Origin of the sequence: Pseudomonas sp. 22085 (genome assembly GCF_052045815.1) — a bacterium.
GTDB lineage: Bacteria > Pseudomonadota > Gammaproteobacteria > Pseudomonadales > Pseudomonadaceae > Aquipseudomonas > Aquipseudomonas glycinae.
In genome coordinates this window covers 1-226,066 of record NZ_JBQEQA010000010.1, presented here as the reverse complement: position 1 = coordinate 226,066, position 226,066 = coordinate 1, and the positions used below count along the sequence as shown (strand labels likewise).

The 226,066-nt window shown below is 60.4% G+C and carries 206 protein-coding genes and 3 pseudogenes; 95 read left to right on the top strand and 114 right to left on the bottom strand.

Features of this window, described 5'->3' with window-relative positions; all coding sequences use genetic code 11:
- Window positions 1-15: 15 nt before the first annotated feature.
- A complete protein-coding gene (locus ACTJK7_RS14920) occupies window positions 16-399 on the bottom strand; it encodes a tautomerase family protein (protein ID WP_085654255.1) in 384 nt (127 codons plus the stop codon).
- 273 nt (window positions 400-672) lie between these two features.
- Between ACTJK7_RS14920 and ACTJK7_RS14915 the strand changes: the two genes are divergently transcribed.
- From ACTJK7_RS14915 to ACTJK7_RS14905, 3 genes are all read left to right on the top strand, one after another.
- Window positions 673-867 carry a hypothetical protein gene (locus tag ACTJK7_RS14915; RefSeq protein WP_007958836.1) on the top strand — a complete coding sequence of 65 codons (195 nt, stop codon included), beginning with the start codon at window positions 673-675 and terminating at the stop codon, window positions 865-867.
- A 48-nt stretch (window positions 868-915) separates the two neighbouring features.
- A complete protein-coding gene (locus ACTJK7_RS14910) occupies window positions 916-1,086 on the top strand; it encodes a hypothetical protein (protein ID WP_170928938.1) in 171 nt (56 codons plus the stop codon).
- 255 nt (window positions 1,087-1,341) lie between these two features.
- On the top strand, window positions 1,342-2,622 hold the full coding sequence (locus tag ACTJK7_RS14905; RefSeq protein WP_064380500.1) for an HAAAP family serine/threonine permease: 1,281 nt from the start codon (window positions 1,342-1,344) through the stop codon (window positions 2,620-2,622).
- Window positions 2,623-2,923: 301 nt separating this feature from the next.
- Here the strand turns inward: ACTJK7_RS14905 and acnB are convergent, their stop codons facing one another.
- Window positions 2,924-5,533 (bottom strand): bifunctional aconitate hydratase 2/2-methylisocitrate dehydratase, encoded by a 2,610-nt coding sequence (gene acnB, locus ACTJK7_RS14900; protein WP_108562552.1) that lies wholly within the window; start codon window positions 5,531-5,533, stop codon window positions 2,924-2,926.
- Window positions 5,534-6,001: 468 nt separating this feature from the next.
- On the opposite strand from acnB, the gene ACTJK7_RS14895 reads away from it, so the two are divergent.
- Complete coding sequence (locus ACTJK7_RS14895) at window positions 6,002-6,472, top strand: DUF1289 domain-containing protein (protein ID WP_039767141.1); 471 nt, start codon at window positions 6,002-6,004, stop codon at window positions 6,470-6,472.
- A gap of 124 nt (window positions 6,473-6,596) precedes the next feature.
- Here ACTJK7_RS14895 and ACTJK7_RS14890 read toward each other — a convergent pair whose 3' ends face one another.
- Window positions 6,597-7,460, bottom strand: coding sequence for a universal stress protein (locus ACTJK7_RS14890; RefSeq protein ID WP_011334765.1), 864 nt, complete (start codon window positions 7,458-7,460; stop codon window positions 6,597-6,599).
- Window positions 7,461-7,619: 159 nt separating this feature from the next.
- Between ACTJK7_RS14890 and ACTJK7_RS14885 the strand changes: the two genes are divergently transcribed.
- The 3 genes from ACTJK7_RS14885 (at window position 7,620) to ACTJK7_RS14875 (ending at window position 10,362) form a co-directional block, all read left to right on the top strand.
- Window positions 7,620-8,228, top strand: a complete 609-nt coding sequence (locus ACTJK7_RS14885) for a tRNA-(ms[2]io[6]A)-hydroxylase (RefSeq protein ID WP_011334764.1) — start codon at window positions 7,620-7,622, stop codon at window positions 8,226-8,228.
- A gap of 139 nt (window positions 8,229-8,367) precedes the next feature.
- On the top strand, window positions 8,368-9,075 hold the full coding sequence (locus tag ACTJK7_RS14880; RefSeq protein WP_108562549.1) for a winged helix-turn-helix domain-containing protein: 708 nt from the start codon (window positions 8,368-8,370) through the stop codon (window positions 9,073-9,075).
- Window positions 9,076-10,362 carry an ATP-binding protein gene (locus ACTJK7_RS14875; protein ID WP_064380495.1) on the top strand — a complete coding sequence of 429 codons (1,287 nt, stop codon included), beginning with the start codon at window positions 9,076-9,078 and terminating at the stop codon, window positions 10,360-10,362. It begins immediately after the preceding gene.
- Between the two features lie 33 nt (window positions 10,363-10,395).
- Here ACTJK7_RS14875 and ACTJK7_RS14870 read toward each other — a convergent pair whose 3' ends face one another.
- Together ACTJK7_RS14870 and moaA are read right to left on the bottom strand one after the other, a co-directional pair.
- A complete protein-coding gene (locus ACTJK7_RS14870) occupies window positions 10,396-11,295 on the bottom strand; it encodes a bestrophin family protein (RefSeq protein WP_108562547.1) in 900 nt (299 codons plus the stop codon).
- 29 nt (window positions 11,296-11,324) lie between these two features.
- On the bottom strand, window positions 11,325-12,323 hold the full coding sequence (moaA, locus tag ACTJK7_RS14865) for a GTP 3',8-cyclase MoaA (protein ID WP_064600882.1): 999 nt from the start codon (window positions 12,321-12,323) through the stop codon (window positions 11,325-11,327).
- 356 nt (window positions 12,324-12,679) lie between these two features.
- Between moaA and ACTJK7_RS14860 the strand changes: the two genes are divergently transcribed.
- The 4 genes from ACTJK7_RS14860 (at window position 12,680) to ACTJK7_RS14845 (ending at window position 17,705) form a co-directional block, all read left to right on the top strand.
- Complete coding sequence (locus ACTJK7_RS14860; RefSeq protein WP_440780030.1) at window positions 12,680-15,004, top strand: FdhF/YdeP family oxidoreductase; 2,325 nt, start codon at window positions 12,680-12,682, stop codon at window positions 15,002-15,004.
- A 109-nt stretch (window positions 15,005-15,113) separates the two neighbouring features.
- Window positions 15,114-16,529: a cytochrome ubiquinol oxidase subunit I gene (locus ACTJK7_RS14855; RefSeq protein WP_323151820.1), complete on the top strand. Its 1,416-nt coding sequence runs from the start codon at window positions 15,114-15,116 to the stop codon at window positions 16,527-16,529.
- 17 nt (window positions 16,530-16,546) lie between these two features.
- Entirely contained in the window at window positions 16,547-17,563 is a 1,017-nt protein-coding gene (gene cydB / locus ACTJK7_RS14850) for a cytochrome d ubiquinol oxidase subunit II (RefSeq protein ID WP_440780031.1), read from the top strand.
- The gene (locus tag ACTJK7_RS14845; protein WP_440780033.1) at window positions 17,550-17,705 is read left to right on the top strand and encodes a DUF2474 domain-containing protein; all 156 of its coding nucleotides are present in this window, start codon (window positions 17,550-17,552) and stop codon (window positions 17,703-17,705) included. Before cydB ends, ACTJK7_RS14845 begins: the two co-directional genes overlap by 14 nt.
- Before the next feature lie 177 nt (window positions 17,706-17,882).
- On the opposite strand, the gene ACTJK7_RS14840 is transcribed toward ACTJK7_RS14845, so the two are convergent.
- Complete coding sequence (locus ACTJK7_RS14840) at window positions 17,883-18,734, bottom strand: CAP domain-containing protein (protein WP_440780034.1); 852 nt, start codon at window positions 18,732-18,734, stop codon at window positions 17,883-17,885.
- A gap of 199 nt (window positions 18,735-18,933) precedes the next feature.
- Here ACTJK7_RS14840 and ACTJK7_RS14835 point away from each other — a divergent pair, with 199 nt between their 5' ends.
- Complete coding sequence (locus ACTJK7_RS14835; RefSeq protein ID WP_041475326.1) at window positions 18,934-19,554, top strand: cell wall hydrolase; 621 nt, start codon at window positions 18,934-18,936, stop codon at window positions 19,552-19,554.
- On the opposite strand, the gene ACTJK7_RS14830 is transcribed toward ACTJK7_RS14835, so the two are convergent.
- Window positions 19,551-20,438: a LysR family transcriptional regulator gene (locus tag ACTJK7_RS14830; protein WP_323151823.1), complete on the bottom strand. Its 888-nt coding sequence runs from the start codon at window positions 20,436-20,438 to the stop codon at window positions 19,551-19,553. The two genes, ACTJK7_RS14835 and ACTJK7_RS14830, sit on opposite strands and share 4 nt — an antisense overlap.
- A gap of 103 nt (window positions 20,439-20,541) precedes the next feature.
- Here ACTJK7_RS14830 and ACTJK7_RS14825 point away from each other — a divergent pair, with 103 nt between their 5' ends.
- Window positions 20,542-21,942: an MFS transporter gene (locus tag ACTJK7_RS14825; protein ID WP_440780037.1), complete on the top strand. Its 1,401-nt coding sequence runs from the start codon at window positions 20,542-20,544 to the stop codon at window positions 21,940-21,942.
- On the opposite strand, the gene ACTJK7_RS14820 is transcribed toward ACTJK7_RS14825, so the two are convergent.
- From ACTJK7_RS14820 to ACTJK7_RS14805, 4 genes are all read right to left on the bottom strand, one after another.
- Entirely contained in the window at window positions 21,887-23,302 is a 1,416-nt protein-coding gene (locus ACTJK7_RS14820) for a heavy metal sensor histidine kinase (protein ID WP_440780038.1), read from the bottom strand. The genes ACTJK7_RS14825 and ACTJK7_RS14820 overlap by 56 nt on opposite strands.
- On the bottom strand, window positions 23,299-23,970 hold the full coding sequence (locus ACTJK7_RS14815) for a heavy metal response regulator transcription factor (protein WP_011334751.1): 672 nt from the start codon (window positions 23,968-23,970) through the stop codon (window positions 23,299-23,301). Before ACTJK7_RS14815 ends, ACTJK7_RS14820 begins: the two co-directional genes overlap by 4 nt.
- Window positions 23,971-23,982: 12 nt before the next feature.
- On the bottom strand, window positions 23,983-24,240 hold the full coding sequence (locus ACTJK7_RS14810) for a DUF2790 domain-containing protein (RefSeq protein WP_108562532.1): 258 nt from the start codon (window positions 24,238-24,240) through the stop codon (window positions 23,983-23,985).
- Between the two features lie 147 nt (window positions 24,241-24,387).
- Window positions 24,388-25,101 carry a murein L,D-transpeptidase catalytic domain family protein gene (locus ACTJK7_RS14805; protein ID WP_011334749.1) on the bottom strand — a complete coding sequence of 238 codons (714 nt, stop codon included), beginning with the start codon at window positions 25,099-25,101 and terminating at the stop codon, window positions 24,388-24,390.
- Window positions 25,102-25,252: 151 nt separating this feature from the next.
- On the opposite strand from ACTJK7_RS14805, the gene ACTJK7_RS14800 reads away from it, so the two are divergent.
- The gene (locus ACTJK7_RS14800; RefSeq protein ID WP_440780041.1) at window positions 25,253-26,866 is read left to right on the top strand and encodes a L,D-transpeptidase family protein; all 1,614 of its coding nucleotides are present in this window, start codon (window positions 25,253-25,255) and stop codon (window positions 26,864-26,866) included.
- 3 nt (window positions 26,867-26,869) lie between these two features.
- Here ACTJK7_RS14800 and ACTJK7_RS14795 read toward each other — a convergent pair whose 3' ends face one another.
- Together ACTJK7_RS14795 and ACTJK7_RS14790 are read right to left on the bottom strand one after the other, a co-directional pair.
- Window positions 26,870-27,385, bottom strand: a complete 516-nt coding sequence (locus ACTJK7_RS14795; RefSeq protein WP_064379525.1) for an HvfX family Cu-binding RiPP maturation protein — start codon at window positions 27,383-27,385, stop codon at window positions 26,870-26,872.
- Window positions 27,386-27,443: 58 nt separating this feature from the next.
- Window positions 27,444-27,662, bottom strand: a complete 219-nt coding sequence (locus ACTJK7_RS14790) for an HvfA family oxazolone/thioamide-modified RiPP metallophore (RefSeq protein WP_440780042.1) — start codon at window positions 27,660-27,662, stop codon at window positions 27,444-27,446.
- 363 nt (window positions 27,663-28,025) lie between these two features.
- On the opposite strand from ACTJK7_RS14790, the gene glsB reads away from it, so the two are divergent.
- Complete coding sequence (glsB, locus tag ACTJK7_RS14785) at window positions 28,026-28,934, top strand: glutaminase B (protein WP_085648356.1); 909 nt, start codon at window positions 28,026-28,028, stop codon at window positions 28,932-28,934.
- Between the two features lie 69 nt (window positions 28,935-29,003).
- Window positions 29,004-30,506 (top strand): aldehyde dehydrogenase family protein, encoded by a 1,503-nt coding sequence (locus tag ACTJK7_RS14780; RefSeq protein WP_440780043.1) that lies wholly within the window; start codon window positions 29,004-29,006, stop codon window positions 30,504-30,506.
- A gap of 48 nt (window positions 30,507-30,554) precedes the next feature.
- Here ACTJK7_RS14780 and ACTJK7_RS14775 read toward each other — a convergent pair whose 3' ends face one another.
- The 3 genes from ACTJK7_RS14775 to cynS form a co-directional block, all read right to left on the bottom strand.
- Window positions 30,555-31,214 (bottom strand): carbonic anhydrase, encoded by a 660-nt coding sequence (locus ACTJK7_RS14775; RefSeq protein ID WP_007950573.1) that lies wholly within the window; start codon window positions 31,212-31,214, stop codon window positions 30,555-30,557.
- Window positions 31,215-31,226: 12 nt separating this feature from the next.
- Window positions 31,227-31,463, bottom strand: a complete 237-nt coding sequence (locus ACTJK7_RS14770; protein ID WP_085654243.1) for a DUF2790 domain-containing protein — start codon at window positions 31,461-31,463, stop codon at window positions 31,227-31,229.
- Window positions 31,464-31,547: 84 nt separating this feature from the next.
- Window positions 31,548-32,012: a cyanase gene (gene cynS / locus ACTJK7_RS14765; RefSeq protein WP_064379515.1), complete on the bottom strand. Its 465-nt coding sequence runs from the start codon at window positions 32,010-32,012 to the stop codon at window positions 31,548-31,550.
- Between the two features lie 120 nt (window positions 32,013-32,132).
- Here cynS and cynR point away from each other — a divergent pair, with 120 nt between their 5' ends.
- Window positions 32,133-33,011 carry a transcriptional regulator CynR gene (gene cynR, locus ACTJK7_RS14760; RefSeq protein WP_064379513.1) on the top strand — a complete coding sequence of 293 codons (879 nt, stop codon included), beginning with the start codon at window positions 32,133-32,135 and terminating at the stop codon, window positions 33,009-33,011.
- A 70-nt stretch (window positions 33,012-33,081) separates the two neighbouring features.
- On the opposite strand, the gene ACTJK7_RS14755 is transcribed toward cynR, so the two are convergent.
- The gene (locus tag ACTJK7_RS14755) at window positions 33,082-33,411 is read right to left on the bottom strand and encodes a hypothetical protein (RefSeq protein ID WP_011334739.1); all 330 of its coding nucleotides are present in this window, start codon (window positions 33,409-33,411) and stop codon (window positions 33,082-33,084) included.
- Between the two features lie 127 nt (window positions 33,412-33,538).
- Between ACTJK7_RS14755 and ACTJK7_RS14750 the strand changes: the two genes are divergently transcribed.
- A complete protein-coding gene (locus ACTJK7_RS14750; RefSeq protein ID WP_323151751.1) occupies window positions 33,539-33,910 on the top strand; it encodes a hypothetical protein in 372 nt (123 codons plus the stop codon).
- 12 nt (window positions 33,911-33,922) lie between these two features.
- On the opposite strand, the gene ACTJK7_RS14745 is transcribed toward ACTJK7_RS14750, so the two are convergent.
- Window positions 33,923-34,426 carry a GNAT family N-acetyltransferase gene (locus ACTJK7_RS14745; protein WP_323151752.1) on the bottom strand — a complete coding sequence of 168 codons (504 nt, stop codon included), beginning with the start codon at window positions 34,424-34,426 and terminating at the stop codon, window positions 33,923-33,925.
- Window positions 34,427-34,473: 47 nt separating this feature from the next.
- Entirely contained in the window at window positions 34,474-36,417 is a 1,944-nt protein-coding gene (locus tag ACTJK7_RS14740; protein WP_323151753.1) for a DNA topoisomerase III, read from the bottom strand.
- 277 nt (window positions 36,418-36,694) lie between these two features.
- On the opposite strand from ACTJK7_RS14740, the gene ACTJK7_RS14735 reads away from it, so the two are divergent.
- The gene (locus ACTJK7_RS14735; protein ID WP_440780045.1) at window positions 36,695-38,101 is read left to right on the top strand and encodes a serralysin family metalloprotease; all 1,407 of its coding nucleotides are present in this window, start codon (window positions 36,695-36,697) and stop codon (window positions 38,099-38,101) included.
- 94 nt (window positions 38,102-38,195) lie between these two features.
- Here the strand turns inward: ACTJK7_RS14735 and ACTJK7_RS14730 are convergent, their stop codons facing one another.
- Window positions 38,196-39,410, bottom strand: a complete 1,215-nt coding sequence (locus ACTJK7_RS14730; RefSeq protein ID WP_064379501.1) for an MFS transporter — start codon at window positions 39,408-39,410, stop codon at window positions 38,196-38,198.
- A 180-nt stretch (window positions 39,411-39,590) separates the two neighbouring features.
- Between ACTJK7_RS14730 and ACTJK7_RS14725 the strand changes: the two genes are divergently transcribed.
- Entirely contained in the window at window positions 39,591-39,959 is a 369-nt protein-coding gene (locus ACTJK7_RS14725) for a DUF427 domain-containing protein (RefSeq protein WP_064379499.1), read from the top strand.
- Window positions 39,960-40,008: 49 nt separating this feature from the next.
- On the opposite strand, the gene ACTJK7_RS14720 is transcribed toward ACTJK7_RS14725, so the two are convergent.
- Both ACTJK7_RS14720 and ACTJK7_RS14715 read right to left on the bottom strand, forming a co-directional pair.
- Window positions 40,009-41,631 carry an MFS transporter gene (locus ACTJK7_RS14720; protein ID WP_323151755.1) on the bottom strand — a complete coding sequence of 541 codons (1,623 nt, stop codon included), beginning with the start codon at window positions 41,629-41,631 and terminating at the stop codon, window positions 40,009-40,011.
- 147 nt (window positions 41,632-41,778) lie between these two features.
- On the bottom strand, window positions 41,779-43,431 hold the full coding sequence (locus tag ACTJK7_RS14715) for a GMC family oxidoreductase (protein WP_440780046.1): 1,653 nt from the start codon (window positions 43,429-43,431) through the stop codon (window positions 41,779-41,781).
- Window positions 43,432-43,564: 133 nt separating this feature from the next.
- Between ACTJK7_RS14715 and ACTJK7_RS14710 the strand changes: the two genes are divergently transcribed.
- Together ACTJK7_RS14710 and ACTJK7_RS14705 are read left to right on the top strand one after the other, a co-directional pair.
- The gene (locus ACTJK7_RS14710) at window positions 43,565-44,452 is read left to right on the top strand and encodes a LysR family transcriptional regulator (RefSeq protein ID WP_039767081.1); all 888 of its coding nucleotides are present in this window, start codon (window positions 43,565-43,567) and stop codon (window positions 44,450-44,452) included.
- Between the two features lie 98 nt (window positions 44,453-44,550).
- Complete coding sequence (locus ACTJK7_RS14705) at window positions 44,551-45,813, top strand: MFS transporter (protein ID WP_440780047.1); 1,263 nt, start codon at window positions 44,551-44,553, stop codon at window positions 45,811-45,813.
- Window positions 45,814-45,834: 21 nt separating this feature from the next.
- Here the strand turns inward: ACTJK7_RS14705 and ACTJK7_RS14700 are convergent, their stop codons facing one another.
- The 7 genes from ACTJK7_RS14700 to ACTJK7_RS14670 are packed head-to-tail and all read right to left on the bottom strand — an operon-like array spanning window position 45,835 to window position 52,129.
- Complete coding sequence (locus ACTJK7_RS14700) at window positions 45,835-47,202, bottom strand: ATP-binding protein (RefSeq protein ID WP_440780048.1); 1,368 nt, start codon at window positions 47,200-47,202, stop codon at window positions 45,835-45,837.
- Complete coding sequence (locus ACTJK7_RS14695; RefSeq protein ID WP_064379489.1) at window positions 47,199-47,861, bottom strand: response regulator; 663 nt, start codon at window positions 47,859-47,861, stop codon at window positions 47,199-47,201. Before ACTJK7_RS14695 ends, ACTJK7_RS14700 begins: the two co-directional genes overlap by 4 nt.
- A gap of 11 nt (window positions 47,862-47,872) precedes the next feature.
- A complete protein-coding gene (locus ACTJK7_RS14690; RefSeq protein ID WP_440780049.1) occupies window positions 47,873-48,517 on the bottom strand; it encodes a tetratricopeptide repeat protein in 645 nt (214 codons plus the stop codon).
- On the bottom strand, window positions 48,514-49,323 hold the full coding sequence (locus ACTJK7_RS14685) for an SDR family oxidoreductase (RefSeq protein ID WP_064379487.1): 810 nt from the start codon (window positions 49,321-49,323) through the stop codon (window positions 48,514-48,516). The genes ACTJK7_RS14690 and ACTJK7_RS14685 overlap by 4 nt, the downstream gene beginning before the upstream one ends.
- Window positions 49,310-49,984 carry a TenA family transcriptional regulator gene (locus tag ACTJK7_RS14680; protein ID WP_011334723.1) on the bottom strand — a complete coding sequence of 225 codons (675 nt, stop codon included), beginning with the start codon at window positions 49,982-49,984 and terminating at the stop codon, window positions 49,310-49,312. The genes ACTJK7_RS14685 and ACTJK7_RS14680 overlap by 14 nt, the downstream gene beginning before the upstream one ends.
- Window positions 49,981-51,462 carry an AMP-binding protein gene (locus ACTJK7_RS14675; RefSeq protein ID WP_440780050.1) on the bottom strand — a complete coding sequence of 494 codons (1,482 nt, stop codon included), beginning with the start codon at window positions 51,460-51,462 and terminating at the stop codon, window positions 49,981-49,983. Before ACTJK7_RS14675 ends, ACTJK7_RS14680 begins: the two co-directional genes overlap by 4 nt.
- Window positions 51,452-52,129, bottom strand: a complete 678-nt coding sequence (locus tag ACTJK7_RS14670) for a thermostable hemolysin (RefSeq protein ID WP_064379481.1) — start codon at window positions 52,127-52,129, stop codon at window positions 51,452-51,454. The genes ACTJK7_RS14675 and ACTJK7_RS14670 overlap by 11 nt, the downstream gene beginning before the upstream one ends.
- 205 nt (window positions 52,130-52,334) lie before the next feature.
- Between ACTJK7_RS14670 and ACTJK7_RS14665 the strand changes: the two genes are divergently transcribed.
- Window positions 52,335-52,886, top strand: coding sequence for a cytochrome b (locus ACTJK7_RS14665; RefSeq protein ID WP_440780052.1), 552 nt, complete (start codon window positions 52,335-52,337; stop codon window positions 52,884-52,886).
- Between the two features lie 13 nt (window positions 52,887-52,899).
- Here the strand turns inward: ACTJK7_RS14665 and ACTJK7_RS14660 are convergent, their stop codons facing one another.
- Entirely contained in the window at window positions 52,900-53,826 is a 927-nt protein-coding gene (locus tag ACTJK7_RS14660; RefSeq protein WP_440780054.1) for a universal stress protein, read from the bottom strand.
- Window positions 53,827-54,046: 220 nt separating this feature from the next.
- Between ACTJK7_RS14660 and ACTJK7_RS14655 the strand changes: the two genes are divergently transcribed.
- The gene (locus ACTJK7_RS14655; RefSeq protein WP_440780055.1) at window positions 54,047-55,120 is read left to right on the top strand and encodes an NAD(P)-dependent alcohol dehydrogenase; all 1,074 of its coding nucleotides are present in this window, start codon (window positions 54,047-54,049) and stop codon (window positions 55,118-55,120) included.
- Between the two features lie 25 nt (window positions 55,121-55,145).
- Here ACTJK7_RS14655 and fnr read toward each other — a convergent pair whose 3' ends face one another.
- Window positions 55,146-55,889, bottom strand: a complete 744-nt coding sequence (fnr, locus tag ACTJK7_RS14650) for a fumarate/nitrate reduction transcriptional regulator Fnr (protein ID WP_108562496.1) — start codon at window positions 55,887-55,889, stop codon at window positions 55,146-55,148.
- 323 nt (window positions 55,890-56,212) lie between these two features.
- Here fnr and ACTJK7_RS14645 point away from each other — a divergent pair, with 323 nt between their 5' ends.
- The 3 genes from ACTJK7_RS14645 to ACTJK7_RS14635 all read left to right on the top strand — a co-directional run bounded on the left by ACTJK7_RS14645 (window position 56,213) and on the right by ACTJK7_RS14635 (window position 59,579).
- On the top strand, window positions 56,213-57,133 hold the full coding sequence (locus ACTJK7_RS14645; protein ID WP_440780056.1) for a universal stress protein: 921 nt from the start codon (window positions 56,213-56,215) through the stop codon (window positions 57,131-57,133).
- A gap of 189 nt (window positions 57,134-57,322) precedes the next feature.
- Window positions 57,323-58,573: an MgtC/SapB family protein gene (locus tag ACTJK7_RS14640; protein WP_108562493.1), complete on the top strand. Its 1,251-nt coding sequence runs from the start codon at window positions 57,323-57,325 to the stop codon at window positions 58,571-58,573.
- A gap of 88 nt (window positions 58,574-58,661) precedes the next feature.
- Window positions 58,662-59,579, top strand: coding sequence for a universal stress protein (locus tag ACTJK7_RS14635; RefSeq protein WP_440780058.1), 918 nt, complete (start codon window positions 58,662-58,664; stop codon window positions 59,577-59,579).
- Between the two features lie 49 nt (window positions 59,580-59,628).
- On the opposite strand, the gene ACTJK7_RS14630 is transcribed toward ACTJK7_RS14635, so the two are convergent.
- Window positions 59,629-60,192: a GNAT family N-acetyltransferase gene (locus tag ACTJK7_RS14630; RefSeq protein ID WP_011334713.1), complete on the bottom strand. Its 564-nt coding sequence runs from the start codon at window positions 60,190-60,192 to the stop codon at window positions 59,629-59,631.
- 204 nt (window positions 60,193-60,396) lie between these two features.
- Here ACTJK7_RS14630 and ACTJK7_RS14625 point away from each other — a divergent pair, with 204 nt between their 5' ends.
- The 6 genes and pseudogenes from ACTJK7_RS14625 (at window position 60,397) to ACTJK7_RS14600 (ending at window position 64,019) form a co-directional block, all read left to right on the top strand.
- Window positions 60,397-61,344, top strand: coding sequence for a universal stress protein (locus ACTJK7_RS14625; protein ID WP_440780059.1), 948 nt, complete (start codon window positions 60,397-60,399; stop codon window positions 61,342-61,344).
- Window positions 61,341-61,506 (top strand): annotated as a pseudogene (locus tag ACTJK7_RS14620) (universal stress protein); the annotation flags it as partial. The gene ACTJK7_RS14625 and the pseudogene ACTJK7_RS14620, both read left to right, overlap by 4 nt.
- Window positions 61,507-61,551: 45 nt before the next feature.
- Entirely contained in the window at window positions 61,552-61,854 is a 303-nt protein-coding gene (locus tag ACTJK7_RS14615) for an ArsR/SmtB family transcription factor (RefSeq protein WP_007950555.1), read from the top strand.
- Window positions 61,855-61,917: 63 nt separating this feature from the next.
- Window positions 61,918-62,913, top strand: a complete 996-nt coding sequence (locus ACTJK7_RS14610; protein WP_440780060.1) for a zinc-dependent alcohol dehydrogenase family protein — start codon at window positions 61,918-61,920, stop codon at window positions 62,911-62,913.
- Window positions 62,910-63,239 carry an antibiotic biosynthesis monooxygenase family protein gene (locus ACTJK7_RS14605; protein ID WP_108562482.1) on the top strand — a complete coding sequence of 110 codons (330 nt, stop codon included), beginning with the start codon at window positions 62,910-62,912 and terminating at the stop codon, window positions 63,237-63,239. Before ACTJK7_RS14610 ends, ACTJK7_RS14605 begins: the two co-directional genes overlap by 4 nt.
- Window positions 63,240-63,656: 417 nt before the next feature.
- A complete protein-coding gene (locus tag ACTJK7_RS14600; RefSeq protein WP_108562480.1) occupies window positions 63,657-64,019 on the top strand; it encodes a DUF6124 family protein in 363 nt (120 codons plus the stop codon).
- Between the two features lie 67 nt (window positions 64,020-64,086).
- Here the strand turns inward: ACTJK7_RS14600 and ACTJK7_RS14595 are convergent, their stop codons facing one another.
- Window positions 64,087-64,443 (bottom strand): hypothetical protein, encoded by a 357-nt coding sequence (locus ACTJK7_RS14595; protein ID WP_108562478.1) that lies wholly within the window; start codon window positions 64,441-64,443, stop codon window positions 64,087-64,089.
- Between the two features lie 172 nt (window positions 64,444-64,615).
- Between ACTJK7_RS14595 and ACTJK7_RS14590 the strand changes: the two genes are divergently transcribed.
- Genes ACTJK7_RS14590 through ACTJK7_RS14575 form a run of 4 tightly spaced genes read left to right on the top strand, consistent with a single transcriptional unit; the run spans window position 64,616 to window position 68,190 of the window.
- Entirely contained in the window at window positions 64,616-66,157 is a 1,542-nt protein-coding gene (locus ACTJK7_RS14590) for a phospholipase effector Tle1 domain-containing protein (RefSeq protein ID WP_108562476.1), read from the top strand.
- Complete coding sequence (locus ACTJK7_RS14585) at window positions 66,157-66,810, top strand: DUF2931 family protein (RefSeq protein WP_108562474.1); 654 nt, start codon at window positions 66,157-66,159, stop codon at window positions 66,808-66,810. Before ACTJK7_RS14590 ends, ACTJK7_RS14585 begins: the two co-directional genes overlap by 1 nt.
- Window positions 66,811-66,866: 56 nt before the next feature.
- Entirely contained in the window at window positions 66,867-67,523 is a 657-nt protein-coding gene (locus tag ACTJK7_RS14580) for a DUF2931 family protein (RefSeq protein ID WP_108563697.1), read from the top strand.
- Window positions 67,524-67,533: 10 nt separating this feature from the next.
- Window positions 67,534-68,190 (top strand): DUF2931 family protein, encoded by a 657-nt coding sequence (locus ACTJK7_RS14575; protein WP_108562472.1) that lies wholly within the window; start codon window positions 67,534-67,536, stop codon window positions 68,188-68,190.
- 95 nt (window positions 68,191-68,285) lie between these two features.
- Here the strand turns inward: ACTJK7_RS14575 and ACTJK7_RS14570 are convergent, their stop codons facing one another.
- The 3 genes from ACTJK7_RS14570 to ACTJK7_RS14560 all read right to left on the bottom strand — a co-directional run bounded on the left by ACTJK7_RS14570 (window position 68,286) and on the right by ACTJK7_RS14560 (window position 70,725).
- A complete protein-coding gene (locus tag ACTJK7_RS14570) occupies window positions 68,286-68,903 on the bottom strand; it encodes a LysE family translocator (RefSeq protein ID WP_108562469.1) in 618 nt (205 codons plus the stop codon).
- 110 nt (window positions 68,904-69,013) lie between these two features.
- Window positions 69,014-70,117: a DNA alkylation repair protein gene (locus ACTJK7_RS14565; RefSeq protein WP_440780062.1), complete on the bottom strand. Its 1,104-nt coding sequence runs from the start codon at window positions 70,115-70,117 to the stop codon at window positions 69,014-69,016.
- A gap of 2 nt (window positions 70,118-70,119) precedes the next feature.
- Window positions 70,120-70,725 carry a glutathione S-transferase gene (locus tag ACTJK7_RS14560; RefSeq protein WP_108562464.1) on the bottom strand — a complete coding sequence of 202 codons (606 nt, stop codon included), beginning with the start codon at window positions 70,723-70,725 and terminating at the stop codon, window positions 70,120-70,122.
- 410 nt (window positions 70,726-71,135) lie between these two features.
- On the opposite strand from ACTJK7_RS14560, the gene ACTJK7_RS14555 reads away from it, so the two are divergent.
- From ACTJK7_RS14555 to ACTJK7_RS14545, 3 genes are all read left to right on the top strand, one after another.
- On the top strand, window positions 71,136-71,540 hold the full coding sequence (locus tag ACTJK7_RS14555) for a TraR/DksA family transcriptional regulator (RefSeq protein WP_011334700.1): 405 nt from the start codon (window positions 71,136-71,138) through the stop codon (window positions 71,538-71,540).
- A 228-nt stretch (window positions 71,541-71,768) separates the two neighbouring features.
- Complete coding sequence (locus tag ACTJK7_RS14550; protein WP_064379450.1) at window positions 71,769-73,373, top strand: methyl-accepting chemotaxis protein; 1,605 nt, start codon at window positions 71,769-71,771, stop codon at window positions 73,371-73,373.
- Window positions 73,374-73,486: 113 nt separating this feature from the next.
- Window positions 73,487-73,690, top strand: coding sequence for a hypothetical protein (locus tag ACTJK7_RS14545; RefSeq protein ID WP_108562462.1), 204 nt, complete (start codon window positions 73,487-73,489; stop codon window positions 73,688-73,690).
- A 6-nt stretch (window positions 73,691-73,696) separates the two neighbouring features.
- Here ACTJK7_RS14545 and ACTJK7_RS14540 read toward each other — a convergent pair whose 3' ends face one another.
- The 3 genes from ACTJK7_RS14540 to ACTJK7_RS14530 form a co-directional block, all read right to left on the bottom strand.
- On the bottom strand, window positions 73,697-73,933 hold the full coding sequence (locus ACTJK7_RS14540) for a DUF2789 family protein (RefSeq protein WP_064379447.1): 237 nt from the start codon (window positions 73,931-73,933) through the stop codon (window positions 73,697-73,699).
- 38 nt (window positions 73,934-73,971) lie between these two features.
- Window positions 73,972-74,235, bottom strand: a complete 264-nt coding sequence (locus ACTJK7_RS14535) for a hypothetical protein (RefSeq protein ID WP_064379445.1) — start codon at window positions 74,233-74,235, stop codon at window positions 73,972-73,974.
- Between the two features lie 180 nt (window positions 74,236-74,415).
- Entirely contained in the window at window positions 74,416-74,670 is a 255-nt protein-coding gene (locus tag ACTJK7_RS14530; RefSeq protein WP_170928934.1) for a hypothetical protein, read from the bottom strand.
- Here ACTJK7_RS14530 and ACTJK7_RS14525 point away from each other — a divergent pair.
- The 3 genes from ACTJK7_RS14525 (at window position 74,644) to ACTJK7_RS14515 (ending at window position 76,453) form a co-directional block, all read left to right on the top strand.
- The gene (locus tag ACTJK7_RS14525; RefSeq protein ID WP_084776909.1) at window positions 74,644-75,114 is read left to right on the top strand and encodes a hypothetical protein; all 471 of its coding nucleotides are present in this window, start codon (window positions 74,644-74,646) and stop codon (window positions 75,112-75,114) included. The genes ACTJK7_RS14530 and ACTJK7_RS14525 overlap by 27 nt on opposite strands.
- Entirely contained in the window at window positions 75,111-75,308 is a 198-nt protein-coding gene (locus ACTJK7_RS14520; RefSeq protein WP_011334693.1) for a hypothetical protein, read from the top strand. The genes ACTJK7_RS14525 and ACTJK7_RS14520 overlap by 4 nt, the downstream gene beginning before the upstream one ends.
- Before the next feature lie 128 nt (window positions 75,309-75,436).
- Window positions 75,437-76,453, top strand: a complete 1,017-nt coding sequence (locus ACTJK7_RS14515; protein WP_064379441.1) for an ABC transporter substrate-binding protein — start codon at window positions 75,437-75,439, stop codon at window positions 76,451-76,453.
- A gap of 113 nt (window positions 76,454-76,566) precedes the next feature.
- On the opposite strand, the gene ACTJK7_RS14510 is transcribed toward ACTJK7_RS14515, so the two are convergent.
- Together ACTJK7_RS14510 and ACTJK7_RS14505 are read right to left on the bottom strand one after the other, a co-directional pair.
- Window positions 76,567-78,699 carry a TonB-dependent receptor gene (locus tag ACTJK7_RS14510; protein WP_440780066.1) on the bottom strand — a complete coding sequence of 711 codons (2,133 nt, stop codon included), beginning with the start codon at window positions 78,697-78,699 and terminating at the stop codon, window positions 76,567-76,569.
- Between the two features lie 94 nt (window positions 78,700-78,793).
- A complete protein-coding gene (locus tag ACTJK7_RS14505; RefSeq protein WP_064379437.1) occupies window positions 78,794-79,180 on the bottom strand; it encodes a DUF2946 domain-containing protein in 387 nt (128 codons plus the stop codon).
- A gap of 94 nt (window positions 79,181-79,274) precedes the next feature.
- Here ACTJK7_RS14505 and ACTJK7_RS14500 point away from each other — a divergent pair, with 94 nt between their 5' ends.
- Complete coding sequence (locus ACTJK7_RS14500) at window positions 79,275-79,715, top strand: DUF3995 domain-containing protein (RefSeq protein WP_007950535.1); 441 nt, start codon at window positions 79,275-79,277, stop codon at window positions 79,713-79,715.
- Here ACTJK7_RS14500 and ACTJK7_RS14495 read toward each other — a convergent pair.
- The 7 genes from ACTJK7_RS14495 to ACTJK7_RS14465 form a co-directional block, all read right to left on the bottom strand.
- Window positions 79,712-80,074 carry a Na+/H+ antiporter subunit G gene (locus tag ACTJK7_RS14495; protein ID WP_064379433.1) on the bottom strand — a complete coding sequence of 121 codons (363 nt, stop codon included), beginning with the start codon at window positions 80,072-80,074 and terminating at the stop codon, window positions 79,712-79,714. The genes ACTJK7_RS14500 and ACTJK7_RS14495 overlap by 4 nt on opposite strands.
- Entirely contained in the window at window positions 80,071-80,349 is a 279-nt protein-coding gene (locus ACTJK7_RS14490) for a K+/H+ antiporter subunit F (protein ID WP_011334688.1), read from the bottom strand. Before ACTJK7_RS14490 ends, ACTJK7_RS14495 begins: the two co-directional genes overlap by 4 nt.
- Window positions 80,346-80,834, bottom strand: a complete 489-nt coding sequence (locus tag ACTJK7_RS14485) for a Na+/H+ antiporter subunit E (protein WP_064379431.1) — start codon at window positions 80,832-80,834, stop codon at window positions 80,346-80,348. The genes ACTJK7_RS14490 and ACTJK7_RS14485 overlap by 4 nt, the downstream gene beginning before the upstream one ends.
- On the bottom strand, window positions 80,831-82,510 hold the full coding sequence (locus ACTJK7_RS14480; protein ID WP_440780068.1) for a monovalent cation/H+ antiporter subunit D: 1,680 nt from the start codon (window positions 82,508-82,510) through the stop codon (window positions 80,831-80,833). Before ACTJK7_RS14480 ends, ACTJK7_RS14485 begins: the two co-directional genes overlap by 4 nt.
- Window positions 82,507-82,851: a Na+/H+ antiporter subunit C gene (locus tag ACTJK7_RS14475; RefSeq protein WP_003192163.1), complete on the bottom strand. Its 345-nt coding sequence runs from the start codon at window positions 82,849-82,851 to the stop codon at window positions 82,507-82,509. The genes ACTJK7_RS14480 and ACTJK7_RS14475 overlap by 4 nt, the downstream gene beginning before the upstream one ends.
- Window positions 82,851-85,751 (bottom strand): monovalent cation/H+ antiporter subunit A, encoded by a 2,901-nt coding sequence (locus ACTJK7_RS14470; protein WP_440780069.1) that lies wholly within the window; start codon window positions 85,749-85,751, stop codon window positions 82,851-82,853. The genes ACTJK7_RS14475 and ACTJK7_RS14470 overlap by 1 nt, the downstream gene beginning before the upstream one ends.
- A 106-nt stretch (window positions 85,752-85,857) precedes the next feature.
- Entirely contained in the window at window positions 85,858-86,796 is a 939-nt protein-coding gene (locus ACTJK7_RS14465) for a DMT family transporter (protein WP_064379424.1), read from the bottom strand.
- 85 nt (window positions 86,797-86,881) lie between these two features.
- Between ACTJK7_RS14465 and ACTJK7_RS14460 the strand changes: the two genes are divergently transcribed.
- Together ACTJK7_RS14460 and ACTJK7_RS14455 are read left to right on the top strand one after the other, a co-directional pair.
- Window positions 86,882-87,445 (top strand): helix-turn-helix domain-containing protein, encoded by a 564-nt coding sequence (locus ACTJK7_RS14460; RefSeq protein WP_085654225.1) that lies wholly within the window; start codon window positions 86,882-86,884, stop codon window positions 87,443-87,445.
- A gap of 124 nt (window positions 87,446-87,569) precedes the next feature.
- Entirely contained in the window at window positions 87,570-88,985 is a 1,416-nt protein-coding gene (locus tag ACTJK7_RS14455; RefSeq protein WP_440780070.1) for an FAD/NAD(P)-binding protein, read from the top strand.
- Window positions 88,986-89,048: 63 nt separating this feature from the next.
- Here ACTJK7_RS14455 and ACTJK7_RS14450 read toward each other — a convergent pair whose 3' ends face one another.
- The 5 genes from ACTJK7_RS14450 to ppnN all read right to left on the bottom strand — a co-directional run bounded on the left by ACTJK7_RS14450 (window position 89,049) and on the right by ppnN (window position 93,058).
- Window positions 89,049-89,300: a hypothetical protein gene (locus ACTJK7_RS14450; RefSeq protein ID WP_064379419.1), complete on the bottom strand. Its 252-nt coding sequence runs from the start codon at window positions 89,298-89,300 to the stop codon at window positions 89,049-89,051.
- A 108-nt stretch (window positions 89,301-89,408) separates the two neighbouring features.
- Complete coding sequence (locus ACTJK7_RS14445) at window positions 89,409-90,143, bottom strand: substrate-binding periplasmic protein (RefSeq protein WP_440780072.1); 735 nt, start codon at window positions 90,141-90,143, stop codon at window positions 89,409-89,411.
- A 162-nt stretch (window positions 90,144-90,305) separates the two neighbouring features.
- Window positions 90,306-90,638 (bottom strand): hypothetical protein, encoded by a 333-nt coding sequence (locus ACTJK7_RS14440; RefSeq protein WP_085654222.1) that lies wholly within the window; start codon window positions 90,636-90,638, stop codon window positions 90,306-90,308.
- Window positions 90,639-90,790: 152 nt separating this feature from the next.
- Window positions 90,791-91,528: a response regulator gene (locus ACTJK7_RS14435; RefSeq protein WP_011334678.1), complete on the bottom strand. Its 738-nt coding sequence runs from the start codon at window positions 91,526-91,528 to the stop codon at window positions 90,791-90,793.
- Between the two features lie 156 nt (window positions 91,529-91,684).
- Window positions 91,685-93,058, bottom strand: coding sequence for a nucleotide 5'-monophosphate nucleosidase PpnN (gene ppnN / locus ACTJK7_RS14430; RefSeq protein WP_007950520.1), 1,374 nt, complete (start codon window positions 93,056-93,058; stop codon window positions 91,685-91,687).
- A gap of 210 nt (window positions 93,059-93,268) precedes the next feature.
- Here ppnN and ACTJK7_RS14425 point away from each other — a divergent pair, with 210 nt between their 5' ends.
- Window positions 93,269-93,790: a DUF3087 domain-containing protein gene (locus tag ACTJK7_RS14425; RefSeq protein WP_108562449.1), complete on the top strand. Its 522-nt coding sequence runs from the start codon at window positions 93,269-93,271 to the stop codon at window positions 93,788-93,790.
- Here the strand turns inward: ACTJK7_RS14425 and ACTJK7_RS14420 are convergent.
- Complete coding sequence (locus ACTJK7_RS14420) at window positions 93,787-94,173, bottom strand: DUF2784 domain-containing protein (RefSeq protein WP_108562447.1); 387 nt, start codon at window positions 94,171-94,173, stop codon at window positions 93,787-93,789. The genes ACTJK7_RS14425 and ACTJK7_RS14420 overlap by 4 nt on opposite strands.
- Before the next feature lie 155 nt (window positions 94,174-94,328).
- On the opposite strand from ACTJK7_RS14420, the gene ACTJK7_RS14415 reads away from it, so the two are divergent.
- From ACTJK7_RS14415 to ACTJK7_RS14405, 3 genes are read left to right on the top strand one after another with little or no spacing between them, the layout of a single operon-like run.
- On the top strand, window positions 94,329-95,027 hold the full coding sequence (locus ACTJK7_RS14415; RefSeq protein ID WP_011334675.1) for an AzlC family ABC transporter permease: 699 nt from the start codon (window positions 94,329-94,331) through the stop codon (window positions 95,025-95,027).
- Window positions 95,027-95,338, top strand: coding sequence for an AzlD domain-containing protein (locus ACTJK7_RS14410; RefSeq protein WP_199913032.1), 312 nt, complete (start codon window positions 95,027-95,029; stop codon window positions 95,336-95,338). The genes ACTJK7_RS14415 and ACTJK7_RS14410 overlap by 1 nt, the downstream gene beginning before the upstream one ends.
- Before the next feature lie 40 nt (window positions 95,339-95,378).
- Window positions 95,379-95,525, top strand: coding sequence for a hypothetical protein (locus ACTJK7_RS14405; protein ID WP_197867714.1), 147 nt, complete (start codon window positions 95,379-95,381; stop codon window positions 95,523-95,525).
- 45 nt (window positions 95,526-95,570) lie between these two features.
- On the opposite strand, the gene ACTJK7_RS14400 is transcribed toward ACTJK7_RS14405, so the two are convergent.
- The 4 genes from ACTJK7_RS14400 to ACTJK7_RS14385 all read right to left on the bottom strand — a co-directional run bounded on the left by ACTJK7_RS14400 (window position 95,571) and on the right by ACTJK7_RS14385 (window position 98,728).
- Entirely contained in the window at window positions 95,571-95,843 is a 273-nt protein-coding gene (locus tag ACTJK7_RS14400) for a hypothetical protein (protein ID WP_440780075.1), read from the bottom strand.
- Between the two features lie 267 nt (window positions 95,844-96,110).
- The gene (locus ACTJK7_RS14395; RefSeq protein ID WP_108562443.1) at window positions 96,111-96,791 is read right to left on the bottom strand and encodes an SOS response-associated peptidase; all 681 of its coding nucleotides are present in this window, start codon (window positions 96,789-96,791) and stop codon (window positions 96,111-96,113) included.
- Between the two features lie 49 nt (window positions 96,792-96,840).
- The gene (locus ACTJK7_RS14390) at window positions 96,841-97,680 is read right to left on the bottom strand and encodes an ABC transporter permease (protein ID WP_108562441.1); all 840 of its coding nucleotides are present in this window, start codon (window positions 97,678-97,680) and stop codon (window positions 96,841-96,843) included.
- 61 nt (window positions 97,681-97,741) lie between these two features.
- On the bottom strand, window positions 97,742-98,728 hold the full coding sequence (locus ACTJK7_RS14385) for an aliphatic sulfonate ABC transporter substrate-binding protein (RefSeq protein ID WP_108562439.1): 987 nt from the start codon (window positions 98,726-98,728) through the stop codon (window positions 97,742-97,744).
- Window positions 98,729-99,021: 293 nt separating this feature from the next.
- Between ACTJK7_RS14385 and ACTJK7_RS14380 the strand changes: the two genes are divergently transcribed.
- From ACTJK7_RS14380 to ACTJK7_RS14370, 3 genes are all read left to right on the top strand, one after another.
- The gene (locus ACTJK7_RS14380; protein ID WP_108562437.1) at window positions 99,022-99,969 is read left to right on the top strand and encodes an ABC transporter substrate-binding protein; all 948 of its coding nucleotides are present in this window, start codon (window positions 99,022-99,024) and stop codon (window positions 99,967-99,969) included.
- A 134-nt stretch (window positions 99,970-100,103) separates the two neighbouring features.
- Window positions 100,104-101,003: a polysaccharide deacetylase family protein gene (locus ACTJK7_RS14375; RefSeq protein ID WP_108562435.1), complete on the top strand. Its 900-nt coding sequence runs from the start codon at window positions 100,104-100,106 to the stop codon at window positions 101,001-101,003.
- A 121-nt stretch (window positions 101,004-101,124) separates the two neighbouring features.
- Window positions 101,125-101,367, top strand: a complete 243-nt coding sequence (locus ACTJK7_RS14370; RefSeq protein WP_011334667.1) for a DUF1652 domain-containing protein — start codon at window positions 101,125-101,127, stop codon at window positions 101,365-101,367.
- A gap of 3 nt (window positions 101,368-101,370) precedes the next feature.
- On the opposite strand, the gene ACTJK7_RS14365 is transcribed toward ACTJK7_RS14370, so the two are convergent.
- Window positions 101,371-101,733, bottom strand: a complete 363-nt coding sequence (locus tag ACTJK7_RS14365; RefSeq protein ID WP_108562433.1) for an NUDIX hydrolase — start codon at window positions 101,731-101,733, stop codon at window positions 101,371-101,373.
- A 198-nt stretch (window positions 101,734-101,931) separates the two neighbouring features.
- Here ACTJK7_RS14365 and ACTJK7_RS14360 point away from each other — a divergent pair, with 198 nt between their 5' ends.
- Window positions 101,932-102,120, top strand: a complete 189-nt coding sequence (locus ACTJK7_RS14360; RefSeq protein ID WP_039766970.1) for a hypothetical protein — start codon at window positions 101,932-101,934, stop codon at window positions 102,118-102,120.
- A gap of 59 nt (window positions 102,121-102,179) precedes the next feature.
- On the opposite strand, the gene ACTJK7_RS14355 is transcribed toward ACTJK7_RS14360, so the two are convergent.
- Window positions 102,180-102,419, bottom strand: coding sequence for a hypothetical protein (locus ACTJK7_RS14355; protein ID WP_007950501.1), 240 nt, complete (start codon window positions 102,417-102,419; stop codon window positions 102,180-102,182).
- A 176-nt stretch (window positions 102,420-102,595) separates the two neighbouring features.
- Between ACTJK7_RS14355 and ACTJK7_RS14350 the strand changes: the two genes are divergently transcribed.
- Window positions 102,596-102,931, top strand: a complete 336-nt coding sequence (locus ACTJK7_RS14350; RefSeq protein WP_064379398.1) for a hypothetical protein — start codon at window positions 102,596-102,598, stop codon at window positions 102,929-102,931.
- Window positions 102,932-103,059: 128 nt separating this feature from the next.
- Here the strand turns inward: ACTJK7_RS14350 and ACTJK7_RS14345 are convergent, their stop codons facing one another.
- Complete coding sequence (locus tag ACTJK7_RS14345) at window positions 103,060-103,338, bottom strand: Rho-binding antiterminator (RefSeq protein ID WP_011334663.1); 279 nt, start codon at window positions 103,336-103,338, stop codon at window positions 103,060-103,062.
- A 242-nt stretch (window positions 103,339-103,580) separates the two neighbouring features.
- Here ACTJK7_RS14345 and ACTJK7_RS14340 point away from each other — a divergent pair, with 242 nt between their 5' ends.
- Window positions 103,581-104,186, top strand: coding sequence for a DUF6338 family protein (locus tag ACTJK7_RS14340; protein ID WP_085654214.1), 606 nt, complete (start codon window positions 103,581-103,583; stop codon window positions 104,184-104,186).
- Window positions 104,187-104,328: 142 nt separating this feature from the next.
- Here ACTJK7_RS14340 and ACTJK7_RS14335 read toward each other — a convergent pair whose 3' ends face one another.
- The gene (locus ACTJK7_RS14335; RefSeq protein ID WP_440780078.1) at window positions 104,329-105,228 is read right to left on the bottom strand and encodes a LysR substrate-binding domain-containing protein; all 900 of its coding nucleotides are present in this window, start codon (window positions 105,226-105,228) and stop codon (window positions 104,329-104,331) included.
- A 121-nt stretch (window positions 105,229-105,349) separates the two neighbouring features.
- Here ACTJK7_RS14335 and ACTJK7_RS14330 point away from each other — a divergent pair, with 121 nt between their 5' ends.
- Both ACTJK7_RS14330 and ACTJK7_RS14325 read left to right on the top strand, forming a co-directional pair.
- Window positions 105,350-106,717 (top strand): MFS transporter, encoded by a 1,368-nt coding sequence (locus tag ACTJK7_RS14330; protein ID WP_108562431.1) that lies wholly within the window; start codon window positions 105,350-105,352, stop codon window positions 106,715-106,717.
- Between the two features lie 24 nt (window positions 106,718-106,741).
- Complete coding sequence (locus ACTJK7_RS14325) at window positions 106,742-108,016, top strand: glucarate dehydratase family protein (protein WP_108562429.1); 1,275 nt, start codon at window positions 106,742-106,744, stop codon at window positions 108,014-108,016.
- Window positions 108,017-108,058: 42 nt separating this feature from the next.
- Here the strand turns inward: ACTJK7_RS14325 and ACTJK7_RS14320 are convergent, their stop codons facing one another.
- On the bottom strand, window positions 108,059-108,943 hold the full coding sequence (locus tag ACTJK7_RS14320; protein ID WP_011334658.1) for a LysR substrate-binding domain-containing protein: 885 nt from the start codon (window positions 108,941-108,943) through the stop codon (window positions 108,059-108,061).
- Window positions 108,944-109,102: 159 nt separating this feature from the next.
- Between ACTJK7_RS14320 and ydiJ the strand changes: the two genes are divergently transcribed.
- Both ydiJ and ACTJK7_RS14310 read left to right on the top strand, forming a co-directional pair.
- Window positions 109,103-112,132 carry a D-2-hydroxyglutarate dehydrogenase YdiJ gene (ydiJ, locus tag ACTJK7_RS14315; RefSeq protein ID WP_108563696.1) on the top strand — a complete coding sequence of 1,010 codons (3,030 nt, stop codon included), beginning with the start codon at window positions 109,103-109,105 and terminating at the stop codon, window positions 112,130-112,132.
- A gap of 115 nt (window positions 112,133-112,247) precedes the next feature.
- The gene (locus ACTJK7_RS14310) at window positions 112,248-113,417 is read left to right on the top strand and encodes a DUF1624 domain-containing protein (RefSeq protein WP_108563695.1); all 1,170 of its coding nucleotides are present in this window, start codon (window positions 112,248-112,250) and stop codon (window positions 113,415-113,417) included.
- A gap of 6 nt (window positions 113,418-113,423) precedes the next feature.
- Here the strand turns inward: ACTJK7_RS14310 and ACTJK7_RS14305 are convergent.
- Window positions 113,424-113,906: pseudogene (locus ACTJK7_RS14305) on the bottom strand (LysR substrate-binding domain-containing protein); the annotation flags it as partial.
- Here ACTJK7_RS14305 and ACTJK7_RS14300 point away from each other — a divergent pair.
- A pseudogene (locus tag ACTJK7_RS14300) lies at window positions 113,901-114,194 on the top strand (short-chain dehydrogenase/reductase); the annotation flags it as partial. The pseudogenes ACTJK7_RS14305 and ACTJK7_RS14300 overlap by 6 nt on opposite strands.
- 111 nt (window positions 114,195-114,305) lie before the next feature.
- On the opposite strand, the gene ACTJK7_RS14295 reads toward ACTJK7_RS14300, so the two are convergent.
- Entirely contained in the window at window positions 114,306-115,697 is a 1,392-nt protein-coding gene (locus ACTJK7_RS14295; RefSeq protein WP_108562427.1) for an aldehyde dehydrogenase family protein, read from the bottom strand.
- Window positions 115,698-115,800: 103 nt separating this feature from the next.
- Here ACTJK7_RS14295 and ptrR point away from each other — a divergent pair, with 103 nt between their 5' ends.
- Window positions 115,801-116,682, top strand: a complete 882-nt coding sequence (gene ptrR, locus ACTJK7_RS14290) for a putrescine utilization regulator PtrR (protein ID WP_108563694.1) — start codon at window positions 115,801-115,803, stop codon at window positions 116,680-116,682.
- An 88-nt stretch (window positions 116,683-116,770) separates the two neighbouring features.
- On the opposite strand, the gene ACTJK7_RS14285 is transcribed toward ptrR, so the two are convergent.
- Both ACTJK7_RS14285 and ACTJK7_RS14280 read right to left on the bottom strand, forming a co-directional pair.
- Entirely contained in the window at window positions 116,771-118,336 is a 1,566-nt protein-coding gene (locus ACTJK7_RS14285) for an aldehyde dehydrogenase (NADP(+)) (protein ID WP_108562425.1), read from the bottom strand.
- Window positions 118,333-118,971: an isochorismatase family cysteine hydrolase gene (locus ACTJK7_RS14280; protein ID WP_064379376.1), complete on the bottom strand. Its 639-nt coding sequence runs from the start codon at window positions 118,969-118,971 to the stop codon at window positions 118,333-118,335. Before ACTJK7_RS14280 ends, ACTJK7_RS14285 begins: the two co-directional genes overlap by 4 nt.
- A gap of 99 nt (window positions 118,972-119,070) precedes the next feature.
- Between ACTJK7_RS14280 and ACTJK7_RS14275 the strand changes: the two genes are divergently transcribed.
- On the top strand, window positions 119,071-119,568 hold the full coding sequence (locus ACTJK7_RS14275) for a winged helix-turn-helix transcriptional regulator (RefSeq protein WP_108562423.1): 498 nt from the start codon (window positions 119,071-119,073) through the stop codon (window positions 119,566-119,568).
- Between the two features lie 70 nt (window positions 119,569-119,638).
- On the opposite strand, the gene ACTJK7_RS14270 is transcribed toward ACTJK7_RS14275, so the two are convergent.
- The 6 genes from ACTJK7_RS14270 to ACTJK7_RS14245 all read right to left on the bottom strand — a co-directional run bounded on the left by ACTJK7_RS14270 (window position 119,639) and on the right by ACTJK7_RS14245 (window position 126,160).
- Window positions 119,639-121,054 (bottom strand): purine-cytosine permease family protein, encoded by a 1,416-nt coding sequence (locus tag ACTJK7_RS14270; RefSeq protein WP_108562421.1) that lies wholly within the window; start codon window positions 121,052-121,054, stop codon window positions 119,639-119,641.
- Window positions 121,055-121,449: 395 nt separating this feature from the next.
- Window positions 121,450-122,598, bottom strand: coding sequence for an acetylornithine deacetylase (argE, locus tag ACTJK7_RS14265; protein ID WP_108562419.1), 1,149 nt, complete (start codon window positions 122,596-122,598; stop codon window positions 121,450-121,452).
- Window positions 122,595-123,272, bottom strand: a complete 678-nt coding sequence (locus tag ACTJK7_RS14260) for a DUF1028 domain-containing protein (RefSeq protein WP_108562417.1) — start codon at window positions 123,270-123,272, stop codon at window positions 122,595-122,597. Before ACTJK7_RS14260 ends, argE begins: the two co-directional genes overlap by 4 nt.
- 27 nt (window positions 123,273-123,299) lie before the next feature.
- A complete protein-coding gene (locus ACTJK7_RS14255) occupies window positions 123,300-123,716 on the bottom strand; it encodes a RidA family protein (RefSeq protein ID WP_064380484.1) in 417 nt (138 codons plus the stop codon).
- 58 nt (window positions 123,717-123,774) lie between these two features.
- On the bottom strand, window positions 123,775-125,082 hold the full coding sequence (locus ACTJK7_RS14250; RefSeq protein WP_064380481.1) for a flavin-containing monooxygenase: 1,308 nt from the start codon (window positions 125,080-125,082) through the stop codon (window positions 123,775-123,777).
- A gap of 259 nt (window positions 125,083-125,341) precedes the next feature.
- Window positions 125,342-126,160, bottom strand: a complete 819-nt coding sequence (locus ACTJK7_RS14245; protein WP_108562415.1) for an alpha/beta fold hydrolase — start codon at window positions 126,158-126,160, stop codon at window positions 125,342-125,344.
- 181 nt (window positions 126,161-126,341) lie between these two features.
- On the opposite strand from ACTJK7_RS14245, the gene ACTJK7_RS14240 reads away from it, so the two are divergent.
- The 4 genes from ACTJK7_RS14240 to ACTJK7_RS14225 all read left to right on the top strand — a co-directional run bounded on the left by ACTJK7_RS14240 (window position 126,342) and on the right by ACTJK7_RS14225 (window position 137,886).
- Complete coding sequence (locus ACTJK7_RS14240) at window positions 126,342-126,791, top strand: winged helix-turn-helix transcriptional regulator (protein WP_108562413.1); 450 nt, start codon at window positions 126,342-126,344, stop codon at window positions 126,789-126,791.
- A gap of 236 nt (window positions 126,792-127,027) precedes the next feature.
- Window positions 127,028-128,734 (top strand): ShlB/FhaC/HecB family hemolysin secretion/activation protein, encoded by a 1,707-nt coding sequence (locus ACTJK7_RS14235; protein WP_108562410.1) that lies wholly within the window; start codon window positions 127,028-127,030, stop codon window positions 128,732-128,734.
- Window positions 128,735-128,759: 25 nt separating this feature from the next.
- On the top strand, window positions 128,760-137,534 hold the full coding sequence (locus tag ACTJK7_RS14230; protein ID WP_108562408.1) for a two-partner secretion domain-containing protein: 8,775 nt from the start codon (window positions 128,760-128,762) through the stop codon (window positions 137,532-137,534).
- A gap of 1 nt (window position 137,535) precedes the next feature.
- The gene (locus ACTJK7_RS14225) at window positions 137,536-137,886 is read left to right on the top strand and encodes a hypothetical protein (protein WP_108562406.1); all 351 of its coding nucleotides are present in this window, start codon (window positions 137,536-137,538) and stop codon (window positions 137,884-137,886) included.
- A 235-nt stretch (window positions 137,887-138,121) separates the two neighbouring features.
- Here the strand turns inward: ACTJK7_RS14225 and ACTJK7_RS14220 are convergent, their stop codons facing one another.
- Both ACTJK7_RS14220 and ACTJK7_RS14215 read right to left on the bottom strand, forming a co-directional pair.
- Window positions 138,122-139,165: an LLM class flavin-dependent oxidoreductase gene (locus tag ACTJK7_RS14220; protein WP_007950451.1), complete on the bottom strand. Its 1,044-nt coding sequence runs from the start codon at window positions 139,163-139,165 to the stop codon at window positions 138,122-138,124.
- Between the two features lie 67 nt (window positions 139,166-139,232).
- Window positions 139,233-139,718 carry a flavin reductase family protein gene (locus tag ACTJK7_RS14215; RefSeq protein ID WP_007950450.1) on the bottom strand — a complete coding sequence of 162 codons (486 nt, stop codon included), beginning with the start codon at window positions 139,716-139,718 and terminating at the stop codon, window positions 139,233-139,235.
- A 325-nt stretch (window positions 139,719-140,043) separates the two neighbouring features.
- Here ACTJK7_RS14215 and ACTJK7_RS14210 point away from each other — a divergent pair, with 325 nt between their 5' ends.
- The gene (locus ACTJK7_RS14210; RefSeq protein WP_108562404.1) at window positions 140,044-141,450 is read left to right on the top strand and encodes a purine-cytosine permease family protein; all 1,407 of its coding nucleotides are present in this window, start codon (window positions 140,044-140,046) and stop codon (window positions 141,448-141,450) included.
- 252 nt (window positions 141,451-141,702) lie between these two features.
- Window positions 141,703-142,803, top strand: coding sequence for a polyamine ABC transporter substrate-binding protein (locus tag ACTJK7_RS14205; RefSeq protein WP_011334637.1), 1,101 nt, complete (start codon window positions 141,703-141,705; stop codon window positions 142,801-142,803).
- A gap of 42 nt (window positions 142,804-142,845) precedes the next feature.
- On the opposite strand, the gene ACTJK7_RS14200 is transcribed toward ACTJK7_RS14205, so the two are convergent.
- Complete coding sequence (locus ACTJK7_RS14200) at window positions 142,846-143,823, bottom strand: TerC family protein (RefSeq protein ID WP_440780082.1); 978 nt, start codon at window positions 143,821-143,823, stop codon at window positions 142,846-142,848.
- Window positions 143,824-143,982: 159 nt separating this feature from the next.
- Between ACTJK7_RS14200 and ACTJK7_RS14195 the strand changes: the two genes are divergently transcribed.
- Window positions 143,983-144,966 carry a Dyp-type peroxidase gene (locus tag ACTJK7_RS14195; protein ID WP_371915552.1) on the top strand — a complete coding sequence of 328 codons (984 nt, stop codon included), beginning with the start codon at window positions 143,983-143,985 and terminating at the stop codon, window positions 144,964-144,966.
- Between the two features lie 37 nt (window positions 144,967-145,003).
- Here the strand turns inward: ACTJK7_RS14195 and ACTJK7_RS14190 are convergent, their stop codons facing one another.
- Window positions 145,004-146,716: an amidase gene (locus ACTJK7_RS14190; protein WP_108562400.1), complete on the bottom strand. Its 1,713-nt coding sequence runs from the start codon at window positions 146,714-146,716 to the stop codon at window positions 145,004-145,006.
- A 138-nt stretch (window positions 146,717-146,854) separates the two neighbouring features.
- Window positions 146,855-147,643: an AraC family transcriptional regulator gene (locus ACTJK7_RS14185; RefSeq protein ID WP_011334633.1), complete on the bottom strand. Its 789-nt coding sequence runs from the start codon at window positions 147,641-147,643 to the stop codon at window positions 146,855-146,857.
- Between the two features lie 84 nt (window positions 147,644-147,727).
- Here ACTJK7_RS14185 and ACTJK7_RS14180 point away from each other — a divergent pair, with 84 nt between their 5' ends.
- The 6 genes from ACTJK7_RS14180 (at window position 147,728) to ACTJK7_RS14155 (ending at window position 152,467) form a co-directional block, all read left to right on the top strand.
- Window positions 147,728-148,726, top strand: coding sequence for a bile acid:sodium symporter family protein (locus tag ACTJK7_RS14180; protein ID WP_064380462.1), 999 nt, complete (start codon window positions 147,728-147,730; stop codon window positions 148,724-148,726).
- Window positions 148,727-149,105: 379 nt separating this feature from the next.
- Window positions 149,106-150,440, top strand: coding sequence for a saccharopine dehydrogenase C-terminal domain-containing protein (locus ACTJK7_RS14175; protein WP_108562396.1), 1,335 nt, complete (start codon window positions 149,106-149,108; stop codon window positions 150,438-150,440).
- A gap of 28 nt (window positions 150,441-150,468) precedes the next feature.
- Window positions 150,469-151,191, top strand: coding sequence for a hypothetical protein (locus ACTJK7_RS14170; protein ID WP_064380457.1), 723 nt, complete (start codon window positions 150,469-150,471; stop codon window positions 151,189-151,191).
- A 27-nt stretch (window positions 151,192-151,218) separates the two neighbouring features.
- On the top strand, window positions 151,219-151,926 hold the full coding sequence (locus tag ACTJK7_RS14165) for a hypothetical protein (RefSeq protein ID WP_234420574.1): 708 nt from the start codon (window positions 151,219-151,221) through the stop codon (window positions 151,924-151,926).
- Between the two features lie 20 nt (window positions 151,927-151,946).
- Complete coding sequence (locus tag ACTJK7_RS14160; RefSeq protein ID WP_084777076.1) at window positions 151,947-152,285, top strand: hypothetical protein; 339 nt, start codon at window positions 151,947-151,949, stop codon at window positions 152,283-152,285.
- Window positions 152,286-152,302: 17 nt separating this feature from the next.
- Complete coding sequence (locus ACTJK7_RS14155) at window positions 152,303-152,467, top strand: rubredoxin (protein WP_064380452.1); 165 nt, start codon at window positions 152,303-152,305, stop codon at window positions 152,465-152,467.
- Window positions 152,468-152,473: 6 nt separating this feature from the next.
- Here the strand turns inward: ACTJK7_RS14155 and ACTJK7_RS14150 are convergent, their stop codons facing one another.
- Window positions 152,474-153,079 carry a LuxR C-terminal-related transcriptional regulator gene (locus tag ACTJK7_RS14150; RefSeq protein ID WP_108562394.1) on the bottom strand — a complete coding sequence of 202 codons (606 nt, stop codon included), beginning with the start codon at window positions 153,077-153,079 and terminating at the stop codon, window positions 152,474-152,476.
- A gap of 114 nt (window positions 153,080-153,193) precedes the next feature.
- Between ACTJK7_RS14150 and ACTJK7_RS14145 the strand changes: the two genes are divergently transcribed.
- The gene (locus tag ACTJK7_RS14145) at window positions 153,194-154,831 is read left to right on the top strand and encodes an ATP-binding response regulator (RefSeq protein ID WP_108562392.1); all 1,638 of its coding nucleotides are present in this window, start codon (window positions 153,194-153,196) and stop codon (window positions 154,829-154,831) included.
- Here the strand turns inward: ACTJK7_RS14145 and yecR are convergent.
- From yecR to ACTJK7_RS14120, 5 genes are all read right to left on the bottom strand, one after another.
- Complete coding sequence (yecR, locus tag ACTJK7_RS14140; RefSeq protein ID WP_011334629.1) at window positions 154,803-155,111, bottom strand: YecR family lipoprotein; 309 nt, start codon at window positions 155,109-155,111, stop codon at window positions 154,803-154,805. The genes ACTJK7_RS14145 and yecR overlap by 29 nt on opposite strands.
- A gap of 60 nt (window positions 155,112-155,171) precedes the next feature.
- Complete coding sequence (locus ACTJK7_RS14135) at window positions 155,172-155,486, bottom strand: hypothetical protein (RefSeq protein ID WP_064380445.1); 315 nt, start codon at window positions 155,484-155,486, stop codon at window positions 155,172-155,174.
- Between the two features lie 218 nt (window positions 155,487-155,704).
- A complete protein-coding gene (locus ACTJK7_RS14130; RefSeq protein ID WP_159085221.1) occupies window positions 155,705-156,049 on the bottom strand; it encodes a hypothetical protein in 345 nt (114 codons plus the stop codon).
- Between the two features lie 867 nt (window positions 156,050-156,916).
- Window positions 156,917-158,095 (bottom strand): cystathionine gamma-synthase, encoded by a 1,179-nt coding sequence (locus ACTJK7_RS14125; RefSeq protein WP_440780084.1) that lies wholly within the window; start codon window positions 158,093-158,095, stop codon window positions 156,917-156,919.
- Window positions 158,092-159,468: a pyridoxal-phosphate dependent enzyme gene (locus ACTJK7_RS14120; protein ID WP_440780086.1), complete on the bottom strand. Its 1,377-nt coding sequence runs from the start codon at window positions 159,466-159,468 to the stop codon at window positions 158,092-158,094. Before ACTJK7_RS14120 ends, ACTJK7_RS14125 begins: the two co-directional genes overlap by 4 nt.
- A 430-nt stretch (window positions 159,469-159,898) precedes the next feature.
- Between ACTJK7_RS14120 and ACTJK7_RS14115 the strand changes: the two genes are divergently transcribed.
- Window positions 159,899-160,159 (top strand): ParD-like family protein, encoded by a 261-nt coding sequence (locus ACTJK7_RS14115; protein WP_011334623.1) that lies wholly within the window; start codon window positions 159,899-159,901, stop codon window positions 160,157-160,159.
- On the top strand, window positions 160,156-160,947 hold the full coding sequence (map, locus tag ACTJK7_RS14110; protein ID WP_085655662.1) for a type I methionyl aminopeptidase: 792 nt from the start codon (window positions 160,156-160,158) through the stop codon (window positions 160,945-160,947). The genes ACTJK7_RS14115 and map overlap by 4 nt, the downstream gene beginning before the upstream one ends.
- A 247-nt stretch (window positions 160,948-161,194) precedes the next feature.
- Here the strand turns inward: map and ACTJK7_RS14105 are convergent, their stop codons facing one another.
- From ACTJK7_RS14105 to ribBA, 5 genes are all read right to left on the bottom strand, one after another.
- On the bottom strand, window positions 161,195-162,349 hold the full coding sequence (locus tag ACTJK7_RS14105; protein WP_440780087.1) for an ABC transporter ATP-binding protein: 1,155 nt from the start codon (window positions 162,347-162,349) through the stop codon (window positions 161,195-161,197).
- Window positions 162,350-162,366: 17 nt separating this feature from the next.
- Entirely contained in the window at window positions 162,367-163,176 is an 810-nt protein-coding gene (locus ACTJK7_RS14100) for an ABC transporter permease (RefSeq protein ID WP_007957396.1), read from the bottom strand.
- 6 nt (window positions 163,177-163,182) lie between these two features.
- The gene (locus tag ACTJK7_RS14095; protein WP_108562385.1) at window positions 163,183-164,130 is read right to left on the bottom strand and encodes an ABC transporter permease; all 948 of its coding nucleotides are present in this window, start codon (window positions 164,128-164,130) and stop codon (window positions 163,183-163,185) included.
- Window positions 164,127-165,152: an ABC transporter substrate-binding protein gene (locus ACTJK7_RS14090; RefSeq protein WP_064380432.1), complete on the bottom strand. Its 1,026-nt coding sequence runs from the start codon at window positions 165,150-165,152 to the stop codon at window positions 164,127-164,129. Before ACTJK7_RS14090 ends, ACTJK7_RS14095 begins: the two co-directional genes overlap by 4 nt.
- A 393-nt stretch (window positions 165,153-165,545) precedes the next feature.
- A complete protein-coding gene (ribBA, locus tag ACTJK7_RS14085; RefSeq protein WP_064380429.1) occupies window positions 165,546-166,655 on the bottom strand; it encodes a bifunctional 3,4-dihydroxy-2-butanone-4-phosphate synthase/GTP cyclohydrolase II in 1,110 nt (369 codons plus the stop codon).
- Window positions 166,656-166,720: 65 nt separating this feature from the next.
- Here ribBA and ACTJK7_RS14080 point away from each other — a divergent pair, with 65 nt between their 5' ends.
- Window positions 166,721-167,014 (top strand): DUF1330 domain-containing protein, encoded by a 294-nt coding sequence (locus ACTJK7_RS14080; RefSeq protein WP_108562381.1) that lies wholly within the window; start codon window positions 166,721-166,723, stop codon window positions 167,012-167,014.
- A 142-nt stretch (window positions 167,015-167,156) separates the two neighbouring features.
- On the opposite strand, the gene ACTJK7_RS14075 is transcribed toward ACTJK7_RS14080, so the two are convergent.
- The 7 genes from ACTJK7_RS14075 to ACTJK7_RS14045 all read right to left on the bottom strand — a co-directional run bounded on the left by ACTJK7_RS14075 (window position 167,157) and on the right by ACTJK7_RS14045 (window position 172,480).
- Window positions 167,157-167,720, bottom strand: coding sequence for an NUDIX hydrolase (locus ACTJK7_RS14075; protein WP_108562379.1), 564 nt, complete (start codon window positions 167,718-167,720; stop codon window positions 167,157-167,159).
- A gap of 1 nt (window position 167,721) precedes the next feature.
- Entirely contained in the window at window positions 167,722-168,474 is a 753-nt protein-coding gene (locus tag ACTJK7_RS14070; RefSeq protein ID WP_108562377.1) for a GntR family transcriptional regulator, read from the bottom strand.
- A gap of 58 nt (window positions 168,475-168,532) precedes the next feature.
- Window positions 168,533-168,922, bottom strand: a complete 390-nt coding sequence (locus ACTJK7_RS14065) for a carboxymuconolactone decarboxylase family protein (protein WP_065259878.1) — start codon at window positions 168,920-168,922, stop codon at window positions 168,533-168,535.
- A gap of 125 nt (window positions 168,923-169,047) precedes the next feature.
- Window positions 169,048-169,533 (bottom strand): flavin reductase family protein, encoded by a 486-nt coding sequence (locus ACTJK7_RS14060; RefSeq protein WP_085610543.1) that lies wholly within the window; start codon window positions 169,531-169,533, stop codon window positions 169,048-169,050.
- 12 nt (window positions 169,534-169,545) lie between these two features.
- Window positions 169,546-171,027 (bottom strand): aldehyde dehydrogenase, encoded by a 1,482-nt coding sequence (locus ACTJK7_RS14055; RefSeq protein ID WP_108562375.1) that lies wholly within the window; start codon window positions 171,025-171,027, stop codon window positions 169,546-169,548.
- Window positions 171,024-171,857 (bottom strand): alpha/beta fold hydrolase, encoded by an 834-nt coding sequence (locus tag ACTJK7_RS14050; protein ID WP_039766874.1) that lies wholly within the window; start codon window positions 171,855-171,857, stop codon window positions 171,024-171,026. Before ACTJK7_RS14050 ends, ACTJK7_RS14055 begins: the two co-directional genes overlap by 4 nt.
- Before the next feature lie 32 nt (window positions 171,858-171,889).
- The gene (locus ACTJK7_RS14045; RefSeq protein WP_007957412.1) at window positions 171,890-172,480 is read right to left on the bottom strand and encodes an amino acid synthesis family protein; all 591 of its coding nucleotides are present in this window, start codon (window positions 172,478-172,480) and stop codon (window positions 171,890-171,892) included.
- Window positions 172,481-172,805: 325 nt separating this feature from the next.
- Here ACTJK7_RS14045 and ACTJK7_RS14040 point away from each other — a divergent pair, with 325 nt between their 5' ends.
- Together ACTJK7_RS14040 and ACTJK7_RS14035 are read left to right on the top strand one after the other, a co-directional pair.
- On the top strand, window positions 172,806-173,834 hold the full coding sequence (locus ACTJK7_RS14040) for a WD40/YVTN/BNR-like repeat-containing protein (RefSeq protein WP_236196994.1): 1,029 nt from the start codon (window positions 172,806-172,808) through the stop codon (window positions 173,832-173,834).
- Between the two features lie 28 nt (window positions 173,835-173,862).
- The gene (locus tag ACTJK7_RS14035; protein ID WP_064380418.1) at window positions 173,863-176,247 is read left to right on the top strand and encodes an efflux RND transporter permease subunit; all 2,385 of its coding nucleotides are present in this window, start codon (window positions 173,863-173,865) and stop codon (window positions 176,245-176,247) included.
- A 181-nt stretch (window positions 176,248-176,428) separates the two neighbouring features.
- Here ACTJK7_RS14035 and ACTJK7_RS14030 read toward each other — a convergent pair whose 3' ends face one another.
- Window positions 176,429-177,148, bottom strand: a complete 720-nt coding sequence (locus ACTJK7_RS14030) for a FadR/GntR family transcriptional regulator (protein WP_039766869.1) — start codon at window positions 177,146-177,148, stop codon at window positions 176,429-176,431.
- A gap of 199 nt (window positions 177,149-177,347) precedes the next feature.
- The gene (locus tag ACTJK7_RS14025; protein ID WP_440780093.1) at window positions 177,348-179,084 is read right to left on the bottom strand and encodes an IlvD/Edd family dehydratase; all 1,737 of its coding nucleotides are present in this window, start codon (window positions 179,082-179,084) and stop codon (window positions 177,348-177,350) included.
- 193 nt (window positions 179,085-179,277) lie between these two features.
- Between ACTJK7_RS14025 and ACTJK7_RS14020 the strand changes: the two genes are divergently transcribed.
- The 8 genes from ACTJK7_RS14020 (at window position 179,278) to ACTJK7_RS13985 (ending at window position 186,153) form a co-directional block, all read left to right on the top strand.
- Window positions 179,278-180,600, top strand: a complete 1,323-nt coding sequence (locus tag ACTJK7_RS14020) for an MFS transporter (RefSeq protein ID WP_108562371.1) — start codon at window positions 179,278-179,280, stop codon at window positions 180,598-180,600.
- A gap of 150 nt (window positions 180,601-180,750) precedes the next feature.
- Window positions 180,751-181,743, top strand: coding sequence for an AraD1 family protein (gene araD1 / locus ACTJK7_RS14015; RefSeq protein ID WP_108562369.1), 993 nt, complete (start codon window positions 180,751-180,753; stop codon window positions 181,741-181,743).
- A gap of 9 nt (window positions 181,744-181,752) precedes the next feature.
- On the top strand, window positions 181,753-183,333 hold the full coding sequence (locus ACTJK7_RS14010; RefSeq protein ID WP_108562367.1) for an aldehyde dehydrogenase (NADP(+)): 1,581 nt from the start codon (window positions 181,753-181,755) through the stop codon (window positions 183,331-183,333).
- A gap of 281 nt (window positions 183,334-183,614) precedes the next feature.
- On the top strand, window positions 183,615-183,923 hold the full coding sequence (locus ACTJK7_RS14005) for a DUF5629 family protein (protein WP_440780095.1): 309 nt from the start codon (window positions 183,615-183,617) through the stop codon (window positions 183,921-183,923).
- Window positions 183,920-185,095 (top strand): lactonase family protein, encoded by a 1,176-nt coding sequence (locus tag ACTJK7_RS14000; RefSeq protein WP_108562365.1) that lies wholly within the window; start codon window positions 183,920-183,922, stop codon window positions 185,093-185,095. Before ACTJK7_RS14005 ends, ACTJK7_RS14000 begins: the two co-directional genes overlap by 4 nt.
- Window positions 185,096-185,251: 156 nt before the next feature.
- Window positions 185,252-185,431 (top strand): hypothetical protein, encoded by a 180-nt coding sequence (locus ACTJK7_RS13995; protein ID WP_064380406.1) that lies wholly within the window; start codon window positions 185,252-185,254, stop codon window positions 185,429-185,431.
- Window positions 185,432-185,686: 255 nt separating this feature from the next.
- The gene (locus tag ACTJK7_RS13990) at window positions 185,687-185,899 is read left to right on the top strand and encodes a hypothetical protein (RefSeq protein ID WP_064380404.1); all 213 of its coding nucleotides are present in this window, start codon (window positions 185,687-185,689) and stop codon (window positions 185,897-185,899) included.
- The gene (locus ACTJK7_RS13985; protein WP_064380402.1) at window positions 185,896-186,153 is read left to right on the top strand and encodes a hypothetical protein; all 258 of its coding nucleotides are present in this window, start codon (window positions 185,896-185,898) and stop codon (window positions 186,151-186,153) included. Before ACTJK7_RS13990 ends, ACTJK7_RS13985 begins: the two co-directional genes overlap by 4 nt.
- Before the next feature lie 5 nt (window positions 186,154-186,158).
- Here ACTJK7_RS13985 and ACTJK7_RS13980 read toward each other — a convergent pair whose 3' ends face one another.
- From ACTJK7_RS13980 to ACTJK7_RS13970, 3 genes are read right to left on the bottom strand one after another with little or no spacing between them, the layout of a single operon-like run.
- A complete protein-coding gene (locus ACTJK7_RS13980) occupies window positions 186,159-186,743 on the bottom strand; it encodes a glutathione S-transferase (protein WP_108562363.1) in 585 nt (194 codons plus the stop codon).
- Complete coding sequence (locus ACTJK7_RS13975) at window positions 186,740-190,381, bottom strand: AAA family ATPase (RefSeq protein ID WP_108562361.1); 3,642 nt, start codon at window positions 190,379-190,381, stop codon at window positions 186,740-186,742. The genes ACTJK7_RS13980 and ACTJK7_RS13975 overlap by 4 nt, the downstream gene beginning before the upstream one ends.
- Window positions 190,378-191,622: an exonuclease SbcCD subunit D C-terminal domain-containing protein gene (locus ACTJK7_RS13970; RefSeq protein WP_108562359.1), complete on the bottom strand. Its 1,245-nt coding sequence runs from the start codon at window positions 191,620-191,622 to the stop codon at window positions 190,378-190,380. The genes ACTJK7_RS13975 and ACTJK7_RS13970 overlap by 4 nt, the downstream gene beginning before the upstream one ends.
- 413 nt (window positions 191,623-192,035) lie before the next feature.
- Here ACTJK7_RS13970 and ACTJK7_RS13965 point away from each other — a divergent pair, with 413 nt between their 5' ends.
- Together ACTJK7_RS13965 and ACTJK7_RS13960 are read left to right on the top strand one after the other, a co-directional pair.
- Window positions 192,036-203,939, top strand: coding sequence for a two-partner secretion domain-containing protein (locus ACTJK7_RS13965; protein WP_440780096.1), 11,904 nt, complete (start codon window positions 192,036-192,038; stop codon window positions 203,937-203,939).
- An 11-nt stretch (window positions 203,940-203,950) separates the two neighbouring features.
- Window positions 203,951-204,382: a hypothetical protein gene (locus tag ACTJK7_RS13960; RefSeq protein WP_159085220.1), complete on the top strand. Its 432-nt coding sequence runs from the start codon at window positions 203,951-203,953 to the stop codon at window positions 204,380-204,382.
- A 90-nt stretch (window positions 204,383-204,472) separates the two neighbouring features.
- Here the strand turns inward: ACTJK7_RS13960 and ACTJK7_RS13955 are convergent, their stop codons facing one another.
- Window positions 204,473-205,291, bottom strand: a complete 819-nt coding sequence (locus ACTJK7_RS13955) for an IS110 family transposase (RefSeq protein ID WP_108562355.1) — start codon at window positions 205,289-205,291, stop codon at window positions 204,473-204,475.
- A gap of 203 nt (window positions 205,292-205,494) precedes the next feature.
- On the opposite strand from ACTJK7_RS13955, the gene ACTJK7_RS13950 reads away from it, so the two are divergent.
- A complete protein-coding gene (locus tag ACTJK7_RS13950) occupies window positions 205,495-206,127 on the top strand; it encodes an SMI1/KNR4 family protein (protein WP_234420573.1) in 633 nt (210 codons plus the stop codon).
- A 114-nt stretch (window positions 206,128-206,241) separates the two neighbouring features.
- Here ACTJK7_RS13950 and ACTJK7_RS13945 read toward each other — a convergent pair whose 3' ends face one another.
- The 8 genes from ACTJK7_RS13945 to ACTJK7_RS13910 form a co-directional block, all read right to left on the bottom strand.
- Complete coding sequence (locus ACTJK7_RS13945) at window positions 206,242-207,882, bottom strand: BatD family protein (protein WP_440780097.1); 1,641 nt, start codon at window positions 207,880-207,882, stop codon at window positions 206,242-206,244.
- The gene (locus ACTJK7_RS13940) at window positions 207,879-209,615 is read right to left on the bottom strand and encodes a vWA domain-containing protein (RefSeq protein ID WP_323151983.1); all 1,737 of its coding nucleotides are present in this window, start codon (window positions 209,613-209,615) and stop codon (window positions 207,879-207,881) included. Before ACTJK7_RS13940 ends, ACTJK7_RS13945 begins: the two co-directional genes overlap by 4 nt.
- Window positions 209,612-210,691 (bottom strand): vWA domain-containing protein, encoded by a 1,080-nt coding sequence (locus ACTJK7_RS13935; RefSeq protein ID WP_197868030.1) that lies wholly within the window; start codon window positions 210,689-210,691, stop codon window positions 209,612-209,614. Before ACTJK7_RS13935 ends, ACTJK7_RS13940 begins: the two co-directional genes overlap by 4 nt.
- A complete protein-coding gene (locus ACTJK7_RS13930; protein WP_201819228.1) occupies window positions 210,684-211,181 on the bottom strand; it encodes a DUF4381 domain-containing protein in 498 nt (165 codons plus the stop codon). Before ACTJK7_RS13930 ends, ACTJK7_RS13935 begins: the two co-directional genes overlap by 8 nt.
- Window positions 211,178-212,122 carry a DUF58 domain-containing protein gene (locus ACTJK7_RS13925; protein WP_007959332.1) on the bottom strand — a complete coding sequence of 315 codons (945 nt, stop codon included), beginning with the start codon at window positions 212,120-212,122 and terminating at the stop codon, window positions 211,178-211,180. Before ACTJK7_RS13925 ends, ACTJK7_RS13930 begins: the two co-directional genes overlap by 4 nt.
- Window positions 212,123-212,127: 5 nt before the next feature.
- A complete protein-coding gene (locus tag ACTJK7_RS13920) occupies window positions 212,128-213,087 on the bottom strand; it encodes an AAA family ATPase (RefSeq protein ID WP_011334589.1) in 960 nt (319 codons plus the stop codon).
- Window positions 213,088-213,367: 280 nt separating this feature from the next.
- Window positions 213,368-213,721: a hypothetical protein gene (locus tag ACTJK7_RS13915; protein WP_003225678.1), complete on the bottom strand. Its 354-nt coding sequence runs from the start codon at window positions 213,719-213,721 to the stop codon at window positions 213,368-213,370.
- A 732-nt stretch (window positions 213,722-214,453) separates the two neighbouring features.
- Window positions 214,454-215,668 (bottom strand): colicin-like pore-forming protein, encoded by a 1,215-nt coding sequence (locus ACTJK7_RS13910; RefSeq protein ID WP_108562345.1) that lies wholly within the window; start codon window positions 215,666-215,668, stop codon window positions 214,454-214,456.
- Between the two features lie 639 nt (window positions 215,669-216,307).
- Between ACTJK7_RS13910 and ACTJK7_RS13905 the strand changes: the two genes are divergently transcribed.
- On the top strand, window positions 216,308-221,194 hold the full coding sequence (locus ACTJK7_RS13905; RefSeq protein WP_440780098.1) for an NAD-glutamate dehydrogenase: 4,887 nt from the start codon (window positions 216,308-216,310) through the stop codon (window positions 221,192-221,194).
- A 185-nt stretch (window positions 221,195-221,379) separates the two neighbouring features.
- Here ACTJK7_RS13905 and ACTJK7_RS13900 read toward each other — a convergent pair whose 3' ends face one another.
- The 4 genes from ACTJK7_RS13900 to pdxR all read right to left on the bottom strand — a co-directional run bounded on the left by ACTJK7_RS13900 (window position 221,380) and on the right by pdxR (window position 224,834).
- Complete coding sequence (locus ACTJK7_RS13900) at window positions 221,380-222,093, bottom strand: ATPase (protein WP_108562343.1); 714 nt, start codon at window positions 222,091-222,093, stop codon at window positions 221,380-221,382.
- Between the two features lie 241 nt (window positions 222,094-222,334).
- Complete coding sequence (locus tag ACTJK7_RS13895) at window positions 222,335-222,754, bottom strand: cupin domain-containing protein (RefSeq protein ID WP_236196979.1); 420 nt, start codon at window positions 222,752-222,754, stop codon at window positions 222,335-222,337.
- Window positions 222,755-222,983: 229 nt separating this feature from the next.
- The gene (locus tag ACTJK7_RS13890; RefSeq protein ID WP_007959339.1) at window positions 222,984-223,277 is read right to left on the bottom strand and encodes a putative quinol monooxygenase; all 294 of its coding nucleotides are present in this window, start codon (window positions 223,275-223,277) and stop codon (window positions 222,984-222,986) included.
- Window positions 223,278-223,397: 120 nt separating this feature from the next.
- Window positions 223,398-224,834 carry a MocR-like pyridoxine biosynthesis transcription factor PdxR gene (gene pdxR, locus ACTJK7_RS13885; RefSeq protein WP_440780099.1) on the bottom strand — a complete coding sequence of 479 codons (1,437 nt, stop codon included), beginning with the start codon at window positions 224,832-224,834 and terminating at the stop codon, window positions 223,398-223,400.
- 310 nt (window positions 224,835-225,144) lie between these two features.
- Between pdxR and ACTJK7_RS13880 the strand changes: the two genes are divergently transcribed.
- Window positions 225,145-225,585, top strand: a complete 441-nt coding sequence (locus ACTJK7_RS13880; RefSeq protein ID WP_007959341.1) for a carboxymuconolactone decarboxylase family protein — start codon at window positions 225,145-225,147, stop codon at window positions 225,583-225,585.
- The last annotated feature ends 481 nt before the right edge of the window (window positions 225,586-226,066 follow it).

The following is a 226,066-nucleotide window of genomic DNA, read 5'->3' as shown; positions in this document are numbered from 1 at the left end:
CCGGTGGTCACAGGATCAGGTCACGTACTGGGCGATGCCGTTGCCGAACGACCAGTTCTCTTTTTTCACCTCCACCAGATTGATGAACACGTCCTCCTGACGCACGGCCAGTTGCTCGTTCAGGTTGCGCGCGATGGTCTGGAACAGCCGTTGTTTCATTTCCACGGTGCGGCCTTCGCTGATGGTCAACTGGATGAACACGATGCCGTCGCTGCGCTGGATTCCCAGGTATTGCGGGTCATAGACGAAGTGCTGGTCGTCGTGCTCGGCCAGCACCTGGAAGTTGTCGTGTTCCGGCACATTGATCTCGCTGCGCAGGGCGGCGTAGATCACTTCACCAATGCGTTTGGCGAACGTCGGGTCCGGGTTTTTCTTGATGTCGACGCGGACGAGAGGCATGGGATGGCTCCACAGGTGAGGGGACTGGACGGGGATGTCAGTCAATTCGCCATTGGGTATAGCCGAAAAATGCCAGACGGTGAGGTTGTTTAAAAACGTTAGGAAATGGACGCACCGTCCTGCGGGATTTACGGATGTTGCCTACGAGTGCTGCCGGATTCATCCGCTATACGGCGGGGTGAGAAGCGCGGAATTATAGAGAGCAGGACGGGATGCGTTCTTCATGACGAAGCAGTAATCCGGACGGAAATTGCCATCAGCCAAGGAAGGCCAATGCTTCAGAACAACCGCGAAAACCTGGAACTCGACAGGCTGCATAACGAAACGCGAAAACTGATAGCTGAGCGGCAGAAGCTTATGGCGGAACAGAAGAAGCTGAAGTGGGAGACGTATTTTTATCCAGTTGCGGTGGTGGCCGGCGTGTTGACGGCAAGCGCGGCATTGGCAGGCGTCTTTTTCAAGTTTTGAGCGTTCGTTTTCGCAATCTTCAGACACATGACTCAAAAGGAAATCAACATGAGCACCTATGACGCCAAAGCCAGAATGGAACAACTGGAACGGGAACACGATGAGTGGGCCGAAAAAATACGTATCAAAGACAGGAAAGAAATGCGCCCGATCTGGGCGTTGATGGGTCTGGGCATCTTTTGCATGTTCCTCGGCTTCATATTGGCCCGATCGATCTGATCGGGTTTTCCCATGGCACATTCGGCGCCGGTACATGCCATAAAACGACATATCGCGTATCTGGCGCCGACAGTCTTTTTCCCAAAAACGACAATCCTCCGGTCTGCTCCGCACAACCATTCCTCAGCTAAGTCTTTGCTTCTGCTCATTTATCGCGGAGAATCGCGCCCCTGTTTCGGCCGGAGCATGTCTGTCGGTTTTTTCCGACGCGTCCTGACCGAGTGGCAAGTGACCGGAATGCGGAGATCCGACCGGATGAATGATCAGGCCAATAGCGTCGAACAACGCTTTGAGGCGGCAGCACCAGCCGAACTGTCGAGCTGGAATCGCCATGACACTACCTGGATGTTGGGACTGTTCGGGACGGCCATCGGCGCCGGTACCCTGTTTTTGCCGATCAACGCAGGTCTGGGTGGCTTCTGGCCGCTGGTGATCCTCGCGCTGCTGGCCTTCCCGATGACGTTCTACGCACACCGCGGTCTGACCCGCTTCGTGCTCTCCGGTCGCGAAGGCGCCGACATCACTGACGTGGTGGAGCAGCATTTCGGCATCAAGGCCGGCGCGCTGATCACGTTGCTGTACTTCTTCGCAATCTTCCCGATCCTGCTGATCTACAGCGTCGGCCTGACCAACACGGTCGCCAGTTTCCTCGAACACCAACTGCACATCACGCCGCCACCGCGCGCGCTGCTGTCGTTCGTGCTGATCCTCGGCCTGCTGGCCGTGGTGCGCTGCGGCGAGCAAGTGATCGTCAAGGCCATGAGCCTGATGGTGTATCCGTTCATCGTTGCGCTGCTGTTCCTGGCGGTGTACCTGATTCCGCACTGGAACGGCGGCATCCTGACCACGGCTTCGCAAGTGCCGGCACCGTCGGCGCTGCTGCACACGCTGTGGCTGGCGATTCCGGTGATGGTGTTCTCGTTCAACCACTCGCCGATCATCTCGGCGTTTGCGGTGGATCAGAAGCGCCGTTACGGTGTCCACGCCGACGAGCGTAGCTCGCAGATCCTGTCCCGCGCCCACCTGCTGATGGTGGTGATGGTGCTGTTCTTCGTATTCAGCTGCGTACTGACCCTGTCGCCGGAGCAACTGGCGCAAGCCAAGGCGCAGAACCTGTCGATCCTGTCGTACCTGGCCAACCACTTCAGCAACCCGACCATCGCGTTCGCGGCGCCGCTGATTGCGTTCGTGGCGATCTCCAAGTCGTTCCTTGGTCACTACATCGGTGCCAGCGAAGGCCTGAAAGGCTTGATCGTCAAAAGCGGCAAGCGTCCGGGCGCCAAGGCGCTGGATCGCATTGTGGCGGCGTTCATGCTGGTGGTGTGCTGGATCGTGGCGACCCTGAACCCGAGCATCCTCGGCATGATCGAAACCATCGGTGGCCCGGTCATCGCGGCGATCCTGTTCCTGATGCCGATGTACGCGATCCGCAAAGTGCCGGCGATGGCCCGTTATCGTGGGCAGATGTCGAACGTGTTTGTCACCGCAGTGGGTCTGGTGGCGATTTCGGCGTTGATCTACTCGCTGACTGCTTAAGGTTCAGCAACAAGGTTCTAATTGATCTTGTGAAAAAGAAAGGCCGATCTGCCTCGCAGGTCGGCCTTTTTTGTGCCTGCGATCTTCGCGGGCAGGTTCGCTCCCAAGATGATCGTTCCCACGCTCTGCGTGGGAATGCAGCCAAGGACGCTCTGCGTCCTGAACCGTGACGCAGAGCGTCACAAGAGGCATTCCCACGCGGAGCGTGGGAACGATCAGCGCGGGGCGAGGCCCCATCCGGCAGGCATAAAAAAACGCCGCTCATCTCGCGATGGGCGGCGTTTATCATTGCGTTGCAGCGTTAGGCTTGAACGACAGGGATCTTGGCGTTCGCAGCAGCTTCACGGAACTCGGCAATCTGGTCGAAGGACAGGTAGCGGTAAACGTCGGCCGCCATGCTGTCGATCTTGCCAGCGTATTCCATGTACTCCTCGACGGTCGGCAGGCGACCCAGGATCGAAGCAACGGACGCCAGCTCAGCCGAGGCCAGGTAGACGTTCGCGCCGTCGCCCAGACGGTTCGGGAAGTTACGGGTCGAGGTCGACACCACGGTGCTGTTCGGCTCAACGCGTGCCTGGTTACCCATGCACAGCGAGCAGCCTGGCATTTCCATGCGGGCGCCGGCCTTGCCGTAGATGCCGTAGTAGCCTTCTTCGGTCAGTTGGTGAGCGTCCATCTTGGTCGGCGGCGACAGCCACAGACGGGTTGGCAGCTGACCCTTGACCTGATCCAGCAGCTTACCGGCAGCGCGGAAGTGACCGATGTTGGTCATGCACGAACCGATGAACACTTCGTCGATCTTCTCGCCAGCAACGCTGGACAGCAGGCGGGCGTCGTCCGGGTCGTTCGGCGCGCACAGTACAGGCTCGCTGATGTCGGCCAGATCGATTTCGATGACTTCGGCGTATTCGGCGTCGGCATCGGCTTCCATCAGTTGCGGGTTGGCGATCCAGGCTTCCATCGCTTGGGCGCGACGTTCCAGGGTGCGGGCATCGCCGTAGCCTTCGCCGATCATCCAGCGCAGCAGGGTGATGTTGGACTGCAGGTACTCGGTGATCGACTCTTTCGACAGCTTGATGGTGCAACCGGCAGCCGAACGTTCGGCCGAGGCGTCGGACAGTTCGAACGCCTGTTCCAGGGTCAGACCTTCCAGGCCTTCGATTTCCAGGATGCGGCCGGAGAAGGCGTTTTTCTTGCCTTTCTTCTCAACGGTCAGCAGACCGTTCTGGATGGCGAAGTAAGGGATGGCATGAACCAGGTCACGCAGGGTGATGCCAGGTTTCATTTTGCCTTTGAAGCGCACCAGGATCGATTCCGGCATGTCCAGCGGCATGACGCCGGTGGCTGCGGCGAACGCGACCAGACCGGAACCGGCCGGGAACGAGATGCCCATCGGGAAACGGGTGTGCGAGTCACCACCGGTACCGACGGTGTCCGGCAGCAGCATGCGGTTCAGCCACGAGTGGATGATGCCGTCGCCCGGACGCAGGGAAACACCGCCGCGGGTCATGATGAAGTCAGGCAGGGTGTGGTGGGTGGTCACGTCGATCGGCTTTGGATAAGCCGCGGTGTGGCAGAAGGACTGCATTACCAGATCAGCGGAGAAGCCCAGGCACGCCAGGTCTTTCAGTTCGTCACGGGTCATTGGACCGGTGGTGTCCTGAGAACCTACGGTGGTCATCTTCGGTTCGCAGTAGGTGCCAGGACGAACGCCTTTTCCTTCTGGCAGACCGCAAGCCTTGCCGACCATTTTCTGCGCCAGGGTGAAGCCCTTGGTGCTTTCAGCCGGTGCTTCCGGCTTCTTGAACAGATCGAACGCTGGCAGACCCAGTTCGGCGCGAGCCTTCTCGGTCAGGCCACGGCCGATGATCAGCGGGATACGGCCGCCGGCGCGGACTTCGTCCAGCAGGACCGGGGTCTTCATTTCGAAGGTGGTGATGACTTCGTCGGTACCGTGCTTGCAGACTTTGCCAGCGTGCGGGTAAAGGTCGATCACGTCGCCCATGTTCATGTTCGATACGTCGAACTCGATTGGCAGTGCGCCGGCATCTTCCATGGTGTTGTAGAAGATCGGAGCGATTTTGCTGCCGAAGCAGAAACCGCCAGCGCGCTTGTTCGGCACGTAAGGGATGTCGTCGCCGAAGAACCACAGCACCGAGTTGGTCGCCGATTTACGCGAGGAACCGGTACCGACCACGTCACCGACGTAGGCGATAGGGAAGCCCTGGCCGCGCATTTCTTCGATCTGCTTCATCGGGCCGGTCTTGCCTTGCTCGTCCGGAACGATGCCGTCACGGGCCATTTTCAGCATGGCCAGGGCGTGCAGCGGGATGTCTGGACGCGACCAGGCGTCCGGGGCAGGGGACAGGTCGTCGGTGTTGGTTTCGCCGGTGACCTTGAAGACGCGCAGGCTGATCTTGTCGGCCAGTACAGGGCGCTTCTTGAACCACTCGCCGTCAGCCCAGGATTGCAGCACGGCCTTGGCGTGAACGTTGCCGTTCTTGGCTTTTTCAGCCACGTCGTGGAAGGCATCGAACATCAGCAGGGTGTGCTTGAGTTCTTCGGCGGCCACTGGCGCCAGCTCGGCGTCGTCCAGCAGTTCAACCAGGGTCACGATGTTGTAGCCGCCCTGCATGGTGCCGAGCAGTTCTACAGCGCGCTTCTTGTCCAGCAGAGGGGAGGAGACTTCGCCCTTGGCCAGTGCGGAGAGGAAACCGGCCTTGACGTAGGCGGCTTCGTCCACTCCTGGTGGTACGCGATTGGTGATCAGGTCAACGAGGAAAGCTTCTTCGCCAGCCGGAGGATTCTTCAGCAGCTCGACCAGGCCTGCAGTTTGTTCGGCGTTAAGCGGCTGGGGAACGATACCCAGGGCTGCACGCTCTTCGATATGTTTGCGGTAGGCTTCAAGCACAGTTATTACCCTCATCAGTGGTCCCAAATGGGTGTCCGGGACGCTCATCCCGAAATGCTCGTACTCATGCGCTGCGTGGCGTTGTGGGCCGCTTAGCCAGAATTACCGGGCATTCCTTACAGAAGCTGCTTTCAAAGTTTTACGCCTGCAGAACGGGGAGCTGATGAGGGTTGGCGTTGGGCTTTTCCCCGCTGGAAAAACCCTACGCCAACACCGCTCTGAAGGAACGACTGTGCTCGTGACGCTTTGAAAACAGCTTCTAACGGACATTGGCGCCTAAAAAGGCTGGCTGATTCTACGGCAAAAAAAATTTAAAGGTAAGTCGCGCTCTATTGGACTTTGGTTGCGTTGTACGCGGCTCGGGTAAACCTTGATCCAGCGCTTGCCCCTGACGTTTGAGGGGTGATGAATGGCGGACAAAGGGCTAACATGCCGACCTGTTCCGCGTTTCAAGTGTTCTGCCCATTTATGCCCAATCAGACCATCAAGACCCCCTGCGTCGGCCTCTGCTCCACCGTTTACGGTGATCTGGTGTGCCGTGGCTGCAAGCGTTTCCACCACGAAGTGATCCATTGGAACGGTTACAACGAGGAAGAAAAGCGTGCGGTGTGGCTGCGTCTTGAGCAATTGCTGTCACAAGTGATGGCGAGCAAGGTCGAGGTCTTCGACCCGGCGCGCCTGCGTCTGCAACTGGAACAGCGCAAGATCCGCTTCGTGCCGCATCAGTCGGAATATTGCTGGGCGTATCAGCTGATCGCCCGGGGCGCGCGGGTGATCATTAATCTGGAAGCCTACGGAATGGTATTGCTGCCGGAGTTTCGCGACTGGAACCTGCCGGAACTGCGCGATGCCATTGATCGGGAATTTTTCCTGCTGTCGGAAGCACACTATCAGCGCTACATCGCCCCCGGTTTCCTCAAGGATGCCCTCGGTGACTGACCTATTGCTATCGCTGGCAAGCCAGCTCCCGCAGTGATGGTGTAATGCTCTCGATGTTGGACACACCTGAGTCCCTGTGGGAGCTGGCTTGCCAGCGATGACGGCCTTACCGGCGCCGCAATGCTTAATGCTTTACCGCTAACTCGACCAAATGGTCTTCAACCTCCTGGGGCTTGAGCACCAGCACGTCACTTTCCAGTTGATCCAGCACCTGTTCGGCCGTATTACCGATCAACGCTCCCGACACACCGCTGCGCGCCACGGTGCCAATCACCGTCACAGCCGCCTGCAGCTTGTGCGCCATGAACGGAATCAACACGTCCGCCGGACCTTCCTCGACATGCAAATGCTCGTCATCGATGTCGAACTCAGCCTGAAACGCCCGGCATTGCTCGCGATAACGCGCCTCGATGGTTTCCTTGAGCTGGAACGTCGGGTCGGCGGCCGACAGCATCGGTGACGGATGGGCGGTAATCACGTGCAAATGCCCCTTGGCCAGGCTGGCGATGTCGAAGCCGTGGTCGATGATCGTGGTGTGCAGATGACGGTGTTCGCCGTCGGCATTGCCGACGTCGACCGCTGCCAGAATCACCTTGTCCTTCCACGAACCGGCGGTCTTCACCAGCAGCACCGGAGTAGGGCAGTGGCGCAGCAGTTTCCAGTCCGCCGGGGTCAGCAGGGCCTTTTTCAACGGGCTGTCGGGGAAGTGCTGCTTGATCACCAGCCCGCAGCCTTCAGCCTGCTGCACATCGATGATGGTTTCGTGCAGGCTCTCGTTCCACGCCTGTTCGGTGGTGACGCTGTAGCCGTCCGCCAGCAGCGCGGCCTTGAGCACGCTGAGCATGCCGGCGTGATCGTGCTTCTTGTCGCAGACCAGCAGGTGCAGATGGGCCTGGGTCACCCCGGCGATCAGTTTGGCGCGCTTGAGCGCCAGGCTTTCCGCGTGTTCGGGTTCGATGACCACCAGAATGCTGCGAATGGCTTGCATGAGTGAGTCTCCAGCAATGAAAAGGCACGGCGTTGCACAACTATAGTTGCTGCTGCCGTGCCTGCGACTTGATGCATATCAACGCAGGCCGCTGGTGGTCTGCGGGCAGGCCGGTATAATCGGCGCCCTTCGCTCCAACACCTTTTGACCGTGAGCCCCATGATCCTTCCCGAAATCCACGAATTCCTTGGTTGCCGCACGCCTGACGCCTGGGTCCAGGCCGCGCTGGCCGATCAGGAAACCCTGCTGATCGACCACAAGAACTGCGAGTTCAAGGCCGCCAGCACCGCGTTGAGCCTGATCGCCAAGTACCATTCCCACGTCGATCTGATCAACATGATGTCGCGTCTGGCCCGGGAAGAACTGGTGCACCACGAGCAGGTGATGCGCATCATGAAGCGACGCAAGATCGAACTGCGCCAGCTCCACGCCGGCCGTTATGCCTCGAGCCTGCGCAAAGTGGTGCGCAGCCATGAACCGGTGAAACTGGTCGACACCCTGGTGGTAGGCGCCTTTATCGAAGCGCGCAGTTGCGAGCGATTCGAAGCGCTGGTGCCGCATCTGGACGAAGAACTCGGCAAGTTCTACTTCGGCCTGCTGAAAAGCGAGGCCCGGCATTTCCAGGGTTACCTGAAACTGGCCTACCAGTACGGTGACGCCAAGGACATCGCCCAGGTGATCGAGAGAGTCCGCGCCGCCGAGCAGGACCTGATCGAGTCGCCGGACGAGGAATTCCGTTTCCACAGTGGCGTACCTGTCGCGGCCTGAATTGTTAAAAACTCTTAAGAGTATGAAACATCAGCGAAAACCGGCCCAAGTGGCCGGTTTTTGCTGCCCGCAATAAGCGTCTCGCCTGTGAATGCCGCCATAATGTCGCCCACTTCACTGAGGGTTGGCGGCGGTTGTTATGGATAACCTGGGTTTTGGCAGAGTCCTGCTGGTGGAAGACGATGAGCGCCTGGCCGCGCTGATCGCCCACTTTCTCGAACAACACGGCTACGAGGTGCACACCGTGCATCGCGGCGACCTGGCCGTGGCCGCGTTTCTCGAATTCAAGCCCAAAGTGGTGGTGCTCGACCTGATGCTGCCGGGGCAGAGCGGCCTGCACGTGTGCCGGGAAATCCGCAGCGTGTCGGACACACCGATTGTTATTCTGACGGCCAAGGAAGATGACCTCGACCATATTCTGGGCCTCGAGTCCGGCGCCGATGACTACGTGATCAAACCGATCAAGCCGCCTGTTCTGCTCGCACGCCTGCGGGCCCTGCAACGCCGGCAGGTGCCGGACAGCGGTGTGGTCAGCTCGCTGGAATTCGGCAATCTGGTCATCGACCGCAGTTGCCGCGAAGTGCGTCTGGCGGGCGAGCTGATCGAACTGACCACCATGGAATTCGAACTGCTGTGGCTGCTGGCCAGCGCTGCCGGCAAGATCCTGTCGCGCGATGACATTCTCAACCGCATGCGCGGCATCGCGTTCGATGGCCTCAACCGCAGCGTCGACGTGTACATCAGCAAGTTGCGCAACAAACTCAAGGACAACCCTCGCGAACCGGTGTGCATCAAGACCGTGTGGGGCAAGGGTTACCTGTTCAATCCGTTCGCGTGGGAGTTGTAGATGCTGCGGTTATTTCTCGGGCTGTTTCTGGTGATGACCGTCGGGCTGGTGGCGGCGCTGCAAACCGTCGAACACACCTTCAACGCGTTGCTCGACAACCAGATGCAGGCCTACAACCGCGAGGCGGTGCGCGGTCAGGCCTGGTCGCTGGTCGAACACATGCGCGACCAGCAGGGCGCGGCGCGCGAGGCGCAACTGGAGGCGTTGCGGCCGCACTACGGGCTGACGTTGAGCCTGATCGAGGCTGACCAACTGAACCTCAACGATCAGGAAAAAGCCGAACTGGCTCAGGATCTGTTGGTGATCCGCGACGATTACACCCAGTTCATCAGCAACATCGACGGTGGTTCGCAGTTGCTCAGCATCAAGCTGCCGCCCGAGCCGAGCCTGATGCCGTTCTACATTGCCGGGGCCTACCTGATGCTGGCGGTGCTGCTGGGCATCGTCCTGTACTTCTGGGTTCGCCCGCACTGGCGCGATCTGGAAAAGCTGCGGCTGGCCGCCGAGCGTTTCGGCGACAACGACCTCTCGGTACGGATCCAGCTGTCCAAGCGCTCGAACATCCGCGACCTGGCCGGCCACTTCAACCTGATGGCGGCGCGCATCGAAGGCCTGATCGCCAATCAGCGCGAACTGACCAACGCGGTCTCCCACGAACTGCGCACGCCGATTGCCCGGTTGTCGTTCGAGCTCGATCAGCTCAAGCAGCAACCGGACGCCAGCCAGAACCGCGAACTGATCGCCGACATGTATGCCGACCTCGGCGAGCTGGAAGAAATGGTCTCCGAACTGCTGACCTACGCCAGCCTCGAACGCGGCGCGACGGTGATCACCCGCGAAAACATCCAGGCCGCCAACTGGCTCGACAGCGTGGTCGGCAGCGTGGCGCTGGAAGCCGAGGCCGCCGGGGTGCAGCTGTTGATCGTAGATTGCCGGGTCGACGAAGTGCGGATCGAACCGCGGTTCATGGCGCGGGCGGTGATCAATCTGCTGCGCAATGCCATCCGGTATGCCGAGCAGCGGGTCGAGGTGTCGCTGGTGCGCATCGGCGATCAATACGAAGTTCAGGTCAACGACGACGGGCCGGGCGTGCCGCTGGCCGGTCGAGAGAAGATTTTCGAACCGTTCTCGCGTCTGGACGCCAGCCGCGACCGCCGCACGGGCGGTTTCGGACTTGGCCTGGCGCTGGTGCGACGGGTGTCGCAATCCCATGGCGGGCAGGTTGAGGTCGGCGACTCGCCGTGGGGCGGCGCTTCGTTCCGCATGACCTGGGCGCATCTGGATTGATGAGTCTCCCTCCCCGGAAGGGGAGGCAGTCGATTAACTGAGGACGTAGTCCACCGGTTTCAGCGCCGGCGGCAACGGCTCAGTCCCCAGCTCCGAGAGAATATCCCGCTCGATACCCCGCACCAGCGCATCGGTCGGCAAATCGTTTTCATCCCGGCCGAACGGGTCTTCCAGTTCATCGGCAATCGCATCCAGGCCGAAGAAGGTGTAGCTGACAATCGCCGTGAACAGCGGCGTCAGCCACCCCAGCGGTTCGGCCATGGCGAACGGCAGCAGGATGCAGAACAGGTAAATCGTGCGATGCAGCAGCAAGGTGTACGGGAAGGGCAGCGGTGTGTTTTTGATCCGCTCGCACACGGCCTGCGCCTGGGTCAGGCTGGTCAGGTGATTGGCCAGCAGCATGTAGCGCCATTCACTGAGAACGCCCGCCTCATGCAGATCGGAGCATTGCTGACCGACGGTTTGCAGGATCCGCCCGCTGTAGTCCGGCACCTGTGCGTCGTGTTGCGGGGTGATCCACTCGGCACTGGCGGCGGCTTCGTCTTCCCGGCGCAAGCGCGCATTCAGCGCGTGGGCGAAACCAGCGAGGTTGAGCAGCAACAGGCGACGCTGGGCCGATTCGCGGATCACATGGGTCTCGCGGATCACCGAGCGCACATGCACGATCACTTCACCCCAGGCCTTGCGTGCTTCGTACCAGCGGTCGTAGCAGGCGTTGTTGCGAAAATTCATGAAGATCGACAGCGACAGGCCGAGCAGTGTGAACGGCGTGGCGTTGACCTTGGTGAAGTTGCTCGGATGGAGCATTTCCACCAGCACGATGGCCGACGCCAGCAGCGTGACCATCAGGGCGCGCAGGGCGATGCGCTTGGCGATCGAGCCCTTGAGGGTGAAGAGAATGGCGAATTGATTGACCCTGGGTCGGATGATCATGCGGCTCTCTGCCTTGCAAACGTGGCGGATCAGCCGCCGGTCATGTTCATGAAGCGCACCACTTGCACGTCGTCGTTCACTTCAAAGTTGTGCCGGTAAGGCTTGAGTTTCATCGCTTCGATGATGGCTTTCTCAAGCCGCTCCGGTTGACCTGGATGAGCGCGCAGCACCGCTTTCAGATCCACCGAATGCTCGTTCCCCAGACACAGTAGCAAACGCCCCTCGACGGTCAGCCGCACCCGATTGCAGGTGCCGCAGAAGTTGTGGCTGTGGGGCGAAATGAACCCCAGCCGGATGTGCGGCGCTTCGGCCAGCCGCCAGTAGCGCGACGGGCCCTGGGTCGATTCGGCGGAGTCGATCAGGGTGTAGCGCTCGGCGATCTTTTCGCGCACCTGGGTGCTGGAAAAGAACGACTCGGCGCGGCTGTGTTCGCTGATGATCCCCAGCGGCATTTCCTCGATGAAGGAAATGTCCAGATCCCGTTCGATGGCGAACTGCACCAGATCGTTGATCTCGTGATCGTTGCGGCCCTGCATCACCACGCAGTTGAGTTTAGTGCGGGTAAATCCGGCGGCGCGCGCGGCGTCGATGCCGTCGATCACCTGGGCCAGGTCACCGGTGCGGGTCATCTGCTTGAAGCGCTCGGCATCAAGACTGTCGAGACTGACGTTGAGGCGTTTGACCCCGGCGTCGAACAGCGGACTGGCGAGTTTGCCGAGCTGCGAGCCGTTGGTGGTCAGGCACAGTTCGCGCAGGCCGGGCAGGGCGGCGATCTGCTTGCACAAGCCGACGACGCCCGGGCGAATCAGCGGCTCGCCGCCAGTCAGGCGAATCTTGCGGGTGCCCAGCGCAACGAAGCTCTGCGCCAGTTGATAGATCTCCTCCAGCGTCAGCACCCGTTGGCGCGGCAAAAACTGCATGTCTTCGGCCATGCAATACACGCAGCGAAAGTCGCAGCGGTCGGTGACCGACATGCGCAGGTAGTCGACGCGGCGGTTGTAACCATCGATCAAGACGCGCTCTGACATGACAGCCTCGCTTGGGTGAAATCCGCTATTGAAGGGATTGGGTCGGCGCAGGTTATGAGCAACTTGAGACTGCGTCCAATCACTCTTGATTACCGGCCGATTGATGCTGTCGATGATGAAATAATTATTTGCTGTTTTTCCCTTCTTAGTTTTGCAAGTGCCCGTATTTAAAGGGTTTAAGTCCGTGATAGATGCTTTCGATAACGCAGTCATTAATAGCGATTAGACAAGTTTTTGCAGCGGTTCCTATCCTTGGCCCCGTCAAACGAAACGACCGCTTTTTAACTTGAAAGTCAGTCGTCGCTGTTTAAACCCGATCAGGTTTTTGCCTGTGTGCATCGTCATGGAGAAGTCCCATGTCACAAGTCGACCGTTACAAACCCTACAAGGGCGCCGCTGCGGGTTGGGGCGCTGTGATCAGCCTCACCAAGAACTGGCTGGGCAGTGAAAACGCCCTGAAAAACATCCGCGCCATGCTCAAGACCAACCAGAACGGCGGCTTCGACTGCCCCGGTTGCGCCTGGGGTGAAGCGCCCGGCGCGAGCATGCTGAAGTTCTGCGAGAACGGCGCCAAAGCGGTGAACTGGGAAGCCACCGGCCGCCTGGTCGATCCGGCGTTCTTCAACAAGTACACAGTCTCGACCCTGGCCGAGCAAAGCGATTACTGGCTTGAGTATCAGGGCCGGATCACCCATCCGATGCGCTACGACGCGCGGGTCGACCGCTATGTGGAAACTACCTGGGACGATGCCTTCGCGCTGATCGCCAAACACCTCAAAGGCCTGAAATCGCCCCACGAGGCCGAGTTCTACACCTCGGGTCGTGCCAGCAACGAAGCGGCGTTTCTCTATCAGTTGTTCGTCCGCGCCTACGGCACCAACAACTTCCCGGACTGCTCGAACATGTGCCACGAAGCCAGTGCGGTGAGCATGGGCGAGAGCCTCGGCGTCGGCAAAGGCACGGTGGTCTATGAAGACCTGCACCACGCCGACGCGATTTTCGTCATCGGCCAGAACCCCGGCACCAACCACCCGCGCATGCTCGAACCGTTGCGAGAGGCGGTGAAGCGTGGCGCGCAAGTGGTGTGCATCAACCCGCTGAAAGAGCGTGGGCTGGAGCGATTCCAGAATCCGCAGAACCCGATCGAAATGCTCAGCAACGGCTGGGAAGCGACCAACACCGCGTATTTCCGTCCGGCCTTGGGCGGCGACATGGCGATGATTCGCGGCATGGCCAAGTTCCTGCTGGAGTGGGAGCGCGAAGCCCAGGCTACCGGCGGCGAACCGGTGTTCGATCACGCCTTCATTGCCGAGCACACGTCGGGTCTCGACAGCTACCTGGCCGAAGTCGATGCCACGAACTGGGAGCACATCGTCGAGCAGTCCGGCGTGCCGCTGCATGACATCGAACTGGCAGCGCGCATGTACGCCCGCGCCAAGAGCGTGATCATGTGCTGGGCCATGGGCCTGACCCAGCACGTGCACTCGGTGCCGACCCTGCAGGAAGTCATCAACCTGCAACTGCTGCGCGGCAATGTCGGCCGTCCGGGCGCCGGGCTGTCGCCGGTGCGCGGCCACAGTAACGTGCAGGGCGACCGCACCATGGGCATCAACGAACTGGCCCCGACCGAGCTGATGGACGCCCTGGAAAAACGGCTCAACTTCAAGGTGCCGCGGATGCACGGCCACAACACGGTCATGGCCATTGGTGCCATGGAACGTGGCGAAGCCAAGGTGTTTATCGGGCTCGGCGGCAACTTCGCTCAAGCTACGCCGGACACCCCGCGCACCCACGCCGCGATGCGCAAACTCGACCTGAGCGTGCACATCTCGACCAAACTCAACCGCAGCCATCTGGTGACCGGGCGTGATGCGCTGATCCTGCCGTGCCTGGGCCGTACCGACATCGACGTCCAGGCCGAAGGCCCGCAAGGCGTAACGGTGGAAGACACCTTCAGCATGGTGCACTTGTCGTTCGGCCAACTGAAGCCGAAGTCGGCGCACCTGAAATCCGAGCCGGCGATCATTGCCGGGATTGCCGCCGCCACATTGGGCAAACACCCGATCGACTGGGAATGGGCGGTGGGTGACTATGGGCGTATCCGCAACCTGATCGCCGACGTGATTCCGGGCTTCGAGAATTTCAACGAGAAGCTGCTGATCCCCGGTGGTTTCCACCTCGGCAACAACGCCTCCGACCGGGTCTGGAACACTGAATCCGGTAAAGCCCAGTTCACTCCGTGCGTGCTGCCGGAGCATTTGATCAGCGAAGGCGTGCGCAGCCTGCCGGTCAAACCGCATCTGATCCTGCAAACCATGCGGTCCCACGATCAGTACAACACCACGCTGTACGGCCTCGACGACCGTTATCGCGGGGTTTACGGCATGCGCGACGTGGTGTTCGCCAACGAACAGGACATCCGCCGGCTCGGTTTTGAACCGGGGCAGAAGGTTGATCTGGTGGCGCTGTGGGATGACGAGCGTGAGCGTCGGGTCAGTGGTTTCACCCTGATCGCCTACGACATTCCGGCCGGGCAGGCTGCCGCGTACTACCCGGAAACCAATCCGCTGGTGCCGCTGGAAAGCTACGGCGACCGCACCTACACGCCAACCTCGAAATTCGTGGCGATCCGCCTCGAAGCGGCCGAGGCGAGCAACCTGATCCCGTCGTCGGTGGCCTGACCGACCCACGCGATCCAACCCTTCTGCAATTTGACTGGCTGCAGGCGTTCGCGCCTGGCGGTGGCCCGGCCGTGTGCTGCCGCTTTTCAGCCTTGATGAGGACATCATCATGTTCAACCTGGAGGCACTGGACCTGGCGCGAATTCAATTCGCGTTCACGGTTTCGTTCCACATCATCTTCCCGGCGATCACCATTGGCCTGGCGAGTTTCCTGGCGGTGCTCGAAGGCCTGTGGCTGAAAACCCGTAACGACACTTACCGCGATCTCTACCATTTCTGGTCGAAGATCTTCGCCGTCAACTTCGGCATGGGCGTGGTGTCGGGGCTGGTCATGGCGTACCAGTTCGGCACCAACTGGAGCGGGTTTTCCGACTTCGCCGGCAGCGTCACCGGGCCGTTGCTGACCTATGAAGTGCTGACCGCGTTCTTCCTTGAGGCCGGGTTCCTCGGGGTGATGCTGTTCGGCTGGAACCGTGTGGGTCGTGGATTGCACTTCTTCGCCACGGTGATGGTCGCCATCGGCACGCTGATCTCGACCTTCTGGATTCTCGCCTCCAACAGCTGGATGCAAACCCCGCAGGGTTTCGAAATCGTCGACGGCCGGGTGATGCCGGTTGACTGGCTGGCGATCGTGTTCAACCCGTCGTTCCCGTTCCGGCTGGCGCACATGGCGATTGCCGCGTTCGTTGCCACAGCGTTCTTCGTCGGCGCTTCGGCAGCCTGGCATTTGCTGCGCGGCAATGACACCCGACCGGTGCGCAAGATGTTTTCCATGGCGCTGTGGATGGCGCTGATCGTGGCGCCGATTCAAGCGGTGGTCGGTGACGCCCATGGCTTGAACACCCTGGAACATCAACCGGCGAAGATCGCCGCCATCGAAGGACACTGGGAAAACGCCGACAACGGGCCGACCCCGCTGGTGCTGTTCGGCATCCCGGACATGCAGGCGGAGAAGACCAAATACGCGATCGAGATTCCGTACCTCGGCAGCCTGATCCTCACCCACAGCCTCGACAAGCAGATCCCGGCGCTCAAGAACTTCCCGAAAGAAGACCGGCCGAACTCGACCGTGATTTTCTGGAGCTTCCGCGTGATGGCCGGGCTTGGGATGTTGATGATCCTCGTCGGTGTGGTGGGTCTGGCGTTGCGGCGCAACGGCAAGGTCTACCGGCATCGCGGCTTCCAGCGGCTGGTGCTGCTGATGGGGCCGAGCGGTCTGATCGCGCTGCTGGCGGGTTGGATCACCACCGAAGTCGGGCGTCAGCCGTGGGTGGTTTACGGCCTGATGCGCACCCATGACGCCGCGTCCCATCACTCGGTGGCGCAGATGAGCACCTCGCTGGCGCTGTTCGTCGTCATCTACTGCTCAGTGTTCACCGTGGGCATCGGCTACATGATGAAACTGGTGAGCAAGGGCCCGCAGCCGCACCACGAACATCCGCCCGAAGGCACTCAGCTGCAGACCCCGCGCCGGCCACTTTCGGCGGTTACCGACAACCTCGAATCCGCGACCCGGATCCACTGATAAAGGAGCGTTGAGTCATGGGTATTCAAGGTATCGATCTCTCGTTGATCTGGGGCGTGATCATTGCCTTCGGGGTGATGATGTACGTGATCATGGACGGTTTCGATCTGGGCCTCGGGATCCTGTTCCCGATGATCAGCGACGAGCAGGAACGCGACGTGATGATGAACACCGTCGCACCGGTGTGGGACGGCAACGAAACCTGGCTGGTGCTCGGCGGCGCGGCGTTGTACGGCGCGTTTCCGCTGGCTTACGGAGTGATTCTGGAGGCGTTGTATCTGCCGCTGATCTTCATGCTCGCGGGGCTGATTTTCCGCGGTGTGCCGTTTGAGTTTCGCTTCAAGGCGCCGGCTGAAAAACGTCATCTGTGGGACTGGGCGTTCATTGGCGGTTCGCTGCTGGCGACGTTCTCCCAGGGCGTGGTGATCGGCGCGTATGTGTCGGGAATTCCGGTGGTGGATCGGCAGTTTGCCGGTGGCGGTCTCGACTGGCTGGCGCCATTTCCGCTGGTTTGCGGCGTCGGTCTGGTGATTGCTTACGCCTTGCTCGGCAGTACCTGGCTGCTGGTCAAGACCGAAGGCATGCTCGAATCGCGGATGCGTCACTACAGCCGTCCACTGGCGTGGCTGTTGTTGGCGATGGTGGTGGTGATCGGCGCGTGGACGTTGCAACTGCACCCGGAACTGGCCAGCCGCTGGTTCAACCATGCGCACCTGACCGTGTTCGCCGGGCTGGTGGTGTTGGCGGTGCTGGCGCTGTTCGGGCTGTTGCGTTCGTTGCGTCAGCGGCACACCCACTGGCCGTTCGTGTTCACCCTGGTGCTGATGTTCCTCGGTTACATCGGCCTGGCGCTGAGCATCTGGCCGAACATCATCCCGCCGTCGGTCAGCCTGTGGGCGGCGGCTTCACCGGCCACCAGCCAGCTGTTCGCCCTGATCGGCGCGCTGTTCATCCTGCCGGTGATCCTGATGTACACCTTCTGGAGCTACTACGTGTTCCGCGGCAAAGTGAGGATCGGCGATGGCTACCATTGATTCGCGTGAGGTGAAATCCAGCCCCTGGCACAAGCGTCTGGGCTGGCTGCTGCTGATCTGGTCCGGCAGCGTGGTGTCGCTGGCGGTGGTGGCGAGCCTGCTGAAGCTGGCGATGTATGCAGCGGGAATGAGAACCCACTGACCATAAAAAACCGGAGCCTGATATGGGCTCCGGTTTTTTATTGCCTGCATTTTGCATTCCTGCACACCCCCTGTGGGAGCCAGCCTGCTGGCGATAGCGATCTTTCAGTCTATGAAGATGTGATGGCCTCATCGCGAGCAGGCTCGCTCCCACAAGGGTAGCGGTGGATTCAAGTCATCATTCGCCGCCAAACATCGCAGTCCAGTAAATCCCGGCACTGCTCTTCGGATCGACTGCGTAGGCAGCGCCAAGCTCACGATAATGAGGGTTCATCAGGTTGGCGCAATGACCGGGGCTGGCGAGCCAGCCGGCGACGACCTTCTGCACAGTGTCCTGCCCGGCGGCAATGTTCTCGCCGACCTGCTGACCGCTGTAACCGGCCAGTTCCGCGCGGTCGCCGGGAGTGCCGCCGTTGCGGTCCTTGTGGTCGAAATAATTGTTGTTGGCCATCTCGCGGCTGTGTTCCTGGGCAACGCCGCCGAGCACCGCGTTCCATGCCAGCGGCGCAGTCGCTGCGAAGGCCTGACCGCCGCACTGGCGCGGCTGGGCGCGGGCGGCGTTGAGTTGCTCGAGGAGTTTCTGGCCTTCAGCCTGACCGTCGCCGAGGCGGGCGGACAGCAGTGGCCGGGCGAGGGTGATGCGCCAGTCACGATCAGCGCGGCTGACGCCGATATCGACGAACTGCGGATCCAGCACCACCTGACAGAAGCTTTCCTGAATCGCCTTCATCGCCGACGCCGCATCCCGTGGCCCGTTCAGGGTGATCGCCTGCACGTTGACCATCGGGTAGCGAGCGCTGGACATCGCCTGCTGCAAATCCACCACGCCGCTGGCCGGCAGAATCAGGCGCGGATCGGCCGAAAGCGGCGGCAATTCGCTGGACGCCTGGCTGCCACAACGCTGCGGCTGGCTGCGGTAGCTGTTGATCGATTCGATCAATTGCGACTCATCGGTGGCCATGGCCGAAGTGGCCAGCGCCAGGCCCACGGACAACGCGGCGAGTCGCAGAACGGATGGCATGAAGCGCATGGAAATCTCCCTTGGGCTGAGTGCGCTCATCATGCGCGAAAGGGCCCCGGTTCGTGCAATGTCTTTTTCTTCACAACGCGGATTTTTCTGCCGAACGATTCCGTGCAATTTGCCGTCTACACTTCGCGAAGACCCCGGAAACCGGGCGTCTCAACCACGTAACACTTCGCCCGCATCGGGCCCTGCCGGAAGAATGATCATGGGATTGAACGGGTTGCTTTGCTGTCTTGCGTTGACCCTGCTGAGCGGTGCTGCGCTGGCCACCGATCAGGCGCCGATCAAGGAAAAGGCCGAGGCGAAAGCCGAGGTTCTGGAAGAGAAGGCCGCCGACAAACCCGACGCACCTCCGGCACCCAAATCCGAAGCCATCACCCCGACCGAAGCACAGGCGGTCGACCCCGCCGGCGCCGCACCGCTGGACGATCCGATCACCTGTCTGGCGCGCAGCATCTATTGGGAAGCCAAGGGCAAGGACAATGCCGACATGGAAGGCGTGGCCAGTGTGGTGATGAATCGCCTCGGGCATGACGGCTTTCCAGGCACGGTGTGCGAGGTTGTCAAGCAGGGCTCGGAAAGCAAGAGTTGCCAGTTTTCCTGGTGGTGCGACGGGCGTCCGGATCAGGTCAAGGAAGATGCCGAATACGCGCTGGCCAAGGAAATCGCCGGCAAGGCCCTGAACCGTCAGCTCACCGATCGCACTCACGGCGCGCTGTACTTCCACGACCGCAACGTACATCCGAGCTGGGCCAAGGAATACAGAAAAACCGCCGAGACCAGGAAATTCCTGTTCTACAAACCCGCGGGCGGGGATGCGCGTTAGGCGCAGACTTCGCGCACACAATGGCGCAACCAGCGGTGCGCCGGGTCGGCGTCCATGCGCGGGTGCCAAAGCATCGACACGCTGATATCCGGCATACGCAAGGGCAGGGCGAAGCTGTGCAGGCCCGTGCGCAGTTTGCTGGTGTGACGTTCCGGAACGGTGGCGATCAGATCCGATTCACGGACCAGCGTCAGCGCCGCCGAAAATCCGCCGAACGAGGTGACGATATCCCGCGTCAGCCCGAAGGCGAGCAATGCCTCGTCCACCGGTCCGCTGCTGCGCCCGCGCCGTGACACCAGAATGTGCTGGCCTGCAGCAAAGCGTTTGGCGCTGACCTTGCCGCTGCTCAGCGGATGTCCTTCACGCACCACTCCGATCCACTGATCGCGGAATAGGATGCGGCTGTGCAGCGTCGGGTCGGTGCTGTCGTCGACCACGCCGGTTTCCAGGTCCACCCGGCCTTCGCGCAACAGCGTGCTGTCCTTGTCGGCTTTTTGCACAAAGCGCAGGCGCACGCCGGGGGCCTCTTCGGCGATGCGGGCGAGCAGAGCGGCGGCGAAGGTTTCGACAAAACCGTCGGTGTTGCGCAGGGTGAAGGTGCGCCGCAACTGGCCGGGATCGAGCACTTCTGCCGGGCGCAAAACCGCTTCGGCTTCCTGCACCAGATAACTGACCCGGTCGCGCAGCTCCAGCGCACGCGGGGTCGGCACCAGTCCTCGGCCGGCGCGCACCAGCAGCGGATCGCCGGTGGTTTCCCGCAGCCGGGCCAATGCGCGGCTCATGGCGGAAGGGCTCAGACGCAGGCGTTCGGCGGCGCGGGCGACGCTGCCTTCGCTCAGGAGCACGTCGAGGGTGATCAACAGGTTCAGATCCGGTGCATTCATGACATGGCGTTCCATGCAGGTATCAAGTGCAAAGCATGCGTCTTGCGCCTTGTATTGTCGAGGCTCAGGCTATGTCGCATGACCTTTGCCCTGTGAGCCCCCCATGCACCGAGAACCCCTGAGCCCTTCAGCCCGCTGGGCGCTGATCAGTCTGGCGCTGTCGATGCTCATGCCGTCGCTGGATACCAGCATCGCCAACGCCGGATTGCCCACGCTGGCGGCGGCATTCGATGCGACGTTTCAACAGGTGCAATGGATCGTTCTGGCCTACCTGCTGGCGGTCACTACCTTGATTGTCAGCGTCGGGCGGTTGGGTGACGGGTTCGGGCGGCGGCGCTTGTTGTTGATCGGCATCGGCATTTTTACCGCCGCTTCGCTGGTCTGCGCACTGGCGCCGAGCCTGGCCTGGCTGATCGGTGCGCGGGCGGTGCAAGGCCTTGGCGCGGCAATCATGTTTGCGCTGACGGTGGCGCTGGTCGCCGATGCGGTGCCCAAGTCCCGGGCCGGCAGTGCGATGGGATTGCTGGCCACGATGTCGGCCACCGGCACCACCCTCGGGCCGTCGCTCGGCGGGCTGTTGATGGCGCATGTCGGCTGGCAGTCGATTTTTGTGATCAACGTGCCGTTGGGATTGCTCAATGCGTGGCTGGTGTATCGCTATCTGCCGAAGGATCGGAGCGTGCGCTCGGGTGTTGCATTTGATTATCCCGGCACAGCCGTATTGATGCTGACGCTGGCGGCCTATGCACTGGCGATGACGGTTGATGGATTCACCCCGACGTTGCTGTTGCTCAGCCTGTTGGGCGTGGGTTTGTTCATTCTGGTCGAGAAGCGGAGCAAGGCGCCGCTGATTCATCTGTCATTGTTCACCGACACGCGAATCAGCAGCAGTCTGGCGCTGACCTTGCTGGTCACGACGGTGATGATGACCACGCTGGTGGTCGGGCCGTTTTACCTGAGCCGAGGCCTGGGTCTCACCAGCACGCAGGTAGGACTGGTGTTGTCGATCGGGCCGTTGCTGGCGGCGTTCAGCGGCGTACCGGCCGGGCGGCTGGTGGATCGTTTCGGCGCGCGGCGGATGGTGCCGGGTGCGTTGTTCGGCCTGGCTTGCGGGTGTGGTCTCTTGGCGCTGTTTCCGGTGAGTTTCGGAGTGCTTGCATACGTGCTGCCGATCACGGTGGTGGCCTTGAGTTACGCGCTGTTCCAGGCCGCCAACAACACCGGGTTGATGTCCGGCGTTGCTCAGGATCAGCGCGGTGTGGTCTCGGCCATGCTCGGGCTGTCGCGCAATCTGGGCTTGATCACCGGGGCGGCGGCGATGGGCGCGGTGTTTGCACTGGCCACGGACGATCCGACTGAGGCGCCGGCCGCGGTCATCGCAGGCGGCTTGCACATGACCTTCGGTGTGGCTACGGCGTTGATGTTCGCGGCGTCTGCGCTCGGCGCCTTCACGCACCTGCGTCTCGCGTCTCCCGTGCCGGAAAGAACAGTTCAAAGCAGGTGATGCCATCAGCGCTGCTGACGCTGTAGCGACCCTGATGCAACTGCATGATGGTCGCGACAATCGACAGGCCCAGTCCGTTGGACTGGGCCGAACGCTCGCGGGAAGGATCGACGCGGTAGAAGCGTTCGAACAGTCGCGACAGGTGTTCGGCAGGAATGGTCGTGCCCTGGTTGCGTACCCGCAGGTAGCTGCCGTCCGCTTCAGCGATGGCTTCGACCTGCAACGTCGAGTCCGCCGCGCCGTACTTGATCGCGTTGGCGCACAGGTTGGCCAGGGCCCGCCGCAGCAGCATCGGCTCGGCCCAGATCACGCCGCTGCCACTGGCCTCGATGGTGACGCCGACATCCGCCGCCAATCCTTCGAAGTAATCGGCAATGCGTTGCATCTCATCGCTGGCGTCCAGCTCCTGCCGCTGGCTCAGCGCGCTGGCCGGGTCGGTGCGGGCGAGAAACAGCATGTTGTCGAGCATCCGCGCCAGCCGTTCGAGTTCTTCGACGTTGGAGGCCAGCAACTGCTGATAGGCGTCGACGCTGCGGTTCTGTTGCAAGGCAACCTGGGTTTCACCGAGCAGGTTGTTGATCGGCGTGCGCAGTTCGTGGGCCATGTCGGTGGAGACCTGACTGAGTTGCGCAACCCCTCGATCGAGCCGGTCCAGCATCGCGTTGAAGGCTTCGATCATCGGCTGCAATTCCTTCGGCGTGCCTTGGCGGTCGAGGCGTTCGCCAAGGTTGGCGATGCCGATCCCGTGGGCATGTCGGGCCATCCGCCGCAACGGCAGCAGGCCGCGATACACCAGCAGACAGCCGACCAGCGCCAGCACAATCGCGGCCAATGACGCGAGGCCGTACACGCTGAGCCGGTAATTGGCGAGCATTGCCGTGCGCTCGGTCATCAGGCGTCCGGTGAGCACCTGCAGGTTGCCCAGATCGCCCGAGTCGATGGTCGCCGCCACCGCCGAAAACGGCACACCGTCGACGCTCGGCAAGTGCTGTACATCGCTCAGGGCCATCGGATGATCGATCGGTACGGCGGGCAAGTTCGGGGTGGCGAGGTTGCCGGGGTTGACCACCAGCAACGGCGGCTGGCCGGGTGCGCCGATGGTCAGCAAGGCTTCGCGGTTGCCGAGCATGTTCTGAAACAGCGCCGGCTTGTTCTTGATCAGTTCCAGGGTGTTGCTGTCGTTGAGGAAGGTGCGCAACTGATCGACGCGACTGACCAACTGGATGTCATCGCGGCGAATCAGAGCTGCTTCCAGTTGGTTGTACAGCGCCGCGCCCAGGCCTCCCAGCGCGGCAAAGGCGAGCACGGCGAAGACCAGCGCCAGACGCAAGGTCAGGGAATAAGTGCCGGCGATTTTCATGGCTGGGTATCGAAGCGGTAGCCGATGCCACGCACGCTGTGAATCAGCTTGAGCGGGAACGGATCGTCGATCTTCGCCCGCAGGCGGCGCACGGCGACATCGACCACATTGGTGTCACTGTCGAAATTCATGTCCCACACCCGCGAGGCGATCAGCGAACGCGACAGCACTTGCCCGGTGTGGGCGGCAAACAGTTGCAGCAGGGCGAATTCCTTGTTGGTCAGGGTGATCCGGTTGCCGGCCCGGGTGACCCGACGCTTGAGCACGTCGATCTGCAGGTCGGCCACCTGCAATTGCTCCTCTTCATGGATCGGCCCACGCCGGGTCAGGGTGCGCAGGCGCGCCACCAGTTCAGCGAAGGAAAACGGCTTGATCAGGTAGTCGTCGGCGCCCAGCTCCAGGCCCTTGACCCGGTCGGCGATGTCGTCGCGGGCGGTGAGGAACAGCACCGGCGTGTCGGTTTCCTTGCGCAGCCGGCGCAGGACTTCCCAGCCGTCCATTTTCGGCATCATCACGTCCAGCACGATCACATCGAAGTCGAATTCCAGCGCCAGGTGCAGACCGTCGGCGCCGTCCCGGGCCAGGCTCACGCTGTAGCCCAGTTCCTGCAAGCCGTTGAGCAAATAATTGCCGGCCTTCGGTTCGTCTTCGACAACAAGGATATTCATGGCTACTGCGCCTCAATGGTCGTTGGTGCAGCCGCTGCCTTGCACTTGGTAGTCCAGCACATGTTCACGGCCCTGGTGGTCGAGGTAGTCGAGCTGCGCGGGGATCACGCCGCAGGCCTGGGAAATATCGGTGCTGGAGAGGACTTTGTCGACATCCAGGTGCACGAAGAAGCCGGTTTTGTCATGAATGACGGCAGTGTCCGGCGCGGGTGCGGCGAACACGGAACCGGTGGCGAGGAGGGCGGTGAAAGCGAGTATCAGGGTTTTCATGATGGGTCACTCGAGTCGTTGAAGTTGATCGGCGTTCTGGCCGGGACAACTTCAAGCTACCGGGCGATCCGCTCGGCAAACCGACAACTCGATGACAAATCTGTAATAAACCGAACCTGTGGGAGCCAGCGCACTCCCACAGAGTATTCAGCTGGCGTGGGTGCTGAGAATGCTCGCGATCTGTTGTGGCTGGCAGTTGAGGTACGGCGAGGATTTCAGCCACTGCTGATCCGGGTACCAGGAGAACATGAATTGGCCATTCTTCAGACTGTCGATCACCCGTTTGGCAACCTGCGGTCGCACGGCCGGGCAACCCTGGCTGCGGCCCAGACGGCCGGTACGTTTGCTCCAGAACGGGTTCACGTAGTCGGCGGCGTGGATCACGATGGCGCGGTCACGGGCCATGTCGTTGATGCCCGGTTCCAGACCGTCCATGCGCAGCGAGTAGCCGTGGGTGCCCTGGTAACTTTCCTGGGTGCGGAACAGGCCGAGGCTGGACTGGAAACTGCCTTCACGGTTGGAAAACCGGGTGGCGAAGTTTTCCCCGGAGTTCGAGCCGTGGGCGACCAGATCGCGCAGCACCAGTTTTTTCCGGGTCAGGTCGAAGATCCACAACCGGCGCTCGGTGGACGGCTGCGAATAGTCGATGATCGCCAGGTGACGGGACTGCTTCGCGCCGTTGTTGATCGCACATTGCATGGCGTTCAAGGCACCTTTCAGCGCCTGGGGATTGAGTTCCGGCGCGGCGTGGGCGAGGCTGGTGTACAGAACCGGCGAAGAGGTGCCGGCGGCAAAGGCTGGGCTGGTCAGCACGCCAAGGGCGGTGGCAGTCAGCAGAAGTCGGCGCAAAAACGTCAACATTTAACGTGAGTCTCCACTTGCTACTTGTTCGGCACTTAGGCTCCTGACGTCCAGTCGTCCCCGGCAGGCCCGCGAATCGGGCCTGACTGTTCACCGCACCTGAGGTAAGGTTGACCGTCAATCAGGACGGCCATGGATTGGAGTAAAGCAGTTGTTCAAAAAGTACGCATGCTACTTGAGCATTTGTTTGCTCGCTGCGCCGTTTGTCGCTTGCGCCGAAGAGCCGTTGCCGGGACTCCCGACGCTACCGCCCGTGCCGACGGAAATGCCCATCGAACCGCAGAGCCCGTTGCAGGCTGCGCTGATCAGCCTGCCCCAGGCGTGCCCGACGATCGGCACCAGCCTCAACGGCCCGGCGCTGGATCAGTTGCGCGCGTTCTACCAGCAGCAGGACTGGCTGCCGGTGTGGGCCGATGGCGGGCAATTGCCGGCCTTGCATGCGCAATTGCAGCTGTTAGCCGACGATGGCTTGAACCCGAAACGCTATCCGGTAGCGCTCACTGCCCCGCAGGACGGCGAACTGTGCGCCGATATCGAGATCAGCCGCTATTACCTGCAAGCCCTGCAGGATCTGCATTACGGGCGCCTGCTGCAATCGCACTTCGAACCGCTGTGGCATTCCGACGACACGCCACGCGACCGGCAGGCTGAATTGCTGGCGATCGCCGTGCCAGGCGTGCACAACGTTTCGGCCGCCTTCGATCTGGCCCGTCCACAGCTGGCGCAGTACCAGAACCTGCGTCATCTGTATGCCGCGCAGCGCCTCAAAGCCTTGCCGCAGTGGACGTCGGTGGGCAACGGTCCGTTGCTGCGTCCGGACATGGAAGACAAACGCGTGCCGGAACTGGCCCGCCGGCTGTACAGCGAAGGCTATCTGAACAGTGTGGTCGGCACGCCGGACAACGCTTATCACGGCGTGTTGGTGGAGGCGGTGAAGAGCTTTCAGGCCAACCATTCGTTGCAGGCCGACGGGGTGGTCGGGCCGGGAACGATTGCCGAACTCAACATCAGTCCGCTGACTCGCCGTGAACAGTTGCGGGTCAACCTTGAACGTTTCCGCTGGATGGCCCAGGACATGGAGCCGGACGGTCTGCTGGTCAACGTCGCCGCGGCCGAGCTGACGCTTTACCAGGGTGGCCTGCCGGTGTGGCAGACCCGCACCCAGGTCGGGCGCGCCGAACGCCAGACCCCGCTGCTCAAATCCCGGGTCACGCGCCTGACGCTTAACCCGACCTGGACCGTGCCGCCCACCATCTGGAAGGAAGACAAACTGCCGGAAATCCGCAAGGACCAGACCTTCCTCAGCCGCCAGAACCTGCAGGTGCTCGACGCCAACGGTCAGCCACTGGCCGCCGCCGACATCGACTGGGACAACCCCGGCAACATCCTCCTGCGTCAGGACGCCGGGCCGCGCAACCCGCTGGGGCAGATGGTCATTCGGTTCCCCAACCCGTTCTCGGTGTACCTGCATGACACGCCGAGCAAGGCGCTGTTCGACAAGGGACCGCGGGCGTTCAGCTCCGGCTGCGTGCGGGTCGAGCATCCGATGAAGCTGCGCGATTTGCTGCTCAGCCCGGCGGAAAAGGCGCGCACCGACACCTTGCTCGCCACCGGCACCACCCATGAATTCCGCCTGAGCAATCCCGTGCCGATCCTCATGACGTACTGGACGGCCCAGGTTGACGGCCAGGGCCGCGTGCTTTACGCGCCGGACATCTACAGCCGGGACAGTGCGTTGCTGGCGGGGCTGGACCGGGCGCATTGATCCTCAACGGCTGGCGCGTTTCCAGAACAACCGCGCCAGCCACGCATCCACACTCAACTTGCCGGCACCGGCGAATACCAGCGGCACCAGTGCGGCGAGGTAGATCGCCGGCAGCTTGAAGTTGCCGAAGCCCTTGTTGGTAATCGCGTAACCCTGGGCCAGCTCACTCAGTGATGACCAGTCCGCTGGCCAGTGCACGGCAGCGGTGGCGACGACGGTCACGACAATCAGCGAAATCGCCGAAATCCGCGTGCCGAATCCGATCAGGATCGCCAGTGCGCAGATCAGCTCGGCCCACATCGAAAGCTCCCAGTTCAGCGTCGCCGGAAGATGATCGAAGGGAAACGGGAACCGCTCCTGAATGTCTTCGAACCAGTTCTGGCCGTTGAATTTCTCCAGCCCCGATTCAAAAAATTCCCAGGCGATGAACAGGCGCAAGGTCAGCGGCGCGAGCCACTGGCCGGCGCGGTCAAGGTTCACATGCAGGCCTTTGACGGCCGACGAGAGAGCTGTGGTCATGGCAAGGCTCCATTCATTCAAAAGAAAACGGGGCACCGACGTGCCCCGTAAAAAAGGGTTACTCGCCGGCGCCGCACTTGCCTTCGCCGCACTTGCCTTCGCCGCATTTGCCTTCCGAGGTTTTTTCCGCCGAGTCGGCCTTGGCCTGGGTCTGGCTATAGCCGTGATCCAGTTGCTTGACGCTGAACGCGTCTGAAGCCGAAGCCGCGTTGGACAGGGCCAGGCCACCGGCAAGCAGCAGGCCCAGAGTCAGGGAGGTTTTCGAGAGCTTGGTCATGGTGTATCTCCGATGCGATAGGTGAGTTCAAAGGCTTGATCGGGGTTGCCGATCGACAGGTTCATTTGAACGCCGGGCTGTATCGCGGATGTGTCGCGAAGGGCCGGATTTGTGCGCGGGATGTGTCGGGTGTCGGGCCGTACACAGTGCGATACACAGCCTGCGCAGAAACCTGTGGGAGCGAGCTTGCTCGCGATAGCGGTGGGTCAGGCGCCGAGGGAGCTGGCTGTGCTGGCCTGATCGCGAGCAAGCTCCCTCCCACACTGGATCTTCAATTATTCCGAATGTGTGATTTGCCTCCGACCCGCAGCGTCTAGCCACCGTGTCCCCGCAATCCCATGGGGCGAGACTTCGAGACCCGGCATGCAAGCGCTGTTGAACGAGATCCTTGACGCGGTCCGGCCCCTGATCGGGCAGGGCAAAGTGGCTGACTACATTCCCGCCCTCGGCACTGTGCCGGCCAATCAATTGGGCATCGCCGTATATGGCAATGACGGCGAGATGTATTGCGCCGGCGATGCCGAGACGCCGTTCTCGGTGCAGAGTATTTCCAAGGTGTTCAGCCTGGTGCAGGCCATCGAACATTCCGGCGAGGCGATCTGGGAACGCCTGGGCCACGAGCCGTCCGGCCAGCCGTTCAACTCGCTGGTGCAGCTGGAGTTCGAACGCGGTCGTCCGCGCAATCCGTTCATCAATGCCGGGGCGCTGGTGATCTGCGACATCAACCAGTCGCGCTTTGCCGCACCGGCCTTGTCGATGCGCGACTTCGTGCGGCGGCTGTCGGGCAACCCGCAGGTGATGGTCGACGGCAAGGTTGCCGATTCCGAATACCAGCACCGCGCGCGCAACGCGGCGATGGCGTACCTGATGCAATCCTTCGGCAATTTCCACAATGACGTTGAGGCGGTGTTGCGCAGCTATTTCAGCCACTGCGCGTTGCGCATGAGCTGCATCGACCTGGCCCGGGCCTTCTGCTTCCTGGCCAACGACGGTTTCTGCAAACACAGCGGCGAGCAGATCCTCAGCCGACGCCAGACCCAGCAAGTCAACTCGATCATGGCCACCAGCGGTCTATACGATGAGGCCGGCAACTTCGCCTATCGCGTCGGCCTGCCGGGCAAGAGCGGCGTCGGTGGCGGCATCGTTGCAGTGGTGCCGGGGCAGTTCACGGTGTGCGTGTGGTCGCCGGAACTGAACGCGGCGGGCAATTCGCTGGCGGGGATGGCGGCGCTGGAAATGCTCAGTTCGCGGATTGGCTGGTCGGTGTTCTGAGCCCGTGTTGCTTTGAGGGAGGCCAACCTATACATTTTCCGGCCGCCCTCAATATGGTGAATCCGCTCCATGTCTCTCGCGCTCGAACGTCTCGTCGCTGGCACGCCTATTCCTTTCGCCGGTAACCGCGTCACCGTGGTCAGCCCCGAACTGGCCGAGCGTTTCCGACCCGGCGACCACCTGTTGGTGGAGCAGGTGAGCGGCGAGCTGCTGCTGATTCCGGTGGTGGATCAGCAGGCTGCATCGGTAGCGATCGAGCGTGCAGCGGCGGCGTTTACGGCGTTGTCCGCTGTGCCGGATGAGGCCATCAGCCGCTTCTTCGATCTGTTTGCCCAACGCCTGGAAAACCCGGACGCCTGGGCACTGATCGAAACCGCCAACCTTGCCGACATCGAGCGGGCCAAGGCGCGCGGTCGTTCCACTACCCGTTTGCTCGCCGACGAGCGCATGCGCCGCGACATGATCGCCGGCCTGCGCGCCTGGCGTGATGCGCCGGCCACCCGCGGCAAAGTCATCAGCAGCGTCGAACATGATGGCTGGAAGGTTGAGCAGGTGGTGTCGCCGCTGGGCATCGTCGCATTCGTGTTCGAAGGCCGGCCAAACGTCTTTGCCGACGCTGCTGGTGTACTGCGCACCGGCAACACCGCCGTACTGCGCATTGGCAGCGATGCGCTGGGCACCGCGCAAGCCATCGTCACTCACGCCCTGAACCCGGCGCTGGCCGATGCCGGTCTGCCGGCAGGTGCGGTGTCGCTGGTGGAGAGCGTCAACCACGCCGCCGGTTGGGCGATGTTCGCCGACCGACGTCTGTCGCTGGCGGTGGCCCGTGGTTCGGGCCGTGCGGTCAGCCAGTTGGGCAGCATCGCCCAGCAGGCCGGCACCGCCGTCAGTCTGCACGGCACCGGTGGCGCGTGGCTGATTGCTGATCGCGATGCCGACGCCAAGCGCTTCGCCGCGGTGGTACGCAACTCGCTGGACCGCAAAGTCTGCAACACCTTGAATGTCTGCCTGATCCAGCGCGAACGCGCCGCCGAGCTGGTGCCGCTGTTCCTCGACGCCTTGCAGCAGGCCGGCACCGCGCGCGGTCAGGGCTGCAAATTGCACATCGTCGAAGGCAGCGAAAGCTATCCGCCGAGCGACTGGCAGAACGCGACGGTCGAGGTCTATCGCGCCGAGGGTTACCAGACCGAAGCGTTGGCCGAGCCGCTGCCGGAAGCGCAACTGGGCCGCGAGTGGGAATGGGAAGAAACCCCGGAAACCAGCCTGATGATCGTCGACGATCTGGATCAGGCCATCGCGTTGTTCAATCGCTACAGCCCGCAGTTCACCGTGTCGCTGATCAGCGAAGACGCGGCGGTTCAGGAGCGTTTCTACAGCGCAGTCAACGCGCCGTTTGTGGGCAACGGGATCACCCGTTGGGTCGATGGCCAGTACGCGCTGAACAAGCCGGAACTGGGGCTTTCGAACTGGGAAAGTGGCCGGTTGTTTGCCCGCAGCGCGATCCTCTCCGGCGACGGTGTGTTCACCGTCCGCAGCCGTATGACGCAAATCGATCTGGGCGTAAAACGCTGAACAGAACAACGCCGCGTCCGTCGCAATGACGGGCGCGACGTTGTGTTTTCAAGCCGCATCGACTGCCTGACCGTACACCGCGCACGTCGACGGTTGCTCGGCCAGCGAGACGAAGGTACGGCGGTCGGCACTCAGCGCGTCGATCGAGCCGGTCTCGATGTCGTAGACCCAGCCATGCAGATTCAGCAGGCCTTTCTCCTGGGCCAGGCGCACGCTCGGGTGCGTCTGGATGTTCGCCAGTTGCGCGATCACGTTTTCCCGCACCATCGAACTCAGCTTGGCGGCGTCATTGGCGTGCGGCCGCGATTCGTTGACCACTTTCGCCGACTCGGCGTGTTGCAGCCAGCCGCTGACGGCGGGCAGGTGATCCATGCATTTGCACTGGGCGATGGCGGTCATGGCGCCGCAATCGGAGTGCCCGCAGATCACGATGTCGGTCACGCCGAGCACGGCTACCGCGTATTCCACCGTTGCCGAAACCCCGCCCGGATGCGGGCTGTAGGACGGCACGATATTGCCGGCGTTACGGATCACGAATAGCTCACCGGGCTCCTGCTGGGTCAGCAGTTCCGGGACGACGCGACTGTCGGAGCAGGTGATGAACAAGGTGCCCGGGGTTTGAGTCGTCGCCAGGTGTTTGAACAGCTCGGTGCGTTGTGGAAACGCTTCGTTCTGGAACTTCAGGAAGCCTTCGATCAGGTTTTTCATGGTGCAGTCCTCTCAGTTCGAACAGCCGGTGCCGAATTCGCTGTATTGAAGAATGTGTTTTGCGCCGTGGCTGTCGAGGTAAGTCATCTCGACCGGCACTACACCGCAGACGTCGGCGACCGGGGTGATGCTCACGACTTCAGCGATATCCAAAGACATGCCGTAGCGGTAGGCGACGGCCTCTTCATCAGCCTGGGCCTGGGCGGCCAGGCCGGCGAGCAGGGCCAGGGTCAACAGAATTTTTTGCATGGGGCAGCCTCCAGACAGATGTGGTGATGACTTGGCAAATCAGGTTTGGATGGGCCTGCACGCGGGGTGCGGGCCCGGGATGGATCAGAACGGACGCAGCGGGAGGAACTTGCCGTCGAGGGTGACCACGGCGCGGGAACCGCCTTCAGGGTCTTCGACTTTCTTGATGTCGAGCTTGAAGTTGATCGCGCTGATGATGCCGTCGCCGAACTGCTCGTGAACCAGCGCCTTCAGGGTGGTGCCGTAGATCTGGATCATCTCGTGGAAGCGGTAGATGGTCGGGTCGGTCGGCACACCGTCGAGGCTGCCGCGCAGCGGGATGATTTGCAGGGCGGCGACGTCTGCGACGCTCAGCTCAAGCTTGTCGCCGACCACTTCGGCAGCAGCTTTTGGCAGTGGATGCTGGCCGAGGAGGGCGGCGGTGACGTAGGCCAGGCTCAGGCCGGTGCCGTCGGCAAGATCCTGCCACGACAGGTTTTTCTGAGCCTTGGCATCCAGGACGCGGGTGGTCAGGGCGATGCGGCTATCGTTGTAGGCTTGGGATTGCATGGTGCTTCTCCTTTCGGGGTTGGCTTGCTGTGTGGGATTCATCTTCTGCCGATTGATCCATAGCGTCCAAGACCGATATACAATGCCAAGCATAAGCACTGCCTATAGATGGAGCGTCCCATGCTGCTGCGACATTTGCGATACCTGCTGGCCGTGGCCGATCACGGCGGCTTCACCCGGGCGGCCGAGGCGCTGCACGTGTCGCAGCCGACCTTGTCGCAACAGATCCGCCAACTGGAAGAAAGCCTCGGGGTGGATCTGTTCGACCGCACCTCGCGCTCGGTCAAACCGACTGATGCCGGCCAGGCTTATATCGAATGCGCGCGACGGGTGCTGGTGGAGCTGGAGGCGGGCAAGCGCGCGTTGCATGACGTGAAGGATTTGTCCCGAGGCTCGCTGCGCCTGGCCATGACCCCGACGTTCATGGCGTATCTGGTTGGGCCGCTGGTGCGCGATTACGTGGCGCGGTATCCGGGGATTCACCTGGAGATTTTCGAGTTGTCGATGGACGACATCGAGGCCGGGCTGGCGGATGACTCGCTGGATATCGCGATTGCCTTCACGCCGGTGCGCAATCCGGACATTGAATGCATTCCGGCATTTGTCGAGACGTTGGGGGTGATGGTCGGGCGCGAGCATCCGCTGTACGACAGCTCATCGGTGTTGACCCCGGATGACATCGCGCAGCTGGATTTCGCCTTGCTGGCGCCAGACTTCTTCACGCGCTTGTCGATTGATGAGTACTTCCGCCAGCACGGCATCACGCCCAAGGTGCAGATCGAGGTGAACTCGGTGAGTACGTTGCTGGAAGTGATCCGACATGCGCCGATTGCGACCATGTTGCCGGAGGCGATTGCGACCGAGAACCGGGCACTGCGTCGGTTGCGTGTCGAGAGCGAGGCGCCGCAGCGGGGAGCGGCGTTGTTGCGGCGCAAGAACAACTATCATAGTGCGGCGGCTGAAGCGTTCATGAAGCTGGTGCTGGAAACTCGTTCATGAGTTTTTTGCGAGCAATAAAAAGGGCCTGCTTCGTTTTCGAAGCAGGCCCTTTTTTTATTGAAGTTTTAACTTAGCAGAACCGATCAATCACCCGAACTTCGTTGTTGTTCTGCATCGAGTCCCACGCCTGTTTCAGCGTCTGCAGAACATTACCGATGAAGTCCTTGTCGGCCGCGGCTTTCTTGCCGACATAGCCGTGGCCGCGGCGGTACATCTTCAGGCGGGCCAGCAGGTTCTGGTTGTTCCGGTCGAACTCTTCTTCACCAGCATGGGGCGACAGGCAGTCGATATGGACCTGACCCGACTTGCTGATCCACAGAATATGGCTGTCGTGGCTGTCTTTTTGCGCAGCGAACATACGAGCCAGTTCTTCGATAGTAGGTTGATTGTTCAGATTCATGATATTGCCCCTTGACCAGTGTGGTGATCTTTCAAAGTTGATTCGCTAATACAGGTAGCCCATCGGTTAGTTGATCCCTGGCACCGAAACCAGGACGTCAGCGGTCGCCCGTGTGAAGTACGGGGTCATGCATCTGTTGCATGTAGTCGTGTTGAATAACTGCTACGCAAAAGCGTCACAACGAGGAGAAGCAGCGAAAACCGGGAGGCTCCTTGACGACGTTTTCAGGGTCGACCACAAGCGTCTTGAGAATTTTCGCCAGCGCTTCTCGTCCTTGTACTGGACGTTCAGGCCAGGTCAGCTTCTTCAATCTGCCTTGTGGGCAGCGTGTATCCGGAAAAAACAGCTCGGCGGTCAGACGAGCTTGCTCAAGCGTGTTGCCAGTGCTCCCGATCAGGGAGACGTCTGCATCATGCAAAAGCCAAACGACGCCGTCAACGGTTTTGTAGTGATTATTTTTGCTCACTACATATTGTCGGACAAAGTCATTCTGGAATGAAAAAAGAGGTCTTCAGGCAGCGGGAGAAAGGCTGCGCAGGCAGTAGAACGTGCAGGGATAGCCGTCCACGGTTCTGGTCTGGCGGGTAAAGTCGCCGCCGCTCAGCTCGGGGATGAGCCGGGCCCAGAACCGCTGTGCAGGCAGGTTGGCGTCGACATGGAAAATCTGCCATCGACCGGGCAGGTGGCTCAAGAGGGCAGAGGCGACAAACTGCGCGACGCCTTGGCCACGCCAGCGCCGGCTGACGAAGAAATAGCCGATGTTGTAGTCGGCGCCTTCAATGAGGCGGTGGTCATCCACGGTCACGAACCCCGCCAGTTCGCCGTCGACGTGGATCAGGAATGGCCGGGTCGCTGGCTGTCGCCAGTAATCGTCTTTCAACTGGATCGGGAAGAACCCATGCCCGCCCAGCTTCAGCGGCAACCACTCGCTGAAGTCGTAGGTGTAGAACTGCATCAGGTTTTCGAGGGTTTCCAGTTCGTCGCGCCGGGCGACGCGCAGTTCGATGACCGACATGCCGCTGCCTCCTGACCATCACTGCTGAAACAGTAGCGTGCAACGGGCTATTTGGCCGCCGGTTTCGCTGCGCGTTTACTGGTTCCGGTGGTTTTGCGCCGAGTGGACTTGCGTTTGTTCTTCCATGGCGCAGCGGCCTTGCCGGCAGGTGGCGGGCCGCTGATGGTCAGACTGAGCCCGGCGCAGCGGGTCACTTGCTTGCTCATCCACGCGGCCTGTTTGGTGACGAACTCTTCAAGACTCATCTCGCCGCTCTGCACCATGTCCAGCGCCTGCTCCCAGATCGCCGTGGTCCCGGGGTCGGCAATCGCGCGCGGAACGGCGTCGATCAGGCTGAACGCGGCGGGCGTGGCGGACAGCGCCTTGCCGTTTTTCACCAGATAGCCGCGATCCAGCAACCCTTGAATGATCGACGCGCGGGTAGCTTCGGTACCGATGCCGGTGGTGTCCTTGAGTTTCTGCTTGAGCAGCGGATCCTCCACCAGTTTGGCGACGTTCTTCATCGCCTTGATCAGATCACCTTCGGTGTAGGGTTTGGGCGGTTGCGTCCACAAGTCCTTGAGCTTCACGTCCGCCACGGCGCATTCGGCGCCTTGGGTCAGCGTGGGCAAAGTCTGTGGCGCGGGGGCTTCACGGCCCTTGGCCGGGGCCAGCGCTTCGGGCAACGCGCGTTTCCAGCCCGGCTCGATGATCTGTTTGCCGACAGCGCGCAAGGCTTCCCCGGCGCAATCGAAATCGGCCTGGGTGCGGTCGTATTCGTGATTGGGCAGGAACTGCGCCAGATACCGCGCTCGAATCAGCGTGTAGACCGCGCGGTGCTTGCCGGTCAGGCGCTCCAGATTTTTCGCGGCAGCGGTCGGAATGATGCCGTGGTGAGCGCTGACCTTGGCGTCGTTCCAGGCGCGGGAGCGGCGCTGTGGCTCCAGATGCTCGCGCAGCGCTTCGAGGCTCGGGTCGGCCTGGCGCAGCGCCGCAAGAATTCCCGGTGCCTCGCTGTGCTGGCTCAGGGGCAGGTAGCCGCAATCGCTGCGCGGGTAGGTGATGACTTTGTAGGTTTCGTAGAGGGCCTGGGCGATGTCGAGGGTTTCCTGGGCACCGAGGCCGAGCTTCTTCGAGCAGACTTCCTGCAAGGTGCCCAGATCGAAGGGCAGGGGCGCCACTTCGCGCATGCGTTCGGTGCGCAGCTTGATCACCCGGGCGCTGGCAGCGCTGCTGATTGCGGCGGCCGCTTGCTGGGCGAGGGCTTGATTGAGGCAGCGGTCCTGATCGTCACAGGCATCGTTTGGCGCACGCCATTGCGCCGTGAACGGCGTGCCGTTGTGCAGCAGTTGCACATCGATGGCCCAGTACGCGACCGGCACGAAATCGGCGATGCTGCGGTCGCGATCCACCACCAGTCGCAAGGTCGGCGTCTGCACCCGGCCCACCGGCAACACGCCTTGATAGCCCGATTGCCGGCCGAGCAGGGTGAACAGGCGACTCATGTTCATCCCGATCAGCCAGTCGGCCCGCGAGCGCCCCAATGCCGAGTGGTACAGGCTGAAGGTTTCGGCGCCCGGTTTGAGCGCCGCCAACGCCTTGCGAATCGAGGCTTCGTCCAGCGCCGACAGCCACAAACGGCGAATCGGCCCGCGATAGCGGCAATGCTCGACCAGCTCACGGGCGATCATCTCGCCTTCACGGTCGGCGTCGGTGGCGATGATCAGTTCGCTGGCCTCGCCGAGCAGGCGCTTGACCGCCTTGTACTGGCTGGCGGTACGCGGTTTGACGGTCATTTTCCATTTGTCGGGAATGATCGGCAGGTCCGCCAGCACCCAGCGCTTGTATCTGGCGTCGTAGGCGTCCGGCGGGGCGGTTTCCAGCAAGTGGCCGATGCACCAGGTCACCGTGACATCCGTTCCCAGCCAGCAGCCGTCGCCCCGACGCTTTGCGCCGAGCACGGCCGCAATGTCTTTGGCCTGAGAGGGTTTTTCACAGAGGTACAGCCGCATAACCACCGTCGTCGATTATTGCCCGAAGAGGCGCACAGGATGGCCTGACTCGGGCATTCGGGCAACTTTTATCTGTATGGATATACAGATAAAAAGATTGCCGGTCATGACAGCCACGTCGGGGCAATCCGGGACGCTATCGAGAAATTGATTAGCGCCCCCGTTGGCGGCTGTGGCAGGTTCAATCTGCCTGACAAGGCGAGTGACAGGACGATCTCGCCAGAAGATCGCCGTTTTTCTGTCTGACACTGACTCTTTAGAAACAAGGACGTACACCATGTCTCAACCTTCCTCCCAGGCCAGCAGCGCCTTCATCGCCGTCGACACTTTCAGCCACCTGTACGACCGGGGCACCGGCACCGTCAACGGCAAGCCGTCGTTCACCGCCGAGCAGGCCGCTGACGAAATTTTGCGCAAGGGCATGTCGTGGCAGGACAAGAATGCCGACGGCAAGATTGATCTGACCTACACGTTCCTGACCGACAAACCGTCGAATTACAACCCGAAACTCGGCAACTTCAGCGAGTTCAGCGCCCAGCAGAAAGCCCAGGCCGTGCTGGCGATGCAGTCGTGGTCGGACGTGGCCAACGTGACCTTCACCGAGGGCAAGGGCGGGGACGGTCACATGACCTTCGGCAACTACGACGTCAGCACTGGCGGCGCAGCGTTCGCCTACCTGCCGCAGGGCAGCAGCTACGACGGCCAGTCGTGGTACCTGATCAACGATCAGTACCAGGTCAACAAGACCCCGGACACCAACAACTACGGGCGTCAGACCCTGACCCACGAAATCGGCCACACCCTCGGCCTGTCGCACCCGGGCGCCTACAACGCCGGCAATGGCAACCCGACCTACGGTGACGCCAAGTACGCCGAAGACACCCGTGGCTACAGCCTGATGAGCTACTGGAGTGAAGCCAACACTGACCAGAACTTCAGCAAGGACGGCAGCGGCGCCTACGCCTCGGCACCGTTGATGGACGACATCGTCGCGGTGCAGAAACTCTACGGCGCCAACTTCGAAACCCGTGCCGACAACACCGTGTACGGCTTCAACTCCAACGCCGATCGCGACTTCTACAGCGCAACCTCGAACACCTCCAAAGTGGTGTTCTCGGTGTGGGATGGCGGTGGTAACGACACCCTGGATTTCTCCGGCTTCAGCCAGAACCAGAAGATCAACCTCAACGAAGGTTCGTTCTCCGACGTCGGCGGTCTGGTGGGCAACGTGTCCATCGCCCACGGCGTGACCGTGGAAAACGCCATTGGCGGTTCGGGTAATGACCTGCTGATCGGCAACGCGGCGGCCAACGACCTGATCGGCGGTGCCGGCAACGACATCATTTACGGCGGTGGCGGCGGTGATTCGTTGTGGGGCGGTGAGGGTGCGGACACCTTCGTGTTCGGTGCGGCCAGCGACTCGACCATGACCGCGCCGGACTGGATCATGGATTTCACCAGTGGCCTGGACAAGATCGACCTGTCGGGCATCGCCGGGTTCGCCACCGGCGCAGCCACGCTGAACTTCGTCAGCGGCTTCACCGGCCACGCGGGCGATGCGATCCTCACTTACTTCGAACAGACCAACCAGACCAGCCTGATGATCGACCTGACAGGCCAGGGTTCGGTGGATTTCGCCGTGGGTGTGGTGGGGCAGGCTGTGGCGACCGATATCGTCGCCTGATCTGAAAACGGAAAATCTGAAACGAAAAAACCGCAGTCCTTCGCAGGCTGCGGTTTTTTTGTTTTCGGACATCGCTCTACGACATTGAAATCGGTTACTGCTCGGTTTCGAGGATCGAAGCGGCGGATGTATTACGTACTCTGGCAAACCACCAGAGAGCCGCAACGCCCAGCAGCGTCGCCAGCACAGCCAGGATCAGGATCACACGTTGTGCCCCCAAAGGCGCGGCGAGCAGCGCAACAAGCAGTCCCGCGAGCGGTTGTGACAAGTTGTTGAGCAGGGTGATCACGCCCACGGTCTTGCCGAAGTCCTGAGGGGGAATGACTCGCTGGCGAATGCTGCGCATGTAAACGTTGAACATCTTGTCGAAGCCGACGATCAACAGGAAACCCAGCACATAACCCGCCAGGTTCGGGCTCAGGGCGCTGATGAAGGCGCCGGCGGCGAGCATCGAACAGGCAACGCCACCCAATACGCGCAACGGCAATACCACCCGGGCGAGGAAAAACAGAATCACGATGGTGGTCACCGCGCCAGCCGCTTGCAGCACGGCGTAGTCGTCCTTGCCGGCGCTGTATTGACCGAGCACCATGGCCGCCGAAGTGGCCAGGGTGACCCCGACAATCAGGTTGACCCCGATCGCCAGGGTGATGATCTTTTTCAGCTCCGCCAGTTCGCGTATATGCCTGAACGCGATGCGCAGAGGCTGCAGCCAGATGTCCTGATGCTGCTCAAACACCTCGAGGGTGATACGACTGAAACGTTGCCACACCAGCATGCTCAGGTCGGCCAGCAGGAACAGCCCGGCCACCCACAGCACCACCCAGTGCCAGGCCGAAACCTCCAGCAGCAATGCCGCCACCAAGGGTCCCAGAACCAGTCCGGTCTGGTCGGCTATCTGCGAGTAGGAAAGGGTTTTGGTGTAGCTGTAGTGCTGGAAAATATGCGGCATCAGCACTTCGCGGGCCATGATGCCCTGAGTAGTCAGCACGCCGCACAGCGCAGACAGCACCACAAGCCACGCGATACCGCCGAAGACGGCATAAAGCCCAACCGCCAACACGCAGAGCAGCGCCCGGTAGACCTGACTGATGTGCAGAATCCTGATGGGCGAGAACTTGTCGCACAGGGCCCCACACAGTGGAAACGCGAGAAAACGCGGCAGCGACTCGACGAAAAATGCGAGCCCCGCCCAGGACGCGCTGTTGGTGGTCTGGAACACCACCAGCGGCACGATGAACAACAGGATCTGATCCGCCAGCCGCGACAGGAACAGCGAGATGAAGAAAGCCAGGTAATCCTTACGCATGATGACTCCTGTCGGTGAGCGTTTTGGCCGTTTTGCGCGTGATATGAAACCAGAAACCGCCGCCTCCGCAAGCGGCGGTCATATCTGGTCGAAGAAAAACCGTTCGGCTGCGAACCCGACGAGTATCCCCCGCATGGGTTATACCTGAACCGGTGCCCTCGCCGCCGTCAGGAGAAACCGATGAAAACGTCCGGTCCCAGTCCCGTTATCACCATCGCCGAGCAACCAGGCTGCCTGCTTGTGAAATTCCACGGCATACAGGTCGCCGCCTCGGCCCGAGCCCTGGTGCTGCTCGAAGCCAATTACCCGCCGGTCTACTACATCCCGCGCGAGGATATCGACGAAAAATACTTCGCCCGCACCGACCACACCACCTACTGCCCGTACAAGGGCGATGCCAACTATTTCAGTCTGCAAGTGCCGGGGCATGAAGGGGCGAATGCGGTGTGGACGTACGAAAATCCGAAGATTTCGGTGAGCCAGATCAAGGACTATGTGGCGTTTTATCCCGATCAGGTGAAGTTTGAGTTGCTGGAAGCGGAGGTCTGAGATTTCGCAGGGTGGCGAGGGCATTGCGCCCCCGCCACACGTCTATCAATCAGTTCTTGTCCAGATCGATATTCTTTGTCTCACGTAGACAGATCATCCCCACCACCAGGCTCACCCCGGTAATCAGCACCGGGTACCACAGCCCGTAGAAGATATCCCCGGTGTACACCACCAGCGCAAACGACACGGTTGGCAGGAAACCGCCGAACCAGCCGTTGCCAATGTGATACGGCAGGGACATCGAGGTGTAGCGGATGCGGGTCGGGAACAGTTCGACCATCAGCGCCGCGAGCGGGCCGTAGCACATGGCGGAGATGATGATCAGGCCGACGATCAGGGCCACGATCATCGGTTTGTTGATCTGCTGCATGTCAGCCTGCTGCGGATAACCGGCGAGGGTGATGGCGCCGCGTAAGGCTGCTTCGTCGAAGCCGTCGAGTTTCACATCGCCGACGTTCACTTGCACCGTGCTGCCCGCTGGGGCGGCGACGCTGGAGTAGGGCAGGCCTTGCTTGACCAGGAAGGTCTTGACCTTGTCGCACGGGCTGTCGAATTTGGCCTTGCCCACCGGATCGAACTGGAAGGTGCAGGTCGCCGGGTCAGCCACCACGGTGATCGGTGCCTGACGGCTGGCGTGGTCGATGGCCGGGTTGGCGTAGTGGGCCAGGGATTTGAAGATCGGGAAGTACAGCGCGGTGGCTAGCAACAGGCCGAGCATCAGCACCGGTTTGCGCCCGACCTTGTCCGACAGCCAGCCGAAAATGATGAAGAACGGCGCGCCGATCACCACGCTGATGATCAGCAGACTGTTGGCCACCGCCGGGTCCATTTTCAGGAACTGGGTGAGGAAGAACAGCACGTAGAACTGCGCCGCGTAAAAAGTCACCGCCTGGCCGGCGTTGATGCTGAACAGCGCGATCAGTACGACTTTGAGGTTTTCCCATTTGCCGAAGGATTCGCGGATCGGCGCCTTGCTGGCCTTGCCTTCCTCTTTCATTTTCAGATAGGCCGGCGACTCGTGCAGGCTCAGGCGAATCCAGGTGGAGATGCCCAGCAGCACGATCGACAGCAGGAACGGAATGCGCCAGCCCCAGACTTCGAATTGATCGCCGGTGAAGTAGCGGCATCCGAGCACCACCAGTAATGACAGCAGCAGACCGAGCGTTGCGGTGGATTGAATCCAGCTCGTATGGAAACCACGTTTGCCGATGGGCGCGTGTTCCGCCACGTAAGTCGCGGCGCCGCCGTATTCGCCGCCGAGGGCCAGACCCTGAAGCATGCGCAGCACCACCAGAATGATCGGCGCGGCGATGCCGATGCTGGCGTAGGTCGGCAGCAGGCCCACGGCGAACGTCGCCACGCCCATCAGGATGATGGTCGCCAGGAACGTGTATTTACGCCCGATCATGTCCCCCAACCGACCGAACACCAGCGCCCCGAACGGCCGTACGATGAAGCCTGCGGCGAACGCCATCAGCGCGAAGATGAACGCGGTGGTGTCGTTGACCCCGGCGAAGAACTGCTTGCTGATGACCGCCGCCAGGGCGCCGTAGAGAAAGAAGTCATACCACTCGAACACCGTCCCCAAGGACGAGGCGAAGATGACCTTTCGGGTATCGGGGCTGGCGTCCGTGCTGCGCACGGCGTCCAGAGGCTGAACGTGTTCTGACATATCGGTATCCCTCACAGTGATTGTTTTTGTTGTTTCCACTGGTGTTGCGTGTCCGGGTGATGCGCGATGTCCTTGAATCAAATATGCCCCTTGTGGGAGCCAGCCTGCTGGCAATGGCGGTTAATCAGCCGACATGATTGTTGAATGTCACTCCGTCATCGCTGGCAAGCCAGCTCCCACAGGGGTTGTGTTTACAGTTGCGGGGTTGAGAATCAGCTGTGCCGCTTTCTCGGCAATCATCAGCGTAGGCGAACAAGTGTTGCCGGAGGTGATGCGCGGCATGATCGAAGCATCGGCAATCCGCAGCCCCGGTACGCCGTGCACGCGCAACTGTGCGTCGACCACCGCGTCCGCATCGTTGCCCATGCGGCAGGTGCCGACCGGGTGAAAAATCGTCGTGCCGATCTTCGCCGCCGCTGCGTGCAGTTGTTCTTCGGTTTGCAGGCTGGCGCCCGGCAGGTACTCCACCGGGTTGAAAGCTTGCAGGGCCGGGGCGCTGACGATGCGCCGGGTCAGGCGAATCGCATCGGCGGCCACGCGCAGGTCTTCGGGATGGCTGAGGTAATTGGGCTGGATCAGCGGCGCTGCTTGCGGATCGGCGGAACGGATCTCGACCCGGCCCCGGCTCTGCGGCCGTAAATCACACACCGATGCGGTGAACGCCGGGAAGCTGTGCAACGGTTCGCCAAAGCGCTCCAGCGACAGCGGCTGAACGTGATATTCGAGATTGGCGGAGGTCTGTTCCGGCCCCGAGCGGGCAAACGCGCCCAACTGACTCGGCGCCATCGACAACGGCCCGCTGCGGTCATACAGATAACGCAGGCCCATGCCCATCTTGCCCCACACACTGCCGGCGATCTGGTTGAGGGTGCGGGCGTTTTCCAGCTTGTAGATCAGGCGCAGTTGCAGGTGATCCTGCAGATTGCCGCCGACGCCCGGCAGCTCATGCACCACGCCGATGCCGAGCTTTTCCAGTAGCAGGCGCGGGCCGATTCCGGAGCGTTGCAAAATGCTTGGCGAGCCCACGGAGCCGGCGCACAACACGATCTCCTTGCGCGCCTTGAAGCTCTTTTGCTGACCCTGCCAACGGGCACTGACTTTCGAGACGCGACCGTCCTCGAACAGCACTCGATCCACCTCGATGTCGGTCAACACCGTGAGATTGGCCCGATCGCGAATCGGCTTCAGAAACGCCTTCGCCGCATTCCAGCGCACCCCGGCCTTCTGATTAACCTGAAAGTAGCCGCAACCCTCGTTGTCGCCCTGGTTGAAGTCATCGATGCTGGTGATGCCGCTCTGTTCGGCAGCGCTGCGGAACGCATCGAGAATCGGCCACGACAGGCGCTGGCGTTCGACCCTCCATTCACCCTTGTCGCCATGGAATTCCGCTGCGCCAGCAAAGTGGTTTTCGCTCTGTTTGAACAGCGGCAGCACATCGTTCCAGGCCCAGCCCGGATTGCCCTCCGCAGCCCAGCCGTCGTAGTCGTTGGCCTGGCCGCGCATGTAGATCATGCCGTTGATCGACGAACAGCCGCCCAGCACCTTGCCGCGCGGATAACTCAGCGCGCGGCCATTGAGGCCCGGTTGTTCTTCGGTCTTGAAGCACCAGTCGGTGCGCGGGTTGCCGATGCAGAACAGGTAACCCACGGGGATGTGAATCCACGGATAGTTGTCGCGCCCGCCGGCTTCCAGCAACAGCACGCGCTGCTGTGGATCGGCCGACAGCCGATTGGCCAGCAAACACCCGGCCGGTCCGGCGCCGACCACGATGTAATCGAATTCATCGAGGGAAGTCTGCATTCCCTGACCTCGCTTATTGTTTTTGTTGTCGGTCATCCTAGTTGTTAGCTTTCGTCAAAAGAATGTTAGTTTTTGCGCAGCCGCTGTGCGTTTTCAAACAGCGCTTCCTGACGATAGCCGACAAGGACAAGCCATGTTCGACTGGAACGACCTGCGGTTCTTTCTCGAGTTGCAACGCAGCGGGCGCTTGCTCACTGCCGCCCGCCGCCTGAACACCACTCACGCCACCGTGGCCCGGCACATCGAGGCCATCGAAAAAAGCCTCGGTACCGCCCTGTTCGTCCAGCACGCCCAAGGCTACGAAATGACTCCGGCGGGGGAGGCGCTGCTCAAACACGCCGAAGCCATGGAAAACGTCGCGCTGCTGGCTCAGGAAGAAATCACCCAATCGACGGCGCCGCTGGGCAAGATCCGCGTCGGGGTCACCGAAGGCCTGGGCATCATGTTTCTCGCCAGCCGCATGATCGGGTTGTTCGAACGCTACCCGGGACTGGAAGTGGAACTGGTGGCGGTGCCGCGTTTCGTCAGCATCCTCAATCGCGAGGCGGAAATCAGCATTCACCTTGAACGGCCGGCGGCGGACATGCTGGTCACCCGCAAACTCACCGACTACCGACTCGCGCTCTATGCCAGCCGAGCCTACCTGGACAACGCGCCGCCATTGCGCAGCCGCGAGGATCTTGGCCGGCATGCGTGGATCGGCTATGTCGATGATCTGCTGTTCAGTCAGGAGCTGATGTTCCTCAACAGCTTCTGCCGCAACCCACGGGTGGTGTTTCACAGCACCAGCGTGATTGCCCAGCAACAAGCCGCGCGCTCGGGGCTGGGGATTGCGGTGCTGCCTTGTTACATGGCGGCGTCGGACCCGGATCTGGTGGCGCTGTTGCCGGATGAGAGCATTGAGCGCAGTTACTGGATCAGTACGCGGCGCGAGTTGCACAAATCGGTGCGGTTGCGGGTGGTCTGGGATTACGTCGTGGGCTTGTGCGAAGGCGAGCGCGAGTTGTTGATGGGCCAGTAAAGACGGCTGTTTCATGCAACTAAAACGCTTGGCAAAAGGTCATTCGATTTGCGGAGGTTGAGTCATCTCGCAGAACCTCGACAACGAAGACGTTACCCGTGGCCAATCACCTCGATCGCCGTAATAACCTGTCTCTCGACAGCCTGAATTTTTTCCTCGCCGACGTGCGTGACGGGCTCGGTCCCTATCTGGCGATTTACCTGCTGGCGGTTCACCACTGGGAGCCAGCGAGCATCGGTCTGGTGATGACCATAGCCGGGATCGCCGCACTGATCACGCAGACCCCGGCAGGTGCGCTGGTCGACAGCACGCGCTTCAAACGGTCGCTGATTGCGATTGCCGCGCTGGTGGTCACCGCAAGCTGTCTGCTGCTGCCGTTTGTGACGTCGTTCAGCCTGGTGGCGGTGACGCAAGCCATCAGTGCCGTCGCCGCTTCGATTTTCGCGCCGGCCATTTGCGCGATCACCCTCGGGATTACCGGGCCGCGCGCCTTCACGCGAAGAACCGGGCGCAACGAAACCTTCAACCATGCCGGCAACGCCTGCGCCGCCTTGTTGGCCGGTTTGTCCGCGTACCTGTTCGGCCCGATGGCAGTGTTCTATCTGATGGCGGTCATGGCGCTGGCCAGCGTGATTGCCGTCTCCTTTGTGTCGGCAGATGCGATTGACCACGATCTCGCCCGAGGTCTTTCACCCAGCGACACGGGGCAGGGCAAGCAGCCTTCGGGCTTTTCCGTATTGCTCACCAACCGACCGTTGCTGATGTTCGCGATTTGCTGTGCGCTGTTTCATCTGGCGAACGCGGCGATGTTGCCGCTGGTGAGTCAGAAGTTGGCGCAGGCCAATCTGCAGATGGCCACGCCACTCACGTCCGCCTGCATTGTCGCGGCGCAACTGGTGATGGTGCCGGTCGCGCTGCTGGTGGGGGCGAAGGCCGATCTGTGGGGGCGCAAGCCGTTGCTGTTGGCGGGGTTTCTGATCCTGCCATTGCGCGGTGTGCTGTATGTGCTGTCGAATGATCCTTGGTGGCTGGTTTCGGTGCAGTTGCTCGATGGCATCGGCGCGGGGATTTTCGGCGCGCTGTTTCCGGTGGTGGTGAAAGACCTGACCCTGGGCACCGGACATTTCAATGTCAGCCTCGGGGCGATTTCAACGGTGTTCGGTCTGGGTGCGGCATTGAGCAACAGCCTGGCGGGGATTGTGGTTCAGGAGGCCGGTTACAGCGCTGCGTTCCTGACCCTGGCGGCGGTGGCAATGGCGGCGCTGGTGCTGCTCTGGTTGGCAGTGCCGGAGACGGTGCAGCGCTCCGATACCGACTCGATCGCCCTGCAAGGCAAGGCGCCGCCGATGGTTGCGCCATGACTCAACGCTCGCAAGACCTGTTCAACCGGCGGGAATCGACAACGTCGCCCGCAGGCCGCCCTCGACCCGGTTTTCCAGTGTGATCCGCCCACCCAGACGCGTTGCGATGGTATTGACGATGGTCAGTCCCAGCCCGGCACCCTGGGGATTGCCCCGGCTGTAGAACCGCTCGAACAATCGAGCCCGATCCGCTTCATCGATACCCGGCCCCTGATCTTCAACGCTCAAATGGTAAAACCCGTCGGCCCTGGTCAATTGCACGCTGATCACGCCTTGCTCCGGGGAGAAGCTGGCGGCGTTGGTGATGAGGTTGTTCAGGGCAATGTCGATGGTGGCGGCATCGGCGAGCACAGGGAATGGTTGGTCGTTGACGTCGAAGGCCAGTTCCAGATGCTTGCTCAGCAGCCATGGCGTGAGCTGCACCAGACTGTTGCGCACGGTTTCGCCAAGGTCGACGCGTTGTTTGGCAGGCGCGTTGGCCTTGGGTTCGAGGCGGGCCATGGTCAGTAGCTGATTGACCAGCCGGCTGGTGCGATCCACCCCGGCGATCAGAAATTCGAGTGACTCGCGACGCTCCTGTTCGGTGCCGGCCTCCAGCAGGTTTTGCGCATGCACCCGCAGTACCGCCAGTGGCGTGCGCATTTCGTGGGCGGCGTCGGCGATGAACCGGCGTTCCCGACCGAGCACTTCCTGGATCTGCGCAAGCATGCGGTTGAGCGCTGCCTGCATTGGTTCCAGTTCGCTGGGCAGCGGCGTCAGTTGCAGCGGTTCGAGGGAGCCGCTGTGGCGGGCGCGCAGGGTCGCCGCCATGTTGGCCAGGGGCTTGAGCCCCCAGCCAATGGCCAGCCAGATCATCGCCGCCAGGATCAGGCTGCCGATCACGTTCGGCCACAGGGTATGGCGGACAATCCGGTCAACCAGGTCCGCTCGCACGTCACCGCGTTCACCCACCCAGATGCGCAAACCGTTCTGTTTGTCTTCCAGGACAAAAGCCCGCCAGTGGCGCTTGTTCAGATCCACCACATCGCTGAAGCCTGGCTGGATTGGCGGTGTGCTGAAGGAGGGCGCGCTGGCGGTATGCACCAGGATTTCGCCCTTGGCATTCCAGACCTGAAAGGCGAGTTTTCTTTCGTAGGGATGGCCGTCACCCTTGGGCACGGCTTCAGCCAGGGCCGAGTTGAACGCCCGATAAAGATCCGCGTGCTCCTGCCCCGGCAACGGCATGCGCATCACGCCTTGCAGCAACCGTGCGTTCTGCGCCAGTTGCGCGTCGTAGACTTCGGCGATTTCGTGGTTGCTGTCGTGCAGATTGAACAGGCTGAGCACGGTCAGACCGGCGAGCATCAGGCCGATGATCAGGGTCAGGGTGCGGCGCCGGATCGAGGTCATCGGCGCTCCTCCACCAGATAACCCACGCCGCGAATGGTGCGGATCAGGTCGGTGGAGAATTTCTTGCGCAGGTGATGAATGTGCACTTCCAGCGTGTTGCTTTCGGCTTCTTCGTTCCAGCCGTAGAGCAGCTGTGTGAGGTGGTCGCGTGTCATGACCCGACCCGGCGGCGAGAGCAGTTCGTGCAGCAACTGATATTCCTTGGGCGTGAGCACCACCGGTTGGCCCAGATAGCTGACTTGCTGGGTGCCGGGGTTGAGGCTGATGCCGGCATGTTCGATCAGCATCTGCGCGCGTCCGGCACTGCGTCGCAGCAGGGCGCGCAGACGGGCCTTGAGCTCGGCCAGGTCGAAGGGCTTGATCAGGTAGTCGTCGGCGCCGGCGTCCAGTCCCGCGATGCGGTCTTCGGTGGCATCGCGGGCGGTGAGGATCAGCACCGGCAGGTTCGAACCGCTGCCACGCAGACGACGCAGGACTTCGAGCCCATCCATGCGCGGCAGGCCGAGATCGAGCACCGCCAGATCAAAGGTTTCGCTGAGCAGGGCGTGCAGGGCGCTGCTGCCGTCCTTGAGCCAGTCGACGGTGTAACCCTCGCGCCCCAGCGCCTGATGAATGCCCTCGCCGAGGGCCACGTCATCCTCGATCAGTAATAAACGCACACGGACTCCTGTCAGTCGAGTTTCTTGTTCACGTCCACCAGCAACGCGGCGATCTCTTTGCGGCGTCCGGCATCGGCACTTTCCCGGCCTGGGCGAGGAGCGGCTTGCAGGGCCTTGAGCAGCGCTGCTTTGGCTTCAGCGTAGCGTTTTTGACGGTAAAGGTGATCGCCCCAGAAGTACAGACTGTCGATTCCCTCGGGGTTGAGTTGCAGGGCCTGTTTGAGCAGTTGTTCGGCCTTGTCGCTGTCGCCGAAACCGATCGGCCAGCCCGGCACCCGGTCGTACAGCGCGGCGAGGCTGGTGTAGGCCGAACCTTGCAATGCCTTGGGGTCGAGGGTCAGGGATTTTTCCAGATCGGCTTTGGCGTCCTTGGCTTTGCCCAGGGCCCCGAGCCCGCCCTCGGCACCGGCCCAACTGCTGGTGACGATGCCTTTCCAGATCCAGGCCTCGGCGACGGCCGGCCGTTCCGTGGCGAAGTGCGTTGCCTGAACGGCCAACTGTTCAAACGCAGCGGCCCGCTGTTTTTCCGGGGTCTCGTATTGGATGTGCGCCCAGCTCTGCTGGATGCTGTTGAGGCGTTGTTGATCGGCAGCGTCCAGCGCCCAGACACTTTGACTGAGGGCGCCCAGCAGCACACAGGCGAGAAGTTTTTTCATGGTTTCGGCGTCTCGTTTTCAGGTTTTTCACTCAGGCGACGGATCAACGGCAATTGCTTGCGCAGACCGCGATCCACCAGATTGGGCAGCAGGCTGTTGAGGCGTACGAAGAAGCGCTCCGGCCAGCCCAGATAGAGGTCGCGGCGATCGCCGGCAATCGCATGGATCACGGCGGCGGCGACGGCTTGCGGGTCGTCGACGCTGGATTTGAGTGCATCGTTCAATGCCTGGGCTGCGGGGCTGTTCATGCTGGTGCGGGTGGCGCGCGGTGCGACATACAGCACGCCGACCCGGGTATCCGCCAACTCTCGGCGCAAGGCCTCGGAAAATCCGCGCAAGGCAAACTTGGTCGCGCAGTAACTGGCATAACCTGGATAGCCGATCGAACCATAGGTAGAGCCGACGTTGACCACCATGGCACTGTCGGCCTGCTTGAGCAGCGGCAGCAACAGTTTGGTCAGGCAGATCGGTGCACTGATGTTCACCGCCAGCATGGCGTTGATGTCGCTGTCGTCGAGCTGTTCCAGCATTGCGAAGTGATTGACCCCGGCGGCGTTGATCAGCAGGTTGATGCCGCCGATGGCCTCGGCGGCGGCCAACACCTTGCGCCGGTCGCTGAGGAACGTCAGATCGGCGGCGACCCAGCACAGGTTCTGCGGGTAAAGGTCAAGCAACGGGCGCAGCGATTCCTGATGCCGCGCGACCGCCAGGACCTGCGCACCGGCAGCGCACAAGGCACGCGTGATCGCTATCCCGATGCCGCCGCTGGCACCGGTCAGCACCACACGGGCTTCATGCAGCTGCATGTTGAGCCTCCGCGTCACGGGGCAGGCCGCGGAACATGTCGGCGTAGAGCCGATAGACGACTTTCGAGGCATGGATCACCGCCGCCTGGTCGGCCGGATCTTCCAGCTGATTCATCAGCCGGCGATAGGTTTGCATGTGCTCGATGTCCAGCGAACCGTGGGAACTGAGGTAGCTGAACGCCGTTTCCGGCAGGGCCAGACGTTCGCGGATGCTGCCCGCCGCATGGGTGGCCAGGGCGATACTGGTGCCCTCGAGCACGTTGACCATGCCAAACAGACCCACCGGATTGCCCCGGGCGATCAGGTCGTAGAGAAAACTGACCATCAGCTCGATCGGCAGCGACGGCTGGCCATCACGCACCGCGTTACGGTCACCGCCACAGGCCTCGATGTCGTTGAGTACCCATTGCTCGTGGCCGTATTCGTCCTCGATGTATTCGCACACGGCTTTGCGCAGCCATTCAAGGTGCGTCGGCAGGCGTGCACCACAGGCCATCATCAGAGGTACGGTGTGGCGCACGTGGTAGTAGGCCTGGGCGAGAAACGCGCGATAGCTTTCAAGGCTGACCTTGCCTTGCAGCGCATCGAGGATGATCGGCAGATTGAACAGCTCGTGGCGTTCCTGGTGCGTGGCTTCTTGCAGGGTGTCAAAAAAACTCATGGTGCGGATTCCTCGGAAAGGGCGGATTCGATAAGCACGGCGCGGTACTGCGCGACGATTGACTCGCGGCGCGGGCGACCGTTGGCGGTGAGCAGGCCGTTGGCGGCCGTGAAAGGTTGTTTGAGGCGTGTCCAGTGATGCACCTGGGCGTAATCGGGCAAGGCCTCGTTGGCAGCGGCGACGGCAGCCGCCAGTTGAGCATCGGTGCAGTCCGGACGGTGCGGCCAGAGCAGGGCGCGGTTGTGCGGCAAGGCTTCGCCATACACAAAGGCCTGGGCGATGTGTTGACGCTGGGTCAGTTCGGATTCGACCCATTCCGGGTTGACGTTGCGACCGAAACTGGTGACGAACTGATGCTTCTTGCGGCCCTTGAGGTAGAGAAAACCTTCCGGGTCGAACTCGCCCAGATCGCCGCTTGGCCACCACTCATCGGTGTACGCCGGTTCGCCAAGGTAACCGAGCAGGGTCGAGCCTTTGATCAACACCTCACCGTCTTCGGCCAGGCGCACGTCGACGTGGGGCAGGGGCCGCCCGACGCTCCCCGGACGCCGAGTCCCGGGCCGGTTGAGACAAACCACCGAGGCGCACTCGGACAGGCCGTAGCCTTCGTAGACCGGCAGGCCGACCCGTTGCGCGCGGTGCAGCAGATCCTCGGAAACCCGTGCGCCACCGACGGCGGCAAAACGCAGCGATCGCGGATCGAAGGCTTTCTGTTCGGCAGCGCTGACCAGTAACAGCAGCAATTGCGGCACCAGGATCAGGCTCTCGGGTGCCCGGCTGGCCAGACAGCCGAGCAAGCGCGGCAGGTCGACGCCGCTGGCGCCCTGGATGCCCAGGGTTCTCTGGCTCGGCACGCTCAGCGTCGCACCGGCATACAGCGCCGCGTAACAGCCAAGGTTTTCCAGCAGGATCGCCAGTGGCAGCAAAGCCACGTGATGCTGGGGAGCGGTGGGTTTGCTGGCCTCTTCCAGCTCCCGAGCGACCCGCAGCAAACTGTCGGCGCTCAGGCACACGCCCTTCGGTGTACCGGTGGTGCCGGAAGTGAACGTCAATTTGGCGGTACCGGCGGGCAGGCGGTTCGGGCCTTCAAAGGCGCGGCACCAGAATTCACCGCGTTGTTCATAACCGGCGGCGAGCAGTTCGCTCTCCAACTCCGGTTCAGCGATCACCCGTTCGGCCTGGCTTTGTTCCAGGCAATGGGCACGTTGTGCCGGACTGAAGAACGGCGGCAGGGTCACGCACGTCAAGCCTTCAAACAACGCCGCCAGATCCCAGAGTATGGCCTCGACACCGTTATCCAGTGCCAGGGCAATGACCTTCACGTTTTCATCGCGCAAGCGTTGCTGGCGGTACATCACCTCGGCGTACAGCGTCGTGTAACTGACTTTCAGGGTGTCGCCCCACAATGCCAAAGCGTTGTCATTGCGCCCTGCATGGCTGCGCAGGGTTTCCTGGAATCGTTGCCGTTCAAGCGACATGGCAGGCTCCTTCGATAGACGTCGGCAAACCCAGCCGGCTGAACAGACCGATGTTGCGCAGATGGATGAAACCGGCGCGGATATTGCCCACGTGCACCCAGGGTTTGCTTTCGTAGTAACTGCCCCAGTGGTGACGGTCATCGCCCAGACGTTCGGGGTCGGCGGCGCACAGCGTCACGGGTTTCAGACCCAGGCGATGGAAGCTGTTGACCAGTCCGATATTGCCGGTGAAGGTCACCCATTCCAGACCGCCCATGGCCAACAGGTAAGTGATGGCAATGATGCTCAGGCGTGCGCTGCCGGTGTCGTTGGCCGCAAGGTTGCCGACTTCGACAATCGCGCTGCGCTCCACCGGACGCTCGGCGGCCGCGCTGATCAAGGGCTCGATCGCCTCGTCCAGGTAGCGTTCAAGAAACAACGGTTCAAGGTGCGCACGACGTACCCCGGCCACTGCGCACAAGTCCCCGGAGTCGTTGTGCACACCAAACAGTTCAGGCATGAAATGGCGGATATCGGCGCCGTGGGCCTTGCGAAAGCGTTGTTGAATGAACGCTTCGAACGCCGCTCGTTGAGCATCGCCGGGTTGGGCGCTCGACAGCTGCATCTGCGGTGTTTCGCCTTGGCCAAAATGCAGGGGCAGGGGAATGTTCCAGTCAGAATCGGGCATGGGCTGAACGCCTCCCTCAATAGGTTTGAGTGGAGTATCCGGACCATTTCTTAACGAAGTCTGAAGGTGAAAAAAGGTTAACGAACGACGGATCTTCAGATTGTCTTAAGACTTCCCCGGCAGGGTGACATCGTCGGTTCGCCCGGCAACCGGATCGAGACAGCCGAATGAATCGGCCGTCGCTCACCACAATCACGAGGCAACTATGACCCGCGACATGGCCGCACCCCGTTATGGAAAACTGTCGATCACCTTGCACTGGCTGATGCTGGCGCTGTTCGTCGGCGTGTATGCCTGCGTTGAAATCAAAGGCTTCATGCCCCGAGGCAGCGAAGCGCGAGGCCTGTTAATGGGCCTGCACGGAGTGTTCGGCGCGAGCATTTTCGTTCTGGTGTGGGTGCGCCTGTTTGGCCGCCTGACGCCGCGTCCGCCGATCACCCCCAAACCGCCTGCCTGGCAGACGGCAGTCGCGCACTTGATGCACCTGGCCCTGTATGGGCTGATGATCGCCACCCCGGTGCTGGCCTGGCTGATGCTCGCGGCCGGCGACAAACCTTTTCCGTATTTCGGCTTTCATGTGCCAGCGCCGGTGGCGGTCGATCCGAACCTGGCCAAGCAGATCAAGTACTGGCACGAGCTGATCGGCAATGCCGGTTACTGGCTGATCGGCCTGCACGCCGCTGCCGGGCTGTTCCATCATTACTGGGTCGGTGACGACACCCTGGACCGGATGCTGGGCGGGCGCAATCGCTCCTGAGGACCAGGCCTGCTCAGTCAGCCAGGTGTTCCGGCGACACCACCCATACGCTGCACGGAATCTTGTACAGCAGGTGTTCTACCGTGCTGCCGACCAGCCGGCCTGCGCCGCGATGGCCGACGCGGCCCATGACGATCATGTCGATGTCATACCCGCTCGCGTAGCTGCAGAGCACCTTGGCCGGGTTGCCCATGACCATGTGCTGGCGCTCGTCCGGAATGCCATTGCGTTCGGCCAGTTCGCGAAAGGCCGCAGCCTGGGCATCGAACAGGGACTTGGCGGCGCTGGAGGAGAAGAACGCCGAGGCATTGTCGAAGCCGAATTCATTAGCGCTGATCGATGACAGATCATGGGCATACAGCACATCGAGTTCGGCATTGCACAGGCTGGCCAGTCGGGCGGCCTCGCGCAGGATCCGGTCGTTGAAGCCGGCGTACTGCCCGTCACGGTGGAACGGGTCCACGGCGGCCAGGATCTTGCGCGGCAGGGCATGCCCGACATGGCTGACGAAATGCAGCGGCACCGGGCATTCGCGCAGCAGGTGAATATCCAGCGGGGTGAACATCAACCGTGACAGGAACGATTCCGGCTCCAGCGCCTTGATCAGCGCCGCCATGGGCTGCTCTTTGAGGTGAATGAGGATTTCCTGTAAGGGTCGTTCCACCCACACCACTTCCGTGGTGACGGTGACCCCGAGCTTGCGCATCGAATGCGCCCGTTCTTCGAGCCACTGACGATGACGCTCGATATAGCCGATTCGCATCTGTTCCAGTGCTTGCTCGTTGACCATGCTGGCGGTCGCCAGACCTTCCAGATAATCGAAAGCCACGATGTGCAGGGCCGCGCCCGCCGCCTTGGCCAGTGCCGCCGCACGGTCGAAGGCAGGGTTGTTTTCCATCAGGGGTGAGGCGACCAGCATGTAACGCGGTTGTTCTGACATGACGACTCTCCTTGGGGCAGGAAGCGTTGAACCGATGGTTACAGGCTGCGCCCGGCGTGCGGTGGACGTTTGATCTTTGTCAAACAACCGGTGGTCGGCAGAACGCCGTCAGACGGGTGGTCAATCGTCGCGGATGTCGTCGATTGTTGATCATTATCAAGTGCCGGTCTGGCAGTGCGGCGCAGGCTGACCACGAGTCGAATCCTTCAGGAGAATGCTCATGGCCACCATGAAAGCTGCCATTTTTGTCGAAAAAAATCGCATCGTGCTGGATGACAAACCGATCCCGGAAGTCGGCCCGCTGGACGCTTTGGTCCGGATAACCACCACGACAATTTGCGGTACGGATGTGCACATCCTGCGCGGCGAGTACCCGGTGGCGAAGGGTTTGACGGTCGGTCACGAACCGGTGGGGATCATCGAACGTCTGGGGTCGCAGGTGCGCGGGTTCACTGAAGGGCAGCGCGTGATTGCCGGCGCCATCACCCCCAGCGGGCAAAGTTATGCGTGCCTGTGTGGTTGTGGTTCCCAGGACGGGCCGGACACTCGTCATGGTTTCCGGGCCATCGGCGGGTGGAAGTTCGGCAACACCATCGATGGCTGCCAGGCCGAATACGTACTGGTGCCCGATGCCTTGGCCAATCTTTGTCCGATTCCTGATGGCCTCAGTGATGAGCAGGTACTTATGTGTCCGGACATCATGTCCACCGGTTTCTCCGGTGCCGAACGGGGCGAGGTGAGCATCGGCGACAGCGTCGCCGTATTCGCCCTCGGCCCCATTGGTCTGTGTGCAGTCGCCGGTGCCCGGCTCAAAGGCGCCAGCACGATCATCGGTGTCGATGCGGTGGCCGAGCGCATGACGGTAGCACGTCGATTGGGCGCCACCCATGTCGTCAATTTTCGCGAGGGCGACGTGGTCGAGCAGATCATGGCCCTCACCGATGGGCGCGGTGTCGATGTCGCGATCGAGGCACTGGGCACGCAAGGCACCTTTGAATCGGCGTTGCGCGTGCTGCGTCCGGGTGGCCGCTTGTCGAGCCTGGGCGTGTATTCGAGCGACCTGCGCATTCCGCTCGACGCCTTTGCGGCCGGGTTGGGCGATTACAGCATCGTCACCACCCTGTGCCCCGGCGGGAAAGAGCGTATGCGGCGTTTGATGGCGGTCGTGCAGAGCGGCATGGTTGACCTATCACCGTTGGTGACCCACCGGTTCAAACTGGATGACATTGAAGCGGCCTACGCTTTGTTTGCACACCAGCGTGACGGTGTGATGAAAGTGGCGATTACCCCGTGAAGGCGCGTCCGGCCCGTCGGCACGCTCACTGCGGGTGACGATGGCAGCCGACGATCAACTGCTTGAGCCCGTCCATGTTCTGAATGGTGACGTCGCGGCCGGTAATCTCCACCAGTTTTTGGTCGCGCAGGTGGGCGATGCCGCGACAGATGGTTTCGAGACGCAAGCCCAGGTAGGAGCCGATTTCCTCACGACGCATCTTCAACACAAAGCTGCGCGACGAATAACCACGAGCGCTCAAGCGTTGCGACAGGTTCAACAGAAACGCTGCCAGACGTTCATCCGAGCTCATATTGCCCAGCATCATCAGCATGTCGTGATCGCGAACGATCTCCCGGCTGAGGATCCTGTTCAGGTTGTGCTGCAGTGACGGCAGCTCCCGGGCCAGTTTTTCCAGCTGGCCAAAAGGGATGGGGCAGACTTCGCTGTCCTCCAGCGCGACCGCGTCGCAGGTGTGCAGATCCGAACTGATGGCATCCAGACCGAGCATTTCACCGGCAATCTGGAACCCGGTGACTTGCTCGCGACCATCGATCGACAGCACGCTGGTCTTGAATGACCCCAGCCGCACGGCATAGAGGGAACGCAAAGGATCACCGGCACGGTAGAGTGCCGCGCCTTTTTTGACCTTCAGTCGCTGGGCGATCAGCGTGTCCAGACGCTCGATTTCTCCACCGTTCAAGCCGAGCGGTAGACACAGCTCCAGCACGCTGCACCGGGAGCACGCCGTTTTGAGGTATTGATCGCGATACGAGCGAGTTTCTGCCACCGCAAAGCCCTCACCATGAATTGTTGATCATAGTTCTCGGGTCGCCATTGACACGGAAAAAACCTTGTCGACCGCCGTTAAACGACGAATGGATCCGAGTCAGTCAAAACGTCCTCGCGCATCAGAAACAAGTTGTGAGTGACTGGGGGCACATCACTGCGATCAAGTTGATAAAAATCAGTGAGCCAGAAGAATGCCTGCCGATACTTGAGCAGCAGAATTCCTGATCGTGATCAGGCTGAGAGGAAAATCCCCGCTCATGTCGCTCTTCAGGAAATCAGCTTTTCAATCATCCAGGTAAACGTTTCAGGGAGAGGCACGTGGTGCTCAAACTCAAACGCATTCTATTGATAGCCCCTGGCGAAATGACCCAGACCCCGGCTTTTGAACGCGCCTGTGCGCTGGCTCTTGCAAACGGAGCACTGTTGCATATCGTCGCGTTCGATTATGTCCCGGTGCTGGCAGCGGCCGGGCTGTTTGCACCCGAGGCAATGGCCCAGGCGCGGGAAGGGTATCTGCAAGTGCATCGGCACTGGCTGGAGCAGCAGGCCCGCTTCAAACGATGCATCGGCCTGAACGTGACCACTGAAGTGGTCTGGGCCAGATCGAACCTGGCGCACGTGCTTGAGTACGTGAAAGACTTTCATCCGGACCTGGTCATCAAGGATACCCATTACGTCCCTGCACTCGACCGGGCTTTCCATCGCCCGCTGGACTGGCGCTTGCTGCGCGAATGTCCGGCACACCTTCACCTGGTGACAAGCGCCGGGCATGCCAGGCCAATGAAAATTCTTGCGGCGGTCGATCTGTCGCATCTGGAAGAACTGACGCAAGGTTTGAACGACCGGATACTTGACCTTGCCTGCACGCTGGCGGCCGGTTGCGGCGCGGCGCTGCATCTGCTCAATGTCGGTTGCTGGGCGGTCATCGACGACGGGGCCATCAGCGTGCCGACAGGCAGCCTGGATGGCAGTCTGAAAGACGCCATCGAGGACGCCCAGCAAGAAGCTTTCGAAGCACTCGCTGAACGCTATGGCATCCAGAGTTCATGCAGACACTTGCTGACCGGCATCCCGCAAAAGGTCATCGGCCTGTTTGCCCGGCAGCACGCTTTCGACATGGTGGTGCTGGGCACGCTGTATCCCGACGGTACACACCGATTCATCGGCAGTACCGTCGAAAGCATGTTGAACCAGGCTCCCTGCAGTCTGATGATCGTCAAACCGCCGCAGCCCTGCGAGTGAATGCGGGGTACTGCCGAGTTTGCACTGGATGAGAAACAACGCTGGTTGCGGCCGGAGGAGGTATTTCAATGATGTTATCGATCAACTCAAGTCACGGATCGATGCGGCCCACGTGTGGCCAGCGATTGCCGATAGGGCACCGGTCAATAAGCGTCCCGGGATCACGTATGCCGATGGTCCGATCCCTTTATGAGTGACGCACTGGGTCTGGCGGGGGCCGCCGCGGCGTTGGGCATCGGCATGCTGGTCGGTCTGGAGCGCGAGCGGCACAAAGGGCGCGGCGACAGCCGTGCCTGTGCCGGATTGCGCACGTTCGCGATCACGGCGCTGCTGGGTTACGTCGCGATGCAAGTGGGCGGCGCACTGCTGTTGGGCATTGTGGGCGGCTGTCTGGCGGTGCTGATCGGCGTGGCTTATTGGCGCAGCCTGAGCACTGATCCGGGGCTGACCAGCGAAGTGGCCTTGATCACGGTGCTGGTACTGGGTGCGCTATGCGGCACAGCGCCGGAACTGGCAATCGCCATTGGCGTGGTCATGGCGGGGCTGCTGGCTTACCGGCAGAAACTCCATCACTTCGCCCGCAGCCAGTTGAGCGAAGCGGAGATGCGCGATGGGTTGGTGCTGCTGATCGCAGCATTGGTGGTGTTGCCGCTGACGCCTGACCGGTTCATCGGTCCCTACTCGGCACTCAACCTGCGCACTCTTTGTACATTGACCGTGTTGCTGATGGCCGTCGGCGCCATTGGGCATATCGCCGTGCGCACGCTGGGTGTGCGCTACGGCTACGCGGTCAGCGCCATCGCGTCCGGTTTCGCCTCCAGCACCATGACGATTGCGGCGATGGGGCATATCGCCCGCAAAGACCCGGAGCACCTCAAGGTATTGAGTGCGGCGGCCCTGCTGTCGAACCTGGCCACGGCGGCGCAGGTCGCGCTGATCCTCGGCGCGGTCGACACCGCGCTGTTGCCGCACCTGTGGGGGCCATTGCTGGCCGGATTCGGCGTTACGCTGCTGTTCAGCCTGGGCCTGCTGTTCCCCAGGCCTGCGGTCGCTGCGAACCAGCCGATCAAGGTCGGCGGGGCGTTCAATCTCAAGCTCGCGCTGGCGGTCACGTTGACCATGGCCGGCGTGACGTTTTTGTCTTCGCTGATGCTCGATCACTTTGGCGAGGCGGGCGTGATGCTGACTGCCGTACTCAGCGGATTCGCCGATGCTCATTCTTCCACGGCGTCGATTGCCACCCTCGCCAAGGGTGGACTGTTGGATTACGCCGCCATTGCGCCGCCCGTGCTGCTGGCGGTCAGCAGTAACGCATTGAGCAAATGCCTGGTGGCCTGGATCAGTGGCGGACGCCGTTTCGCCGCGTATGTCATACCCGGTCAAATTCTGTTGACCGCTGCCATGTGGGCCGGTCTGCTGGTGGATCGAGCGACGATTTGACCGGACACTGACAAAAATCAAAGTGCTCGTCGGTAAAAGGGACAGCCTGAGACTCATTCCCTGCCATCGCTCAATGTCGAGGTGCACCATGTCACAGGAACCCCGCCTGCTGCTGATCGCTCCGCCCTCCATGCACCACACGCCGGCATTCGATCGTGCCTTGGCATTGGCGCAGGCGCTGCAAAGACCGCTGCATATCGTGGCATTCGATTATTTACAGGCGCTGGCCGTGGTCGGGCTGTTTGCCCCCGAACAGGTGGCCGTGGCCCGTGACGCCTACCTGGAGAGGCATCGCCACTGGCTCGAAGAACAGGCAACACGGATGCGTGGACACGGGATCGTTGTCACGAGCGAAGTGGTCTGGGTTCAGGACCCTTACGCGGAGATTCTGCAATTCATCAATGAAATACCGCTGGTGGTGATCATCAAGGATGCTCATGAAGAGTCGGCCTTGAAACGGGTGTTCTTTACCCCGCTGGACTGGCAACTGCTGCGCGATTGCCCGATCCCGGTACACCTCGTGACCAACGCCTTGAACCCACGCCCCCGTCATGTTCTGGCGATCATCGACGTACTGCGCAGCGAAGATCAGGATCTGGTGTTCAACGACCAGATTATCGATGCCGCATCGAAGCTGGCCAGGGTGTGCAATGCGCGGCTGCAGTTATTGCACGTCTACGATTGGACCGCCGCCTATGCGCAGGACTTCGGGTTTGGTGCGTTGCCGCTGGCCACCGGTATCTACGAGGCACTGGGCACAGCACAGCATGAGGCGTTTGCCGCGATGGCCGAGCGTCATGGCGTGTCGAAGGAGTGTCGTCATTTCATCGAAGGTGTGCCGGTGCCGGCCATTTGCCGATTTGTCGAAGAGCAAAACGTCGACGTGATCGTGGCGGGGACGGTGCAGAACAGAGGGATGAACAAACTCTTGGGCACCACGGCCGAACAGCTCTTGCACCGGGCACCGTGCAGTGTGTTGGCGATCAAGCCGGGCAGGGGGCTCTAGCGTCGGAGCACCGGCGATCGCCCGTACGGACGTTCGCCGGCGACAGAGGCTACAAGTACAGGCTGTGAATGACCTGGCGGGGATCGTCGGGGTCATTGTGGCGTTCGAATCCCAGCGCCCGCGCCAGATCGCGCATGGAAGCATTGCTGGCGGCATCGACCGAATACATCCGATGCATTCCATTCTTGCGCGCCGCGGTGATCAAGTGCTCCATCAACAAGGTCCCCAGCCCCAGATGCGTCCATTCATCGGCAACGGTAACGGCGCATTCGCACTCGTGTTCACCCGTGGCGGCATAGCGGCTTACGCCGATCTCGATCAATTGGCCGTTGTCGTGCACCAGCGCCACGTAGGCCAGGCGCAGGCGATTATCGGTATCCATCAATTGATCCAGCATCGTGCCCGACGGTTCGTTGATCTGCGCCAGAAAACGCATGTGTCGCGACTCGGGAGACAAGCGTTGGATGAACGCATACTCGCGTTCCCGATCCTTTTCCGAAAGGGGCCTGATCAGCACATGGCGACCGTCCCTGAGTGCTTCGATCCAGTGTTGCCCGGCGATCGAGGCATAGGCATTGGCGGCTCGTTCGTTGTGGTCTTTGACGGTGAGCATGAGGAGACCCTCCTTGCGGTTTTAAAGACAGGTGCGGGACACAGCGCCCTGCAGTCACTTTCTTTCTACGCTGCTCAATGGGCAGGAATCTGATCTGGGTCAGAGACCGGCGATGTTGAATGGTCCGAAGTTGATGTAAATCAACTGCGTGCCAGTGGCGCAGGCTCAGGCTCAAAGCCTGCGGTTGTCTTGCGGAGGTGTGTGATGGGGCAATATCAACGTTTGCTGCTGGTCGCCGACCAGACCCTGCATCAGACGCCCGCCATGCTGCGCGCGGTGGCGCTGGCCAAGGCGAGCGGGGCGGCACTGGACGTTCGGGTCTTCGCTGAACCGGCACCCGTGGTTCGCCTGTGGGAGGACAAAATCGACGAGGTCGGCTATCAGCGCTATCTACGCCACCACCGTCGCTGGGTAGCCGATCAGCTTGAGCAACTCTCGGACCAGGGACTAAAGGTCACGGTGGAGGTGGTGTTCACCACCCACGCGCTGCTGGATATCCTGCGGGCTGTCGCAGACCTCAAACCTGATTTGCTGATCAAGGATGTGACGCTCGAACCCCTCCTGAAGCGGGTTTTCATAACGCCGCTGGATTGCCATTTGCTGCGCGAATGTCCGGTGCCCGTGCATCTGGTCAACGAGGTCCGCTACAGCCTGCCGCATCGGATCGTGGCGGCCGTGGATCCGTTCGATCCCGAGACCCAGATCAGCGGTCTGAATGACACCATCATTCAGACCGCCAACGCGCTGGCCACGCAATGTGACGCGCCCATGCACCTGCTCTACGCCTATGACCTGTCACCGGCCTTCAATGGCGACACGCCGCTGGTCGGTACCGGATGGGGAGTGGATTTTGTCGAGGAGCTGCGGCAGTCCCTGCACCAGGCTTTCATCAACCTCGCCGATCGCTACGGGATCCCGCCCGAGCGACGCCATTTTGTGATGGGGCTGCCAGTGCCGGTCATCAGCGAGTTTGTCGAGCAATACCTGGCGGATGTGGTCGTGATGGGCACGATGCACCGCGCAGGTATTGACCGGTTGATGGGCAGCAATACCGAGCGGGCGCTGTATTCGGTACCCGGCAGCATCCTGGCGGTGGGGCCGGTCGTTCGAACCGAAGTGCAAAGTCCTGGATCTGACGAGAGGTCTCTATGAGCCAGTATCAACGGTTGTTGCTGATCATCAATCCGCTCCTGCGCGAGTCCGCTGCGATCAACCATGCCGCGGCGCTGGCCAAGACCAGTGGCGCGCTTGCACATATTGGCGCTGATTCCCTCGCTCGACGGTTTTTCGCTGCTGGAAACAGGCAACCGGCAGCAATTAGTGTATTGACATATCGAACAATCTCGATATCCTCGCCGCATGGACCTGATCGAAGTATTCAAAGCACTCTCAAACCCGGTACGGCTTGAAATCCTGAAAGGCTTGAAAGACCCCGTAAAGAACTTCCCCCCGCAGGACGAGGGCGACGTTCACACGGTGGGCGTGTGTGTGAGCAGTATTCAAGAGGGCATCGGACTCTCGCAGTCAACGGTGTCCGGTTATCTTGCAACGCTGCAGCGTGTGGGCCTGGTTGAAGTCAGGCGCATCGGTCAGTGGACCTACTACAAGCGCAATGAAGCCAACATCAGCGCCTTGGCCGAGGTCATAGGGAAAGAGCTGTAAAAAAATTTATCGCATGATATCGAGATATCTCGATATCCCTTATTGTCGATACGAGGATTCACCATGAAAGCGATGCTGCTTGAATCATTTGGCAACCCGGAATCGTTCACACTCTGCGACGTGCCCAAGCCTGTGTCGGAAACGGGACAAGTGCTGGTCCGGGTACACGCCACCTCGATCAATCCATTGGATTATCAAGTCCGACGCGGCGACTATCAGGATCTGGTGCAACTGCCGGTCATCACCGGACATGACGTCTCCGGCGTAGTCGAGGCGGTTGGCCCGGGTGTGACGGCTTTCGCGCCAGGTGACGAAGTCTGGTACACGCCGCAAATCTTCGACGGCCCCGGCAGCTATGCCGAGTACCACGTGGCGTCCGCCAGCATCATCGGCAAAAAGCCTTCCTCGCTGAGCCACCTCGAAGCTGCCAGCTTGAGCCTGGTGGGCGGGACAGCATGGGAAGCCTTGATCGTGCGGGCAGCGCTCAGAGTAGGGGAGAGCATCTTGATCCATGGCGGCGCAGGCGGCGTCGGACACGTCGCCATCCAGCTCGCCAAAGCGATGGGCGCCAAAGTGTTCACGACCGCGCGTGAAGCAAATGCCGAGTTCGTCCGCCGCATGGGCGCCGATGTGATCATCGACTACGAAAAGGAAGACTACGTCGACGCCATCCTGCGAGAAACCCATGGCCTCGGAGTGGACGTAGTGTTCGACACCATCGGCGGCGACACCCTGTCGCGCAGCCCCGACGCACTCGCGCAACTTGGCCGCGTGGTCTCGATCGTCGACATCGCCCGGCCACAAAACCTCGTTCAGGCGTGGGGCAAGAACGCGAGCTATCACTTCGTTTTCACCCGCCAGAACCGCGGCAAGCTCGATGAATTGAGTGCCCTGGTGGAACGCGGTCAACTGCGGCCACATGTTGGCGCGGTGTATTCGCTTGCGGAGATTGCGCTGGCCCATGCTCGGTTGGAAAGTCCTAATAATGGTCTTCAAGGGAAGATCGCGATTGCGGTTGTGCCGGCGCCTCGTTCGGGTTCTGTGGGGGATGCGTCATGATTTATGAGATCGCTTTGTTGCCTGTTCACGCAGAACGTGTTGATGAGTTCCGACGTGCATTTGCCGAGGTTGCACCTTTGCTCCGCCGCGCGAATGGGTATGGCGGGCACATGCTTGCGCAGGGGATTGAAACGCCGGAGCGGTTCAACTTGATCGTGCGGTGGGAGTCGCTGGAGGCTCATACGGATTTTGAGGCGGGTGAAGATCACAGGATCTTTATGCTGAAGTTGGAGGGGCATTTTTCGGAGGAGCCGCAGGTTTATCACATTGAGGGGGCGGCTTTTACTGCGGGTGGAGATGATGGGGCTCTTTGGCCCGGAAACTGAAACTTGCGTTTGTGATGAGGGCGCCGGACTGGGTGCCAGTCCGGCTTTTGTCCGGAATTAAACGCTCTGCGCTTTGGTTGTTTAAATCAGTCCTGCTGTCACACCCGGATGCCCACAGCGCCTTGCGCCGTCCCCTACACCTAAGACAGAATCCGCCGGCTTGTGCGTCTGGACCCCCGACCGTAACTTGATTCCCGTCACTGCCCATCAGTGATCGGGTCTGCAAGCCCGCCGGAAAACCAGTCGCACAGCCTGCCAAAAGGACGCTCGTTCGCGCCCGCTCAATGGCGGCTTTGTGCGGGAGACCCTCGGGTCTGCCGGGTGCCTGGTTTCCCGGTCTTGCAGACCCGCACATGGCTGCCACCCATCATCTGCAAGTGATGCTGGTAGCTCCTAATCAAAATCAGGAGTTTCACCATGATCAAACCGACACCGAATCCCCCGAAAACCGATCCGGTTTCCCCCTACAAATTCCCCGACTCCCGAACCCTGAACGAGGCAGCCGAACGCGCGCTCGACCATTACCTCACTCCGCAGCAACGGATTATGGGGAGTCATCACAAACACGATCCGATGTATATGGCCAATCCGGCGTACGACACTGAATCCCTGCTCGCCAACGCCAGTGAATCCCTCGGTTCGGCCAGCGAGATGCTCAACAACTTTGCGGCCACGCTGGAGCCCTCTCACCGTAAGACTGCGATAGGGATTGCGCAGATTGTGATGCTCGGGGAATTGGCGGTGAATCAGGCGTTGGATAACGTCGAACTGAAAACTTAAGGCTGTATTTCAGTAAAAAGGGAGCAGATTCATTACCTGAATCTGCTCTCTTTTTTGTTCGTTGAGCTCAGCCGTTTGCGTTTGCTCTCTTTTCCGCCGTCACGATGCAAGCCTTGTAGAAATTGGAATGGAAATCGCTGATCGCTTTCTGCTGCAAGCTCTCGCTTGAGTATTGAGGAATCTCGTACGCCTCGCGGATCAGCGACTTGAACACTTCACCCACATACTCGTTCTGCTTACCTGCCGCTTCGGCCAATTCCCACACCGAAGCCATAGGCACGCCTTGCTGCCTGGTTTTCATGACCTGTTTGGCCGAGTTTTCTATTCGTTGGCACTCTTCGAGCTCTTCCTGCGGTACGGGAGAGGCAAGGGCGGAAAAACTGATGGTGAAGGTTATCGCTGCTGCAAGGCATTGTTTGTGCACGAGGTGTCGTCCCTGGTTTTGAGGCTGAACCTTATCATTCGGGGGGCGGCGCCACCATTGCAGGCAGGGAGAAAGAGCGCCAGGTGCTGGCACGCGGCCACGCCTTGCGCCCCCCGATTTCCGCTGTCACCCTTCAGCCCGTTCTTCAAGGATCAGAAGAAGGAATCAAGGATTGAGTGGCTACATTCCCAACCCGCCTAAAAACTATCGCAACAAAGGAACCGACCCCGTCGATATTCATGCCCAGCGTTGGGCTGAGTATGAGAAACACGGGAAGGAACCGGCATCGGCTCGTGAAAAAATCGGCATTGCCCTGCGGATCGGAGTGTTCTTCGATGGAACGGGGAATAATGCCAATAACGCTGCTGCGGGTTTACTTTGCGGTGCCCATCATCCCATTGCTGCTCAAGATATTGATGCGAGCTGCAAGCCGTATATGAGTGATCCGGATAGTAGTTATGGCAATGATGTCAGCAATATCAAAAAGCTGAGTGAGCTGTATGACACGCCTGAGGCAGCCGAAGGTGAGGGCACGCGAAAGCGTGCTTTTCGCATGGTGTATGTCGAAGGGATCGGCACCCGTTCAGGTGAAAAAGACAGCACCTTGGGAGCAGGTACTGGGCGTGGCGAAACCGGAGTTGCCGGTCGTGTTCAATCTTCGTTCGTATTGATCAAGCAGCGGATCAAGGAGGCGCTGGACGAAAATCCGGGCTGTGAAATTGTCTCCCTGACATTCGATACCTTCGGCTTCAGCCGTGGTGCGGCAGCCGCTCGGCATTTTGCAAATGAAGTCGTGCGCGGCAAACAGGGTCCTTTAGGAGAAATCCTTCGAAGTAACGCAGCTTCCTTGAGTTCTACTTTCAGCGATCAATATAAAAGCGATATCAATATGGGCTTTATAGGCCTGTTTGATACCGTTCCTTCCATTGCTGGTTGGTCCAATCTGGGCAACATCAAAAGCCCCGTTGCAACAGGCATCAAGCTTTATCTGGATCCACGCTATTTCACGGATGTCCTCCAATTGGTCGCGCGTGATGAGTGCAGGGGAAATTTCGCCCTCAGCTGTGTAACGCCAGATCACCAGGAGATTATTTTGCCCGGTGTACATTCCGATATTGGTGGGGGTTACCTCGAGGAAGCGGATGAGTGCGTACTCGTCAGCCCGATGCAGACACTGGAGGTGTCGCTTAACACTGATGTCGTGACCACCTCGATTTATCAAGATGCTTTAACCGTGAAAAATCAGTGGCTCGCCAATGGCTGGCCTTCTGAGATGCTGGAAATCGTCACGCCACCGCCACTCCTTATGCCAAATAATCCGCAGGATCGGCTTAGTCCACAAATCAAGCGCGTCTACGCCGCCGTGCAGCTCAAACGTCCAGTGAGCGGGATGCTTTCCAGAGTGTGTTTACGCGTGATGCATCAACAGGCCAAAGCCAAGGGAGTTCGCTTCAACGATATTCCTGAGACTCCCGAGTTTTCCATTCCTACAGAGCTTCAAGCTTTGTGTGATCGTTTTGTCTCTGGCGACTACAGCACCAGCGCACAAGAAGAGCAAATCCTCAAACTCAAGTACATTCATACATCAGCCAACTGGAACCACCCACTCGGCCGAAGGGATGGAAGTGGCGTGAAAGCGGTTTACATCAACGCTCCCTCGTCAGATGCAATTCGAGTAAAACACCCGCACGTACCTGACTGGACGCTTTGGTAATGAAGCTACTTGTAACCCTGCTCTGCGCACTGCTCACGACCGGTTGTTCCGCAGACCCGCTTTCAGCGAAAAACGACCCAAAATCCCCATGGTGGGAGCTGGGGTTCACAGAGCCTCACTACATGAAGGTATGGGTGGAAGATACTTCGGTGGAAGACATCAAAGGAAGAACGTTCCTGCACACCGGCGGAGGATCCGCCTCGGGCGGGCAACCAGAGGATGGCACAGAGTCAGCCCGAGGTTGGCATGGCGTAGGCGGCTCTGCAAAAGCAGTAGTAGGCGCCGATCTTCCCAAGCGGATCTTTGTTCGTTGGCAATCTATTGTGGAGCCTCAGACCTATCGTGCTTGGGTGGATATACCGGAAGAAGCCAGGCAGCTAATGCTGACGTCGGTCAACCAGCGATGTGCGAAAACTCCGGAGGAAACGGCCACCTATATTTCTTCCGTTTATTTAGGGTTGGCGCCGGGCGGAGTTGTGCAAGTGTGGGTTAGAGACTCTTGTCATCACCCGGTCAAAGTGGCTAGGGCGCAAGCTGAGATTGAATCGCTGGGTCCGAGCCAAGGCAAAAACCAGGGACGTTACGCTTATCCGGTCAGCGAAAAGTCAAAGCGTTATATCGACAAGTTCGGCATCCCTTACGGCAGTTGGTAATGCTTGAGATGTTGTGGGGAAGGGGAAATAAATCCATCCCCATTTTTACTCTGGTAATGAAATTCCTTGTCACCCTGCTCTGCCCGTTGTTCATGACCGGTTGTCAGTCTGCTGACCCACTGTCAGCAAAAAATGACCCCAAGTCTGAATGGTGGGAATTGGCTTTCACTGAACCGAATTACATGAAGGTTTGGGTGGAAGACAGTTCTGTGCAAGACATTACGGGCAAAGTCTTCTTCAGAACGGGTGGAGGAACAGCAGCAGGCGGAGAGCCTGACGATGGAGCCGAGTCTGCCCGTGGTTGGACAGCCGTTGGTGGCAGCGGAAAACGTGTTGTCGGCGCTGACTTACCTGTTCGTATTTACGTTCGATGGCAATCCATTGTGGAACAGAAAACCTGGCAGGCATGGGTGGATATACCGGAGGAGGCCAGACAAATAATGGTGAAGTCCACAAGCCAGCGCTGCCCTGAAACACCGGAGAAAACTGCGCGGTTCATGGCCTCGGTTTATCTAGGGCTGGCGCCAGGCGGAGTGGTACAGGTTTGGATCCGAGACTCATGTCGACGCCCGATCAAAGTGGCCCGAATGCAAGGTGAGATAGAACCACTGGGCCCGGAGCAGGGGAAGAACGAAGGACGTTACGCGTATCCAGTCAGTGAAAAGTCCAAGCGCTACATCGAGAAGTACGGCATTCCTTATGGAAGCTGGTAGCTATCAGCGAATGAAGCGATTCATCACCTTGTTTTGTGCTTTGTTCATGACTGGCTGTCAGTCTGCGGACCCGCTGTCCGCCAAAAACGATCCTAAGTCCCAGTCGTGGGAGCTCGCATTTACTGAGCCTTACTACATGAAAGTGTGGGTGGAGGATAGTGCTGTCGAAGATATAAACGGCAAGCTGTTCAAGCGTACGGGAGGAGGTACGGCTGCTGGAGGGGAGCCTGAAGACGGTAAAGAATCTGCACGAGGCTGGCACGCATTGGGCGCTGCTGCAAAGCCAGTGATTGGTGCCGATCTCCCCAAACGCATTTACGTGCGTTGGCAATCGATTGTCGAACCTCAGACCTACAGTGTTTGGTTGGATGTGCCCGAAGAGGCCAGACAATTAATGAGAACGTCGGTCGATCAGCGTTGTCCGGAAACTCCGAAGGAGCAAGCGAGTTATTCCGCTTCTATCTACCTGGGACTGGCTCCCGGCGGGGTTGTACAAGTCTGGGTCAGGGACTCATGCCACCATCCAGTGAAAGTGGCCAGGGCCAAAGCCGAAATCGAACCGCTAGGTCCGAGTCAGGGTAAGAACCAAGGGCGTTACGCTTATCCGGTCAGTGAAAAATCCAAGCGTTATATCGAAAAATTTGGCATTCCGTATGGCAGTTGGTAATTCTTGGAAAACGGGGGCGAGTCGGAAAAGATAGGGCGGCTCTTTTGATAAATAGATGCGTCCCATTTTTAAATCTGCCCGCATCCCTCCCTGACTCATTGAACAAGCTGCCGGATCCCCAGAGACAAGATCAAACCACCGCATAATTGGTCAATAGCTTTTTTCCTCCTTCGATACGCTGACGCGATGTCAGGTTGCGAAAGAGCGATTGCGACCACTCCATACCAAGTCATTGAAACCACCACTACGACTGCCAGCATCGACAAAAACGTGCTTGTTGACACGTGGGCGGCGGCTGCCGCTGAGAAAATAGCGGCGTAGAAGGCCATGGATTTAGGGTTGCCGATGTTCGTGATGACTCCTTGAATGAATGGTTGCTGAAAATTCCCGACGGCAGCCTCGTTACTGGTGGAAAGCGTGTTCTTCCCGGCATTTAGCAGCAGTCGCAGTCCAAACCACATCAGATAGGCTGCCCCCAGAACTTTTACGAATAGCGCCGCCCAAGGAAACGCAGCAAATACAACGCCGATACCTGCTATTGCACAGGTGGCCCAGAGTAAGTTGACCAATACAATGCCTGCCACCAAGGCCAAAGCTTCTGACCGCGACGCAGCTACCGCTTTGTGGACTACCGCAACGAAATTGGGTCCTGGAATAACGACACCGGCCAGGTAAACCAAAAAGACTGTCAAAACAGCGGGGTCATCGATCATGTGCATTCCTTTGCGAGCTCAGTGGTTGGAGAGGTCATCATTCGTTTCAAGACTCAACATACCTGCTACTTTCGGTTGTCATCCGATGAGCAGACCATTTTTGACGCTTATTAAGTGATCATGTCAACGGCAGTACTCCCCAGCCGCTCCCCATTAACCACCACATGCACCGCATGCACCCCCGCATAGTGCTTGCGCGTAGTGAAATCCTTAATCACCTGCCGCCGCGCCACAACCGCATTCCCAAACCCCTCCAGCTCCAACGTCTTCAACTTGAAAACCTTGGCCGACGTCCCGCCATTCGCCTTCACATAGTCAATCGCATAATCAATCACCAGCCGCTGTTCAACTGGGACCAACGATCGAACGGTAAATGACAAAGTTATCGTCTCGCCAAGCCGCACAACCGCCGGCTCCACCTTCACATCCAGCAACTCAACCTCAGCCTTCGCCCCAGCGCCTATAACCGTAAGCGCCCGAGAATTCCCCTGTTTGATCAAACTCCGCAACGCATGTTTGGCAATCCAAGCCGTGTGCTTGTTGTCCAGCGACCACCCCTCAATCGTATCCAGCACCCACTCCGGATGTTCTTTCGTCACATCATTCAAATGATTCGCCACGGACTTGCGCACGTACAAACTTTCATCGGCTTTCAACCGATCAAGAATCCCGGCAGCCAACAGCGGATCAGCCTGCACCGGTTCCAGTCGAAACGACCACGGCAGGCGAGGGCGGCTGCCTTCGCTGGCGAGTCTTCGGACGTGGTGGTTTTCGTCTCGGGTCCAGTCGTGCATCAGTTCCAGCGAGCGTTCCAGGTCGCTGCGCAGGAAGTGGCGGATGGCGAATTCGGAGGAACCGAAGGTGGTGAAGTACTTCAGGGCTTCCATGGAGGTGTCGAACGCGTGCGCGCCGTAGCTCGCGACGTAGTGCGGCAGGCACATGCTGACGAAGCCGCTGTTCAGTCGTGGGGCAAGTTCGCGCAGGACAGTGAGGGAATCTGCGTAATCCAGCGGCAGCACCGCGTGCAGGCTTTCGCTGACGCGGGCCATGCGTTGCATGACGGAGAGGTCGGCGAGGCCGTGGTTGGCGTGCTTGAGAAACGCCTTGGCCTTGAACGCCGGGTACACGGCGCTCATTTCTGTGGCGATGTGTTGCAGGCGTTCGGCGTTGAAGATTTCTTTGAGGGCCGGGGCGGCGGTTTCGGTGGTGCTCATGGTCAGGTCATCGGAGTGCTGATGAACGCCTGTGTGCTTTCGGCGTACGCGGTGTATTGGGCGATGCGCGGGAAGCGATCGGCGTCGATCTGGTCGGGGACGACGAGGCCGGTGAAGCTCCAGGCGACGGCCAGGGTGATACCGTCCTGCTGGAGAGAGCCGTCGGTGGGCAGCGGGTGTTTTTCGAGTTCGTGTTCGAGGGCGGTGAAGGCGGCGGCGAGTTGGCCTTCGACGCGTTCGACCCACGGTTGGTATTGAATGTCGGCCGGGCGCAGGTTGCGTTCGTAGTAAAGCTGCACGGCTTTTTCGCAGGCGGCGAGGCCGAGGCCGATCAGACGCAGGGCTTTGACCTGTTGCGGCAGGTCGGTGGGCAGCAGGGTTTTGCCGGACAGGGCTTCGAGGTAGTCGAGGATCAGGGTCGAGTCGATCAGCACTTCGCCGTCATCGAGCACCAGGGTCGGCGCCTTGACCACCGGGTTGATCTGCTGGAAGCGCTCGAAGTGACGGAACACCGAGACCGGATCGTGTTCCAGTTCGATCCCCATGCATTTGGCAGAGATCGCCACGCGGCGCACGTAAGGGGAGTCCAGCATGCCGATCAGTTTCATGACGCGTTCCTTCAAGTCGAACCGGGGAGGGCATAACGTAGCTGAGGTCAGGGGGATTTGTCAGTCTTTGCGAGGGGGCTGTTTTCGCGCTCAACGACCGTAACGAATTGCGACAAAGCGCCGCTCGTCCGACGTTTGTCTTCTATATACAGCCGCTCGACTGAATTTCTTGCTATAAACGCACTCCGATGAGCGCTGTGAAGCCTGTGTCAGAGCAGTTTCCGGGCCTTGTCGGACAAATTCCCGGTATTTACAGTTGCTGAGGCCTCAAACGAGCCTTAGACTGCCGCCCCTTCGTAAATTGAGTGCCGGGTGGCGTTTGCAATAAACGATGCCTTTCCGATGAACGCAGACGGTTCGCCGGAACGCTCCCTAATTCGCCTTAATGCACGTTTTTTATAGAGATATCAATGACAAAGGACAAGTTGCTGGCCATGCCGGCAGATGACTACATGAATGCCGAGCAACAAGCTTTTTTTCAAGAGCTGTTGCAGAACATGAAAGTCGAAACCCATGAGCGCATTGAGCAGAACCGTATTGCCATCGAAAGCCTGGACACCCCGGCTGACCCGGCGGACGCCGCATCGGTGGAAGAAGAGCGCACCTGGCTGGTAAACGCGATCGATCGCGACCAGCGCATGCTGCCGCAACTCGAGCAGGCCCTTGAGCGTATCAAGGAAGACAGCTTCGGCTGGTGCGACGACAGCGGCGAGCCTATCGGCCTGAAACGCCTGCTGATCAGCCCGACCACCAAGTACTGCATCGAAGCTCAAGAGCGGCACGAGCAGATCGACAAGCACCAGCGTCAGGCCTGATTCCTGAGGCGACCCCTTCAATACGGGTCGTCGCGAAAAGATCGCAGCCTTTTGCAGCTCCATCGGGAACAGCAAAAGGCTGCGATCTTTGCTTTTTCTCGTCTGCCGGAAAGTCTCCCTGCCATTCCATTGACCTGCCACAGACCCACGACTAACGGACCATGGATAATGGCGTTGTAGTGGCGTTTAATGCAGCCACAACAATGAGAACAAGCGTGGGGTAACGAAATGACGAGAGATGGATCTCTGGTTGCGGCTCTGCCTGCACCAGTTGTTTTGCCGAAGAATCGCTGGCTGACGCCGACCCTGCAAAGCATCGCCCTGATGCTGTTGCTGGCCGGGATGAGCCTGGGCGAATGGCCCTTGTACGTCAGCATGCCGCTGGCGGTGCTGATCGTCTGGCTGCCGCGCCTGCGTTCTCGGGCGGTCCCCGATGCTCAACCGGTCGACAGCAGCAGCGCGATGTCCGAGCTGACTCGCGACCTTTCCTACACCACCAGCCATAACGCGCTGTCAGCCGCTGGCGTGGCGTTTTCCGTCAAGGAGCTGGCCGGCAAGTTGCAATCGCAACTCGACGCCGCCGCGCAGATCGTCAACAACGCTGAAGTCATGATCGCCACTGAACAGGCCACTTCGCAGCTCAGCCGTGAAGCCTTGGGCGCAGCCAGCGAAGCCCATCACAGCAGCGCGGCGGGGCGCACTGAACTGGTGGACTCGATTTCGCGTATGCATCAGCTCAGCCAGCGCGCCAATGCCAGCCGTGAACTGATCGAAGCCTTGAGTCAGCGCAGCGATGACATTCAGCGCGTGACGCTGGTGATTCAGTCCATCGCCAGTCAGACCAACCTTCTTGCATTGAACGCCGCAATTGAAGCCGCCCGGGCCGGCGAGCACGGTCGTGGATTTGCAGTGGTGGCGGACGAAGTGCGCGGCCTGGCGGCTCGTACCGCGACGGCCACCGGTGAAGTGGGGGAAATGGTCGCCGACATTCAGCAACGCACGGCGCAGGTGGTGGAGCAGATCCGCCAGCTCTCCGACGATTTACACACGGGTGTCGAGCAGGTTGAGCACACCGGTCAGCACCTGGAAAACATCGCGCGACTGGCGGCCGGGGTCGAAAGCCAGGTGGGCGAAATCGCCAGGGGCGCGGAAACCAATCGCGAACAGCTCGACAGTCTGTTCGCTGCCATCGAGCAGATGCGCAGCGATCTGGCTATCAGCGACCAGCAGACTCGTCGTCTGGCCGACGCGGCCGTACAGATGGAAGGGCAGGCGGAAACCATCAGCGAACGCTTGGCCGAAGTCGGGCTGGATGACTATCACCAGCGCATCTACGACCTCGCCCGTGAAGGAGCCAGTCAGATTGCCGCGCGGTTCGAAGCTGATGTCGAGCAAGGTCGTATCAGCCTTGAAGACCTCTTCGACCGACAGTATCAGCCGATTCCGGACACCCAGCCGGCCAAGTTCCAGACCCGTTTCGACCGCTACACCGATCAGGTGCTGCCGGCCATTCAGGAGCCGTTACTGCCGCGTCACGAAGGTCTGGTGTTCGCCATCGCCTGCACACAGCACGGTTATGTGCCGACGCACAATCAGGCATTCAGCCGGCCACTGACCGGAGATGTGCAGGTCGATACCGTCAACAATCGCACCAAACGCAAATTCGCCGACCGTACCGGGATTCGCTGCGGCAGCCATCAGCAACCCGTGCTGTTGCAGACCTACACCCGCGATACCGGCGAGCTGATGCACGACCTGTCGGTGCCGATCATGGTCAAGGGCCGGCACTGGGGGGGCTTGCGTCTGGGCTACAAACCGGAGAATCCGCGCTGAGGCATTGTTGCCGGAATTGCAATTAAGCTGTGCAGCGCCGTCGCTGTTTCCTCTTGATCCAAATCATTAACATGCCTTCATAGTTAGGTTGCTAATGAATTTTGGAGGTCAGCATGCAATGCAGAGTCGATGTCGCGGTGATGATCGGCAGCGGTGTACCCGCCGGTCTGCGTGCGATGGGGCAAAGTGTCTGCTGGGTGGTATTGCTCAATGGCGAGCAGCGCGGCACCGCTTTCGCCAGTCGCGATGAAGCCGAGGAGTGCAGGGCTGCCTGGCTCGCGCAATTGGGCGCGAGATCCGGAGACAGCCTGCACTGACCGAAATCATTTGCCCCGGTGCAGGCGCACATTCAGCTCGTCGACCATTACCGCTTCCTCGCCATCGGCACGCAGCCATTCCTTGAGCAACTGCGCCTGTTGCGGGCTCCAGAATTCTGCGTCAATCAGTTTCGTATCGGGTTCCAGCGGATGGGCTTCGATGAAGTCGTCAATCGCCGTTTCCTCCGAAGGCAGCCCTAATTGGTCGAACAGGGTTGTCAGGTTGTACGCAGGCAGTTCCATGGTGTGCTCCTTGAAGGTTGGCGGGTCGATCACTCTCTTTATCTGAGGGGCTCGCTGGCCAGGAGTTCGATTCTTGATTCCAGTGAACGGGCGAGGGCGCAGGCGGCGTTGTGATTCTCCCGGAAACCTCTGACAAGGCCCGTCGACTTTTCCCTGATATGGAAAAAGCCATTGCCCGCCGGGATCACCTGAAACAACGGTTCGTGAGTGCAAGACTCGATTGTGGAAACGGTCTCGAAGGTGGGAGTGTTCAAGGCAAAGGCTGGTTCGTGAGTCACGGCAAAATGCGTCAAAGTGCACATGTGAAGTCCTTTTCATGGATTGGCCCGCATTTACAGGGTGTTGCGGGTAGTCGCGAACAGCATCGCTGCTCTAGAATCGCCAACACCTGTTGACGGCATGGCGCTATCTAAAGCAATTTTTTGCGTGCGATATGTCGGAAAAGTGCTTTTCTTGGTGAGTTTTTTCCCTAAAGTTCGTAGTCAGTTTTCTCTGGCCAGCCGTGATGCGTTTTTCTTCAACATTTGGAGAACGTCTTTGCGGGTTTCGCGAGGGGCATTCCAGTAGTCTTGTGCAACTTGCGTTGAACAAGCACTTCGTTCGCTCTGGCGTATATTCGAGTCATCGCGCAACACCTTCGGCCAGGCCGATTTTTTCTGCCGTGCGCGCTTTTCGCTTACGGCACTCTTTTCAAGTGTGGGGATGTTTCTTTGGCAGTCAGTAACCTCGATATGCATGCTTTGTTCGTGCTGGGTGATTTGCGGGCAAAGCTGGTCAAGCAGTTTCAATCGCGTTTTGTTTACATCACCGAGCAAAACGCCGAAGGCATTTACGTTGCCGAGATCGACACCGAAAGCGCATTGGTGGTCGATGACAAACCTGGCCTCAAGCTCAAGGTCGGCGATCATTTCAGCGCGTCGGTGCTGCCCAGCCGTGAAGGCGGCAAGATGGACATCCGCTTTCGCGAAATCAAAATGACCGTGTACGGTCTGGGCGATTATGCGTTCGTCACCACGGCCGACGGCCATGCCATCGTGTTCAAGGAAGGCCACAGTGCGTTCACCGTGTTCGCCGCCAACGAGCAGTTACAGGAAGGCCTGACCAAGACCCTGAAAGCCGTCACCGCCAAAGCCGCCAAGTGGCGCAAGGGCGAACTGGTGACCTTCAAGGCCAGCGAGTGAGTCGCGCCGATTTCCATTTGCAGAACCTCGACAGTGCCCGTGAAGAAGCGCGTCGGCTGTTCGTTGCAAAGGCCGAACTGAAGGGCGCGTGGCTGGGTTGGGTCGCTTCGCAAATCTACGCCTTGCAGCCTGCGGAATACGCCAGCATGGTCAGACGCGAGCTGAAGAGCCTGCAGGAAATGTCTGAAAAGTAGCCTTGTTCGTGTCATGCCCCTGAAAAAGCAGGAACCTCGTCTACAGTCAGTTGACTGAGTATTCAGAGGCTTGCGGTCTTCTGTCAGGCCATCCTGCTATTGCTGTGAACGGCACGAGGTGCAAAAGCATGAACGGATTTCGACGGTTGCTTGCCGCCGGGTTGACCACATTCGGTTTGATGACGGTGATGCCTGCGGTGAGCGCGGCACAGGCGCCGATCCACTTCGCCGATCTGAACTGGGAAAGCGGCAGCCTGATTACCGATGTCCTGCGGATCATTGTCGAGAAGGGCTATGGGCTTCCGACCGATACTTTGCCGGGCACCACCATCACGCTGGAGACCGCATTGGCCAACAATGACATTCAGGTCATCGGCGAAGAATGGGCCGGGCGCAGTCCGGTGTGGGTCAAGGCCGAGGCCGAAGGCAAGGTCGCCAGCCTGGGTGACACGGTCAAAGGCGCCACCGAGGGCTGGTGGGTGCCGGAATACGTGATCAAGGGGGACCCGGCCAAGGGCATCAAGCCACTGGCGCCGGACCTGCGCAGCGTCAGCGATCTGAAGAAGTACAAGGATGTGTTCAAGGACCCGGAATCCCCGAGCAAGGGCCGGTTCCTCAACAGCCCGATCGGCTGGACGTCGGAGGTGGTGAACAAGCAGAAGCTTACGGCCTATGGCTTGCAGGATGACTTCACCAATTTCCGCAGCGGCTCCGGTGCGGCGCTCGATGCCGAGATCAGTTCATCGATCCGTCGGGGCAAACCGGTGCTGTTCTATTACTGGTCGCCGACACCGTTGCTCGGCAAGTTCAAGCTGATCCAGCTGGAAGAGCCGCCGTTCGATGCCGAGGCGTGGAAGACCCTGACCGACGCCGATAATCCCAATCCGAAACCGACCCGTTCACTGGCCTCGAAGCTGTCGATCGGGGTGTCCACGCCGTTCCAGAAACAGTATCCGCAGATCGCCGAGTTCTTCAGCAAGGTCGACTTTCCGATTGATGACCTGAACAAGGCGCTCGCCGAGATGAGTGAAAAACATACGCCACCTCGGGATGCGGCGACAGCGTTCATGAAGGCGCATCCGGATGTGTGGCAGTCGTGGCTGCCGAAGGATGTGGCAGATAAGGTTTCAGCTGATTTGAAATAGAGGTCGTATCGATGGGCCTCATCGCGGGCGAGCCCGCTCCCACAAGTTTTTCGGTGTGCTCTGAGCTTTGAAAACACATCGATTCCTGTGGGAGCGGGCTTGCCGCGAAGCTTTTAGAAGCGGGTTTGCACAGCCAGCTCAAAGGTGCGCGGTGTGCCGAGGTAATACGCCGGCGATACATGGGCGAACTCGGCGTACACCTCATTCGTCAGGTTGCGCACCCGTCCGGTCACGGTGGTGTGCGAATCCACCTTGTAGCTGAGGAAGCTGCCAAACAACGTGTACGACGGTACGGTGATGGTGTTGGCATTATCGGCGAACACCGACGCCACGTACCGCGCATCGACCCCGCCTTGCCATTTTGGCGAGAAATCGTAGGTCAGCCACAGATTGCCGACCCGGTCCGGCACGTTGGTCGGTGTGTTGCCCTTGCGCGAAACCACCACGCCGGCGGCGTTCTTCTCGTTGAACTCATCGTATTGCGCATCGACCCAGGCGAAGTTGCCTTCGGCCAGCAACTTGTCGGTGATCCGCAACGAGCTGGCAATCTCGATGCCCTTCGAAGTCTGCTGGCCGACCGGAATACTGCTGGTCGGGTCCAGTGGATCCGTCACGGCGAAGTCCTTGCGCTCAATGGTGTAAGCGGCCACGGTCGCCGAACCGCGTCCGTTAAGGTAGTCGAACTTGCTGCCGATTTCCCATTGCTTGCCGGTCGAGACATCAAAGTCCTGGGTGCCATTGGGTTGCTCGGCGGCAGTGCTGTATTGCACGTACACATTGGCTGACGGAATGAACTGATAGGTCAGGCCGATGCGCCCGGTGACCGGATCCCAGCTGCGCTTCAGATGACGCGGGTTGCTTGCCGTTACCGTGCGATGGTTGGTCACGTCGAGGTCGATGTCGTCGTAGCGCAGACCATTGAGCAGTGAAAGCTTGTCGGTCAGTGCCAGGCGATTTTCGGCGAACAGCGCTTTGGTTGTGACTTGGTTGGTCTTGTCGCTGACGAAACCCGGCATCGTTCCAGGAATGTCATAGAAATGCCCGGGTCGGTAGTTGTTCGGGTTCACCGTGCTGGCGCCTTTGACGTTCAGCGGCGAGTTGGTGGTCTGGTTGACCTTGTACTCGAATCCGCCGGACCAGGTGGTGTCGAGGCCGAAAAGAGTGTTGTCGTGACGCAGTTCGAACTGGTTGCCGTTCTGCTCACCCTGATGGCGCACCTGATAGGCAGTGGAGCGGTTTACTGCGCTGTTGTCGGCGTTGTATTGATAGGTTTCCAGGTTGCGGTAATCGCGTTGGCTGTCCAGGTGATAGAGGGTGTTGCGCAGGGTGGTGCTGTCGTTGATCCGGTAATCGATGATCGAGCGCACCCAGATTGTCCGTTGCTCGTAGCGGCCGTCCTCGACGTTGTAGTTGTTGAAGCGGTTGTGCTTGTCGATCTTCAACTCACCAGCCTTTGGGTTGAGCACCGGCGTACCCCAGTATGGGCTGTCTTCGTGTTCGTCCTGATATTCCAGGGCCAGAGTATGCGACAGGTTTGGCGTCAGGTCGCTGAGCAGCGAGAACGCCACGCTCCAGGCATCGCGTTCCTGGCGGTCGATGTAGCCGTTGCTGGTGTTGTGGCTGACGTCGAGGCGCGCGTAGTGCTGCACGTCGGCACCGGGGTTGGTCAGCGCGTGATTGAGGCCGAATGCGGTTTCGGTGGTGTCGTAGGTGCCATAACTGACTCGGCCATCGATGGCTTGCTCGTCGCGGGTGGCCAGTTTGGTCACGTAGTTCAGCGAGCCACCGACCGAGCCGGCGCCGTTGATCAGTGACGACGGGCCGCCCACCAGTTCCACCCGGTCATAAATCCACGAATCCACGGGACGCGCCAGTCCGCCGGAGACGTTTACGCCGTTAAACATCTGGGTGATCTGGCTGCTGGTAAAACCGCGATAGGAGACGAACCCGCCAAAGCCCGGCGGCGCACTGGCGTTCACTCCCGGCAAGGTGTTGGCCGCGTCCTGAAAGTTTTGCGAACCGTGACGTTCGATGTCATTGCGGTTGGCAATCGCCACTGAGGCCGGAGTGTCGCGCACGCTGAGGCCGAGGCGCGAGGCCATGCCGCTGGACTGGTCGAGGCTCAGGCCAGGCTCGGCGCCGGATTCGCCGTCAATGGTGATCGGCGCCAGATCCACGGTGGATTGCGCCCAGACGTTGACGGACAGGCAGCCGCAGAGGCTCGCCAGCAAGGTAAGTTGTTTCATCGATTGCATCCTGAATGCTTGTTCTCGGAGTCAGCGCACAGGCGAACGCCGCGCGTTGGCGCAGTGGGCTGACAGATCAAAAAGGCAAGGGCATTCAGGCGAGCGGCGGGGCGCGGGGATTGGCCGAAGGCCAGATGAAGCGGGCAGGGAGGTCAGTGCTGACGATGACCGGCAGCGGCGGGCTATGTTGTTCCGGCAGGATCGCCAGGGTCAGGCTGGAGTTGAACGCCGGGCCCATGCCGCCGGTGGAGCACAGCGGGCAGCCGAAGGCTTTTGCCAGGGTCGGCAGTTTTTCTTCGGCGGGATTTGAGGCCAGCGGCGCCTGGGTGCTCGGATCGACGGCGCAGAACTGGCCACCGATACCGTTGAGCTGCATGCCGACCATTTGTCCGTGACCGATGCTGCAGGCGAACACGTTGAACAGGACGCAGCAATAGAGCATCCAGGCCAGCAGTGAACGATCGGTACGGGTGAATTTCATGGGGCGGCACTTTACCGCACCGCCGACCGGTCGTGCACATGGAAAAATGCCGACTAGGATGTTTTGTTCAAATCCCTTTAAAGGATTCTCGACCATGACCTTTGTGTTGGCTCAATGGCTGGTGACGATATTTGCGGTGATCAGCCTGATGCATGTGTATTGGGCGATGGGTGGGCAATGGGCAGCCGTGGCGGTGGTGCCGCAGGTCCCGGTGGACAACGGCGGGCTGACACTCAGGCCGGCGTTCAAGCCGTCAGGTTGGATCACGCTGGTGGTGGCAGCAGCCCTGCTACTGATTGCCGCACTGGTGTGCATGCGAGTGGGATGGTGGCTGCCCGCCGTGCATCACTGGGCGCTGCAATGGGTGATCAGCGCGATTGCGCTGCTGATGTTTGCGCGGGCGATTGGCGATTCGGAACTGGTGGGTTTTTTCAAGGAAGTGAAGGGGTCGCGGTTCGCCCGGCTCGACACTTGGGTTTACTCGCCGCTGTGTCTGATATTGGGAGCCGGGCTGTTGGCTGTTGCCTGGATTTAACTGCCGGTTTCAGTGCGCCGGCTGCTGACCTCGGCCGGCACATCATCCCCGGCCATGCGCTTGCGGAACAGCGCCGCCCGCGCCAGCAGCAAGGTAGTCACCGGCACGGTAATCGACAGCAGAATCGGAATCAGCCATGCGTGCAGCACCGGCCCGGACTTGAGCGCTGAAAAACAGATGATCGAGGCCAGCGCCACGCACCACGCACCGAGGGTCGAGGCCAGCGCCGGTGGGTGCATGCGCTGGAAATAATCTTTCATCCGCAACAGGCCGGTCGCACCGATCAGGGCGAAAATACCGCTGAGCACCAAAAGGATCGCCACCGGGATTTCCACCCAGAGAGACAGTTCAGCGTTCATTCGATCACCTCGCCACGCAGGAGGAATTTCGCCAGGGCAAACGAGCCGACGAAGCCGAACAGCGCGATCAGCAGCGCCGCTTCGAAGTAGGTGTCACTGGCATAACGAATCCCCAGGGTCAGCATCATCAGCATGGCGACGATGTACAGGTAATCCAGCGCCAGTACCCGGTCCTGCGCCGACGGGCCTTTGAACAGGCGCACCAGCGTAAGGACCATGGCCAGGGAAAACAGGAACAGCGTCAGCAGAATCGCGTTCGACAGCAGCGGGCTCATTCGAAAATCTCCATCAACGGCCGCTCGTAAGTGATCTTGAAGTGCTGGATGAACTGCGCCTCGTCATCCAGATCCCACACGTGCAGCAACAGAATGCTGCGATCCAGCGCCAGCTCCGACCACACCGTGCCGGGCACGACCGTACAGATCATCGACAGCGCCGCCAGACCGTTGGCATCGCGCAGGTCCAGCGGCACCTTGATGAAGCGTGAACGAAGCGGCCGACGACCGGCGTTGAGTACGCCCCAGGCCACCTGCAGGTTCGAGACGATCACGTCACGCCCGACCAGCAGAAACAATCGCAGGATCGTGCCCGGGCGGCGGATGTGAATCCGCTGCGGGCGCAGTTTGCGCATCATCAGCGGGGCGCAGAAACCCAGTACTGCACCGAGTAACAGGTTGCCCGGGCTGACCGACAGGTTCAGCACCAGCCACAGCAACCACAGCGCAAGCGACAACCACGGCGCAGGAAACAGACGCTTCATGGTTGCACCTCCAGCAGCGCAGCCTTGGCTTCCGGGCTCGGTACGGCACGGGTGCCGAGCACCGCCATCACGTATTGCTGCGGGTTGTTCAGAGCCTCGGCCGCTGCCTGGGTGTAACGCAGCAGCGGTTCAGCCTTGAAGGTCAGGGCGATGCTCAGGCCGAGCAGCAGGAAAATCGGCGTGCATTCCAGTTTGCGCAGTACGGGCGACGGGCGCTCTTCAGGCGACCAGAAGCGCTGGATCCCCAGGCGCGAGAACGCCATCAACGAGCCGAGCCCGGTAAGGATCAGCAGGGCCAGTAACGCCCAGGCAGCATTCGAGATCGGTTCGCCGGTGCCCAGGCCCAGCGGGTTGAGCAGGGCGCCGATCAGGCTCAGCTTGCCGATGAACCCGGACAGCGGCGGCATGCCGATGATCAGCAGCGCGCAGGCAATGAAGCTCAGACCGAGGAAAGCCATGGTCCACGGAATCACCTGACCAACCAGCGCTTTCTGATCGTCGTCGAGGTTGATGCCCTTGACCGGTCGTTGCCACTCTTGCGGACGCGGCAGCAGTTCGTTCTCGTCTTCCAGCGGCACTTCGATGGCGGTGCGCGAACGCTCGATCAACTCCGCCAGCAGAAACAGTGCGCTCAACGCCAGGGTCGAGCTGACCAGATAAAACAGCGCCGCACCGATCAGGTTCGGCTGGGCGAACCCCACGGCAGACAGCAGAATTCCCGCCGACACCAGAATGCTCAGGCTGGCCATGCGTTCCAGGCGCTGCGCGGCGATGATCGCCACACCTGCGCCGGCCATGGTGGCCATGCCGCCGTAGATCAGCCAGTCGCCGCCGAAATACGCCGAAGCGCCTGCCTGGCCGGAGAACAACAGCGTCCACAGACGCAGCAGGGTGTAGACGCCGACCTTGGTCATGATCGCGAACATCGCCGCTACCGGCGCACTGGCCGACGAGTAGGCCGGCACCAGCCAGAAGTTCAGCGGCCACATGCCGGCCTTGGCCAGGAACGCCACGGCCAGAATCCCTGCGCCAGCGTGCAGCAGGCCTCGGTCGGCTTCCGGCACCAGCGGGATCTTCAGGGCCAGATCCGCCATGTTCAGCGTGCCGGTCACTCCGTAGATCAATGCCGCGCCGATCAAAAACAGCGACGAGGCCAGCAGGTTGATCGAAATGTAATGCAGCCCCGACGACACTCGTGCCCGGCCCGAGCCGTGAAGCAACAGGCCGTAGGATGCGGCGAGCAGCACCTCGAAGAATACGAACAGGTTGAACAGGTCCGCCGTCAGGAATGCGCCGTAAAGTCCCATCAACTGAATCTGGAACAAGGCGTGGAAGCTCGACCCGGCGCCGTCCCAGCGGGCCATGGCGAACAGCAGGGCGCTGACGCCAATGATTCCGGTCAGCACCAGCATCAATGCCGACAGACGATCGACCACCAGCACGATGCCGAACGGCACCTGCCAGTTGCCCGGCAGATAAACCCCAATCGAACCGGGAACGCCGGTGGTCTGGGTCCATTGCAGCAGCATTACCGAGATGCCGAGGCCGAGGAGGCTGGAGAACAGGTTGATTTTCGCCTTCAGCGGACGGTGCTTCTCGCCGAGCATCAGCATGATGGCGGCGGTCAGCAGCGGCAGCAGGATCGGTGCGGCGATCAGGTGAGTCATCGCCGTCATTCCTTGGGCTCCCTTCCATCAACGTGGTCGGTACCGGTCAGGCCTCGTGAGGCGAGCAACACCACCAGGAACAATGCGGTCATGGCGAAGCTGATGACGATGGCCGTCAGCACCAGCGCCTGGGGCAGCGGGTCGGTGTAGTTGAGCAGGTCCTGCGGCACGCCGTCCTTGATGATCGGCTCCTTGCCGATGAACAGGCTGCCCATGCTGAAGATGAACAGGTTGACGCCGTAGGACAGCAGGCACAGGCCCATCACCACCTGGAACGTCCGTGGCCGCAGGATCAGCCAGACCCCGGAGGCGGCGAGCACGCCGATGGCGATTGCGATGACTTCTTCCATCAGACGGCTCCTTTGGCGGCAGCGGTTTTGTGGCCCCGGACCGATTGGTGGGCGAGGGCGGTGAGGATCAGCAAGGTCGAGCCGACCACCACGGCGTAGACGCCGATATCGAAGAACAGCGCGCTGGCGATATGGATGTCACCCAGCAGCGGCAGGCTGAAATGCCAGGTGTGGGTGGTCAGGAACGGATACCCGACCGCCATCGCCCCAAGCCCGGTGACGGTGGCGAACAGCAGGCCGGTGCCCATCCAGCGCAGTGGGCGCAGGCTCATTTGCGCCTCGACCCACTGGGTGCCGGCGACCATGTATTGCAGGATGAACGCCACCGACATCACCAGACCGGCGAGGAAACCGCCGCCCGGCTGGTTATGCCCGCGCATGAACAGGTAGAACGACACCACCAGCGCAATCGGCAGCAGCAGGCGCACCAGCACCGCCGGCACCATCATGAAGCCGAGCGCGGTGTCGCTGGCCGAGCGCGGGTTGACCAGGTCGGTGACCACATCGGGGGCGAGCAAGCGTTGCTGGGCCGGCAGTTGCAGGCTTTCTTTCGGTGGGCGGAAACGCCGCAGCAGGGCGAACACGGTCAGCGCCACGGCGGCGAGCACCGTGATTTCGCCTAAGGTGTCGAAACCACGGAAATCCACCAGCATCACGTTGACCACGTTACTGCCACCACCCTCAGGCAGGGCGCGACTCAGGTAGAACGAGGAAATGTCGTTCGGCGTCTGCCGGGTCAGCATGGCGTAGGACAGCAGCGCCATGCCGCCGCCGACGGCAATCGACAGCAGCAGGTCGCGCAGACGGCGTACCCGCGCCTTGCGCAGGCTGCTTGGCAGCGGCGAAACCTCTTCGATCCGCCGTGGCAGCCAGCGCAGGCCGAGCAGGATCAGGACCGTGGTCACCACTTCGACCACCAGCTGCGTCAGGGCCAGATCCGGCGCCGAGAACCAGACGAACGTCACGCAGGTCATCAGCCCGCAGACGCTGACCATGGTCAGGGCGGCAAGACGGTGATACTTGGCCTGCCATGCTGCGCCGAGGGCGCAGGCGATTGCCAGCAGCCACAGGGTCACGAACACGATCGAACCGGGGATCTTCGGCCGGTCGCCCCAGCTCAGGCTGCTGTGCAGCATCGGGATCAGGCCGGCCAGCACTGCCGCCAGCACCATCAGGAACAATTGCGCTTGAAGGCGCTTGGTGCCGATTCGCCGCTCCAGGCGTCGAGCCAGGCGCATCATCACCACCAGACTGCGTTCGAACATTCGCTTGCCGTTGAGGCGGCCCGCCAGCGGCGGATACTTGAAGCGGCCGCGCTTGAGCTGGTTGCGCAGCAGCAGATACAGCACGATGCCGCCGGACATGGCGATCAGGCTCATGATCATCGGTGCATTGAGGCCGTGCCAGATCGCCAGGCTGTATTCCGGCAGCACGCCGCCCACCACCGGCAACGCGGCAGCGGCCAGCAACGGGCCGACCACCTGGGCCGGGAAAATCCCCACCAGCAGGCAGGTGAACACCAGCAGTTCCACCGGCGCACGCATCCAGCGCGGCGGTTCATGCGGGGTGTGCGGCAGGTCGGTGGCGGTCGGGCCGAAGAACACATCAACGGTGAATCTCAGCGAGTAGGCAACGCTGAACATACCGGCAATGGTCGCGACGATCGGCAGGCTGGTTTCAACCCACGCGGTGGCGTTGATGAACACGGTTTCGGCGAAGAACATCTCTTTCGACAGAAAACCGTTGAGCAGCGGCACGCCGGCCATCGACGCACTCGCGACCATTGCCAGGGTGGCGGTGAATGGAATGAGTTTGAACAGGCCATTGAGCTTGCGGATATCGCGGGTGCCGCTTTCGTGGTCGATGATCCCGGCGGCCATGAACAGCGAGGCCTTGAAGGTCGCGTGGTTGAGAATGTGGAACACCGCCGCCACAGCAGCGAGCGGACTGTTCAGGCCCAGCAGCAGCGTGATCAGACCGAGGTGGCTGATGGTCGAGTAGGCCAGCAGCCCTTTAAGGTCGTTCTGGAACATCGCGCAGTACGCGCCGAGCAACAGCGTAGCGGCGCCGGCGCCGCTGACGATGTAGAACCATTCTTCGCTGCCGGACAGCGACGGCCACAGCCGGGCCAGCAGGAAAACCCCGGCCTTGACCATGGTCGCCGAGTGCAGGTACGCCGAAACCGGTGTGGGCGCCGCCATGGCGTGGGGCAGCCAGAAGTGGAAGGGGAACTGGGCGCTTTTGCTGAGGGCGCCGATAAGAATGAGGGGAAGCAGGATGGGGTAGAGGGCATGTGCACGAATCAGGTCGCCGGCGGCCAGGACCTTGTCCAGGTCATAGCTGCCGACCACATGGCCGAGGATCATGACCCCCGCCAGCAGGCACAATCCTCCGGCACCGGTGACCATCAACGCCATATACGCCCCACGGCGCGCGTCGTGGCGGTGGTGCCAATAGCCGATCAACAGGAACGAGAAAAGGCTGGTCAGCTCCCAGAAGAACACGATCTGGATCAGGTTGCCGGAGATCACCAGCCCGAGCATGGCGCCCATGAACGCCAGAAAAAACGCGAAGAAACGCGGCACCGGATCATCCGGCGACATGTAATAACGGGCATATAAGGAAACGAGGGTGCCGATGCCCAGCACCAGCATCGAGAACAGCCAGGCGAAGCCGTCCATGCGCAGAACGAAGTTCAGGCCCAGGCTGGGCAGCCACGTGAACTCCTCGCGGATCACGCCGCCGTGGGCGATCTGCGGATACAGCATCGCGACCGAGAAAGTCCCGATCAGTGCGACCAGGCCTGCCAGCAGAGATTCGGCGTTACGTGCGTTGTGCCGCAGCACGGCTGCCAGACAGCTGCCCAGAAAAGGCAGAAGCAGTAGAACTATCAGGGACATAGGCTTCTAATCTGCGGAAGTTTGTGAAGCATCATACGTGCCAGCTCCCGGATCGCCAAACGCGAGGATGTCTCTGAATCCTACAAAGTAGCCGTAAAACCCCCGTTTAGCCTTCGGTCTTGTGTTCCAATTCTTCCGTGACCGTTTGTGTCTCTTTGCCTTTGGTCTTCAATTCACTGACGATTACTGCCGTCACGATCAGTCCCGCACCCACCAATGCAATCGCTGGGAGGCGCTCTCCCGCAATGCGTCCAACGATCCCGGCCCACACTGGCTCACCGGCATAGATCAAGGTCGCGCGGGTCGGCGAAACGCTTTTCTGCGCCCAGTTCATCGCCACTTGAATCGCCGCACTCATCGCGCCGAGGCCCAGGGCGGTGCTCAACAACAACCACGAGAAGTCCGGAATCGCCTCGCCGGTCGGCACCACCATCAAAAACGACAGCACCGAAGTCGTCGCCAGTTGCACCACGGTTACCCGGCGCACATCGACCTGCCCCGCATAGTTGCTGATCAGGATGATTTCGGCCGCTATCGCGATGGCGCTGATCAGCGTGGCGATTTCACCGGGGCTGAAATTCAGCGAAGCCCCGGATGGCCCGGAAAGCAGCATCAGCCCGGTAAACGCCAGCATGATGCCGATGCTCGGCATCAAACCCGGGCGCCGACCGAGCACCAGCCATTGCAGCAGTGGCACGAACGGCACGTACAGCGCGGTGATGAACGCCGACTGACTGCTTGGGATACTCTGCAACCCAACGGTCTGCAAGCCATAACCGAGCAGGATCGCTACGCCGATAAAGGCGCCAGCCCTGAGTTCGAACAGGGTCAGTTCACGTAGGTGTTTCCAGGAGAACAGCGCCACGATGATCGCGGCGGCGGCAAAGCGCAGGCCGACGAAAAACATCGGGCCGCTGACGGTCATCGCGTGCTGCACCAGCAGGAAGGTGCCGCCCCAAAGCATGGTGATCAGCACCAGCACGCACTCGGCTTTGCTGAACCGGGAAAACCGCAGGGGAGATTGAGAAGGATTGGCTGACGTCATGACCTTGCGCACTTTTAAGGAGGAGACGCACAATGCGCCAAATGTTGCGCAGTATACTGCCCAGCCCCAGTCAGTGAGCAATATAGTGCACAGAGATTCCGTACAGCGGGCTTCGGTCCTGCAACACGTCAGCCAGAATGTCCGGCGCCTGCGCCATGCCGCCGGCATGAGCCAGACGGCTCTCGCGGAAAAGTCCGGCGTCAGTCGGCGGATGCTGGTGGCCATCGAGGCCGGTGAAAAAAATGTCAGCCTGACCACCCTCGACCGCGTCGCCGAAGCCCTTGAAGTGGCCTTCAGCGATCTGATCCAGGCCCCGGACAATCGTGATCCCGGCCGTATCAACGAACTGGCCTGGGTCGGAAGCATCCCCGGCAGCAAAGCCGTTTTACTGTCCAAGGCCAATGCCACTCGCGCGGTGGAGCAGTGGGAGTGGTGCCTGCAACCGGGCGAGGTCTATCCCTCGCAGCCGGACGCCGAAGGCTGGAGCGAGCAGATTTTCGTATTCGAGGGCTGCCTGACTCTGATGCTCGGCGACCAGCCACAGCACATTGCCGCCGGGGAGTTCTACATGTTCGCCAGTAATCAGCCGCACGCCTATCGCAATGATGGGGAAGTGGCGGCGCGTTTCGTGCGTAATGTGGTGATCTGACAGTCGCAACGGAATGAAACACGCTGCAAGTCGCATCGCATGATAAAAAAATGGCGTCCGTCTAGACGCCTTCGCGGCGTCTGAATGACACTGGCCCGAGCACATCCTCAGTTGCGAGAACGGCATGACTCAAACCGATACGACCGCCATCCGTCACGCCGACATCCTGATTGTCGGCGGCGGCCTCAGCGGCACGATGCTGGCAGTGCAATTGCTGCGTTTGCCGGGGCGCAGAAAGATTCTGGTGATCGAGCCCCGGGCTGAACTGGGTCGGGGCGAAGCGTATAGCTCGGTGGAACTTGGCCACACGCTCAATGGCAACGCCGCGCGGATGAGCGTTGACCCGGACAATGCCGATGACTTGACCCAATGGCTTACTGATCACATTGCCGGTGGCGGTTGGCCGGAGTCGGATCAGCAACATGTTCCGGTCAGCGAACTGTTTCCGCCACGGGGGCTGTTCGGCGTGTATGTGCAGCAGCGTCTGACTGAAGCGCAGCAGGTGGGCGCGCAACACGGCTCGACGGTCGAGCATGTACGGGCCGAAGTGGTCGATTTGCAGGACTGCGGCGATTCCGTGCAGCTCACCTTGAGTGACGGCCAGCAACTTCAAGGCGCTTTCGCAGTGCTGGCGACCGGGATGTTCCCGGCGGCGCGTACCCCGCAAAAACAATCCAGCGGCCTCAACGCGGCGGCGCTCGATCCGTGGGATGTCGCGGCCATGCGCCAGCTCGATCCGCACTCGACGGTGCTGATCATCGGTTCGGGCCTGACCATGGTCGATGCCGTGGTGTCGCTGGAGCAGGCCGGGCATCGCGGGCCGATCGAGGTGTTTTCCCGGCACGGGCTGCTGCCCCATGTGCGTCGGCAACCGCCCGTGTGGGTGGACTTCCTCGCCGAGGATCACAGCATCCGCACGCCACGCCAGTTGTTGCGCGAATTGCGCCGGCATTGTCGCGACGCCATTGCACAAGGCATCGACTGGCAGGCGCCGCTGGACACCGTGCGTGCGCACATCGGTCGGTTGTGGAGCCAGGCCAGCGATGTTCAGCGCCGGCAGTTCGTGCGGCATGTGCGGCCGTGGTGGGAAAGTCATCACCATCGTTCGCCGCCGCTGAGTGCGGAACTGGTCGAGCGTCTGCACCAGGAAGGACGATTGCGCATTCATGCGGCGTCTTTCAAGGGGCTTGAGCCGGTATCGGGCGACGGCGTGGGTATCCGCATTCGCCCTCGCGGTGAGGCTGAAACCCGCGTGGTGCAGGGTGCGGCGTTGATCAACTCAAGCGGCATCGAATACGACTGGCGCCGTGTCGCGCGACCTTTGCCGCAGCAGTTGCTGGCGCGCGGTCTGGTTCGTCCGGGGCCGCTGGCGCTGGGCATCGCAGCCGCGGTGAACGGCGCTGTGCTGGATGCCGATGGCCGGGTTTCGCCCCGCCTGTTCGCCATGGGCCCGCCGTTGCGTGGCATGTGGTGGGAGAGCACCGCCGTCACGGATGTGGCGTCGCAGGCCAAGGCACTGGCCGCGCGACTGGTGCGCTGACGCAAAATGCAAGAAACCCCGCTTCGGCGGGGTTTCCTGTTTCTGGCAGCTCAAACCGATCACTTAGTAGCGCTGATATTTGGAACCGAATTCCGGGCGGTTTTCCGCGACGTACAGTTTGGTCGGTTCGGCGTTCTGTTGCAGTTTGAGACTGCCTTGGTGTTCGGCATCGACGCTGACGGTGTCGACGTTCAGGGTGCCGGACTGGCCGATGGTTGCAGCCGCGACAACTGGAGTGCTGGCGTGTGGGGCAGCGATGGCGGAGGTGGCGCCAATCAGGGAAACAATGAAGCCGAGTGCGATGATGTCTTTCATGATGTTGCTCCAGAGAGTGGGGAGAAGATGGGGCCCACTGTAGTGCTGGAGGGTTTTGATGTGAAAACACCCTTGCGCATAGTTGTTATCGAAGGTGTTGATGCGCGATCAGCGCGGTAGGGTATTGCTCAGCCAGCGCTGGCGCAGCTTCTCCAGACGGCCGTCGGCCCGCAATGTATCCAGCGCCTGCTGCCAGCGGGCGACCTGTTTCGGATCGGTCTGCGGCGAAAAGGCAATGTAGGTGTTCTGTTTCATCAACGGGATCTGGTACTGCAAGCGTCCCGGCTCCATGCCTTGTTCGCGGGCGAGGGCGGCTTTGGACCAGGTATCGGAGACCACGAAATCGGTACGCCCCAGGCTGAACAGCCGCATCATCTGCTCCGGGGTTTCCACGCCGTAGAGGTTGTTCAGGTCTTGCCCTTGCAGGTAGCTGTAGACCAGCCATTTGCGCGGCACGGTGATCCGGCCCAGATGATCGGCTTCACGCAGGCTGTGCACGGGAGGCTGGAGATTGTCGCGGGCGTACAGCGCGGTTTCGACTTCGATCAGCGGCCCGACCCATTGATAGCGATCGTCGCGTTCGTCGGTACGCAGCACGGTGAATACGCCGGTGTCGGGGGTATCGCTGGCCATGCGCAGGGCGCGCAGCAGCGGGACTTGTTGCAGATGGATGCGGTCGCCGGTCTGGGTCGCCAGGGCCTGCACCACGTCCACACCGAATCCTGCGAGCTGATTGCCTTGCATGAAATGCAGGGGCGGGTGGTTGTCGGTGAGCAGTTGCAAATCCGCCGCGTTGGCCGTCAGGGCCAGCATGGACAGCAGACAGGCGGCAAAACGTTTCATGGATCGTCCCTGAACAAATCAATCGCGCAGCTTAGTACGAGCCATGGCGGCTGTCGTCGGGAAACAGCGGGGCTTTTGTGTCAGAGAACAAGGCTTATCGGTAGTGATCGCTGCGGGGGCAGAGCGCCCCCGGCAGGAATCGACAACGGCGGGTACAAACGATCAGTAACGCTGGTACTTGGAACCGAACTCGGGACGGTTCTCGGCGACCAGCACGCTGCGGGCCGAACGCTCGCGCAGTTCCTGCAAGCGATCTGCACCACCCTCGGCGACGCGCTCACGCAGCTCCTGCAAACGGTCCGCACCGCCTTCAGCCACGCGCTCACGCAGTTCCTGCAAGCGATCCGCGCCACCTTCGGCAACGCGATCCTTCTGCAGGTTTTCCGAGCCGTATTCGGCGACCAGCGGCTGGGAGCTGGCGGATGCCAGGTCGGCCAGGGCCAGGCCACCGAGCAGGCTGAGTGCGAGTACCAGGGATTTCGAGGACTTGAACATGGTGTTTCTCCTTGCGTTTGATGATGAGTGAGCCAGTGCTTTCTGGTGGATTCATTCAAACGCGAGGGTGTATCGCTGATATGTGGTGATGCGGCGCGAAAACACGGGTTACGTATCTGCGCGGCGAATTTATACAGAGCGATACAAATCCATCAGGATTCGGCGAGCATCTCCACGGCGAAGGAGAACACATAACCCTCGTTGCGCACGGTCTTGATGTAAGTCGGCTCGCGGGAGTCGTCCAGCAGACGCTGACGCAGGCGACTGACCAGCAAATCAATCGAGCGGTCGAACAGGTCGGCATCGCGACCCTGGGTCAAATTCAGCAACTGATCGCGGCTGAGCACCCGTTGCGGATGATCGAGAAACACCCGGAGCAAGCGATATTCGGCGCCGCTGAGGGCAACCATGGTGTCGTCTTCATCGAGCAGGTGGCGGGCGGTGGTGTCCAGGCGCCAGCGGCCGAACGCGAGCAGGCGCCCGGTTTCGCTGATCAGCAGATTGGGCGGCAGCATTCGTGTACGGCGCAGCACGGCGTTGATCCGCGCCAGCAGTTCGCGGGCGGCGAAGGGTTTGGTCAGGTAATCGTCAGCACCCATTTCCAGGCCGAGGATGCGGTCGGTCTGGTCGTCGCGGGCGGTGAGCATCAGGATCGGGATCGCCTTGTGCTTGCCGGCGCGCAATTCGCGGCACAGCACCAGCCCGTCATCGCCGGGGAGCATGATGTCGAGCACGATCAGGTCGACCGTGTTGGCTTCCAGAAAGCTGCGCATCTGGCGGCCATCGGCGACCACGGTGCTGCGCAGGCCGTTTTTTGTCAGGTAATTGCCGACCAGTTCGCGGATCTCGCGGTCATCGTCGACAATCAGGATGTGGTTGATGTGATCCATGGTTCACACTCTTTTTGTGGGAGCGAGCTTGCTCGCGAGAGCGGTCTGTCAGTCAACAATAATGCTGAATGCGCTGGCCCCTTCGCGAGCAAGCACGCTCCCACAGTGTTATGGGGTGCCCTGAAGAACGGGTTTTCAGGGCTTATGCATTGAGGGTCAGGACACCACGCGGTAGCACGGCACATACGCCGCGCCGCCCGGCAGTTTCATCCGGTGCTGGGCGACGAAGGCTTTGAGCAGCAGATCGAGGGGCTGCATGATCGCGGCGTCACCACGGATCTGGTACGGCCCGTGTTCCTCGATCAGGCGGATGCCCTTGTCCTTGACGTTGCCGGCCACGATCCCGGAGAACGCGCGGCGCAGGTTGGCCGCCAGTTCATGGGGTGGCTGGTCGCGGTGCAGCTTGAGGTTGGCCATGTTTTCGTGGGTCGGATCGAACGGGCGCTGGAAGCCTTCGTCGATCTTCAGCAGCCAGTTGAAGTGGAACGCGTCGGCGCGTTCGCGGCGGAATTGCTTCACGGCCTTGAGGCCCGCTGTCATCTGCCGCGCCACTTCGGCCGGGTCGTCGATGATGATTTCGTAGTGCTTTTTCGCTGCTTCGCCGAGGGTGGCTGTGACGAAAGCGTCGAGTTGTTCCAGGTACGGCGCGGCATGTTTCGGCCCGGTCAGGATCACCGGGAACGGCAGACCGGCGTTGTCTGGGTGCATCAGAATGCCCAGCAGGTACAGGAACTCTTCGGCGGTGCCGGCGCCGCCCGGAAAGATGATGATGCCGTGTCCGACACGGACGAAGGCCTCCAGGCGCTTTTCGATGTCCGGCAGGATCACCAGCTCGTTGACGATCGGGTTCGGCGCTTCGGCGGCGATGATGCCTGGCTCGGTCAGACCGAGGTAACGGCCACCGTGAATCCGCTGCTTGGCGTGGGCGATGGTCGCGCCTTTCATCGGGCCTTTCATCACGCCAGGGCCGCAGCCGGTGCAGATGTCGAGACTGCGCAGGCCCAGTTCGTGGCCGACTTTCTTGGTGTATTTGTATTCTTCGGTGTTGATCGAGTGGCCGCCCCAGCACACCACAATTTTCGGCTCGACGCCCGGACGCAGGGTGCGCGCGTTGCGCAGCAGGTGGAAGACGTAGTCGCTGATGCCCTGGGAGGTGCTGAGGTCGATGCTCAGGGCATCGAGTTCGTTTTCGGTGTAGACGATGTCGCGCAGGGCGCTGAACAGCATTTCCCGGGTGCTGGCGATCATTTCGCCGTCGACGAAGGCGTCAGCCGGGGCGTTCAGCAGTTCCAGGCGCACACCGCGATCCTGCTGGTGGATGCGGATTTCGAAGTCTTTGTAGGCTTCAAGAATGGTTTTTGCGTTGTCGACATGGGCGCCAGTATTGAGGATTGCCAGGGCGCACTGGCGAAAGAGGGTGTAGGTGCTGCCGGTTCCGGCCTGGCTCAGTTGCTGGACTTCACGTTGGGAAAGGGTTTCGAGACTGCCTTTCGGGCTGACCGAGGCATTGATTACGTGTCGTTGGGTCATGCAGTGATCCTTAAAACGATGTCATTGCCGGCATGGCCAATGGCATCCGAATAGTGTGTATCCATGAATGAAGATGGCACGATCTGCGTGGTATCGCCATGTCCCCGTTGGACGTAGAAAAGATGAAAAGGCGCTCCAGCATAGCTAAATCCGCCTCAGAGGCGATAATGCGCAGCCTCTTTTTAACTCAAGCCATGGAAGCCTGTCGCGATGTTCGAGATTCAACCGATCGATGCCATCACTTATCGCCAGCAGACCCGGCGCAGCACGCTGATCATCGCGGTGCTGTTTCTGGTGCTGGCGATGGTGTTTTCGACTGTGGCGGTGGCGCTGTTCGGCGAGCCGGGCGGGGATAACCTGCGGTTCAATGTTGGCGGGGTGTTTGGCGCATTTTTGCTGACGGCGGCGTTGCTGCGCGGGCGTTTCTGGAACCAGACCTGGATGGCTCCGGCGGTGTACGGCTGGCGGCTCAAGCGCAGCCTGATGAGCGTCACCAACGTCATGCATCAGGTGATGGCTGCGGTGGAGAAGGGTGATCCGGTGGCGATGAAGGTGCTGCGGTTTTATCACCTGGGCCTGACCCAGATGCATGAACTGGACGGCAATTCCAGCGATCACGCGCAATTGGACCGGGAAGTCGAAACGCACAAGTCGCGGATGGAGGCGCTCGGTCTGGACACCGATCAGAAGCGCCTCGATCCGGCCTGGCTGGAAACCTTAAAAGCGCGTTAAAACGGAATGCGCGCGGCGCGCCGCAGTTTCCAACGGCGGATCAGGCGCCCGTAGACCAGCAGGTTGACCACCAGCACCACGCTGCCCAGCACCAGCTGAATCTGTGGCGTCAACCCGGTCGGGTAGATGATCGGCCAGACGTAATGTTCGATGAACCCGCCGGCGTATTCGGTCTGCCCGGCAGCGTGACGCATCAGATTTTCCCAATAGGTCAGCGGACAGGTCAGGTGCAACACCTCGACCGCCACGCCCCAGGCCGCCGCTGGCAAATGCAGCCAGATCAGTCTTGGCCACTTGAGCACCAGCAGTCCGCCGAACAGCACGAACAGAATGAACAGCAAATGAAACAGCACCAGCCCGTCGGCGGCTATTCGATACAGCATGTCGTCTCCCTGACGCGTGTGTGAATGGTCGCCATGTTACGCCGGTAAACGACTGACCGAAGGAAGGATTTGCGCCAACTGCGCAAGATTGTTCAAGCCACCAACGGGCATTTGCTGGCAGAGTCCGGGGCCTTGTCTCACGGTTGAAGCGTGTTATGTCTGACTCATCAATGCCGCGCAGTGCCTTTCTTCGCGGAGCCGCGGCGATCATGCCGTTATCGCTGGCCACCGCACCCTGGGGGCTGCTGGCCGGCTCCATGGCGATTGAAGCCAACCTCACGCCGCTGCAAGGGCAGGGCCTGTCGAGCATCGTGTTCGCCGGTGCTGCGCAACTGGTGGCGATCGGCATGCTCAAGGGCGGCGCGGGGATTTTCTCGATCCTGCTGACCACGCTGCTGCTGACTTCGCAACATTTGCTTTACGGCATGAGTATGCGCCATGTGATTTCGCCGTTGCCGGGTCGCTGGCGCATCGGCCTGGGCTTTTTGCTCACCGATGAACTGTTCGCCCTGACCAGTCAACACGACCGCCAGCAGTTCAACCGCTGGTACGCCCTGGGCGTCGGCCTGACGTTCTACATCGCCTGGAATCTCTTCACCCTGGCCGGCATCGTGCTCGGCAGCAGTATTCCGGGACTGGAACACCTGGGGCTGGACTTCTCGATTGCCGCCACCTTCATCGCCCTGATCACCCCGGTGGTGCGCAATGTGCCGACGGTGGTCTGCGTGGCGGTGTCATTGTTCTGCTCGGTTTTGTTCAGTTACTGGCAATGGGGTTCGGCGCTGGTGTTGTCGGGGCTGGCCGGCATGACCGCCGGGTTTATCTGCAACAAGCTGTATCGGGAGCGCACATGATGGTCTGGGCAGTGATTATCGGCATGGGGATTCTGGTGTTCCTCAACCGCTACGTGTTTCTTGAGCCACGCTTGCCAGTGCGCTTGAGCAGCAACGCGCGGCAATTTCTCGGTTTTGCCGTGCCGGGCATGTTGACCGCGATTTGCGGGCCGATTGTGTTCATGCCGGACAAACAACTGAATCTGCAGTGGGATAACCCTTATCTGCTGAGTTCGTTAGTGGCAATCGCACTGGTGATTTACACGCGCAACACGTTGCTCAGCATGCTGTTGAGCATGACGTTCTTCTTTTTATTGCGCTGGTGGCTTTAAGTTCTACGCTTAAGGAATGAATTTCATTAGCGAGGCGAACATGGCAACCGAGCAGAAACGTCCTGATGAAAATGATGAACCGAGTGAAGAAGAAATCGAGCGCGAGAAACACAAAGAGCAGACCTGGAAGCATGACGACAGCCGCGAGTTGTCCGACCGCGATCGGGAACGCCCGCTGAAACCCTGAACGCCACAACGAAAAAGCCCCGCGATTGCGGGGCTTTTTCGTTCATCAAAGATCGTCCAGCTGCGTGAAATCGGGGTGGGCGGCCCGATAACCCAAAGTCTTGTCGATCCAGGCATTCAACTCGTTGACCATCACCGGCGGGTGGCAGGGATAGCTTTCGAGGGTAGCGCGCAGGATGCGGTCGATCTCGGGTACGTCACGCAGGTTTCGAGTCTTGATGTAGTGGCCGATAAAACAGTCGAGTTGAAAGCGTTCTGTCGTGGACAGATGAATACACTCCAGGCCTGTGACCTGTTTGATTGCAAAATCGTCGCGCAACTTAATTCTCTGCAAGGCTTGTAAGTTTGTGGGGGATTCCTGGTTTTGCTGACTCTTTGGTCAACTGGTATGCCAAAAGGAAATGCGGCGCGCATGCTATCCGTAGTGTTTGTAAATGTATGTATGACGGTTGAAATGTCAGACGGGCGGTTAGTTCAATCAAACGACTGTTTATGTTGAATGTTTCGCGTTTGAAACACCGCGTGTAACACGCAGGATTCGATTGCTGAATTCCTGCTTTTGATAACGCATCGCGTCGACATTTATTTACGGTACGGCTTCAATCAATTCCGCACCCTGATTGCGGGAGTTGCCCACCGCTTTGCCGACTTTGTGCCAGTGGAACGCTTCGCTGGGTTCGGCTTCAAACAGCAGCATCTGTTCGGCGCGCTCGGTCGGTGTGGCGGGATCGAGCCATTCCTGCACCCGATCAGCGCGCAGCACGATCGGGCGCCGGTCATGCACATCGAGCAGGCCACCTTCGCTGTTGGCGGTAATGATCACAAAGCCGTCGTCATCCCGCGCAGGTTCGCCGGGTGCCGGAAACTGGCCGATGGCGGCGCAGAAAACCGGCTGATGATCAGCCCGACGAATCAGCCAGGGCTGTCGGCCTTTGTCGGGTGCATCGACCCATTCGAACCAGTTGTCGACCGGTACGATCAACCGATGGCGCCAGATCGCGCGAAAAAACGGCCCGTGGGCGACTTTTTCCACTCGCGCGTTGATCGGCGCGGCGCGATCCTTGGCCCAGTGCGGGCGCCAGCACCAGCGCAAGTTGTCGGCGTACAGCCGTTGTTGGTGCTGATGGAGGATCGCCAGTGAGGTCGTGGGCGCGGCGTTGTAATGCGCCAGCGGTGCGTCACCTACGTGATTGATCAGCGCATCGGGAATGCTCAGCACCGCGACGAAATCGTGGATGCGCCGGTATTGCGACAGTCTTCCGCACATCGGCCGACCCTCCGGCAGCTGCCTGAAGATTTGAGCTTAGTTGCCCGGTTCACTCCTTGCTGCCCTGGCCGGTGAACGCGTCGCGCCAGACCAGCCAGCGGCGCTCCAGAACGGCGAGCAATCCGTCGCTGAGTTTGCCGAGCAGCGCCAGAACGATGATCGCGGCGAGCACGATGTCCGGCCGCGACGTTTCGCGACCGTCACTGAGCAGGTAACCCAGCCCTTTGGTTGCGGCGATCAGTTCGGCCGCCACCAGAAACATCCACGCCAGGCTCATGCCGCTGCGCAATCCGGTGAACAGGCCGGGCAGGGCGGCAGGCAGCAGAATCCGTCGCACCAGTTGCAGTGGGCTGAAGCCGTAGATGTGCCCGACTTCCACCAGTTTGCGGTCGATGTTGCGGATCGCCGCAACTACGTTGACGTACACCGGGAAGAACGCGCCGATGGCAATCAGGACGATTTTCGAGGTCTCGTCGATCCCCAGCCACAGCAGCAACAACGGCACCCAGGCCAGGCTGGGAATCGAACGCAGCGCGGCGAAAGTCGGTTCCAGATAAGCCTCGGCTTCGCGGCTGAGACCGACCCACGCGGCAAACACCAGCGCCAGGCTCGCGCCGATGGCAAACCCCAGCAGCACGCGAATAAGGCTGGCGCCGATGTGTTTCCACAAGGCGCCTTCGGCCAGGTCGGTGAGGGTCAGGGCAATCTCGCTCGGCGCCGGCATCTGGTAGGACGGCAGCCAGCCGATGCGTACGATGAATTCCAGGGCGATCACGATCAGCAGTGGCAGGGCCAGGCCTTTGAGGCGCCGGCGCCAGAGCGGATGCAACAGTGGGAGTTTTCGCCGTGGTGCCGACAAGGCGAGGCGGGCGGGCAAGTCGTTGCTCATGGACGGTTCTCCGCTCACGACAAATCCGCGACGGGCGCGGACTTGTCATGGGCCTGATCGGTTACTGGGCGGCGGCGACTTGCTGGAAACCGGTGTCAATCAACTGATCGATGACCTGATCGACATTCACCCCACGGCGCACCAGTTCTTCGGAGACCAGAATCGGCGCGGCGGCTTTCGAGGCCAGCACATCCTTGGCAGTCAGTTGTGGGCTGCTCAGGTCGGTGCGCGACAGTTGCAGTTTGGCCACATCCAGCGGCAGGCCGGATTCGCTGGCGAGCAACTTTGCCAATTCGTCGGGGTTCTTCACCGACCATTCGCGGGCCTGCTCATAGGCCTTGATCACGGTGTCGATGGTTTGCGGGTGTTGCTTGGCGTATTGCTCGGTGACGCTGACCACGCCGTAGCTGTTGAAGTCGCGATTGCGGTACAGCAGGCGCGAACCGGCCTGAACCTGACTGGCGGCCATGTGCGGATCGAGGCCGGCCCAGGCGTCGACATCGCCTTTCTCCAGCGCGGTGCGGCCGTCCGGGTGTTGCAGGTGCACCAGTTCCACGTCGTCCTTTTTCAGCCCGGCCTGTTGCAGGGTGCGCAGGGTGAACAGATACGGATCGGTCCCCTTGGTGGCGGCGATTTTCTTGCCCTTGAGGTCGGCGACAGACTGGATCGGCGAGTCCTTGCGCACCACCAGAGCGGTCCACTCGGCGCGGCTGTAGACGTAGACCGATTTGATCGGGCTGCCATTGGCGCGGCTGAGCACGGCGGCGAGGCTGGCCGAAGAGGCGAAATCTACGCCGCCGCTGTTCAGGTATTCCAGCGAGCGGTTGCTGCCCTGGCTCAGCACCCAGCTGACTTTGCTCTGGGGCAGGGCTTTTTCCAGGTAGCCCAGATGTTTGAGCGCCAGGCTGACCGGCGAGTAATAGGCGTAATCCAGATGCACTTCGGCCGGCGGCGCTTCGGCAGCGTGGGCGAGCGGTTGCAGGCTCAGGGCTACTGCGCAGGCCGCGAGCAGCGTTTTGACGCGGGAAAACGGTAAGAGGGATTTCATGGGCACGCTCCGGCAAGGCAACAGATTCTTATGTCCAAAAAGATATTTTTATCGAATGCTTCCTGCATGAATGGAATATTGCAGGCTCTGTGCCATGTGCGCGTTGTCCCTTATTTACGGGGTTTAATGCCGGTTTTACAGGTTTGAAGTGTTGCAGGGAAAACACTGTGCCGAGCCACTGTTGCTCGGCCAACAGTGCAACGGGAAGGTGCTGAGCTTATGCGCTAATAGAATTTCAAATCTGATTTGTAAGAGCGTTATGGTCTATAAAAATCCCTTCTGCAGGACTCGCCATGAAGCTCTCACGTTTCCTACGCGCCGCGTTGACCAGCGCACTGTTTGCCACGCCATTGACCTACGCTGCCGAACCCTTGGTCCTGCACGTCGGTGACCAGAATTACTACAACATCCGCGCGTCCATAGAAGCGTCCGGCGTATTGAAGGACGCTCCTTACACGGTCGACTGGAAACACTTCCAGGCCGCTGCTCCGTTGGCCGAAGCGTTGCAGACCGGGTCGCTGGATCTGGGCTTTCTGGGGGATTCGGGATTTCTGTTTCTGGCCGCCAAACAGGCGCCGGTGAAACTGATCGGTGTATCGCGGCAGAACCCGGACACCATCGCCCTGTTGGTGCCCAAGGATTCTCCGGTAAAAACCATCGAGGATCTGAAGGGCAAGAAAGTCGCCTACTGGCCGGGTGCCTGGAGTCAGCAGTTGACCTTGCGGGCGCTGGAGCAGGGCGGTTTGCCGGAAAATTACGTCGACTTCGTCAAGCTGATGCCGATCGATGCAGCGGCGGCGCTACCGCAAGGCAGCATCGATGCGTTCCCGGTCTGGGAGCCGTACATTTCCCAGCAGATCGTTTTCTCCGGTGCGCGACCTATTCTCACGGCGAAAAACCTGATGCCGGGCCTGAGTGCGATTGCGGCATCCGCGCCGTCCATCGACAGCAAGCGTGAAGCGATCGCCGATTTCCTCGGACGCCTGAAGCAGGCCCGGGCCTGGGTCGACAATCACACTGACGAATACGCCGACCTTTGGGCGAAGAAAGCCAACCTCGATCAACAGGTTTCGCGGCACTGGTTGCGCCAGGCGCACATGACGGTCGGCCCGGTGGATCAGCAGGCCGCCGCCGATCTGCAAAGCACGGCCGACTTCCTGTTCAAGGTCAAGGCGCTGCCGGCTCCGTTGGCTACGGCCGGGATCATCGACAGCTCGTTTCAACAGGCGCTGGCACGCTGAGCGAGCGCCGGAACCAAACCCTGTGTATCTTTATCCAACCTCGGCCCATCTCATTGGGTCGCAGGGAGGCAGCAGCGGCGAAGGAGTTTTGCCAATCGACAACATGACCGCAAGGGTCGGGCGCAAGGCAAAACATGACACAGTGGTTCAAGCTTTTCTGCGCGATGGCGGTGGTCGTCGGGCTGGCCGGGTGCATCGCCGCTCCCATCGAAATGACCGCGCAGACCGAGACCCGGCTCAAGGCCCAGGCGCCTGTGCGGTTTCTGTTGACCTTTGATGACGGGCCCAGCGCTTCGAGTTTTTTCAATCCCACCGAAACCGTGCTCGACAGCCTCAAGGACAACCCGCTGGAGCCGGGGATCAAAGCGGTGTTTTTCGTCCAGACCCGCGCGCCCCGAGCGGGCAATAGCGAGATCGGCCGGCGGGTCATGCGTCGCGAGTACGATGAAGGACACATTCTGGGATTTCACACCGCCACCCATTGGCACACCAATCATCGATTGCTCGACCCGGATGAGCTCGAAACCTCATTGACCAACGGCTCGGCGGACATCGCGGCGATCACCGGCGCGCCGCCGACATTATTGCGCCCGCCATTCTGGAACTACGACAAACGCACCTTCGCCGCTTATCAGCAGCACCATATGCAGGTGTTGCTGACCGATCTGAGCGCCAATGACGGCAAGATCTGGGGCTTCAACGCCAGTCCCCGGCGGCGGGCGAACATGCTGCGTCAGCTATCGGAAGTCCGCGAACGGATTGCCCTCGGTGAACTGCCAACGGTGGACGGGGTGATTCCGGTGGTGGTGACCTTCCATGACCTCAACCGCTACACCGCCCGCCACACCCGCGAGTACTTGCAGATTCTGCTCGACAGCGCCGCTGCCACCGGCGTGCGACTGGCAGAAAAACCGTTCTATGATGATCGCGCGACATTGGAAAAAGCCGCATTGGCGCGCACCGTGCGTGAGTCGTCGAAACCGGTGAACCTGCCAGGGATCTGGAACTGGATCTGGGACCATGACGCCCACTGAGTGCGGCGATGTGAAATGTGAAGCGGTTGGCAAATTCTGCAGGTGTCGGCGCAAGCGGGGCGATAAAAGCTCATCTATGCTCATCGGGTTGCCCGAGCCAACGCCTGTGAGGCGTGCCCCCATGATTGCCATTGCCGACATTTGCCGCATCGTCGAATCCGGCTTCTCGCCGCTGTATTGCGATTGCACCGAAACGGCGCAGGGACTCTTGCAGATCAAGGTTTACGAACCCGACAGCGGGCGTGTCGAGCTGTTGCTCAACGGGGTTTCCCCGGAGCATCTGGTCACCATTCGTGACATCTCCAATTTCATTGGCGAGCTACGCACGGAAATGAGCGCCGGACGCCGGGCGTTCGCCGGCTGACGGTCAAAGACGCCGCTGAAAGGCGCGGACGATGCTCAGCGTGGCGTCACTGACGTTCAGGTTCTGCACCGCATCCAGCGGGTGCCAGATACAGTCGACAATCTCATTCAACGGGCGAACCTGATCAATGTTCAGCACCGACGCCTCGTAAACGTGGTGGCGTGTGGTGCCGTTCTGCAACTCCATCAGGTACAACAACTGATCGGTGCTGAGCCCGGTTTCTTCCTGGAGTTCGCGGGCGGCGGCTTGCTCGCGGGTTTCTCCCGGCTCGACGGTGCCCCCCGGCAGTGTCCAGCGGCATCTGGGTTTGCGCACCAGGAGAATATGCCGATCCTGCTCGCAGATGACGGTTGCTCTTACTTTCATGTGTTACCCGATTGCCGTTTGTCATAAATCTGTCATGAATTAGCAATATTTGGGCCGCTGCCGGTTTAGAGCTTCTGAGTGCCTGGCAGGGGCAAAAGTGCCGGAGACTTGACGCTGCTATGGTGCGACGTCCGGTCGGCACGATGAAGCGCTGCGGGTGTAAGGTGCAAAAGTTCGTTACAGAGACAGGAGGTGCCTATGAGCATGGCGATGCTGAACAAAATGCACATGAATGGCTACGACGTACTCAGCGTCAACAATGGCCCTTGGCGAGTCTGCACGCAGGGTGACCGGCTCGCTTCGTTTGCCAGTCGCGAGGAAGCGCTGGCGTATGCCGCTGCGCTGCCGGGGTACAAGAGCCGTGTACGCGGTCGCAAGACAGGCTGAAGGCCTGTGGAGAAAAAGCCCCGGATGTCCGGGGCTTTTTGTTGTGGACCGGGTGGGTTTCAGTGGACTTTGGTTCGGCTGATGGCGCGGGCTTTCACTTCCCGGGCATACAGTTGCAGGCGTTCCTCATCGCTTTGCAGCACCTCGCAGGATCTGAGCACCGCCTGGGCGTCCGCTTCATTGCCTGACTGGCGCAGTTGCTCGGCAATGCGCTTGAGGTCCACCGCCGACCATCTCAGGTCCGATGCCACGCTTTGCAGGTCACGCTGAAGTTCGTGTTCGTATTCATTGAGCCGCATGATCACCTCCGGAACATTCTCGGTAAAACAGAGTAGCTGCATTTTTTGGGAGTGGGGCAAGGTCATCTGTCGGTGAGCTGATTAGTCCGGTTTACGAGGAATACAGGCCGAGCGCTACGATGGATGTCTGAACAGTTACAGGGTACATTCGCGTTTTTTCAGATGAAGGAATTACCATGCGGATGTTGATCGGGGGGATGCTGATGGCGGCATTGGCCGGTTGTTCGTTGCCTGCTTCACTGGTGCCGGGCGAGCCGAATGTCAGCAAGATCAGCGGTAAGGCTCCCAAAGACTACGCCGCGTGTGTATTGCCGCTGTGGCAGCAGGACGTTGCCAGGACGTCCCAGGCAGCAATTTCCAATGGCTACCGGATCACTGCGCCGAGCATCGTCACCGCCGACGAGATTCTCGATGTGGTCAAGTACAAGGACGGCAGCCGCGTTTCCCTGTATCAGGGGCCGCCGTGGGCGAAGTCCGGGTCTTTGCGCAAAGCGGTGCGCGACTGTCTGTAAGGTCACAAACCGGCCAGCGGCTGACCGTGCGATTGCGCTGGCTGCTGCGGATCCGGTGATTCCCGTCGTCGCGTAAAGCGACGTGTCACAAAAAAATCCCGCCGGTTGATTCCGAGCGGGATTTTTTTTCAGATTGCGCAAACCCCTTCGGCAAGGATCACCCGACCGAACTCGGCGTTGGTCTCCTGAGGCGTGATGGCAAGCAGTTGGTCGAGGCGAATTTCCTGTTGCGCGGCTTGTTGCTCGATCACCAGGAATTCTTCTTTGTCACTGCTGGTTCGCGTGGTCACGGCTTTGGCCATCAGCCGCTGACCGTCGATCAACTCGATGTCGAGCTGATAGCCGCGCAGGCAAGCGATTTCCAGGTAGTCGTAAAGGTCACAATTCAATGGCTGATAACGGGTCATGGCGTCACTCCTCGAAACCTTTCGCGATGATGAAACGATCCAGGTCGTGCATCAACCCTCATGCGGCGGTGCTGATGGCGGCAGAGAAGGGCGTGGATCGAATTCTGCAGGATATGTAATGCGCGGTGACAGATGATCGCGAGCGTTTCTCCCGCGTGCACTAGGCTTTGAATGCCGGCTCATTACGGGCCGGCATCGCTGTTTTAGGAGGAGTGTTTTTTTGATTCAAGGAGCGACCGATCATGGATGATCTGGTGAAAGAAGTGATTCCGTTGTTGCAATACCTGATCCCGGGGTTTGTCTCGACCTGGATTTTCTACACCCTGACGGCGTTCAAACGGCCGGATACGTTCGGACAGATTGTGCAGGCGTTGATTTTCACGTTTGTGATTCACGGGATGGTGCTGGGTATTGGGGCAGTTTGTGTGTGGGTGGGAGAGCAGGGGATTTCTGTAGGGAGATGGGATGCGAAAGCTGAAACGTGCTGGGCATTTTCTGCGTCCTTGCTGCTGGGATTGATGGCTTGTTGTCTGGCAACTAATGGCAAATTGCATAGGTGGTTGCGCAGCAGAAACGTAACGAAACAATCTTCCTATCCCAGTGAATGGTTCTGCGCGTTTGCTCAATATGACCGATTCATCACCCTTCATCTGGAGGATGAAAGGCGCGTCCTAGGCTGGCCAGTCGAGTGGCCACCGGAGTCGAGCACCGGGCAGTTCTTGATGAGGTTTCCACGCTGGCTCAATGAAGATGGCAAATTGGATCCTATTGGCGCTGAATTTTTGCTGATAGATTCCGCGAAGGTTAAATGGGTTGAATTCAGCCCGGCATCAGAGGGTTCATCATGACCGCCAGAGCACCGCAACCAATGCCGCAACATCTGGAGCGACTTTTCGTAGGGCCCGACGGGAAGCTGTTGGAGAAACCATTGATCACAGGCCCAAAGGCACCACCACCGCTGAAGTACCCCCCATCATCGCAAGCCCGCTCTTAACCCCATCCATCCTTCACCGCCCGGCGAATGCCCTCCAGCAACATCGCAAACGCCGGGTTGTCGTTGTTCTCCCGCCAGATCAGATGCAGCTCGCTCTGCACCCCTTCGCCCAGGTCGATCTCGCGAAACACCACATTCCTGAACACCACACTGGTCGCGCAACGCGGCACCAGGGCCAGTCCCATGCCTGCATTGACCAGCGCCAGAATCGTCAAGGAAGACCCCAGCCACTGCACATAATCCGGAGCGACGCGGGCCGAGCGCAGCATGCCGGTGAGCAATTCGTTGAACGGCGGATAGGCCGAGTGGGAATACATCAGGAACGGCTGCCCATCCAGATCCTTCACTGAAACGTCGTCTGCCTCCGCCAGTCGATGGCCGCTCGGCACCGCCAGCACAAACGGCTCGCGCACCAGGCATTCGGTGGCGTAACCAGGCTCGAGCAACGGCGCGCGGACGATGCCCAGATCGATGCGTCGGGCACGCAGGGCTTCGTGTTGCTGATAGGTGTTCATTTCAGTCAGGTCGATCTTCACCTGCGGCTGCTTGAGGCGCGCCTCGGCGATGACCTTGGGCAGAAATTCGTACACCGCGCTGCCGACAAAACTGATGTTCACCGAACCGATATCGCCCTCGGCAAAGCGCCGGGCGGTGACGGCAGCCTGTTGCGCGCGTTCGAGCAGATTCTGCGCTTCGATGAAAAACGCCCGGCCGGCGGCGGTGAGCGCGACACTGCGCGTGCTGCGGGTAAACAGTTCGACGCCCAGATGATGTTCCAGTAACTGGATCTGCCGGCTGAGTGGCGGCTGGGTCATGTTCAACCGCTCGGCGGCGCGGCGGAAGTTGAGTTCGGTGGCGACGGTGGTGAAGCAGCGCAGTTGGGTCAATTCGAACATTGATCTAATCCAGGTATCAATCGAATGCCAGGTTAGATTAGACGGGATCAATTGCCCCGTCCATGATCGCTCTACGCCTGAACAGGCCTTCCCTACAAAAACAAAGATCGGGAGTCGCCCCTTGAAAACCCTCCAGAGTCCGCCGGACATCACGGTACTCGCCCGCGCTGCCGCCAAGGTCAAGCGCCATGTGCTGCCGTTGTTCGTGGTGATGTTCATCGTCAACTACATCGACCGGGTCAACATCGGTTTCGTGCGCAGTCATCTGGAAACCGATCTGGGTATCGGTGCTGCCGCCTATGGCTTTGGCGCCGGTCTGTTTTTCATCGGTTACGCCTTGTTTGAAGTGCCGTCCAACATGCTTCTGCAACGCTACGGCGCCCGCGCCTGGCTGACGCGGATCATGTTCACCTGGGGCGCAGCGGCGATGGCCATGGCGTTCGTCAAAGGCGAAACCAGTTTCTACGTGCTGCGCTTCATCCTGGGCGCTGCCGAAGCCGGGTTCTTCCCGGGGATCATTTATTACTTCACCCAATGGCTGCCGGCCTCTGAGCGCGGCAAGACCATGGCGGTGTTTCTCAGCGGCTCGGCAATCGCTTCGGTAATTTCCGGTCCAGTGTCCGGCGCGCTGTTGCATATCAGCGGTCTGGGCCTGCACGGCTGGCAGTGGATGTTCCTGATCGAAGGTGCCGCGTCGGTAGTGCTCTGCGGGTTTGTCTGGTTCTGGCTGCAATCCCATCCGCGTCAGGCCAAGTGGCTGAGCGAGGAGGAGCGTGAAGCGCTGGTGATGGCAATCACCGAGGAACAACGTGCCCGCGAAGCGACCCACGTCGCCAAACCATCGATGTTCAAACTGTTGGCAGATCGGCAGATCGCATTGTTCTGCTTCATCTACTTTTCCATCGCCCTGACCATCTACGGCGCCACCTTCTGGCTGCCGAGCATGATCAAGAAAATGGGCAACCTCGGCGACTTCCAGGTCGGGCTGCTCAACTCGGTGCCGTGGATCATTTCCATTGTCGCGATGTACGGCTTTGCGGCGCTTGCGGGCAAGTGGAAATTCCAGCAGGCCTGGGTCGCACTGACGCTGGTGATCGCATCGTTCGGCATGTTCATGTCCACCACCGGCGGGCCGATTTTCGCCTTCGTCGCCATCTGTTTCGCGGCCATCGGTTTCAAGGCGGCTTCGGCACTGTTCTGGCCAATTCCGCAGAGCTATCTGGATGCGCGCATCGCGGCGGCAGTCATTGCGCTGATCAACTCCATCGGCAATCTGGGCGGCTTCGTTGCGCCGACCGCGTTCGGTTTTCTGGAACAGACCACCGGCTCTATCGAGGGCGGTCTATATGGCCTCGCCGCGACTTCGCTGATAGCGGCGGTAGTGATTTTCTTCGCCCGCATGGCGCCCGGCGCCAAAGGCAACACCCCGGCAAAGCCTGAACCCGAAACCGCCGTTGCGCCGACGTCCAACCCGGTGGCGAGCCACTGATTCCGACTCAACAGGAGCGTCATTTTGAAAATCACTCGTGTCACCGTCACTCCGATCGCTTTCCGTGATCCGCCGCTGCTCAACGCCAGTGGCATCCACGAACCGTTCGCCCTGCGCTCGATCATCGAGATCGAAAGCGACAACGGCTACATCGGCCTCGGCGAAAGCTATGGCGATGCCCCGGCGCTGGCGATCCAGCAACAGTTGCAGTCGCAGTTGATCGGCCTCGATCCGTTTAACCTTAATCAGCTGCGTCGGATCGTTCAGACCACGGTTGCCGCCCACAAACCGGCCAGTCTGGCGGGTGCCGAACTGGCGCCCGGTTCCCACGCCAGCAAGGCCGTCAGCAATGCGTATTCGGCGTTCGAAGTGGCGTTTCTCGACTTGCAGGCCCATTACCTGAATGTGCCGCTGGTGGATCTGCTGGGCGGTGCGGTGCGCGACGAAGTGCCGTTCAGTGCCTACCTGTTTTTCAAGTATGCGCAGCACGTCGATTCACCCTACAAACCGGACAACTGGGGCGAGGCGCTGAACGAGCAGCAAATCGTCGCCCAGGCTGCGCGGATGATCGAGGCGTACGGTTTCAAGAGCATCAAGCTCAAGGCCGGCACGTTGCCGCCGGAGCACGAAGTGGCGTGCATCAAGGCGCTGAAAAAGGCCTTTCCCGGTTATCCACTGCGCATCGATCCCAACGGCAACTGGTCGCTGGAAACCTCGATCCGCATGGCCGAGTTGCTGGGTGATGATCTGCAGTATTACGAGGATCCGACCCCGGGTCTCGACGGCATGGCCGAGCTGCACAAACGCACCAGGCTGCCGCTGGCCACCAACATGGTGGTCACCGACTTCGACGAATTCCGCCGCAGCGTAGCTTTGAATAGCGTGCAGATTGTCCTCGCCGATCACCATTACTGGGGCGGCCTGCGCGACACCCAGACCCTGGCGAAAATGTGCGACACCTTCGGCCTCGGCGTGTCGATGCATTCCAACTCACACCTGGGCATCAGCCTTATGGCCATGGCGCACGTGGCGGCCGCCGTGCCGAATCTGGACTACGCCTGCGACACCCATTATCCGTGGCAGGAGCCGGATGAAGAGGTGATCAAGGGCGGCAAGCTGCCGATTGTCGATGGCTGCGTGAAGATCACGCGTGCGCCGGGCCTGGGGCTGGAACTGGATCACGATCAACTGGGCAAGCTGCATGACCAGTACCTGACCTGCGGCATTCGCCAGCGCGATGATGTGCGGCAGATGCAACGCTATAAACCTGACTGGAAAGCGCTGAAGCCGCGATTCTGATCGAGCAAAACCAGAGGGCGCCAAACGGCGCCCTCTGTTGTTTCAAAGCGTACGCATCAACCAGTCACGAAACGCCTTCAGCGACGCCAGCGACTCATTGCGCGCCGGGTACACCAGGTAATAGCTGCGCCGGCTGCTGATCGGTTCACCCAGTTGCAATAGCTCGCCGTTGTGCAATTCATCTTCCACCAGAATCCTCGGCACCAGCCCGATCCCGATATTGGCGCGCACGGCCTGGATCAAGTGCGAGGTCATCTCGAAACTCGGGCCAATGCGCATGCTGCGATGGGGCAGGGCATGATGGCTGAACCACTCGGACCAGGCCTGAGCGTTGCTGCTGACGTTGAGCAGCAGTTGCCCGGCGATGTCCTTGTCGGCCGCACGGCGTTCGGCATCGGACAGCTGCGCACTGGCGATTACCACCAGTTCTTCGGTGTGCAGGCGGTGGGCGGTCAGCCCCGGCCAGTCACCGCCACCGACGCAAATCGCCGCGTCGATTTCGCTGGTGTCGAAGTCAATCGTCTCGATGCGCGAATGAAGATGAACGGTCATGCCAGGGTGCGCGGTGTAGAAATCCTTCAAGCGCGGCAGCAGCCATTTCGAGCCGAAGGTCGGCAGGGTCGCCAGGCGCAAACTGTGGATGCCTGAGCCAAACGCCATGGCCTGCAAGGTCGCACTTCGGATCTGGCCGAGGGCTTCGGACAGTTCGCGCTGATACATACGCCCGACGTCGGTAAGGATCACCCGCCGGCCTTCGCGGCTGAACAGGCGCATGCCGAGCATCTTTTCCAGAATCTGCACCTGCCGGCTGACGGCGCTCTGGGTCAGCGACAGTTCGTGGGCGGCGCGGGTGTAGCTTTCATGGCGCGCGGCGGCTTCAAAAGCCAGCAGCAACGACATCGAGGGAGTAAGGGTTCGCGGATTCATTCGTTTTAGTCATGGATTGCGGGTCGATTTTACGGTTGTCCCGGCATCGCTCTGCAATGAACATAAGGCCTATGAGATGGCGGGAGCGTGACGCAATCATTCATTGCGCACAACTGTTCACCGCCACACGGCCCGTTTTTGACCGAGATTGCCCTCCCGATGATTGCCCAGCTGTCGCCTTCCACTGCGTTGAACACCGACTACCAACAGTTTCTCAAAGCCCTTGAAACCAGCGGTTTTCGTGGTGAAATCAGTGCCGACTACGCCAGCCGCGTGGTGCTCGCCACTGACAACTCGATCTATCAGCGTTTGCCGCAAGCGGCGGTGTTCCCGCGTGATGCCGACGATGTGGCGCTGCTGGCGCGCCTGATCGCCGAACCGGCTTACCAAAAAGTGGTGATCACGCCTCGCGGTGGCGGCACCGGCACCAACGGCCAGTCGTTGACCGATGGCATCGTGGTCGACCTGTCGCGGCACATGAACCGTATCCTCGAAATTAACGTTGAGCAGCGTTGGGTGCGGGTGCAGGCCGGTGTGGTGAAGGATCAACTCAACGCCGCCCTGAAATCCGCCGGGCTGTTTTTCGCCCCGGAACTGTCGACCTCTAACCGCGCCACCGTCGGCGGCATGATCAACACCGACGCCAGCGGCCAGGGCAGTTGCACCTACGGCAAGACCCGCGACCATGTGCTGGAGCTGCACATGGTCCTGCGCGGTGGCGAACGTTTGCACGGCCGCCCGCTGGAAGAAAGCGAGCTGGCAGCGGAGTGCGCCCGCGAGGGCCGGGCCGGCGAAGTGTATCGCCGCGCGCGGCAGATCATCGACGAGCAGGGCGAGCTGATCCGGGAAACCTTCCCCGATCTCAACCGCTGCCTGACCGGCTACGACCTGGCGCACCTGCGCGAGGCCGACAACCGTTTCAACCTCAACAGCGTGCTGTGCGGCGCCGAAGGTTCGTTGGGGTTTGTGGTCGAGGCCAAGCTCAACGTATTGCCGATCCCCAAGCACACGATGCTGGTGAACATTCGCTACGCCGGCTTCATGGATGCCTTGCGCGATGCCCGGGCGTTGATGGCGCTCAAACCGCTGTCGATCGAAACCGTCGATTCCAAAGTGCTGTTGCTGGCGATGCAGGACATCGTCTGGCACGGCGTCGCCGAGTACTTTCCGGAAAGCGCCGAGCGGCCGACGCTGGGGATCAACCTGGTGGAGTTCTGCGGCGACGATCCCGAGGAGCTGCAAGGTCGGGTCGAGGCCTTTGTCCAACACCTGGGCAACGACGCCACAGTCGAGCGCCTGGGCCATACGCTGGCCGTCGGTCATGCAGCGGTGAACCGTGTCTACGGCATGCGCAAACGAGCGGTGGGTCTGCTCGGCAACGTCGCCGGTGAAGCGCGGCCGCAGCCGTTCGTTGAAGACACCGCTGTGCCGCCACAACACCTGGCCGAGTACATCGCCGAGTTGCGCGACCTGCTCGACAGCCACCAGTTGCAGTACGGCATGTTTGGTCACGTCGATGCCGGCGTGCTGCACGTCCGGCCGATTCTCGACATGAAAGACCCACAGCAAGCCGCACTGGTGCGTCCCGTTTCGGACGGCGTCGCCGCGCTGACCCAGCGTTACGGCGGCCTGCTGTGGGGCGAGCACGGCAAGGGCCTGCGTTCGGAATATGCACCGGCGTTCTTCGGTGAGTTGTACCCGGCGTTGCAAGCCTTGAAGGCGGCGTTCGATCCATTCAACCAGTTCAATCCCGGCAAGATCGCTACGCCGGACATTCCCGGCGCGGCATTGCTGAAGATCGACGAAGTGACCCTGCGCGGCGAACTCGACCGGCAGATCGACGAGAAAGTCTGGCAGGACTACGGCGCGGCCATGCATTGCAACGGCAACGGCGCCTGCTACAACTTCGATCCCGACGATGCGATGTGCCCGTCGTGGAAAGCCACCCGCCAGCGTGCGCAATCGCCGAAGGGCCGTGCTTCGCTGATTCGCGAATGGCTGCGGTTGCAGGGCGAGGCGGGGGTTGATGTGTTGGCCGATGGCAGCCGCCGTCCGCCGTTTTTCAGTACGTTGCTCCAGCGCTGGCGCAACAGTCGTGCGCAGGAACAGGACTTCTCCCACGAGGTGTACGACGCCATGGCCGGCTGCCTGGCGTGCAAGTCCTGCGCGGGGCAGTGCCCGGTGAAGGTCAACGTGCCGGACTTCCGTTCGCGGTTTCTCGAGCTGTACCACACCCGTTATCTGCGGCCGGCGCGGGATTATCTGATTGCCTCGCTGGAGTACACGATTCCGTATATGGCGCGGATTCCGTTGCTCTACAACGGCTTGATGGGCGCCTCGTTCAGTCGTCGCTTGATCGAGTGTCTTGGCGGCATGGTCGATGTGCCGTTGCTCAGCCGTTTTGATTTTTATGCGGCGATGCGCCGCTGGCAGGTTCAGCCGGCATCGGTCGAGGTTTTGTCGGCGCTGACTGCAGCCCAGCGCGAACGCAGTGTGGTGCTGGTGCAGGATGCCTTCACCCGGTATTTCGAGGCGCCATTGTTGGCGGATCTGATCGAGCTGATTTCGCGACTGGGCTATCAGGTTTATCTGGCACCGTTCAGTGCCAACGGCAAGCCGCTGCATGTGCAGGGTTTCCTGTCGGCGTTCAATCGCGCGGCGTTGCGCAATGCGGGGCAATTGCGCGCACTGGCCGAGATCGGCGTGCCGTTGGTGGGGCTCGACCCGGCCATGACCCTGGTCTACCGCCAGGAATATCTGAAAGTCCCGGGGATGGAGCAATGCCCGGAGGTGGCGCTGGTGCAGGAATGGTTGCTCAAGGTCATGCCGGAGCAAGTCGGTAAGCACCGCGACGAAACCTTCCGCCTGCTGGCGCACTGCACCGAAAAAACCAACGCCCCGGCCGCCACTCGGCAATGGGAGCAGGTGTTCGAGCGTGTCGGCCTGAAGCTCGCGACCCAGGCCACCGGTTGCTGCGGCATGTCCGGCACTTACGGACACGAAGCGCGCAATCGCGAGACCTCGGCGGTGATCTACGAGCAATCCTGGGCGAAGCAGATCGAGGCGCCGGTGGAGAAGGGCGAGGCGCTGGCCACCGGGTATTCCTGCCGCAGTCAGGTCAAGCGCCAGGCCGATCAACAGCTGCGTCATCCGTTGCAGGTCGTGCTGGAAATCCTGCGCACTGCGTGATCGCTGTTTGAGAACCGCTAGCGATTGGATCGGTTTTTCATGTTATAAGGTAACGCAAATTATGCGGCCGCTTTCGGGCGGTCGCATCGATCAACCTTTCGATTGCGATACCTCCATGACGATTGCGGTTCCCCGTTCTGCCCCCTCGGCGACTGGCCGGTTGCTGTCCATTGATGCGCTGCGTGGCCTGGTCATTCTGTTCATGTTGCTGGACCACGTGCGCGAAACCTTTCTGCTGCATCGTCAGGTCACTGACCCGATGGACATCGCCAGCACCGAGCCGGCGCTGTTCTTCAGCCGTACCCTGGCGCACCTGTGTGCGCCGGTGTTCGTGTTGCTGACCGGGTTGTCGGCGTGGCTGTTCGGCGAGAAGTACGACGGCAAGGCTGACGTCAGTGCCTTCCTGTTCAAGCGCGGACTGTTTCTGGTGCTGCTGGAATTCACCCTGGTGAATTTCGCCTGGACGTTCCAGCTGCCACCCACCGTGATCTACCTGCAAGTGATCTGGGCGATCGGCCTGAGCATGATCGCGCTGTCGCTGCTGGTCTGGCTGCCACGCTGGCTGTTGTTGACGCTGAGCCTGACGATCATCGCCGGGCACAACCTGCTCGACGGGCTGCACTTCGCAACCGAGTCGGCGCTGCACGTACCGTGGGCAATCCTGCATGACCGTGGCTGGATCGAGGCGGGCGAGACCTTGCGTCTGCGCACCTCGTACCCGTTGTTGCCGTGGATCGGCGTGATCGGTCTGGGTTACGCGCTGGGGCCGTGGTTCGCTCGCGCAGCCGATGCCGCAGTTCGCCAGCGCCGTTTGCTGATCGGTGGCGTCGCCGGGCTGCTGGGCTTTGTGGCACTGCGGCTGGTCAACGGTTACGGCGAGAAACCCTGGGCCTTGGGTGACAGCGGTCTGCAAACCCTGATGAGCTTTTTCAACATCACCAAATACCCGCCGTCGCTGTTGTTCATCACGTTGACGGTGAGTGTCGGGCTACTGCTGTTGCTGGTATTCGAACGCGCGCAGGATCGACGCTGGATTCGCTGGCTTACGGTGTTCGGCTCGGCGCCGATGTTTTTCTACCTGCTGCACCTGTATGCGCTGAAGGTGTTGTACCTGATTGGCGTGGCGCTGTTCGGGCTTAATCAGGGCACCTATTTCGGCTTTTCATCGGTGGCGGCGGTGTGGCTGGCGGCGATGGTGCTGGCGGTCGTGTTGTTCCCGGCCGTGCGCTGGTTCTCGGAGTTGAAGGCCCGGCGGCGCGACATTGCCTGGTTGAAGTATCTGTAGAGCGACTCAGCCCGTTTTACCCTCGCGGGCATTGCGGGCGAAATCGATAAACGCCTTGAGCGGCGCCGGTACGTGGCGCCGACTCGGGTAATACAGATGCAGGCCGGGATAGTACGGACACCAGTCCGCCAGCACCTGCACCAGCCGCCCGCTCGCCAAGTGCTCGCGGGCCATGTCCTCGAACACATAGGCCAGGCCCAAACCCTGTAGCGCCGGGCCGATCATCAGGCTGACATCGCCCAGGGTCAGCGGGCCGTTGACCTCGATTTCCTGAATGATGCCGCCGCGCTCGAATTCCCAGCGGTATATCGAACCGCTCGGGAACCGATGTCGGATGCAGGGCAGGGCCTGCAAATCTTCAGGTTTCTGTGGCGCGGGATGTCGTTCGAAAAAGCCGGGTGATCCGACCACCACTGAACGCAGATTCGGTCCGATGGGTAACGACACCATGTCAGCTTCCAGCCGGTTGCCGAAACGCACACCCGCATCGACTTCCTCGACGAGCAGTCGCTGATCAAGACCGCGCTGGTGCTGCCGGACTACGACGAAACCGTGGGCAAGATGCGCACCTTTGCCGAAGCGGCCAACCATGCGCAACCGGGCGATCCGCAGAAGTTTGCCGAAGCGATGCTTGCGCTGGTCAACGCACCGAACCCGCCGCAGCGTCTGGCGCTGGGCAGCGACACGGTTGCACGAATCGAGGCGAAGAACCGCTTGGTGGCGCAGGAACTGGCCGAGTGGAATGAGCTGGCGTTGTCCACGGATTTCAAGGACTGAAACAAGACCTGTGGGAGCGGGCTTGCCCGCGAAGGCGGAGTGTCAGGNGGAGGCTGACACTCCCTCTTCGCGGGCAAGCCCGCTCCCACAGGGTTTATCGGATCGACCGGATCAGCGGCGATCCAACCACACCGTCTGCGCATTGCAGAACTCGCGAACGCCGAAGTGCGACAGCTCGCGGCCGAAACCGCTTTTCTTCACGCCGCCGAAGGTCACGCGCGGGTCGCTGGCGGAGTAGCCGTTGATGAACACGCCACCGGTTTCCAGTTCGCTGGTCAGTTGCTGGGCCAGGGCGACGTTGGCGGTGTAGATCGTGGCGGTCAGACCGAACTCGCTGTCGTTGGCCAGGGCCACGGCGTGCGCGCAATCGCGGGCGGTGATGATCGAGGCCACCGGGCCGAACAGTTCCTGCTTGAACGAGGTCATGCGGTCGGTGACGTCGGCCAGCACGGTCGGCTCGTAGTAGTTGCCCGGCCCTTGGGCCTTGCCACCACCGAGCAGCAGGGTGGCGCCTTCTTCCAGGGTGTCGCGCACTTGTTGATCGAGTTCGTCGCGCAGATCGAAACGGGCCATCGGGCCGATGTAATTATCGGCGGACAACGGATCACCCATCTTCAGCTGACGGGTGGCTTCGACGAATTTGCGGGTGAACTCTTCGACCACGCCTTCTTCGATGATCAGGCGTTTGGCGGCGGCGCAGACTTGCCCTGAGTTCTGGTAACGACCGATGACGGCTGCTTGCACGGCTTCGTCGATATCGGCGTCATTGAGCACGATGAACGGATCGGAACCGCCCAGCTCCAGCACGCATTTCTTCAGCGCGGCACCGGCCTGTGCGCCAATGGCCATGCCGGCGCGGACGCTGCCGGTCAGGGTTACGGCGGCAATGCGCGGGTCGGCAATGGCGCTGGACACGCCTTCCGGTGTGACGTTGATCACTTCGAACACGCCATCGGCAAAACCGGCGCGGGTGAAGGCGTCGCGCAACAGATAGGCGCTGCCCATCACGTTCGGCGCATGCTTGAGCACGTAGGTGTTGCCGGCGATCAGCGCCGGGACGGCGCCGCGTAGCACTTGCCAGATCGGGAAGTTCCACGGCATCACGGCAAGGATCGGGCCGAGCGGACGATACTCGATGCGCGCCTTGCCGCCTTCGACCAGCGTCGCTTCAGCGTTGAGCATGGCCGGGCCGTGTTCGGTGTACCACTCGCAGAGCTTGGCGCATTTCTCGATTTCGCCACGGGCCTGGGCGATCGGCTTGCCCATTTCCCGGGTGATCATGGTCGCCATGGCTTCGCTGCTGTCCCGCAGGGCCCCGGCCAGCGCGGTCAGGGCGCGGGAGCGATCCTGCAGCGGTTTGCGTTTCCACTTGTTGAAGCCGAAGGCGGCGCGGGTCAGCGCAGCGTCGAGGGCTTCGGCGGATTCGAAAGCGTAATGACCGATCTGCTCGCCGGTGGCGGGATTGATCGAGATAGCGTGGGTCTGGCTGGAAATCGGGCTCATGGCATCGTCCTGCGAGGTCAGTGGATGCGCTCAGAGTAGGGTGGCGTTTGGTTTCTGGAAACTGAATAATAAAGAGCGTTTCTTTCACGATTGGAGAATGACTGTGGATCTGGTGCAACTGGAAATCTTCAAGGCCGTTGCCGAACACGGCAGCATCAGCGCGGCGGCGGCGCAGATCCATCGCGTGCCGTCGAACCTGACGACGCGCATCAAGCAGTTGGAGGAGGATCTGGGCGTCGACCTGTTCATCCGCGAGAAAAGCCGCTTGCGCCTGTCGCCGGCGGGCTGGAGTTTTCTTGAATACGCGCGGCGCATTCTCGATCTGGTCCAGGAAGCCCGCGCCACGGTAGCCGGCGAGGAACCGCAAGGCGCGTTCCCGCTGGGCTCGCTGGAAAGTACGGCGGCGGTGCGGATTCCCGGTTTGCTGGCGACCTACAACCAGCAACACCCAAAGGTCGATCTCGACCTGTCGACCGGTCCGTCCGGGACGATGATCGACGGTGTGCTTTCCGGGCGCCTGGCGGCTGCGTTCGTCGACGGCCCGGTCCTGCACCCGGCGCTGGAGGGCATCCCGGCGTTCGAAGAAGAAATGGTCATCATCTCGCCGCTTCAGCACGGGCCGATCCAGCGCGCTGCGGACGTGAATGGCGAGAACATCTATGCGTTCCGCTCGAACTGCTCCTATCGCCATCACTTCGAAAAATGGTTCAGCACCGACGCTGCCGTGCCCGGCAAGATTTTCGAAATGGAGTCCTATCACGGCATGCTCGCCTGCGTCAGCGCGGGCGCCGGTCTGGCGTTGATGCCGCGCAGCATGCTGCAGAGCATGCCCGGCTGCGCGACGGTGAGCGTGTGGCCGCTGGCGGCGGATTTTCGCTATTTGACGACGTGGCTGGTGTGGCGACGGGGCACGGTGTCGCGCAGTCTGAGTATGTTTGTGCGTTTGCTGGAGGAGCGCGGTGTGGTGCGTGCAGAAGAGAATTGATGCTTGGGGTCCGGGGCGCTCCCCTGAAGATCTGTTCATTTGATTGAAAAAAGTGCCCGGTTCGGTGACCCGCCGAACCGGGCATTTTTCATTGCCCGTCGATGCTGCGGGGCAGGTCGAGTGGATTGGCGTCGCGCAATACCTCCGGCAGCAAGGCATCGGGAAACCCCTGATACGCCACCGGCCGCAAAAAGCGCTCGATCGAGCTCATGCCGACCGAGGTGAAGCGACTGTCCGAGGTGGCCGGGAACGGCCCGCCGTGCACCGTGGCGAAGGTCACTTCCTGCGGATGGGCGAAGGCGTTGACCACGATGCGTCCGGTGCGGCGTTCGAGGATCGGCAGCAGACGCCGGGCCAGATCCAGATCGCGGTCTTCAAGGTGAATGGCTGCGCTCAACTGACCCTTGAACGAACGGGCAATTGCCAGCAACTCTTCCTCATCGTTGACCGTCACCAGCAGTGCAGCCGGGCCGAACACTTCATGGGCCAGCGCAGGCTCACTGAGGAAACGCTGGCCACTGACTTCCAGCAATGCCGAGCGCCCCTCAAACTGGCCATCCGACGGCGCGCCGACCGCCACCAGATTCGCCCCCACGCGTTCCATTGCCACCAGCCCTTTGACGTATGAACCGTGAATCCCCGGCGTCAGCATCGTACGCGCCGTCGCTTCACTGACCCGCTTGATCATGGCGCTGCGTAACGCTTGCAGACCTTCGCTCTCGACCGCGATCAGGATCGACGGGCACAAGCAGGCTTGCCCGACATTCACCAGCATTCGCTCGACAAAACCATCGCCGATCTCACCGCCACGTGCGGCCAGCGCTGCGGGCAGAATGAACGTCGGGTTGACGCTGGTCATTTCGGTGAACACCGGGATCGGATCAGGCCGTAATTGCGCGCGACGATAAAGCGCCATACCGCCCACCTCTGAACCGGTGAAGGTCACCGCTTTAATCAAAGGATGATCGACCAGCGCTTCACCGATCGCGTTACTACCACCGCGCACCATGGAGAAAACCCCTTCATGCAAACCATGCGACTGCACCGCTTTGCGGATGGCACGAGCCTGGATTTCCGATGCGCCGGGATGCGCGTTATGGGACTTGATAATCACCGTCGCACCGGCCGCAAGTGCCGACGCAGTGTCGCCGCCGGCCACCGAATAGGAGATCGGAAAATTGCTCGCACCGAAGATCGCCACCGGGCCGATGGCTACTTTCTGCAGGCGATGATCCATCCGTGGCCGCGGCTGGCGATCGGGTTGCGCCGGGTCGATCGCCAATTGCAGGAAGCGACCCTTGCGCACCACGTCGGCGAACTGGCGGAACTGGGTGGCGGCCTTGGCGGCTTCGCCTTCCAGTTGAGCCTGAAGCAGACCGGTTTCCAGGGCAGCGCGGGCAGCCAGTTCTTCGCGTACGGCGTCGAGGTTGTCGGCGATGCTGTCGAGAAACGCCGCACGTTCGGTCAGCGAAGTGTGGCTGTAGCTGTCGAAGGCCGCATCGGCGAGGGTTGCCGCCTGATCGATCTGCGCCGCACCGCCGAGGGCGAATTCCGGTTCGAGCAATTGGTTGGTTGCCGGGTTCAGTGCCTTCATCGTGCCCTCGGTGGCGGGCACGTCAGCGGCGCCGATCAGCAGATGTCCGGTCAGATTCATTTCGCTTCACCCTGCGACTGAAGGTTGGCGATCAGTTCGTCCGTGGTGGTGATCACATGGGCGAACGTCGGGCCGTTGAGTTCGTGGGCGGCGTGCATCATTTCCTCTTTGAACGCGGCGGTCGCATCGCGCACCAGCGTGACGTGGTAACCAAGTTCCGACGCGTAGCGGGCGGTGGCTTCGATGCAGGTGTTGGCCAGTAGGCCGACAATGATCACGTGGGTGATGCCTTGCTGTTTCAGACGAAAATCCAGGTCGGTGTTGGCGAAACCGCTGGAGCCCCAGTGTTCCTGAACCACAATGTCGCCGTCCTTCGGCGCGAAATCCGGGTGCCATTCACCGCCCCATTCGCCGCGCGCGAAGTGGTGCATATGCATGATCTTTTGTTGGGTCGGGGTGGGGTGATCCCAGTTCTCGTAGTCGCCTTTGACCCAGCGGTGATGCGGTACGATGACGACCGGAATCGGCAGGGCCCGCACGGCGCGGTCGAGTTTGCGCAGGTTGTCGAGCAAGCCATTCTGCTCGGCCATCGGTTTGAGCAGCGGAAAGATTTTGCCGCCCTCGGAGAGAAAATCGTTGTACGGATCGACCAGCAGGTAGGCGGTTCTGTCGAGCGGATAGAGAGGTTTCGACATGACGATGGACTCCGGCAATGAGAGTGATCGATGCTCAGGGCTTGTTCCCGCATCGTGTTGATATGATAATCATAGTGACTGTGAAAGAGGCAAGCCCTGATGGCTGTAAACGATAGTCTTCCCGATACGCTGTGCCCGATTTCCCGGGCCGAGGCGATCGTCGGCGACCGCTGGACGGTGCTGGTTTTGCGCGAATTGTTCATGGGCAGCCATCGCTACGACGAGATCCTGGCCCAGACCGGCGGCACGCCGCAGATGGTCGCCGCCCGTCTGAAAAGCCTCGAGGCCGACGGGTTGGTCGAGCGTCGCTTGTACAACGAGCGGCCGAAACGCTACGAGTACCACCTCACCGCAAAGGGCGAGGCGTTTTACCCGGTGATAATTGCGTTGCGCGCCTGGGGCGAGACCTGGTGCAAATCGCCGGAGGAGGGGCTGGCGGTGAACATGACCCACAAGAACTGCAATCACAGCGCGGGCCTTGGGCCGGTGTGCGATCACTGCGGCGAAGTGTTGCGCCGTGAGGATTTGATCAGCCAGCCGCAAGAGGCGTACGCCGCCGAACGGCAGGCGCGGCGTGAGGCGTTCAAGGCGAAATAGTCGATTCCAGCCAACGCAAAAAAGGCCCTCACTTTCGAGGGCCTTCGTGTATCAGCGCAAAACGGATGACTTACAGATTGTTCGCCAGTTTTCCCGAGGTCAGCCGCCGACGATAAGCAGTGTCACGAGTCGCCAGCCAGAAATACAGCGGCGAGGTCACCAGCAGGCCGACCAGCCAGGACAGGTCCGCGCCGTTGATGTGCGCCGACACCGGCCCGACGTACAGCGGCGTGTTCATGAACGGAATCTGCACCGCGATGCCGATCGCGTAAGCCAGCAAGGCCTGCGGGTTGTAACGGCCGTAGATGCCGCCATCGACCTGGAAAATCGAGCCGATGTCGTACTGGCCTTTGTGGATGGCGTAGAAGTCGATCAGGTTGATCGCGGTCCACGGCACCAGCACGACCAACAATACCAGCACCATGTCGACGAAGTGGCCGATGAAGTCCGCCGAAGCGCCGACCGCAGCGAAGCAGCAGGCCAGCAGCACGATGATCGAAATCACTGCGCGGCTCTTGGCGGTCGGAATCCAGCGGTAGGCGAAGGTTTGCACCAGGGTGATCAGCGACAGCACCGCGCCATACAGGTTGAGGGCGTTGTGGCTGATGACGCTGAGCAGGAACAGCACCAGCATCAGCGGGCCGATGGCGCCGGTGGCGAGTTTCACCGCGTCCATGGTGTCCATGCCCACCGGGGTTGCCAGCACGGCGACGGCGCCGAACACGAACGACAGACTCGAACCCAGCGCCGAACCCAGATAGGTCGTCCAGAAGGTCGCCGCCACTGGCACGTTCGCCGGCAAGTAACGCGAGTAGTCCGACACGTAAGGCGCAAACGCGATCTGCCACAGTGCCGCCAGCGACACGGTGGCGAGCCAGCCCGAGAGGTTAAAGCTGCCGCGCGTGAGGAAATCATTGGTCTGGATGTGGGTGAGGATGTAGCCGAAGCCGACCACGATGCCGATCCCCAGGACCCAGGTGCCGATGCGGTTGAGCACGTGGATGAAGCGGTAGCCGATGATCCCGATGATCCCCGAACCCAGCGCACCGATGACGATGCCGACCGGCACCGGAACGCTGTCGACCACGCCATGCAGGGATTTGCCGGCCAGCACGATGTTGGAGGCGAAGAAGCCGATGTACATGACGCCGGCAATCAATACCACCAGCAATGCGCCGAGGGAGCCGAATTGCGCGCGGCTCTGGATCATCTGCGGGATGCCCATCTGCGGGCCTTGCGCCGAGTGCAGCGCCATCAGCACACCGCCGACCAGATGGCCGACCAGAATGGCGACGATGCCCCACACCAGATTCAGGTGAAACAGCTGCACGCCGAGGGCGCCGGTGACGATGGGCAGCGGCGCGATATTGCCGCCGAACCAGAGGGTGAACAGATCCCGAACCTTTCCGTGGCGATCTTCGGGCGGCACGTAGCCGATCGTGTGTTTTTCAATGAGCGGTGCGGACGTTGATGCAGGGGTGGCCATGACGAACTCCAAGGCAAGGGCGAGTACGTGGACGTACTTCAGTGAGCGCCGGCACGGACGGCGCATTTCTTGTTGGGGTTGATCATGGGCAAGGAAAGGGCAGAGATAAATTAGTAGTTTTGTTGCTTCAGGCGTTAAAAAAACGAGCTTCTTTTTCTGTCGTAACCGCTCTGTTTCGGGTCTTTCGTGCATGCAAGCGCGAACGCAGCCGACCTCCCCAGGAGCAGCTGTCTGTCGGTGGCGGCGCATCGAAAATCTGTGCCAGTCGCTGGATTACTGTGGGAGCGGGCTTGCCCGCGAAGAGGCCATCAGCCTCAACATAAGCAGAGACTGATCTGACCCCATCATCGGAGCGCCGCCCGGACCAAGTCCGCCCCCCCAGCATGGGGCAGGTGTCAAAGGCGAATTGACGCCAGCATCCGTTGCAGCATCGCATCGCAGGCCGTGAGCTGATCGACGCTGACGAACTCGTCCGGCTTGTGGCCCTGATCCATGCTGCCGGGGCCGCACACCACCGTGGGAATCCCCACCGCATCGAACAATCCGCCTTCAGTGCCAAACGCCACGGTGCCGAAATCGTCCGAACCGCAGAACGTGGCGATCAATTGCGCAGCCTGGCTTCGGGCATCGGTGGCCAGCCCCGGATAGGCCGACAATTCACTGAAACGGATATCGCTCTGCTCGCTGACCGCCCGCATGCGCGGCAGCATTTGCTGCTCGGCGTAGGCCTTGAGTTGCTGCGCAACGACCGCCGGATCCTGCGAGGGCAGGGCGCGGATTTCGAAGTCGAAACGGCAATCGGCGGGGACGATGTTCAACGCCTTGCCACCGCTGACCACGCCGGATTGCACCGTGGAGTACGGCGGGTCGAAACGCGGATCGAGGTGTTCATCCTTGAGTTGCCGGCCGATGCGTCCCAGCTCGCCGATCAGCTCGGCGGCGCATTCGATGGCGTTGACCCCAAGTGGCGCGTAAGCCGAGTGACAGGCATGACCCTGGACATCGCAGCGCATGGCCAGTTTGCCCTTGTGCCCGAGTACCGGTTTGAGTTCGGTCGGCTCGCCGATGATGCACAACAGCGGTTTGACCGGACGCGGCTCCAGCACCTTGAGCAGCGAACGCACGCCAAGGCAGCCGACCTCTTCGTCGTAGGACAGGGCAATGTGCACCGGCAGGCGCAACGGTGCTTCGAGCAACGACGGCACCAGCGCCAGCACGCAGGCGATGTAGCCCTTCATGTCCGCGGTGCCGCGACCGTAAAGCTTGCCGTCGCGCTCGCTGAGTGCGAACGGCGGCAGCGTCCACGGCTGGCCATCGACCGGCACCACATCGGTGTGCCCCGACAGCACGATGCCCGGCTGATCGGCCGGGCCAATCGTGGCGAACAGATTGGCCTTGCTGTGCTCATCGTTGTAGATCAGTTCGCACGGCACATCGAAGCTTTCGAGATAGCTGCGCACGAAGTCGATCAGTTGCAGGTTGGACTCGCGGCTGGTGGTGTCGAACCCCACCAGCGTCTTGAGCAACGCGACGCTGTCGCTCATCGGTCGTCTCCGGCAACTCCATAACCCGGCGCCTTGGCCGGATCGAGGGCGCGGTCGATGTAGTCCTGAAGCTGCGGACGATAGGCGTCCCACAGTTTTTGCAGTTGGCCGATCGGGTCTTCATCGGCCCAGTCCACCCGCAGGTTGACGATGGGCCAGGTCAGCTCACCGACCACGACCACGGCTGCCGAATGCACCGGGCCCGCTTCACCGCCCAAGGCCTGGGCGGCGTGCAAGGCCTTGATCAGGCGATCGGCCAGTTGGCCTTCGCCGTCCTCGAACGCGCTGATCATGGCTTCGATCACTGAGCGCCCGGCGAGCATGTTGCCGGCCGCCACGCATTGTTCGCCGGACACGGCGTTGTGTTCGCCCAGGGTTTGCGCACCACTGAAATGCGCGGTCTGGCCGAGGTGATTGATCGCCGTGATCTGCCGGTACTGACTGTAGCCGTTGCGGGTCAGCACTCTATCCAGCGCCGCCTCGGGCGCCAGACCTTGCTCCATCAGGGCGAGCACTTCCGGGCCGAGCGACGGCAGAGTGATGTTCTGGCTCGACACCGCACCAACACCCGGCAACAGCCACGGGCAGCGGGCGCCGACGGCGATGCTGGAGGAGCTGATGGCGATGCCGAACTGACCGGTTTCGGGGCAACGGGCGGCGATGGAAAATGTCATGTGTGGCCTCCTTTCGCTAAGGTCGAATTACTCGGGAATCACCGCAACCACATCAATTTCCATCAGCCATTGCGGCTGGCCCAGTGCCGACACCACCAGTCCGGTGGAGATCGGAAAAACACCCTTCAGCCATTTGCCGACTTCCTGATACACCGGCTCGCGGTAGCGCGGGTCGATCAGGTAAGTGGTGGTCTTGACGATGTGGCTGAGGTCGCTGCCGGCCTCTTCGAGCAGTTGCTTGACGTTGCGCATGGCCTGTTCGGTCTGCGCGCGCGGGTCGCCGAGGCCGACCAGTTCGCCCTCGAAATTGGTCCCGACCTGACCACGCACATACACGGTGTTGCCGGCGCGCACGGCCTGGCACAGGTCGTTGTCCAGGGTCTGGTTCGGGTAGGTGTCCTTGGTGTTGAACATGCGGATGCGGGTGTGGGTTGGCTGACTCATGTGCGGCTCCTGACGAAATCGGACCCGGCGCGACGGACGCCGGGATTGAAGAGGGAAATCAAGCGTCGACGGTGTCGACAGCGTGGTTGTGCAGCGCGGCTTCGCGTTGTTCGGCATCGCGATAGGCCAGGTATTTGCGCTGGGTGGCGATGTGATCGGCCACGTGCTTGGCGTCGTGCCACACGCCCCAGATGAACGAAGAACCGCGTCGCGACTGCCACGGCAGACCGAGGAAATACACGCCCGCTTCGCTGGACACGCCGCGCTGATGCTGCGGCTTGCCGTTGTCATCGAACGCGGCGACTTTCAGCCAGGAATAGTCCACGGCAAACCCGGTGGCCCAGATGATCGAGGTGATGCCGGCGGCGGCCAGATCGAGATCGGCCAGCGGGTTTTTCACGCATTCAGGATCCGGATAAGTTTCTCGGGCTTCCGGTTCCAGTGGCAGATCCAGACCGTTGCGTTCGATGTAGGCGTCGGCGGCATCCAGCAGCGCGAGGTAGTTCTCGTCGCCGCGCTTGAGGTTGTCGCGCAGGTCCTGTTTGAAGGTCACCACGCCGTTGCTGAACGATTCGGTGACGCCGACCAGGGTCATGCCGCGATGGGCCAGGCCACGGAAGTCGATGGTGCGGCCACCGTGGGCGCCGCTGACGGCGATGGTCACGTGCTCGCGGCCGGGTTTCATCGCGGCTTGATCCCACTCGCCGAGCACGCCCAGCCACCAGCAGAAATCACGGTTGCGGTAAGCGCGGGGAGGGCGGTCGTGGGCGCCGACCGAGAGGTAAACCTGCTTGCCCGAGCGCTGCAACTCATCGGCGATCTGTACGCCCGACGAACCGGCACCGACCACCAGCACTGCGCCGGCCGGCAGTTGCTGCGGGTTGCGATAGTCGGCCGAGTGGATCTGCAGCAGACGCTCATCTTTCGGCGCAATCGCCGGGATCACCGGACGCTGGAACGGGCCGGTGGCGGCGACGACGCGGGCCGCTTCGATCACGCCCTCGGAGGTATCGACGGTGAAGCCCGGACGCCCGACATTGCGCACCACGCTTTTCACATCGACGCCGGTGCGGATCGGCGCATTGAATTTCTTCGCATAGGCTTCGAAGTAGTCGGCGACGCGTTCCTTGTGGGCGAAACCGTCCGGATCGACATCATCGAATTCCATCCCCGGAAAGCGGTCGTGCCACGCCGGGCCGTTGGCCACCAGCGAATCCCAGCGCCCGGTGCGCCAGCGTTCGGCAATGCGGTTGCGCTCCAGCACCAGGTGCGGCACACCGAGTTTGCTCAGGTGTTCACTCATGGCCACACCCGCTTGACCGGCGCCGACAACAAGCGTGTCTGTTTTTATTATTTCAGTGGTCATCTCTGATCCCTTCTCACGAGGCCGTTGGATTCAGGCCGCTGTCGACCTGTTCTCTGTGCTTGGGATCAGACTAGGGAGGGGGTGGTTATCGGTAAAATATTATTAAGCTGGCATGTGAAGATAAAAACGTGATGCAGAGGCCTGAAAGCCCCGTAAACACGGGGCTTGGCCCTTTCGCCGAAATCCGGGGCATGGAAAAAAGGGCCATCGACAGGTGTGTCGACGGCCCTTTTCAGATGGCGCTTGAGTTACATCGAATTCAACGATTAAGGAACGTCAGCAGGTCTTCGTTCAATTGCTGCGCATGGGTCACGGCAAACCCGTGCGGCGCACCGGCATAAACCTTGAGCTCGGCACCCTTGATCTGCTCGGCGGCGCGTTTGCCGGTGGTCTCGAATGGCACGATGACGTCGCCGTCACCATGGATCACCAGGGTCGGTACATCGATTTTCGCCATGTCAGGACGGAAGTCGGTTTCCGAGAACGCGGTGACGCAATCCACGGTGCCTTTAAGCGAGGCCAGCAGGGCGATGTTCAGGGTTTGTGTCAGCACGCCGTCCGAGATCTTCTGACCTTTATCGAGGCCATAGAACGGCGTGTTGAAGTCAGCGATGAACTGCGCGCGATCCTTCAAAAGACCCGCCTTGATCCCATCGAATACCGACTTGTCGACGCCCTCGGCGAAGTCCGGTTTCTTGCCGAACAGCGGCGTCACTGCGCCCAGCAACACCAGCCCGGAAACACGTTCGCTGCCGTGGCGTGCAATGTAGCGGCTGACATCGCCGCCGCCCATGGAGAAGCCGACCAGCGTCACGTCACGCAGATCCAGGTGCTCGATCAACTGCGCGATGTCATCGGCGAAGGTGTCGTAGTCGTAGCCGGTCCACGGCTGCTCGGAGCGGCCGAAGCCGCGGCGGTCGAAGGCGATGGTGCGATAGCCACGACTGCTCAGGTATTCCATCTGGTATTCCCACATGTCGGCGTCCAGCGGCCAGCCGTGGCTGAACAGCACGGGCTTGCCGCTGCCCCAGTCCTTGAAATAGATCTCGGTGCCGTCTTGGGTCTTGAACGTGCTCATGAAAACTCCTTGGGTGTGGGCCTGCGTGGATGCCGTGATGGCAGCGTTCACTATCGCGACAAAGGGCATTGGCCACTTGTACGCAGGTGCTAAGTTTCGTGGCGCACGCGTTAACGGTTTGGCGGCATGAGTTGTAAGATGCAACCGCATCGAACCTGCCGTTTTGCCGGAGACACCCGAAATGAAGCGCAAAAGCCTTGCGGGCAATGCCTGCCCGATCGCCCGGACACTCGACCTGATCGGCGACTGGTGGTCGCTGCTGATCATCCGCGACGCGCTGGAAGGCATCAGTCGTTTCAGCGATTTCGAGAAGAGCCTGGAAATCGCCAAGAACATGTTGAGCACCCGGCTCAAAGGGCTGGTGGAGCGTGACATCCTGCGCCTGGCGCCGGCGTCCGATGGCAGCGCCTACAAGGAGTACGTGCTGACTGAAAAGGGCCGAGCCTTGCAAACCGTGATCGTCGCGTTGTCGCAGTGGGGTGGGGAGTTCATGTTCGAGCCGGGCGAGGCGGGGTCGGTGATGGTCGATGCGCAGAAGGGGCAACCGATTCGCAAGCTTGAGTTGCGGTCAGCCGATGGTCGAGTGCTGGCACCGGAGGATGTGGCGACGAAACGGGCTGTTGAGTACTGAGGTAAAGTGACCGGGGTCTGTTGGATATTTCGTTTTCGGAACGTTCTCTGATTTGGTGACCGTTTTTCCTTGGTTGATCTACGAAACATCCTGCATCTCTGTCGGAGTCGGACGATTTCACCGATGCCGCTCGTCGGCCACACTATTTCGGTGAATCCTTAAATTGACGTCAGAATAGTGGCACTTTAACATGGCGCCACTATTCTGATATCGCTTTCCGTCTCGAGGGATCGAACATGTCCTCACCCGCCCTCGTGGCGAGGTTGTGCCTGGCTTTGCTATGCCTTTCTCCGCTCCAAACCGCACTTGCAGCACCCACCCCCGGTGAAACCGACCTGATTCGCGAACGCCAGAACCGTCTGCTCGAAGAGCAGCAGCGACGGCTCGAAGAGCTCAAGGATCTACCTGGCAAAGAGGCCAAACCGGCTCAGCCGGAAGCCCCCACCGACACGCGTTGCTTTCAGATCAACGACATCGAGCTCAAAGGCGCCGACAGCCTGTCGCAGAGTGACAGGACTCGCCTGCTCAAGCCCTACATCGGCCAGTGCCTGGGCGTGCCACAGCTCAACGAGTTGCTGAAAGTCATCACCGACCACTACATCGAGAAGGGATTGGTCACCAGTCGTGCCTACTTGCCGCAACAGGACCTGTCCGGCGGGCACCTGAAAGTACTGGTGGTCGAAGGCAAACTCGAGGGCTTGAAAGGCGCCGACAACAGCAAGCTCTCTGAGCGTGAGTTGTCGATGGCGTTTCCCGGCAAGGCCGGTGAGCTGGTGAACCTGCGCGAGATCGAGCAGATGGTCGATCAGCTCAATCGCCTGCCGTCCAATCAGGCAAAAATGGAGCTTTCGCCGGGCAAGAACGTTGGCGGCAGTGAGGTGCTGGTCACCAATACTCCGCAAAAGCCCTGGCGCGCAGGGCTGTCGCGCAGCAACGACGGCCAGCGCAGCACCGGCGAGCAGCAGTGGGGCACGACATTCGACTGGGACAGCCCGCTGGGCCTGGCCGACCAATTGAGTCTGCGCGGCGGTCATGACGCAATGACCGATCATCAGCACACCTCCAACAACGCCATGCTCAACTACAACCTGCCGTGGGGCTGGTGGAACTTCAGCTACACCTACAGCCAGAGTGAGTACCGCTCGCAGATCGCTGCCAACGGCTACAACTTCAAGCAGACCGGCGACAGCGAGAACCATCAGTTGCGCGCCGAGCGGGTGATCCATCGCGACTCGGTGAGCAAGACCTCCCTCAGCGCCGGTCTGTCGTATCTGCGCACCAACAACTTCATCGAAGACAGCAAGCTCAAGCTGAGCAGCAACCGCATCAGCGAAGCACAGTTCGGCTTCAACCATGGGCGGCGGATCGGCAGCGCCTTCGTCAACTTCGACGCCGGCATGCAGGAAGGTATCGGTGCATTCGACGCTCAGGGCAGTCACGATCCAGGCCCCGGCGAGCCTGACGCGCGCTACCGCAAATACACCGCAACCCTGAGCTATCTGCAGCCATTCAAAGTGTGGGGCGAGTCCTTCACCTTCAGCAGCCTGATGACCGGCCAGCGCAGCGAAGACGTGCTGTTCAGCCCGCAGCGCACCAGCCTCGGCGGGTCGTCTTCGATTCGTGGCTACAAGGATCAATCGCTGTCTGGCGACAGCGGCGGCTATTGGCGCAACGACCTGCGCTGGTCGCGCCCGATCAACGCCGAATGGCTGCGCCCGGTGTTCGCCGAATACGGCACCAGCCTTGGCTACGACCAGGGCGTGATCCGTGGCGACCGTTACAACGGCGAGCAACACGGGCGCATGTCGAGCAACTCGCTGGAGCTGTTTGCGCGTGGCGAACACGTGGCAGCAAGTGTGACTTTTGCCCATTCCCTGGAACGCCCTGACGTGCTGACCGAGCGCGAAGCGCCGATCTATTTCCGCGTGGATTTCTTCCTCTAGTTTTTGCCCTTTCCGAGATTCTGCTATGGACTTCCGCCAACTGGCCTTTCTGGCCAGTCAGCCTTCTGCTGCCGTAAAAAACCGTGAACACTTCTGGGGCATGCCCAAACGCGGACTGGCGTTCCTGCTGGCCAACGTCATGTTCTGGCAGCCAATGTGGGCGCAGGCAGACGGAATTGTGGTCAGCGCGCCCGGCACCATGCTCGACCGGGCGGGCAACGGCGTGCCGATCATCAACATCGCCACACCCAACGGCGCAGGGCTGTCGCACAACCAGTTCCACGATTACAACGTCGACGCCCAAGGCCTGATCCTCAACAACGCGACCAGTCGAACTCAGCTGACGCAGATGGGCGGGATCATTCTCGGTAACCCGAATCTGCGCGCAGCAGCTGCGCAAACCATCCTCAACGAAGTCAACGGTGGCAGTCCGAGCCAGTTACGCGGGTATACCGAAGTGGCGGGGCAGTCAGCGCGCGTGATCGTCGCCAACCCGTACGGCATCAGCTGTAACGGTTGCGGCTTCATCAATACACCACGCGTCACCCTCACCACCGGTAAACCGGTACTCGATGGCGCGGGTCGGCTGGATCGATTCCAAGTCGATCAGGGCAGCGTTTCCATCGATGGCAAAGGTCTGGACGCCAGCGCTGTCGACAGCTTCGAAATCATCACCCGCAGTGCGCAGATCAACGCGCAGATTCACGCCAAACGCCTGAACATCACCACCGGTCGCAACGATGTAAACGCCGAAACGCTCAACGCCACCGCGCGTGCCGATGACGGCAGCGCCAAGCCGCAGCTGGCGATCGACTCTTCGGCACTCGGCGGGATGTACGCCGGGGCAATCAAACTGGTCGGGACCGAGGCCGGTGTCGGCGTAAAACTGGCAGGCGAACTGGCGGCGAGCGCAGGCGATATCCAGATCGACGCCAATGGCCAACTGACGCTGGCCAAAGTCACGGCCAGCAATGCGGTCGACATCAAAGCCAAGGGTCTCGAAGCCCAGCAGTCCGTTTACGCGGGCACGCAACTGGCGGTGCAAACCGCACAGGATCTGGTCAACCAGCAAAGCCTTGCCGCCAGGGACAGCGTTCGCCTGACCAGTGGCGGCAAACTGGTCAATTCCGGCGTGATCGAGGCCGGGGTGAATGCGGACAACAGCCGCAACAGCAATGGCGATCTCACCCTCAACAGCGGCACCGTGAGCAACCGTGGCAGTGTGTTGGCCAGTCGCTCGCTGAGCGCCAATACCGCAGGTTTGTTCGATAACCAGAACGGTATTGTTCAGGCCAAAAACGTCGCGCTGAGCGCCACTCGCCTCGTCAACCAAGGTACTGACGCACGGATCTACGGCGAAACCAGTCTTGCTTTCAACGTCCCGGCCATCGTCAACCTCAGCGGCTTGATCCGCTTCGCCGATGGCCAGGCGGCAACGCTCTCCGTTGATAATCTGGACAACCGCAAAGGCCGGATTGAAATCGCCGGCGGCAGTCTGAAAATCAATGCGCGGGCGCTGCATAACGACGACGGCAAAATCATCGCCGGACGTCTGGATATCGATACCCGACAGCTCGATAACGCTGGCGGCCTGATTGCTGCCAGCCAAAGCGACACCAAAGTCGTTGCCCACGAGCGTCTGGACAACGGCAAAGGCAAGATCCAGGCAAAGACCGACCTCGTCGTATCGGGTGCGGAGCTGCTCAATCAGGGCGGTACGTTGGCCGCCGATTCGATTCGGATCACCGGCACTCGGCTGGACAACAGCAGCAAGGGTGTCATCAGTGCCGAAAACGGAAATGTTGACCTGACGCTGGATCAGGATTTCGACAACCACGACGGCAAGGTGCAGGCATCGAAACGCTTGAGCGTCGCTGCCCAGAGCATCGACAACCGCAATGCCAGCCTGACCGGCAAAACCCTCGGGTTGACCAGTCGCGGCAAACTCGACAACACCCAAGGCACGATTTCATCCGATGACAGCGTGCTGGCCAGCGAAGACCTGGACAACACTCAGGGCCTGATTCAGGGCAACACGACCCTGAACCTGACCGCACGCGATCTGGACAACACCAACGGCCAACTGCTCGGCGGTGTTGTCGATGCGACGCTGGACAATCTCACCAGCAATGACAAAGGCACTATCAGCGCCGAAGCCGGCAAGCTCACGCTGGTCGTGAACAAGCACCTGAACAATGCCTTGGGTCGACTGCAAGCCAGCCAGGGTGATGTAGGTATTCACGCCGACAGTGTCGACAACCGCAAAGGCGTGGTGGCTGCGCAACAATTGCTGTTGGTCGCTCGCAATGGCCACATCGACAACCGTGGCGGGCGGGTGATCGGCGATCGCCTTGACCTGCAAGCCGCCAGCCTCGACAACGGCGAGGGCGGTCTGTTGGCGGCGGGTGTTGACGGCGCTCGGCTGATTCTCAAGCAAACCGTTGCCGGTCAGTCGCAACTGCTCAATCAAAAGGGCCGGATCCAGAGCGACGCTGACCTGTACATCGAAAGCGACACGGTCGACAACCGTGCCGGTGTCCTGCTGGGCAAAACCATTGAAGTCAACGCGATTGAACTGAACAACAGCGACAAGGGCGGCATCGTCGGCACGGGCGGTGACATTACGCTGAAAATCGCCGGGGTCTTCAAAAACGTCACGGGCGTGGTCGACGCCGCCGAGCAACACCTGCTGCTCGAACAACTGGTCGAACTCGACAATCGCGGCGGCACATTGCGCGGTCAGCGTCTGGACATCACCAGTACGTCGATCGACAACCGTGACTCGGGCCAGATCATTGCAGGCAGCGATGGTCTGAAAATCGTCGGCAGCACCGTGCTGAATCAACAGGGTGCAATCCTCGCCAATGGCAGCCACGCAGAACTCGCGCTCGGCGCCGGCAACCTGCAGAACCAGGGCGGTACGCTACAGGCCGACACCCTCGACATTACCAGCGCCGACCTCGACAACAGCGCAGTCAACGGCAAGGCCGGTTTGATCTCCAGCCTGCTGGGCGATCTGAAGTTGACGGTGACACGTCTGACCAACCGCGCCGGCAAGATCTTCGGCAAAGACCAGGTCGTTTTCGATGGCTCCAGCCTGGACAACTCGGGCGGCGAGATCAGCGGCAATCGACTGGGCCTCGAGGCGGTCAGTCAGATTCTCAATCAGGGCGGACTGATCGAGTCGGGCACGGACCTGAAACTGATCGGCGGCCAACTGAACAACAGCGCTGGCGGGCAGATTCGCGCACTGGGCGGCGCCTCCAGCCAGATCAAACTGACCGGCAACCTGAACAACCAGAACGGCGTCATCGAGATCGGCAGCCAGGATCTGGAACTTGCCGGTGCCCAGCTCAACAACCTCAGCGGCAATGTTCGTCACGCCGCTCAAGGGCTGTTCGATCTGGACCTGAGCAACCTGACCGGCTCTCAAGGCAGCCTCACCGGCCTGGGCAAAGGCGTTTGGGATATCGCTTCGGTCAATGGCGTGGGCACCTGGCAACTGAATGGTGGCCTGACCTACACCAGCACGCAGGGGTTGACCCTCAACGCCGGGGATCGTATCGCCAGTGCCTCGGCACTCAAACTGAATGTCGCAAGCCTGGAAAACGCCGGCGAACTGGCCAGCGACGGTGACCTTACGCTGAGCCTGGGTGGCAACCTGATCAACAGCGGACGGGTGTCCGCCAAACAGAAATTGGTTATCGGCGCCAACGACCTGATTCAGCGGGATGGCCGTCTGGTCAGCGGTGGCGACACCGAGCTGACACTGCGCGGCACCCTCGACAACCTGGGTCGACTGATTGCCAACCAAAACCTCACGGTCTCCGCTGCGCGGATCGACAACAAAGGCACGCTGGGCGCACAAGGCAACCTTCTGTTCAATGCCACCAACGGCATCAGCAACGGCCCTGACACGCTGTTGTTCAGCGGCGGCACGATGGAGTTGCACGGCAACAGCCTGAGCAACTTCTATGGCGATATTTACAGCCGCGGCAAGCTGACCTTCGACGCCGTCGGCGGTGGTCGGGCCTCATCGTTCAGCAACCTGTCGGGCACCCTCGAAGGCGAAGGTGACATCGACATCAACGCCGTTTCGTTTGAAAACGCCAAGGCAGAATTCGAGATGACCTCGGGGCAGTCGTCCGGCAGCCTGAGCTGGGTGTGTGGTCAGCATTGCGGCGGCGGTGACGGCTGGAAGCGCGGCACCATCACCATCACCACCGATTTCAACGACCAGGTCTTGAAGGACTCTCGCGCCGCACGGTTTGTCGCTGGCAAGAACCTCACCATTCATGCCAATAACGTCGAGAACCGCTACAGCCTGCTGGCCGCGAACGGCGATCTGACTGTGTCTGCCGACAGTCTGCTGAATCAGGGGGCCGTGTCGCGCTCGGGCCATCGGGTGGTGAAGATCGGTACTCCCGGGCACATCGACAACAGCCTCTGGGACAAGATGGAGTTCATCGACATCCCGGCCTTCAACGCGGCAACCGCTGCGGGCAACTTCGACGAGGAGCGCTTCAACGAACTGGTCAGCCGCTCCAGCGACTCACGCTTTTCGCAGATGAGTGACGTCACCACTTGGGATGAAAACGGCAACAACGTCTATTCGGCGGTGCTCCAGGCCGGTGGCAAAGTCAAACTGGACGTCGCTCACAGCATCCAGAACGGCACGCTCTACGACAACACCTACGATCAACTGACCGGCAAGCTCTCCAGCGATCAGACGACTTCGGTCGGCGGCATCAACATCAACCTGGGCAAGCACAGCACTGACGCCAGCGCCCAGGCGCCGAAAGACGTTACGCGTATCGAGCGCGTGGATGCCGATGGTGTGAAGCAGATCAGCTTCGTGCCTGTCGACTTCAAAGGCGTGCCATTTGCCGCTGTGGATCCGACGGCGTCCTCGACTTTCCGTCTGCCGAAAGGCCCGTACGGCATGTTCGTGCAGAGCTCGAACCCGCAGAGCCGTTACCTGATCGAAACCAACCCGGAGCTGACCCAATCCGCGCCGTTCATGAGCTCCGATTACCTGCTGGGCAAACTAAGTTTCAGCGCCGATGAAGCGGCTCGCCGCCTGGGCGATGGCCGCTACGAGACGCGACTGATCAGCGACGCGGTGATGGCCCAGACCGGTCAGCGTTTCCTCGCTGGTGGCCTGAACAACGATTACGAGCAGTTCCGTTATCTGATGGATAACGCGCTCGCCAGCAAAAATGAGCTGAACCTGTCGGTAGGCGTGAGCCTGACGTCCGAGCAGGTGGCGGCATTGACCCACGACATCGTCTGGATGGAAGAACGCGTTGTCGACGGTCAGAAAGTGCTGGTGCCGGTGCTCTATCTGGCCCAGGCCGAGTCACGCAACGTGCGTGGCGGCAGTCTGATTCAAGGTCGCGACCTGGAACTGATCGCGGGGAATGATCTGGTCAACGTCGGCACGTTGCAGGCGACCAAGGATCTGTCTGTCGACGTCAAAGGCAGTCTTTATCAGGGCGGGCTGGTCGAAGCCAACGAGCGCATCACGCTCATGGCCTCCGACAGCATTCGCAACGCATTGGCCGGCGAGATTCGCGGCAATCAGGTCAGCCTCACCAGCCTCAAGGGCGACATCGTCAACGATCGCACCGCTGTCGCCGTACGTGACGGCAACGGTATGCGCACCCTGGTGGACGAAGGAGGCAACATCAGCGCACGCGACACGCTGACGATCAAGTCGGGCAACGACCTCGTCAACTCGTCGTCCATCAGCAGCGGCGGCGACGCCACCCTGAGCGCCACTCGCGACATCAACCTGTTGGCGACGCGCAACGAAAGCGAACTGCACGAATCGTTCGATGGCGGCCATCGCTCGGTCATCACCACCACCGTGGAGAACCTCGGCTCCAGTGTGAAAAGTGGCGGCAACCTGAAGCTCGACGCCGGCCGCGACCTCAACGTCGTGGCCAGCACCGCCGAGGCCAAGGGCAACCTGACCGCCGACGCCAAACGCGACATCTACCTGTCCTCTGCGGGCGACGAACACAACGTCGAAACCCACAGCAAGGACGGCAAGAAACGCGTTCACGAAGAAGACAACCACACCGTCCAGAAGGCTGCCGAGTTCATTGCCGGTGGCGATGTCAAAACCAGCTCCGGTCGCGACACGACCCTGGTGGCAAGCAAGATCAGCGCAGGTAATGAAGCCTATGTCTACGCGGGCAATGACCTGAATCTGCTGGCCGCGCAGAACAAGGACTACACCCTCTATGACATGAAGGAAAAGGGCGGCTTCGGCGCCAAGAAAATGCAGCGCGATGAAGTTACCCAGGTCACTCATGTTGGTAGCGAGATCAAGACTGGGGGCAATCTCACGCTGGTTAGTGAGGGGGATCAGCGCTATCAGGGCGCCAAGCTCAACAGTGGTAAAGACCTGACCTTGGACAGCGGTGGCAGCATTACCTTTGAGGCAGTGAAGGATTCCCATCAGGAAAGCCACGACAAGAGCAGCAGTAGCGCGGCCTGGACCAGCATGGAAAGCAAAGGCCAGGTTGACGAAACACTGCGCCAAAGCCAACTGATTGCCAAAGGTCAGACGCTTATTAAAGCGGTTGACGGGCTTCACATAGACATCAACCAGATCAATCAGCAAAGCGTCAGTCAGGCAATCGACGCGATGGTTAAAGCCGACCCGAGTATGGCCTGGTTGAAAGACGCCGAAGCGCGAAATGATGTGGATTGGCGTCAAGTCCAAGAGCTGCATGACCGCTGGAATGAAAGCCATTCCGGGTTGGGTGGCCCTGCGATGATCATCGTCATCATCATCGTCACCTACTTCACCGCCGGTGCGGCTTCAGGCCTTGTGGGGGCTGGTGCGACTGCTGGTTCCGGCACAGCAATGTCTGCTGGTTTGGCCGCGACAGCCACCAGCGAAGCAGTGGCCGCCGGTTGGGCGAACGCGGCACTCACTGCCATGATCACTTCGGCAGCCAGCACGGCGGCCGTCAGCACCATTAACAACAAAGGCAATCTCGGAGCGGCGCTCAAAGAAACCTTCAGTGTCGAGAACCTGAAAAATTACATTGTGGCCGGAGGCACCGCGGGTTTGACCACCGGTTTCTTCAATGACTGGACCAGCAGCACGACCGGTACATCGCCCGCGCTGACGGAATCCACCAAAGGCGCATTGGCCAATACCGGCAAAGTTGTTGTTGCTGATTCCGGTGGTTTGAGCAGCCTGCAAGGTATCGCGCACTTTACCGAAAACCAGTTGTTGCAAAATTCCACCTCGGCATTGCTCAACAAAGCCCTGGGCCGTGAAGGCAGCTTGAACGATGCGGTGCAAAAAAGCCTGGTGAATGCGTTTACCGCCTATGGCTTCAACCTGGTAGGTGATATCGGGGTGAGTAACCACTTGCAGGAAGGTGGTCTGGAGAAGATAGGCCTGCATGCGCTGATGGGGGGCTTGAGCTCACTGGCCTCGGGTGGGGACTTCAAAACGGGCGCCTTGGCAGCCGGAGTCAACGAAGCGCTGGTCGCCGACCTGGCGTCGGCGTATTCCGGAATGTCGAAGGACGATAGAGAACGATTGTTGCTGATGAACTCGCAACTGATCGGAGTTTTGACGACCGCTGTGCAGGACCCGAATGCCGATGCTGACAAGCTGCAACTAGGATCATCGATCGCACAGAGTGGTACTCAATACAACTACTTGAGTCATCAGGATGTAAAAGACCTGGAAAAGGCGCTCAAGGAATGTAAAGACAACTGTGATGCGGTTCGAGCTGAGTTTGCCAAGCGTGATGCGGATAACACGGCTCGGCTCAATAACTGTTGGGCGACCGGTGATTGCGCGAAGATCAAGGCTGAGATTGATGAAGGCTCTTTTGCATTAAACGAACTTTGGCAAAATGACAAAACGGGGATTACAGATCAATTCCTCCATAGCAATATCGCCGACTCGACCAACGCCAGGACGCGAGCTGTTCTCGACCACCTTCCGAAAGGGGATCCGGCTAATGCAGTGAAATTGTTGGCTGCAGCGGGGATTATTGCTCTGGCGCCGGAAGCGATTGGTTTGCTTGGACAGTTGACCACCAGAGCTGCAGCCTCCTGCGCAGCCAACCCAGTCCTGTGCGCGAACGAAGTCGCGATCTGGACAGCTGAGGCAGGGATGTCGGAAGCACTTCCTGTCGGATTGGGGACCGCGGCAGGAGGGTTGACAGCCAAAGAGCTAAGTGATCTTCGCGGCTTGATGGAGATAGAAGCGAAAACTGGGGTTAAGCTAACGGCTGAGCAAGTTGGGGCAATTGTTGGGCCGGCAGCGACAGGTGCAAAAGAAATCGTGTCATTTGACACGAAGTCGGTGTTGACGCAGAAGGTTGCAGATCTGCGTGCCACGTTAACGGGCAGTGCGAAGACCAGCGGTAACATGGGTGTTGCACAGATCGACATCCCTGGCATTCAGCCGACAATGGCAGCGTCAAGCCGTATCGGTGTAACTACAGCCGATCAGCAGGCGTTAGGATTTGTTGGCGAGGTCTCTGAGACGTTTCCAAGCATGGTTGTACCGACCGCAAGTAATCCCCCAGTGATGCTCAACAGGGCAATAGATTCGGAGGCGAAAATTTTGAACAATATTGCCGCGCAATTGGGAGATAACGCATCAGTGAGTGGGACTATTAACTTGCTCACAGAGCGGCCGCCGTGCGCAAGTTGCTCAAATGTTATTGATCTATTCAAGGCTAAATATCCAAACATTACTGTCAATGTTTTCGATAATGGTGGTGTAATTCGTCCAACCAAGAAAAAAGGAACCTGAGATGTTGCACGAAGAGCGCGTTACTTACGAAGTCCTTAAATCATGGGCGCTGGAGTGTTATTACGAGGGGTGCCGTGATCATGCGGTGATGAAGGGGTGGCCTCATGAGCAGATAATGGGATATGTCGATTACCAATTTGAAAACGTTTTTGAGCGCCCAGTAGAGAATTTCATGTGGCGGGTCATCTTGCTGGTTTTATCTGGCGGATGGCATCAGGAATGGTATTTTCGAGCGCGCCAACTGCTTGAAGAGCAAGTAGCAAAAAATGGAATTGATAATATTTTGGTGGGAGTGCCTGCCGGTGAATCAGAGTTGTTTCGGCATGACCTGAAAGTATTGAAGCTCATCTGAAGGTGTAAAAAGGGGCTGGACTATTAATAAATCCGCCCCTTTTTTAACCCCCTCGTAGCAAGGGGCGTGAATATTTACTCAGAGACTCGCAGTCTGAGAAAAAGTGGGAAAAAAAGGGAAAAAGGGGACAGATTTATTTGATTAATAAATCGGTCCCCTTTTTATGTGTCAGACGAAAAAAAGCGCCCCGACGTTCTGTTCGGGGCGCTTCTACATTCAGGGTCGCTTAGCGTATTTAACGAAACGCCGGCACCACATGCTTGATAAACAGCTCCAGCGACTTCTTCTTCTCCGCATGCGGCAAGCTGTTGTCGCACCAGAAACTGAACTCATCCACCCCCAGTTCCTGGTAGTACTTGATCCGCGGAATGATCTCTTCCGGTGTGCCGATCATGGCGGTCTTGTGCAGGCTCTCCAGTTCAAACTCCGGACGCCCGGCAAACTTCTCTTCCGGGCTCGGGGCGAGGAAGCCGTTCACCGGCACTTCCTTGTTGCCGAACCAGGCGTCGAACGTGCGATAGAAACGTGAGATGGCTTTCGCGCCCACCTTCCAGCCTTCCGGGTCATCCGCCGAATGCACGTGGGTATGACGCAGCACCATCAATTGCGGACGCGGCACATCGGGGTTGTTGTCCAGCGCGGTCTGGAATTTGTTTTTCAAATCGAGGACTTCTTCATCGCCTTTCATCAACGGCGTGACCATCACGTTGCAGCCGTTGGCCACGGCGAAGTTGTGCGAGTCCGGGTCGCGGGCGGCGATCCACATTGGCGGGTTGGGCTTCTGGATCGGTTTCGGCACGCTGGTGGAGGTGGGGAATTTCCAGATCTCGCCGTTGTGGGCGTAGTCGCCTTGCCACAGGGCGCGGACCACCGGGACCATTTCCCGTAGCGCCTGACCGCCGCTGGAGGCGGGCATGCCGCCGGCCATGCGATCGAATTCAACCTGGTAGGCGCCGCGGGCCAGACCGACTTCCATCCGGCCGTTGCTGATCACGTCGAGCAACGCGCATTCACCAGCGACCCGCAGTGGGTGCCAGAACGGCGCGATGATGGTGCCGGCGCCCAGGTGAATGGTGGTGGTCTTGGCCGCGAGGTAGGCCAGCAGCGGCATCGGGCTCGGCGAGATGGTGTATTCCATCGCGTGGTGTTCGCCGATCCACACGGTGCTGAAACCACCGGCCTCGGCCATCAACGTCAGTTCGGTCAGGTCTTCGAACAGTTGACGGTGGCTGACGCTTTCGTCCCAGCGTTCCATGTGTACGAACAGGGAAAATTTCATGACGCTACCTCGAATCTCTTGTGGTCGGCCGGTCGCTTGCCGGCCTGTTTAAGTGCAATCGCGCGGATCAGGCGAAGGCGGGCAGGGCGCCCATCTTGCCGTGGCAATACACCAGCGGGCCGGCGTCTTGCTGAGGGACGATGAGGTTTTTCACCGCACCGACCATGATCGCGTGGTCGCCGCCTTCGTATTCGCGCCACAGCTCACATTCGATGATAGCTGTCGCGTTGGCCAGGATCGGGTTGCCCAGTTCGCTCAGCGTCCACTCGATGCCCTGCGCCTTGTCCTTGCCTTTGCGGGCGAAGGCATAGGCTTCGCTCTGCTGACCGCCGGACAACACGTGAATGGCAAAGCGTTTGTTCTTGATCAGGACGGGGTAGGAATCGGAACTGTAGTTGGGGCAGAACAGCACCAGCGCCGGATCCATCGACAGCGAGCTGAAGGCGCTGGCGGTCAGACCGACGATCTGGCCGTCGTCATCCAGCGTGGTGATGACGGTAACGCCGGACGGGAACGAGCCCATGACTTGTTTGTAGACGGCAGCATCGATCATTGGTCAATCCTCGAGTGCGGTGAAGCGTGTTTTTATGTGTTTATGGGTCTGATGGTATACCGTAATACATCGATTGCAAGCGCTTTTTTGGTGAAACGATAAACGTGGTGCATTCGTCGGAAACTCAACAGTTACGGGCCTTTCGTCTAGCCGTAAGGTCTTGATATCGGAGAGGATGCCGGATCAGTTAACGCCGCAAACAGCGGATCAGTCTTGTGAAAATGTTGGAATACCATAATATGGTGTTCATCTGAGGGGCGGCCACGAATCTCCCCCGGTTTGGCTTCATACAACGATAAGAACAGACCCAATCGAGTTCATTTTTATGTCCCAGATGTCCCGGCAAGATCCGTTGATCGAGAATCACACGGTCGACTACGTCCCACTCGCGGAACGCCACGGGAAGGCCCGCGACCTTTTCACGCTTTGGTTCAGCACCAATATTGCGCCACTGCCTATCGTTACCGGCGCCATGGTGGTTCAGGTATTTCATCTCGACTTGTTCTGGGGGCTGCTGGCGATTGCGCTGGGGCACATGATCGGCGGCGTGGTGATCGCCCTGGCATCGGCGCAAGGCCCGCGCATGGGCATTCCGCAGATGGTCCAGAGTCGTGGTCAATTCGGGCGTTACGGTGCGCTGTTGATCGTGTTCTTCGCGGCGATCATCTATATCGGCTTCTTCATTTCCAACATCGTGCTGGCCGGCAAATCCATCGTCGGCATTGCGCCGTCGGTGCCGGCGCCGTTGAGCATTCTGATCGGCGCCCTCAGCGCCACGGCCATTGGCGTGATTGGCTACAACTTCATCCACACGCTGAACCGCATCGGCACCTGGGTGATGGGCAGCGCGCTGCTGGCCGGGTTCATCTACATCTTTGCCCATGAGTTGCCAGCGGACTTCTTCACCCGTGGCAGTTTCAATCTTTCGGGATGGCTGGCGACGGTATCGCTGGGGATCATCTGGCAGATCAGCTTTTCGCCGTACGTCTCCGATTATTCCCGTTACCTGCCGGCGGACATCGGGATCAGCAAGCCATTTATCGCGACTTATCTGGGCGCCACGCTGGGCACGATTCTGTCGTTCACCTTCGGCGCGGTGGCGGTGTTGGCAACGCCGGAAGGCACCGAAGCGATGGCGGCGGTCAAGCAGTCGACCGGTTGGCTGGGGCCGATTCTGATGGTGCTGTTCCTGCTCAACATCATCAGCCACAACGCGCTGAATCTGTATGGCGCGGTGCTGTCGATCATTACCTCGATCCAGACCTTCGCCAGCCAATGGACGCCGAGCATCAAGGTACGGGTGATCTTGTCGAGTGTAGTGTTGGCGGGCTGTTGCGTGGTGGCGCTGGGTGCGTCGGCGGATTTCATTTCCGAGTTCATCGGGCTGATTCTGGCGCTGCTGCTGGTGCTGGTACCGTGGGCATCGATCAACCTGATCGACTTCTATCTGATCAAGCGCGGCAACTACGACATCGCCTCGATCTTCCGCGCCGACGGCGGCATTTATGGGCGCTTCAACCTGCACGCGATCGTTGCCTACTTCATCGGCATCATTGTGCAGCTGCCATTCGCCAACACATCGTTGTATGTCGGGCCGTACGCCAATCTGGTGGAAGGCGCGGACCTGTCGTGGCTGGTCGGCCTGATCGTGACGTGCCCGCTGTATTACTGCCTGGCGACCCGTGACCAGACTCAGCAGAGCAGGTCGGCGCGGTTGGGTTTTACCGACTGAGCGTTCGCAAGCTGTTCAAACAATGCCCGGCACTTCGCCGGGCATTGTTGTTTCCGCATCCCGGCGGTCACGTAAATTGGCCATTTCGATCCCCTTTTGGCCAACCGGCTACTGTCCGGCGACTACGCTGTCAGCAAGAATCGAAGCTACAACAAGACGCTGCATCTTCCTTGCCCTTGGCTGACCTGACAGCCGCTGCCGTGTACAGAACATAAAAACCATCGACTCACGCTGCATTCGGGGAAACACAACATGGTCACGATGAAACGCATTCTGGGCGCCACTGTTTTCGGGCTGACGCTGCTGGCCAGCGCAGTTCAAGCCGAACAGCGCGAACTGCGGGTGTACAACTGGGCGGATTACATCCTGCCGTCGGTGCCCAAGGATTTCGCCGCCAAAAGCAACATCAAAGTGACCTGGGACACCTTCGACACCAACGAATCGCTCGAAGCCAAACTGCTGACCGGTAACTCCGGCTATGACCTGGTGGTGCCGTCGAATCAGTTCCTCGATACCCAGATCAAGGCCGGCGTGTTCCAGAAACTCGACAAGTCCAAGCTGCCGAACTGGAGTCACCAGGACCCGGCGCTGCTCAAGTTGCTCGACGCCAACGACCCCGGCAACCAGTACGGCGTGCCCTACATGGTCGGCACGGTGCTGATCGGCTTCAACCCGGCCAAGGTCAAGGCGGCGCTCGGCGAGAATGCACCGGTGGACAGTTGGGACCTGGTGTTCAAACCGGAGAACATGGAAAAGCTGAAATCCTGCGGCGTGGCGATGCTCGATTCGCCATCGGAAATCCTGCCGCTGGCCTTGCATTACCTGGGCCTGGACCCGAACAGCCAGAACCCTGCCGACTATGAGAAAGCCAAGGACCTGATGCTCAAGGTTCGCCCTTACGTCACCTACTTCAACTCGGCCAAATACATGACCGACATCGCCAACGGCGACATCTGCGTAGCCATCGGTTACTCCGGCAGCTTCTACCAGTTCGGCAATCGGGCCAAAGAAGCGGGCAACGGCGTGGTGGTCGACTGGCGCTTGCCGAAGGAGGGCGCGCCGATCTGGTTCGACACCTTCGCTATTCCGAAGAGCGCGAAGAACGTTGAGGAGGCTCACGAGTTCCTTAACACCTTGCTCGATCCGAAAGTCATCGCGTCGATCAGCGACTTCCTCGGTTACCCGAATGCCAACAAGGATTCGCTGCCGCTGATCAACAAGGAAATTACCGGCAACCCGAACCTGACGCCGACCAGCGAAGCGCTGAAAAAACTGTACGTGGTGCAACCGTTGCCGCAGAAACTGGAGCGGGTGCGGACCCGGGTGTGGACCAGCATCAAGTCGGATAAATAAGCCCAAAACCGGGGGAGCGAACCACGTTCGCTTCCCCGGTCGTTATTTCGCCTGACTTTGTTCGGCCGACTTGTCCTTTGTCAGGATCAGGCTAAGCACCACCGACGCCAAAATCAGCCCGCCGACGATCGCCAGCGACCACTCCACCGGCATGTGAAACCACGGCATCACCGTCATCTTCCCGCCGATGAACACCAGCACCAGCGCCAGCCCGTACTTGAGCAGATGAAAGCGGTCGGCCATGTCCGCCAGCAGAAAGTACAGCGCCCGCAGGCCCATGATCGCGAAAATGTTCGAGGTGAAAATGATGAACGGATCAGTCGTCACCGCGAAAATCGCCGGGATGCTGTCGACCGCAAACATCAGGTCGCTGGCTTCGATCAGCACCAGCACCAGAAACATCGGCGTGGCCCAGCGCACACCGTTCTGCAGCACAAAAAAGCGCTCGCCGTGAAAGCTGTTGGTGATCCGCATATGCCCACGCACCCAGCGCAAGAGCGGGTTGTTATCGAGGTCCGGTTGCTGCTCGGCGAACACCAGCATCTTGATCCCGGTGATGATCAGGAACACGCCGAACACATACAGCAGCCACGTGAACTGCGACACCAGCCATACCCCGGCAAAAATCATCGCCGCGCGCATCACGATCGCCCCGAGCACGCCATACAGCAGCACCCGGCGCTGCAACTCCGGGGGCACGGCGAAGTAGCTGAAGATCATCACGAAGACGAACATGTTGTCGATCGACAGCGACTGCTCGATCAGGTAACCGGTGAGAAATTCCAGGGTCTTGACCTTGGCGATTTCGGGACCGAATTCGCCGTTCAGATACCACCAGAGCAATCCGGCGAAGGCCATCGCCAGCATGCACCAGGCAAATACCCAGGATGAGGCTTCCCGTACCGAAACCCGATGTGCCTTGCGCCCACCGAGGACGAACAGGTCGACGGCCAGCATGGCGAGGACAAAAACGATGAAGGCGACCCACATCCAGGGTTCGCCGATGTTGATGGGGTGCATGCCGTTCTCCCTGTCTTTATGTTTTTCGGGGTAGACGGGGCCATGCTAGTAGGAGCCTTCCGGCAAAGAAAAATCGTTTATTTCGTGGGTATTGTTCGTGAATAACGAAGTGTCGGTCGACACGGGCAGAGTGCGGGTAATACTTCATTCAGCACTTCTTTGCTAACCTCGCTGTCGAGTCAGTCCACCACTCCGGGAGCTACGATCATCGACACGCCAGATCCTCAAGCCGTCTGCAGCCCGATCACCAGCGCTGCCATATTCATCGTGGCGACCCTCAACGCCGAGGCAGAGGCCGCCGAAAAAGTCCGTGCCTGGTGCGCCGATATCGCGGGCCTGACGCGCTCGGTCGGCAAGCGCGTCCCCTCGGGAAACCTGTCCTGTGTCTGCGGATTTTCTTCCAGCGCCTGGGATCGTCTGTTCGGCAGTCCGCGACCGGCGTCCTTGCATGACTTTCGCGAATTCGGTGTGGAAGGGCGGCGCGCCGTTTCCACGCCAGGCGACTTGCTGCTGCACATTCGCGCCGATCAAATGGACCTGTGTTTCGAACTGGCGACGCAATTGATGTCGGCGCTGGATGGCGCCGTGACGGTGACCGACGAGGTGCAGGGTTTCCGCTATTTCGACATGCGCAGCATCATCGGTTTCGTCGACGGCACGGAGAATCCGGTCGGCCGCAAAGCCGAGCATTTCACCCTCGTGGGCGATGAAGATCAGCCGTTCAGTGGTGGCAGTTATGTGCTGGTGCAGAAGTATCTGCACAACATGAAAGCGTGGAACGAGTTGCCGGTCGAGGCGCAGGAGCGGGTGATCGGGCGCACCAAACTGTCCGATATCGAGCTGGACGATTCGGTCAAACCGAGCAATTCCCACAGCGCGCTGACGACCATCACCAAGGACGGCGAAGAGGTGAAAATCCTGCGCGACAACATGCCGTTCGGCCGGCCCGGCGCAGGTGAGTTCGGCACTTATTTCATCGGCTACGCGCGTTCGCCGGAGCCGTTGGAGCAGATGCTGGAGAACATGTTTGTCGGCAAGCCGCCGGGCAATTACGACCGGTTGCTGGACTTCAGCACGGCGGTCACCGGCAGTCTGTTTTTCGTGCCTTCGGCGGATTTGCTGGAAGAGTTGGCAGAGCGATAAAAAAACGGCGGGATCAATCGATCCCGCCGTTTTGCATTTACTTGCCTGCTGCCAGCGCTGGCGTGCGTGGCGGCACCAGACGCCTGGAACCGGTCGCCTCAAACGCCGCTGCCAGACGCAGCAACGTCGAGTCGTCATAGGCGCGACCGGCAAACGTCAATCCCACCGGCATGCCGATGTCGGCCATCACGCCCATCGGCACGGTGACGGTCGGCACGCCGAGGTGGCGGATTGCGAGGTTGCCGTTGGCGACCCAGATGCCGTTGCTCCAGGCGATATCCGCCGAGGCCGGGTTGACGTCGGCGTCCGCCGGGCCGACGTCGGCGTTGGTCGGGAACAGCACGGCGTCGAGGCCGAGGCGATCCATCCAGTCTTCGAGGTCGAGCTTGCGAGTCTTCTCCAGACCGCGCAGGCCGTCCGGCAGGGTCGGGATCTGATCCCACGGCGTGATGCCGCGCTGGGCCATGCGCACGTATTCGTCCATGCCGGCAGCGAGGTCGCCTTCACGATTGGGCAGGGTGCCCGGGTCGTGGGGGAAGATTTTCGCCCCGTCGACGTCCGCCAGACGGTTGAGTTTCGGGTCGTCGTTGGCACGCAGGAAATCATCGAACGCCCAGGCCGACAGTTCCCACAGTTCATGGTGCATGAACTCTTTGGAAACGATGCCGCGATTGAACACGGTCGGCGCGCCCGGACGATCACCTTCGCAGTTGGAGACCAGCGGGAAATCCACTTCGATCACTTCGGCGCCGGCTGCTTCGAGGGCCTGACGTGCCTGTTTCCAGAGATCGATCACCGACGCGCGAGTGTTGATGCGCTGCCCGGTCGGGCCGCCGATGCCTGGTGCTTCGCTGGTGCCGGCCTCAGGGTCGGCGTTGATGTACATGCGCGGCACGCCCAGGCGTTTGCCGGCCAGTGCATCACTTTTCACAGCGAGTTCAAGGTAAGAAGCAGGGCGCACCGAGGTCACGTTCGGGATCGGCACCCACGGTTGCAGGCGCCACAGGTCGCCACGGGTGTCGGTGTCTTCGGCGACCACCACGTCGAGGACTTCCAGCAGGTCGGCCATGGTACGGGCGTAGGGCACTACCACGTCCATGGTCGGCGTCAGCGGCCAGTTGCCGCGTACCGAGATCACGCCGCGCGACGGCGTGTAGGCGCACAGGCCATTGTTCGAAGCCGGGCCGCGACCGCTCGACCAGGTTTCTTCTGCCAGACCGAAGGCCGAGAAACTGGCAGCGGTGGCGGTGCCGGCACCGTTCGACGAGCCGGAAGCAAACGGTGCAGTCAGATAATCAGCGTTATACGGGCTTTCAGCCCGGCCATAGACGCCGCGCTGCATCCCGCCATTGGCCATTGGCGGCATGTTGGTCTTGCCCAGGCAGATAGCGCCGCCCGCGCGCAGGCGCTCGATGGTGAACGCATCGCGCTGGGCCACCAGATCAACGAAGGCCGGGCTGCCGGACGCGGCGGTCAGGCCTTTGACCAGATAGCTGTCTTTGGCGGTGTAGGGGATGCCGTCCAGTGGACCGAGGGTTTCGCCTTTGGCACGGCGGGCATCGGAGGCCTGCGCTTCTTTCAGCGCGTCGGGGTTGCGCACGATCACCGCATTCAGGGCCGTGGCGGTGTCCGGACCGTCATAGGCGTCGATGCGCGCCAGATAAGCCTGCACCAGTTCAACCGCCGTGGTCTGGCCGGATTCGAGCGCCGCGCGTAATTGGGCAATGGAAACTTCAGTGACTTCGATCATGCTGTTACCGCCGACAGGTTCGCTAAAGGGTGGTTGGTCATTGTTATCGTCGAAAGATGTCAAAGATTCTTGATGGGCGAAACTCTACCCTGAAATTGGCCCATTGGCATGCACAAAGTCGATAAATATCGGTTAATTTCATCGGAAAAACTCTCCCGGCGTCTCACCAAACTGTTGGCGAAACGCCGCGATAAAGGCCGACGTCGAGTCATAACCACACGCCAAAGCCACGTCGGTGACGCGTTCGCCACGCTCCAGCGGCGTCAGCGCACCCAACAGACGCAGGCGCTGACGCCAGGTGCGGAAGGTCAAGCCGGTGTCGCGCAGGAACAGCCGAGTCAGGGTTTTCTCGGTCACGCCGAATTTTTCGCTCCAGTGCGCTAGGGTGGTCTGCTGTTCCGGATGTTGCTCCAGACTCTGGTATATCTGGCGCAGGCGACTGTCCTGCGGCAATGGCAGCATCAGGTCGATGGGCGGGGCATCGGCCAGTTGATCGAGGATCACCTGGGCCAGGCGCCCGTGCGGGCCGCTCTGGTCATATTCGACAGGAATCTGACTGAACGCTCGAATCAGCTCACGCAAAAGATCGCTGACGCCGAGCACATGACAACGCTCCGGCGCCCAGTCGGCAACACTGCAATCGATGTACAGGCTGCGCATTTCCGTGTGCGGTGAACTGAACACCCGATGCGGCACCCCCGCCGGAATCCACACCGCCCGCTCCGGCGGCGCAACGAAACGACCGACGGCAGTCTGTACTTCGAGCACGCCCTGGATCGCGTAGGACAACTGCACCCACGGATGACTGTGGCGTCGGGTCAACGCGCGATTGGGCAGCGATTCGGTGCGCCCGTACAGCGGACGCGGCAGGCTGGGCAGCCCGGGAATGCTGCGTCTGACGCTCTTGTCGTGTCCTTTTGGCGGCATCTGTGGGTTCTTCGGCGTTAGTCGGTAATTTCCAGTCACGTTAGAGTCGCTTCCACGTACTGGCAACCCCCGGATGAGCAAACCATGACGCGCCCACGATTTTTGCCCGACAACTTCACCCTGACCCTGATCGGCGTGGTACTGCTGGCCAGCTTCCTGCCCGCCAGCGGCCAGGTCGCGGTCGGCTTCGGCTGGCTGACCAACATTGCCATCGCGCTGCTGTTTTTCCTGCACGGCGCCAAGCTGTCGCGGGAATCGATCATCGCCGGCGCCGGTCACTGGCGCCTGCATTTGTTGGTGTTCGGCCTGACCTTTGTCCTGTTCCCGCTACTGGGACTGGCGCTCAAGCCGCTGCTGTCGCCATTGATCGGCGATCAGCTGTACATGGGCATGCTTTACCTGTGTGCGCTGCCGGCCACGGTGCAGTCGGCGATTGCCTTCACTTCGCTGGCGCGGGGCAATATTCCGGCGGCGATCTGCAGCGCGGCGGCGTCCAGTCTGTTCGGGATTTTCCTGACACCGCTGCTGGTGACGCTGCTGCTGAACGTTCACGGTGACGGCGGCTCGACCCTCGACGCAATCGTGAAAATCAGCGTGCAATTGCTGCTGCCGTTCATCGCAGGTCAGATTGCCCGTCGCTGGATCGGCGCCTGGGTCGGTCGCAATAAAAACTGGCTGAGATTCGTCGATCAGGGCTCGATTCTGCTGGTGGTCTACGGCGCGTTCAGCGAAGCCGTGAACGAGGGCATCTGGCACCAGATTCCGGTGAGCGACCTGCTGGGGCTGGTGGTGGTCTGCTGCATTCTGCTGGCACTGGTGCTGTTGGCGTCCACGCTGCTGAGCAAGGCGTTCGGTTTCAGTCTGGAGGATCGCATCACCATCCTGTTCTGCGGCTCGAAGAAAAGCCTGGCCACCGGTGTGCCGATGGCGCAGGTATTGTTCGCTGGCAGCACCATCGGCGTACTGATTCTGCCGCTGATGCTGTTCCATCAGATTCAATTGATGGTTTGTGCGGTGCTGGCGCAACGCTATGCCAAGCGTTCGGAGCCGGTAACCGAGTTGATGGCACAGGTTGATCCATAGTCGTATTGCGGCGTTCAGGACGGACGCCGCACATTCTTTAGTTATTTCAAGATAATCAACAAGTTGTATCTTGAGTCGAGGTTTATGCGCGGCTTAGAGCCTGAAATATGCTGAAAAAATTCCCTTCAAGGGGTTGTCACCCCACCCATGCGTGTTTAGGATCCAATCCTCGAAATCATTACAAGCCTGGACATGAAGTCCAGCCGCGCAGGGATATTATGGACAGTGAAATTCCCGACTCCTCATTTTCATGAATAATCGCTAGATAGCCGATTGTTCATCTTCCAGAAAGCCAAAAACATCTTGACGCCTGAAGGCGATTCAAGCGGTTGACTGTGTTTCCAACATTGGAAACGGACTTACGTCAGGGAATGTACGTATGAAGAAGATAGACAGGATAGTCATTGTCGGTTTCGGCAGTATTGCCCAGGCCTTGATGCCATTACTAGTTGCACGGTATGACGCCGAGATCGTTATTTTTGACAAGGAAGTCGACGTTGACCGGCAGCTGGTTGCTGATGAGTATTCGGCGTGCCTTATTAGAAAGATGATAACGCCGCGTAACTTCAAAGAAGTGCTCGGGCACTATTTGAGTGAACATGCTTTTCTGTTGAATCTGGCGGTTTCGGTTTCGAGTGAAGCCCTGATTGAGCTGGCTCAGAGTTTCCAGGCCCTGTATCTGGACACTTGCATAGAGCCCTGGGAGTACAGCGCAGAGCAGCATTCGAATCTCACGAGTAACTTCTCGTTGCGCGAAAACCTCAAGGGGTTTTCCGCCAGTCGACCACCCGAAAGTGCGACGGCGATCGTGGCACACGGCGCCAATCCCGGTTTCATTTCAGTGCTTTTGAAAAAGGCTCTGGTGCAAATGGCCGCCTTGAACGGTATCGCTTTTGAAGGCGGGAACCGTCAAGACTGGGCAATGCTGTCGCAACAACTGGGTATTCGGGTCATACAGGTATCCGAGCGCGACACGCAGTTCGCCAATGTCGAACGATCATCAGGGCATTTCATGTGCACCTGGTCCGTGGATGGCTTGATCACTGAATGTCTGCAGCCTGCGGAAATGGGCTGGGGCAGTCATGAGGCGCACGTGCCCGAAGGCGCAACGTTGAATCGCTATGCGCTGGCAATGAAAGAACAGGGGCGCGAGATCAGGGTCAAGAGCTGGTCGCCGAACTATCTGGACTTTGCCGGCTACTTGCTGACCCACAACGAGTCGTTGTCGATTGCCGAGTATCTGACCCTGGGCGACGCTGCCAACCCGATTTACCGGCCGACGGTCTATTACGCCTACCACCCCTGTGATCAGGCCGTCGAGTCGATGGCTCTGTTGGCCAGTGGTGATGAAGAGCATGTTCTTTCCAAGGAAGTGCTCAAAGGGAACATCACCTCCGGTATCGACGAACTCGGCGTCTTTCTGATCAGCGATAGATACCAGTCCCTGTGGATGGGATCGAACCTGTCCATTGGCAAGGCAAGGAAAATGGCCAGACACAACAGCGCCACCAGCCTGCAAGTGGTGTCGAGCATCGTGGCGGGAATGGCATGGGCGCAGGCCCACCCCAAAGCGGGGGTGCTGGAAAGCGAAAGGCTGGATTGGGAGTTCGTCTACGACATCGTCGAGCAGTATTGGCAACCCATCGTTTTCCAGCAGGTCGATTGGCGGCCGGTAGAGTCCGGTTCCCTGTCGTTCAAGGGCTTTATGGTGTGATCACACCCTCAAAATCAAGGATGAATGTATGTCGATGTCAATCGGATCGGTAACCCGCACCACACCAGAAGCTTCAGCCGTACTCTCCGGATTCAGGTTCCCGTCGGTAGAGCTGGCAGATTCGGAAAGACAGGAATGGAAAGAGATTTTCTTTGATTCCGTCATCACGGAATACGATGCCCGGCGTCTTTATTGGTACCTTGAGGCTAACTACCCGCAGGTGTTCGCAAGTTTGCAGGATGTACTCAACCCCTGGTTGAAGGATGAGATCGATCACGCCTACGGATTTGCCCTGATCTATGCCGCGTATACCAGCATTCCCTTTGACGAAGTGTCGTTGAGCGTCGAACTCCGGAAGCCGGATTTCAGCATTATCGAGTCAATAGCGGCTGATCCTTTAAAGCTGTTGGTGACACTGGCTTATGACGAAATCATCACCACCCATGTCTACCATCGAAGTATCGAAAGTTATGACCGTTTCGACTCGCAGCAACTATCTGCCTGGATACGCAAGACGAAGAAAGATGAAGTGACTCACTTTTTCTCATTTGTGAAAAAAGCCAGGGAGCTCTTTCCGCACCGAATGGATGAGATCCCGACGATACTCGATGAAATATTCGAGATCGATTTCGAGAAGCCGAGTTACACCGGAACTTTTGTCCTGGATCACAATGCTCCGGATTTCCCGATTGCCAAACATGAAATCAAGGACATGATCATTCCGGCGATCATCAAGAAGTTCAGCGAGTAATCACGTCAGGCTCAAGGAGGGTGTGGCATGGAAGCGGCGTTTTTGAAAAAACGTAATTGGAGTTCCAGAGCGATCTTTGAAGAGATCGATTCCAGTGGGTGGACCAACCCCGGCATCGATGCATCTTTCAAAGAGTTTTTCATGGCCGACCTCGTGTCCGAATACGACTCTGTCAATCTCTATAACTTTCTCTATCCGAGACGAAAGGACTTCTCACCGTATTTCGTCCAGTACCTGGATTTCTGGTATGCCGATGAGCGCAATCATGCTGACGGTTTTTTTGAACTGAATCGGCTGATTTTCGGCACCGGGGAAGTGGAGCTGGTCGATGCCCTGAAGCGCCGGGTCGGGGATTTTTCAGACCTGGAAGACATCCTGTCGAGCGAGTTCAATCTGCTGTTGCTGTTTGCTTACGATGAGTATGTCTCGGTCAAGACCTACAAGAAGGACACCTTTTATCAGGGTTTCGGTCATGCAGGATTCAACAACTGGATCAAGAACCTGATCGCCGATGAAGCCATCCATTTCGGCAATGCGGTGAAAATCCTCAAGACCTTCCATGCCGACAAACTGCATCAGGCCGAGAGCGTGTTGAACGCAATCGCGGGTTTTGAGGGTGAAGCTTACAAGAACACGTTTCTGTTCGATCACGACGGGCCGCACTTCCTGCTTGAAAGCGACGAGGTCGGTGGCGCCGTCATTGACGAAATTCTCTCCATATTGCGCAAGAGGTAGCTGTGAAAAAGGAATACTACATAGTCGTGGCTCTTTTGCTGATGATCTTTGGCGAGATCCTGACAATCTACAGCGAGGTGTACGCTTCGAAACTTCCGGGCCGGGTCATGGAGACTCCAGGCATGTTCCTCAAACCGATGATTCTGATCTGTATCGCCGGCATCAGCCTCATTCTGGCCTATTGGATGGGGTATCAGGGAACGGGCAACATCTGGGTCGTGACCGTCGCTTCCTTGACGTTGCTGTTGGTGCTGGAACCCATCGTCATCTACGCCATGCTCCGAGAGTTGCCGGAGCGAGGAGCATTGATCGGTTTCATTCTGGGCGCCGCAGGACTCATTTCAACCGTGGCACTTTAAGCAAAAGGAAATTGTTTATGTCGACGCAAGACACTATCAAGACATGCACGGTATGCGGTTATGAATATGATCCGGCGGTTGGCGATCCGCAGAACGGGATCGCGGCCGGTACACCCTGGGATGACGTACATGACGACTGGCTGTGCCCTGATTGCCAGATGCCCAAGGAGGATTTCGAATAACGGGCGTCAAGCCGACCCACCGTACTTGACGGCTGCCGCGGCGCGCGACGGCACGTTCAAGGTGCGTAGCAGGGAAGACACATGAATCCGCACCGTGAACGGCGAAATATCCAGTTCACGGGCGATTTCCTTGTTGGTCTTGCCCTGGGCGATCAGCCGCAGCACCTCTTGCTGACGCGGGGTGAGGGCGGTGCCGGTGTCCAGCGGCAGCAGGCCGGACGGGGCGAATTTCACCAGTACCTCACCTTCACGAATCGCCCGGATCGCCTGACCGATCTCGTCGGGGGCGATGTTCTTGCCGATAAAACCATCGATGCCGGCGGCCATGACTTCGCCGATCAGCGTTTCGTCATCGACCATCGACACCACGATCAGCGTGGTTCGCGGCAAGCGGCGGCGTAATTCCGCGAGCTGGCTGACACAGGTCAGGCCGGGAAAGCGCAGGTCGAGGATCAAGGTGTCGGGCTCATCGCCCGCCGGCAACAGGGCGAGCACGCTGTCGAGGTCGCCGGCTTCTTCGATCAGGGCTTCGGGCAGCAAACGCTGGACGGTGCGCAGCAGCGCTTCGCGAAACAGCGGGTGATCGTCGGCTATGATGATTCGGCACGCCATGGCAAAACCCTCCCTGGGTCAGCATTTCTCACGGCATGCACCTTAGCACCGGGCGAAGGCATTGCCTGTTGATTCGTGCTGTTTATGACGACTGCCGCACAAGGACGTTCCACCATGAAGTTCGAAAAGAACACCGAGCTCGACCAGGCCAATCTGCGCATCATCATCGCCAGCATCGCGCTGGTTTACATGGCCGTGCTCGGTTTCCTGCCAGGCCAGCGCTTCGATACCTATCTGCCGGTGGTCACCTACATTTGCCTGTTTCTGCTGGCCTCCGTCGTGCTGCGCCAGGCTATCGTGCGCTGGCCGGGGCATTATCCGGCGCGGCGGATTTTCGGCATGCTCCACGATTACACCGGCACCAGTTTCGGGCTGGTGGTCGGCGGCGAGGCGGCGTTGCCCATTTATGCCGTCATGGTCTGGGTCAATCTCGGCAACGGCATGCGTTACGGCTCGCGCTACCTGGCGATCGCCACGGTGTTGGCGTTGCTGGCACTGCTGGCGGTTTATCGGTTGACGCCGTACTGGCAGGCGCAACCGTTCATGGTGTTGATGCTGATGATCACCAGCACGGTGATTCCGGTGTATGCGCACCTGCTGCTGGAGCGTACGCGCAAGGCGTCCGAAGAGGCCGTCGCCGCCAATCTGGAAAAGTCGCGTTTCCTGGCTCAGGCCAGTCATGACCTGCGTCAGCCGATCCATTCCATCGGGTTGTTTACCGCGTGCCTGCGCGAGTCGCGACTGGGCGAGGAGGAGCGGCGGCTGGTAGACAGCATCGACCGTTCGCTGCTCAATGTGTCGCAGCTGTTCCGTTCGATCCTCGATCTCTACACCCTCGACAACGGGCGGATTCTGCCCCGGTTGCAGACGCTTGAGCTGGGCGAGTGGCTGGCGGATCTGATCCGCCAGAACGCCGAAGCTGCACGTTGGGCGGGTGTGGAGCTGCGCTTGCGGCGTTGTGAACATTGGGTGCGCACCGATCCGGCGTTGCTCGCGACCATGGTGCAGAACGTGCTCTCCAATTGCTTCAAGTACGGTGCGCACCGACCGGTGCTGATTGGTGTGCGCAAGCGCGGCGCGAGTTTGGCCATCGCGATTTACGACCGCGGCAACGGTATCGCTGAAGAGCATTTGCCCAAGGTATTCGAGGAATTTTATCGGGTTCGCCAATTGCGCGACAAAGACGTCGAAGGCGTAGGCCTGGGGCTTTCGATTGTCCGGCGATTGGGGCAGCTGATCAGCATCGATGTCGCGATCCGTTCACGATTGGGGCATGGCACGGCGGTGACCTTGCTTGGCCTGCCGCTCGCGCCGCCGCAGATGCCGGTCAATCGTGAAGAGGCTCGGCAAATCGGTTTGCTGACGGGGTTGAAGGTGTGCCTTGTGGAAGATGATCGCAACGTTCTGTTGGCGACCTCGGCGTTGCTTGAGCGTTGGGGCTGCGTTGTGCAGGCCGAACCGAGCGGGCAAGGTCTGGTCACGGACTGTGACGTCATCGTGGCCGACTATGACCTCGGCTCCCACAGCACAGGCATCGAGTGTATCGATGAGGTTCGTCGTCAGCGCGGTTATGCGGTCCCGGCCATGATCATCACCGGGCATGACATCGAAAAAATCCAGGCGGCCCTGCATGATCGGCAGATCGCCATTCTGTCCAAGCCGGTACGCCCGGCCGAGCTGCGCGCGACCTTGCGTGCGCTGCGCGACCGGCAGACCGAAGCGGTCAGCGCTTACACAGATAGTCTTGCGTGATGGTGGTTTGCAGGCAGTTGTACTGGCCCATGGTGCGGCAGATGTTTTTCTCCGAGCCCGACACTTCGGCGCTCTTGTAGCCCCAGACCTTGCAACGACCTTCAGCCGCGGCCAGGCCTTGAGCGGCGGAGGTTTGCCCGCTCTCGAACTGGCCCAGTTCATAGGAGACCTGGACAACGCCGTCGGTCTTGCTGCCGCCGGTGGCTTCCCATTGCTTGGGGGTGGCGCAGCCGGTCAAAACGACGGCCGCGAGGCTGAGGGTGGCGATGAGTGTTTTCATGATTGAACGCAATCCTTTACCGGATGAGAAGAGGCACTGGAACGGTTTTTCTGCGCCGGATTACTGGTACGGAATCGGCGACGCGCCTTTGGGCAGGCAGGACAGCGGAGGCGTCATGATGCCCATGCTGGCCACCGCGATGATCGCGCCGCTGGGCAGCTCGCAGTTGTATTCGCCGGCGGCGGTGTAGGCGGTGTAGTAGGTCAGCGTGCTGTCGTTGCGGATGTTGCCGATCCTGGTGACCGGTTGGCCGATGACGGTTTGGGCACGTTCGCGCATGCTGTCTTCGGTGGGTTTGGCGGTCTGGCAACCGCTGGCCCCGAGGAGCAGGGCACCGAGAACCGTGATCTTGGCGAGGCTGAGCTGCAGTTTCATGGTGTTTCTTCCTTGGTGTTGTTGTTTTTCCAGGCACAACGATCCCGCGCACTGCGCAGCGGCAATGTTGGGGAGCGTCGGGGGTTGCGAGGGAATATAACGCCAGGGATCGGGGTGGTCGATTAGCACAAATGTGCTAGTGCGGCGCAACCAGCGGTGAGCTGATTGCGCCGATAGCGGTTATTGAGGGCTGTTGAACTGGTCGGAATAGCTGCCGCTCATGAGGGCTGAGGCCACCTGGTCGGAGCCGACGCCTGCGCGGGAATAGGCGAGCCGGCTGGCACCGACCTTGTCTGCGCCATCGGCGGCGAGGGCGCCTGCGCCAACGTGATCGGCACCGTCAGAAGCAACGGCACCTGCGCCGACATGATCGGCGCCGTCAGAGGCAACAGCACCTGCGCCGACATGATCGGCACCGTCAGAAGCAACGGCACCTGCGCCGACATGATCGGCACCGTCAGAGGCAACAGCGCCTGCGCCGACGTGATCGGAACCGTCAGAGGCAACAGCCCCGGCACCGACGTGATCCGCGCCGTCAGAAGCAACTGCACCTGCACCGACATGATCCGATCCGTCAGAAGCTACGGCCCCTGCGCCGACATGATCTGAGCCGTCAGAGGCAACAGCGCCTGCGCCAACGTGATCCGCGCCGTCAGAGGCAACAGCGCCGGCGCCAACGTGATCCGCGCCGTCAGAAGCTACAGCTCCAGCGCCGACATGATCCGCACCATCAGAGGCGACAGCCCCCGCACCCACATGATCCGCCCCATCCGACGCCAATGCCTGCGCCTTCGCAGCCCAGACACTGGGCATTGCCACCGTTGCCGCAACTGCCAGGACAAGGCCCGGCCAAAGCGTGTGCTTCATGATGTTCTCCACGCCCCATCAGCCAAACAGCAACCGAGCATTACCCGTCATGCGTTGCGTGACGGAAGGCTCGTCGGCCCGGGGTCAACCAGATTGGTGAATGGCACGGGGGCACCGGAGGGTGCACGGGTGTCGACGGTTTACAGGAAATCTGGACAGCGAACTGAAAAGTATAGTTCGCCCTTGGCGGGAGGCAGGCTGAAGGGCCGTGAAGGCGATAGTCGGTTAGCTTCCTTGCAGACTGGCGCTAGAAAAAAATCAATCTAAAAACCGCGTAGCGCAATGCAGCGTGTTTGCTAGGCTCAAGAATGTAGGCGAAGACGCAGACTGATGCGCAAGCGGATAGCAAGGGGACGTGGGGCGCGTTCCGAAGGGTACACGGTTAGAAAGATCTCCGCGCTGAGATCCAGCCCTTATGCCGTGTGAAGCAGCCGAGACCGTACCCCTCTCAATTTGGTCCGGTACTGTGAGAAGCCTGATAAACCTTGTAAGCCAGAGACCAGCACTGGCCGCCTACTCAAACACCAAAGCCCGCCTCGTGCGGGCTTTGACGTTTTCCGGCTTTAGATGCTGGCCAGCGCCTGCGCCAGATCCGCACGCAGGTCTTCGATATCCTCAACACCTACCGACAGACGCACCAGGCTGTCACCGATGCCAAGTTTGGCGCGGGTTTCCGCCGGAATGGTCGCGTGAGTCATGATCGCCGGGTGCTCGATCAGGCTTTCCACGCCGCCAAGGCTTTCGGCCAGAGCGAAGATCTGCACGTTCTCCAGGAAGCGCCGGGCGCCTGCCAGATCACTGTTCAGATCCAGGGAAATCATCCCGCCGAACCCACGCATCTGCCGCTTGGCCAGTTCGTGCTGCGGGTGGGATTCCAGGCCTGGGTAGTAGACGCGTTTGACCAGCGGCTGTTGCTCCAGCCAGCGCGCCAGTTCCAGTGCGTTACTGCAATGACGCTCCATGCGCAGCGCCAGCGTCTTCACGCCGCGCAGGGTGAGGAACGCGTCGAACGGGCCGGAGATGGCACCAACGGCGTTCTGCAGGAAACCCAGGCGTTCGGCCAGTGCTGGATTGTCGCCAACGACCGCGATCCCGCCGATCACGTCGGAGTGACCGTTCAGGTATTTGGTGGTCGAGTGCAGCACGATGTCGAAACCCAGTTCCAGCGGACGCTGGATCCACGGGCTGGCGAAGGTGTTGTCGGCCACGCAGATGATCCCGCGGGCCTTGCAGATGCGCGCAATGGCGGCGAGGTCGGACAGGCTCAGCAGCGGGTTGGTCGGCGTCTCGACCATGACCATGCGCGTGTCGTCCTGCAGCGCCGCTTCGAACGCTGACAGATTCGCCAGATCGACGTAGCTGAAACGATGCCCGGCACTGCGCTGGCGCACCTTGTCGAACAGGCGGAACGTGCCGCCGTACAGGTCATTGCCGGACACAATGTGCGAGCCGGCATCGATCAGTTCGAGTACGGTGGAAATCGTCGCCAGCCCGGACGCGAAGGCGAACGCCTGGGTGCCGCCCTCCAGATCCGCCACGCAACGCTCCAGGGCAAAACGCGTCGGGTTGTGCGAGCGGCCGTAGTCGAAGCCCTTGTGCACGCCGGGGCTGTCTTGCAGGTACGTGGAGTTGGCGTAGATCGGCGGCATCAGCGCGCCGGTGGTCGGATCCGGCGTTTGCCCGGCATGGATCACGCGGGTGGCGAAGCCTTGTTGACGGGCGTTCTTGTCGTGCTGGCTCATGCCAGGGATCTCCGTAATTGATTGAGCATGTCGACGCGGGTGATCAGGCCGTGGAAGCCTGAAGCGTCGGCGATGATGGCCACCAGACCGCTGCTGAGCACGGCTTCCAGTTCAGCCAGCGTCGCGCCGGGGGCGAGGGTTTGCAACTTGTCGGTCATCGCGCTGGAAACGGGTTTGCTGAAGAGCGAAGCGTCTTCGTGTACACGCACCAGAATGTCCGACTCGTCGATCACGCCGACCAGTTGCTTGCCATCCACCAGCACCGGCAGTTGTGAAACGTCGGCCAGGCGCATGCGCTGGAACGCGGTCATCAGCGTATCGTCCGGGCCGACGCTGACGACTTTGCCGTCTTCGAAGCGTCGGGCGATCAGGTCGCGCAAGTCGCCGTAGCGTTTGCGCTGCAGCAGTCCCTGATCGGTCATCCACTGGTCGTTGTAGACCTTCGACAGGTAGCGAGTGCCGGTGTCGCAGACGAAGCTGACCACGCGTTTCGGCTCGGTCTGTTCGCGGCAGTAGCGCAGCGCGGCAGCGAGCAGGGTGCCGGTGGACGAACCACCGAGAATGCCTTCAGCTTTCAGCAGCTGACGGGCGTGACTGAAGCTTTCTTCGTCGCTGATCGAGTAGGCGCTGCGCACGCTCGACAGGTCGGTGATCGACGGAATGAAGTCCTCGCCGATGCCTTCCACCGCCCACGAACCTGCGGTGCCGAGATGTTTGCTACGGCTGTATTCAGCCATCACCGAACCGACCGGGTCAGCCAGGACCATTTCCAGATCCGGTTGTACGCGCTTGAAGAAGCGGGTCAGGCCGGTCAGCGTGCCGGCCGAGCCGACGCCGACCACGATCGCGTCGAGGTCATGCTCGGTCTGGGCCCAGATTTCCGGTCCGGTGCTGCACTCGTGGGCCAGTGGGTTGGCGGGGTTGTTGAACTGGTCGGCGAAGAACGCGCCGGGAATGTCCTTGGCCAGACGAGCGGCGACATCCTGGTAATACTCGGGATGGCCCTTGCCGACATCGGAGCGGGTGATGTGCACTTCGGCGCCCATGGCCTTGAGATGCAGGACTTTTTCGGTGGACATTTTGTCCGGCACCACCAGCACGACGCGGTAGCCCTTGGCGCGGCCGACCAGGGCCAGGCCCAGACCGGTGTTGCCGGCGGTGGCCTCGACGATCGTGCCGCCGGGTTGCAGGCGACCATCGCGCTCAGCGGCGTCGATCATGGCCAGACCGATGCGGTCCTTGATCGAACCGCCGGGGTTTTGTGATTCGAGTTTGAGAAACAGGGTGCAGGGACCGGTATCGAAGCGGGTGACTTGTACCAGCGGCGTATTGCCGATCAGCCCAAGTACGGCAGGGCGTGAATCCTTTGACATCTCTTCACCTCTTTGTGGTGTTGATCGCGTTCCATTCGCGGGGAAAAAGCTCGCGTGCAACATAGGCTCAGACCTGCGCTGTCGCAACCTTTAAACGGCCGGAAATACTGCCATTTCGATCTAACGATAGAACGAAATCGGAGAGGGGAAGGAAGTGATTTGCGGGGGTTTATACGCAGGCGTCATCGAGTATTGAAAGGGCGTCTTCAGCGTCACGAAGCGCTTGATCCGGTAGTAAAAATCTTGCAGCGAAAAATGCTGATTGATTGCTCGTCTGAATGTGAAATGCACACAGCCGCAAGTCACGTCATACCAATCTCAGGTGCCGGGCAGATTTTTTAGCCGCGATTTGCCCGGTATGCAGCGTTTGCAATCCCGCGCGATGCGCGATTAATATACGATCCATATACACTTCGTATCGGATATTGCCATGGGCATCGTAAAGATTTCAGAGGACATGCACGAAAATCTGCGCATCTCCAGCAACGCACTCAGCCGCTCGATCAACGCGCAGGCCGAACACTGGATGCGCATCGGCATGCTCGCCGAGCTGTATCCCGACCTTGATCACCACGCCATTTGCCGGTTGCTGATCCGCGCCGAACAATCGGGCGGTCTGGATCTGCAGCAAGTCTGTGCCCTGGCCGATGCCGCGCAGAACGCCTCGGTCAAAGAGGCGGCCAAGGCATGAGAAACCCGATCAAGATCAACACCCACGCCGAAATCGCCCAATCCCGCGAGGCCGGCAGACTGGCCGCCGAGGTGCTGGCGATGCTGGTCCCGCACGTCAAGGCTGGCGTGACGACCGATCAGCTCGACCAGTTGTGCAACGACTACATCGTCAATGTGCAGAAAGCCATTCCGGCCAACGTCGGTTATCACGGCTTTCCGAAAACCGTCTGCGCGTCAGTCAACGAAGTGGTGTGTCATGGCATTCCGTCGAAGCGCGTGCTGAAGGACGGCGATATCGTCAACCTCGACATCGCGGTGATCAAGGACGGCTGGTTCGGCGATACCAGCCGCATGTACGTGGTCGGCGAACCGACGCCCGAGGCGCGACATCTGATCAAGACCACTTACGACGCCATGTGCGCGGGTATCCGCGTCGTGCGGCCGGGCGCTACGCTGGGTGACATCGGCCATGCGATTCAAAGTCTGGCGGAAAAAGAAGGGTTCAGCGTGGTGCGCGAGTACTGCGGGCACGGGATCGGCAAGGTTTATCACGATGAACCGCAGGTGCTGCATTACGGTTATCCGGAGCAAGGCTTGAAGCTGAAGGCGGGGATGATTTTCACCATCGAGCCGATGCTCAATGCCGGCAAGCGCCATGTGAAGAGCCTGGCGGATGGCTGGACTGTCGTGACCAAGGATCAGTCATTGTCGGCGCAGTGGGAGCACATGATTGCGGTGACTGATGACGGATTCGAAGTTTTGACGGCTTGGCCTGACGAAATTGATGGGTTTGCGCCGATCAACTGATACCGAGTCGCCTGCTGGCCCTCACCCCAGCCCTCTCCCGGAGGGAGAGGGAGCCGATTGGGGAATATTGGAGAATTACGCCGACCTGAAAACTCCGCGGTGAATCCATAATCGCCGCCGACCAGAATGCTGTGCCAAATCCACAATCGACTCGGTTTTTCAGGTCGATGTACAGCGCAAGACACCTCGGTCGGCTCCCTCTCCCTCCGGGAGAGGGCTGGGGTGAGGGCGGGCAGGCGACTCGGTGTTAATGAGCCCCCGCCGCTTTGTTCAAATCGCTCTCAGCCCAATCGGTATAGACGCAAGCATCCGCCGTCGCCCAACGCACCCGAACCGGATCTCCAGCCTTCAACGGCATCCCCGCCGCCGACAGCGCCTTCACCGTCATCGAAGTCCCGCCCGAAGTCACCACACTGCAGGTCTGACTTTCCCCCAGAAACAACACCTCGACCACCTTCGCCGAAACCTCATTCCAGCCCGCCGCCAACGGCTCACTCGCCGCCTGCTGCACACTCAACGCCAACGCCTTTTCCGGACGCACCATCAGCAGCACATCCTGCCCGGTCTGCAATCCTGCGGTGAGACGGATCGACAGCGACTGCTCCTCAAAACTCGCCGCCGCATTGCCCTGCGCCTTGAGCTTGAGGAAATTCGAGTTGCCGAGGAACGACGCCACAAATGCATTCGGCGGATTCTGATAAAGGTCATAACCGCTGCCGAGCCCGACAATCTTGCCGTGACTGAAAATCGCGATGCGCTGGGACAGGCGCATGGCTTCTTCCTGGTCGTGAGTCACGTAGACGATGGTGATGCCGAGGCGGCGGTGCAGCTGGCGCAATTCGTCCTGCAGGTCTTCGCGAAGTTTCTTGTCCAGCGCACCGAGCGGTTCGTCCATCAGCAGAATGCGTGGCTCGTAAACCAGAGCGCGAGCGATGGCGACCCGTTGCTGCTGGCCGCCGGACAGTTGCGAAGGGCGGCGATGGGCGAATTGTTCGAGCTGCACCAGTTTCAGCATCGCATCGACGCGTTTGTCCCGCTCGGCGGCAGCGAGTTTGCGGATCGCCAGCGGAAACGCGATGTTGTCGCGCACCGACAGATGCGGGAACAGCGAATAACGCTGGAACACCATGCCGATGTCGCGCTTGTGCGGCGGCACGTTCACCAGCGACTGGCCGTTGACCAGGATCTCGCCGCTGCTCGGCGTTTCGAAACCGGCGAGCATCGACAGCGTGGTGCTTTTGCCCGAGCCGCTGGAGCCGAGGAAGGTCAGGAATTCGCCGTCCTTGATGTCCAGCGAGATGTTGTCCACGGCCGCGAAATCGCCGTAGTGCTTGTTCAGGTTGCGCAGGCTGACCAGGGGGTTGTCGTTCTGCTGGGATGCGTCTTTGATCACGGCACTCATGTCGTACTCCTGGGCGCTCAGGCGCTGATTTCGTTGCGCCGGCGCAGGGCGGCGGCGATCACCATGACCAATACCGACAGGCCGATCAGCAGCGTCGAGGCGACGGCGATCACGGGTGTCAGGTCCTGGCGCAGGGTGGTCCACATTTTCACGGGAAGGGTTTGCAGGGTCGGGCTGGCCATCATCACGCTGAGCACCACTTCGTCCCACGAAACCAGGAAGGCGAAGAGGGCGCCGGCCACCATCCCCGGACGGATCGCCGGGAAGGTGACCTTGAACACCGCTTGCAGGCGTGACGCACCGCAGATCACCGCCGCGTCTTCAATCGACTGATCGAACAGCTTCAGCGAATTGATGATCGAGATGATGGTGAACGGCAGCGCGACGATCACGTGGCTGACGACGAAGGCGAACATCGTGCCGGTGTAGCCGAGCTTGAGGAACAGCGCGTACACCGCCACGGCGATGATCACCAGCGGCACGATCATCGGCAGGGTGAACAGGCCGTAGAGCATTTCCCGGCCGGGGAAGCGTCCGCGCACCAGCGCAAAGGCCGTCGGCAAACCGAGGGCGACGGCGCAGATTGTGGTCAGCACCGCGACCTTGAGACTGGCCAGCGCTGCGCTCATCCAGTCGGCGTTGGAGAAAAACTGCACGTACCATTTCAGCGTCCAGCCCGGTGGCGGGAACACCAGCCACTGGGACGAACCGAACGACAGCAGGACGATGAACACGATCGGCAACAGCAGGAACAGGCCGATCAGCCCGGTGGTGAAATACAGGCCGAAGCGCATCCGGCGACTCATGGCATTGGGCGTCAGGAGCATCTCGGCTTACCTCGCGTGACTGGCGCCAACCGGAGATTCCGGCTGCAGCTTCAGGTAGACGTAGAACAGCACCAGCGTGATGACGATCAGCAACGCGGCGCCGGCGCTGGCCAGGCCCCAGTTGAGGAACGACTGCACCTGCTGAATGATGAATTCCGGCAGCATCATGTTCTGCGCACCGCCCAGCAGCGCCGGGGTGACGTAGTAACCGAGCGACATCACGAACACCATCAACCCACCGGACGCCAGCCCCGGCCGGCACAGCGGCAGGAACACCCGGAAGAAGTTGGTCCAGGGACTTGCGCCACAGATCGAGCCGGCCTGCAGGATCATCGGGTCGATGGCCTGCATGGTCGCCTGCAACGGCAGCACGATGAACGGAATCATGATGTAGCTCATGCCTATCACCACGCCGGTCAGGTTGTGCACCATTTCCAGCGGCTGATCGATGATGCCCATGGCCATCAAGGCTTTATTGATGACGCCCGAAGCCTGCAACAGCACCAGCCACGAATAGGTGCGGGCGAGGAGGCTGGTCCACATCGACAGCAGTACGATGTTGAGGATCCAGCGGCCCCAGCCGCGCGGCACCAGGGTGATTGCCCAGGCCAGCGGAAAGCCCAGCAGCAGGCTGAACACCGTCACCAGTCCCGCCACCGAAAAGGTGTTGAACAGCACCCGGGCGTACGCCGAGTTGGCGAACAGTTGTTCATAGTTGCCAAGGCCCGGCACCGGTTCCAGCACGCCGCGCAGCAACAAACCAATCAGCGGGGCGAGAAAGAACAGGCCAAGGAACAGCAGTGCCGGCGCGAGATTGCCGGCGCCGCGCCAGCGTTGCTTGAGGGACGGGGCTTGCGCCATGGCACTCGCCTTTTTTCCTTCGGCCAGGCCGGCAGCGCTCGGGGCGCTCCCGGTGGCAGTGGAGGGACGGGACGCGGTGGCCGCCATTTTCATTTGACCAGCCATTCGTTCCACCGTGTCGCGATGGCCGGACCGTTCTTGGCCCAGTACGCGAAATCAAGAGTGATCTGATCCTTAGCGTAGGCAGTCGGCAGGTTCGGGGCCAGCGTCGAGTCCAGACGCTGCACACTGTCGACGTTGACCGGGGCGTAAGCGGTCAGGTTGGAGAAGTCGGCCTGGCCCTTCGCGCTACTGGCGCTGGCCAGAAACTTCATCGCCGCGTCCTTGTTTTTCGCGCCCTTTGGCACCACCAGAATGTCGGCCATGACCAGGTTCTGTTTCCAGCTCACGCCGACCGGTGCGCCGTCTTCCTGCAGGGCATGAATCCGGCCGTTCCAGAACTGGCCCATGCTCGCTTCACCGGAGGCCAGCAGTTGCTGCGACTGCGCGCCGCCGCCCCACCAGACGATGTCTTTCTTGATGGTGTCGAGTTTCTTGAAGGCGCGATCCAGATCCAGCGGGTAGAGCTTGTCGGCCGGCACGCCGTCGGCGAGCAGGGCGAGCTCAAGCACGCCGGGACTTGGCCATTTGTACAGGGCGCGTTTGCCGGGGAAGGTCTTGGTGTCGAACAGCGCGCTCCAGTCCTGCGGCTTGTTGGCGCCGAGCTTGCCCTCGTTGTAGCCGAGGACGAAGGAGAAGAAGAACGAGCCGACGCCGTAGTCGCTGACGAAACGCGGGTCGATCTTGTCGCGCTGGATCTGTTTGAAATCGAGGGGTTCGAGCAGGCCTTCGGCGGCGGCGCGCAGGGCGAAGTCGGCTTCGACGTCGACCACGTCCCATTGCACGTTGCCGCTTTCGACCATGGCCTTGAGTTTGCCGTAGTCGGTCGGGCCGTCCTGCACGACGGTGATGCCGCTGGCCTTGCTGAACGGATCGGCCCAGGCCTGTTTCTGCGCATCCTGGGTGCTACCGCCCCAGCTGACAAAGTTCACACTCTCGGCGGCCATCGCGGCCTGACCGGTCACGCTCAGCAGTCCCGCAAGAAAGATCGCGGTTGCAGCTTTGTTCAACACCATTTTTACGCCCTCATTGTTGTGTTTTTGAGCGGGCTTTCGTTGTTGCCCGCCTGTCGGGAGCAGTAGCTGGACGGTTTTTTAAGTCGTCCGGTCTATGGAATATCATATTATGGTATTCCAAACTTTGTGCAAGCACTTTGCCGTACCGGCTATCTGGCGAATGTGGGTTTTGTGGGTGTCTGGTTTGATATTTTCAGTGGATTCTAGATCCAGCCCCTCACCCCAGCCCTCTCCCGGAGGGAGAGGGAGCCGACCGAGTTGTTTTACCGCTATACATCGACCTGAAACTCAGAGTCGAACTCGAGTTTTGAACAGCATAGAGATCTGCTCCCTCTCCCTCCGGGAGAGGGCTGGGGTGAGGGCAGCATTAGCCGCTTGAAATGCAACATCGAATCACTCGGTAAACGGAATGCTCTCTACCACCTCAAGATCGTACCCAGTCAACCCGGCATACTTCAGCGGCGGGCCCAAGTGGCGCAGCTTGCCGACGCCCAGGTTCTGCAGAATCTGCGCCCCGGTGCCGACCTCCGAATAGATCCGCGATTGCGAGCGACTGAACTGTCGAGGCGGCTGAGTCAGTTGCGGAATGCGCTCCAGCAGCGCCTGGGAAGATTCATGATTGGCCAGCACCACGACCACGCCATGCCCTTCGGCCGCGACCCGTTGCAGCGCTGCCCACAACGTCCAGTTTGTCGGCCCGCTGTACTCGGCGCCGACCAGATCGCGCAACGGATCGATCACATGCACGCGCACCAGCGTCGGTTCCTCACGGCGCAATTCGCCCATGACCATCGCCATGTGCACGCCGCCCTCGATGCGGTCCTCGAAAGTGATCAAACGAAAGGTGCCATGCACCGTCGGCAACTCCCGTTCGCCGATGCGCTCAATGGTGTGTTCGGTGCTCAGGCGATAGTGGATCAGGTCGGCGATGGTGCCGATCTTGATCCCGTGCTTGCGCGCGAAGACTTCCAGATCCGGACGACGGGCCATGGTGCCGTCGTCGTTCATCACCTCGACGATCACCGAGGCCGGCGTGAAACCCGCCAGCCGCGCCAGATCACAACCGGCTTCGGTGTGACCGGCACGGGTCAACACGCCACCTTCCTTGGCGCGCAGCGGAAAGATATGGCCGGGCTGCACCAGGTCTTCAGCGCGAGCATTTGGCGCCACCGCCGCGGCCACCGTGCAGGCGCGGTCGGCAGCAGAAATGCCAGTAGTCACACCGACCGCCGCTTCGATGGAAACCGTGAACGCGGTGCTGAACACGCTGCCATTGCTCGGCACCATCTGCTCCAGCCCCAGACGCTGGCAATGATCGTCAGTCAACGTCAGACAAATCAGGCCCCGAGCCTCACGGGCCATGAAACTGATTGCCTCGGGCGTGCAACGGTCGGCGGCCAGCAGCAGGTCACCTTCGTTTTCCCGATCCTCGTCATCGACCAGCAACACCATTTTGCCGAGGCGATAATCTTCGATGATTTCTTCGATGCTGTTGAAGGCCATGCTGGACTCTCGATGTGGATGAAATTCGTGGTATACCATAATACAAATTCAACCAAGAGGTCACTATGAAGGCGTACTGGATTGCATACGTGGACATCACCGATCCCGATCACTACAGCCAATACACCCAGCGCGCGCCGAAAGCGTTCGCCGAGTTCGGCGCGAAGTTCTTGGCCAGAGGCGGGCGCAGCGAAGCAATGGAAGGGCGGACGACGCCGCAGCGCAGCGTGGTGATCGAGTTCGACAGCTACGAGCAGGCGGTGGCGTGCTACCGCTCGGCGGCGTATCAGGAAGCGAAGAGCTATCGCGAGGAGTGGGCGCGGGCGGAGATCATCATCGTGGAAGGGATGGCGCCGTAACGGCTTGCTTTGATCGTTCCCACGCTCTGCGTGGGAATGCAGCCCGGGACGCTCCGCGTCCCTTCCACAGCCGAACGCGGAGCGTCCGTTGAGGCATTCCCACGCGGAGCGTGGGAACGATCAGACGGCGCGGGCAGCACGATCAACGCATGAAATGAATCTTGCCGCTGTCGTCATTGCCCATGTACATGCCATACACCCCGGCCTGGCGTTCCTCGATATAGCGTTCGAGGATCTGCCGGATCGCCGGGTAGTAGATCTGGTCCCACGGAATGTCTTCGGGGGCGAAGAATTTGCAGGCGAGGGTTTCCGGGCCGTACTGGCCGGTGATCTCCAGCGCGAGGGCGCGGAATATGATGTAGACCTCGCTGATCTTCGGCACGCTGAAGATTGAATAAGGCGAGACGATTTCCGCGCGTACGCCGCTTTCTTCCCAGACTTCGCGCAGGGCCGCCTGCTCGGTGGTTTCGCCGCTTTCCATGAAACCGGCGGGCAGGGTCCAGGTGCCGGTACGCGGGGGAATTGCCCGTTGGCACAAGAGGTATTTGCCGTCCTGCTCGATGATGCAGCCGGCGATGATCTTCGGGTTTACATAGTGGATGTAGCCGCAACCGCGGCACATCAGGCGCTCGTGCGTATCGCCCGGCGGCACTTGCTGACCGAGGTCAGCGCCACCGCATTTCGGGCAAAAGCTCGGGCTGAACATGTCAGTGACCTATGCGCGGTTCTTTCAGCGCGATGGGCAGGGTGATTGGCGGTGTGTCGCCGCTCTCTTCCTGTTTGCGCTTGAGGTAATCGAGAGCGACGGCAGCCGCAGCGCGCACGTGATCGACGCACGCCTGATGCGCCGCCAGCGGATCGCCGCTCTTGATCGCCTCGACCATTTTTTCCATCTCGTGATTGCTGGCGCCGCGACGGTTTTCCTGGGACACCGACGTTGCGCGCAAGTAGCTGATACGCGCCTGCAACTGACGCAGCTGAGTGGCTGCGACATGGTTGCCGGAACCTTCCAGCAGCACGTCGTAGAAACCCTGCACCGAGTCGATCACCTGCTGCAACTCGCCGTCCTTGAGCGCCTTGCGGTTCTCGTCGAGGGCTTTTTCCAGGGCCTTGATGTCCTTGGCCTTGGCGCGCAGGGTGAACAGCTGGACGATCAGGCCTTCGAGCACGCAGCGCAGTTCATAGATGTCGACGGCATCGGCGAGGGTGATGATCGCCACGCGCGGGCCCTTGGCGTCGGCGAATTCCACCAGGCCTTCGGATTCGAGGTGACGCAAGGCTTCACGCACCGACGTACGGCTCACGCCCAGGCGATCGCACAGATCGCGCTCCACCAGGCGATCGCCCGGCAGCAGCTGGAAGTTCATGATGGCGCTTCGCAGTTTATCCAGCACGATTTCGCGCAGGGTGACGGGGTTGCGATTGACCTTGAAGCTGTCGTCGAGTGGCAGGCGTTTCATGGGGTCCGCTCTTTAAGGTGGCTGTCCATGCCAGACGGGCATCAAAACAGCCGAGGGGTTAACTGGAGGCCTCGGCGTCGGCTTCGGCGAAGGCTTCACGGGCGAGCCGGAAACTGTCCACGGCTGCCGGGACGCCGCAATAAATACCGACCTGAAGCAGAATTTCGCGTATTTGCTCACGACTCAGGCCGTTACGCAAGGCGCCGCGCACATGCAGTTTCAGTTCGTGCGGGCGGTTGAGCGCCGAGATCATCGCCAGGTTGATCATGCTGCGCTCCTTGAGCGACAGCCCCTCGCGTCCCCAGACGTGGCCCCAGCAGTATTCGGTGACCATTTCCTGCAGCGGGCGGGTGAAGTCGTCGGCGTTCTCGATCGAGCGCTGCACATAGGCTTCGCCCAGCACCTGGGTGCGGATCTTCAGGCCCTTTTCATACTTCTCGTTATTCATCATTTCCCCTCACACCACAAATCCCCTTGTGGGAGCTGGCTTNCGGCATCACATTCGACATCTATGCTGGCTGATCCACCGCCATCGCTGGCAAGCCAGCTCCCACAGGGTTTTGCATTGTTCCGTCAGGCCAGGGTCGGCAACGCGCCGAGCTTGCCCTTGTGATAAATCATCGGCGTTACCGGCTGCTCCGGCAGGATCAGGTTCTTCACCGCACCGACGATGATCGCGTGATCGCCACCGTCGTATTCACGCCACAACTCGCATTCGATGATCGCCGTGGCTTTGGCGAGGATCGGATTACCGAGCTCGCTCAAATGCCACTCGATGCCGTTGGCCTTGTCCTTGCCTTTGCCGGCAAAGGCGTAGGCCTCGGCGGTCTGGTCGGCGGACAGCAAATGGATCGCGAACTTCTTGCTGTCGCGCAGCACCGGGTAGGTGTCGGAGGCATAGTTGGGGCAGAACAGCACCAGCGCCGGATCAATCGACAGCGCGCTGAAGGCGCTGGCGGTGATGCCGACGATGCCACCGTCCGGGTCGAGGGTGGTGACCACCGTGACCCCGGACGGAAACGAGCTCATGACGTCTTTGTAAATGCCGGGTTCGATCATGTCGCAGGACTCCTAACGCATCACAAACGGATCAGGCATCGGTGCCTGGGAGAGGTTGATCCACACCGTTTTCAGTTCGGTGTAGGCCAGCACCGAATCGATGCCGCTTTCGCGTCCATAGCCACTGTTCTTGAAGCCGCCGATCGGTGCCATGGCCGACACCGCGCGGTAGGTGTTGACCCAGATGATCCCCGAACGCACGTCCCGGGCCAGGCGATGGGCGCGGCCCAGATCGCGGGTCCAGATGCCGGCAGCGAGGCCGAACTGCGAGTCGTTGGCAATCGCCAGCGCTTCGGCTTCATCCTTGAAACGGATCACCGAGGCGACCGGACCAAAGACTTCTTCCTGCATGATCTTCATCGAATTGCGATCGCACTCGAACAGCGTCGGTTCGTAGAACCAGCCGTCACCGACGCCGCTCGGACGCTTGCCACCCAGGCGCAGACGCGCGCCTTCAGCAATCGCATCAGCCACCAGACCCTCAACCACCGCCAGTTGCTGCGCGGTAGCCATCGGGCCCATTTCGCTGCTGTCGTCCTGCGGGTTGCCGATGCGGATGCGCTGGGCGCGCTCCACCAGTCGGCTGACGAACTCGTCGTAGATTTCGTCTTGCACCAGCAGTCGCGAACCGGATACGCAACTCTGCCCGGATGCGGCATAGATCCCGGCGATGGCGCCGTTGATCGCGCTGTCGAGATCGGCGTCGGCGAAGATGATGTTCGGTGACTTGCCGCCCAGTTCCAGCGACAGCTTGGCGAAGTTCTCGGCGCTGCTGCGCACCACATGTCGGGCCGTGGCGGCGCCGCCGGTGAAGGCGATCTTGCGGACCAGCGGATGACGGGTGAGGGCGGCGCCAGTGCTCGGGCCGTAGCCGGTGACGACGTTGACCACCCCCGGTGGAATCCCGGCTTCGAGGGCCAGGCGCGCCAGTTCCAGAATGGTTGCCGAGGCATGCTCGGACGGCTTGATCACGATGGTGTTGCCCGCTGCCAATGCCGGCGCCAGTTTGATCGCGGTCAGGTAAAGCGGGCTGTTCCAGGGAATGATCGCGGCGACCACGCCCATGGCTTCGTGCACGGTGTAGGCGAACAGATCGGGCTTATCCAGCGGCAGGGTGCCGCCTTCGAGCTTGTCGGCGAGGCCGGCGGTGTAATGGAAAAACTCCGGCAGATAACCGACCTGACCGCGGGTTTCGCGGATCAGTTTGCCGTTGTCGCGGCTTTCCAGCTGCGCCAGTTGTTCCTTGTTTTCGGCGATCAGGTCACCGAGACGACGCAGCAACTTGCCGCGCGCGGTGGCGGTCAAGCCACGCCATGCCGGGCTGTCGAAAGCAGTTTGTGCGGCCTGCACCGCGCGTTCGACGTCGGCTTCGTCAGCGTCGGGCAGCTCGGCCCAGGGCTCGGCCAGCGCCGGGTTGAGGCTTTCGAACGTCTTGCCGGAGAGGGCGTCGACCCATTCTCCGCCGATGCACATCTGGAAGCGTGCGAGCGTCATGCAACGATCCCCTTTATATGGTTTTGTCGGGCGTGTGCGGTGTCGAGAAATTCCAGCAGCGTCTGGTTCACCAGCCGTGGCGACTCTACCGGCATCATATGCCGTTGCTCGGGCAGCACGGCAACCTTCGCACCGGGAATGCGCGCGGCCAGTTGCTCGGCCATTTCCGGGGTCGATCCGGGGTCCAGTTCACCAGTGGCGATCAGCGTCGGCGCCTGGATGCTGCCCAGGTCGTCGGCGCGGTACATGTCCTGGGTGGCGAACAGTTCGTAGGTGGTCAGGTAGCCCTGCGGATCATTGCCGGCCAGGGTCTGGCGGATCGCAGCGATCTGCGCCGGGTTGGCCGCCTGGTATTCGCGGCTGAACCAGCGCGACAGCGCCGCTTCGGCATTCGCATCCGGCCCGTGCTCAGCGGCTTGCGCGGTGCGGGCGATGACCCCGGCGCGCTGCTCTTCGCTGCGGTTGAACACGCTGTTGAGCACCACCAGGCTTTTCAGGCGTTCCGGGTAATGCAGGGCAAACGCCCGCGCCACCAGACCACCCATGGAAAAGCCGATCACCGACGCCTCGGGCAATTGCAGGTGGTCGAGCAGCTCCAGCAACTGATCGGCATAGCCGAGCAGGGCGGTGCCGCTGGCCGGTCGCGGGCTGGCGCCATGGCCGAGCATGTCGTAGGCGATCACCCGGTATTGCGTGGCCAGGCCAACGATCTGGCCGCCCCACATTTCTTTGTTCAAGCCCACGCCGTGGATCAACACCACGGGTTGGCCAACGCCTGTCGCCAGATAACTGGTGCCGGCCGGGGTGAGTTCAGCGGTGAGCCGAATCATGGAGCGCTCCTGCAATGCCTTTTTTATTGTGATTACTGGGCTTTTTCGGCGGCCAGTTCTTCCAGATCGATGTAGCGATTGCCGATGCGCGGGTGCAGGCGACCACCGTCGGCGCAACCGAGCACCACGACGATTTCGTCGGCGCGCGGGGCGTCTTCGATCTGCATTTCCAGGGTGATGTAGTGCGAGCGCAGGCCTTCGTCATCCTTGTGCATCATCGGAATCTGGATCGAAGTGCCCGGGCCGCCGCGCTTGTTGGTGAAGCTCAGGTAGCTCTTGGCCTTGACCGCTTCGCGGTAGTGATTGCCGAAGCGCAGGGTATGGATCACCGCCGACGCGTGCTCGATTTCGCCATCAGCGCCGACCACCGCGGCTTTGCCGTAGGCCTCGATCTTCTCGGCGCCGCCGATGATGCCCACCAGACGCTCGACCATCATCGCGCCGAGGTCGGAGCAATTGGCGCGGATCTGCGGCTTGAGATCTTCGACAAAGCCATTGCCGACCCACGGGTTCTTCATCACGACGGCCAGGCCGACCATGGTCACCGGGGTGTCGGACGCCTTGCCGCCTTCGATGAAGGTCTCTTCGACATAGCTGACGATCTTGCGGATTTCGAAACTCATGAGCTGCTCCGTAGGGGATAAAGAGTGTCTGTGCGTCTGATGGTATACCATAATACCGATCGTGCAAGTCCCCCTCGCAAGATTCCCTGCCATCAGTCGGACGAATGCCCGCGCATTCAGCTGCCGCTGTAGTCCCTTTCGGTTAACAAAAGATAACGTTGCGCCGATTGTCAGACGTTTCGAATGCCCGATAGGATGAGCCAGCTTCCGAAGGGGGCTCTGGACAGCGGGTTTCAGGACTATGCTTGTGACCAGGCAGTCACCGTGAGCACCCTTGCGGCGCCCTTAAGGTCCATGACCAACAATAATAAACAGGGGAAGGTCTATGAGTCGTTGCCGCCCGCCGGCGTTACGCAACACCGCGTTGCTGGCCACAGCACTCTCTCTGCTGGGCTTTGCCACATTGTCGGCGCCGGTTCTCGCCGCCGAAGCGCCCGCCGACGTGGTCTATGCCACCGAATCGGCCAAGGCCTCGAAAAGCCTGATGCTCGATGTCGTTCACGCCGGAACCCGGCTGGTGGCGGTCGGGGATCGCGGGCACATTCTCTATTCCGACGATCAGGGCAAGACCTGGACCCAGGCCAAGGTGCCGAGCCGCCAGTTGCTGACGGCCGTGTATTTCGTCGATGACAAGCACGGCTGGGCCGTCGGCCACGACGCACAGATCCTCGCCAGCGAAGACGGCGGCCTGACCTGGACCAAACAGTTCGAAGACCTCAAGCGCGAATCGCCGCTGCTCGACGTCTGGTTCAAGGACCTCGACAGCGGCCTCGCTGTGGGGGCCTACGGCGCGCTGCTGGAAACCACCGACGGTGGCAAAAACTGGGAAGACGTCAGTGATCGCCTCGACAACGAAGACCAGTTCCACCTCAACGCCATCGCCTCCGTAAAAGACGCCGGCCTGTTCATCGTCGGCGAGTCGGGCAGCATGTTCCGCTCCGCCGACGGGGGCCAGACCTGGGAAAAACTCGAAGGCCCGTACGAAGGCTCGCTGTTCGGCGTGATCGGCACGGCGCAACCGCAAACCCTGCTGGTCTACGGCCTGCGCGGCAACCTTTACCGCTCCACCGATTTCGGCAGTACGTGGGAGCAGGTCGAGCTGAAAGCCGCGCGCGGTTCGCTGGAGTTCGGCCTGTCCGGCGCCACGCTGCTCGAGGATGGCTCCATCGTCATCGTCGGCAACGGCGGCTCGGTGGTCAGCAGCAGTGACAACGGCGAAACCTTCAGCGTGTTCAACCGTCCGGATCGCATCTCGCTGTCGTCGGTCACCGCCGCCGGCAACGGCAATCTGATCCTGAGCGGGCAGGGTGGCGTCCGGGTCACTTCGCCGAACGGTGCCGAGCTGGGCAAATGAGCCGAATCAATAATAAGAAGGCGGGGCTATGACTTCCTTGAGCACTCATCATCAGGACAAGGCGACGTTTCTCGAGCGCCTGATCTTCAACAACCGCCCGGCAGTGATCGTGATCTGCCTGCTGGTCAGCATTTTCCTGTTCTGGCAGGCCACGCTGATCCGTCCGTCCACCAGTTTCGAAAAGATGATCCCGCTCAAGCATCCGTTCATTGAAAAGATGATGGAGCATCGCAACGATCTGGCGAACCTGGGCAACACCGTGCGCATTTCGGTGGAAGCGAAGGACGGCGACATCTTCTCCAGGGAGTACATGGAAACCCTGCGTCAGATCAACGACGAGGTGTTCTACATCTCCGGCGTCGACCGTTCCGGCCTCAAGTCGCTGTGGAGCCCGAGCGTGCGCTGGACCGAAGTGACCGAGGAAGGTTTTGCCGGCGGCGAAGTGATCCCGCAGAGCTACAACGGCTCCCAGGACAGCCTCGATCTGCTGCGCAACAACGTGCTCAAGTCCGGTCAGGTCGGACGTCTGGTGGCCAACGACTTCAAGTCGAGCATCGTCGACATCCCGCTGCTGGAGTCCTATCCGGACCCGCAGGACCAGGGCAAGCTGCTGGCGCTGGACTACCGCAAGTTCTCCCATGAGCTTGAAGATAAAATCCGCAACAAGTTCGAAGCGCAGAACCCTAACGTCAAGATCCACATCGTCGGTTTCGCCAAGAAGGTTGGCGACCTGATCGACGGCCTGGTGATGGTGGTGATGTTCTTCGGCATCGCCTTCGTCATCACCCTGATTCTGCTGCTGTGGTTCACCAACTGCTTGCGCAGCACCGTGGCGGTGTTGAGCACCACGCTGGTGGCGGTGGTCTGGCAACTGGGGTTGATGCACTTCTTCGGGTTCGGTCTCGATCCGTATTCGATGCTGGTGCCGTTCCTGATCTTCGCCATCGGCATTTCCCACGGCGTGCAGAAGATCAACGGTATCGCCCTGCAATCCGGCGAGGCGGACAACGCCCTGACCGCCGCGCGGCGCACATTCCGTCAGCTGTTCCTGCCGGGGATGATCGCGATTCTGGCGGACGCCGTCGGCTTCATCACGCTGTTGATCATCGACATCGGTGTGATCCGCGAGCTGGCCATCGGCGCCTCCATCGGCGTGGCGGTGATCGTGTTCACCAACCTGATCCTGCTGCCGGTGGCGATTTCCTATGTCGGCATCAGCAAGCGCGCCATCGCCAAGAGCAAGAAGGACGCGCACCGCGAACATCCGTTCTGGCGCCTGCTGTCGAACTTTGCCAACCCGAAAGTCGCCCCGATCTCCATCGCCCTGGCGCTGGTCGCCTTCGGTGGCGGCCTCTGGTACAGCCAGAACCTGAAGATCGGCGACCTCGACCAGGGGGCGCCGGAACTGCGTCCGGATTCGCGCTACAACAAGGACAACAACTTCATCATCAGCAACTACTCGACCAGCTCCGACGTGCTGGTGGTGATGGTCAAGACCAAGTCCGAAGGCTGCTCGCGCTATGAAGCCATGGCGCCGATCGACGAGCTGATGTGGAAGATGCAGAACACCGAGGGCGTGCAGTCGGCGATCTCGTTGGTGACCGTGTCCAAGCAGATGATCAAGGGCATGAACGAGGGCAACCTGAAATGGGAAACCCTGTCACGCAACCCTGACGTGCTGAACAACTCCATCGCCCGGGCCGATGGCCTGTACAACAACAGCTGTTCGCTGGCGCCGGTGCTGGTGTTCCTCAACGACCACAAGGCTGAAACCCTCGACCGCGCAGTGCATGCGGTGCAGGACTTCGCCAAGGAAAACAACAAGGAAGGCCTGGAATTCATCCTCGCGGCCGGTAACGCCGGGATCGAGGCGGCCACCAACGAGGTGATCAAGAAGTCCGAGCTGACCATCCTGATCCTGGTGTACATCTGCGTGGCGGTCATGTGCATGATCACCTTCCGCTCGTGGGCGGCGACCTTGTGCATCGTGCTGCCGCTGGTGCTGACCTCGGTGCTGGGCAACGCGCTGATGGCGTTCATGGGCATCGGCGTGAAGGTGGCGACGCTGCCGGTGGTGGCGCTCGGCGTGGGGATCGGCGTGGACTACGGCATCTACATCTACAGCCGTCTGGAAAGTTTTCTGCGAGCCGGCCTGCCGTTGCAGGAAGCCTATTACCAGACCCTCAAATCCACCGGTAAAGCGGTGCTGTTCACCGGTCTGTGCCTGGCCATCGGCGTGTGCACCTGGATCTTCTCGGCGATCAAGTTCCAGGCCGACATGGGCCTGATGCTGACCTTCATGCTGCTGTGGAACATGTTCGGTGCGCTGTGGCTGCTGCCGGCACTGGCGAAGTTCCTGATCAAGCCGGAGAAACTGGCGGGGCAGAAGGGCAACTCTCTGTTTGCTCACTGATCCATTTGGCTGAAATGAAAAAGCCGCAACCTTGAAGGGTTGCGGCTTTTTTATGTCTCGAAGTTCACGATTAACCCTGTGGGAGCTGGCTTGCCAGCGATAGCGGATCAACAGCCCACATCAATGTTGAATGTTAAGCCTTCATCGCTGGCAAGCCAGCTCTCACAGGGTTTTGTTGTGTTCAGGAGAGTTCGGTGCCGAGCACAACACTCAAAGCACTTCGCGCATCATCCAGCTGCACCAACGTCGCATGTCGCGCCCCCAGCGCATCCCGATTCTCGATCGCCGTCAGAATCGCCTTGTGCCGAGGCAATGCCAGCTCATGCAGATTCGGCCGCTGATTCGAATGCTTCAGCGCCTCGGCAATCGCCACCGCAAGCATGTTGCACAGGTTGGCCAGCAAGTCGTTGTGGGTTGCGTCAGCAATCCGGCTGTGAAAATCCAGATCCGGTTGCAACAACGCCTCAGGCGTCGGCGCCGCTTCCATGCGCTGGTAAGCCTCGGCAATCGACGCAATGTCGGCATCGGTGGCGTGCTGGGCGGCGAGGGCAGCGGCGGCCGGTTCGATGATGCTGCGCACGCTGGTCAGGACGTTGAAGAACTCGTTCTGCGGGCTGCTTTGCATCAACCAGTGCAGCACGTCCGGGTCGAGCATGTGCCATTCGCGGCGTGGCTTGACCACGGTGCCGACGCGCGGCTTGGAATACACCAGCCCCTTGGCGACCAGCACTCGGGTGGCTTCGCGCAACACCGGCCGGCTGACCGCGTACTCCTCGCAGAGCAAGGCTTCGGCGGGCAGCTTGTCGCAGGGCAGAAAGCGTCCGGAAACAATCTGCATGCCCAGTTCCTGGACGATGCGCGAGTGCATGCTTTTACGGTCGGAAGGTTTGCGGTAATCCATGGGGAGTGGCGCGATCCTGAGCGATGGAGATGCCGCGCATCATAGCAGGCACGACGTAATCTGGAGCGAGGCAATGATCGTTCCCACGCTCTGCGTGGGAATGCCTGAAGGGACGCTCTGCGTTCCAGCTCTCGAATGGGACGCAGAGCGTCCCGGGCTGCATTCCCACGCGGAGCGTGGGAACGATCAGTCGGCGGTTTTAGTGGGAATGGCGCGGCACTTCAGCCCCTCGGCAACCGACGAGGAAGTCGAAATCGCAACCCTGATCCGCCTGCAGCACATGGTCGATGTACAACTGACGATACCCACCTACCAACAGCTGCTGCGGCGGTTGCAGATCCGCCATCCGCGCCGCCAGTTCAGCGTCCGGAATATCCAGATGCAAACGCCCGCTGGCGCAGTCCAGTTCGATCCAGTCGCCTTCCTTCACCGCCGCCAAAGGCCCGCCGGCCGCCGCTTCCGGAGCGACGTGCAAGACAACGGTGCCGTAAGCGGTGCCGCTCATCCGTGCATCGGAGATGCGCACCATGTCGGTCACGCCCTGCGCCAGCAGCTTGGCCGGCAAACCCATGTTGCCGACCTCGGCCATGCCCGGATAACCCTTCGGCCCGCAATTTTTCATCACCAGAATCGAGTCCGCATCGACGTCCAGTTCCGGATCGTTGATCCGCGTCTTGTACATGTCGAAGTTCTCGAAAACGACGGCGCGGCCACGGTGCTGCATCAGTTCCGGCGTGGCGGCTGACGGCTTGAGCACCGCGCCCAGTGGCGCCAGGTTGCCGCGCAATACGCAGATGCCGCCGTCAGCGCGGATCGGGTTGTCGAGGGTGCGGATCACTTCGTCCTCGCCATAGATCGGTGCGTCCTTGGTGTTCTCGCCGATGGATTTGCCGTTGACGGTCAGCGCGTTCGGGTTGGGAATCAGATTGGCCTCGCCAAGGCGGCGCAGCACGGCCGGCAAGCCGCCCGCGTAGTAGAACTCTTCCATCAGGAAACGCCCGGACGGTTGCAGGTCGACGATGGTCGGCATGCCACGACCGATGCGGGTCCAGTCGTCCAGATCCAACTCGACGCCGATGCGCCCGGCGATGGCTTTGAGATGGATCACCGCGTTGGTCGAACCGCCAATGGCTGCGTTGACACGGATCGCGTTTTCGAAGGCTTCCTTGGTCAGGATCTTCGACAGTTTCAGATCCTCACGAACCATCTCCACCGCACGCATGCCGGACATGTGCGCCAGCACATAACGCCGCGCATCCACCGCCGGAATCGCCGCGTTGTGCGGCAGGGATGTGCCGAGTGCTTCGGCCATGCAGGCCATGGTCGACGCGGTGCCCATGGTGTTGCAGGTGCCGGCCGAGCGGGACATGCCGCCCTCGGCCGCAAGGAAATCGTCAATCGTGATGGTGCCGGCCTTGACCTGCTCGCTGAGCTGCCAGACCACGGTACCGGAGCCGATGTCCTTACCCTTGTGCTTGCCGTTGAGCATCGGCCCGCCGGTGACAACGATCGCCGGCACGTCGCAACTGGCCGCGCCCATCAGCAGGGCCGGGGTGGTCTTGTCGCAACCGGTCAGCAGCACCACGCCGTCAATCGGGTTGCCGCGAATCGCTTCCTCGACGTCCATGCTCGCCAGGTTGCGGGTGAGCATGGCGGTCGGGCGCAGGTTCGACTCGCCATTGGAGAACACAGGAAATTCAACCGGAAAACCACCGGCCTCGATCACCCCACGTTTGACGTGTTCCGCGATCTGGCGGAAGTGCGCGTTGCACGGGGTCAGCTCTGACCAGGTGTTGCAGATGCCGATGATCGGCTTGCCGTGGAACTGATGGTCGGCGATGCCCTGATTCTTCATCCAGCTGCGGTACATGAAGCCGTTCTTGTCGGCCGTGCCAAACCATTGGGCGGAGCGCAGGGTGGGTTTCTTATCAGACATGATCGATTCTCTTATTGTAAGACTATTGTTTGCGAGCTTCGGCTAAACATAAGCGCAAAATCGCCGCTTTGGAAGTGTTGTTGCGTAATTAGTATTACTATATAGTCGTTTTCGACGGAGGGATGGCCCTGGTGGTTTTCCGCGAGAGGCGTCCCCCGAGGTTCCATAAAAACAACAATCGGAGACCGATCTCATGAGCCAGGAACTGCGGCTTGTCCGGCGCATCACGCTGAAACTGATTCCCTTCCTGATCCTGCTGTACTTGATCGCCTATGTGGATCGCTCCGCCGTCGGCTTCGCCAAGCTGCACATGGGCGCCGACATCGGCATTGGCGATGCCGCCTACGGCCTCGGCGCCGGGCTGTTTTTCATCGGCTACTTTCTGTTTGAAATCCCCAGCAATCTGATGCTCGAACGCTTTGGCGCGCGGCGCTGGTTTGCGCGGATCATGATCACCTGGGGCGCGATCACCATTGGCATGGCCTTCGTTCAGGGCCCGCACAGTTTCTACGTGATGCGCTTTCTGCTCGGCGCGGCGGAGGCGGGGTTCTTTCCCGGCGTTCTTTACTACATCACCCAATGGTTCCCGGTGCGCCATCGCGGCAAGATCCTCGGGTTGTTCATCCTGTCCCAACCCATCGCGATGATGATCACCGGCCCCGTTTCGGGCGGTTTGCTGGGCATGGACGGCATCCTCGGCCTGCATGGCTGGCAGTGGCTGTTCATCGTCATCGGCACCCCGGCGATCCTGCTGACCTGGCCGGTATTGCGCTGGTTGCCGGACGGCCCACAGCAAGTGAAATGGATGGATCAGGCCGAGAAGGACTGGTTGACCGGCGAGCTGAAAAAGGACCTGCAGGAATACGGCCAGACCCGTCACGGCAATCCGCTGCATGCGCTGAAAGACAAACGTGTGTTGCTGCTGGCGCTGTTCTATCTGCCGGTCACCCTGAGCATTTATGGCCTGGGCCTGTGGCTGCCGACCCTGATCAAACAGTTCGGCGGCAGCGATCTGGTGACCGGTTTCGTGTCATCGGTGCCGTACATCTTCGGGATCATCGGCCTGCTGATCATTCCGCGCAGTTCCGACCGTTTGAATGATCGCTATGGTCATCTGGCGGTGCTCTATGTGCTGGGCGCCATGGGCCTGTTCCTCAGTGCCTGGCTGTCGTTGCCGGTGGCGCAACTGGCAGCGTTGTGTCTGGTGGCATTCGCGCTGTTTTCCTGCACGGCGGTGTTCTGGACTTTGCCGGGGCGCTTCTTCGCTGGTGCCAGTGCCGCCGCCGGGATTGCCTTGATCAACTCGGTGGGCAACCTGGGCGGCTACATCGGCCCGTTCGTGATCGGCGCCTTGAAGGAATACACCGGCAACCTTGCTTCGGGCCTGTATTTCCTGTCCGGGGTGATGGTGTGCGGGCTGATTCTGACGGGCGTCGTCTATCGCGTGCTAGAGCGCAAGCATGTGCTCCCGGTTGACCAATTTGCAGCGAGTGCACGCGGTGCCACTCGAACCTGAATGATCGGCGCTATCCCTTGTGGGAGCTGGCTTGCCAGCGATGATGTCAGCACATTCAGTATTGATGTATCTGACAGATGGTTATCGCTGGCAAGCCAGCTCCCACAGGGTCTTGGGGTGTTTCGAAGGCTTGTTTACAGGAGAGGATTTATGCATCTGGTTCAATTCGAATTGAGTAGCGGCGAGCGCCGTGTCGGGGTGGTCGAGGACGGTCTGGTGCGTGAAGTGCAGGATGCGCGCACGGTTCGAGATCTGGCCCTGGCCGCGATCGAGGCCGGCAACACGCTCGTGCAGCAAGTGCAAACCCTCGGCCTGGGCATCAGCCATGATTACGCCGAGTTGCTGGCCCAACTGCGCATCCTGCCGCCACTGGACCACCCGGACCCCGCGCACCTGCTGGTCAGCGGCACCGGCCTCACCCACCTGGGCAGTGCCTCGGCCCGGGACAAGATGCATCAGCAGGCCGGCGACGAAGCGTCGATGACCGACACCATGCGTATCTTCAAATGGGGCGTGGAGGGCGGCAAACCGGCGGCGGGGCAGTCCGGGGTGCAGCCGGAATGGTTCTACAAGGGCGACGGCAGCATTGTCGTGCGTCCTGGCCAGCCGTTCCCGCTGCCGCCGTTTGCCGAAGACGCCGGCGAGGAGCCGGAGATGGCCGGCCTCTACGTCATCGGCCACGACGGCAAGCCTTATCGCCTGGGGTTTGCGGTGGGCAACGAGTTCTCCGATCACGTCATGGAACGCAAGAATTACTTGTACCTGGCCCACTCCAAGCTGCGCAGTTGCAGCTACGGGCCGGAACTTTGCACGGGTGAATTGCCTCAACACCTGGCGGGCACCAGTCGCATCCTGCGCGACGGCGAAGTGCTGTGGCAAAACGAGTTCCTCAGCGGCGAGGCCAACATGTGCCACAGCCTGGCGAACCTCGAGTACCACCACTTCAAGTACCGCCAGTTCCTGCGCCCGGGCGACGTGCACATTCACTTTTTCGGCACCGCGACCCTGTCGTTCGCCGATGGCATTCGCACTCAACCGGGCGACGTGTTCGAAATCAGCCAGGCCGAATTCGGCGCACCGCTGGTCAACGGCATCACCCCGGTCGCAGCGGCATTCGAACCGGACAGCATCGGCACCCTTTAAGGAGATCCCATGACTCAGATTCTCGGTCACAACTACATCGGCGGTCGTCGCAGCGCGGCGGGCAACGTCAAGCTGCAAAGCGTCGACGCCACCACGGGCGAAGCACTGCCCCACGATTTCATTCAGGCCACGGAAGCGGAAGTGGACGCTGCCGCCAAAGCCGCTGCGGCGGCGTATCCGGCGTATCGCAGCCTCAGCGCCGAACGCCGCGCGCAGTTTCTCGATGCGATTGCCGATGAGCTGGATGCGCTGGGCGATGACTTCGTGGCCGTGGTCTGTCGCGAAACCGCACTGCCTGCCGGACGGATTCAAGGTGAAAGAGGGCGCACCAGCGGCCAGATGCGCTTGTTCGCCAAAGTCCTGCGACGCGGTGATTTCTACGGTGCACGCATCGACCTGCCGTTGCCGGATCGTCAGCCGTTGCCGCGTCCGGATCTGCGCCAGTACCGCATCGGCCTGGGGCCGGTGGCGGTGTTCGGCGCCAGCAATTTTCCGCTGGCATTCTCCACCGCCGGCGGTGATACCGCGTCGGCGCTGGCGGCCGGTTGCCCGGTGGTGTTCAAGGCCCACAGCGGTCATATGGCTACGGCCGAACTCGTCGCTGATGCGCTGATCCGCGCGGCGGAAAAAACCGCCATGCCGGCCGGTGTCTTCAACATGATCTACGGCGGTGGCGTCGGCGAATGGCTGGTCAAGCATCCTGCGATTCTGGCCGTGGGTTTCACCGGCTCGCTGCGCGGCGGACGGGCGCTGTGTGACATGGCCGCCGCGCGGCCTCAGCCAATCCCGGTATTTGCCGAGATGTCGAGCATCAACCCGGTGATCGTATTGCCCGAGGCCCTGGCCGTGCGTTCGGAAACCGTTGCTCGCGATCTGACCGCGTCGGTGGTGCAGGGCTGCGGTCAGTTCTGTACCAATCCGGGCCTGGTGATCGGCATTCGCTCAGTGCAGTTCACGGCATTCATAGAGCAAGTCGCGGCGCTGATCAGTGATCAACCGGCGCAAACCATGCTCAATGCCGGCACCCTCGGCAGCTACGGCAAAGGCCTGGAAAAACTCTTGGCCCACGCCGGCATCGAGCATCTGGCGGGTAATCCGCAGCAGGGCAATCAGGCGCAGCCGCAGTTGTTCAAGGCCGATGTCAGCCTGCTGATCGATGGCGATGAAGTGCTGCAGGAAGAAGTGTTCGGCCCGACCACTGTGATCGTTGAAGTGGCTGACAAGGCGCAGTTGAGCGCGGCGTTGCAGGGCCTGCATGGGCAACTGACGGCGACGATTATCGGCGAGCAGGCGGATTTCGAGCGCTTCCTGGAACTCACTCCATTGCTGGAGCAGAAGGTCGGACGGATCCTGCTCAATGGTTATCCGACCGGTGTGGAAGTGTGTGATTCGATGGTTCATGGCGGGCCGTATCCGGCGACCTCCGATGCCCGCGGCACCTCGGTGGGTACGCTGGCGATCGATCGTTTCCTGCGCCCGGTGTGCTTCCAGAACTACCCCGACAGCCTGCTGCCGGAACCGCTGAAAAACGCCAACCCGCTGCGTATTCAGCGGCTGGTCGACGGCAAGCCATCGCGCGAAGCCCTGTAACCACACCGAAAACCCTGTGGGAGCTGGCTTGCCAGCGATGGCGGCGGCACATTCAGTATTTATGTGACTGACAAATTGCAATCGCAGGCTGGCCAGCTCCCACAGGGATCGTTGATCGTTCCCACGCTCCGCGTGGGAATGCAGCCCGGGACGCTCTGCGTCCCATTCGAGAGCTGGAACGCGGAGCGTCCCTTGAGGCATTCCCACGCAGAGCGTGGGAACGATCAAGAGCGGGGCTTTGAGCTATCATTGCCCCTTTCCCCCTGAAAGACATGATTGCCATGACTGCCGTAACCGAAACCCTTCTCAACGCCCTCGAACACTGCGGTATGGTCGAAATCGACGGCCTGCACGCTTTCGAATTCGCCCTCGACGAAGACGACAACCTGCACATCGAATGCATCGATGGCCGAACAGCCAAGCACTGGGAATTCACCCCGGCTCAGGTGGCGGCGGCGACGTTTGATGAAGACCTGCAGAGCTGGCTGATCGTCGGTTTTTCCAGCGACACCAAGACCGTCGGCGAACACCGTCTGGTCTGCCTCGGGGATGTACTGAGCAGCGCCGACGACGAGGATGAAGCCGAATGAACATGCGTAAATTCTGGCCATTGCTGATGGCCGGCAGCGTCGGCGCGATGGGACTTTCCAGTGCCTCGGCCGAGAGCTTCCAGTTTTTGGTGGGCTCCTACACCGCCGGCACCAGCGAAGGCATCTACCGGATGAACTTCGACAGCGCCACCGGACAGATCGACGCCAAACCGTTGCAAGTGATCAAGAGCGAAAACCCGTCGTGGCTGACCCTGTCGAAGGATCAGCGCCGGTTGTTCGTGGTCAACGAAAACGGCCCAGGCCAGAAAGATCCGGTCGGTCGTGTGAGCAGCTACGCCATCGATCCGAAGACCCACGCGCTGACCCTGATCAATCAGGTCCAGAGCCTGGGCAACGAGCCGACCCATTCGAGCCTCAGCGGCGACGCCAGTCATCTGTTCGTCAGCAACTACTCGGTGGTTGAAGATCCGGGCGGCACCCTCGCGGTATTGCCGGTGGGCAGCGACGGCAAGCTCAAACCGGTGGTGCAGATGAGCGCGCACCCGGCGAGCCGGGTCAATCCCGAGCGTCAGGCCTCGAACCACGTGCACTCGACGGTGTCCTCGCCGGACGGCCGTTACGTGTTCTCCAATGACCTGGGTGCGGACAAGGTCTTCATCTACCAATTCGACCCGAAAGCCAACCCGGATCTGCCGCTGACCCCGGCGAAAACCGCGTCGGTGCAACTGCCAGCCGGCAGCGGCCCGCGTCATCTGTTGTTCAGCGCGGACGGCAAACATGCCTGGCTGACCATGGAAATGAGTGCTCAGGTCGCGGTATTCGACTACAAGGACGGCGTGCTGACCCAGACGCAACTGGTCGATCTGGCTGCCGGCCAGCCAACCTCGGACAAAGCCGCCGCCGCGCTGCACGCGTCCGCCGATGGCAAATTCCTCTACGTCAGCAACCGTGGCACCGCCAATCAGCTGCTGGTGTTCGCCATTGACCCGGCCAGCGGCCAGCTCAAGGAACTGCAACGACGTTCGGTGGAAGGCGATCACCCGCGCGAGTTCAGCCTCGATCCAAGCGGCAAATTCCTGCTGATCGCCAATCAGAAGAGCAACCAGATTGTCGTGGTCGAGCGCGACGGCAAGACCGGTCTGCTGGGCAAAACCGTGCAAAAGCTGCCGATGGACGCCCCGAGCGATCTCAAGTTTCTCGTGCGTCAATAAGCCGCAGGCCCCGGTCTACGGGGCCTGAAGCTTTGTATTAATCCTGCTGATAACAGGTAATGTTGCAAAGCATTTCAAGCGATCAACCCTCGAGCGTTAAGTTTGCTCCACGGCCCAACCGGGCAAGCCAGCCAACTGAACACGAGGGTTACCGCCATGAACTTCAATCTCTTCTCCGTAATTGCCGCTTCCGCCATCTCCGCTACCGTGGCTCTGCCAGCCAGCGCCAACGTTGAAATCAGCGACAAAAAAGCCCACACCCAGAGCTACACCCAGAAATACCTGCAACAAAGCGCCAACTTCTACGCCGCGCTGGATCACAAAGCTCAACACTGAAATTTCCGTCACGCCCTGGAACTGCCCAAGGCTGCGATCCTTTGATCTTGTTTCCCAAAAAGCAAAATCAAAAGATCGCAGCCTTGGGCAGTTTTTTGTCTGCGCAACGACCGGCGATAGCTATTTTCAAACGGCGAGATAGACCGGCTAAATAATCAACGAAGCTGATGGTTACTATGGAAAACCCTGAGTGGTTACCCCGGCTTTTTTGATCGATTCTGTGGGCCTCGAAACATTGTCCACGGAGCACACATCATGGCCAGTTCAATCATCACTTCCGCCAAACGCGGCGCCTACGTGGCCATCGGTCTGTACTTGGTCATGGTGTTGTTCGTCAGTCTGGCGTCGCAGTCGCAACACAGCTTCGAAGCACCGATCGACGTCGCCCATCCTGGCATCCAGTTCGAACTTCGCTCGCAAAACGCGGCGGTCGGTTCAGCTGAACTCGCGGGAGTCGGCGGAGCATGAAAGGCTACAGACTCTGGGTCATCGCCGGGCTGGCGTTCCTGACCAACGGCGCTTCCCTGTTGGGATTCGGCCAGGGTTCGGTCGGCGGACTGGCCCGGGCCATAGAGGCCAACCACAGCATTGCTCACAACATCGAACGGGCCAATGCGCTGGGGCTGTTGGCCGGCAATCCACCAGTGAAAACTGCCATCGGTTTTCTCGGCCCGTTTGAAGTGGATTGCTCGGCCATCGGCATGTGTGAAGTGCTGGCGTAACGCGCCTACTTTTTCATGATGCCGGTGAACAGCTCCGATTCCAGAAACCGCTGCAACCAGGCCTGCAACCGCACGTAAGGCGTCTGCGCAAACCAGTCACGATCAACGTGAGCGAACTGGCGAACGAACGGCAACAGCGCGATATCGGCCAGGCTCGGATGATTGGCCAGCAAGTAATCGCGACCTTCGAGCAACTCATCCAGTTTCTGCAAGAACAGAGCACCTTCCGCCCGATAAGCCTCCATCGGCTGTTCCGGATAACGCTCGGCGTACTTGTAGCGATTCAGGTGAATCTTGAATACGCGATCGTTGGCTTCGATCAACTCGGCGATCCTTGAATCACCACCCAGCAACCAGTCATCCGGATCATGCTGCGCCAGCGCCCAACGCATGATCTCCAGGCTCTCATCGATCACCTGACCGTCCGCGTCCAGCACCGGCACCGTGCCCTTGGGCGAGATCGCCAGCATCTGGGCCGGTTTGGCTTTCAGACTGACTTCGACGATCTCCACCGGCACGCCCGAATAACGCAGGGCCATCCGTGCCCGCATCGCGTACGGGCAGCGGCGGAAGGAATACAGCGTGTTCATTTCACCTCCAGTGTGCTCAGACCGTTGCCCTGGCGCTGTACCTGAATCTGCACCGGAATCCGCTCGTGCATTTCCTGCACGTGGGAAATCACCGCGACCTTGCGGCCCTGCGCCTGCAAGCCGTCGAGGGCGTCCATGGCCAGTTGCAGGGATTCCGGATCGAGGCTGCCGAAACCTTCGTCGATGAACAGCGATTCGATCTTCAGCGTGCTCGACGCCATCGAGGCCAGACCCAGGGCGAGGGCCAGCGAGACCAGGAAGGTTTCGCCGCCGGACAACGAATGCACCGAGCGCAGTTCGTCGCCCATTTCGGTGTCCATCACCAGCAGGCCGAGCATGCTGCCGCCGCGCTTGAGGCGATAGCGCTTGACCAGCTGCCGCAGTTGCACGTTGGCGTGATGCACCAGCAAGTCGAGGTTGTAGGCCTGGGCGATCTTGCGGAAGGTGTCGCCGGTGGCCGAGCCGATCAGCGCATTGAGCCGCGCCCAGCGCTGATACTCGGCACAGGCATCGGCGATCCGCTGCGCCAGCGCCTGATTGGCGTTCTGGCGCCGCTGGTCTTCGGCCTGCTCGGCGCGCAGTTCGGCACATTGCTGTTCGCTGGCCGTGCACTGGTTTTGCAGGTCGGCGAGGGCGCTGGCGAGCTGTTCGGCATCCAGATTGCCGTTGTGCTGGGCCTGATGTTCGAGCAGACGCTGATCGCGTTCCTGCAACAACACCTTGGCCTGTTCAACGGCTTTTTCGTTGTGCTGCAAGCGCTGGCGCAGTTCGTCGACCTGCGCGTCATCGATCCGCAGCAGCTCTTCGAGGCCACCGTCATCCAGTTCCGGATGGCGCGCACGCCAGTCGGCAATCTTGCCGGCCAGATCGCGGTCTTCGGTTTCCAGCGCTTGCAGACGCTCTTGCTGCGCTTTCAGTTCGGCGGCGATTTGCACGAGCTGCGTACGCGCGTCCTGCAGCGCCTGAGTCGTCGTGGATTCGGCGTTGCGCGCCTGCTCCACGGCCTGTTCCAGTTGCTGCTGCCAATGCTCGGCGCAGCTGTGATCTCCCAACAATTGCGCCAGTTTTTCCTGACTGGCCTGTTGTTGCCCGGTCAGCGCGTTGAGTTGCTGCTTAGCGTTTTGCAGCTGCTGCACACGGCCCTGTTGGCGGTCCTGTTCTTTCTCGAGCGTCTGCTGGCGCTGTTGCTGTTCGGCCAGCTCTTCCTTCTGCTGATCGACTTGCGCCAGGCGTTCGGCGATCTGCCGGTCAAGCTGCATGAAGGTCGCAGCCGGTTCAGCGCGCAAGGCATCGAGGGTGTCGCTCGGCAGCAGTGTGGCGAAGGCCGCCAGTTCTTCGTCCAGGCGCTGGCGGTCAGCGCTCAGCTCGCGTTGCTGATTGCTCAGGTGCTGAGTCGCTTGCTGGTGTGCGGTCTCGGCCTGACGCAATTGCTGGGTCAGGCGCGCCGCATCCTGTTGCAGCGTGAGCAGGGCGGTCTGGCGCTGTTCGTCCTGGGTAATGCTCTGATTCAGTTGTTCGTTCTGGCGGGTCAGCCACGTGGCGCGCTTGTCACTGTCCTGATTCAGCAACGATGTCGCGAGCGGATGTGCCTCGATGCTCGGCGTCAGCGCCAGCTGCTGGGCGGCCAGTTGTTCCTGCTGTTGCAGCAGTTCCTTTTGCCGAGCAATCACCCCACCGACATCAGCGCGCAGCTCGGTGAGTTTTTCCTTCAGTTGATCGACGGCTTGCTGCGCGCTGGCCTGCTCGCTTTCATCGTGACGGCCGAGGCTTTGCAGCAGGGCTTCCGGCTGATGATACGGGTGCTCGTTGCTGCCGCACACTGGGCACGGCTGGTCGTCCTGCAACTGCGCGCGCAACTCTTCGACACTGGCACTGCGGGCCAGACGCTGGCGTTCGAGCAGTTCGCGGGTGACGTTGAGGGTCTGTTCGGCGACGGTCAGCTCGGACTTGGTTTTCACCCCGTCCTGAGTCAGGCGCTCGCGTTCCTGTTGCGCATCGAGCTGACGCTGTTGCAGTTCGGCACTGCGCTTGTCCAGCTCCTGCTGACTGGCCCACAGGCGCGTCAGGTCCTCGACGGCGCGCAATTGCTTGCGGTTGTCCTGCAACAGATTGCCGAGGATGCCGATCTGTTCGGCGACGGCGTCCGGTTCGGCACCGGCCTCTTTGAACAGCACTTCCAGCTGCTGCTTCTGCGTGGCGAGCGCTTCGCTGGCGCGGGTGGCGTTTTCTTCGAGGGACGCCAGTTCGCCTTGACCCTTGTTCAACCGATTGCCGATCAGCATCAGTTGCTGCAAGCGGTCGCGATAGGCATTCCACGCTTCGCTCAACGGTGCCAGATGAGCGCTTTGCTCAAGATCAGCGGCAATGCGCTGCAAGCGTTCGGCGACCTGTTTTTGCTGATCGAGCAGGGACTGGATTGTGCTTTGGCCCTGGGTGCAGGCCTGCTCTGCGGCGTGCTTCGCTTCGGCGCCGGACGCAACGTCCTTGGCGAGGCGGGCGAGGGTGCTTTGCTCCTCGAAAGCCTGGCGCAACAGCGGCGCGCTTTCGCTCAACTGCGTTTGCGCCTGGGTCAGGGCGATCTGCGCGGCGGCGAGATCCTGTTCCAGTCGCGTCTGGCGCTCGGTCAGTTCGCTTTCTTGCCGGGTGTGCGCGCTGATCTGTTCCGCCAGTGGCGTCAGCAGTGCATCCAGTTCGGTTTTGCGGGCGAACTGGTGCCGTTGCGGCGCGAGTTGTTCCAGGCGGGTGAGCTTCAAACGCTCACCGGCCATCGACTCTCGCTCATGCTCGGCGCTGCGCAGTTGCTCGGCGGCGGCTAGTTGGGAGTCTTGCAGTCGTAGCAGCTCTTTTAGCCAGTCGTGCTGTTGCTCGATCTGCTTGAGCTGCGCTTGCTGCAACTTCAATTGTTGTTGGGCGGCATTGAAGCGTTCGTCGAGTTCGGCGCGGGCTTCAGGGGCCAGCGGAGTCACGCCGATGGCCTGATCCTGCAACTGCTTGTGGGCTTCGCGGGCCTCTTTGGTCTTGTCGAACGCACGGCGGCCGAGGCGAGTGTAGAGCGCGGTGTCGGTGAGCTTTTCCAGCAGTTCGCTGCGGTCGTTGTCGTCGGCCTTGAGGAAGGCACTGAACTCGCTCTGGGCCAGCAGCACGGCGCGGGTGAACTGTTCGAAGTTCAGGCCCAGTGCGGCTTCGAGCTGAGTCTTGTACTCGCCTTTCTGACTGGCGAGCAGTTGATCCTGATCGATGTCGCGCAGGCTCTGACGGCTGGCCTGCAACTTGCCACCGGCCTTTTCCCGGGCGCGGTTGGCTTCCCAGCGCGCGCGATAGCGACGGCCATCGACGCCGACAAAATCCACTTCGGCAAAGCCTTCACCGGTGCCGCGACGCAGCAGGGTGCGCGGGTCACCGGTGGCGATTTCGCCGTCGGCGTCCGGCACCTTGGCGTCACGCCCGGTGTTGTTCAGGCGTGGCACGGCGCCGAACAGCGCCAGGCACAAGGCATCGAGCAGAGTGCTTTTACCGGCGCCGGTGGGGCCGGTGATCGCGAACAGACCGGCGCTGGCCAGTGGTTCGGCGGTGAAGTCGATTTCGAAAGGGCCGGCCAGCGAAGCGAGGTTCTTCAAACGAATGGCGAGAATCTTCATGGCTGCTCGCCCTCCATTTGTACGTCTTGCAGCAGTTCGGCGAAGTCCTTGAGGGTTTGCTCGTCGACCTCGTTGCCGTAATTGTCGAGCCAGGCGCGACCGAACAACTCCTGCGGCGTGAGCTGGTCCAGCTCGATCAGCGCGCTGCCGTCCTCGGCGCCGTCAGCGCCCCGATTGCCGGCATATTCCGCGGCAATTCGCACCAGTCGCACAGCCTTGCCTTGCAGGGCGCTTTCGACCTGATGGCGCAGATCCGGTTGCGGCTCGTCGAGGCGCACCCGCACTTCCAGCCACGGTTGGCGCTGGGTTTCGGCCAGCAGGTCGATGTTCGGCAGGTCCGCCAGTTGCAGCAGAATTTCGGCCAGCGGCGCAGGGCCGAGGCGCTGCAAGTTTACGGAGCGGGGGATCAGCATAGGCTCGACGCTGACCAGGGTTTCGCCTTCCAGAACGACGTCGAGAACCTGGTGCTGATAACTGATTTCTGAAAACGACAACGGAATCGGCGAGCCGCTGTAGCGAATCCGATCTTCACCGTTGACCTTCTGCGGCTTGTGCAAATGGCCGAGCGCGACATAGCTGATGCTCGGTCCGAACAGGCTGGCAGGCAGGGCTTCGGCGTTGCCGATGATCAGGCTGCGCTCGGAGTCTTCCGACACCGAGCCGCCGGCCATGTGCGCGTGGCTGATGGCGACCAATGCCTGACCCGGCTGACGCTTGGCGTTCGCCGCTTCGATCAGCCATTCATGCACCTGGCCAATGCCGCGCAGGTAGTTGTCGCCCAGATGCGCGCCGGTCACTTCGGCAGGGCGCAGGAACGGCAGCGCCAGGCACCATGCAGCGATTTCACCGGTGGCGTCCGGCAGCGGCAACAGCAGGCGTTCCGCATCCAGCTGCCCGTCGTCCAGCCACAACACCCGGCCCAGCGCATGGGTACGCAAACGCCGCATCAACGGCGCGGGCAGTTCGATCCGCGAACCGGAATCGTGGTTGCCGGCGATCATCACGATGGTCAGTAACGGTTGCTGTTCGTGGGCGCTGACGATGAAATCGTAGAGGCGTTCCTGGGCTTTGACCGGCGGATTGACCGTGTCGAAGATGTCGCCGGCGATCAGCAGCACGTCCGGCTGCGCCAGCTTCAATTGGCGCAGCAGCCACTCGAGAAAACAGGCGTGCTCGAAATCGCGCTCCTGGCCGTGCAGGTTCTGCCCAAGGTGCCAGTCGGAGGTGTGAAACAGACGCAAGGCTGACTCCGCAATATAAAAAGGTGATGGCCGCCGGGATGAGAGGGCGGCGAAAGAGGAGAGAGTTTACAGATTATTGCGCCAGGAGGGCTGACCGGGGCCGGGGACGTCAGCTAACGAGTATGTGACGGGGTCATGACCGTTCGTCGGCAACGCTGGAGTGTTGCAACCATTAATTGACGCCAAAATAGTGGCCATCTAATATCGCGCCACTAATTTGATATCAGTGTGCCGCTACGAGGGAACGAACAGGCTTTCATGGCTTTTGCCGTGATCGTCCGGGCAACGCTTGATCGCATTGCGCAACTTTCTCCCTATTCGATTTTGCTCTGACGGGCGCCATTAGCAACCCCGTCGGAATCGTCGCGCCTGCCTTCAAATCGCCCATCATGCCTGTGCATTGAGATCTTTACATGGACGTTCGTCAGTTCGCCTTTCTCGCTCGCCTGCCATCTGCCGCCGTAAAAAGCCGTGATCAGTTCTGCGGTATGCCCAAGCGCGGACTGGCGTTTTTGCTGGCCAACGTGATGTTCTGGCAGCCGATGTGGGCGCAGGCGGACGGCATTGTGGTGGCCAACCCAGGCACCACCCTCGACCGCGCCGGCAACGGCGTGCAGATCATCAACATCGCCACGCCCAACGGGGCGGGTCTGTCGCACAACCAGTTTCATGACTACAACGTCAGCGCGCAGGGCGTCATCCTCAACAACGGCTCCAACCAGGCTTCGTCCACTCAATTGGGCGGCTACATCATTGACAACCCGCACCTGAAAAACAGTGGTTCGGCGCAGGCGATTCTCAACGAAGTCATCGGTGGCAGCCCGAGCCAATTGCGCGGCTACACCGAAGTGGCGGGGCAGTCGGCGCGGGTGATCGTCGCCAACCCGTACGGCATCAGTTGCAACGGTTGCGGTTTCATCAACACGCCCCGCGTCACCCTCACCACCGGCAAACCGGTGCTGGATGGCAGCGGTCGGCTGGATCGTTTCCAGGTCGATCAGGGCTCGATCGCCATCGAAGGTGCCGGGCTTAATGCAACCAACGTCGACCGCTTCGAAATCATCACTCGTAGCGCGAAGATCAACGCCGAGATCCAGGCGAAAAACCTGACCATCGTTGCCGGGCGCAATGACGTCAACGCCGAATCGCTCAACGCCGCGGCCCGCGCCGACGACGGCAGCGCCAAACCGCAACTGGCCATCGACTCTTCGGCGCTGGGCGGCATGTACGCCGGGGCGATCAAACTGGTCGGCACCGAGGCCGGGGTGGGGGTGAAACTCGACGGCAAACTGATCGCCAGTGGCGGTGACATCCAGCTCGACGCCAACGGCCAGTTGAGCCTGGCCGAGACTTCGGCCACCGGCGCGGTCAACGTCAAGGCCGCCAGCCTGGAGACCCGCTCGGCGGTGTACGCCGGCACCTCGCTGAACGTGCAGACTCAGGGCGACCTGACCAACCGGCAGACGCTTGCGGCGCGCGACAGCATCAGCCTCAGTGCGGGTGGTCAGTTGACCAACGCCGGGGCGATCGAAGCCGGGGTTAATGCTGACGGCGGTCGTAATGCCAATGGTGATCTGAGCCTGAGTGCGCAAAACATCGACAACCGTGGCAAGAGCCTGGTGGCCAGCCGCAATCTGGCGGTGAATGCCGCACAGGTGCTGAGCAACCAGGGCGGCACGCTGAGCGCCGCGCAGATCGCAAGCATCGTTGCAGGCACGCTGGACAACCAGAATGACGGACGTGTGCTGAGCAAAGGCGCGCTGAACGTGACCGCCAATCAAGTGCTCAACAGCCAGGGTTTGATCGACGCAAAGGGTAACCTGACGGCCACGATCGGTCAGTTGAACAACAGCAACGGCCAGGTTTCGAGTTCCGCTATCACTCGACTCAGCGGGACCTCCGTCAACAACCTCGGCGGCCAGATCCTGGGTGATCTGGGGCTCAATATTGATCTCAGCGCGGCCCTGGACAATCGCGACGGCGTGCTCGGTTCCGGCGTTGCTCTCGATCTCAAGGCCGGCAGCCTTGATAACCGGGACGCCGGGGTCGTGGTCAGCGATGGCGGTCTCGTAGTGCGGGTCAGCGGTCTGCTCGACAATCGCAACAAAGGCGAAATCACGGCCAAGGGCGCCATTGACGCGCAGGCCGGTCATCTCGACAACCGTGACGGCAAGGTCATCGGCAAAGGCACGCTGGCCTTGCGCAGTGATTCGGCAGACAACCGTGGCGGCGCTCTGCAAGGCGACGGGCAACTGACGCTGAACGTCGATCGACTGGATAACCGCGACAACGGTCTGATCATCGGCAAGGCTGGCGTTACATACGCGGGCACGCGACTGGACAACAGCAATGGTCTGGTCAGCGCTGTCGGTCCTGTCGGTATCAAGGCCGGCGAGGTGCAGAACGCCAAAGGGCGGATCTCCAGCCAGGGCGACCTGACCGCGACCATCGGCCTGCTGCAACAGCAGGGCGGCGCACTGGTCGCACAGGGCAATCTGAGCCTGACCGGCACCACACTCGACAACCGTAACGGCGGGCTGATCGGCACTAAAAAAGCGCTGACTCTCGCGGTCGATGACATCGATAACCGAGCGGGCGAGCTATCTGGCAGCCTGTTGCTCAACATCAAGGGCCAGCGTCTGGACAACAGCGACGGCGGCAAAATTCTCGCCGCCAGCGATCTGGAACTGGCGGTTACCCGATTGATCAACCAGAACAAAGGCATGATCGTCGCCAGTGGCGCGACGAAACTGACTGGCAGCACGCTGGATAACACCGGTGGCTCGTTCGATAGCTTGAAAGGTCTGGTCATCACGCTCGACGATGCGTTGCTCAACGGCCAGGGACTCATCAGCAGCGAAGGCACGTTGACCATCAATGCCGGCCGTGTCGATAACAATGCCGGCAACCTGACCAGCGCCGGCGCCCTGGCGTTGACCAGTCTTGGCGCGCTGCTCAATCAGGGTGGCTCCATCAGCACCGACAGCACTCTGAAACTCAAGAGCGCCAGTCTCGACAATAGCCAGAAAGGTCTGATCTCCGGCAAGGACAACAGCCGGATCGACAGCGGCGATGTCGACAACAGCCAGGGCGGGCGCCTGATCAGCGGTGGAACGCTGGACTTCACGGCGGGGCAGGTCAACAACGCTGCAGGCCGCATCGCCAGTCAGCAAGCCATGACCATGTCGGTCACCGGCCTCGATCAGCAGGGCGGTGAACTGTTCAGCAAGACCAGCCTGAGTCTTGATTTGAACAACGGCCAGTTGAACAACCAGAACGGTTTGATCAATGCGCCCGGCGAATTGCTGCTCAAGCAACTCAGTGGCGTGAACAACCAGGGCGGCGAAATCTCCAGCCAGCAAGCCTTCGCACTGACCGCACATGACCTGGACAACAGCAACGGTAAACTGCTGAGCCAACAGGGTCTGACCGTGCGTATTGCGCAGGCGCTGAACAACACCAAAGGCGTTATTTCCGGTACATCGCTGGACAGTCACAGCGCCAGCCTCGACAACCAGGAAGGCTTGATCAGCAGCCGTGGCCCGCTGACGCTGACGACCGACAACACCCTGGATAACCAGCTTGGTACCGTGATTGCCGACGGCAAACTCGAACTGACGGCGCAGACGCTGGATAACCGTGGCGGCAGCATCGCCGGCAAGTCGGATGCCACCGTACAGGCGAAAAAGCTCGATAACCAGGACGGCCAGTTGATCGCCACCGGCGTCCTCAAACTCGATGCCGACCTGCTCGACAACCGTCAGGGCGGACTGCTCGGCTCGACCAAGGCGATGACCTTGAACGTCGACGACGTGGATAACCGCGGCGGTGAAATCAGCACCAACAGCGACCTGCAGGTTAACGGTAAGAAATTCGACAACAGTGACGCCGGCAAGATCTTCACCGGTCAGTCGTTGACGCTGACCGTTGAGCAACTGATCAACCGCAACAAGGGCCTGATCAATGCCAGCACTTCGCTCGACCTGCACGGCGATTCACTGGACAACAGTGGTGGCGAGTTGCTCAGTCAGCAGGCCATGGCTCTGACGCTGGGCGGTGCATTCGACAACAGCCAGGGCAAGGTCAGCAGCGAAAGCGTGCTGACGGTCAAAACCTCGCAACTGACCAACATCAAGGGCAGCCTTTCCAGCGCTGCGGACCTGACAATCGAGAGTCGCGGCAGCGTTGATAACCAGGGCGGTGCGGTGGTTACCGATGGGGCCCTGGCGCTCGACAGCACCCGTCTCGACAACCGCCAGGCAGGCACACTCAGCGCCAAGGGCGCGGCCAGCGTCACCACAGGCGACTTCGACAACAGCACCGGCAAGCTCAGCAGCGCCGATACCCTGAACCTCGTCGCGGGGAAGGTCACCAACCGCGATGGCGGGCAGATTGGCAGCCAGGGCGCTCTGACGGCGTCGGTCACCGGGCTCGAGCAGCAGGGCGGCAAGCTGTTCAGCAACACTCGCCTGAGCCTGGACATGAACAATGGCCAGCTCAATAACCAGAATGGCTTGATCAATGCACCCGGTACGTTGCTGCTCAAGCAGCTCAATGGCGTGAACAACCAGGGCGGAGAAATTTCCAGCGGTGAAGCCTTTACCGTGGCGGCGCAAAATCTGGACAACGGCAATGGCAAATTGCTGAGCACCCAGAGCCTGACGCTGCGCATCGCCCAGGCACTGGACAACGTCAAAGGCATGATCGGTGCTGCATCGATCAATGCCCGGGCCGGCAGTCTTAACAACAGCGGCGGCAGCCTGATCAGCCGTGCCAACCTTGACCTGACCGCAGACGGTTTGCTGCGCAATGACAGCGACGGTCTGATCAGCGCTGCGCAAGCGTTGCGCATTGGCAGCGCCGACCTGAACAACCAGGGCGGCGTATTGCAGGGCGTCGGCAGCTTCACGCTCAATGCCATGGCCCTGAACAACCGCGACAAAGGCTTGATCAACAGCCAGGGCAGTCTGTCGCTGACGGCGACAGCGCTGGACTCCAGCAATGGCGGTGAAGTCTCTGCCGGCGGCGACATCGACCTGACCTTGACCTCCCTGACCCAGAACGGCGGGCGTCTGCTGGGCGACAAAGCTGTCACCGTGGATCTCGCCAATGGCGACCTCGACAACACCAATGGTTTATTGACGGCCAAGGGGCCGTTGACCCTCAAGCGCTTGCGCGACCTGAACAACCAGAGCGGTGAAATCTCCAGCAGCCTGGGTTTCGACGTCATTGCCCGGGCGTTGAACAACAATGCCGGCAAGATCATCAGCGGCGAGAAACTGAAGCTCAGCGGTACGACCCTGACCAACCAGAACGGCTTGGTCTCGGGCTGGCAGCAGTTGAGCGTCAGTGGCGACAGTCTGGACAACCGCGCCAACGGCACGCTCTCAAGCCGCAACGGCGATGTGTCGGTCGATCTCAAGGGCGCTCTGCTCAACAGCGGTACCGGCGCGCTGGTTGCGCAAGGCAATCTGACCGTCAATGCCGCCAGCCTCGACAACAGCGACAAAGGCATCCTCAGCAGTGCGGCAGGGCAGACCCTCACGCTCAAAGGCGCACTCAACAACAATCAGGGCGGCCTGATCGACAGTGGCGCCGCACTGGACATCACCAGCACTGCACTGACCAACGCAGGCGGTTCCATCAACGCGCTACAGGCGCTCACTGCCAACGCTACGAGCCTGGATAACAGCGGGGGCAAATTCGCAGCAAACGGCGCGATCAACCTGAATCTCTCGGGACAGCTGAACAACAACGCCGGCAAACTGGCGGGCACCGGTCCGGTCGTGATCAAAGGCGTCAGCGATCTGAGCAACCGCAACGGCCAGCTCGCCAGTCAAGGCTCGCTGCAACTGCTGACCGGCTCGCTGGACAACGGCAGCAAAGGCACCATTGCGGCCAAGGATGACTTGCAGATCACCGCCAGCGGCGCGGTGCGCAACGATGCCGACGGCTTGATCTACAGCCAGACCGGCAGCCTGCAACTCAAGGCGGCAAGCCTGGCCAACGGCAAAGGTTCGATCCAGAGCCAGACCGGCCTGACACTCGACGTTACTGGCGATCTCGATAACCAGAGCGGAAAAATCATCGCTCAGGAAGGCGACGTGACGATCGGCGCGGCCAGCATCGACAACCGTGGCGGGATTCTGTCCAGCATCAAGGGTGCGCTCGAAGCACGGACGGTTGGTGTGTTGCGCAATGGCTTCGACCTCAACAACAATCGCCAGGGCGGCATCATTCAGGCACAGCGCCTGACGCTTTCGGCGCTGGCAGGTCTGGACAACAACGGCGGGCGCATCTCGGCGCAAGGCTCTGATGCGAATATCACCACCGCTGCATTCGATAACCGCAATGGCGTGATCTACGCCAAAGGGCTGGTTGGCGTAAGCGGCACGAGTCTGGACAACGGTGCCGGGCAGATCGCCGCCGAGCGCATCGATTTTGGCTTGAGTGGTGTGCTGAACAACGGCGCGGGTGTCATTGAAAGCAACACCCGACTGACCGTCAAAGCGGCCAGCGTCAATAACCAGAATGGCCGACTGCGTTCGCTGGGCACCTCCGGCAAGACCGAGTTCCAGATCGGTGGCCTGCTGGACAACCGCAATGGCGTGCTGGAAACCGCGAACACCGACATGACCCTGGCCGTCGGCAGCTTCCTCAACGGTGGCGGGCAGCTCAACCACGTCGGCCGTGGCCGATTCGATCTCTCCACGGCCAACGTGATCGGCGCCGGCGGCAGCATTACCACCGGTGGCCTGCTGGACCTGACGGCCGACACCTGGAACAACTCCAGCGTGATTCAGGCCGGGCGTTTGAACGTGAACGTCCGCCAGTTCAGCCAGACCGCCAGCGGCAAGCTGCTGGCCTCCGATCTTCTGCAGATACGTGGGGGCAACTGGACCAACGACGGTCTGCTCGCCAGTGATGGCCTGATCGACATGCAACTGACCGGTGCCTATGGCGGCAACGGTCGACTGTCGAGCCAGCGCGGGATCAATTTCAGCGCAGCCCAGCTGAGTGTCGGTGCGGCCGGCAGCATCGCCGCCGGCACAACCTCGACGATCAACGTGGGCGCGGCACTCGTCAACTCCGGGCGCATCACCTCCAGTGAAGACCTGACCGTGAATGCCGGCAGCGTTGTCAACTACGGCACTTTGGGCGCAGCGCAGAACCTGACTATCAACACGCCGTCATTGCTCAATGATCGTGGCCTGATTTTCAGCGGCAACGACATGACGCTCAGTGTTGGTAATCTGACCAACCAGAATGGCGACTTCTATGGCCTGGGCAACGTGACCATCAAGGGTTATGGCGCTGCGCAGGCCAGTCAGGTCTCAAACCTTTCGGGATCGATGGAGAGTGGCAAGACCTTCAAGATCGACGCGGCGAACTTCGCCAACCGCACTTCCGGCGATGACGGCACCCAGAGCTTTGCCCTGACTCGCAAGCTGGTTACCGGTTTCATTGGCGTTCAGTGTGGTGATTGCTCGGGTGGTACCTATGACGTCAATCTGATTGCCCATGAAGTCTTCGAGGGCGGGCAGGACAACGACACCACGGCGTCTTCCTTGCTGACAGCTGGTGGTGATTTCATCTTCAACGGTGGTGAGTTCCTCAATAGCAAAAGTACGCTCAGCGCGTCGGGCAACATCACCATCAATGCCAACAACATGAGGAACGTCGGCGCGGTCAGCGGCAGCATCGAGCGGACCCGCATCTACCGTACTGGCGCCATCGACTCGGGGTCGTTCAATACCTTCATGCCTGAGGTGGTGGCATACAACCAGCGCAACAACCCTGATTTCCCTAACGTTTACTACATCGATGGCACCGGGAATTTCGCCCAGGGTGTCGTGACGTCCACCACCGGTCGGGAACCCGGTCATGACGGCGGTACAACCTACGTCATCACCATCAAGGACTCGGTGACGAACAAGTCGGTCGGCGACCTCACCCTGTCCGGCTATCGGTGGGGCAATACCAGCCTGCAGTCTCAGTACGACCCCAATAACCTTGTACAGATGCCGACCCGGCTGGACGGTTTCACGCTGACATCCGACAAGGAAGTGGCCCGAGACGGCACCAGCCCCACAGCAGGTCGCAATGCGGTCATCCAGGCTGGCGGCAACGTATCGATCACCGCCACAAAAGACCTGCAAAACAGTGTGATCCATCAGGATTACGGTTCAACCGGAGGCACCAACAAGGTGGGTAACACCAACGTTGGCAACTCGGGTACCACCGTCATCCGGATCAACAGCCAACTGCCGCCCGATGTCGCGCAGCAACAGGTCAATCCGCTCAGCCTGCCGGGCTTCTCCCTGCCAACCGGGGAAAACGGTTTGTTCCGTCTGAGCGGTCAAGGCGCGGCTGACACCGCACCCGTTGGCACAACCGGCCCGGCACCGACCTGGACGATGGGGGGGCAGGTTGTCGCTACCGAGGAGCATGTCGTGGCTGGCAGCAGTGGCGGCCCGCGTAATCTTTTCATTGATGCACCGCCCGCAGTCTCCGATAGCACGCGCGCGGTTGACACATTCCATCGGTCCCCGAGCGTGGTCACGGCGGTGGCCAGTACGGTCGATGTCAACGTGCCGGTGAAGTCGGCCGGTCCCGGCATGAAAGACCGCGGCAATGATGCCAGAGAGTCGATCGACACCCGTCCGGTGACACGCGTCGCCGGACTGCCGGACACGAAGGCGCCGTCCAACGCGCACAAATACCTGATCGAAACCAACCCGGCACTGACCAACCTCAAGTCTTTCATGAGTTCGGACTACCTGCTCGGCAAACTCGGTTACGACCCGGATCAGAGCGCCAAGCGCCTCGGTGACGGCCTCTTTGAACAGCGTCTGGTACAGCAAGCCGTGACCGCCCGTACCGGCCAGGCTTTCATCGATGGCCGCAGCAACAACGAGGACATGTTTCGCTACCTGATGGATAACGCCATCGCCAGCAAGGACGCCCTCAACCTGTCGATGGGCGTGGGCCTCACGGCCGAACAAGTGGCGGCGCTGACCCACGACATCGTCTGGCTCGAAGAGCACGAAGTGAACGGCGAAAAAGTGCTGGTGCCGGTGCTGTACCTGGCCCAGGCCAACGGCCGTCTCGGCCCGACCGGTGCGTTGATCTCCGGTAAGGACGTGACGCTGATTGCCGGTGGGAATCTGGATAACGTCGGGACGTTGAAGGCGACGAATAATCTGTCGGCGACGGCGGGCAAGGACATCGTCAACAGCGGCCTGATCGAGGCGGGTAACCGTCTGGATCTGCTGGCGACCAACGACATCGTCAACAAGTCCGGCGGCATCATCACCGGCCGCGATGTGAACCTGACCACTCGCACCGGGGACGTGATCAATGAACGCACGATCACGTCCTCCGACAACAGCACCCGGTTTGGCACCCAGCATCATGACTACGCCGACAACGCGGCAAGGATCGAAGCGGCCAATGACCTGACCGTCAAAGCGGCCAAAGACATCAACATCGCCGGTGGCGTGATGAAAAGCGGCCAGGACATGGTCGTGAATGCCGGGCGCGACATCAACGTTTCATCCGTCCAGGTCAACAACAGCGTCTTCCACGACGACCGCCACAACAGCAGCGACGTCACCCAACTGGGTGCAGAGATCGACGCTGGTCGTGACTTCAAGGCTGACGCCAAGCGCGATATCAACGTCATCGCCAGTCAGATCGATGCCAAGCGTGATGTTGCGATCAAGGCGACCGGAGACGTGGTCATCACGTCTGCGGCGGATGAAACCCACTCCCTGTCCAAGAGCAAGAAACTCACCGTTCAGGAGGACCATGTCAGCCAGGTCATGTCCGGTATTTCGGCTGGCGGCGACGTCAGACTGGATGCGGGTAAAGACCTCAGTGTGATTTCCAGCCGTATCACCGCCGGCGACGAGGCCTATCTGGTTGCGGGTGACAACCTCGATATTCTTGCTGCGCAGGATTCCGATTACTCGCTCTATGACAAGAAGAAAAAGGGCAGTTTCGGCAAGCTCAAAATGCAGCGGGACGAGATCAGGGACATCAAGTATGTCGGGTCAGAGATCAAGGCAGGCGGCGATCTGACGCTGTCCAGCAAAGGCGATCAGCTTTATCAGGTTGCCACGCTGGAGAGCGGTAACAACATCACGCTGGACAGCGGCGGGGCCATTACGTTTGAAGGGGTTAAAGACCTTCATGACGAAAGCCATACCAAGACGAACAACAATGCCGCGTGGGTATCGGCCAAAGGGCGCGGCACCACTGATGAAACCCTGCGCCAGACCCAGATGATTGCCAAGGGCAACATCGTAATCAAGGCGGTCGATGGTCTGAAAATCGACGTCAAGGATGTTAATCAGCAATCGGTGAGCCAGACCATCGACGCCATGGTCAAGGCTGATCCGAAGTTGGCCTGGCTGAAGGATGCTGAAGCGCGTGGGGATGTCGACTGGCGGCTTGTGAAGGAGGTTCACGAGTCGTTCAAATACAGCAACTCGGGTCTTGGTCCGGCATCGCAGATGATCATTGCAATCATCATGGCAGCGGTGGTTGGTCCGGCGGCCCTGACGGCCCTGAGTGGGATGGGGACTTTTTGGGCAGCGACCTTTGCTGCTGTAGCGACTGGAGCCGCCACGAATGCCACCACCAGTTTCATCAATAACGGCGGTAATCTTGGAGCGGTATTCGCAGACGTTACTTCATCTGACGCACTGCAAGGCTATGTCGTTTCCGGACTGACAGCCGGATTGATGTCCGAATACCTGAACAAGCTCACCGGCGTGAAATTCGATGCAAACGGGAAATATGCCGGGCCTTCATTGGCTACATGGGAAGGTGTAAGTAAATTTGCTGGAAGCCAGGTACTTCAGGGTAGTACGTCTGCGCTTATCACCAAGGCTGTAGGAGGTGATGCAAACGTTGGTGACCTGCTGCAGACCGCGCTCTTTAACACCGTAGCAGCGTACAGCTTCAACCTGGTGGGTGATCTTACAAAAGGCGTCGTTGACGATGGATCTGCGACCAAAGTCATCATCCATGCTGCGGTGGGTGGATTGCTGGCCGAAATGACCGGCGGGGACTTCGCGACAGGCGCATTGGCGGCTGGGGCGAATGAGGCGCTCGTTACAGAGCTGAACAAATGGTTCAAGGGCAACCCTGATCTATTGCTTATGGGGTCGCAGATTGTTGGAGTGCTGTCGGCAACCGCTTTGGGCAATACGGATTCCACTACTTTGCAGCAAGCTGCATGGATTGCGAACAACGCAACCCAGTTCAACTTCTTGACCCACGCCGAGAATAACGAGCGATTTGAAGCCGAGAAGGCATGCAAGGCTGGTGACTCTCAAGCGTGCGCACGCAGAGATGAACTCAATCAGCTGGATGTAGATCGGGACAAGACCATGCACAGTGCATGCGAAGCGGACAGGAGCAGTCCCGCCTGCACAAGCCTTCGGATTGCATCGAAGAAAGCTGAGCTTGATCTTCTGCGGAACATACATACCCCGGAAGCGCAGGAACAGCTCCGGGTGGCCATGCAAGATCCTGAAATGTGGAGGTATTCCATTGAAGGAGAGTTGTACAGCATTGGTTTGATGAACAATCAAATGGATCGGATGCTGTCGACCAGCATTGCCAACAAGCTCATGGATATCTTGACGGATCACCTTCCTGTTGTTTCTACCGGGAAGGGGTTTTATGAAGCCGAGACCATTTGGGATTACATCCTTGCTGCGATGGACATAATCCCGGTCGAGAAATACGGTTCTGATGTCGTGAAGGGCATCAAGAAAGTAGAGGAGCTTCTAAAGAACGGTAAAGCAAAAGAAGCGGATGCATTACTTTCGGATATCTTGAAAACTGCATCGGATACGAAAAAAGGGACTGTGACAAAAATCACGGACGAGATGAAGGCTGATCCGTACCACCCAGACTGGAAGAATTATTCAGGTACAGAACCGCGTAACCTTTCTTCCGGAGCGAGTGGTGTAAAAACAGTTTCAGGTTTAGGAGACGTTGATGAGTTTGTGGCCTCGCAGCTGTCCAACATCAATAAAAAGCTTGGCGAGAAAATTGGCCAAGGCCGTCTGCCTTATGAGCGAAGTCGAGCCGGTATTGATCAAGCTAAGCTTGATATTCAAGCCACGCTTGAAACTGCAACTGAAATCAGTGCGTTGATTCCGAAGTCTCAGTTACGAGGTGACTACGATTTGGTGCATGTGTATAGTTCTGTTACGGATAGAACAGTCAGTTTGAGAGTTTTGCCAGGTGGCAAGTATGAGTTTGATACGTTAATTGCTGAAAAGTCATCTAAATTCTGATTGGGTTGTTTATGTTATTAAATGAGAAATTTAGTGAGTTTCGGGCCAGATCATTTTATTTAAATGGGACGCTGGTCTGCGAAGTTTTGGTGCTTTTTTTCAGGCTTGAGAACTCTCAGTGGTGTTCGCTAAATATTGGGGAGGGAATCGCGATATTTACTAGCGACGAGCCTGAGCTTGAGGTTGAATTGAATTGTAGCTTGGGTGGTGACGTTGATTATCCTGTGGTGCGGATGCCTGTGCTTGATGATTTTATTGGGGAGAGAATACACAGAATATTTGAATATCGAATCGAAGGTTTGGATGAAGGATGTGTAGGTGTATATTTTGATTGTGGTGTTTGTGGATTTAGTGTTGTTGAGAATAATGGTTGTCTGTCATTTGTAAATGGTGTTTCTGATTTTGAAGGGGAGGTTTTTTTGGTTGAGAAGGACTTTATCTAGGCTGTAATAGTAGTAAAGGTGGGCAAAAAAAAAGGGGCAAAAAAGGGGACAGATTTATTTGATCTAAAAAAAGGGGACAGATTTATTTGATTAAATAAATCTGTCCCGAATGGTACTAAATAAATCTGTCCCCTTTGTAGAGTAATGCGCACTTTTTACGCAGCGAGCGTAAGAGGCGAAGTGGCCTGCGTCGGCAAAGCGCTCGATATTTCCGGTTTCCAGCATGATGATCGTGGCCAGTACCTCGCCAATCCCGGGCATCGTTTTCAGCAAGGAAAACTCCGGGCGCAGACGGGCTTCGTGCAGTAATCGCTCTTCAAGAAAATCAATCTGGGTCTGCAACGCCTGGACAATGGCGACATTCGCTTTCATTGCCAGAGCCACATCCGTCGGCAGGCCCAGCCTGTCGACGGATGTGGCTGACAGCCCTTTGACTTCATTGCAGCTCAACCGCTGGCCAAACTGGCGCGCCATGATGTTCTCGACGGACAGAATGTGCTGAGTCCGACTGCGTACCAGTTGAATACGTTTGCGTGCCAAATCTCGCAGCGCACGCTCTTGCGGCGGATGGATATATCCGGTCGGTAAAATCCCGAGTCGCAGCAAATGAGCCAGGAAAGTCGCATCATCCTTGTCGTCAGAATGCTTCAAACCGTCGTAGCGTTTCATCGCCACGGGATGGGCCAGCTTCACCTCGAAGCCCGCCGCCTTAAGGCCATCGACCAACCAATACCAGTTGTAGGTGGACTCAACCACGACGCCAACCAATTCAGCACGGTGAGGCTCGAGCAGCAAAAGGATCGGTGTTAGCTCGTTGGGACAGCGTCGACTGACCAGTACCCGATCCGTTTCGTCGGTAACCACCACAACACTGTTGTTCGAATGCAGGTCTATGCCACAGAATTTCATCACGGCCTCCTACGCAAAAGACTAAGTTCGCACCTTGAATTTTGCGCCACCTCCGTGAGGTGGGGAGGCCGGCCAGATGATTCTCAGATTTGAAAAAAAAGGGGACAGATTTATTTGATTAAATAAATCTGTCCCCTTTGTATGCTCAATGTAGAGAGTTGCCAAACGGGACGAAGGTTAAAATAGAGGTGGTGGATTAGATTATGACTAATTTGGATAAGTTGTTGTCGATTGCAAGTTCATCCTTGAGTGAACGCGAGCCAGAGATAACTGAGCCAGTGCGAAACATGGCTGGTATTTTGGCGGAGGAAATTCTGGTCGTGCTGCGTCGGCGCAATGGCTTCTATGCTTTTGAAGGCGCATTGCATGTCTTTCCAAGCGAGTCGAGTCAAAATGAAACGGGGCTTTCTGATTGGAATCATACCGATCTGTGGCGCAGTGGTTATAAGGGCTTGGCCGATAGCGGTGTCTTTTTTGCTGAGGATATCTTTGGTGGGCAGTTTTGTATCAAAGACGACAAGATCTATATATTTGATCCAGAAACTGGGTCTTTAGAATACTTGGCTGCGGATATTGAAAGCTGGGCGCAAATGGTTCTTAACGACTATGAGGTGTTGACGGGATATCCGTTAGCGCATCAATGGCAAAAGCGCAACGGTCCAATTGCTGCGGGGATGCGCTTGTTGCCCAAGGTTCCGTTTGTAATGGGTGGTGAGTTTTCCTTGGATAATTTGTACGTTGTTAATGCTTTAGAGGGAATGCGGCTCAGAGCTGATATAGCCGATAAGATTAAAAGTTTGCCGAACGGCACTCAGGTTAAATTTAGTCTTGACTGATAGTTTCTAGTCCTGAAATAGGTTTACACCTGTTTCACCCAACGCCCGATGCATCGCATCGGGCGTTTGGTATTTCAAAGACAGGTACCGACTGATCGACGCCCGGGGAAGATCCTACTTCGGATAAAGCGGCGGCAACCCACTATCCCCAACCGGATCCTGCACCCGCTCCGCCGTCGGAATCGTCCGGATCGCCCGCCACAAATCCTCACCCTGCCAATGCTGCCCCGTCTCGCTGTACAGCGCGCCGTTCAAACCATCGAGCGCATCCGACAGCGGCACAAACCGCGCCGCCATGTCCGCCAGGGTTTCCGGCTGCTGGCGGGCCCAGGCGTCGAGGGCCTGGCGGGTGGCGTGGGGGTCGTTGGCCTGGCTGGCGCGTTTGATGTCGTCGAGCAGGGTGCGGGGGCTCGGGCCGGTTTGCGCGGCGCGCAGGATCGCCGGTTGCCAACGGGCACGCCACCAGAGGCCGAAGCCGAGCAGGGTGGTGCAGGCGAGAACGAACGTGCTGAGTTTCCACCACCACAAGGCTTCGCTGTCGGCGGCGCTGAGCGGTTGGGCGTTGCCCGCCGGGGTGTCGACTTGCAGGCTCGGGTTGTTCGCCACTTGCAGGGTGCGCGCCGGCAGGCTGGTGTGTTCCAGGTGGTCTTCGAAGGTGTTCCACCAGACCACGTCCACCGTTGGCAGCTCGATCGAGCCACTGCGGCTCGGCACCAGCGCTTCACGTTCTTCACGACTGCCGATCAGGCCGCGGTCGCTGCTCTGGTTGTTCAGTACCGGTTGATCCGGATAGCGGCGCAGGCCGTTGGCTTCGGTGGCGGGCAGGGCGGGCAGTTGTGAACTGGCCAAGCCTTCGACCTTGAGGGTCAGGCTGCGGGTCAGGGAGTCGCCGACCTGAGTGTGTTCCGGCTCCGGGTTCCAGCTTTCGCTCAGGCTCAGGCTGCGGGCCGGCAGCCACGGCGCATCGCTGGGGTAGGTCATCGGTTTGGGTTTGACCGTCAGCGAAGTCGCGGCAGAGCTGATGTGCATCAGTTTGCCCGGCTTCGGCCCCAGCGCCGTGGCGTCCTGCGAGGGCTGGGTATCGACCAGTGTGGCGCTGAACGTCTGCGGGGCGATGCTCAGCAAACCGCTGTGCTGCGGATAGATCGCATAGCGCATCTCGATCACGCCATGGCGCACGCCGTTGATGTCTTTTTCGTAGGTGCGCATGTCGCCCAGTTGCTCGATGCGCGCGTCGGCGATCTGCAACGGCGTCAGGCTGCTGTCGTCGTACAGCGACACTGAATGGTAGATGCGCAACGTCAGGATGGCCTGGGCCTGCACATACACACTGGTTTGGTCGAGGCTGGCTTCGATGAACACTGGTTCGCGGGCACTGTTTTCTTCGCGGGTGTCGCTCTCGATCACTTGTACGGTGATCGGCTGGCTCTCGACGTCGCCCAGTTTCAGCGGCGGGATTTCAACGCTGCCGTTCTGCTTGGGCAGCAACGTGATGATCCAGCGCGTGGTGGCGCGGTTGTCTTCGTTGAGGGTGTTCAACTGGTTGACCTGCCGCGTGCCGCGCACTTCGAACAGCGGCTCAAGCGGGGTCAGGTCCGGTTTGCCGAACTGCGTGACATCGTTGGATTCGAGGGTGAGTTCGACCGTCTCGCCGGAGTTCAGGCGACTGCGATCCACACTGGCGGTCAGCTCGGCCGCCTGGGCGGTGGCCGTGCAGATCAGCAGGGGCAGCAAGAGAGCGGTGAAACGGGTCATCGAATGTTTTCCTGATCCTGATGTTGTTGCTGTTCGTACCAGAATTTGCGTCGCAGCAGTTCGCCCGGGTCATCCGGGATCTTGCCCAGCCATTGTTCCAGCGCCTGCTGTTGCTCGCCTTCGAGGTTGTCCTCATTGGGGCGCAGCAGCGGCGGGGTATTGTGTTCCTCGCCCGGTTCGCTGTCCGGCAGCTCGTTGGCACCCGGCAGCGGCGGGGTGGTCGGCCGCGGTTCGCTGGCGGACTCACCGGTTTGCGGCTCGCTCTGGGTTTCGCTTTTGACCGCTGGCGGCGGAGCGGTCGTTGGCGGTGGTTCATCGCCCGGTAGGTTTTGCTGCGCCGGTTTGTCTTGCGGTTCGGCCGGCGGCGGGGCGTTTTTCTGTTTCAGCAGGTTTTCCACCAGCGCCTTGTTGGTTAGCGCCGGGCGCAGATCCGGTTGGCGTTCCAGGGCCTGTTCGTAGGCGTCCAGCGCCGCTTCCAGCTCGCCGCTTCTGGCCAGGGCATTGCCACGATTGTAGTGGGCGCGGGCGTCATTGCCCTCGGCGAAACGCTGAGCGGCGCCACTGTAGTCGCCGGCCTCGTACAACGCCACCCCTTGCCATTGCGGATCTTCGAAATGCTTCGCCGCTTCGGCCGGGCGCTTCTGTTTGAGCAGATGCAGGCCTTGCTGATCGGGACGCAGCCACAGGTCTTCGAAGTCGAAGGCGTAGCTCGGTTGCGGCAATGCCAGCAGTAACGGCAGGCAGAACAGCCAGCCACGCCGCCCGGCGCACGCGGCGAGCAACAACAGCGGCAACAGCAGCCAGTAACCCTGATCGGCCCAGGTGTCGAGTCGAACGGTCTGGCCATCGCTGCGCAGGCTGCGCGGGCCATCGAGCAGGCCGAGGTCGCCCAGATCGGATTCGTCCAGCCGTGCGCTGCGGTACTCGCCGCCGACCGCGTTGAGGAATGCGCCGAGACCCGGGCTGTCGAGTTGCGGTACGCGGATCGCACCCTGGGCATCCTTGAGGAAACTGCCGTCCTCCTGCGCAATCGGCGCGCCCTCGGCGGTGCCGACACCGAGCATCAACAATTGCGCCGATTGGCCACTGAGTGCATTGCGAATACCTTGGCGTTCTTCTTCCGACAGCGAAGAGCCAATCAGCAGAATCCGCCCCTGACCCAATGCACCTTGCTTGAGCAACGCCAACGCCTTGCTTACCGCCAGATCGGCGCGATGGCCGCTTTCCGGCATCAGCGAAGGCTTGAGCGCATCGAGCAGATTGCGGCTGGTCGCCAGGTCATCCGACAGCGGCACCAGCGTATGGGCGCTGCCGGCGTAAACGACGATGGCGGTCTGCGCGTCGCTGCGAACTTTCAGCAGGTCGAACAGCTTGCGCCGGGCCTGTTCCAGTCGCGTTGGCGGCGAATCGGTGGCGAGCATTTCCGGGGTCAGTGCCAACACCACCACCAACGGGTCGGCGGGTTTCTGGCTGGTCTGTTCGACCCGTTCCCAGCTCGGCCCAAGCAGCGCCAGGATCGTCAGCAGCCAGGCCACGCTCAGGGCGACCCACGGCAGTTTGCTGTCACGACCGCTGCCGCCACTGAGCAACGTGGCATGGAAGGCCGGCGGCAGAATCATCTGCCAGCGACCGGCACGTTTCTGCCGGTGCCAGAGCTGCCAGATCAGCCAGCCGAGCAATGGCAGCAGCAACAGCCACCAGGGACGGAACCAGTGCGGCCAGAGGGCGATCATCGGCGCCTCCGCAGACGCAGGCGTTTGAGGCGCTCGCGCCAGTCAGGCAGGGGGCTTTGCAGATACAGCTCCTTGGTGAACAGCCGTTGCAGCGGGTTGTCCGGCCACAACACTCGGGCTACCAGCAACATGCTCAGCAGCAGGGCGAATGCCAGTGGCCACTGATACAACGCCTGCGCCGGCCGGGCCTGAGTCGGTTGCTGAGTCACCGGTTCGAGCTGATCGAGGGTGTCCTTGATCGCTTGCAGCTGCTTACCGTCGCGAGCGCGGAAGTAACGCCCGCCAGTGACCTCGGCGATGGCCTTGAGTGCCGGTTCGTCGAGGTCTAGGGTCGGGTTGCCGCCGAGCAATGCCGTGGCGCCGCTTTCTTCGGGATCGGCGCCGATGCCGATCGGGTAGATTTTCACGCCTTCGCTGGCGGCCAGTTTTGCAGCGGTCAGCGGGTCGATTTCGCCGCCATTGTTTGCACCGTCAGTAACCAGAATCAGCACCCGGCTCTGGGCTGGACGCATGCGCAGGCGCTTCAGGGCCAGGCCGATGGCGTCACCGATGGCGGTGTTCTTGCCGGCGATGCCGATCCGCGCCTCATCGAGCCAGACCCGAACGGTGCGCCGGTCAAACGTCAGCGGTGCTTGCAGGTAAGCCTGGCTGCCAAACAGGATCAAACCGACCCGGTCGCCGTCGCGGCTTTCCAGGAAGTCACCGAGCAAATGCTGAACCAGCGACAGGCGACTGACGTCCTCATCGTTCCATTGCATGTCCGGGAAATCCATCGAGCCGGACACGTCCACCGCCACCAGCAGATCACGTCCACTGGCGGCAATCGGCAGCGGTTCGCCGAGCCATTGCGGGCGGGCGGCAGCGGTCAGCAACATCAGCCACAACAACAGAAACGGGGCCTGCTGGCGCCACGCCGGCAGATTGGCCCGGGCGCGACGGCGAGCGAGGCCTTCCAGGTCACCCAGGAAACTCACTTTCAACGCCGGCTCGCCGCTGTCGGCCACCGGCAGCACAAGGCGCATCAGCCACGGCAGCGGCAACAGCACAAAGATCCACGGCCAGGCGAACTCAAACATGTTTGCGGATCCAGGTGTCGACTGCCTGGGTCAGGCCGGCGATGGCTTTGTCGTCGAGCTTGCACTCGGGTTTGTAGGCGCCTTCGACGAGCACCATCCACCGGGTCAGACCGGCGGCAGGGCAACGGTTGTCGAGAAACGCCAGCCATTTGCGGCCGTTGAGGGTGTGGCTCTGGCTGTAGGGGTAATGGTTGCGGCACAGACGCTTGAGCAGACCGTTGAGCTGCTGCAGCCAGGCCCCGGCGGGGGCGCCGTCGTAAGGTTTGGGCATCTGCGCCAGTTCGGCGAGTGCAGCGATGCGCACCGGATCGAGCGGCAGTTCGGCGCGCACGACCGGTTTTTTCTTGATCGGAATGAAACGCCGCAGCCGCCAGACTGCAAAACCAATCACCGGCAACAGCAAAAGCAGCAGCCACCAGCCCGGTGCCGGCGGCCAGAAGGCAATCGGTGGCGGGGAGATCAGCGGTTGCAGTTGTTCGAGGCCGCTCATCGACCTTTCCCCGGACGTTGCGGGTTAAGGAATTCGCGCATCTGCTCGACCATTTCGCTCTGAGTGCTCAGCGGCATCAGCAGCACGCGCAGCTTCTGCGCGAGCAATTCCCAGCGGGCGATCCGCGCTTCGGCTTGGGCGCGATAGGTCTGGCGCAGGTCGAAGTTGAGCGTGTCGAGTTCCAGCTGCGCGCCGCGTTCGGCGAATCTCAGCAGCCCGGCAGCGGGCAGGGCGTGATCCAGCGGATCGGACAGCGGCAGCATCAAAAGGTCGCAATGGCGCGACAGCAGGCTCAATTGCTGCTCGGCGCTGTCGGACAGTGCACGCTCGTCGCAGATCACGATCACCAGGCTGCCCGGTCGCAGCACTTCACGGGCCCGGCGCAACGCCACGCCAAACGCATCGCGATCCGGCTCCCGCTCGCTGTGCAGCGACTGATTGACCTTCACCAGGCGGTTGAGCAGTTGCAGCAGGCTCTGCTTGCTGCGCCGTGGTTTGATTTCGTAATGCTCGTTGTCGCCGAACACCAGCCCGCCGACCCGGTCGTTGTGGCCCAGTGCCGCCCAGCCGATCAGCGCCGCAGCCTGCGCTGCCAGCACCGACTTGAACATCAGCCCGGAGCCGAAGAACAGCCGCGTACTCTGCTCGACCATGATGAAAATCGGCCGTTCGCGTTCCTCATGAAACAGTTTGGTGTGCGGTTCCTGAGTCCGTGCGGTCACGCGCCAGTCGATGGTGCGCACGTCGTCGCCGGCCTGATAGACCCGCACCTGATCGAAGTCGACGCCGCGACCACGGAATTTCGAGTGATGCAGGCCGATCAGCGGGCTGCGCTGGCTCGGCGTGGAAAACAGCTGCACTTCGCGCACGCGGTGACGCATCTCGATCAGCTCGGCGAGGCTGATGCGGATGCCCGGTTCGGACGGCAGGGAGGCGTTCATCGAGGTCAAGCGACGGCTACGACGTCGAGAATCCGTTGCACCACCCGATCCTGGTCGATGCCAGCGGCTTCGGCTTCGAACGACAGTATGATGCGGTGACGCAGCACGTCGAACAGCACAGCCTGTATGTCTTCCGGGCTGACGAAGTCGCGACCGGCCAGCCACGCGTGAGCGCGGGCGCAGCGGTCGAGGGCGATCGAGCCACGCGGGCTGGCGCCGTAGGCGATCCACTCGGCCATTTCCGGGTCGAACTTGGCCGGGTTGCGCGTGGCCATGACCAGTTGCACCAGGTATTCCTCCACGGCGTCCGCCATGTACAGGCCGAGGATTTCCTTGCGCGCGGCGAAGATCGCCTGCTGGCTGACCCGGCGTTCGGGCTTGGTTTCGCCGTTCAAAGCTTCGCCCCGAGCCTGTTGCAGGATCCGGCGTTCGACGGCAGCGTCGGGGAAGCCCATTTTCACGTGCATCAGGAAACGGTCGAGCTGGGCTTCGGGCAGCGGATAGGTACCTTCCTGCTCGATCGGGTTCTGCGTGGCCATCACCAGAAACAGCGGCGACAGCTCGTAAGTGCTGCGCCCGACACTGACCTGACGTTCGGCCATGGCTTCGAGCAAGGCTGATTGCACCTTGGCCGGGGCACGGTTGATTTCGTCCGCCAGCACCAGGTTGTGGAAGATCGGGCCTTGCTGGAACACGAAGCTGCCGGTTTCCGGACGATAGATCTCGGTGCCGGTGATGTCGGCCGGCAGCAGGTCCGGGGTGAACTGGATGCGATGGAACTGGGCTTCGATGCCCTCGGCGAGCTCTTTGATCGCTTTGGTCTTGGCCAGACCCGGAGCGCCCTCGACCAGCATGTGGCCGTCGGCGAGCAGGGCGATGAGCAAGCGCTCGATGAGTTTTTCCTGGCCGAGAATCTGCGTTGAAAGAAAGGTTCGCAGCGCCAGCAGCGCTTCACGATGTTCCATCGATGACTGTTCCTGGAAAGGGTGGCCACAGGCGTTCGGATAACGCCGGGGCTGGGGGCGTTACTTTAATCCATCGCAGGGGGTGGCGACTAACGGCATTTTGCGCAAAGTGCGGGAAATGACCGGGGCAATTGTTGGAATTTTGTAGGGCGGGGGAGGTGCGGTGTTCTTTCGGGCCCTGTCGCTGGCAAGCCAGCTCCCACAATGACCGCGTTCTGTCTGTAGTACGCGTACCCCTGTGGGAGCTGGCTTGCCAGCGATAGGGCCAGTGCAGACGCCATCAAATCTGGCTGATATAGGTGCCAGTACCATCAAGAATGTTCTTCAGGGTTTCCTCGACTTCGGCCAGATCCACCATGTCCGGGTTAAAGGTGATTTCCAGCACATCATCCCCGTTTAAAGCATCGGCATCTGCCGCCGCGATTTCGATCTTCAACAGAGTCTTGGTCAGGGTGACCTTCACGCCATCAAGGGTCGACGGCTCGCCATCCAGGGTGATCTCCAGCTCATCCTCGTCCGGATAGCGGCTCATCAGGAACATGTCGCCCTTGTCGCTGTGGCAGCAGAGCATGGCCATGTTGTCTTCTTCGTCGTCGCACGGGTTGACGATCAAAAGGGCGGTGGTCATTTGCATGGGGAATTCCTGACTTGGCGGGCGCGACGGGTGCCACGCAAAAAGGTGATTTTGCCAGTTCGTGACCATTTCCGCTGCTCTGATGTTCGCGTACTGGAGGTCAACGTTGTTATGGGTGCTGTTTAGGCTTTAAAAGCTTGATCAGTCGATAAGGGGTATAAATCAGGAGGTGAATCACGAGTGCAGGTAGAAGCAATATGAAAAAAATAACTGTAAAGGAGAACATTGAATAAAAAAGAAAGTTGAGCCCCATGATTCTGAGTTTGGGGCCCTGAGTTATTAGGTCTGTGGAATTGAAATAGGCTTCGTATACGAAAAGGGAGCAGATCAATATCGTTGTCAATGTCATGAAAAGATACTTGTATAGCGGTGTTTGGTTAAATCTGTCGATTGATTGGAAAGCGTTTTTGTAACTCTTCAGGAAAAGTACAGCTCCAAATATTGGTCCGAATATAGCAATATAGTTTGTGGTTATTTTTGAGCTTAGCGGGAATCTCGAAGACCAGAAGCCGATGTTTTCGATTAGGTAGCCGCTCAGTAAAGTTTCGAGGATGGCGTGTTGTTGATCACCCATAATCGGGACTATCAAGTTGATGAGCAGGATTGGGGAGGCGACCGCTAAAACGAAGGCGTTGGATAATTCAGACTTTTCTTTTTTTTGCATTGTTGTGTCCGTTGTGAGCTTGATAACCGGCTCAATGACTGTTGAGCCGGATTGCATTTGGTTAGTAGTCAGGTATCGTTTTTCGTAATTGCGGCAAGCACGGAGCGGTTTATTGTTTCCACGGCTTTGGCGTCCAGAAAAATCGCTGCGGCAGCGATTGCGATTCCGGTAACGACTACCACCGCTGCGGGAGGAACCCAAATCAGGGAAAGTAGTGGTGGTAAAGCAAGGGCCAGCAGCGCACCTGCTCCTGCCCCGGCAGCAATACTCTCCAACTCCAGCATCAAAGGCTTCCAGTCGCCGTCCCGGAACCCAATGACCATCTTCTCGATCACCGAGTGCGCCTGTACGACTTTGCCGGTCACGCCAAACCCCTTGGCCAGTCGGTTGACGTTGTCCATGTAGGTCGCTTTATCGAGTGCATTCAGCGCGTCCACCAGCGCACGGGTATCCTGCGGACTGAGCCTTGCGTTCGGGTTGGTCCGCACTTGCTCGAAGGTCTGCATGGCTTCGGTGTAGCTTCGGATCTTCTTGCCTGAAATGTCCTTTTGAAGATCCATCACAACCTGATGCAGGTTCGCGCCGTATTTCTCCAGGATGTATTTATTGGCGTCGGCAACGAACGCCACGGCGCGCTTGTGCTCGTCGATCTGCCTGGCTTCCTCTGCTGCCGCGAGCCTTGCGTTTTCCTCGGCGATTCGTTGGGCTTCGGCAAGGGCAGCGAGGCGCGCTTGCTCCTGCGCTTGCCTGCGTGCTTCTTCTGCCCGGCGCGCCGCTTCGGCAGCCTGTTGCAAGGCCAGAGCCTCGGCTTGTCGGCGGTTTGTTTCGGCGTATAACTGTGTTTGCCGGGATTGCAGGCTTGCAATCTGATCGGTGAGGATCATGGCGTTGTAAGTTGCTTCCAGCTTTGCATAAAGTTTTGCGGTCTTTGCGGTTTTCAATTGTTGTTGGAGTTCGGCGTTTTTCTGAAATAACAGTTCGTTGACGATGTTTGTTGCCCGGGATAACCATGCGTCCGGCGTAATGGCTGTCAGAGGTGGATAACTGCTTTCTTTGATGTTTAGTTCGGATTGGAGGTTGGCTTCAAGATTTTGCTTGCGTGTGTTGTAGTCATTTTGAAGTGCGAGGGTGAACCCATGCATCGGATTTCCCAAGGGATAGTTTCTGCGGATGTCACACCTCTTATCGTGTTTGGGTTTAAATTGATTATTTCCCACGAGCCATCGGCATAGATGATTATTCCGGGAAGTTCCAGTTGTGACATATGCAAGTTCCTTGTGCATTTAAAGCCCGATCCTTCGGGCGGAGAATGTTTTTACATTGATAGCATTGCCTTGAAACTCAAACAATTCAGGTTGTAAGAATATGTTCTGAAGTTTTTGTGGGCTTTTTCTTTGCTGTTTGTAAGAAGGTAGAAGAGCCTTGTAAGTACTTGTTTTTACTCTAAGTCGTTGCCATTTTGGGGGGCGGCTGAAAGCAGGGGGAAGCGCAGAGCGGAACGCGCGGGAACGTTCGCTGCTCAGGCAGTCATTTTCGAGACGAATGTGTGGAAAACAGGGTTTTAATCCGGCCAGCTCGTCCATCCACTGCTAGTGTTGTGCCATGCCCCAGCCTTCGTTTACGTGCCAATGACCGAATATGTCGCAGCACCGCAAGCAGACACATTGTCGCACCCATTAAGCTGCGCAACGGATGAGCACCCGTAAAGGCATTGCCATGGCCCCACGAGCGGCGCCGGGCAGTCGTTTTTGCAGATGCCCATTCATGGAAGGTGAATGTGACCTGAGTGTCTCGTCCAGCTTCACCCACCTGTCACCCTGTTTCCTCTGCCCGAGAATCAGGAACAGGGCGACGGAACGCCCCGAAAGGGGTTTTGCACGCGACGCTTTCCATCAATAACAAGCCCAAGCGGAGTACCACAGATGGCGTTCTTCACCGCAGCCAGCAAAGCCGACTTCCAGCACCAACTGCAAGCGGCACTGGCGCAGCACATCAGTGAACAGGCACTGCCACAAGTGGCGCTGTTCGCTGAACAATTCTTCGGCATCATTTCCCTGGACGAGCTGACCCAACGTCGCCTCTCCGACCTCGCTGGCTGTACTCTTTCTGCGTGGCGCCTGCTTGAGCGCTTCGATCACGCGCAACCGCAAGTGCGCGTCTACAACCCCGATTACGAACGTCACGGCTGGCAGTCGACCCACACCGCGGTCGAAGTGCTGCACCATGACTTGCCGTTCCTGGTGGACTCGGTGCGTACCGAGCTGAACCGTCGCGGCTACAGCATCCACACCCTGCAGACCACCGTGCTGAGCGTGCGTCGTGGCAGCAAGGGCGAATTGCTGGAAATCCTGCCAAAAGGCACCACCGGCGAAGGCGTGCTGCACGAGTCGCTGATGTACCTGGAAATCGACCGCTGCGCCAATGCGGCCGAATTGAATGTGCTGTCCAAGGAACTGGAACAGGTTCTGGGTGAAGTCCGCGTCGCGGTCTCCGATTTCGAGCCGATGAAGGCCAAGGTGCAGGAAATCCTCACCAAGCTCGATAACAGCGCATTCGCCGTCGATGCCGACGAAAAGAACGAAATCAAGAGCTTCCTGGAATGGCTGGTGGGCAACCACTTCACCTTCCTGGGTTACGAAGAGTTCACTGTTGTCGATCAGGCCGATGGCGGCCATATCGAATACGACCAGAACTCCTTCCTCGGCCTGACCAAGATGCTGCGCACCGGTCTGACCAACGAAGACCGCCACATCGAAGACTATGCCGTGAACTACCTGCGCGAACCGACCCTGCTGTCGTTCGCCAAGGCTGCGCATCCTAGCCGCGTGCACCGTCCGGCCTACCCGGACTACGTGTCGATCCGTGAAATCGACGCCGACGGCAAAGTCATCAAGGAACACCGCTTCATGGGCCTGTACACCTCGTCGGTGTACGGCGAAAGCGTGCGTGTCATCCCGTTCATCCGCCGCAAGGTCGAGGAAATCGAGCGTCGCTCCGGCTTCCAGGCCAAGGCTCACCTGGGCAAGGAACTGGCTCAGGTTCTGGAAGTGCTGCCGCGTGACGACCTGTTCCAGACTCCGGTCGACGAACTGTTCAGCACCGTGATGTCGATCGTGCAGATCCAGGAACGCAATAAGATCCGCGTGTTCCTGCGTAAAGACCCGTACGGTCGTTTCTGCTACTGCCTGGCCTACGTGCCGCGTGACATCTACTCCACCGAAGTTCGCCAGAAGATCCAGCAAGTGCTGATGGAGCGCCTGAAAGCCTCCGACTGCGAATTCTGGACGTTCTTCTCCGAGTCCGTGCTGGCCCGCGTGCAACTGATCCTGCGCGTCGACCCGAAAAACCGCATCGACATCGACCCGCTGCAACTGGAAAACGAAGTGATCCAGGCCTGCCGCAGCTGGCAGGACGACTACGCTGCCCTGACCGTTGAAACCTTCGGCGAAGCCAACGGCACCAACGTGCTGGCCGACTTCCCGAAAGGCTTCCCGGCCGGCTACCGCGAGCGTTTCGCCGCGCATTCGGCCGTGGTCGACATGCAGCACTTGCTCAATCTGAGCGAGAAAAAGCCGCTGGCCATGAGCTTCTACCAGCCACTGGCCTCCGGCCCACGCGAGCTGCACTGCAAGCTGTATCACGCCGATACCCCGCTGGCCCTGTCCGACGTGCTGCCGATCCTGGAAAACCTCGGCCTGCGCGTACTGGGTGAATTCCCGTACCGTCTGCGTCACACCAACGGCCGCGAGTTCTGGATCCACGACTTCGCGTTCACCGCTGCCGAAGGCCTGGACCTGGACATCCAGCAACTCAACGACACCCTGCAGGACGCGTTCGTCCACATCGTCCGTGGCGATGCCGAAAACGATGCGTTCAACCGTCTGGTGCTGACCGCCGGCCTGCCATGGCGCGATGTGGCGCTGCTGCGTGCCTACGCCCGTTACCTGAAGCAGATCCGCCTGGGCTTCGACCTCGGCTACATCGCCAGCACCCTGAACAACCACACCGACATCGCTCGCGAACTGACCCGGTTGTTCAAGACCCGTTTCTACCTGGCCCGCAAGCTCGGCAGCGAGGATCTGGACGACAAGCAACAGCGTCTGGAACAGGCCATCCTGACTGCGCTGGACGACGTTCAAGTCCTCAACGAAGACCGCATCCTGCGTCGTTACCTGGACCTGATCAAAGCGACCCTGCGCACCAACTTCTACCAGACCGACGCCAACGGCCAGAACAAGTCGTACTTCAGCTTCAAGTTCAACCCGCACTTGATCCCTGAGCTGCCGAAACCGGTGCCGAAGTTCGAAATCTTCGTTTACTCGCCACGCGTCGAAGGCGTGCACCTGCGCTTCGGCAACGTCGCTCGCGGTGGCCTGCGCTGGTCCGACCGCGAAGAAGATTTCCGTACCGAAGTCCTCGGCCTGGTAAAAGCCCAGCAAGTGAAGAACTCGGTCATCGTGCCAGTAGGTGCGAAGGGCGGCTTCCTGCCGCGTCGCCTGCCACTGGGCGGCAGCCGTGATGAGATTGCGGCCGAGGGCATCGCCTGCTACCGCATCTTCATCTCGGGCCTGTTGGACATCACCGACAACCTGAAGGACGGCAAACTGGTACCGCCGGCCAACGTCGTGCGGCATGACGACGATGACCCGTACCTGGTGGTCGCGGCGGACAAGGGCACTGCAACCTTCTCCGACATCGCCAACGGCATCGCCATCGACTACGGCTTCTGGCTGGGTGACGCGTTCGCGTCCGGTGGTTCGGCCGGTTACGACCACAAGAAAATGGGCATCACCGCCAAGGGCGCGTGGGTCGGCGTACAGCGCCACTTCCGCGAGCGCGGCATCAATGTCCAGGAAGACAGCATCACCGTGGTCGGCGTGGGTGACATGGCCGGTGACGTGTTCGGTAACGGCCTGTTGATGTCCGACAAGCTGCAACTGGTTGCCGCGTTCAACCACATGCACATCTTTATCGATCCGAATCCGGATCCGGCCACCAGCTTCGCCGAGCGTCAGCGCATGTTCGACCTGCCGCGTTCGGCCTGGTCCGACTACGACACCAGCATCATGTCCGAAGGCGGCGGCATCTTCTCGCGCAGCGCGAAGAGCATCGCCATCTCGCCACAGATGAAAGAGCGCTTCGACATCCAGGCCGACAAGCTGACCCCGACCGAACTGCTGAACGCCTTGCTCAAGGCGCCGGTGGATCTGCTGTGGAACGGCGGTATCGGTACTTACGTCAAAGCCAGCACCGAAAGCCACGCCGATGTCGGCGACAAGGCCAACGATGCGCTGCGCGTGAACGGCAACGAACTGCGCTGCAAAGTGGTGGGCGAGGGCGGTAACCTCGGCATGACCCAACTGGGTCGTGTGGAGTTCGGCCTCAATGGCGGCGGTTCCAACACCGACTTCATCGACAACGCCGGTGGCGTGGACTGCTCCGACCACGAAGTGAACATCAAGATCCTGCTGAACGAAGTGGTTCAGGCCGGCGACATGACCGACAAGCAACGCAACCAGTTGCTGGCGAGCATGACCGACGAAGTCGGTGGTCTGGTGCTGGGCAACAACTACAAGCAGACTCAGGCCCTGTCCCTGGCGGCCCGCCGTGCTTATGCGCGGATCGCCGAGTACAAGCGTCTGATGAGCGATCTGGAAGGCCGTGGCAAGCTGGATCGCGCCATCGAGTTCCTGCCGACCGAAGAGCAACTGGCCGAACGCGTTGCCGAAGGCCATGGTCTGACCCGTCCTGAGCTGTCGGTGCTGATCTCGTACAGCAAGATCGACCTCAAGGAGCAGCTGCTGGGCTCCCTGGTGCCGGACGACGACTACCTGACCCGCGACATGGAAACGGCGTTCCCGCCGACTCTGGTCAGCAAATTCTCCGAAGCCATGCGTCGTCACCGCCTGAAGCGCGAGATCGTCAGCACCCAGATCGCCAACGATCTGGTCAACCACATGGGCATCACCTTCGTTCAAAGGCTCAAAGAGTCCACCGGCATGACCCCGGCGAATGTTGCCGGTGCGTATGTGATTGTTCGGGATATCTTCCACCTCCCGCACTGGTTCCGTCAGATCGAAGCGCTGGACTACCAGGTTTCCGCTGACGTGCAGCTGGAGCTGATGGACGAGCTGATGCGTCTGGGCCGTCGCGCTACGCGCTGGTTCCTGCGTGCCCGCCGCAACGAGCAGAACGCTGCCCGTGACGTCGCGCATTTCGGTCCGCACCTCAAAGAGCTGGGCCTGAAGCTGGACGAGCTGCTGAGCGGCGAAATCCGCGAAAACTGGCAGGCGCGCTATCAGGCGTACGTCGCCGCCGGTGTACCGGAACTGCTGGCGCGTATGGTGGCGGGTACTACCCACCTCTACACGCTGCTGCCGATCATCGAAGCGGCCGACGTGACCGGCCAGGATCCAGCCGAAGTGGCCAAGGCGTACTTCGCCGTGGGCAGCGCGCTGGACATCACCTGGTACATTTCGCAGATCAGCGCCTTGCCGGTTGAAAACAACTGGCAGGCTCTGGCCCGCGAAGCGTTCCGCGACGACGTCGACTGGCAGCAACGCGCGATCACCATCGCCGTTCTGCAAGCGGGTGGCGGCAACCTGGACGTGGAAGAGCGTCTGGCACTGTGGATGGCGCAACACGATGCGATGATCCAGCGCTGGCGCGCCATGCTGGTGGAAATCCGTGCCGCCAGCGGCACCGACTACGCCATGTACGCGGTGGCCAACCGTGAGCTGAACGACGTGGCGCTGAGCGGTCAGGCGGTTGTGCCTGCTGCGGTGACTGCGGAGCTTGAGCTTGCTTGAGTAGCCGTTGAATGAAAAAGCCCCTGCATTGTGAGATGCGGGGGCTTTTTTTGGCCGCATGGATTTGTGTTGTTTGATCTGGCCCTATCGCTGGCAAGCCAGCTCCCACAAATATTCCAGTGTTCCCGATACCTGTGGGAGCTGCGTTGCGACGATTCGACTTGCCAGCGATGAGGTCCTATTTGTCACTGCAAGTTATGTGTTTGTTTAGTATCAAGCATCGACACATTACCTGCCGGCCTGGTCAGCAAATTACTGAGCGACTGGTCAAACTTCTGCAACGCCCGAACCTGAACTTCCTGTTGCTGATTAATATCCGCAACAATCTCCTCTGAACGCTTGAAGTCCGCCCAGACCGGCGTCAACTCTTTTGCCTCAGACCCCTTGGCCGTACCGATATAGTTGAACTTCCCATCATAAAAATCCGCACTCACATCCGCCTTGATGTCAGAACTGCGCGAGGTAATCAACTGGCTGTGAGTATCGACAACCGCCACCACATCCGGAATGGCCGCACGCAGGCTCTGCATGTCCGGATACACCGTCACCGAGCCGAACTGGCGTTGCAGCGAGGCTTTCACCCAATCCACCGCCATGTCCGGTTTCGAAGTGGCGATGTAGGCGTCGTGGATCGGCTGCACCAGCAGGCTCTGGCCGAAACCGGTGCCGGCGTTGGCCTGGTAGTTGCGCAGGTAGTCGCGGTTGGTTTGGGTGCTCGGGCTGTAGATCACGCCCAATGAGACATCGGGACCACTTTTCACCTGGGTGGCGCTGCTGCGTCCCACCGGTTGGGTGAATAGAGTGTCGAGAGAGGAAACCGCTTTCGGAGCGGTAGGAACAGAACAGGCGGACAACGCTAAAACTGATATCGCCAAGCTACTGGCAAAGGCAAGTTTCATGGTGAGTCTCCCGTGAAGCAACTTCAGTCGGAAAGTCAGGCATGTCGGGGTTGATTAAATAGAACCGGCGACAGTCGCCTCAGACTACTCCCGCCAAACTGAAAACAACCTGACAATTGGCTGAATGACTGTCATGCAATAGTTTTATTGGCTGTAAGCGTTCTTGATTAATTGCCGCGAGAAATAAAAAAGGCGCAAATCAAAAATTTCCGCCTTTTATTTATGGCTGGTTTAACAACCATCAGTTTTTCAATGGGATCAGCACTTGCTCGTCGGGCGAGAGCACCATGAACACCAGCAACCTGGCCGGCTTGCTCTTGCTGGCATTTTTCGAGATCAAATGCTCGGAACCGGCCGGCTCGTACCAGTACTGGCCTTTCTTGTAAGTGATCGGTTGCTCACCCTTGACCTGGGAAACGATCTCGCCTTCGAGCACGTAGGCCATGGCGGTGCCGTCGTGTTTGTGGGCGATCGAGGACTGGCCGGGTTTGTAATCGACTTCGATCATCATGGCTTTTTTGCCGGGGACGTTTTTCAGCATCTGGTCCTGCAGGACCGAGATTTTCTCGGACGGCGAATCGGTGCCGTGGGCCAGTGCCGAAGCGCTGATGGTAAGGGCCATAGCGGCGAGCGGGGCGGCAAGCAAGTGCAGGACTTTCATGGTGATCACCTGATGAAGTGGGGGGGGTCGGTCATCACAGTAGTCCGCGTGCCGGGGTATTCAAACGGCCAATGTTCGGGAAGTTCGGGTGACCAATCTGGGGGATGTCAGCACATTCAAATACGCCATCGCTGGCAAGCCAGCTCCCACAGGTTTTTGTGTCGTTCATATTATTTGTGAACGATACAAACCTTGTGGGAGCTGGCTTGCCAGCGATGGCGTCAGTAAGTCAAACGATTGGAAAAGAGTTGAAATCCACGCTATTGGCCAGACGACTGTCGATCAGGTCGATGAAGCCCTGGGCTTCCGGGCGATTGAAATGCGCCTGCATCGCCGCTTCCGACTGCCAGCGGGCGCTGACCGTCCAGCGGTGGCTGTCCTCGGGGCAGCGGTCGACCATGTAGGAATCGCAGCCCGGCGTTTCGCGCAGTGTTTCGACGATCTTCTGCAACTGCTTGCCCAGCTCCTCCGATCGGCCGGCGGCAGCCTGCACCTGTACGGTGTTGATGACTTCGTTGGACATTGCTCACACTCCTGAATCAGGCCGGACGAATCCTGCTCATTGAGGGATAACGCTTGTGCAGGATAGGCCTGCACCCCCGGATCACCAATAACCAATCGGCGGTTAATCGTTTAGGCCAATCTAACCCACGACCTGTTGCAGAATGTCGCGCAGGCGGTCGAGGGCGATGTCGATGTCCAGCGTCTCGATGGCGCCGAAACCAAAGTACATCCCGCTTCTTGGGGGCTGCTGGTAATAGAAGCCATCGATGGCGTACAGCCCGACTTCGACCTTCTTCGCCAGTTCGATCACCAGCGGCAAATCGATGGGGACCTTGCAGAACACCGCCATGTGAAAACCGGCGCTGGGCGGCACGGCTTGCAGCCACGGCGACAGGTCGGTGGCCATGCGCGCCAGGATCCGCTCGCGGCGCTGGGCATAAATGGTGTGGCAGCGGCGGATGTGCTTGAGCAGACAGCCTTCGGCGATGAACTTGGCCAGCGCCCATTGCGGCAGGGTAGAGGCGTGCAGGTCGGTGAGCTGCTTGGCGCGAATCACCGCCTCGAGAATCGCCGGCGGCAGGATCGCATAGCCGAGCCGCAGCTCTGGCAGCAGGGTTTTCGAGAAGGTGCCGACGTAGGCGACGATGCCGCGCTGATCGAGCTTGTGCAGCGAATCGGTCGGCCGGCCCTCGTAGCGGAATTCGCTGTCATAGTCGTCCTCGATGATGATCGCGCCCAGCTCATGGGCCCGCGCGAGCAGAGCTTCGCGTCGCGCCTGGCTCATCGGCATGCCCAGCGGGAACTGATGCGACGGCGTCACATAGATCAGCCGCGTGCCCTCGGGAATCCGCTCGACCAGAATGCCCTCGGCATCCACCGGCACGCCGACCACCGTCGCCCCGTGAGTGCCGAACAGCAGCCGTGCCGGCGGGTAACCGGGATCTTCCATCGCCACCAGACTGCCGGGGCGGATCAGCACTCGGGTGATCAGGTCCAGCGCCTGTTGCGCGCCGTTGCACACCACGATGTCCTCGTCCTGACAGTTCACGCCACGGGAAAACGCGATGTGCCGGGCAATCGCATTGCGCAGCGCCGGCAGGCCTTCCGGCACGCTGTAGAAGCCTTTGGAATGGGCCATCTGCCGCAGCGCGTGAGAGACGCAGCGGCGCCAGTCATCCTGGGGAAACTGACCCTTGCTGGTGGCGCCGCCGATGAAGTCGTAGCGCAGCGAACCCTCGAGCGTCGGGTGGCGCAGGAACACCGGCAGATTGCGCCAGCTCTCGATCACTTCGGCGCTCGCCAGGTCACTGTGATTTTGCTTGCGCTCGATGGTCGCCGGGCGCGCGTTGACGTAAGTGCCTTTGCCGATCACCCCGGTGAGGAAATTCTCGTAAGTGAGTTGCGCGTAAGTGTCGGAAATGGTCTTGCGCGAGATCCCCAATTGCTCGGCGAGCAAACGGCTGGGCGGCAGTTGCGTGCCGGCGGCCAGACGCCCGGATTCAATGGCGCCGCGCAGTTGCTGGTACAACTGACCGGCCAGATCCTTGCGGCCATTGATTACGACATGCAGTTCCATACCGACGGGGCGCTCCGGGCGATTGAGTGTGCCGGCCAGATTACTCCCGAATGCAGTATCGACAGAAGTTGCGTAGTGCAAATCCCCCAAATTGGCATAGGGCCCTGTGGGAGCTGGCTTGCCAGCGATAGCGGTGTGTCTGCTGACATCTATGTTGAATGTGATTGCCCCATCGCTGGCAAGCCAGCTCCCACAGAAATGTTGTTTTACTTGAATCAGTGGTCTGCCGTTTTTTCGTGCAATTGGGGCTGTAACGTTGCCCAACCAGCGCCTACCGTGAAATCACTCTTCTGCTGCCCGAGGCCCGCCCATGTCCCCGCGTCTGGATTACTACAGCGCTTCACCCAAAGCCATGAAAGCGATGATTGCCCTGGAAGCGCTGACCAGCAGCCTGAGCATCGAGCCGCCGCTGCTGCACCTGATCAAGATCCGCGCCTCGCAGCTCAACGGCTGCGCGTTCTGCACCGACATGCATTCGGTGGAAGCGCGGCGGGCAGGGGAGACGGATCGGCGCTTGTACGCCATCGCAGTCTGGCGCGACAGCGGCTTCTTCAACCTGCGCGAGCGTGCGGCGCTGGCCTGGACTGAGGCTGTGACGCTGCTGGCGGACAGCCGGGTGCCTGACGATGTTTACCAGCAGGCGCGGGAACAGTTCAACGAGACGGAACTGGTGGACCTGACCATGGCCGTCAGCACCATCAACAGCTGGAATCGCCTGGCGGTGAGCTTTCGCCAGATTCCCAGCGATTGATCACTAGCGGTTGATCGCTTCCACGTGCCCGCGCGTCGATCGTTCCCACGCTCCGCGTGGGAATGCCTCTAGGGACGCTCCGCGTCCAGTGACGCAGAGCGTCACGGGCTGCATTCCCACGCGGGAGCGTGGGAACGATCAGGTAAAAGTGGTTCGGTGGCTGTGGTTTTGATCGTTCCCACGCTCCGCGTGGGAATGCCTCTAGGGACGCTCCGCGTCCAGTGACGCGGAGCGTCACGGGCTGCATTCCCACGCGGGAGCGTGGGAACGATCAGGTAAAAGTGGTTCGGTGGCTGTGGTTTTGATCGTTCCCACGCTCCGCGTGGGAATGCCTCTGGGGACGCTCCGCGTCCAGTGACGCAGAGCGTCACGGCTGCATTCCCACGCGGGAGCGTGGGAACGATCAGGTAAAAGTGGTTCGGTGGCTGTGGTTTTGATCGTTCCCACGCTCCGCGTGGGAATGCCTCTGGGGACGCTCCGC

Coding starts and splice junctions, on each gene's coding strand:
- ACTJK7_RS14920 (WP_085654255.1), bottom strand. CDS start 399: ATGCCTCTCGTCCGCGTCGACATCAAGAAAAACCCGGACCCGACGTTC.
- ACTJK7_RS14915 (WP_007958836.1), top strand. CDS start 673: ATGCTTCAGAACAACCGCGAAAACCTGGAACTCGACAGGCTGCATAAC.
- ACTJK7_RS14910 (WP_170928938.1), top strand. CDS start 916: ATGAGCACCTATGACGCCAAAGCCAGAATGGAACAACTGGAACGGGAA.
- ACTJK7_RS14905 (WP_064380500.1), top strand. CDS start 1,342: ATGAATGATCAGGCCAATAGCGTCGAACAACGCTTTGAGGCGGCAGCA.
- ACTJK7_RS14895 (WP_039767141.1), top strand. CDS start 6,002: ATGCCCAATCAGACCATCAAGACCCCCTGCGTCGGCCTCTGCTCCACC.
- ACTJK7_RS14890 (WP_011334765.1), bottom strand. CDS start 7,460: ATGCAAGCCATTCGCAGCATTCTGGTGGTCATCGAACCCGAACACGCG.
- ACTJK7_RS14885 (WP_011334764.1), top strand. CDS start 7,620: ATGATCCTTCCCGAAATCCACGAATTCCTTGGTTGCCGCACGCCTGAC.
- ACTJK7_RS14880 (WP_108562549.1), top strand. CDS start 8,368: ATGGATAACCTGGGTTTTGGCAGAGTCCTGCTGGTGGAAGACGATGAG.
- ACTJK7_RS14875 (WP_064380495.1), top strand. CDS start 9,076: ATGCTGCGGTTATTTCTCGGGCTGTTTCTGGTGATGACCGTCGGGCTG.
- ACTJK7_RS14870 (WP_108562547.1), bottom strand. CDS start 11,295: ATGATCATCCGACCCAGGGTCAATCAATTCGCCATTCTCTTCACCCTC.
- moaA (WP_064600882.1), bottom strand. CDS start 12,323: ATGTCAGAGCGCGTCTTGATCGATGGTTACAACCGCCGCGTCGACTAC.
- ACTJK7_RS14860 (WP_440780030.1), top strand. CDS start 12,680: ATGTCACAAGTCGACCGTTACAAACCCTACAAGGGCGCCGCTGCGGGT.
- ACTJK7_RS14855 (WP_323151820.1), top strand. CDS start 15,114: ATGTTCAACCTGGAGGCACTGGACCTGGCGCGAATTCAATTCGCGTTC.
- cydB (WP_440780031.1), top strand. CDS start 16,547: ATGGGTATTCAAGGTATCGATCTCTCGTTGATCTGGGGCGTGATCATT.
- ACTJK7_RS14845 (WP_440780033.1), top strand. CDS start 17,550: ATGGCTACCATTGATTCGCGTGAGGTGAAATCCAGCCCCTGGCACAAG.
- ACTJK7_RS14840 (WP_440780034.1), bottom strand. CDS start 18,734: ATGCGCTTCATGCCATCCGTTCTGCGACTCGCCGCGTTGTCCGTGGGC.
- ACTJK7_RS14835 (WP_041475326.1), top strand. CDS start 18,934: ATGGGATTGAACGGGTTGCTTTGCTGTCTTGCGTTGACCCTGCTGAGC.
- ACTJK7_RS14830 (WP_323151823.1), bottom strand. CDS start 20,438: ATGAATGCACCGGATCTGAACCTGTTGATCACCCTCGACGTGCTCCTG.
- ACTJK7_RS14825 (WP_440780037.1), top strand. CDS start 20,542: ATGCACCGAGAACCCCTGAGCCCTTCAGCCCGCTGGGCGCTGATCAGT.
- ACTJK7_RS14820 (WP_440780038.1), bottom strand. CDS start 23,302: ATGAAAATCGCCGGCACTTATTCCCTGACCTTGCGTCTGGCGCTGGTC.
- ACTJK7_RS14815 (WP_011334751.1), bottom strand. CDS start 23,970: ATGAATATCCTTGTTGTCGAAGACGAACCGAAGGCCGGCAATTATTTG.
- ACTJK7_RS14810 (WP_108562532.1), bottom strand. CDS start 24,240: ATGAAAACCCTGATACTCGCTTTCACCGCCCTCCTCGCCACCGGTTCC.
- ACTJK7_RS14805 (WP_011334749.1), bottom strand. CDS start 25,101: ATGTTGACGTTTTTGCGCCGACTTCTGCTGACTGCCACCGCCCTTGGC.
- ACTJK7_RS14795 (WP_064379525.1), bottom strand. CDS start 27,385: ATGACCACAGCTCTCTCGTCGGCCGTCAAAGGCCTGCATGTGAACCTT.
- ACTJK7_RS14790 (WP_440780042.1), bottom strand. CDS start 27,662: ATGACCAAGCTCTCGAAAACCTCCCTGACTCTGGGCCTGCTGCTTGCC.
- glsB (WP_085648356.1), top strand. CDS start 28,026: ATGCAAGCGCTGTTGAACGAGATCCTTGACGCGGTCCGGCCCCTGATC.
- ACTJK7_RS14780 (WP_440780043.1), top strand. CDS start 29,004: ATGTCTCTCGCGCTCGAACGTCTCGTCGCTGGCACGCCTATTCCTTTC.
- ACTJK7_RS14775 (WP_007950573.1), bottom strand. CDS start 31,214: ATGAAAAACCTGATCGAAGGCTTCCTGAAGTTCCAGAACGAAGCGTTT.
- ACTJK7_RS14770 (WP_085654243.1), bottom strand. CDS start 31,463: ATGCAAAAAATTCTGTTGACCCTGGCCCTGCTCGCCGGCCTGGCCGCC.
- cynS (WP_064379515.1), bottom strand. CDS start 32,012: ATGCAATCCCAAGCCTACAACGATAGCCGCATCGCCCTGACCACCCGC.
- cynR (WP_064379513.1), top strand. CDS start 32,133: ATGCTGCTGCGACATTTGCGATACCTGCTGGCCGTGGCCGATCACGGC.
- ACTJK7_RS14755 (WP_011334739.1), bottom strand. CDS start 33,411: ATGAATCTGAACAATCAACCTACTATCGAAGAACTGGCTCGTATGTTC.
- ACTJK7_RS14750 (WP_323151751.1), top strand. CDS start 33,539: ATGCATCTGTTGCATGTAGTCGTGTTGAATAACTGCTACGCAAAAGCG.
- ACTJK7_RS14745 (WP_323151752.1), bottom strand. CDS start 34,426: ATGTCGGTCATCGAACTGCGCGTCGCCCGGCGCGACGAACTGGAAACC.
- ACTJK7_RS14740 (WP_323151753.1), bottom strand. CDS start 36,417: ATGCGGCTGTACCTCTGTGAAAAACCCTCTCAGGCCAAAGACATTGCG.
- ACTJK7_RS14735 (WP_440780045.1), top strand. CDS start 36,695: ATGTCTCAACCTTCCTCCCAGGCCAGCAGCGCCTTCATCGCCGTCGAC.
- ACTJK7_RS14730 (WP_064379501.1), bottom strand. CDS start 39,410: ATGCGTAAGGATTACCTGGCTTTCTTCATCTCGCTGTTCCTGTCGCGG.
- ACTJK7_RS14725 (WP_064379499.1), top strand. CDS start 39,591: ATGAAAACGTCCGGTCCCAGTCCCGTTATCACCATCGCCGAGCAACCA.
- ACTJK7_RS14720 (WP_323151755.1), bottom strand. CDS start 41,631: ATGTCAGAACACGTTCAGCCTCTGGACGCCGTGCGCAGCACGGACGCC.
- ACTJK7_RS14715 (WP_440780046.1), bottom strand. CDS start 43,431: ATGCAGACTTCCCTCGATGAATTCGATTACATCGTGGTCGGCGCCGGA.
- ACTJK7_RS14710 (WP_039767081.1), top strand. CDS start 43,565: ATGTTCGACTGGAACGACCTGCGGTTCTTTCTCGAGTTGCAACGCAGC.
- ACTJK7_RS14700 (WP_440780048.1), bottom strand. CDS start 47,202: ATGACCTCGATCCGGCGCCGCACCCTGACCCTGATCATCGGCCTGATG.
- ACTJK7_RS14690 (WP_440780049.1), bottom strand. CDS start 48,517: ATGAAAAAACTTCTCGCCTGTGTGCTGCTGGGCGCCCTCAGTCAAAGT.
- ACTJK7_RS14685 (WP_064379487.1), bottom strand. CDS start 49,323: ATGCAGCTGCATGAAGCCCGTGTGGTGCTGACCGGTGCCAGCGGCGGC.
- ACTJK7_RS14680 (WP_011334723.1), bottom strand. CDS start 49,984: ATGAGTTTTTTTGACACCCTGCAAGAAGCCACGCACCAGGAACGCCAC.
- ACTJK7_RS14675 (WP_440780050.1), bottom strand. CDS start 51,462: ATGTCGCTTGAACGGCAACGATTCCAGGAAACCCTGCGCAGCCATGCA.
- ACTJK7_RS14670 (WP_064379481.1), bottom strand. CDS start 52,129: ATGCCCGATTCTGACTGGAACATTCCCCTGCCCCTGCATTTTGGCCAA.
- ACTJK7_RS14665 (WP_440780052.1), top strand. CDS start 52,335: ATGACCCGCGACATGGCCGCACCCCGTTATGGAAAACTGTCGATCACC.
- ACTJK7_RS14660 (WP_440780054.1), bottom strand. CDS start 53,826: ATGTCAGAACAACCGCGTTACATGCTGGTCGCCTCACCCCTGATGGAA.
- ACTJK7_RS14655 (WP_440780055.1), top strand. CDS start 54,047: ATGGCCACCATGAAAGCTGCCATTTTTGTCGAAAAAAATCGCATCGTG.
- ACTJK7_RS14640 (WP_108562493.1), top strand. CDS start 57,323: ATGAGTGACGCACTGGGTCTGGCGGGGGCCGCCGCGGCGTTGGGCATC.
- ACTJK7_RS14635 (WP_440780058.1), top strand. CDS start 58,662: ATGTCACAGGAACCCCGCCTGCTGCTGATCGCTCCGCCCTCCATGCAC.
- ACTJK7_RS14630 (WP_011334713.1), bottom strand. CDS start 60,192: ATGCTCACCGTCAAAGACCACAACGAACGAGCCGCCAATGCCTATGCC.
- ACTJK7_RS14625 (WP_440780059.1), top strand. CDS start 60,397: ATGGGGCAATATCAACGTTTGCTGCTGGTCGCCGACCAGACCCTGCAT.
- ACTJK7_RS14615 (WP_007950555.1), top strand. CDS start 61,552: ATGGACCTGATCGAAGTATTCAAAGCACTCTCAAACCCGGTACGGCTT.
- ACTJK7_RS14610 (WP_440780060.1), top strand. CDS start 61,918: ATGAAAGCGATGCTGCTTGAATCATTTGGCAACCCGGAATCGTTCACA.
- ACTJK7_RS14605 (WP_108562482.1), top strand. CDS start 62,910: ATGATTTATGAGATCGCTTTGTTGCCTGTTCACGCAGAACGTGTTGAT.
- ACTJK7_RS14600 (WP_108562480.1), top strand. CDS start 63,657: ATGATCAAACCGACACCGAATCCCCCGAAAACCGATCCGGTTTCCCCC.
- ACTJK7_RS14585 (WP_108562474.1), top strand. CDS start 66,157: ATGAAGCTACTTGTAACCCTGCTCTGCGCACTGCTCACGACCGGTTGT.
- ACTJK7_RS14580 (WP_108563697.1), top strand. CDS start 66,867: ATGAAATTCCTTGTCACCCTGCTCTGCCCGTTGTTCATGACCGGTTGT.
- ACTJK7_RS14575 (WP_108562472.1), top strand. CDS start 67,534: ATGAAGCGATTCATCACCTTGTTTTGTGCTTTGTTCATGACTGGCTGT.
- ACTJK7_RS14570 (WP_108562469.1), bottom strand. CDS start 68,903: ATGATCGATGACCCCGCTGTTTTGACAGTCTTTTTGGTTTACCTGGCC.
- ACTJK7_RS14565 (WP_440780062.1), bottom strand. CDS start 70,117: ATGAGCACCACCGAAACCGCCGCCCCGGCCCTCAAAGAAATCTTCAAC.
- ACTJK7_RS14560 (WP_108562464.1), bottom strand. CDS start 70,725: ATGAAACTGATCGGCATGCTGGACTCCCCTTACGTGCGCCGCGTGGCG.
- ACTJK7_RS14555 (WP_011334700.1), top strand. CDS start 71,136: ATGACAAAGGACAAGTTGCTGGCCATGCCGGCAGATGACTACATGAAT.
- ACTJK7_RS14550 (WP_064379450.1), top strand. CDS start 71,769: ATGACGAGAGATGGATCTCTGGTTGCGGCTCTGCCTGCACCAGTTGTT.
- ACTJK7_RS14545 (WP_108562462.1), top strand. CDS start 73,487: ATGCAATGCAGAGTCGATGTCGCGGTGATGATCGGCAGCGGTGTACCC.
- ACTJK7_RS14540 (WP_064379447.1), bottom strand. CDS start 73,933: ATGGAACTGCCTGCGTACAACCTGACAACCCTGTTCGACCAATTAGGG.
- ACTJK7_RS14535 (WP_064379445.1), bottom strand. CDS start 74,235: ATGTGCACTTTGACGCATTTTGCCGTGACTCACGAACCAGCCTTTGCC.
- ACTJK7_RS14530 (WP_170928934.1), bottom strand. CDS start 74,670: ATGCATATCGAGGTTACTGACTGCCAAAGAAACATCCCCACACTTGAA.
- ACTJK7_RS14515 (WP_064379441.1), top strand. CDS start 75,437: ATGAACGGATTTCGACGGTTGCTTGCCGCCGGGTTGACCACATTCGGT.
- ACTJK7_RS14510 (WP_440780066.1), bottom strand. CDS start 78,699: ATGAAACAACTTACCTTGCTGGCGAGCCTCTGCGGCTGCCTGTCCGTC.
- ACTJK7_RS14505 (WP_064379437.1), bottom strand. CDS start 79,180: ATGAAATTCACCCGTACCGATCGTTCACTGCTGGCCTGGATGCTCTAT.
- ACTJK7_RS14500 (WP_007950535.1), top strand. CDS start 79,275: ATGACCTTTGTGTTGGCTCAATGGCTGGTGACGATATTTGCGGTGATC.
- ACTJK7_RS14495 (WP_064379433.1), bottom strand. CDS start 80,074: ATGAACGCTGAACTGTCTCTCTGGGTGGAAATCCCGGTGGCGATCCTT.
- ACTJK7_RS14490 (WP_011334688.1), bottom strand. CDS start 80,349: ATGAGCCCGCTGCTGTCGAACGCGATTCTGCTGACGCTGTTCCTGTTT.
- ACTJK7_RS14485 (WP_064379431.1), bottom strand. CDS start 80,834: ATGAAGCGTCTGTTTCCTGCGCCGTGGTTGTCGCTTGCGCTGTGGTTG.
- ACTJK7_RS14480 (WP_440780068.1), bottom strand. CDS start 82,510: ATGACGGCGATGACTCACCTGATCGCCGCACCGATCCTGCTGCCGCTG.
- ACTJK7_RS14475 (WP_003192163.1), bottom strand. CDS start 82,851: ATGGAAGAAGTCATCGCAATCGCCATCGGCGTGCTCGCCGCCTCCGGG.
- ACTJK7_RS14470 (WP_440780069.1), bottom strand. CDS start 85,751: ATGTCCCTGATAGTTCTACTGCTTCTGCCTTTTCTGGGCAGCTGTCTG.
- ACTJK7_RS14465 (WP_064379424.1), bottom strand. CDS start 86,796: ATGACGTCAGCCAATCCTTCTCAATCTCCCCTGCGGTTTTCCCGGTTC.
- ACTJK7_RS14455 (WP_440780070.1), top strand. CDS start 87,570: ATGACTCAAACCGATACGACCGCCATCCGTCACGCCGACATCCTGATT.
- ACTJK7_RS14450 (WP_064379419.1), bottom strand. CDS start 89,300: ATGAAAGACATCATCGCACTCGGCTTCATTGTTTCCCTGATTGGCGCC.
- ACTJK7_RS14445 (WP_440780072.1), bottom strand. CDS start 90,143: ATGAAACGTTTTGCCGCCTGTCTGCTGTCCATGCTGGCCCTGACGGCC.
- ACTJK7_RS14440 (WP_085654222.1), bottom strand. CDS start 90,638: ATGTTCAAGTCCTCGAAATCCCTGGTACTCGCACTCAGCCTGCTCGGT.
- ACTJK7_RS14435 (WP_011334678.1), bottom strand. CDS start 91,528: ATGGATCACATCAACCACATCCTGATTGTCGACGATGACCGCGAGATC.
- ppnN (WP_007950520.1), bottom strand. CDS start 93,058: ATGACCCAACGACACGTAATCAATGCCTCGGTCAGCCCGAAAGGCAGT.
- ACTJK7_RS14425 (WP_108562449.1), top strand. CDS start 93,269: ATGTTCGAGATTCAACCGATCGATGCCATCACTTATCGCCAGCAGACC.
- ACTJK7_RS14420 (WP_108562447.1), bottom strand. CDS start 94,173: ATGCTGTATCGAATAGCCGCCGACGGGCTGGTGCTGTTTCATTTGCTG.
- ACTJK7_RS14415 (WP_011334675.1), top strand. CDS start 94,329: ATGTCTGACTCATCAATGCCGCGCAGTGCCTTTCTTCGCGGAGCCGCG.
- ACTJK7_RS14410 (WP_199913032.1), top strand. CDS start 95,027: ATGGTCTGGGCAGTGATTATCGGCATGGGGATTCTGGTGTTCCTCAAC.
- ACTJK7_RS14405 (WP_197867714.1), top strand. CDS start 95,379: ATGGCAACCGAGCAGAAACGTCCTGATGAAAATGATGAACCGAGTGAA.
- ACTJK7_RS14395 (WP_108562443.1), bottom strand. CDS start 96,791: ATGTGCGGAAGACTGTCGCAATACCGGCGCATCCACGATTTCGTCGCG.
- ACTJK7_RS14390 (WP_108562441.1), bottom strand. CDS start 97,680: ATGAGCAACGACTTGCCCGCCCGCCTCGCCTTGTCGGCACCACGGCGA.
- ACTJK7_RS14385 (WP_108562439.1), bottom strand. CDS start 98,728: ATGAAATCCCTCTTACCGTTTTCCCGCGTCAAAACGCTGCTCGCGGCC.
- ACTJK7_RS14380 (WP_108562437.1), top strand. CDS start 99,022: ATGAAGCTCTCACGTTTCCTACGCGCCGCGTTGACCAGCGCACTGTTT.
- ACTJK7_RS14375 (WP_108562435.1), top strand. CDS start 100,104: ATGACACAGTGGTTCAAGCTTTTCTGCGCGATGGCGGTGGTCGTCGGG.
- ACTJK7_RS14370 (WP_011334667.1), top strand. CDS start 101,125: ATGATTGCCATTGCCGACATTTGCCGCATCGTCGAATCCGGCTTCTCG.
- ACTJK7_RS14365 (WP_108562433.1), bottom strand. CDS start 101,733: ATGAAAGTAAGAGCAACCGTCATCTGCGAGCAGGATCGGCATATTCTC.
- ACTJK7_RS14360 (WP_039766970.1), top strand. CDS start 101,932: ATGAGCATGGCGATGCTGAACAAAATGCACATGAATGGCTACGACGTA.
- ACTJK7_RS14355 (WP_007950501.1), bottom strand. CDS start 102,419: ATGCGGCTCAATGAATACGAACACGAACTTCAGCGTGACCTGCAAAGC.
- ACTJK7_RS14350 (WP_064379398.1), top strand. CDS start 102,596: ATGCGGATGTTGATCGGGGGGATGCTGATGGCGGCATTGGCCGGTTGT.
- ACTJK7_RS14345 (WP_011334663.1), bottom strand. CDS start 103,338: ATGACCCGTTATCAGCCATTGAATTGTGACCTTTACGACTACCTGGAA.
- ACTJK7_RS14340 (WP_085654214.1), top strand. CDS start 103,581: ATGGATGATCTGGTGAAAGAAGTGATTCCGTTGTTGCAATACCTGATC.
- ACTJK7_RS14335 (WP_440780078.1), bottom strand. CDS start 105,228: ATGTTCGAATTGACCCAACTGCGCTGCTTCACCACCGTCGCCACCGAA.
- ACTJK7_RS14320 (WP_011334658.1), bottom strand. CDS start 108,943: ATGAATCCGCGAACCCTTACTCCCTCGATGTCGTTGCTGCTGGCTTTT.
- ydiJ (WP_108563696.1), top strand. CDS start 109,103: ATGATTGCCCAGCTGTCGCCTTCCACTGCGTTGAACACCGACTACCAA.
- ACTJK7_RS14310 (WP_108563695.1), top strand. CDS start 112,248: ATGACGATTGCGGTTCCCCGTTCTGCCCCCTCGGCGACTGGCCGGTTG.
- ACTJK7_RS14295 (WP_108562427.1), bottom strand. CDS start 115,697: ATGAGCCCGATTTCCAGCCAGACCCACGCTATCTCGATCAATCCCGCC.
- ACTJK7_RS14285 (WP_108562425.1), bottom strand. CDS start 118,336: ATGAATCTGACCGGACATCTGCTGATCGGCGCCGCTGACGTGCCCGCC.
- ACTJK7_RS14280 (WP_064379376.1), bottom strand. CDS start 118,971: ATGTCGAAACCTCTCTATCCGCTCGACAGAACCGCCTACCTGCTGGTC.
- ACTJK7_RS14275 (WP_108562423.1), top strand. CDS start 119,071: ATGGCTGTAAACGATAGTCTTCCCGATACGCTGTGCCCGATTTCCCGG.
- ACTJK7_RS14270 (WP_108562421.1), bottom strand. CDS start 121,054: ATGGCCACCCCTGCATCAACGTCCGCACCGCTCATTGAAAAACACACG.
- argE (WP_108562419.1), bottom strand. CDS start 122,598: ATGAGCGACAGCGTCGCGTTGCTCAAGACGCTGGTGGGGTTCGACACC.
- ACTJK7_RS14260 (WP_108562417.1), bottom strand. CDS start 123,272: ATGACATTTTCCATCGCCGCCCGTTGCCCCGAAACCGGTCAGTTCGGC.
- ACTJK7_RS14255 (WP_064380484.1), bottom strand. CDS start 123,716: ATGAGTCAGCCAACCCACACCCGCATCCGCATGTTCAACACCAAGGAC.
- ACTJK7_RS14250 (WP_064380481.1), bottom strand. CDS start 125,082: ATGACCACTGAAATAATAAAAACAGACACGCTTGTTGTCGGCGCCGGT.
- ACTJK7_RS14245 (WP_108562415.1), bottom strand. CDS start 126,160: ATGAGCACGTTCAAGACCCAAGACGGCACCGAGATCTATTTCAAGGAC.
- ACTJK7_RS14240 (WP_108562413.1), top strand. CDS start 126,342: ATGAAGCGCAAAAGCCTTGCGGGCAATGCCTGCCCGATCGCCCGGACA.
- ACTJK7_RS14235 (WP_108562410.1), top strand. CDS start 127,028: ATGTCCTCACCCGCCCTCGTGGCGAGGTTGTGCCTGGCTTTGCTATGC.
- ACTJK7_RS14230 (WP_108562408.1), top strand. CDS start 128,760: ATGGACTTCCGCCAACTGGCCTTTCTGGCCAGTCAGCCTTCTGCTGCC.
- ACTJK7_RS14225 (WP_108562406.1), top strand. CDS start 137,536: ATGTTGCACGAAGAGCGCGTTACTTACGAAGTCCTTAAATCATGGGCG.
- ACTJK7_RS14220 (WP_007950451.1), bottom strand. CDS start 139,165: ATGAAATTTTCCCTGTTCGTACACATGGAACGCTGGGACGAAAGCGTC.
- ACTJK7_RS14215 (WP_007950450.1), bottom strand. CDS start 139,718: ATGATCGATGCTGCCGTCTACAAACAAGTCATGGGCTCGTTCCCGTCC.
- ACTJK7_RS14210 (WP_108562404.1), top strand. CDS start 140,044: ATGTCCCAGATGTCCCGGCAAGATCCGTTGATCGAGAATCACACGGTC.
- ACTJK7_RS14205 (WP_011334637.1), top strand. CDS start 141,703: ATGGTCACGATGAAACGCATTCTGGGCGCCACTGTTTTCGGGCTGACG.
- ACTJK7_RS14200 (WP_440780082.1), bottom strand. CDS start 143,823: ATGCACCCCATCAACATCGGCGAACCCTGGATGTGGGTCGCCTTCATC.
- ACTJK7_RS14190 (WP_108562400.1), bottom strand. CDS start 146,716: ATGATCGAAGTCACTGAAGTTTCCATTGCCCAATTACGCGCGGCGCTC.
- ACTJK7_RS14185 (WP_011334633.1), bottom strand. CDS start 147,643: ATGCCGCCAAAAGGACACGACAAGAGCGTCAGACGCAGCATTCCCGGG.
- ACTJK7_RS14180 (WP_064380462.1), top strand. CDS start 147,728: ATGACGCGCCCACGATTTTTGCCCGACAACTTCACCCTGACCCTGATC.
- ACTJK7_RS14175 (WP_108562396.1), top strand. CDS start 149,106: ATGAAGAAGATAGACAGGATAGTCATTGTCGGTTTCGGCAGTATTGCC.
- ACTJK7_RS14170 (WP_064380457.1), top strand. CDS start 150,469: ATGTCGATGTCAATCGGATCGGTAACCCGCACCACACCAGAAGCTTCA.
- ACTJK7_RS14165 (WP_234420574.1), top strand. CDS start 151,219: ATGGAAGCGGCGTTTTTGAAAAAACGTAATTGGAGTTCCAGAGCGATC.
- ACTJK7_RS14155 (WP_064380452.1), top strand. CDS start 152,303: ATGTCGACGCAAGACACTATCAAGACATGCACGGTATGCGGTTATGAA.
- ACTJK7_RS14150 (WP_108562394.1), bottom strand. CDS start 153,079: ATGGCGTGCCGAATCATCATAGCCGACGATCACCCGCTGTTTCGCGAA.
- ACTJK7_RS14145 (WP_108562392.1), top strand. CDS start 153,194: ATGAAGTTCGAAAAGAACACCGAGCTCGACCAGGCCAATCTGCGCATC.
- yecR (WP_011334629.1), bottom strand. CDS start 155,111: ATGAAAACACTCATCGCCACCCTCAGCCTCGCGGCCGTCGTTTTGACC.
- ACTJK7_RS14135 (WP_064380445.1), bottom strand. CDS start 155,486: ATGAAACTGCAGCTCAGCCTCGCCAAGATCACGGTTCTCGGTGCCCTG.
- ACTJK7_RS14130 (WP_159085221.1), bottom strand. CDS start 156,049: ATGTCGGTGCAGGTGCAGTTGCTTCTGACGGCGCGGATCACGTCGGTG.
- ACTJK7_RS14125 (WP_440780084.1), bottom strand. CDS start 158,095: ATGAGCCAGCACGACAAGAACGCCCGTCAACAAGGCTTCGCCACCCGC.
- ACTJK7_RS14120 (WP_440780086.1), bottom strand. CDS start 159,468: ATGTCAAAGGATTCACGCCCTGCCGTACTTGGGCTGATCGGCAATACG.
- ACTJK7_RS14115 (WP_011334623.1), top strand. CDS start 159,899: ATGGGCATCGTAAAGATTTCAGAGGACATGCACGAAAATCTGCGCATC.
- map (WP_085655662.1), top strand. CDS start 160,156: ATGAGAAACCCGATCAAGATCAACACCCACGCCGAAATCGCCCAATCC.
- ACTJK7_RS14105 (WP_440780087.1), bottom strand. CDS start 162,349: ATGAGTGCCGTGATCAAAGACGCATCCCAGCAGAACGACAACCCCCTG.
- ACTJK7_RS14100 (WP_007957396.1), bottom strand. CDS start 163,176: ATGCTCCTGACGCCCAATGCCATGAGTCGCCGGATGCGCTTCGGCCTG.
- ACTJK7_RS14095 (WP_108562385.1), bottom strand. CDS start 164,130: ATGAAAATGGCGGCCACCGCGTCCCGTCCCTCCACTGCCACCGGGAGC.
- ACTJK7_RS14090 (WP_064380432.1), bottom strand. CDS start 165,152: ATGGTGTTGAACAAAGCTGCAACCGCGATCTTTCTTGCGGGACTGCTG.
- ribBA (WP_064380429.1), bottom strand. CDS start 166,655: ATGGCCTTCAACAGCATCGAAGAAATCATCGAAGATTATCGCCTCGGC.
- ACTJK7_RS14080 (WP_108562381.1), top strand. CDS start 166,721: ATGAAGGCGTACTGGATTGCATACGTGGACATCACCGATCCCGATCAC.
- ACTJK7_RS14075 (WP_108562379.1), bottom strand. CDS start 167,720: ATGTTCAGCCCGAGCTTTTGCCCGAAATGCGGTGGCGCTGACCTCGGT.
- ACTJK7_RS14070 (WP_108562377.1), bottom strand. CDS start 168,474: ATGAAACGCCTGCCACTCGACGACAGCTTCAAGGTCAATCGCAACCCC.
- ACTJK7_RS14065 (WP_065259878.1), bottom strand. CDS start 168,922: ATGAATAACGAGAAGTATGAAAAGGGCCTGAAGATCCGCACCCAGGTG.
- ACTJK7_RS14060 (WP_085610543.1), bottom strand. CDS start 169,533: ATGATCGAACCCGGCATTTACAAAGACGTCATGAGCTCGTTTCCGTCC.
- ACTJK7_RS14055 (WP_108562375.1), bottom strand. CDS start 171,027: ATGACGCTCGCACGCTTCCAGATGTGCATCGGCGGAGAATGGGTCGAC.
- ACTJK7_RS14050 (WP_039766874.1), bottom strand. CDS start 171,857: ATGATTCGGCTCACCGCTGAACTCACCCCGGCCGGCACCAGTTATCTG.
- ACTJK7_RS14045 (WP_007957412.1), bottom strand. CDS start 172,480: ATGAGTTTCGAAATCCGCAAGATCGTCAGCTATGTCGAAGAGACCTTC.
- ACTJK7_RS14040 (WP_236196994.1), top strand. CDS start 172,806: ATGAGTCGTTGCCGCCCGCCGGCGTTACGCAACACCGCGTTGCTGGCC.
- ACTJK7_RS14035 (WP_064380418.1), top strand. CDS start 173,863: ATGACTTCCTTGAGCACTCATCATCAGGACAAGGCGACGTTTCTCGAG.
- ACTJK7_RS14030 (WP_039766869.1), bottom strand. CDS start 177,148: ATGGATTACCGCAAACCTTCCGACCGTAAAAGCATGCACTCGCGCATC.
- ACTJK7_RS14025 (WP_440780093.1), bottom strand. CDS start 179,084: ATGTCTGATAAGAAACCCACCCTGCGCTCCGCCCAATGGTTTGGCACG.
- ACTJK7_RS14020 (WP_108562371.1), top strand. CDS start 179,278: ATGAGCCAGGAACTGCGGCTTGTCCGGCGCATCACGCTGAAACTGATT.
- araD1 (WP_108562369.1), top strand. CDS start 180,751: ATGCATCTGGTTCAATTCGAATTGAGTAGCGGCGAGCGCCGTGTCGGG.
- ACTJK7_RS14010 (WP_108562367.1), top strand. CDS start 181,753: ATGACTCAGATTCTCGGTCACAACTACATCGGCGGTCGTCGCAGCGCG.
- ACTJK7_RS14005 (WP_440780095.1), top strand. CDS start 183,615: ATGACTGCCGTAACCGAAACCCTTCTCAACGCCCTCGAACACTGCGGT.
- ACTJK7_RS14000 (WP_108562365.1), top strand. CDS start 183,920: ATGAACATGCGTAAATTCTGGCCATTGCTGATGGCCGGCAGCGTCGGC.
- ACTJK7_RS13995 (WP_064380406.1), top strand. CDS start 185,252: ATGAACTTCAATCTCTTCTCCGTAATTGCCGCTTCCGCCATCTCCGCT.
- ACTJK7_RS13990 (WP_064380404.1), top strand. CDS start 185,687: ATGGCCAGTTCAATCATCACTTCCGCCAAACGCGGCGCCTACGTGGCC.
- ACTJK7_RS13985 (WP_064380402.1), top strand. CDS start 185,896: ATGAAAGGCTACAGACTCTGGGTCATCGCCGGGCTGGCGTTCCTGACC.
- ACTJK7_RS13980 (WP_108562363.1), bottom strand. CDS start 186,743: ATGAACACGCTGTATTCCTTCCGCCGCTGCCCGTACGCGATGCGGGCA.
- ACTJK7_RS13975 (WP_108562361.1), bottom strand. CDS start 190,381: ATGAAGATTCTCGCCATTCGTTTGAAGAACCTCGCTTCGCTGGCCGGC.
- ACTJK7_RS13965 (WP_440780096.1), top strand. CDS start 192,036: ATGGACGTTCGTCAGTTCGCCTTTCTCGCTCGCCTGCCATCTGCCGCC.
- ACTJK7_RS13960 (WP_159085220.1), top strand. CDS start 203,951: ATGTTATTAAATGAGAAATTTAGTGAGTTTCGGGCCAGATCATTTTAT.
- ACTJK7_RS13955 (WP_108562355.1), bottom strand. CDS start 205,291: ATGAAATTCTGTGGCATAGACCTGCATTCGAACAACAGTGTTGTGGTG.
- ACTJK7_RS13950 (WP_234420573.1), top strand. CDS start 205,495: ATGACTAATTTGGATAAGTTGTTGTCGATTGCAAGTTCATCCTTGAGT.
- ACTJK7_RS13945 (WP_440780097.1), bottom strand. CDS start 207,882: ATGACCCGTTTCACCGCTCTCTTGCTGCCCCTGCTGATCTGCACGGCC.
- ACTJK7_RS13940 (WP_323151983.1), bottom strand. CDS start 209,615: ATGATCGCCCTCTGGCCGCACTGGTTCCGTCCCTGGTGGCTGTTGCTG.
- ACTJK7_RS13935 (WP_197868030.1), bottom strand. CDS start 210,691: ATGTTTGAGTTCGCCTGGCCGTGGATCTTTGTGCTGTTGCCGCTGCCG.
- ACTJK7_RS13930 (WP_201819228.1), bottom strand. CDS start 211,181: ATGAGCGGCCTCGAACAACTGCAACCGCTGATCTCCCCGCCACCGATT.
- ACTJK7_RS13925 (WP_007959332.1), bottom strand. CDS start 212,122: ATGAACGCCTCCCTGCCGTCCGAACCGGGCATCCGCATCAGCCTCGCC.
- ACTJK7_RS13920 (WP_011334589.1), bottom strand. CDS start 213,087: ATGGAACATCGTGAAGCGCTGCTGGCGCTGCGAACCTTTCTTTCAACG.
- ACTJK7_RS13915 (WP_003225678.1), bottom strand. CDS start 213,721: ATGCAAATGACCACCGCCCTTTTGATCGTCAACCCGTGCGACGACGAA.
- ACTJK7_RS13910 (WP_108562345.1), bottom strand. CDS start 215,668: ATGCACAAGGAACTTGCATATGTCACAACTGGAACTTCCCGGAATAAT.
- ACTJK7_RS13905 (WP_440780098.1), top strand. CDS start 216,308: ATGGCGTTCTTCACCGCAGCCAGCAAAGCCGACTTCCAGCACCAACTG.
- ACTJK7_RS13900 (WP_108562343.1), bottom strand. CDS start 222,093: ATGAAACTTGCCTTTGCCAGTAGCTTGGCGATATCAGTTTTAGCGTTG.
- ACTJK7_RS13895 (WP_236196979.1), bottom strand. CDS start 222,754: ATGAAAGTCCTGCACTTGCTTGCCGCCCCGCTCGCCGCTATGGCCCTT.
- ACTJK7_RS13890 (WP_007959339.1), bottom strand. CDS start 223,277: ATGTCCAACGAAGTCATCAACACCGTACAGGTGCAGGCTGCCGCCGGC.
- pdxR (WP_440780099.1), bottom strand. CDS start 224,834: ATGGAACTGCATGTCGTAATCAATGGCCGCAAGGATCTGGCCGGTCAG.
- ACTJK7_RS13880 (WP_007959341.1), top strand. CDS start 225,145: ATGTCCCCGCGTCTGGATTACTACAGCGCTTCACCCAAAGCCATGAAA.